The organism is Streptomyces sp. NPDC004435 (assembly GCF_042873895.1).
Taxonomy (GTDB): Bacteria; Actinomycetota; Actinomycetes; order Streptomycetales; family Streptomycetaceae; genus Streptomyces.
In genome coordinates, this window is sequence record NZ_JBIAMB010000007.1 from 1 (window position 1) to 229,697 (window position 229,697).

Sequence of the window (229,697 nt, forward strand, 5' to 3'; positions counted from 1 at the left end):
ACGCTTCCTTCGTTCCTGTTTCCAGGCCCTCCGGGCGCTTCCTGCGCTTTCTTCGTTTCCGACTCTATCAGATCTTTCCGATCCGATTTCCTCGGTGCTTTCCGGTCCCGATTTGTTTTTCTCGGGGCCTTCCGGCGCTTTCCGACTTTATCAGAAGTTCTGAGTCGGATTTCCCGCCTCCCGTTCAGCCGGCCGGGCGCACTGCGGCGCCGGGGCTTCCCGTTCTGGCGGAGCCGTAAACGTACTGGAGCGGGGCGCCCCGATGCAAATCGAGGCGCCCCGCTCCGTAACCCTGCTGGTCAGGCCCTTCGGGCTCAGACCTCTACGACGACCGGGAGGATCATCGGGCGGCGGCGGTAGGTGTCGGAGACCCACTTGCCGACGGTGCGGCGGATCAGCTGCTGGAGCTGGTGGGGCTCGACGACGTCGTCCTGGGCGGACTTGTTCAGCGCCTGCTCGATCTTCGGGAGCACCGCGTCGAAGGCGGAGTCGTCGATGCCGGAGCCGCGCGCGTGGACGTGCGGGCCGCCGGTGATCTTGCCGGTGGAGGAGTCGACCACCAGGAAGACCGAGATGATGCCCTCCTCGCCGAGGATCCGGCGGTCCTTCAGCGAGGACTCGGTGACGTCGCCGACCGAGAGGCCGTCCACGTACACGTATCCCGCCTGGACCTTGCCGGTGATGCGGGCGCGGCCGTCGACCAGGTCGACGACGACGCCGTCCTCGGCGATGACGATGTGGTCCTTCGGGATGCCCGTCATCGCGCCGAGCTCGGCGTTGGCGCGCAGGTGGCGCCACTCGCCGTGGACCGGCATGAGGTTCTTCGGCTTGCAGATGTTGTAGAAGTACAGCAGCTCGCCGGCCGAGGCGTGGCCCGAGACGTGGACCTTGGCGTTGCCCTTGTGGACGACGTTGGCGCCCCAGCGGGTCAGGCCGTTGATCACGCGGTAGACCGCGTTCTCGTTGCCCGGGATCAGGGACGAGGCCAGGATGACCGTGTCGCCGGGGACGATCCGGATCTGGTGGTCGCGGTTGGCCATCCGGGACAGGGCCGCCATCGGCTCGCCCTGGGAACCCGTGCAGACCAGCACGACCTCGTCGTCCGGCAGGTCGTCCAGCGTCTTCACGTCCACGACGAGGCCCGGCGGGACCCGGAGGTAGCCGAGGTCGCGGGCGATGCCCATGTTGCGGACCATCGAGCGGCCGACGAAGGCGACCCGGCGGCCGTACTCGTGGGCGGCGTCGAGGATCTGCTGGATGCGGTGGACGTGGCTGGCGAAGCTCGCCACGATGATCCGCTTCTGGGCGTTGGCGAAGACGTTCCGCAGGACGTTGGAGATGTCCCGCTCGTGCGCCGTGAAGCCGGGGACCTCGGCGTTCGTCGAGTCCGTCAGCAGGAGGTCGATGCCCTCCTCGCTGAGACGCGCGAAGGCGTGCAGGTCCGTGAGGCGGTTGTCCAGCGGCAGCTGGTCCATCTTGAAGTCGCCCGTGTGGACGACCATGCCCGCGGGGGTGCGGATGGCGACCGCCAGGGCGTCCGGGATGGAGTGGTTGACCGCGATGAACTCGCAGTCGAAGGCGCCGAGCCGCTCGCGGTGGCCCTCGGCCACTTCGAGGGTGTACGGACGGATCCGGTGCTCCTGGAGCTTGGCCTCGATCAGGGCGAGGGTCAGCTTGGAGCCGATGAGGGGGATGTCCTGCCGCAGACGCAGCAGGTACGGCACGCCACCGATGTGGTCCTCGTGGCCGTGGGTCAGGACGATGCCGACGACGTCGTCGATGCGGTCCCGGATGGTGGTGAAGTCGGGCAGGATCAGGTCGACGCCCGGCTGCTCCTCCTCGGGGAAGAGGACGCCGCAGTCGACGATCAGCAGCTTGCCGTCGTACTCGAAGACGGTCATGTTGCGGCCGATCTCGCCCAGACCGCCGAGCGGGGTGACGCGCAGGGCGCCCTGGGGGAGCTTCGGCGGGGCGCCGAGTTCGGGATGCGGATGGCTCAAAAGTCTCTCCTCACCACACGCGCCACGTACCGGTCGGCACGTGGCGCGCATGACAATCGTGCACTTGCTGTTGTCGGTTTTCGGTTGTAGCCGTTTTCAGTTGTCGCCGTATTCAGTTGTGAAGTCGGATGTCAGAGGTCTACCCCGCCGGCCGCCAGATCGACCTTGAGCTGGGCGGTCTCCTGGTCGGAGAGCTCGACGAGCGGCAGGCGGAGCGGGCCGGCCGGGAGGCCCTGGAGGGCGAGCGCCGCCTTGGTGGTCATGACGCCCTGGGTGCGGAACATGCCGGTGTAGACCGGGAGCAGCTTCTGGTGGATCTCGGTGGCCTTCTCGAAGTCGCCCGCGAGGTGGGCGTCGAGGAGGGCGCGCAGGTCGGGGGTGACGACGTGGCCCACGACGGAGACGAAGCCGACGGCGCCCACGGAGAGCAGCGGCAGGTTGAGCATGTCGTCGCCGGAGTACCAGGCGAGGCCGGAGCGGGCGATGGCCCAGCTGGCGCGGCCGAGGTCGCCCTTGGCGTCCTTGTTGGCGACGATCCGGGGGTGCTCGGCCAGGCGGACGAGGGTCTCGGTGTCGATCGGGACGCCGGAGCGGCCGGGGATGTCGTAGAGCATCACCGGGAGGCCGGTGGCGTCGGCGATGGCCGTGAAGTGCCGGTGCAGGCCCTCCTGCGGGGGCTTGTTGTAGTACGGCGTGACGGCGAGGAGGCCGTGGGCGCCGTCGCGCTCGGCGGTGCGGGCCAGCTCGATCGAGTGGTGGGTGTCGTTGGTGCCGATGCCGGCGACGACGTGGGCGCGGTCGCCCACCGCCTCCAGTACGGCGCGTACGAGCTCCGATTTCTCCGCGTCGCTGGTGGTGGGGGACTCGCCGGTGGTGCCGTTGACGACGAGGCCGTCGTTGCCTGCGTCCACCAGGTGGGTGGCGAGTCGCCGGGCGCCGTCGAGGTCGAGTGCGCCGTCCGCCGTGAAGGGCGTGACCATGGCGGTGAGGACCCGCCCGAAGGGGGTCTGCGGAGTGGAGATCGGAGCCATGGGTAACACGCTACTCGCTGCTCAGCGCCGGGTGTCCCCTCGGGGGGACGTGAGAAGAGGAGCCCGGCACTGCCTGCTCGGGGGTTCAAGCAGTGCCGGGTCCGTTTGATCAGCCTAGATGAACTTCACGAAACGTCGCAATACGGACACTTCGCGAGAGTGGACGAACATCTGTGCCTCAGGGCGCGACGCGTCCGTTCTTGTTGAAGGCCGCGTGGGTCAGCGGCATCAGCCGGGCCCAGTGCTCCTCCATCTTCTCGCCGACCATCTCGATCTCCCGCTGCGGGAAGGAGGGGACCGCGGCCAGCTCGTGCTGGGTGCGCAGGCCGAGGAAGTGCATCAGCGAGCGGGCGTTGCAGGTGGCGTACATCGAGGAGTACAGACCGACCGGGAGGACGGCGCGGGCCACCTCGCGGGCGACGCCGGCGGCGAGCATCTCCTGGTACGTCTCGTACGCCCGGCGGTACGAGTCCTCCATGGCGCGGCCGACCAGCTCGTGCTGGGCCGGGGTGCCCTCGACGAAGACGTACTTGCCCGGACGGCCCTCCTGGACCAGCTTGCGCGAGGTGTCGGGGACGTAGAAGACCGGCTGGAGCTCCCTGTAGCGGCCCGACTCCTCGTTGTACGACCAGCCCACCCGGTGCCGCATGAACTCGCGGAAGACGAAGATCGGGGCGCTGATGAAGAAGGTCATCGAGTTGTGCTCGAAGGGGCTGCCGTGACGGTCCCGCATCAGGTAGTTGATCAGGCCCTTCGAGCGCTCCGGGTCCTTCTGGAGCTCTTCGAGGGACTGCTCCCCCGCCGTGGAGACCCGGGCCGCCCAGAGGACGTCGGAGTCGGCCGCGGCGCTCTTGACCAGCTCGACGGTGATGTCGCTCCGGAGGTCGATCTTCACGGGCTCGGTGGGGGTGTCGGTCACCAGGGATACCTTCCAGTCGCCAATCGCAGTCGCCCACTCTAACGACGTCCGACTCCTTGGGGACGCACCCGCCCCGGCCCTCCGTCTGAAGGATGAGATTCGGCTGCTTCGGTGAAAAACGGCACCAAACCCTCGGTCGGCTCGTCTCTACCTGTGAGGCACACGACAACCCCCGAGGAGAGTGACACCCATGTTCAGGCGGACAGAGGTCGTACCGTTCGCGTTCGTGGCGGAGGCCGACGAGTTCCGCAGTAACGTCACTCCGCCGCCCCGGGAGCGGCTCCGGCCCGGCCAGATCGTCGGGCGTACGCTGCTCGGGCTGACCGTCGCCGCCGGACTCGTGGGCTCCCTGGTCCTCGGGATGCCGTCGCTCGACAGCACGGACTCGCCCACGCGTCAGCAGCAGTCCGAAGCCTCCGACAACCGCTGAGGTAGCCTCACCGGGCACCGCCCCTTCGAGCGTGCTTGTGAGTGAGGAACCGCCGTGCCCCTGACCTTTCTGACGGCCGACCGTGCCTTCGACACCACCGACGCCGTCGCGCTCCCGTTCGACGACCACGACCAGTGGCGCCGTCCGTACCGTCCGGGGCCCTACCGGGTCGGTGCGGCGGCGCTCGCGCTGCTGCTCGCCTCGTTCGTCCTGCTCGCCGCGGTGATCATCGCCGCCGCGGGCGCCGTCGGCGGAGCAGCCGTCACCTTCGGCTTCGCCCTGCTGATCATCCTGGCCGCGCTGCGTCTGCTCCGCATGGGCACCTGGGTGAGCCGCGCCGGCGTGCGCCGCGTCGGCTTCTTCACCACCGGCACCACGCCCTGGGCGAAGGTGGTCGAGGTCCGCACCGCCCAGCAGCCGGTGCGCTGGCTGAACTTCCCGCGCACCGTCCAGGGTCAGGCGCTGCTCCTCGACCGGACGGCCGGCGAGCGGCTGGTGCTGCTCACCGACCACAACGCCGACTTCCTGTCCCGGATCGAGGCCTTCGACCGGGCCGCCGACACCGTCGAGGCGTGGCACGCGGAGTACGGCGTCAGGCGCTGACCGTCCGGCCCGCGTGGAGGGCGATGGCCCGCTGCATCGCCTTGCGGGCCCGGGGGGTGTCGCGGGCGTCGTGATAGGCGACCGCCAGCCGGAACCAGCAGCGCCAGTCCTCCGGCGAGTCCTCCGTCTCGGCCTTGCGCCGGGCGAAGACCTCGTCCGCGGAGTCGCGGTCGATGCGGCCGCCCTGGGTGCGCTTCAGCTCGTCGACGGGGAGTCCGCCCTCGGCCTCCAGCTCCGCGGCCAGCCGGTTGGCCCGGCGCGCGAAGCGGGTGTTCTGCCACAGGAACCAGGCGCCGACGCAGGGCAGCAGGAACGCCACCGCGCCCATGCCCATGGCCGCCGGCTCGCCGGTCAGGAGGAGCAGGACGCCCTCCATCGCCACCACCCCGAAGACCAGCACGAGGACGGTGGCGAGGAAGACGTACGTGATCTTGCCGCCCATGACCGTCAGCCCAGGTCCAGGAAGTGCTCCAGGCCGAACGTGAGGCCCGGGGTGCTCACCACGCGGCGGGCACCGAGCAGCACGCCCGGCATGAAGCTGGAGTGGTGCAGCGAGTCGTGGCGGACGGTGAGGGTCTCGCCCTCGCCGCCGAGCAGCACCTCCTGGTGGGCCAGCAGGCCCCGGAGGCGTACCGCGTGCACCGGCACCCCGTCCACGTCCGCGCCGCGGGCGCCTTCGAGGGCGGTCGCGGTGGCGTCCGGCTGCGGGCCGAGGCCGGCCTCGGCGCGGGCCTTGGCGATCAGCTGGGCGGTGCGGGTGGCGGTGCCCGAGGGGGCGTCCACCTTGTTCGGGTGGTGCAGCTCGACGACCTCGACCGACTCGAAGTACGGCGCCGCGAGCTGGGCGAACCTCATGGTGAGGACCGCGCCGATGGAGAAGTTCGGCGCGATGAGGACGCCGGTGCCCGGGGAGGCGGCGAGCCAGCCGTCCAGCCGCGCGAGGCGGTCCTCGGTCCAGCCGGTGGTGCCGACGACGGCGTGGATGCCGTGGCCCACGCAGTACTCGAGGTTGGCCATGACCGAGTCGGGGGTGGTCAGCTCGACGACGACCTGGGCGCCCGCCTCGGCGAGGGTCTCCAGCTCGTCGCCGCGGCCCAGGGCCGCGACCAGTTCCATGTCCTCGGCGGCCTCGACGGCCCTGACGGCCTCGGAGCCGATACGGCCCCGGGCACCGAGGACCGCCACGCGCAGCTTGCTCATCGCACTTCTTCCTTAGGGGTGGAGGTCAGGAGACGGCCTGGTGGAGGCGGTCCGCCTGCTTGTCCTTCAGCGGTCCTATCACCGAGAGCGAGGGACGCCGGGTCAGTACGTCCCCGGCGACCTCCCGGACCTCGTCCGGGGTGACGGCCGCGATCCGGGCCAGCATGTCGTCGACCGACATCTGGGTGCCCCAGCACAGCTCGCTCTTGCCGATGCGGTTCATCAGCGCGCCGGTGTCCTCCAGACCGAGGACGGTGGAGCCGGAGAGCTGTCCGACCGCGCGGGCGATCTCCTCGTCGGTGAGGCCGTCGGAGGCGACCTTGTCGAGCTCGTCCCGGCAGATCCGCAGCACGTCGTGGACCTGGCTGGGGCGGCAGCCCGCGTACACGCCGAAGAGGCCGCAGTCGGCGAAGCCCGAGGTGTACGAGTACACGCTGTAGGCCAGGCCGCGCTTCTCCCGGACCTCCTGGAAGAGGCGGGAGGACATGCCGCCGCCGAGGGCGGTGTTCAGCACGCCGAGCGCCCAGCGGCGGTCGTCGGTGCGGGCCAGGCCGGGCATGCCGAGGACGACGTGCGCCTGCTCGGTCTTGCGGCCGAGGAGGTCGACCTTCCCGGCCGTGCGGATGACCTTGCTGCCCTCGCGCGGGGCGATCGGGACGGCGTCCGTACGGGTGAGGGCGCCGGCCCGCTCGAAGGCACGGCGGACCTGGCGCACCACCGTGGCGTGGTCCACGTTGCCCGCGGCGGCGACCACCAGGTGGGTGGGGTCGTAGTGCTTCTTGTAGAAGCGGGCGATCTGGCCGCGGGAGAGCGCGTTGATCGTGTCGACGGTGCCGAGGACCGGGCGGCCCAGCGGGGTGTCGCCGAACATGGTCTGCGCGAACAGGTCGTGGACCACGTCGCCCGGGTCGTCCTCGGTCATCGCGATCTCTTCGAGGATGACGCCGCGCTCGGCGTCCACGTCCTCGTCGAGGATGAGCGAGCCCGTGAGCATGTCGCAGACGACGTCGATCGCCAGCGGCAGGTCGGTGTCGAGGACCCGGGCGTAGTAGCAGGTGTACTCCTTCGCCGTGAAGGCGTTCATCTCGCCGCCGACCGCGTCGATCGCGGACGAGATGTCGAGGGCGGAGCGCTTGGCGGTGCCCTTGAAGAGGAGGTGTTCCAGGTAGTGGGTGGCGCCGTTGAGCGCGGGAGTCTCGTCGCGGGAGCCGACGTGGGCCCAGATGCCGAAGGTCGCCGAGCGGACCGAGGGAAGGGTCTCGGTGACGATGCGGAGGCCGCCGGGGAGCGTCGTGCGGCGGACGGTGCCGATGCCGTCCTTGCCCGGGAGAAGCGTTTGGGTACGGGCGACGGCCCGCCCCTCGGAGGAGGGGCGGGCCGTCGTCGCGGAACTACGGGACGTCACGAGGAGGCGTCGTCCTTCGTCTCGTCCTCGCCCTCGATCACGGGGATGAGGGAGAGCTTGCCGCGCTGGTCGATCTCGGCGATCTCGACCTGGACCTTGGAGCCGATCGCGAGCACGTCCTCGACGTTCTCCACGCGCTTGCCGCCGGCGAGCTTGCGGATCTGCGAGATGTGCAGCAGGCCGTCCTTGCCCGGGAGCAGGGAGACGAAGGCACCGAAGGTGGTGGTCTTGACGACCGTGCCCAGGTAGCGCTCGCCGACCTCCGGCATGGTCGGGTTGGCGATGCCGTTGATCGTGGCGCGGGCGGCCTCGGCGGCCGGGCCGTCGGCGGCACCGATGTAGATGGTGCCGTCGTCCTCGATCGTGATCTCGGCGCCGGTGTCCTCCTGGATCTGGTTGATCATCTTGCCCTTGGGGCCGATGACCTCGCCGATCTTGTCCACGGGGATCTTGACGGTGATGATCCGCGGGGCGTTGGGGGACATCTCGTCCGGCGTGTCGATCGCTTCCATCATCACGTCGAGGATGTGGAGGCGGGCGTCGCGGGCCTGCTTGAGGGCCGCGGCCAGGACGGAGGCCGGGATGCCGTCCAGCTTGGTGTCGAGCTGGAGGGCGGTGACGAACTCCTTCGTACCGGCGACCTTGAAGTCCATGTCGCCGAAGGCGTCCTCCGCACCGAGGATGTCGGTGAGGGCGACGTAGTGCGTCTCGCCGTTGATCTCCTGGGAGATCAGGCCCATGGCGATGCCGGCGACGGGGGCCTTGAGCGGCACACCGGCGTTCAGCAGCGACATGGTGGAGGCGCAGACCGAGCCCATCGACGTCGAGCCGTTGGAGCCGAGGGCCTCGGACACCTGACGGATCGCGTAGGGGAACTCCTCGCGGGTCGGGAGGACCGGCACGATCGCGCGCTCGGCGAGCGCGCCGTGGCCGATCTCGCGGCGCTTCGGGGAGCCGACGCGGCCGGTCTCGCCGACGGAGTACGGCGGGAAGTTGTAGTTGTGCATGTACCGCTTGCGGGTCACCGGGGAGAGGGTGTCCAGCTGCTGCTCCATGCGGAGCATGTTGAGGGTGGTGACGCCCAGGATCTGGGTCTCGCCACGCTCGAACAGGGCGGAGCCGTGCACGCGCGGGATGGCCTCGACCTCGGCGCCGAGCATCCGGATGTCCGTGACGCCGCGGCCGTCGATGCGGACCTTGTCCTTGATGACGCGCTCGCGGACCAGGGCCTTGGTCAGGGAGCGGTACGCGGCGGAGATCTCCTTCTCGCGGCCCTCGAAGGCCGGGAGGAGCTTCTCGGCGGCGATCTCCTTGACGCGGTCCAGCTCGGCCTCGCGCTCCTGCTTGCCGGCGATGGTGAGCGCCTGGGCGAGCTCGCCGCGGACGGCGTCGGAGAGAGCGGCGAAGACATCGTCCTGGTAGTCCAGGAAGATCGGGAACTCGCCCTCGGGCTTGGCGGCCTTGGCGGCGAGGTCCGACTGGGCCTTGCAGAGGACCTTGATGAACGGCTTCGCGGCCTCCAGGCCGGCGGCGACGATCTCCTCGGTCGGCGCCTCGGCGCCGCCCTTGACGAGGGCGATGGTCTTCTCGGTGGCCTCGGCCTCGACCATCATGATCGCGACGTCGCCGTCCTCCAGGACACGGCCGGCGACGACCATGTCGAAGACGGCGTCCTCGAGCTCCGTGTGGGTCGGGAAGGCGACCCACTGGCCCTTGATCAGCGCGACGCGGACGCCGCCGATCGGGCCGGAGAAGGGCAGGCCGGCCAGCTGGGTGGACGCGGACGCGGCGTTGATCGCGACGACGTCGTACAGGTGGTCGGGGTTGAGCGCCATGACCGTGGCGACGACCTGGATCTCGTTGCGCAGGCCCTTCTTGAAGGACGGGCGCAGCGGGCGGTCGATCAGACGGCAGGTGAGGATCGCGTCCTCGGAGGGGCGGCCCTCGCGGCGGAAGAAGGAGCCGGGGATCTTGCCGGCCGCGTACATCCGCTCCTCGACGTCCACCGTGAGGGGGAAGAAGTCGAGCTGGTCCTTGGGGCGCTTGGAGGCGGTGGTCGCCGACAGCACCATGGTGTCGTCGTCGAGGTAGGCGACGGCGGAGCCGGCGGCCTGGCGGGCGAGGCGGCCCGTCTCGAAACGGATCGTGCGGGTGCCGAAGGTGCCGTTGTCGATGACGGCCTCGGCGTAGTGGGTCTCGTTCTCCACTATGGGTTTCTCCTACGTTCGTCTTTGGTCCATGCGCCCGTGTGGCGCCGGACGGGTGCGGGAGAAGCACTGAAGTGGCGGGCCGGTCTTCGATCGAAGCACCCGGGATGAGGTCCGGGGGCCACTACCGAGGACCGGCGGCGTGCCGGCTGCTTCTCGCGCGGGTTGTGGCGTTCTGCGACCAGAGTAATTGCCGGTCGGTACTTCGCGCACGTACAGCAAAGGGAGCGGCCCCCTGAAAGTGGGAACCGCTCCCTTCACGGCGTCCTTACTTGGCGCCGCCGGCCGCACCGCGGCGGATGCCGAGGCGGTCGACCAGCGCACGGAAGCGCTGGATGTCCTTCTTGGCCAGGTACTGCAGCAGGCGGCGGCGCTGACCGACCAGGATCAGCAGACCACGACGGGAGTGGTGGTCGTGCTTGTGGGTCTTGAGGTGCTCGGTCAGGTCCGAGATGCGGCGGGACAGCATGGCGACCTGGACCTCGGGGGAGCCGGTGTCGCCCTCCTTGGTGCCGAACTCGGTCATGATCTGCTTCTTGACGGCGGCGTCGAGAGCCACGCGGTTCTCCTCAGGTTTCGTGCCCACGAGTGCCCCTGGTCTACATCTCAGGGGAGCTTCCGTGACTCGGGAGCGGAGGTCCGATGCGCGCTGCTCCCCGAGGCGGGGCCGATGCGGGGCATCGGCGGGTGCTGCGGGTTGCTACAGGGAGCGCGTACACAAACGGCCGTCACACAGCGTACCAGGCGGCTCAGGAGGTGAGCGCCCGGATGGAGTGGTAGACGTCGAAGACCGCGAGGCAGAGCGGCAGCAGCGTGAGCAGCACGAACGTCTCGGCGATCTCCAGGAAGCGGCCCCAGAAGGGGGTGACGCCCTTGCGCGGCACGATGAGGCCGATGGCGGTGAGGAGCGCGGCGACGGCGGCGATGGCCGCGGAGAGCCACACCGTACGGATGTCGAGGGCGGTGCCGTCGCCCTTCAGGGCCTCCAGGACGAGCTCCGCCGGCGGGTTCAGGGCGAGGCCGAGGCCGAGCAGCACGAGGGAGCCGAGGCCCGCCGCGAGCGCGCAGCCGACCTGCGCGGTGTAGCGGAACAGGTGGGCGCGCATGAGCATGGCGACGCCGGTGGCGAGGGCCAGGAGCTGGCCCCAGACGGTGTCGGAGAAGCCGAGGACGGCGGCGGAGCCGACGGCGACCAGGGCGCAGCCGCCGACGAGGCCGACGAGGAGCTCGTGGCCGCGGCGGGCCTGGGCGGCGATCCGGGCGGCGTCGACCGGTCCCTGGGGCTCGGTCTCGGAGCCGTATCCGCCGATGGCGGTCCTGGGCGGTTCGAAGCCGATGGGGAGGCGGGCGAAGCGGGTGGAGAGGCCGGGCAGGAAGGCGAGGGCGCCGACGGCGACCGGGGCGCAGACCGCGGCGGTCTCGGCCGGGGTGAGCTCGGTGAGGATGGCGGCGAAGCCGACGAGCACGCCGATGGTGGAGGCGAGCACGAAGGCGACGAAGGGGCCGTCCCCGCCGGGCGAGACGATCATGAGGATGACGGCGCAGACGAGGACGGCGGTGCAGGCCAGCAGGAACTGGAGCTTGCCGATGCCCTGGCCGTCGGTGAGGGCGAGCAGTCCGGAGCCGGCGACGGCGGCGTTCGCCATGGCGCCGGTGCCGAGGGCAACGGCGGAGCCGCGGTCGTCGTAGACGCGGGCGCGGACGGCGGCGAGCGCGAGGAGCAGCACGGCGGTGACGCCGGCCAGGATGCCGGGCAGTCCGTGCATGTCGTGGCGGGGCTCGGCCGTCCACAGGACGAAGGCGAGCAGGGTGAGGAGGACCGCTCCGCCGAGGAGGCCGGCGCCGCGCATCAGCGCGTCGGACCACAGGGTGCGGTCCTTGGAGACGGCGGAGGCGACGGCGTCGGAGACGTCGTCGAAGACGGCCGGGGGCAGCGAGTCGGCGAAGGGGCGCAGCGAGAGCAGCTCGCCGTCGAGGATCCGCTGGGCGGCCAGGGAGCGGCTGCCGTCGAGGACGGTGCCGTCGCGGCGCACCAGGTGGTAGCCGACCGGTGCGCCGGGCGCCGGGGTCTGGCCGGAGAGGCGGAGCACCTCCGGGTAGAGGTCGGCGAGGGCGACGTCCTCGGGGAGTGCGACGTCGACGCGGCCGTCGGGCGCGACGACGGTGATCCGGCAGAAGCCGGTGCCGCCGTGGAACACGGTGGTGGGAGCCGACTGGCCGGCTCCGCCGGCCGTGGCTGGGGCCGTCATACTCACCTGCTGCTTCCCCTCGTGGTGATCCTGTGATCCCGGTGCTCCTGCCGGCGGGTCCGGCCGCCGGGTCGCGGACGGTGGCCCGTGCGGGCCGTGGTCCGTGCGGGCTGTGGCCCGGTCGGATTGTGACCCGGTCGGGCTGTGGTCCGTGCGGGCTGTGACCCGGTCGGGCCGTGGTCCGTGCGGGCCGTGACCCTTTCGGGTCGTGGAGCGGCGTGGGGACCGTACCCCTCGCCGGACCGTGGAGCGGCGTGGACGGATGGTCCTCGCCGGACCGTGGAACGGCGTGTGGACCGTACCCCCCGCGGACCGTGGAGCGGCGCGTGGACCGGTGGTCCTCGCGCCCCGGATATTGCGCTCCGAATGACCCGATTTTTGCGATAGTTCATGGCCACGCAAATATTTCGGGCCACCCTACCGCCCACCCGTGACCCCGCACCAAAGTAGGATCCCTCCCCGCGGATGGATCCTGTCGCCACGGGGGCGTCTGGAGGAACTTTCCGTCCGGCAACGGAAATTGGTGAGCTGTGAGCCAGATCGTCGTCAAGCGCCCACCGCGGGCCCTGCCGTCCGAAGTGCCTGACGAGCAGGTGCAGTTGCAACCTCCGCCGGAGTTGCCCCGGGGGCAGCAGGAGGGTGCCCTGATGCAGCTCCTGCCGATGCTCGGCATGGGCGGCTCCGTGGTGTTCTTCTTCATGACGCCGAACCCGATCATGCGGATCATGGGCATGGTGATGATCGCGTCGACGGTGGCCATGGCCATCGCGATGCTGGTCCGCTACCGCCGGGGCACCCAGGGACAGCTCGCCGACATGCGGCGCGACTACCTGAAGTACCTGACGCAGACGCGCCGTGCGGTGCTGCGGACGGCGCACCTCCAGCGGGACGCGCAGTTCTACCTGCACCCCTCGCCCGAGCAGCTGTGGGCGCTGGTCGCCGAGGGCAGCCGGATCTGGGAGCGGCGGATCGGCGACGGCGACTTCGCGCAGGTCCGGGTCGGTCTGGGCAGCCAGCAGCTGGCGACGCCGCTGCTCGCGCCCGAGACGGCGCCGGTGGACGAGCTGGAGCCGCTGACGGCGGGGGCGATGCAGCAGTTCCTCACCGCGCACAGCACCCTCGACGGGCTGCCCATGGCGGTGTCGCTGCGCGCCTTCTACCACCTGACGGTGGGCGGGGACCCGGACGCGGCCCGGTCGACGACCCGCGCCATGGTGGGGTCGCTGGCGGCGCTCCACTCCCCCGAGGACATGGTCATCGTCGTCGCCACCGGTGACGACGCCGCCCCGGCGTGGGAGTGGGCGAAGTGGCTGCCGCACGTGCAGGCGTCGGGCCCCGCCGACGGCGCGGGCAGCCGGCGGCTGATGACGACGGACGCGCGGGAGCTGGAGGACCTGGTGCTCGGCCGGCTGGAGGGCCGGCCCCGCTTCCAGGGCCCGAACCACCCGCTGCTCGACTTCCCGCACCTGGTCGTGGTGCTCGACGGGCAGTCCGTGCCGCAGACCTCGGCGCTCGCCTCGCCCGAGGGCATCCAGGGCGTCACCATCATCGAGGTCGTGCAGGGACGCGGCCCCGGCACCCGGGGCGACCTGTCGGTGATCGTCGAGGGCGGTGAGCTGCGCCTGGAGTCGGGGCACGGGCACGTGTACGACGGCAGTGCGGACGCGCTGAGCCTGGACGCCGCCGAGGCGCTGGCCCGGCAGCTCGCGCCGCTGCGGGTGGCGGGCGGTTCGGACGACGACGAGCCGCTCCTCGCCAACCTGGACTTCACCGACCTGCTGAACCTCGGCGACGCGGCCTCGGTCGACGTGAGCCGCACCTGGCGTCCCCGCTCCCGGTCGGAGCGGCTGCGCGTCCCCATCGGCGTCGGCGAGGACGGCGTCCCCGTGATGCTGGACCTCAAGGAGGCCGCGCAGGAGGGCATGGGCCCGCACGGCCTGTGCGTCGGCGCGACCGGCTCCGGAAAGTCGGAGCTGCTGCGCACCCTGGTCCTCGGCCTGGCGGTGACGCACTCCTCGGAGACGCTGAACTTCGTCCTCGCGGACTTCAAGGGCGGTGCGACCTTCGCGGGCATGTCGCAGATGCCGCACGTGGCCGCGGTGATCACCAACCTGGCGGACGACCTGACGCTGGTGGACCGCATGGGTGACTCCATCCGCGGTGAGCTGAACCGGCGCCAGGAGATGCTCCGCGACGCGGGCAACTACGCCAACATCCACGACTACGAGAAGGCGCGCGCGGCCGGCGCCCCGCTCCAGCCGATCCCGTCGCTCGTCCTCGTCATCGACGAGTTCTCCGAGCTGCTGACGGCGATGCCGGACTTCATCGAGATGTTCGTGCAGATCGGCCGGATCGGCCGGTCGCTCGGCGTCCACCTGCTGCTGGCCTCGCAGCGCCTGGAGGAGGGCCGGCTGCGCGGCCTGGAGACGTACCTCTCGTACCGCATCGGTCTGCGGACCTTCTCGGCGGCCGAGTCCCGGGCGGCGATCGGCGTGCCCGACGCGTACTCGCTGCCGAACGTGCCGGGCTCCGGCTACCTCAAGTACGGCACCGACGAGATGGTGCGGTTCAAGGCCGCGTACGTCTCCGGCACGTACCGGGTCAACCAGCACGCCGTGACGCCGGGCGGGCCGCTGCCCGTGGACCGGCGGCCGGTGCCGTTCACCGCGGCGCCGGTGCCGGTGCGCTATCTGGAGCCGACCGCGCGGCCGCAGGTCCCCGAGGCCCGGGCGGCCGAGGACGAGGCGCTGGCCGACTCGGTGCTCGACGTGATCGTGCGCCGGCTGGAGGGGCGCGGCGTGGAGGCGCACCAGGTGTGGCTGCCGCCGCTGGACAACCCGCCGGCGCTCGACTCGGTCCTCCCGGGGCTCGCGGGTGTGGAGGGCCGGGGGCTGACGCAGCCCGGTTACGAGGGCGCGGGCCGGCTCGTCGTACCGCTCGGTGTGGTGGACAAGCCGTACGAGCAGCGCCGGGACACGCTCTACCGGGACTTCTCCGGCGCCGCCGGCCACATGCAGATCATCGGTGGCCCGCAGTCCGGCAAGTCGACGCTGCTGCGCACCCTGATCTCGGCCTTCGCGCTCACCCACACCCCGCACGAGGTGCAGTTCTACGGGCTGGACTTCGGTGGCGGCGGCATGGCGTCCGTCGCCGGGCTGCCGCACGTCGGCGGGGTCGCGTCCCGGCTCGACCCCGAGCGGGTCCGGCGTACGGTCGCCGAGGTGTACGGCATCCTGTCGCGGCGGGAGGAGTACTTCCGGGGCGCCGGCGTCGACTCCATCGCCACCTTCCGCAGGCTGCGGGCCCGGGGCGACATCTCGGTGGCCGACCAGCCGTGGGGCGACGTCTTCCTGGTGATCGACGGCTGGGGCAACTTCCGCACCGAGTACGAGGGGCTCGAACCGGCCGTCGTGGACATCGCGGCCCGCGGTCTGGGCTACGGCATCCACGTGATCATCACGGCCTCGCGTTCCATGGAGGTCCGCGCCAACCTCAAGGACCACCTGATGAACAGGCTGGAGCTGCGGCTGGGCGACACGATGGACTCCGAGCTGGACCGCAAGATCGCCGTCAACGTGCCGACCGGGGTGCCCGGGCGCGGTCTGACGCCGGAGAAGCTGCACTTCATGGCGGCCGTCCCGCGCATCGACGGGATCAGCTCCGACAGCGACCTCGCCGAGGCGACGGCCGCGATGACGCAGGAGGTCACCCGGCACTGGACGGCGCCGGGCGCGCCGGAGGTCCGGCTGCTCCCGCGCGAGCTGGACGCGCACGCCCTGCCTGCGGGCCACGCGGAGCCGCGGCGCGGTGTCGCCTTCGCCATCGACGAGAACAACCTGGAGCCGGTCTTCGTCGACTTCGACCGCGACCCGTTCTTCCTCGTCTTCGGCGAGAGCGAGTCCGGCAAGTCGAACCTGCTGCGACTGATGATCAAGCAGATCACGGAGCGGTACGACGGGGCCTCGGCCAAGTTCTTCGTGATCGACAACCGGCGCGCGCTGCTCGACGTGACGCCGGCGACCCACCTGGCCGAGTACGTGCCCATGTCGAACAACATGGAGCACCACGTCGACGCGCTCGCCGACCTGATGCGCCGCCGCTCGCCGTCGGCGGACGTCACGGCGCAGCAGCTGCGCGACCGCAGCTGGTGGACGGGGCCGAACCTGTTCGTGGTCGTCGACGACTACGACCTGGTGTCCACGTCGAGCGGCAACCCGCTCGCCAAGCTGACGGAACTCCTGCCGTTCGCGCGGGACGTGGGCGTCCGCTTCATCATCGCCCGCAGCGCGGCGGGCGCCAGCCGCTCGGCGTACGAGTCCTTCATGCAGCGCATGATGGAACTCGGCGCCCAGGGCGTCCTCCTCTCCGGCGACCCGCAGGAGGGCGACGTCCTCGGCGGTGTCCGCATGCGCCCCATGACGGCGGGCCGCGGCGTCTTCGTCTCCCGCCAGCGGGGGAACCCGCTGGTGCAGACGGGGCGGATGCCGGAGCTGTAGGGAAGGCGGGGCGGCGGCGCTCGTGTTCGGGGCGGTGTGGCCGTGGTGATAGCGGCCCTGGCCCGAGGTGGGCCTGGAGCCCCCCCGCACCCCCGGGGCCCGGGCGCCCCTCCGCGAACACCCACCGCGACCCGCGGTGGGTGTTCGCGGTTTTGGCGGTGGCGTGCGCCTGGCCAAGTGAAGCTTCCTGACAGGCAGTTCCTCCTCCGACGACCTCGACCCGCTGGACGCGCCACGCTTCCTGTACGGGGTCGCTCGGGGCTCGAACGGCGGGCGTCGCCAAGGGGCAGTGCGTCTTCGAGGCTGGCCCCTGGAGGCTGGCACCGCCGTTTGGACTTCTACGACGGTGGCCCCGAGGAGGTCGTCGCAATCCGGAGCCCGGCCACTCGGCGAGACCCGCGCCGGGGGCGACGAACTTCGCCCGTCCGGAACGCAGTTCGGGGCGCCCCCTGAGGAAGCGCCCCGAACGCGCGACAGGGTGGGCGCCTCCCGCGCGCGCCCACCCTGTGTTGCCGTCGTACGGCTACGGCTTAGAAGAAGCCCGCGGCCCGCTTGTCGCCCGCCTGGTAGGCCGGGGCGGCCTGGCGGACGGCCTTGGAGATGCCCTGCAGGGCCTGGTGGATCGCGCGCGTCTCCTGGTCCCACTTGGCGTGGGCGCCGTCGGCGGCGGTCTTCGCGTCACCCTCCCAGGTGCTGGAGACCGAGCGGATCTTCGTCTGGATGGCCTCGAGGGCCTCGTCCAGGCGCTTGGCCTGGGCGTCGATCTGGTTCGCCGCGTCGTCGAGCGAGGCGTACGTGACGAGCATGATGCCGTCGTTGGCAGCCATGATCCCTCCGGGTGTCGGTGGTGTCGTTCAGGTGGGGTTGGTGCGTGGCTCCGACCCGGAGGTCAGAGACCGGCGATGCCCGAACGGGCCTGCTTCTCGGCGCCCGCGTCGCCGGAGAAGCCCGCGGTGACGTCGACGCCGCGCAGGGCCGCCTCGACCTCGTCGTCGGTGTTGCTGGACGTGGTCCGGGTGACCTGGATGGCCTCCTGGAAGTTCAGCATCAGCTTGGCGATCCGCACCATGCCCTGGTTGATCTCGGTCTGCTTGGCGTCGAACGCGCCGGCGCCGATGCCCTTCCAGCGGCCTTCGAGGCTGTCGATGACGCCCTGGAGGGCCGACAGCTGGCCCTTCACGTCATCGAACTTGCGGGTGAGCTCGTCCTGGAAATCCTTGAGACTCTGATCGCCAACCTTCAAGACTGACATGTGTCGCTCTCCCTTTCTCGGGTTCTCTGTTGAGCCTGCGCCCGCCCGCAGTTCGCGCGGGCGCAGTGTGGTGTGGGGTGTTGTCAGGCGGTACGTCGGCGGCGTGCGACGACGACGCCCACGCCCGCGAGGACGATCACGGCGGCCACGGCGCCGATGACGATCCCGGTGTTGCTGCCGCCGCCACTCTCGGCGCTCGCCCCGCTCTCGCTGGAGCCTGCCACAGGTGCGCCCGACGTCGACTTGCCGTCGGGGGCTTGTGTCGAAGCTGTTGCGGAGGGCGCGGCGGACGTATCCGAGGACGCATCCGCGGACGGGGACGCCGCCCCGGACGCGGTGGCCGAGGGGGTGGTGGACGGGGTCGCGCTACCGGCTGCGGCTCCGCCCGTGGGCTCCTTGGTCAACGGGTTGATGTTCGGGTCGCCTGGGTTGCCCTCGTTGCGCGAGATGTTGGCGTTGGGGCGGACGATGCCGTAGCCGAGGTAATTGCTGACCGTATCGGGCTCCCAGCCGTCGCCCCGCGCGGCGGACTCAAGCATGACGCGGAGGACCTGGTTTCCGGTCCAATCGGGGTGGGCGGACCAGATGAGAGCGGCGGAGGCGGAGGCGATGGCGGTGGAGAAGCTGGTGCCGTAGTTGAGGCAGTACTTCGTCAGGCTCTTGTCGCAGTAGGCGGGGATGTTCGTTCCCGGGGCTGCGATGTCGATGGTTTCGCCGTGCTGCGAGTAGTCGGCCACCGAGCCGTCCTGATCGCTCGCCGCGACAGCGATGGCCTCGGGGTAACTCGCGGGGTACTGCTTCTTGTTGCCCTTGGCGGCGTTGTTGCCCGCACCCGCGAAGACCAATTTCCCCTTTTGCATGGCGTATTGGACAGCTTCCCTGCCCTCTTCGTTGTAGTAGTCGCTGGCCATGGAGATATTGATGATCTTTGCCGGACTGTTGGCAGCTGCCATGATCGCCTCTGCCATGTCGAAGGCGTTGACGGTCTGCTCATTCTGCAGTTCGGTGTCGCTCACCCGGTAGGGAATCACCTTGGCGTCCGGGGCCAGCCCCCGAAGTCCGCCCTGTGCTCCGGATCCCACGATGAGTTCGGCGACCGTCGTTCCGTGGCCGTCGTAGTCGTCCGTCTCATCGCCCTTGGTCTCGGACGCGTCCCAGCCCTTCAACACCTTGCCCTTGAGGGACGGGGTGCCCGGATCGACTCCCGAGTCGATGACGGCGACGGTGACGCCCTTGCCGGTCGCCTTCTTCCAGATCTCCTCAGCGCCCATCGCGTCCAGGTACCACTGCTGCGACCGCGCGTCGGCAGCGACCGCCGTCGGAGCGACCCCGACGAGCGCCGTCGCCAGCACCACGGTCGTCGTGGTGCCGAGCAGCGCTCGACGGAGCCTGCCGCTCTCGATCATTCCTGCCGTCATCCTGACTTCCGAGCCTTCCGCGTGGTTAGTCGATCACCGGCGGCACGGCGCCGCGCCGACGGTTGTTCCAGGTCTCTTCGTCTTCCGTCAGGTAGTCGGGGCGCGAAGAGCCCTCACGCTCCTGCTCCTCACGGCCAGGGCGCTGGGTGCCACGGCCGCCCATGCCACGGGGTGTCCCGACCACTCCGTTGGAGCTGGGGGTGCCCCGTCCTGCGGGACGCGGCGTCGCCTTGGCGTTGTTCGCGCCGACCACGCCGGACTGGGTGGGGCGTGCCCCCGCCGTACGGCCGGCCGCCGCGCCCTCGCTGCCGACGACGGTGCCCCGCGGGATCCGCGACCCCGTGCTCCCGCCAGTGGCGCGCTGCGGAGTGCCGCCCATGATGGGGTTGGCCCTGCCACCTGCTGCACGACCGGTGGCAGGCTGACCGGGACGACCCGTCTGCGGCGTGGCGCGCCCCGCCTGAGCGGACTGGCCGGTGGCGGGCGGGCCGCCGGCACGCCCCATGGGACCGGCGGTCCGCCCCGTCGCCGGGGAACCCGTCGGGCTGCCGGGACGGCCCACCGCCGGAGAGCTGGTCGGGCCGCCCGGACGGCCCACCATGGGTGAGCTCGTGGGGCCGCCCGTACGGCCCAGCGCCTGCGGGCCCTTCGGGCCGCCGGTGCGGCCGACGGCCGGCTGGGCCGTCGGCCCGACCGGGCGGCCGGTCCCGGTCCGGCCGGGGGCGGTACGCGGCCCGCCAGGATTGCCGGTGATCTTGGGTCCACCGGTGCGCGGCGGAGTGCCCAGCGTCAGCGGCGGAGGCATCCCGGGCCCGGTCGGGGGCGGGGTGTTGGTGGGCGCCGTCGGCGTGGGCGGGGTGTTCGTGAGCGTGGGCGGCGGGGGCGTCTTGACCGTGTCGATCTGCACCCTCGTGTCGTCCGAGGGCTTCTCGCGGATCGGGTCGGAGCCGTTGAGCTGATCACCCGTGCGGGGCATCGTCTGGGTTGTGCGGTCCTCAACCGAGCTGATGGGTCCGGAGGACTCCCTCGACAGGCCGTCCCGAGACGCTGAAGCAGAGCCCGATGCACTTCCTCCCGGGCCTCCGTCAACCAACCCGGACGGCAAAGGCACCCCTGCCTTGTACGCCTCTGGCGGCTTCGGCAGCTGCTGCCCCTGGAGCGTGCTCTGCGACACCGCGTAGAACGACGCCAGGCGGTTCATCTGGTTGATGGCCTCCTGGCGGTTCTTCTCCGCCTGGACGGCCTTCTGGTAGTCGTCGTTCTTCTCGACCTTCTCGACCTCGGTGAAGTCCGTGGGCTTCTTCTGGACGAGGCGGCTGTCGCGCGGCGGCCTGGCGTTGCGGACCGAGGTCAGGCCGGTGCTGGCGACCTTCATCTGGGAGCCGACCGCGTTGGCGACCTTGCCGATGTCCCAGGCGTAGGTCACGACCTCGGAGCCGTAGCGCTGGAACTCGACGGCGGCCTCGCCCTTCCACTCGACGCCGGCGACGAAGCTGTTCAGCTCCTTGGCGGCGGCGTTGAGGGACTTGGTGGCGTTCTCCAGGGCCTCGCCGGCCTGCTCCAGGTCGGAGGGGTTGGAGCTTTCGAGGAGGTCGAGCATGTCGTTGAGCCGAGCGCCCTCGAAGGAGGTCTCGCCATAGACGCTGCCCTTGGGGCGCAGGCGGAAGTCGCCGCCGAACGGGAAGGGGAGCTTGATGTCGTCCAGCTTCTCCAGGAATTCCGTGGCCTGGTGCTTGGCGTTGATCTGCTCCGTGTCCTTGGCCTGAGCCTGCTCCTGCGGCGTCAGGTCGGAGGGAGGGGGCGTACTCGGGTTGGGGGTCTTCTCTTCACTCATCGTTCGTCACCCGATCCCTTCCGTCGCCTTGCCGGTGTCGCCGCGCCGGTCGGCGGGCTGCGCCGGGTCCTTGGTCCGCTTCTGCTCCTCGGCCTGGATGGCCTCGGCGCGCTCCTCGCTGAGGCGCGCGCGGATCTCGTGGAACCGCCGCCGCTGGTCGTCCTCCACGTTGCCGTAGCCGACGTCGGCCGCGTGGACGCCGATCTGGAGGAGTTCGATCTGGCCGCTGAGGGACTTCGACAGGGCGACGAGCGAGGCGTGGACCCGCTCGTACTCCGTGAAGAAGCCGTCCGCCTCTGCGAAGGCCATGCCGGTGCCGAGCGAGGCGCGTGTCACGCGGTTCTGCCCCAGCTTCGAGGCTCCGCCCGCGCTCGCCTCCAGGTCCGAGATGACCCCGTCGACCTTGTCACGGAACTTCTTCAGCTCACCGACGCCGAGCTCAAGGTTACTCGCCACCGTCGCCCCCGCCCCCGTCACCCGTTACCTCGGACACGAGCCAATCCTCCCCGTTTGCTCCTGCTGTCCTGCATTGCGATCGTGGCGACTCGCCATCCACCGATCACGCGCTTACCACTCTAGTGATTGCGACTGACAGGCCCAAGTCTCTTGTTCGTCACGAGACTTCTACAGTTCGTTTGTCATGATCGACGCTATCAGTCGTGTGCGTCTGCAATGATCACCGGCCCGCCACGGCGGCCCGCCGTCTCCGGTGGTCCCGCAGCGCCACCGCCGAGCCGGCGATCGCCGCGACCAGGACGCCTCCGCTGACGACCACGTAGGTGGCCAGGCGGGTGGCTCGCTGTTCGGGGGTCTCTCCGAGGTGGAGGGCCGCCGGGGTGGGAGCCTCGGCCCGGGTGACGCCCTCGTGGGCGACGGGCCTCTCGATGGGCTTGTCGTCCTCGGTGAGGGCCCTGACCGGGTCGGCCACGCCCCAGCCGACGAGGCGGTCGTGGCCGGCGACGGAGCGTTCGGCGGTCTGCTGGATCTGGGCGACGATCTGCTCCTGCGTCCAGTCCATGTGCTTGCTCTTGACCAGGGCGGCGAGGCCGGCGACGTACGGGGCGGAGAAGCTGGTGCCGTTGTCGGCGCAGTGGCCGCCGGCGGGGACCGTGGAGACCATGTCGACGCCGGGCGCGGCCACACCGACGAAGTCGCCGGACTGGGAGAACTGGGCGCGTTCGTTGTTGCGGTCCGAGGCGGCGACGGCGAGGACGCCCTTGTACGAGGCCGGGTAGGTGGCCTTGACGTTGCCGCCCAGGCCGTCGTTGCCGGCCGAGGCGACGACGACGATCTCGCGCTCCAGTGCCTCGTTGACGGCGTCCTCCAGGAGGGGGGTCGGCTTGACCGCGTTCGCCGTGTCCTGGGAGATGTTGATCACGTGCGCCTTCTTGGCGATGGCGTGGCGGATCGCCGTGGCGAGCGTCTCCGCGGTGCCGTTGCCGTCGGCGTCGTTCTGCTGGACGGGGATGATCGTGGCGTCCGGGGCCAGGCCGACGAAGCCGGTGCCCTTGGCCGGGCGGGCGGCGATGATGCCGGCGACCTTGGTGCCGTGACCGACGGTGTCGGTGGTGCCGTTCTCCTTGCCGCGCTTCAGCTTGTAGCCGTTGGCGTCCTTGGCGCTCTTCGGGATCAGGTTGATCCCGGCCTTGGCGTCGACGGCCTTGGCCAGCTGCGGGTTCCTGACGTCGACGCCGGTGTCGATGACGGCGACGCGGACGTTCTTGCCGGTCGACTGTGCCCAGAGTTCGTCGAGTTGGACGCGCTGGAGGGACCAGGGGCGGCCCTCGTACGGCTTGTTGGGGAAGGTGCACTGGCCGCCGTCGTCGGCCTGTGCCGTGGTGAGCGGGAGTCCGAGGGCGCAGAGCGCCGTCGTGGCGAGGACGAGCGGGATGCGCCCGGAGCGGCGCGCGGGCGTGCTCATGAGCCCTGGGGCTGGCGGGCACCGCCGGTGGAGAGGCGGGGGCCGGTGGGCAGGAAGGTGGACCACTCGGCGGGGATGGGCAGGGGCTCGATGTTCTTGTAGCCGAGGCGGTTCTGCGCCTGCTGCGCCTCGGCCTGCCGGGCCTGCTTCTCCTCCTCGGAGCCGGAGGAACCGATGCCGGAGTCGTCGGTGGCGGAGTCGCCGTTCGACTGCATCGCGTACCGCAGGCCGGTGTCGGTGACGAGGAAGAGGAAGCCGCTGGAGGTCGTGGAGCCCTTGAACTGGCGGAAGAGCTGGCCGGAGCCGGGGGTGACGTACGCGCTGCTGGAGCCGGTCGGCAGGGTCGCGGGGAAGTCCTTGCCCGCCCAGGTGCTGAGGGTGGTGGTGCCCTTGTCCTCGTCGACCGCGCGGAGCACGTTGCAGACGGTGTTGCGGCTGCCTTCGTCGGTGCTGGCCTCGTTGACGGGCACGGGCGCGGCCGTCGGCCACTTCTTGTCCCCGTTGAAGGTGTCGCCCGGTGACAGGAAGGCGCCGCCGCTCTGCGGGCTGGGCCGGCCGGCCTGGCCGAGAGGGACGAGCTGACGGCTGTTGAGGAGTAGTTTGGCGGTGAAGTCCGAGACGGGGGCGACCCGGTCCTGGAGCACCACGTACATCTGCTGCCTGGTGCCGTCGGTCGCGGAGATGACCATGCCGACCTTGGCGACCGACGGCAACAGGCCGTCGGCGACGGAGGCGGCGCCCGGCTCGCCGGGGACGCGGGGGAAGGAGATGGTGTCGCCCTTGTGGAGGGTGTTCAGCCACGCCTCCGAGACGCGCTGGGCGACGCGGTTCTGGCCGACGAGCTGACGCAGCAGCAGTTCGTCCTTCTCCACGGGGTACGCGGTCCCCTGGGCGTCGACCACGTAGCGGGTGCGGGCCGGGGCGGGGCCCTCGACGTAGAGGAGCTGGCCGCCGGTCAGGCGCTCGGGGCCGTCGGTCTTCGCCTCCTCGCGGGCGGCGAGGACGAAGGCGGCCTTCTGGATCGCGCGGCCGCCCTCGCCGGGGCGTTCGCAGACGGCCCAGCGCTTGGCGGCGCCGGCCTCCTTCTCGACCGGGAGGCGGTCGGGGGCGTACGGGATGCCGAGGGTGGCGCCGTGGGGGATCTTGCCGCTGTCGAGCACGGACTCCGCGACGGTGATGATCTTGTCCTTGTCGGGGTCGAGCAGGAGCTTCGCCGACGACATGTTGAGGACGGGGTGGAGCTGGACCTTCTCGCCGGTCTTGAGGACCACGTAACGGGTGGTCGACTTGTCGGCGATGATCACGTTCTGGCCGGGCTTGTCCCAGTCCTTGGGGGCGACGGGTTTGAACATGCCCCAGGCTCCGAAGACCGCGAGGACCACCACGCCGACGATGGCGCCCGGCACCACCGCGCGCAGGGGGCGCGGCGCGCCCTCCTCGGAACCCGTCGAGTTCGGCTGCACGAACTGCGCGACCAATCTCCGCTTCGCGAAGGTGTAGGCGTTCAGTTCGTCCCGTCGTGATGCCATCTGTTGTGTCGTCCCTCTCCCCGCCGGCCGACCAGGTTGCCACACTCGGCGAGTCCGTCAGCCGTCCCGCCGCCCCCTACTATGCCTGGCGGCACCCGTGTCTCACCGCTCAGGTAGGGTGATCGCCCGGTCAACGCCCAGGGGAATTCGGCTATTACGGACACGAGGGGGCAACGCGGCGATGGGTACGGCGACGCGTGCGCGCGACGGGCGGCGGACCAACGGCCGAGCGCCTCAATCTTCCCGACGGCAACGCAGCAACGAACGGGCCGGGACACCGGCTCCGGGCGGCTCGCGGGCCGTCCCCGCGACGACGACGCTCCGGCCGCTCTCGCGTACCGGCCGGATCGGTCCGGTGCAGCTCCGGCAGCTGGTGCTGGTGGAGTCGGCGCTGGCCCTGGTGGCCGTCGGCTTCGTGATGGGCGGCCTCTGGCTGGTCCCGACCTGCGTCGTCGCGGGCGTCCTGCTGCTCCTCGCGGTGATACGCCGCCGCGGCCAGGCCGTGCAGGACTGGATGGGCACCGCGCTCGCGCTGCGCTCGCGCCGGCGGGACACCGAGCCCTCCGGGCCCGACGCGGACCCCTCCCTCGCCCCGGTGACCGAGAGCGTGCGGGGCTTCGGCGCGCAGCCGTACGTCGACCGGAACCACCGCACCGTCGGCATGCTCGGGGACGGTTCCTTCCTGACCGCCGTGCTGCGCGTCGAGGCGAGCGGTTCGGCGCTGCGGCCGGTCTTCGGCGCCCGGGCCTTCCCGATGACCCTGCTGGGTGACGCGCTGGAGGTCGACGACATCGTGGTGGAGTCGGTGCAGCTGGTGCAGCAGGTGCGCCCGGCTCCGGCCCCGCACCTCCCCCAGCAGGCGGTGGCCCGGCTCTCGTACACGCCGCTCCAGGAGCGGACCGGGGCACCCGCCCTGCGGCTGACCTGGGTGGCGGTGAAGCTGGATCCCGAGCGCTGCCGGGAGGCGGTCGCGGCGCGCGGCGGCGGTCTGGAGGGCGCGCAGCGCTGCCTGGTGCGGATCGCGGACCATCTGGCGAGCCGGATCACCGGCGCCGGTTTCCAGGCGGTCGTCCTGGACCAGGAAGAAGTCAACTCGGCCATCGCGACGGCGGCCTGCACGAGCCCGCACGCGGCGGCGCGGGCGGGCCGGGCCGGTGCGGCGCCGCAGCGGCGGACGGCCGAGACCTCCCGCGTCTGGCGGTGCGACGACCGCTGGCACACCACGTACGCGATCGGGCGCTGGCCCGAGCTCGGCCGGGGCGCGGCGCCGCTGCCGCGGCTGGTCTCGCTGCTGACGTCGGTGCCCGCGTACGCGACGACGTTCAGCCTCACCGTCCGGCGCGGGACGCGTCAGGGCGCGATGGAGGTCGGCGGCCACCTCCGGGTCACCGGCGGCTCCGACAACGAACTGGTGCGGGTGCGCCGGACGCTGGAGCAGGCGGCGCGCACCGCGAAGGTGGGCCTGCTGCGCCTGGACCGCGAGCAGCTGCCGGGCGTACTGGCGACGATGCCTCTGGGAGGTGCCCGATGAGGGGACGCGGTGGAGCCGCGGTGAAGGGGCTGCGCGGTCTGATCGGCCCCCGGCACGCGGGGCACACCGTCCCGACGGCCGAACTCGGCACGCTCTCCCTGCCGGTGGGCGACGACGGGGTGGTCATCGGGGAGGACTCCGAGGGGCGTTCGCAGCTGGTGGGCTTCCACCGCTCGACGCCGTACGACGTCCTGCTGATCGGCGGTCTGTGGACGGCGCAGGTGCTGGCGCTGCGCGCCGCCGCCACCGGGTCCCGGGTCGTGGTGGAGACCGGCCGTCCGCACGCGTGGGTGGGTCTCGCGCAGGCGGCGGGCGCGGGCCTGGAGTGCATCACCCTCCACGAGGTGGGCCGGGTCCCGCCGCTGGGCGCGACCGTCGGCAGCCCGGCCGTGGTGGTGCGGGACTGCGGCATGCGGCCGCCGCGCGGGCGGGTCGTCTCCTCGCCGTGGCAGTCGGTGCTGACCCTGCTGCCGTACCTCAGTCCGGTCGCCCCGCGCCTGATGCGCGCGGCCACGCTCGTCGGCATCCAGCGGGTCTCGCCGCAGGAGGCCCAGCAGACCGGCCGGATCCTGGGCCTGTCCCAGACCGAGGTGGACGCGCTGCCGACCCTGGCGGACGGCGTGACGCTGTGGTGCGCGGGCGGCGACCGGCACTGGGTCATCACCCACGCCACGGACGCGGAGTCGGGCCTGCTCGGCACGGCCCGCCGGATGGACTGAGGGCTCGGGCGGCGCGGCCCGCCGGATGGACTGACGGCTTGGGCGGAGGAGGCCCGCCGGACCGGGCCGGGGGCTCGGGCGGGGGCGGCCGTCTCGTCCGAAGCGGCCCCCGCGCGGGGCCGGTTTCCCTAGTATTTCTCCTGGTGGTACGGGGCCGGCCAACTGCCCCGCGCCACGGGACACATGGTCCGCCGACAGGCCGTGAGCGAAAGGAACTCCCATGGGGAGCGCGCAGGAGAAGGACGAGTTGTACGCCCTCGACATCTCGGGCGTCGAGTGGATCGGCGCCCCCGGCACGAGCCCGGACGAGGAGCGGGTCGAGATCGCCCATCTGCCGGGCGGTGCCGTCGCCATGCGCTCCTCGCTGGACCACGGCACGGTGCTGCGGTACACGGAGGCGGAGTGGACGGCATTCGTCCTCGGCGCGCGGGACGGCGAGTTCGACCTGAACTGAGCCCGGACCGAGGCGGTGGCCCCGCCCGTCCGCGGCGGGGCCCGCCCCTTGACCGGCGGCCGCGCGCCCTCAGCGGGGCGCGTGGCCGCCGGTCCGTCGCGTCACCCGTTCGGGCCACGGTCGGAGCGGGCAGGACGAAGGGGAACCCATCGGGACGGAGGGGAACCCGGCCGCAGGCTGGGGGATCCGCACCGGCGGAGGCGGGCAAAGCGGCGGGGATTCCTCCGCGTTGCTCCTTCTTGTACGGTTTCGCCCCGCGCGCTTCCTCACGCTCCGCCGCTCCGGCGTCACCCGGGCCGCGCTGCCGGACCGAGGGAGGGACGCGGGGAGAGGACGGGCCTGCCGCGGTGGCGTTGCGGACGTTTAGGGTGGGTGGGGGCGCGGCGGAGGATCCCTCGGAGGGTCCGCCGGGCCCGAGGGGAGAGAGCCGGCCCGATCGGCCGTGAACGGTGGCCCCGACGCACGACGGCACAAGGGTGCTCGACCACACCAGGAGGCAAAGTGAACGGCGATCGCGACGACATCCGCGGGGGCTGGAACGTGCCCGCCGACGAGTCCGACGCGGATCCCGCCGAGATGACGGGTGAGTTCACCATCGACTACACCCCGCCGGCCTGGTACACGCAGAGCGCGCAGGGCGGTTCCGGGGGCACCGGTGCCACTCCCCCGCCGCCGACGGGTGCGCCGGTCCCGGTGCCCGGGGTGCCGCCGAGCGGCTTCCAGCAGCCCGGCTGGTCGCACACCCCGCCGCCCGCGCCGGGCCAGGTGCCCGGACAGGTTCCGGGCCAGGTCCCGGGCCAGCAAGCCCCCGCGCCCGGCCAGGTCCCGGGCCAGCAGGCCCCCGCGCCCGGCCAGGTCCCGGGCCAGCAGGCCCCCGCGCCCGGACCGTACGGCGGGTACGGCCCCGGCGCCGGCGCTCCCGGCACGCCCGTCGCGCCGCCCGCCTACCCGGCCCCCGCGCCCACTCCCGTACCGGCTCCCGCCCCGGCACCCGCCCCGGCACCCGCTCCCGCCCCCGCCGCGCCCTTCGGCGGCGGCGAGGTCGAGAGCGGCGCCACCATGCGCTTCAACCCCGCCCAGCTGCGCCCGGACGCGTCCGCGCATCCGGCCGCCGCGGCGGCGGACGGCCCCCTGCCGGGCTCCCCCGAGGCCGCGGGCCTGGCCCGCGCCGACGTCCCCACGGCCCCCGCCATGGACGAGCCGGGCACGGAGCCGGAGGCCGCCGAGGCGTCCGTCCCCGACCCCCGTACGGACTCCGCCGCGCCGGCCCCCGAGGCGGCCGAGGTGACGGAGCCGGCCGGCGGTACGACGACCGGGACCGACGCCGGCACGGCCGTCCCCAACGCCGGCACGGCCGACCCCGACCAGGCGACCGAGCCGGCCGAGGCGACCGGTGAAGCCGCCGCCGATGTCGACGACAGCGACGAGAACGACAGCCACGAGATCGCCGACGTCGAGCACCCGGACGCCGGGAACGAGGTCGAGGCCGAGGCCGGTACCGAGACCGAGGCCACCGCGGAGGACGAGGTCCCGGCGCCCCCCGCCGACGCCGTCCCCTCCGACGCCGTCCCCGCCGCGCTGCCCGCCGCCGCCCCGCTGCCCGCCGAGGGCGCCCCGGCGGACGCGAGCGCCGCGCCCGGCGCCCCGGCGGCCTTCTCCGGAGCGCCCGCCCCGGGCGGCGCGCTGCCGCCGCTGCCGCCGAACTTCCCGCCCGCCTCCCCCGACGCGCCGCAGACCCCCCAGGCCCCGCAGCCCGCGCCGCAGTGGCCCGGGCAGCCGGTGGCCGGCGCGCCCGGGGCCGTACCCCCGCAGGGCGGATACGGGTACCCGCAGGGCCCGGACACCCCCGGCCTGCCTCCGCAGGCACCCGCCCCCGCGCAGGCGCCCGGCGCGCCCGCCGGATACGGCTACCCGCAGCCGCCCGCGGCCGCCCAGGCCGGGTACGGCTACCCGCATCCGGGCCAACAGCAGCCGCAGGCCCCCCAGTCCCCGCAGCCCGCCGAGCAGGCGCCCGGCGGGCCCTCCGGGTACGGTCTCCCGCCGCAGGCACAGGGCGGGTACGGCTACCCGCAGGGCCCCAGCGCACCCGGCGAGGCGCCGCCGCAGGGTCCGGAGGGGTACGGGTACCCGCAGGGCGCCGTCGACCCGCGGACCGGGGCGGCCTGGCCGCAGTCGGTCACGCACGACCAGCGCGAGCGCTCGGTGCCGGGTGCCCCGCTCGGCTACACGGCGGCCGTCGAGCTCTCCTCCGACCGGCTGCTGCGCAACAACAAGCAGAAGGCGAAGTCCAGCCGGAACCCGGGCGCGGCCTCGCGGTTCAAGCTGGGCGGCAAGAAGGAGGAGCAGGAGCGGCAGCGCAAGCTGGAGCTGATCCGCACCCCCGTCCTCTCCTGCTACCGGATCGCGGTCATCTCCCTCAAGGGCGGTGTCGGCAAGACGACGACCACCACCGCGCTCGGCGCGACGCTGGCCACCGAGCGGCAGGACAAGATCCTGGCGATCGACGCCAACCCGGACGCCGGCACGCTCGGCCGCCGGGTGCGGCGCGAGACCGGGGCGACCATCCGCGACCTGGTGCAGGCGATCCCGTACCTCAACTCGTACATGGACATCCGCCGGTTCACCTCGCAGGCGCCGTCCGGCCTGGAGATCATCGCCAACGACGTGGACCCGGCCGTCTCGACGACCTTCAACGACGAGGACTACCGGCGCGCCATCGACGTGCTCGGCAAGCAGTACCCGGTCATCCTCACCGACTCCGGCACGGGTCTGCTGTACAGCGCCATGCGCGGGGTGCTCGACCTGGCCGACCAGCTGATCATCATCTCCACGCCCTCCGTGGACGGCGCCTCCAGCGCCTCGACGACGCTGGACTGGCTGTCGGCGCACGGCTACGCGGATCTGGTGCAGCGCTCGATCACGGTCATCTCGGGGGTTCGCGAGACCGGCAAGATGATCAAGGTCGAGGACATCGTGCAGCACTTCCGCACGCGGTGCCGCGGGGTGATCGTGGTGCCCTTCGACGAGCACCTGGCGGCCGGCGCCGAGGTCGACCTCGACATGATGCGGCCGAAGACCCGGGAGGCGTACTTCGACCTCTCGGCGATGGTGGCCGAGGACTTCGCGCGGGCGCAGCAGGCACAGGGCCTGTGGACCGGCGACGGCCAGGGCGGTCTGCCGCCGCACATGGCGCCGCCGATGCCCGGGCAGTACGCACCGGGTCAGCCGACGCCGGGTCAGTACGCGCCGGGACAGCCGATGCCGGGTCAGGCCGTCCCCGGGCAGCCGGGGCAGCCGTACCCGGGACAGCCGGCCCCGGGGCCGTACGACGCTCCGCCCGCGCAGGGTCAGCCGTCCCCCGGACAGCCGTACGGCGCCCCGCCCGCGCAGGGTCAGCCGTCCCCCGGGCAGCCCTACGGCGCTCCGCCCGCGCAGGGCGGCCCGTACCCCGGGCAGCCGATGCCCGGCCAGTACGCCCCCGGTCAGCCGGCGCCCGGACAGCCCTACCCGCCGCAGGGGCAGCCGCAGCCGTACCCCCCGTACCCGGGCCAGCCCTACCCCGCTGCGCCCGGGGAGCCGGCGCCCGGCCAGCCGTACCCCACCCAGCCCGGGGAGCCGATGCCGGGTCAAGCCGGGTATCCCGGACAGCCGTACGGGCAGCAGCCCTATCCGCCGGCGGCGCCTTCCGGCCGGCCGGGTGAGCCGGGGCAGCCCGCGCAGCCGTACGGGCAGCCGCCCGCGGCGGGGCAGCCGTTCGGTCAGCCGCTGCCTCCGCAGGCCCCGCCGCAGGCGCCCCCGCAGGCGCCGCCAGCCCCTCAGCAGTAGGGCGTCACAGGAGTAGACCAATGAGGCTCCGTACCGGTTCACCGGTACGGAGCCTCCTTGCATTCCCGCAGCCCACACGGGGTTTGAGTCATCGTTGACGACGGCAGACCACCGCTGATACATCTTCGCTTCACTTGACGTCAGCCCAAGATCCACGACTCCACGACAGATCCCCCGACGCGAGGTCACGTCCCATGGTCATGGTCACGAAGGTTCCCTCCAGCCCGCTCCCCCGCCGGAGCCGCCGGCCCCGGCGGACCGCCCGCCTGCTGCTCGCCGCCGGCCTCGCCACCGCCTCGCTCGCGGCCCTCCCCGCCACCACCGCCACCGCCACCGCCGGGGACGACAAGTCCGGTGGCACGACGCTCACGGTGGCCGTCTCGCAGAGCATCGACTCGCTGAGCCCGTTCCTGGCCCAGAAGCTCACCTCGACCAGCATCCACCGGCTGGCGTACGAGTACCTCACCAACTACGACGCGAAGGACGCCAGGACCGTCCCCGCCTTCGCGACGGAGTGGTCCTCCTCGGCGGACAAGCTGACGTGGACGTACAAGATCCGCGAGGGCTCCACCTGGTCCGACGGGAAGCCGGCCACGGCCGAGGACGCGGCCTGGACCTTCGGCAAGATGATGACCGACCCGAACGCGGCCACCGCCAACGGCAGCTTCACCGCCAACTTCGCCGAGGTCACGGCGCCCGACGCGAAGACGCTGGTCATCAGGCTCAAGAAGCCGCAGGCGACGATGACCGCGCTGGACGTGCCGATCGTGCCGAAGCACGTGTGGGAGAAGGTCGGCGACTTCTCGAAGTTCAACAACGACCAGCAGTTCCCGATCGTCGGAAACGGCCCCTTCGTCATCACCGACTTCAAGGTCGACCAGTACATCAAGCTGAAGCCGAACAAGACGTTCTGGCGGGGCGCCCCCAAGTTCGACGAGCTGGTGTTCAAGTACTACAAGGACGGGGACGCGGCCGTCGCCGCCCTCCAGAAGGGTGAGGTCTCCTTCGTCCCGAACCTGACGCCCGCCCAGGCGGCGGCGCTGAAGACCCAGAAGGACATCAGGGTCAACGACGCCCCCGGCCGCCGCTTCTACGCGCTCGCCACCAACCCGGGCGCCCGCGCGAAGGACGGGAAGACCTTCGGCAACGGCCACCCGGCCCTCCTCGACCCGGCCGTCCGCAAGGCGCTCTTCCTCTCCGTCGACCGGGCGACCCTCGTCGACAAGGTCTTCCAGGGCCACGCCGTCGAGGGCGAGGGGTACATCCCGCCCCGCTTCGGCTCGTACTTCTGGAAGCCGGAGGGCACGCAGAAGCGGTCCTACGACCCGGCCGCCGCCGCGAAGGCCCTCGACGACGCCGGGTACCGGAAGAACGGCGACGGGAAGCGGCTCGGCAAGGACGGCAGGCCGCTCGCCTTCCGGATCCTCTGCCACGCCACCGACCCCAACGACAAGGCGGTCGGCAAGTACCTCCAGGAGTGGTGGGGCGCGCTCGGCATCGGGCTGACCGTCGAATGTCTGGACAGCGTCTCCGACCCGTGGGTCAAGGGCGACTACGACCTCGCCTTCGACGGCTGGTCGGTCAACCCCGACCCGGACTACGTCCTGTCCATCCACACCTGCGGCACGCTCCCGGCCACCCCGAAGGACACCGGCGCCACCGACAACTTCATCTGCGACAAGGAGTTCGACACCCTCTACGCGCGGCAGGCGGTGGAGTACGACACCGCCAAGCGGGCGGACCTGGTCAAGCGGATGCAGTCCCGGCTGTACGACACGGGGTACATGAACATCATGGCCTACCCCAACGCCCTGGAGGCGTACCGCACCGACCAGATCGCCTCGATCACCACCATGCCCGAGGCCGCCGGAAACCTGTGGGGACAGGACGGCTACTGGAGCTGGTGGTCCGCCGTGCCCGCCGCCTCCGCCTCCGGATCCGGGGACGACTCCGGCTCCTCCTCGACCGGGATCGCGATCGGGATCGGGGCGGCCGTGATCGTCGTCGCCGGCGGACTCCTGCTCCTCCGGACGCGCCGGCGCGCCACCGCCGACGACCGCGAGTAGCGATGACGACGGCAAGCACCCCCGCCGGCGTGGCGCGGGCCGAGGAGGCCCGCGCCACGGACGGCGCGTCCCGCACCGGCGTCGCCTCCGGCTATCTCCGCCACGCGGCGGGGAAGCTGGGCGGCGCGCTCGTCTCCCTCTTCGCCGTGCTGGTCACCAGCTTCTTCCTGTTCCGGATCATCCCCGGCGACCCGGTGAAGGCGATGACCCACGGCGTCCCCACCTCCGCCGAACAACTCGCCACCCTGCGACGGCAGTTCGGACTCGACCTGCCGCTGTGGCAGCAGTTCGCCGACTACTGCTCCAAGGCGCTCGGCGGGGACCTCGGCACCTCCTTCCAGTTCCGCGCCCCGGTCGGCGAGCTGATCGCGGCGAAGCTGCCCGCGACGCTGCTGCTCACCGGGGTCGCCGTGGTGCTCTACTCGGCCCTCGGCCTCTGGCTCGGCACCCGCTCGGCGTGGCGGCACGGGCGCCTCGGCGACCGGGTGAACACCGGCGTCGCGCTGACCCTGTGGTCGGTGCCGTCCTTCTGGCTCGGGCTGCTGCTGATCATCGTCTTCTCCGTGGGCGTCGGCCCGATCCCGGGGCTCTTCCCGACCGGCGGCATGGAGTCGGGCACGGGCGAGACCGGCTTCGCGTACGTCCTCGACGTCGCCCACCACCTCGTCCTGCCGGTGGTGACGCTGGTCGCGGTCGGCTACGCCCAGACGCTCCTGGTGATGCGGTCCTCGCTCCTCGACGAGATGGGCGGCGACTACCTGACCACCGCCCGGGCCAAGGGGCTCAAGGACGACGAGGTGCGGCGCCGGCACGCGGTGCCGAACGCGCTGCTGCCGACGGTGACCATGGTCTTCATCAACCTGGGCCATGTGGCGGCCGGTTCGATCCTGGTGGAGACGGTCTTCTCCTGGCCGGGCCTCGGCGGCCTCTTCTACCAGGCGCTCAGCGTGCCCGACCTCCCGCTCGTCCAGGGCCTGTTCGTGGTCTTCGCCGGAGCGATGATCCTGATGAACCTCCTCGCCGACCTGCTCTATCCGCTGCTCGACCCCCGGGTGGGCCGATGACCTCTCTCGCATGGGAGCGCCGCAGGGGCTCCGCGGCGCGCTTCTGGAAGGCGTACCGGACGCACCGGGCGGGCCTGTACGGCCTCGCGGGCCTGGCCCTGATCGCGCTGCTCGCGCTCACCGCGCCGCTGCTCGTCGGCGCCGACGTGCAGTCGGTGACCAACGCGCCCGGTACGGCCCTGGAGTCGCCGAGCGCGGAGTTCCCGCTCGGGACCGACCAGTTCGGGCGCTCGCTGCTCGGGCTGCTGATCTGGGGCGCCCGGATCTCGCTCCTCGTGGGGCTGCTCGCGGCGACGCTGTCGGTCGCGATCGGCACCCTGGTCGGGATCCTCGCCGGACACTACGGCGGCTGGCTCTCCACCGTCGTCATGCGGATCACCGACTGGTTCCTGGTGATGCCGGCGCTGGTCCTGGCGATCGTGCTGGCGACCGTGCTGTCCCGGTCGATGTGGACGGTGGTGCTCGCCATCGGCGTCACCTCATGGCCGACGACCGCGCGGCTCGTACGGGCGCAGACGATCGCCGTCGAGTCCCGTCCGTACATCGAGCGGGCCACCGCGCTGGGCGGCGGCCACCGACACGTCATGGCCCGGCACGTGCTGCCGAACGTGATGCCGCTGGTCCTCGCGCAGACCACGCTCGGCATCTCCACGGCGATCCTCACCGAGGCCACCCTCGCCTTCCTGGGGCTCGGCGACCCGACCGTGGTGTCGTGGGGCGGGATGCTCCAGGACGCCCGCGAGGCCGGCGCGGTCTCCTCCGGGCACTGGTGGTACCTGGCGCCGCCCGGCATCGCGATCGCGCTGGTCGCGCTCGCCTTCACGCTTTGCGGCCGGGCCGTCGAGTCCGTGCTCAACCCGAGGCTGGGGGTGGGGCGTTGAGCCTCCTGGAGATCAAGGACCTGCGGGTCACGTACGGCTCAGGGGCCGGCGCCGTGCCCGCCGTGCGCGGGGTGGACCTCGCCCTGGAGGCCGGGTCCAAGCTGGGCGTGGCCGGCGAGTCCGGCTGCGGGAAGTCGACGCTGGCGCTCGCCCTGCTGCGGCTGCTGCCCGCGAGCGCCCGCATGGAGGGCGAGATCCTGCTGGACGGGGAGGACGTCCTCGCCATGAAGTGGGGGCGGCTGCGGGCGGTCCGCTGGGCGGGCGCCTCGATCGTCTTCCAGGGCGCCATGCACTCGCTGAACGCGGTGCGCCGGATCGGCGATCAGATCGCCGAACCGCTCCTGGTGCACCGGCGGGCCACCCCCGCGGAGGCCCGCAAGCGCGTCGCCGGCCTCCTCGACCAGGTCGGGCTGCCCGCCTCCCGGGCCGCCGGCTATCCGCACGAGCTCTCCGGCGGGCAGCGGCAGCGCGTGATGATCGCCATGGCGCTCGCCTGCGAACCCCGCCTGATCGTCGCCGACGAGCCGACCACCGCGCTCGACGTGATGATCCAGGCGCAGATCCTGCGGCTGATCGAGCGGCTGGTCGCCGAGGAGTCCATCGGACTGATGATGATCAGCCACGACCTGGCGGTGCTCGCCGACACCTGCGACCGGCTCGCCGTCATGTACGCGGGCCGGATCGTCGAGGAGGGCCCGGCCCGCGAGGTGTACGGGTCGGCCGCCCACCCCTACGGGAGGGCGCTGTCCTCGGCGTTCCCCCGGATCGGGGACCCGGCCTCGCGGCGGGCGCCGCGCGGCCTCCCGGGCGACCCGCCGGACCCGGCGGAGCTGCCGGCCGGCTGCGCCTTCCACCCGCGCTGCCCGGTGGCGGTCGCGGAGTGCGCCGAGGACGACCAGCGACTGCGGGCGGCGGGCGACGGGCGGCGGGCCGCCTGCGTCCATGTGGGGAGTGATCGCGGATGACCTTGCTCACGGCCAGCGGGGTGCACGTCACCTTCCCGGGCCGGCGGGGCGCACCGCCGGCCCGGGCGGTCGACGGGGTGGACCTGGAGATCGGCGCGGGCGAGATCGTGGCCCTGGTCGGCGAGTCCGGCTGCGGCAAGACGACCCTGGCCCGGACGCTCCTCGGCCTGGTCAGGCCCGGGGCCGGCACGGTCTCCTTCGCCGGCGAGCCCCTCGCGTACACCTCCCGGGCGCTCAAGGCGTACCGCCGGCGCGCCCAGCTCGTCCTCCAGGACCCCAGCGGCTCCCTCAACCCCCGCCACACGGTGTACGAGGCGGTCGCCGAGGGGCTGCGGATCCACGGCTGTACGGGGGACGAGCGCGCGGCGGTCGCGGAGGCGCTCTCCCGGGCCGGGCTGCGGCCGCCCGAGCGTTTCTTCCTGCGCTACCCGCACGAGCTGTCCGGCGGGCAGCGACAGCGGGTGGTGATCGCGGGAGCGCTCGTCCTGGAGCCCGAACTGATCGTCGCGGACGAGCCGGTGGCCTCCCTGGACGCGTCGGTGCGCGGCGAGATCCTGGCGCTGCTGCTCCGGCTCCGCGACGAACTCGGTCTGTCCGCGCTGGTGGTGACGCACGACCTGGGGCTCGCCTGGAACATCGCGGACCGGGTCGCCGTGATGTATCTGGGACGGGTGGTGGAGACGGGCCCGGTCGAGTCGGTGCTGACGGCGCCCCGCCATCCGTACACCCGCGCGCTGCTGTCGGTGCTGCCGGAGTCGGCGACGCCGCCGGTGGTCCTGACCGGCGAGCCGCCGGACCCGGCCCGGATCCCCGCCGGGTGCCGCTTCCACGCCCGCTGTCATGTGCTGGCCTCCGGCGAGGCGGCTCCCTTCGCCGACCGCTGCCGCACGGAGGCCCTGCCGGTGCTCCGCGCGGGTGGCGGGGAGCGGGGGGTGGCCTGCCACTGGGCGGTGGCGCGGGAGGAGTGAGGAACCCGCCGGGAGGGGTCACGCCCTCCCGGCGTCGTACGCGGCCGTCAGGGCCCGGCACTGCTCGACGTCGCCGGCCATGGCCACCAGCAGGTCGTCGAGGGTGTCGAACTTGAGCATGCCGCGCACGTAGGCGAGGAAGTCGACGGTGACGTGGAGTCCGTACAGGTCGAGGCCCTCGCGGTCGATCGCGTACGCCTCCACCGTCCGCTCGGTGCCGTCGAACTGCGGGTTGGTGCCGACGGAGATCGCCGCCGGCATCCGCTCGCCGTCGGCGGTCAGCCAGCCGGCGTAGACGCCGTCGGCGGGGATCGCGGTGTGCGGCAGGGTCTCCACGTTGGCTGTGGGGAAGCCCAGCTCGCGGCCGCGCTGCGCGCCGCGCACCACGATGCCCTCGACGCGGTGCGGCCGGCCGAGGATCTCGGCGGCGCCCGTCATGTCGCCCTCGGCGACCAGCCGTCGGGTGAGGGTGGAGGAGAAGGGCTGCCCGCCGCCGGCGGTGCCGCTCACGTACAGGTCGATCACCTCGACCTCGTAGTCGTAGGTGGCGCCCAGCTCGGTGAGGAAGTCGACGTTCCCCGCGGCCCGGTGGCCGAAGCGGAAGTTGGGGCCCTCGATGACGGCCCGGGCGTGCAGCTTGTCGACGAGCACCTTGACGATGAAGTCGGCCGGCGACAGCTGCGAGAACTCGGCGGTGAACGGCAGCACGAGCACCGCGTCCACGCCCAGTTCGGCCATCAGCTCGGCGCGCCGGTGGTGCGGGGCGAGCAGCGGCGGGTGGCTGCCGGGGCGCACCACCTCGGAGGGGTGCGGGTCGAAGGTCACCACGACGGTGGGGACCCCGAGCTCGCGGGCGCGCTCGACGGCCCGCCCGATGATGAGCTGGTGTCCGCGGTGCACACCGTCGTAGGAGCCGATGGTGACGACGCTGCGCCCCCAGTCCTGGGGGATGTCCTCCAAGCCACGCCAGCGCTGCACTGTGACCGCTCCTCGTCCGCCTGTTCGCCCTGTGCGCCCATTACGCAGGTCTAAGACTGCCATGCCCGCGCCCGACGGTTGGCATCGGCATGGAGAGTGCCCGATGTTCGCCGCGCGGGCGGGGTCTGTGCGAGCAGCGCGGCGAAGGCGGGATGGTCGGCGGCGAGCGCGGCGAGCAGCCGGTCGCGGTGGGCGGCGCCGGCCGGGTCGCGGGCGTAGAGGGCGGTGGTACGGGCGAGCAGGGCGCGGTTGCGTGGCGGCGGGCGGCGGGCGGCGCCCTCGGCGGCGGCGGTGAGCAGCGCGTCCGGCACGGTCCGCTCCCCCGGCTCGGCCGCGTAGGTCTCGTGGTCGAGGAGGACGTCGAGGAGTTCGGCGCGCAGATGGCGGGAGGCGCCGGTGCCGGGGGCGGCGAGGACGGGGGCGAGGGCGCGCCGGACGGCGGCGGGCCGGCCGTGGATCAGGCCGACGACGAGCGGGAAGAGCACCGCGCGTGCGGTCGGTCCCTCCTCGAACCGGAGGTCCACGTAGGCGGCGGCGTGCCGGGCGCCGCCGGGGTGGCGGGTGACGTACTCGCGGACGAGGACGGCGATCCGGCGGGTGAGGGCGGGCGTGTCGACGGCGGCGAGGGCGCGCAGCACGGGGCCTGCGTCCTGGCCGTCGCCGAGCCGGTCGCGCAGCGCGTCGAGGACGGCGTCGGGGTGGTCGGGCAGCGCGGTGACGAGCGCGTCGGCGGGCACCCGGGGGTCGGCGAGGGCGCGGGCCAGGTACGGGTCCCGGGTGTGCGGATCGCGGACGAGGATGCCCAGCGCGGCAGCGTGCAGCGGCTGGTCCCCCGTCCTGGCGAGCAGCGCGCAGGCCGCGTACCGCAGCGGCTCGCGGTCCTCGCGGTCCTGGCCGCGCGCGGCCAGGAGGCTGCCGTACGCGGCGGCGGCCAGCCGTCTCTCCGGCCTGAGGTCGTCGTGCGCCCACCGGTCGACGGCGCGGCACAGCGCGGACGGCTCGTCGTCGACGAGCGCGCCGAGCAGCCCCTCGGCGAGCGGGTGCGCGGTGCCGGCCAGCGCCTCGCACAGGTCGTCCACGGCGCCCGCCCGGTGGGTGTGGAGCAGCTCCTGGGCGAGCGTGGCGACGGTGGTGTACGGGCGTGCGGAGAGCGCGCGTCCGTCGGTGAACCACCGGCAGAGCAGGGGCTGGACGGCGCGGGGTTCGGCGGTGAGCAGCTCGCCGACGGCGGCCGGGTATCCGGGGTCGCCGGTGACCAGGCGCCGCAGCAGGTCGAGCCGTTCGTCCTCTCCGACGGCCGCGTCCCGCCACCAGTCCGGTCCGAAGGCGGCGGCGAGGCGGCCCGCCGGGTCCTGGCCGGCCCCGATCCGGTCGGCGAGCCGGCGCAGCACGGGGAGGTAGGGGCGGGGGTCGCCGGTCCCGGCCAGTGCGCGGGTGAGCAGGGTGGTCGCCCACCAGACGGCGTCGTCGGGCGTGCCGGGCCCGGCGTCGGCCAGGAAGTCGACGAGCCCGGTCAGCCGGGTGGCGAGGGCGGCGGGGCCGCCCTCTCTCGGGGCGAGCAGCAGCGCCTGCGCCACGGTCCCGACCCGGTGCCGGGGCACGGCGAGCGGCGTACCTCCCGGCTCGGCCGCGCCTTCCCCGCCGCTGCTGTCCCCGGCATCAGTCGCCCCCCGCCGCCGACGCCCCCGGGGCCCGCCGGTCCGAGGCTCCCGCGCGGCGGAGCCGGTCTCGAAGGTCTCCGCCGCGTCAGGGCCCGGAGCGCGGCCGCGCCTGCCCCGGCCGCGCGGGCGGGGAGAGGCGTCCGGCTGCGCCCCGTCCCCGTCCGGCCCCTGGCCGGCGGCCGGATCCGGGGCGTCGACGCGGGCGGGGGCCGGGGCGGGACCGGTGTCCGCCTCGGTCGGGGCGAGGGGCCGGTGGGCGTGGACGAGGGTGTGGAGGGCGGTGTCGAGGTCGAGGTGGGCGGCCTGGAGCCAGTCGGAGAGCTCCTCGTGGGCGAAGCGGTAGCCGGAGCCCGCGGGGGCGAGGAGGCCCTCGGTGAGGACGGCGGGGGCCCAGCCGTCGCGCCACGGGAAGAGCTCCTCGAAGGAGGCGCGGTCGAGGAGGCCGTGGCCGGGGCCGAGGCAGCGCCGGGCGGCCTCGTGGACCTGGCCGGTGACGCGGGCGGCGAGCCGGCGGACGGCGGGTCCGGCGGGCAGCGGGCGGGTGCCCGCGGCGATCCGGACCGCGATCCGCAGGCACATCAGGTCCAGGTGGGCGGTGAAGATCTCGGCCCGCCCGGGGCGCCCGGGCACCTCGCCGGGGAGCGCGGCCCGCACCTCGGCGAGCAGCCGCAGGGCGAGCGGATGCCGGGCGTCGGCCTCGGCGAGGTCCTCCGCGCGGAGCCCGTACCCCTGGCGCACGGCTCCGGCCTCGGTCTCGGTGAGGTCGCCGAGCGGCAGGACGGCGGGCGCGGCGCTCCAGAGGGCGGCCGCCTCGTCGGCGTACTCGGGGCGGCAGGCGAGGACGAGGCGGGCGCCGTGGGCGCGCAGCCACCGCTCGGTGGCCGTGGTCCAGTCGGCGAGCCGCAGACCGAGGCGCGGGGGCATCTCCTCGGGCCCGTCGAGGACGACGAGGAGCGGCCGTCCGGCCTCCCCGGCGAGCGCCGCGGCCCGTTCCGCCGTGACGGTGTCGCCGGTGTCCCCGGAGGCGGCGGCGATCCGCGCCGCCCGGTGCAGGACCCGCCCGACCGCGTCCGCGACCGACGCGTCCTCCTCCCGCAGGTCGGCGCCCCGGAGCCGGACGGTCGGCTTGGCCCCGCGCGCCCGGTCCTCGCAGACCGTGCCGAGCAGGGTCGTCCGCCCGCTGCCGGGCTCGCCGACGACGGCGAGGACGGGGCCTGTGGGCACCGGACCGGCCGCGAAGCCGGTGAGGACCGCGAGGGCGGCGGGGCGGGCGACCGGGGCGGGCCAGGGGGACGGGTCGCGGTCCGGGAGCGCGGTGGGGACGGTGAGTTCGAGGACGGCGGCGAGGTTGAGGTCGGGGCCGTAGGCGGGGACGGTGGCCGCGTTGCGGCGGAGCAGGTCGCCGAGGGGGCCGTCCGGGCGGAGGGGCACCGCGTGTCCGGCGGCGCGCGGGTCGCCCTGGAGGGCGGTGCCGACGACGCCGAGGACGGTGCCGGTGACGCTGTCGAGGACGGGGCCGCCCGCGGCCGGGCCGCCGAGCCGCAGGGCCTCGGCGCCCTCGGTTCCGATGGCGAGTTCGAGGGCGTCGGCGAGGACGTGGAAGCGGTCGGTGGCGGTGTAGGTGACGGCGGCGGGGCCGAGGACGCGGGCCTCGCGCCAGCCGTGCGCGGCGAGCCGGACGTAGGTGCCGGGTTCGACGGCCGGGCGGGTGGCGAGCGGCAGCGGGCGCACGCCGAGGCCCTCGGTGCGGATCAGGGCGAGCCCCTGCTCGGGGAGGGGGGTGACGGCGTCGGCCTCGGCGAGCCAGGTGCGCTCGCCGGGCGCGTGCAGCACGACGCGGCTGAGTCCGTCGACGGCCTCGTGGCTGGTGACGAGGGTGCCCTCGTGGTCGGCGAGGAATCCGGTGCCGCGCGGCCGGCCCGCCAGATCGCAGATCCGCACCAGCCCCACCGGCGGCTCCGCCAGGTCCCCGCGTCCCATGGTGGGGAGGTTAGGCCGAGGTGGGCGCGGGTCGGTGCCGTTCGCCGAACGCGCCCCCTCGCACTCCCCGGGTTCGCTTCGAGCGCTTCCCCGATGGGGTGAAGAAACGCGGAAGGGCGGGCGCGCCGCGCGCACCCGCCCTCCTGTTCCCGCCGATCAGCCGAAGCCGCATCGGCCGAGGCCGTCTCGACCGAAGCCGCATCGACCGGAGCCGTCTCGGCCCGGCGTACTTCTCAGCCGAAGACCGCCAGGCTCTTCGCCTTGCCCCGCTGGTCCTCGACCAGTGCGAGCAGCTGCCCGCCGGGCCCGAAGACCGCGACCGCGCCCTTGGGGTACTCCGGCATCTCCAGCCGGACCCCGTTGAGCAGCAGCCGGGCCCGCTTCTCGTCGACGTCCCAGCGCGGGAACGCCGCCGTCGCCGCGTCCGCGACCGGCATCACGGTCAGCTCCTCCTGGAGCTGGTCGAGCGTGCGGGCGCTGTCCAGCTTGTACGGGCCCACCCGGGTGCGCCGCAGCGCGGTGAGGTGGCCGCCGACGCCGAGCCCGGCGCCGAGGTCCCGGGCCAGCGCCCGGATGTACGTACCGGAGGAGCAGACCACCGAGACGACCAGGTCGACGACGGGCGTGCCGTCCTCGGCCGTCGCCTCGCGCACGTCGTACACCCGGAAGGAGGAGACGGTCACCGGTCGGGCCGGGATCTCGAACTCCTCGCCGCCGCGCACGCGCGCGTAGGACCGCTTTCCGTCGATCTTGATGGCGGAGACCTTCGACGGGACCTGCATGATGGCGCCGGTCAGTTCCGCGACCCCGGCGTCGATCTGCTCGCGGGTGACCTTCGACGCGTCGACCGACGCCGTGATCTCGCCCTCGGCGTCGTCCGTGATCGTGGTCTGGCCCAGGCGGATGGTGCCCAGGTACTCCTTCTCGGTCAGCGCGAGGTGACCGAGGAGCTTGGTGGCCCGCTCCACGCCGAGGACGAGGACGCCCGTGGCCATGGGGTCGAGCGTGCCGGCGTGGCCGACGCGGCGGGTCCTGGCGATCCCGCGCATCTTGGCCACGACGTCGTGCGAGGTGAAGCCCGACGGCTTGTCCACGATGACAAGGCCGTCGGGCGTCTGCGTCTTGTCGCTCATTCGGCGGTGTCGTCCTCGCCCGGCTTCTTGTACGGGTCGGCTTCGCCCGCGAAGTCGGCGCCCGAGGACGCCTCCCGCACCTGGGCGTCGGAGGCACGCGCCTTGTCGAGGAGGTCCTCGATGGTCCGCGCGTTCTCCGGGAGGGCGTCGGCCACGAAGGCCAGGGTGGGGGTGAACTTGGTCCCCGCCGCCCGACCGACGGCCGAGCGGAGAATGCCCTTGGCGCTCTCCAGGCCCGCCGCGGCGCTCGCCCGGTCCTCGTCGTCGCCGTAGACCGTGTAGAAGACCGTGGCCTCCCGCAGGTCACCGGTGACGCGGGTGTCCGTGATGGTCACGTGCGTACCCAGGCGCGGGTCCTTGATGCCGCGCTGCAGCTTCTCGGCGACCACCTCCCGGATGAGGTCCGCCAGCTTCTTCGCCCGCGCGTTGTCGGCCACTGGTCCGTCTCCTTCTTTGCCTTGCTCATTCAGTCTTCATCAGTGTGGAGCCTTCGGCGCACCGAGAGCAGCTCCACCTCCGGCCGCGCGGCGACCAGGCGCTCGCAGCGGTCCAGGACGCCGTTCAGGTGCCCCAGGTCGCCCGAGACCATGGCGACGCCGATCTCGGCCCGCCGGTGGAGGTTCTGGCCGCTCACCTCCGCCACGCTCACCGAGAACTTCCGCTGGAGCTCGGCGACGATCGGCTTCACGAGGGAGCGTTTCTCCTTGAGCGAATGGACGTCGCCGAGGAGCAGGTCGAAGGACAGAGTCCCCACATACATGTATGTCCGGATGTCCCGCCGGTTCGGGTTCAGTGGCCCCGCCCACCACTGGGCGGGGACACCGGAACCGTACACGGAACGGCCGGGGCCGATCGACGGAATAACCTCCGCCGACCGGCCCCGGCACTTCACCGCGTGTTACGCGCGCGGCTTCTCGCGCATCTCGTACGTCGCGATGACGTCGTCGATCTTGATGTCGTTGAAGTTTCCGAGGTTGATACCACCCTCGAAGCCCTCGCGGATCTCGGTGACGTCGTCCTTGAAGCGGCGCAGACCCTCGATGTTGAGGTTCTCGGCGATGACCTTGCCGTCGCGGAGGAGGCGCGCCTTGGTGTTGCGCTTGACCTCGCCGGAGCGGATGAGGACACCGGCGATGTTGCCGAGCTTGGAGGAGCGGAAGACCTCGCGGATCTCCGCGGTGCCCAGCTCGACCTCCTCGAACTCCGGCTTGAGCAGACCCTTGAGGGCCGCCTCGATCTCCTCGATCGCCTGGTAGATGACCGAGTAGTACCGGACGTCCACACCCTCGCGCTCGGCCATCTGCTGCGCACGCCCGGCGGCGCGCACGTTGAAGCCGATCACGATGGCGTCGGAGCCCATCGCCAGGTCGATGTCGGACTCGGTGACGGCACCCACGCCGCGGTGCAGGACGCGGATGTCGACCTCCTCGCCGACGTCCAGCTGGAGCAGGGAGGACTCCAGGGCCTCGACGGAACCAGACGCGTCACCCTTGATGATCAGGTTCAGCTGCTGGATCTCGCCGGCCTTGAGCACCTTGTCCAGGTCCTCGAGCGAGACACGGCGGACGCGCTTGGCGAAGGCCGCGTTCCGCTCGCGGGCGGCGCGCTTCTCGGCGATCTGGCGGGCGGTGCGGTCCTCGTCGACGACGAGGAAGTTGTCACCGGCACCCGGGACGTTGGTGAGGCCCAGGACGAGGACGGGGGTCGACGGGGTCGCCTCCTCCACGTTGTTGCCCTTGTCGTCGAGCATGGCCCGGACTCGGCCGTACGCGTCGCCCGCGACGATGGTGTCGCCGATGCGCAGCGTTCCGCGCTGGACGAGGACGGTCGAGACGGCACCGCGACCGCGGTCGAGGTGGGACTCGATCGCAATACCCTGCGCGTCCTGGTCCGGGTTGGCCCGGAGGTCGAGCGAGGCGTCGGCGGTGAGGACCACGGCCTCCAGCAGGGAGTCGATGTGCAGACCCTGCTTGGCGGAGATGTCGACGAACATCGTGTCGCCGCCGTACTCCTCGGCCACCAGACCGAACTCGGTCAGCTGACCGCGGACCTTGACCGGGTCGGCACCCTCGACGTCGATCTTGTTGACCGCGACGACGATCGGGACGCCGGCGGCCTTGGCGTGGTTGAGCGCCTCGATCGTCTGCGGCATGACGCCGTCGTTGGCCGCGACCACGAGGATCGCGATGTCGGTCGACTTCGCACCACGGGCACGCATGGCGGTGAACGCCTCGTGACCCGGGGTGTCGATGAAGGTGATGCGACGCTCTTCGCCGTTGACCTCGGTACCGACCTGGTAGGCACCGATGTGCTGGGTGATGCCACCGGCCTCGCCCGCGACCACGTTGGTCTTGCGGATCGCGTCGAGAAGGCGGGTCTTACCGTGGTCGACGTGACCCATGACGGTCACGACCGGCGGACGGGAGACCAGGGCCTCTTCGCCGCCCTCGTCCTCGCCGAACTCGATGTCGAAGGACTCGAGCAGCTCGCGGTCCTCCTCCTCCGGGCTGACGACCTGGACGACGTAGTTCATCTCCTCGGCCAGCATGACGAGCGTGTCGTCGGAGACGGACTGCGTGGCCGTGACCATCTCACCGAGGTTCATCATGACCGCGACGAGCGACGCCGGGTTGGCGCCGATCTTCTCCGCGAAGTCGGTGAGGGACGCACCGCGCGACAGGCGAATGGTCTCGCCGTTGCCGCGAGGCAGCATCACGCCGCCCACGGACGGGGCCTGCATGGCCTCGTACTCCTGGCGCCTCTGCCGCTTCGACTTGCGACCGCGACGCGCGGGACCGCCGGGACGACCGAAGGCGCCCTGCGTGCCACCACGGCCACCCGGACCGCCGGGACGGCCACCGAAGCCGCCGGGACGACCGCCGAAGCCGCCGCCACCGCCGCCGGGACCACCCGGACGACCGCCGCCGCCACCACCGGGACCACCGGGACGGCCGGCGAAGCCGCCGCCACCGCCACCGGGACCGGCCGGACGACCGGCGAAGCCGGGACGACCGCCGCCGCCGCCGGGACCGCCCGGACGACCGCCGGGGCCACCGGGACCACGGCCGCCGGGGCCCGGACGCGGGCCGGCAGCGGGACGCTGCGGCATCATGCCCGGGTTCGGACGGTTACCGCCGGGCGCACCGCCCGGACGGGGGGCCTGCGGACGAGGCATGCCACCGGGGGTGGGACGGGCGCCGCCCTGACCCTGCGGGCGCGGGGCGCCACCGGGGCCGCCCTGCGGACGCGGGGCACCCGGAACGGCACCGGGGCCGCCGGGGCGCGGAGCACCGCCACCGGGACGGGGCGTCTGCGGACGCGCCATGCCGGTGGAGCCGCCGGAGGTGAAGGGGTTGTTGCCCGGACGCGGGCCGGCCGGACGCGGGGCGCCCGGACGCGGGGCCTGCTGGCCGGGACGGGGGGCCTGCTGGCCCGGGCGCGGCGCCGACTGGCCCGGACGGGCACCGGTCTGACGCGGGCCGGGGGCGGCACCACCGGGACGCTGGCCACCGGCGGCGGGAGCCGCCGGAGGCGCGGTGAACTCCGGGTTGGTCGGAGCCGGGGCGGCGGGGGCCGGCTTGGGGGCCGGTGCCGGAGCCGCGGGCTTCGGACCCGGGGTCGGACGCGGGCCGGGGGCCGGCGTCGAGGGCTTCTCTGCCGCCGCGGGCTTGGGCGCCGGGGTGGGCGCTCCAGGCTTCGGGGCGGCGGGACGGGCGGCCTGCGCCGGGGACGGCGCCGGGGCACCCGGCTTGGGGGCGGGCGCCGCCTTGCGGGGCGCGCCGGGCTTGGCAGCGGTCTTGCCGGCGGAACCGCCGGGACCCTGCAAAGCGTCAGTCAACTTGCGCACGACCGGCGCCTCGATGGTCGAGGACGCCGAACGGACGAATTCACCGAGTTCCTGGAGCTTGGCCATGACGACCTTGCTCTCCACACCGAACTCCTTGGCGAGTTCGTATACCCGGACCTTAGCCACTTCGCTCCTTTATAGGTCCGGTTACCGCCGGACCGTCGCTACTTCATGGGCGTACTCATCGCGTACTCATCGAGTGCTCATCGCAATCTCGACCTACTTCCGACTCGCGAGGTACCTGACCGCACGGTGTTCCGTGCCGTACTTCTTGTTCACTGCGGTGCCGCCTGCGCGGCCTGCTCGACGTGATCCCGCAGAACCGCCGTGTCGAGCGGACCCGGGACCTTGAAGGCCCTCGGGAACGCCCTGCGGCGGACCGCCAGGTCGAGACAGTGCAAGGCGGGGTGCACGTACGCACCCCGGCCGGGCAGCGTACCGCGATGATCGGGGACGCACTCGTCCTTGTTCACCACGATCCGCAGCAGATCGCTCTTGGCCGCTCGCTCCCGGCATCCCACACAGGTTCGCTCAGGGCACGCGCGGGCATGCGTCCGGCCAGACACGATTAAGTCTACCTCCCCGTACCGACCTCACCCGTTTGGGGCAAAAATCGAACAGCTGTTGGCCAAAAACGATCTCCGACGTGTGGCGGAGTCGCTCAGCCCTCCTCGGCCGGAGCCTCGGTGTCCGGCCGGATGTCGATGCGCCAGCCGGTGAGACGGGCGGCCAGGCGGGCGTTCTGGCCCTCCTTGCCGATGGCCAGCGAGAGCTGGTAGTCGGGGACCGTCACCCGGGCGGACCGGGCGGCGGCGTCGACGACCTCGACCTTGGAGACCCGGGCCGGGGAGAGCGCGTTCGCCACCATCTCCGCCGGGTCGTCCGACCAGTCGACGATGTCGATCTTCTCGCCGAGCAGCTCCGCCATCACGTTCCGGACGCGGCTGCCCATGGGGCCGATGCAGGCGCCCTTGGCGTTCAGGCCCGAACGGGTGGAACGGACCGCGATCTTGGTCCGGTGACCGGCCTCACGGGCGATCGCCGAGATCTCGACCGAACCGTCGGCGATCTCCGGCACCTCCAGGGCGAAGAGCTTCTTCACCAGATTGGGGTGGGTGCGCGAAAGGGTGACGGACGGGCCGCGGACGCCCTTGGCGACGCGGACGACGTACGTGCGCAGCCGCAGGCCGTGCGTGTAGTCCTCGCCCGGCACCTGCTCCTGCACCGGAAGGATGGCCTCCAGCTTGTCGTCCAGCTTGACGAGGACGTTCTTGGGGTCCTTGCCCTGCTGCACCACGCCGGCGACGACATCGCCCTCGCGGCGGGCGTACTCGCCGAAGGTCACGTCGTTCTCGGCGTCGCGCAGCCGCTGCTGGATGACCTGGCGGGCGGTGCTCGCCGCGATGCGGCCGAAGTCCGACGGGGTGTCGTCGAACTCCTTGGGCTCCTGCCCCTCCTCCAGGTCGGCCGCGTCCTCCTCGGCCCAGACCGTCACGTGCCCGGTGTGCCGGTCCAGCTCCACGCGCGCGTGGCGGCGGGCGGACGGGGTGCGGTGGTACGCGATGAGGAGGGCCGACTCGATCGCCTCGACCAGCATCTCGAAGGAGATTTCCTTCTCCTGTGCCAAGCCCTTCAGGAGCTTCACGTCGATGTCCACGGCTACGCCTCCTCTTCCTTCTTGTCCTTGCGGTTGAACTCGATCTCGACACGCGCCTTGGCGATCTCGGCGAACTCCACGCGGCGGGCGGTGGCCTTGCGGCCCTTCACGCCCGGGACCTCGGTGTCGAGCCCGTCCTCGTCCACGGCCAGGATGCGGGTGACCAGCTCCCCGCCCTCGGCGAGCTGGAGCTTCACCAGCCGGCCGGTGGCCCGGACGTAGTGGCGGCGCTCGGAGAGCGGACGGTCGGCACCCGGGGAGCTGACCTCCAGGACGTACTCGCCGTCGCCCATGGCGTCGGTCTCGTCCAGCTTCGCGGAGATCGCGCGGCTCAGCTCGGCACAGGCGTCCAGCTCGACGCCCTCGTCCGAGTCGACGACGATCCTCAGCAGTCCGCGGCGGCCGGCCCGGGACACCTCGATCTCCTCCAGATCCAGGTTCTCCGCGTGGACGAGCGGCTCAATGAGTCCGCGCAGCCTGTCGCTCTGGGTGGTGCTCATCCGGGTGACTCCTCGGCCGCGTGTGCTGTTGTGGGTACGTCGCTCGTCGCTGCTTGTCGCTGCGTGTCGGACCAAGGGTATCCGGTCGCGGAGGGTGTTGCCGTCCACGGCGGGGGCCCCCGCGGGTACGCTCGCCTGCGGTGATCTTCGACGGGCGGCCGGGAGGGGTCCGGAATGCTGAGGGAGAGAGCGTGACGACGACGGGGAGACGCGCCGTGCTCGTTGCGGGGGCCTCGGCCGCCGCGGCGGCCCTGACGGGCTGCACCTCCGACGCCGGGGGCCCGCGCCGCCCGAGCGCGGCCCAGGAGGCGGCGGCCCGCGAGGCCGAACGGGTGGCCCGCGCCGAGGCTGCCCTCCGCCGCCGCGCGGTGAGCGCCTCACGGATCTTGCTGGAACGTTACGACACCACCCTCGCCGCCCATCCCGCGCTCCACGCGCGCGTGGCCCCCCTGCGCGCCTCCGTCGCGGCCCACGCGAAGGCCCTCGGCGAGGGCGGCCCCACCGCCTCGGCCACCCCGACGCCGTCCGCCGCCGCCACCGGCGCGGCCGCCCCCACGGCCACCGGGACACCCGCCCGGGCCGTACCCGCCGACCCGGAGACCGCGCTGCGGGAGCTGGCCGCCGCCGCCAGGACCGCTGCCGACGCGCACACCGCCGAGCTGCTCGCGGCGCCGCCCGAGTACGCCCGGCTGCTCGCCTCCGTGGCCGCCGCCGGCGCCGCCCACGCCTACCTCCTCACCGAAGGAGCCCGCGCATGAGCGCCCTCCCCGCCGCCCAGGCCGCCCTCGCCGCCGAGCACGCGGCGGTGTACGGCTACGGGGTCGTCGGCGGCCGGGTCGCCGACGACCGCCGGGCCGAGGCCACCGCCGCCTACGAGGCGCACCGGGCCCGCCGGGACGCGCTGCGCCGCACCGTCCGCGACCTCGGCGGTACGCCGGCCGCCGCGGCCGCCGCGTACGAGCTGCCGTTCCGGGTGGCCGACCCGGCCGGCGCGGTGCGGCTCGCGGCCGTCCTGGAGGACCGGGTGGCCGGGGTCTACTCCGATCTGGTGCGGGCCTCCGAGGGGCCGCTGCGGAGCGAGGCGGCGGCGGCGCTGCGGGAGGCGGCGGTCCGTGCGGTGCGGTGGCGCGGGAGCGACGTAACCTTTCCTGGGCTCGCCGAGCGGGTGTGAGTCCGGCCCCCACCAGCCTTGATCACCCCGCCCCAGCAGAAGGAACGACGCACGCATGGGTTTCGAAGCACCCCGGCGACTGGTGACGGCGCTCCAGGAGCGGTACGGCGAGGCCGCCGCGGCCGACTGGCTCGGGCGGCTCCCCGGCCTCGCCGAGCGGGTGCCCGAGGAGGCCGGTCTGACCGTCGAGCGGGTGGTGGCCCCCGGCGGACGCGACAGCCTGGTCCTGCTCGTCCGCGACGCCGGCGGCGAACCCGCCGCGCTCAAGATCGCGCCGCCGTTCACCCGTCCGGAGCGGGAGCGGGAGGCGCTCGCGCACTGGAACGGCTGGGGCGCGGTTCGGCTCCTCGCGCAGGCGCCCGAGGACTCCCTCGTCCTCGAACGGCTGCACCCCGAGGTGTCGCTCCGCTCGCTGCCGGAGGCCAAGGCGCTGCTCGAAGCGGCCGGGACCGTACGGAAGCTGTGGGTGGACCCGCCGGCCGGGCACGCCTTCGAGACGGTGGCGGTGCGCACCGCCCGCCAGGCGTCCGCCATGGAGCACCACCGTGCCGACGCCGCCGCCGGGGAGCTGGCCGCCGCCGCGCTCGCCGTCCGCGAGGAACTGCTCGCGGACTCCGCCGAGGAGCTGCTGCTGCACGGCGACTTCCGGCAGGGCAAGGTGCTCGGCGGCGACCGCGCGCCCTGGCTGGCGGTCGGGCCCGACCCGGTGGTCGGCGAGCGCGCCTACGACCTCGCGCGGCTGGTCCGGGAGCGGGTCGAGGACCTGGTCGCCTCCTCCGCCGGCGCCCCCGCGGCCCGGCGGCGGGTCAACAAGCTGGCCGACTCGCTCGACGTCGACCGGGAGCGGCTGCGCGGCTGGACGCTCTTCCGGACCGTCGAGTCCGGTACGCGGGCGCTGGCCGGCGGGCGCCGGCAGGAGGCCGAGTGGCTGCTGGAGTTCGCGAGCTGGCTGTGAGTCCGCGGGCCCTTTGAGGGGAATACCCTTTTTGTATCCCTTCCTCAGGGGGTCCCGATGATCGAAGACATCCTCCTGGCCGTGGCGGGAGCCGGTGTGGCCGCGGTGGCGTACGTCGGAGCCGCGGCCCGCGTCGTGAAGCAGTACGAACGGGGCGTCGTCTTCCGCTTCGGCCGGCTGCGGGGCGAGGTGCGGCCGCCCGGGTTCACCATGGTCGTTCCCGCGGTCGACCGGCTCCACAAGGTGAACATGCAGATCGTCACGATGCCGGTGCCCGCGCAGGAGGGCATCACGCGGGACAACGTGACGGTACGGGTCGACGCCGTCGTCTACTTCAAGGTGGTGGACGCGGCGGAGGCGCTGGTGCGGGTCGAGGACTACAAGTTCGCGGTCTCGCAGATGGCGCAGACCTCGCTGCGGTCGATCATCGGCAAGAGCGACCTCGACGACCTGCTGTCCAACCGCGAGAAGCTCAACCAGGGACTGGAGCTGATGCTCGACTCCCCCGCGATCGGGTGGGGCGTGCAGATCGACCGGGTCGAGATCAAGGACGTCTCCCTGCCGGAGACCATGAAGCGGTCGATGGCGCGGCAGGCGGAGGCGGACCGGGAGCGGCGGGCCCGTCTGATCAACGCGGACGCGGAGCTCCAGGCGTCGAAGAAGCTGGCGGAGGCGGCGCATCAGCTGGAGGACGCGCCGTCGGCGCTTCAGCTGCGGCTGTTGCAGACGGTGATGGCCGTGGCGGCCGAGAAGAACTCGACGCTGGTGCTGCCGATCCCGGTCGAGCTGCTGCGGTTCCTGGAGCGCGCGACCCCGGAGGCACCGCCGTCCGCGCCGCCCGCGTCCGCGCCGCCCGCGCCTGGGCAGGCCCCGGCCCCACAGGCCCCGGCGCCGCTGCCCCCGGTCGAGGACCTGACGGGCCCGTCGGTGGACCCGGCGCCCTGACGCCCCCGCCGCCGTTTCCTCGGGGGAACGGCGGCGGGGGCGTTCGGGGTCAGGAGGTCAGGGCGGCCAGGGCCTCTTCGACGGTGAGTTCCTGGCGGTCGCCGGTGCGGCGGTCCTTCAGCTCCAGGACGCCCTCCGCCGCGCGGCGGCCGGCGACGAGGATCTTGGGGACGCCCATCAGCTCGGAGTCGGTGAACTTGACGCCCGGCGAGACGCCCGCGCGGTCGTCGACCAGGACGCGCAGGCCCGCGGCCGAGAGCTTGTCGGAGACCTCCAGGGCCAGCTCGGTCTGGAGCGCCTTGCCGGCCGCGACGACGTGGACGTCGGCGGGGGCGACCTCGGCCGGCCAGCACAGGCCCTTGTCGTCGGCGGTCTGCTCGGCGAGCGCGGCGACGGCGCGCGAGACGCCGATGCCGTAGGAGCCCATGGTCACGCGGACCGGCTTGCCGTTCTGGCCGAGGACGTCGAGCTTCAGCGCGTCCGCGTACTTGCGGCCGAGCTGGAAGATGTGACCGATCTCGATCGCGCGGTCGAGCCTGAGGCCGGTGCCGCACGCGGGGCACGGGTCGCCCTCCTGGACGACGACGACGTCGACGTACTCCTCGACCTCGAAGTCACGCCCCGCGACGACGTTCTTCGCGTGCGTGCCCTCCTCGTTGGCGCCGGTGATCCAGGCGGTGCCGGGGGCGACGCGGGGGTCGGCGATGTAGCGGACCTTCTCCAGGCCCTGGGGGCCGACGTAGCCGCGGACGAGGTCGGGGCGGCCGGCGAAGTCGGTCTCGGTGACCAGCTCGACGGCGGCCGGGGCGAAGTGCGCCTCGACCTTGTCCAGGTCGACCTCGCGGTCGCCGGGGACGCCGACGGCGACGATCTCGCCGTCGACCTTCACCAGGAGGTTCTTGAGCGTGGCGGAGGCCGGGACGCCGAGGTGGGCGGCGAGGGTCTCGATGGTGGGGGTGTCGGGCGTGGGGATGGCCTCCAGGGCCGGGACCGCGGAGCCGTCGACGGCCTTGACCGCCTGGTACACGGCCTCGGTGTTGGCGGCGAAGTCGCAGTTCGGACAGTCGGCGAAGGTGTCCTCGCCGGCCTCGGCCGGGGCGAGGAACTCCTCGGACTTCGAGCCGCCCATGGCGCCGGCGGTGGCGGCGCAGATGCGGTAGTCGAGGCCGAGGCGCTCGAAGATCCGCTGGTACGCCTCGCGGTGCACGCCGTAGGACCGGGCCAGGCCCTCGTCCTCGGTGTCGAAGGAGTAGGAGTCCTTCATGAGGAACTCGCGGCCGCGCAGGATGCCGGCGCGGGGGCGGGCCTCGTCGCGGAACTTGGTCTGGATCTGGTACAGGATGACGGGCAGGTCCTTGTAGGACGAGCACTGGTCCTTCACCAGGAGGGTGAAGATCTCCTCGTGGGTGGGGCCGAGGAGGTAGTCGCCGCCCTTGCGGTCCTGGAGGCGGAAGAGCTCGGCGCCGTACTCGCTCCAGCGGCCGGTGGCCTCGTAGGGCTCGCGGGGCAGCAGGGCCGGGAGGGAGACCTCCTGGGCACCGACGGCGTCCATCTCCTCGCGGACGATCCGCTCGACGTTGGCGAGGACCTTCTTGCCCAGCGGCAGCCAGCTCCAGATGCCGGCGGCGGTGCGGCGGACGTATCCGGCGCGGACGAGGAGCTTGTGGGAGAGGACCTCGGCGTCGGCCGGGTCGTCGCGCAGCGTCTTCGCCATCAACTGGGACATGCGCTGGACCGGTGCGTTGGCCATGGTTCTCGTACTCCTGCGGGGCTGGGGATCCCCCCTGCTCGACGAGCGGAGCCGAGAGCTCGGGGGGAGCTGATGGCCCCGAGATTATCCGGGCGGCCCCGTCCGCGAGAAATCAGTTCCGGCGCGGGAGCGGGAGCGGCGCGCCCATGACGGCGTAGGGGCGGGCCGCGCTCGGGAAGTGGACCTGGCGGGCGAGGTCGGTGTAGCCGAGCGAGTGGTAGAGGCCGCGGGCCGGCGAGTCGGTGTCGATCGCGGAGAGGATGGAGCGCTTCTCGTCCGCGGTGTCGGTGATGGTGGTGATCAGTCCCCGGCCGAGGCCCCGGCCCTGGAAGGCGGGGTGGACGTGGAGCTCGGTGATGACGAAGGAGGCGTCGAGCCAGTCGGCGGTGCCGGTGGCGCGCAGGTACGGCTCCACCACGGTGGACCACCAGTGGCTGCGGTCGTTGGGCATCCCGTACACGAAGCCGGCCAGCCGTCCGTCGGGGGTGGTGGCCCCGTAGGCGCGGGCTCCGGGGTTCATCAGGTGGCGCAGCACGATGTGACGGCGTACGGCGACCTCCTCGGCGTCGAGGCCGAAGGCGACCGCCTGTACGGCGAGGGCCTCGTCCACCCGGGCGGCGAGGTTGACGGGTCCGATCACGGCGGGTGCGTCGTCCATGCGGCGCACCCTACAAGTGCCCGCCCCTTCAGAACAGGACGCTCATGAACGCACCGGTCTCGCGGAAGCCGACGCGGTGGTAGGCGGCCCGGGCGGGGGTGTTGTAGTCGTTGACGTACAGGCTGACGACGGGGGCGATGTCGGCGAGGGCGTACTGGAGGACGGCGGCCATGCCGGTCTCGGAGAGGCCCTTGCCGCGGTGCTCGGGGGCGACCCAGACCCCCTGGATCTGGCACGCCTGTCGGGTGGCGGCGCCGATCTCCGCCTTGAAGACGACCTTGCCGTCGTCGATGCGGGCGAAGGAGCGGCCCGCGGCGACCAGCTCGGCGACCCGGGCCTGGTAGAGGAGGCCGCCGTCGCCGGCCATCGGGGAGACGCCGACCTCCTCGGTGAACATGGCGACGCAGGCGGGCATGATCACGTCCATCTCGTCCTTGCGGACGCGGCGGACGAGGGGGTCGGGGGTGACGGTCGCGGAGGGTTCCTCGGTGACCATGAGGGGCTGGTGGGCGCGGACGTCGCGGGCGGGGCCCCAGGCGGGTTCGAGGAGGCGCCAGAGTTCGCCGGTGGGTCCGGCCGGGCCGACGATCGAGGAGCAGCGGCGGCCGATCCGGCGGGCCCGGTCGGCGAAGGCGCGGACGGCCTCGGGGGTGGCGCAGATCGGGACCAGGTTGGCGCCCGCGTAGCAGAGCGAGGTGAGCCGTCCCTCGCTGTACCAGCCCCACATCTCGCCGCCCAGGCGCCAGGGGTCGAGCCCGGCGATCCGGACCCGGGCGGTGACGAAGGCGTTCTCGACCGGGGCGCTCTCCAGGACGGCGAGTGCGGCGCCGAGGTCGGCGGGTTCGAGGACCCGGGTGGTGGTCTGTGTCAACACGAGGGGGCCTCACCGTGCGGGTTCTGCTGGTCCTGGCACTGTACCCCTCCCCTTTCCGGCTCGGCTCGCCTCCGGGGCGCTTCCCGCCGGGCGCACGGACCGTGCGGGCCCGCCCGGCTCGTCCCGCACGGGGCTCCGCGCGCTCGGGGCCGTTCCCCCGGCGCGGCCCTTCGGCTCGCTCGCGGGGCGGACGCGCGGAACCCCTCCGGCCCGGGGCCGGAGGGGTTCCGCGGTGGTTCCGGTGGGTCAGCCGGCGACGGCGACGGTCGGCTCGCCGCTGGCGATGCCGTCCTTCTCCATCTGCTCGGCGATCTTGAGGGCCTCTTCGATGAGGGTCTCGACGATCTTCGACTCGGGGACGGTCTTGATGACCTCGCCCTTCACGAAGATCTGGCCCTTGCCGTTGCCGGAGGCGACGCCGAGGTCGGCCTCGCGGGCCTCGCCGGGGCCGTTGACGACGCAGCCCATGACGGCGACGCGGAGCGGGACGGTCATGCCGTCGAGGCCGGCGGTGACCTCCTCGGCGAGCTTGTAGACGTCGACCTGGGCGCGGCCGCAGGACGGGCAGGAGACGATCTCCAGGCGGCGCTGGCGCAGGTTGAGCGACTCCAGGATCTGGATGCCGACCTTGATCTCCTCGGCCGGCGGGGCGGAGAGGGAGACGCGGATGGTGTCGCCGATGCCCTGGGAGAGGAGCGCGCCGAAGGCGACGGCGGACTTGATGGTGCCCTGGAAGGCGGGGCCGGCCTCGGTGACGCCGAGGTGCAGCGGGTAGTCGCACTGGGCGGCGAGCTGGCGGTACGCCTCGACCATGACGACGGGGTCGTTGTGCTTGACCGAGATCTTGATGTCGCGGAAGCCGTGCTCCTCGAAGAGGGACGCCTCCCAGAGGGCGGACTCGACGAGCGCCTCGGGGGTGGCCTTGCCGTACTTCTTGAGCAGGCGGGCGTCGAGGGAGCCGGCGTTGACGCCGATGCGGATCGGGACGCGGGCGTCGCCGGCCGCCTTGGCGATCTCCTTGACCTTGTCGTCGAACTGCTTGATGTTGCCGGGGTTGACGCGGACCGCGGCGCAGCCGGCGTCGATCGCGGCGAAGACGTACTTCGGCTGGAAGTGGATGTCGGCGATCACCGGGATCTGCGACTTGCGGGCGATCACGGAGAGCGCGTCGGCGTCGTCCTGGGTCGGGCAGGCCACCCGGACGATCTGGCAGCCGGAGGCGGTCAGCTCGGCGATCTGCTGGAGGGTGGCGCCGATGTCGGAGGTGCGGGTCGTCGTCATGGACTGCACCGAGACGGGTGCGTCACCGCCGACGGCCACGCTGCCGACCTGGATCTGCCGGCTCTTGCGGCGTTCGGCGAGCCGGGTCGGGACGGTGGGCATACCGAGAGAAATCGCGGTCATCAGTAGTGCAACCTCAAAGGTCGTGCGTCGGCGGGCTCAGGCTTCCGAGGTTACCGCCCCGGGGGTGGGGGGCCGGACACGGCGGTGTACGGCCCCCCTGGGAGCTACGTCAGCTTCACCGGGTTGACGATGTCGGCGGCGAGGACGAGCAGCGTGAAACAGACGAAGACACCGGCGACCACGTAGGCGGCGGGCATCAGTTTGGCCACGTCGAACGGGCCGGGGTCGGGGCGCCGGAAGATCCGGGCCGTGTGGCGGCGGACGGACTCCCACAGGGCGCCCGCGATGTGGCCGCCGTCGAGCGGCAGCAGCGGGAGCATGTTGAAGAGGAACAGGGAGACGTTGAAGTACACCAGCAGGTTCATGAACATGACCAGGATGCGCTCCGGCGGGAGGTCCAGGTTCATGAGCTCGCCGGTGATGCGGGCGGCTCCGACGACGCCGACGGGCGAGTCCTCGGCGCGCTCTCCGTCACCGAAGGTGGCGTCCCAGAGGCCGGGGATCTTGCCGGGGAGGGCGACGACCGAGTGGAGGCCGTTCTCCATGAGCTCGCCCATGCGGTCGGTGGTCTCGCCGAAGCTGAGCGGCGCGACCTCCGTCTTGGAGGCGAAGCCGAGGTAGCCGGCCTTCTCGTAGGCGAGGGGGCGGGCGACCTGGCCGTTCTCGTCCTTCTTCAGGACCTGGTTGGCGACGAGCGTCGCGTGCAGGTCGAGGCGCTGCCCGTTCCGCTCGACGGTGACGGTGGCGGGGCCGATGGTCTTGCGGATGTGGTCGGAGAGGGTGTCCCAGTCGGAGACCGGGGTGCCGTTGAAGGCGACGATCGTGTCGCCGTCCCGCAGCCCCGCCTTGTGCGCCGGGGAGACCGGGTCGCCCGCGGCGCAGGTGTCCCGCTCGGCGCTCTGCTCGATGACGCACTTCTGGACGCCGGCGACCTTGGTGGTCTGGCCCTCGATGCCGAGGGTCATCAGGGAGCCGTAGAAGAGGCCGAGGGCGAGGACCAGGTTCATGAAGGGTCCGGCGAACATGACGATGACGCGCTTCCACGGCTTGCGCGTGTAGAAGAGCCGGGTCTCGTCGCCGGGCTTCAGCTCCTCGTAGGACGCCTCGCGGGCGTCCTCGATCATGGAGCGCCAGGGCGAGGTGGAGCGGGCCTCGATCTTGCCGTCGGCGCCGGGCGGGAACATGCCGATCATGCGGATGTAGCCGCCGGCCGGGATGGCCTTGATGCCGTACTCGGTCTCGCCGCGCTTCTTCGACCAGATCGTGGGGCCGAAGCCGACCATGTACTGCGGCACGCGGATGCCGAAGAGCTTGGCCGTGGAGAGGTGGCCCAGCTCGTGCCAGGCGATGGAGACGAGCAGCCCGAGGGCGAACAGGACGACGCCGAGGATCGTCAGGAGCACTTCCGTCATGCGCGCGCCTCCGCGGTTGCCTTCGCTGCGAGCTCTCGGGCCCGGGCCCGCGCCCAGGTCTCCGCTTCCAGGACGTCCGGCACCGTCAGGGAGGTTCCCCCGCTGGGCCGACCGTGTTCGGTGACGACCGCCGTGACGGTGTCCATGATGCCGTTGAAGGGCAGCCGGCCGGCGAGGAACGCCTCGACGCACTCCTCGTTGGCTGCGTTGAAGACGGCGGGGGCGGTGCCGCCGAGCTCGCCGACGTGCCGGGCGAGGTTCACCGACGGGAACGCCTCGTCGTCCAGCGGGAAGAACTCCCAGGTGGAGGCGGTGGACCAGTCGAAGGCGGGTGCGGCGTCGGGGATCCGCTCGGGCCAGCCGATGCCGATCGCGATGGGGCCGCGCATGTCCGGCGGGGTGGCCTGGGCGAGCGTGGAGCCGTCGGTGAACTCGACCATGGAGTGCACGTACGACTGGGGGTGGACGACGACCTCGATGCGGTCGAAGGGGATGTCGTAGAGGAGGTGTGCCTCGATGACCTCCAGGCCCTTGTTGACCAGGGTGGCGCTGTTGACCGTGATGACCGGGCCCATGGCCCAGGTCGGGTGGGCGAGCGCGTCCTCGCGGGTCACCCGCTCCAGGTCGGCGCGGGTGCGGCCGCGGAAGGGGCCGCCGGAGGCGGTGACGACCAGCTTGCGGACGTCGGCGCGGGTGCCGGCGGCGAGCGCCTGGAAGAGGGCGGCGTGCTCGGAGTCGACCGGGATGATCTGGCCGGGCTTCGCGAGCGCCTTGACCAGCGGGCCGCCGACGATCAGCGACTCCTTGTTGGCGAGGGCGAGCGTCCGGCCGGCCTCCAGGGCGGCGAGGGTCGGCGCGAGGCCGATGGAGCCGGTGATGCCGTTGAGCACGGTGTGGCACGGGGAGGCGGCGAGCTGGGTGGCGGCGTCGGGCCCGGCCAGGATCTCCGGCAGCGGCGCGGCCCCTCCCCCGCTCGCGCCGGCGGACCCCCAGCGCGCCTTCAGGGCCGTACGCAGCTCCTCGACGGCCTCCTCGCGGGCCACGGCGACCTGGGCGACCCCGAGGCGGTGCGCCTGCTCGGCCAGCAGGTCGATCCGGCTGCCGGAGGCGGCCAGGGCGGTGACCCGGAAGCGGTCGGGGTGGCGCAGCACCAGGTCGATGGCCTGGGTGCCGATGGAGCCCGTCGAGCCGAGGACGACGATGTCCCGGCGTCCTTCGGTGGTGTCGAAGGCGATGTGCGGGTCGGCGAGAGGTGAGGGGCGGTCGCTCATGCCCCCCATTCTGGCCTCAAACGCTGTGCGCTCTTCACGCGGTCCGGGCGATCGGGCCGAATCCGCCGAACACTCGGTGGAAGTCGGGGAAGGTCTTCTTCACGCAGCCGGGGTCGTCGAAGGTGATGCCGGGGGTCCTGAGGGCGGTGACCGCGAAGGACATGACGATCCGGTGGTCGCCGTGGGTGGCGATCTCGGCGGGGCCCGCGGGGGTGCCGGGGTGGATCTCGATCCAGTCGGGTCCGGTCTCGACGGTGATGCCGAGGCGGCGGAGGTTCTCGGCGCAGGCGTCGAGCCGGTCGCACTCCTTGACCCGGGTGTTGGCGACGTCCTCGATGCGGACCGGCCCGTCGGCGAAGGGGGCGATCGCGGCGAGCGTCGGCATGGTGTCCGAGATGTCCCGCATGTTGACGGTGAGTCCGCGCAGGGTGCCGGTGGAGCGGACGCTGGTGGCGTCGGGCGTCACCTCGACCTCGGCGCCCATCCGGCGCAGCACGTCGACGAAGGCGAGGTCGCCCTGGAGGGCGCCGGTGCCGAGGCCGGGGACGGTGACCGCGCGGCCGGGTTCGAGGGCGGCCGCGGCGAAGAAGTAGCTGGCGGTGGAGGCGTCGGGCTCGATCGGGTAGCGCGCCGCCCGGTAGCCGGTGGGGGCGACCCGGTAGGTGCGGCCCTCGCGGGTGACCTCGGCTCCGAAGGACCGCATCATCGCCAGGGTGATCTCGACGTACGGCTCCGAGACGAGGTCGGTGACGGTGATGTCGAGGCCCTCGGCGGTGAGCGGGCCGAGCATCAGCAGGGCCGTCAGGTACTGGGAGGACTGTCCGGCGTCGAGGGTGAGCGCGCCGCCCTTCACCCCGGCGGCGTGCACGGCGAGCGGGTGGTGGCCGTCGCGCTCCCCGTGGCGCAGGTCGACGCCCAGCTCGCGCAGGGCGGCGGAGAGCGGGCCGAGCGGGCGGCGGCGCATCTGGGCGGAGGCGTCGAAGCGGAAGGTGCCGTGGCCGGCGGCGGCGAGGGTGGGCAGGAAGCGGGCGGTGGTGGCGCCGTCGCGGCAGTACACGTCGGCGTCGGTGGTACCGGGTCCGGCGGGGCGGCCCTCGATGTGCCAGGCGCCGGGCTCCCGCCGGACGGAGTAGCCGAGGGCGCCGAGCCCTTCGGCGAAGCCCTCGGTGTCGTCGGAGACGAGCGGGCGCAGGAGGGTCGTGGTGCCCTCCGCGGCGGCGGCGAGGAAGAGCGCGCGGGCGGTGACGGACTTGGAGCCGGGGATGTCGATGACGGTCACGCCGCCCATCCTGCCGCGCCGGGCGGGGCACCCGTCGCCGCGTTCCGCTCCGTGGACGGGCGGGGAGGGGCGGGGCCTCAGGGGGGGTACGGGCGGGGTGGGGCGGGGTGGGGCGGGGTGGGGCCGGGCACGTACGGGCGGGGTGAGGCGGGGCCGGGCACGTACCGGCCGGGGGCGTACGAAAGGCGGCCCGAGCCCCCGCACAGTGGGCTCGGACCGCCTGGTCTCGTGGTGCGCGTGTCCTAGAGGGCGAGGCCCGTCAGGACGAGCACGCGCTCGTAGGTGTAGTCGTCCATGGCGTACGCCACGCCCTCGCGGCCGACGCCGGAGCGCTTGGCGCCGCCGTACGGCATCTGGTCGGCGCGGTACGAGGGGACGTCGCCGACGATCACGCCGCCGACCTCCAGGGCGCGGTGGGCGCGGAAGGCGGTCTGCAGGTCGTGGGTGAAGACGCCGGCCTGGAGGCCGAAGTCGGAGTCGTTGACCGCGGCGAACGCCTCGGCCTCGCCGTCGACCTTGGCGACCGTGAGGACCGGGCCGAAGACCTCGGCGCGGGCCAGGGTGACGCCGGCCGGGAGGTCGGTGAGGACGGTCGGGGCGTAGGTGGCACCCTCGCGCTTGCCGCCCGCGAGGAGCGTGGCGCCGGCCGCGACGGCCTCGTCCACCCAGGACTCGACGCGCAGCGCGGCGGCCTCGTCGACGAGCGGGCCGACGTCGGTGGCGTCGTCCGCCGGGTCGCCGGTGACCTGGGCCTCGACGGCCGCGACGATCTTCGGGAGCAGGCGGTCGTAGACGGTGGCGTCGGCGATCACGCGCTGCACCGAGATGCAGGACTGGCCGCCCTGGTAGTTGGAGAAGGTCGCGATGCGGCTCGCGGCCCAGTCCAGGTCGGCCTCGGAGGACCAGTCCGGGAGGACGACGGCGGCGGCGTTGCCGCCCAGCTCCAGGGTGCAGTGCTTGTGCGGCACGGACTCGGCGATGGCGTAGCCGACCTTGTCCGAGCCGGTGAAGGAGATGACCGGGAGGCGCTCGTCCTGGACGAGGGCCGGCATGCGGTCGTTCGGCACGGTGAGGATCGACCAGGAGCCAGCCGGCAGGTCGGTCTCGGCCAGGATCTCGCCCAGGATGAGGGAGGAGATCGGGGTGGACGGGGCCGGCTTGAGGATGATCGGGGCGCCGACGGCGATGGCCGGGGCGACCTTGTGGGCGCTGAGGTTCAGCGGGAAGTTGAAGGGCGCGATGCCGAGGACGACGCCCTTGGGCACGCGGCGGGTGAGGGCGAGGCGACCCGCGCCGCCGGCCTCGGTGTCCAGGCGCTGGGCCTCGCCGGCGTTCCAGCGGCGGGCCTCCTCGGCGGCGAAACGGAAGACGGAGACGGCACGGCCGACCTCGCCGCGGGCCCACTTGATGGGCTTGCCGTTCTCGGCGGAGATGACCTGGGCGATCTCCTCGGTGCGCTCGGCGAGCCGCTTCGACACGTGGTCGAGGGCGGCGGCGCGGACGTGCGCCGGGGTGGCGGCGAACTCGTCGACGACCGCGTGGGCAGCGGCGACGGCCTCCTCGACCTGGGCCTCGGTGGGCACGGCGACCTTGCCGACCAGACGTCCGTCGTACGAGTTCGTGACGTCGAAGGTGGTGTCGCCGGTGGCCTCGCGGCCGGCGACCCAGAAGGCGTGGGTGGTCGTCATTGTGCGTCCCGGCCCTTTCCGTTTCGGGGTGCGAGCGGTTGCTCTCCAGACACGTTAGGGCCGGGACGCGTGCATGGCGTTTGTCCGTGGTGGAGTGATGGGCGTGGCGGCCTGTCCGCTTCGGCTGAAGAGTCGGGGGCGGTGCGGTGCCGGCCGGCGCGCCCGCCGTTCCGTGTGCGGCGCGGTGCGGAGCCGGTCAGCGCTCCTCGTACGCGGTGAAGGGCCGGTGGCCGCCGTCCCGGGCGGGGATCAGCCGCCCCTCGTACGCGAAGAGGTCCCGGATCTCGCCGGAGGAGGAGGCGACGGAGTCGGGGAAGGTGCGCATGTCCCGCTCCTCCCCGGTGTCGGCGTCGAGGACGAGCAGCCCGTCCTCGCCCCTGCTCGCGTACAGGTCGACCACGGCGGTGACCCTGCCGTCGGCGACGCGCAGGCCGACGACGTCCTCCAGGTCGCCCAGGTCGGCGTGCCACAGGCGCCGTCCGCTGCGCAGGTCGAAGGCCGTGACCGTCTCGTGGTCGTTCGCCTCGACCGCGTACAGCCGCCCGTAGGCGACCCGCGCCTGGGCCGGCACGGCGGTGGAGACGCGGCCGATGCCGTCGGTGCCGGGGACGATACGGCCCTGGGGGCTCCCGTCGTCGGCGAAGGAGAGGACCGTCGGGTAGCCGCTCAGGTCGAGGTCGGTGACGCTCACCACGGCGGGCTCGGCGGAGAGGAAGGAGGGGGTGTGGGTGAACCGCTCGACCGCCCGGCGCTCGTCGAGCATGGTCGTCCAGCGGTGTCTGCCGTCGGCCGGGTCGAAGGCGGCGAGCCGGACGTCGTCGCCCCCGCAGACGACGAGCGCGAGGACCTGGCGCTTCCCGGCGGCGACGCCGTGCGGGAAGCAGTCCTTCGGCACCGCGGCCGTCCAGCGCGGCTTGCCGGTGCGCAGGTCGAGGGCGCGCACGGCACGGTCGGGGCGGACGAAGCCGGGCGTGTTCCTGGCCCAGTCCTGGCCCCAGTAGGCGTACTCGTCGCGGACGACGGCGAGCCCGCCGCCGACGGCGACGACGTCCTTCTCGTCCTGGAGCACACCGCTCTCCGAGGTCCGGGCGGTGCGCCACAGCGCGCGCCCGTCCGCGAGGTCGAGGGCGACGACGGTGGCGCACCCCCCGCCCGCCCCGGCCTCGGCGGTCTTCCCGGCTCCGGACCCGCCCAGGGCGATCAGGGCGACGCCGTCCTCGGCGGTGCGGCTGACCGAGCAGATCGCGCCGCCCGCGGGCGGCGTGTACCGCCAGCGCTGGGCGCCGGAGCGGGCGTCGAAGCCGGTGACGCCGTCGGAGCGGCTGCTGACGAGGGTGTCGCCGGCGGCCCAGGCGCCGTTTCCGGAGTCGGAGCCGGTGGTCTCGCGCGGGGTGGTCCACACCTCGCGCAGGGAGTCGCCGGGGAGGTAGCCCTCGCCGGCGAGGGCGGCGACCGTGATCCCGCCGCAGCCGGCGAGGAAGGCGAGGGCGACGCCGACGGCGACGCCGTACCGGGCGAGGCGTGAGGCGGGTTTCCCCGCACGCCCTCCCGCGGCGCTCCCGCGCCTCGCGGCCCCCGCCGCTCTGCCGTTCCTCGTCCCCGTCGTCGCCATCCGGTCCCCCGCCCCTGTCGTCATGCTCACGACCCGTCGTTACGAGGGATCAGGGTAGGGCCAGGACGATCTTCGCCGGTCACCCCCTCCGCTCGGTCGTGACGATCAGACAGACGGCCGCGACGACGATCCCGCCGCCGAGGAGGATCGGCCAGGTCAGGGCCTCGTCGAGGATCAGCGCGCCGAGCAGGACGGCGACGACCGGGTTGACGTACGCGTAGGTGGCCGCGAGCGAGACCGGGGCGGACTGGAGGAGCCAGGCGTACGCGGTGAAGGCGATCAGCGAACCGAAGACGACCAGATAGGCGAGGGCGATCCAGGAGCTGCCGGAGACGGCGCCGGGGTCGAAGCCGCGGTGCTCGCCGCGTATCAGGCCGACGACGATGCCGCCGACCCCGCCGGCGAGCATCTCGTACACGCTCGCGGTGAAGGGGTTGGCGGGCAGGGGGAGGCGGGCCGAGGAGACCGTGCCGAGAGACCAGAGCAGGGCGGCGAGGACGACGGCGAGGACGCCCCCGATGCCGACCTCGCCGCTGAGCCCGGGGAGGGTGAGGACGGCGAGACCGGCCATGCCGAGCAGGACGCCGCCGTAGGCACCGCGCCCGGGGCGCTCGCCCGCGGCGCGGCGCAGCAGCACGACCCAGACGGGGACGGCGGCGACGAGGAGGGCGGCGAGGCCGGAGGGGATGCTCGTCTCGGCGAGGTTGACGAGGCCGTTGCCGCCGAGGATCAGGAGCAGGCCGACGAGCGCGGCGGAGCCGAGCCGGCGCCGGTCCACCTTGAGCGCGGCGGGGCCGTGGCGCCAGGCCACGATCACGGCGAGGAGGAGTCCGGCGACGATGAAGCGGGAACCCGAGGCGAGGAAGGGCGGGACGGTCTCGACGACGAACCGGATGCCGAGGTAGGTGGAGCCCCAGACGACGTACACGATGGCGAGGGCGGCCCAGACGGCTCCGCTGATGCGCCGGCCGGACGGACCGGGCTTCCCCGGGAGGGTGATCGCGGACGGGGGCGCCGGGGGTGCCGGGCGTGCGGAGGGGGCGGCGGGATCGGGACCGGGATCGACGGCAGGGCTTGTCATGACCAGGAGATTAGGGATCCTGATCGCGTCCGGCCAGGAATTCTGCCCGCCTTCGGGCAGGAAGGGCCGCTATTTCTCGCTATTTCTCGCCCTCGCCGGTGGTTTTGAGGGCGAGCCAGAGCTCCATGCGGACGTCCGGGTCGTCGAGGGAGCGGCCGAGGATCTCCTCGACGCGCCGCATCCGGTACCGCAGCGTGTGCCGGTGGACGCCCAGGTCGGCGGCGGCGGCGTCCCACTGGCCGTGCCGGGAGAGCCAGGCGCGCAGCGAGGCGACCAGATCGCCGCGGCCGGTCGCGTCGTGCTCGCGCAGCGCCCGGAGCATGCCGTCGGCGAAGGCCCGTACGGCGTCGTCGGCGAGGAGCGGCAGGACGGAGCCGGCCGCCAGGTCCTCGTGCTCGACGAGGGCGCGGCCGCGGCGGCGGGCCACCGAGAGGGCCTGCTCCGCCTGCTTGTACGCGACGGCGGCGGTGACCGGGCCGGCGGCGGCGGAGAGCCCGACGACGACCCCGGTCTCCTCGGCCTCGCGCTCGGCGTACCCGGCGCAGGCGGCGACGACCGCGCCGGAGTCTCCGGCGAGGACGACGAGCCGGTCGTCGCCCTCCGGGACCGTGAGCACGGCCTCTCCGGCGCGTGCGGCGGCGGTCTCCAGGGACTCGGCGAGGGTCGGCAGCGGGGGCTCGGCGGGCGCCTGCTCGCCACCGGCGGACTCGGCGACGAGGAGCCGGAAGGGGGCGTCGAGGAGGCCGCCGTACACGTCTCCGGCGACGGTGCGGGCGTGCTCGGGCTGCCCGGCGAGCATCATGCGCAGCACGGCGGCGCCCAGCCGGTGCTCGGCGGCCTGGAGGGAGCGGGAGCGCTCGGTGGTGAGGGTGAGGAGGGCGATCGCCGAGTGGACGGCGTACCGCTCGGCGGTGCCGAGGGGCGCGCCGGTGCCGACGGCGAGGGCGCCGCGGACCCGGCGGCCGGTGCCGAGGGACTGGAGCTCGACCCGGTCGTCGGTGCCGCCGACGACGGCGCTGGCGGGGGCGGGCCGTTCGCGCAGCCGCTCGACGTCCGGGGTGAGGCGGGCGGCGCGGCGGGCGGCCCAGTCGGGCGAGACGGCGACGACGGTGCCCGCGGCGTCGTAGAGCGCGGCCCAGCCGTCGACGTGGGCGGCGAGCCGGGCGACGACGGCGTCGGGCCCCTCGGCGAGCGCGGCCCGCGTCAGCTCGCGCTGCGCCTCGAATCCGGCGGTCACGGCCCGGTACTGGTCGGCGGCGATGGCGGCGGAGACAGCCTTGCTGATGGCGAGGAACGGGGTGCGGCGCGGCACTTCGAGCAGCGGCAGGTGCTCGGCCCGGGCGGCTTCGAGGAGGGCGCCGGGGATCTCGTCGTAGTTCACCCCGACGGCGAACCCGAGCCCGACGACCCCCGCTCCGAGCAGCCGCCGCACATACCGTCGCATCGCCTCGCCGTCCTCGGCGTCGAGCGTCAGGGCGGTGGTCAGCAGCAGCTCCCCGCCCTCCATGTACGGCACGGGATCGGCCAGCTCACTGACGTGCGCCCACCGTACGGGCGTGTCGAGCCGGTCCTCCCCGGCCCGGACCACGAGCCGGAGGGAGGAGTGCTGTACGAGCGAGGCGAGGGTGGGCGGCATCGGAAACCGGCGGACCTTTGAGCGGACCGAACACGGACGAACCGCACCCGGCGACGGGGACGCCGCTGGGGAGGGCGGCGCACCCGATTGTGCCAGGGTGGCCGACCGCTCGCGCGGGCCCGCGCGGGCGGTCGGGCCGCTCGGGCGGCTTCGGCCGGTGCCGGTCAGCCGCGCAGGTCGACCAGGACGGGAGGCATGTGCGCGCCGCGGACCGTGGTCAGGGAGACGACGGCGTGGCCGGGGGGCAGGGAGTGGGCGAGTTCGGACGCCGACCAGCGTTCCCGTTCGACCTTCCGCAGCGTGACGGCGTCGGTGGTGACGGCCTTGCCGGTGAGCCTCTTGCGCACGGCGTGCAGGGCCCGGGTCATCGGCTGGTTGGCGAAGACGGTGTGGTGCGCGACCTCCTCGGTCTCCACCCACTCCGTGCCCCACGCCTCCGCGAAGCCGCGGCCGTCCCAGGTGGTGACGCCGGAGAGGGCGGCCCGGCAGCCGACGGCGGCGAGCAGGGGACCGTGCAGCGGCTCGGGGACGTCGCCGAGGGTCCGCAGACCGAGGACGACACCCGCGTCGTGGGAGCGGAGCCGCTGGAGGGAGCGGACGGTCCCGCCGGTCAGCGCGCCGGTGGCGTCGTCCAGGACCAGCCCGGCGAAGTGGGGTCGGCGGCCGCCGGACCGGGCGGTGGCCAGGAACTGGGCGAGGACGAGGCGCGCGAGCAGCCGGGACGCCTCCTCGTGCCCGTGCTCGGGCAGCTCCAGGCGGACCCTGAGCGGATGGTGGGCGACGGTGTTCAGGGAGAAGGGCCGCGCCGCTCCCGTACCGGCGCCGAAGAAGTCCGCGAAGGCGGGGCGGTCGAGGAGGGCGAGCCGGTCCGCGAGGAGCGGGCCGGGGTCGGCGGGTCCGCCCGCCTGGCGGATCCGTCCCTCCAGCTCGCGCCGCATGGCCGCGGCGTCGGCCGGCAGCCGGCCGAGCAGGGCGGTGAGCGGCTCGGCTCCCACCTCCAGGAGCTCCCGCAGCACCGGCACCGGAGGGAAGGTCCCGTGGACGGCCCGGTACGGGCCGAGGAGCTGGGCGAGCACGGTCCCGGCGCGGCGCGGGTCGAGCGACTCGACGTCGCCGGCGAGGCCCTCGGCGAGCAGCGCGGCGGCCTCGTCCGGTTCGGTGAGCCCGCCGTAGAGGTCGAGGTCGTAGGGGGAGGCGGGGTCGCCGAGCCGGACCACCACGTCGTACGCCGCGTCCGGGCCGTACGGGGCGGAGGGGCCGCCGACGGCGACGACCGCGCAGCCGCCGGTGAGGGCTTGGAGGGTGAGGGCCTCGGCGGCGGCGGCGGTCACTCCGCCGGCGGGTCCGCCGCCGGGCGGTCCGACGACGAGCATCGAGGTGCCGAGCACGGCCGGGTCGAGCGCGACCCCGGCGCCGCGGTAGGCGGCCGGGTTCCGCTCGCCGTCCGCGGCCCGCCCGATCCGGACCTGCCCGAGCAGCAGGTCGTGGGCGGCCGTCCGGCGCGGCAGGTCGCGGTCGCCGGAGGGGTGGGCCCAGGCGGCGGCGCCCTGCCGGAACACGGTGTCGACGAAGCCCGCGAGCCGGCGGGCGTCGTCACGGCTGCGTTCCCAGCGGTGGGTGACGCGGGCGACGTCCACCTCGTTCATGCGCCCGCCGAGCACCTCGTCCTGGAGCAGATCGGCTGCCTGTCCCTGCCCGGCGTCCCGCAGTCCGGGCCAGGTGGAGCGGGGGGCGGGGGCGCCGGGGGCCGCGGCGGCCGGTCGCCGGGAGCCCCGCCAGGTCCTGAGGACTCCGCGCCAGTCGCCGACCCGGGCGAAGGGCCACAGCACGCCGACGGTGATCAGCAGGGAGAGGAGATAGACGGGGACGGTCGTGATGATGTCGTAGCCGCCGCCGACGAGGGCGAGCAAGGAGAAGAACGGGGAGGCGATGGGCAGCGGGTCCCAGTCGACGAAGGGGAACCACTCGGGCCAGACGAAGGTCAGGGTGACCAGACCGGCGGCGGCGGTGAGGGCCGCCCGGGCGGGCGGCCCGTACGGCTCCAGCAGATGGCGTACGACGGTGCCCCAGGCGCCGAGCCGGGCGACGGCGAGGACGATCGCGCCGAAGACGACGCCGCTGTAGACGATGTGCGCCTCGACGCCGTGCCAGTCGCGGGCGGTGGTCGTCCCGGCGTACCACCACTCCTCCGGGGTGAGGACCTGCAGCGGGATCCACAGGTAGGGCACCCCTCCGCGGCGCCACACGGACCACAGGATCAGGGCGATGACGATCGGGATGACGAGTCCGGCCACGGTGACCGGCGCGAGCCGGGTCCGTTCCCGGGGAGGCGTCGGCGGGACGTGGCGGAAACGCCAGATGCCGGGGGCGGCCTCGGGTCGGGGGGCGTCCAACCAGTCGGCGACGGCGCTGCGCGCGCCGGGGGCACCGGTGGGCTGGGAGGGGACGGTGGCAGGCGGCGCGGAGAAGGGCACCCGCGGTGCGTGGGCGGGCGGCGCCGGCGGCATCGGCGGGGGCGTGGGCGGCGGGACCGCCGCCCCCCTCGTGTCGTGTGACTCGTACGTGCCGTCGGTCTCCATGAACCCCTGCCCCCTGACCAGCCAGGTCGCCGCCTCTGTGCCAGCGTCAATCTAGTGGGCCCCGGGCTTCCCGGGAGGGTTTCGTGGACGCGTCCGGACGGGGGACGGCGAAAGGCGGCCCTCGCCGCCCTCTGTCCATCCCGTCCAACGACACGCCGTCAACACTCCCGATCGGCGCATGCCCGGAGCGCTCCCCCGCGCCTAGCCTGCGGAGGAAACCCGCAAGAGCGTCCAGAACACCCCAGGAGCCCCGCATGAACGCTGTCCCGCAGGAGCGGCGCGTCGTCACCGCCATTCCCGGTCCGAAGTCGCAGGAGCTTCAGGCTCGCCGGCTGGAGACGGTCGCCGGGGGCGTGGGCTCCACGCTGCCGGTGTTCACGAAGCGCGCGGGCGGCGGCATCATCGAGGACGTCGACGGCAACCGGCTGATCGACTTCGGTTCCGGCATCGCCGTGACCTCCGTGGGCGCCTCCGCCGAGGCCGTGGTGCGCCGCGCCTCCGCGCAGCTCCAGGACTTCACCCACACCTGTTTCATGGTGACGCCGTACGAGGGTTACGTGGAGGTCTGCGAGGCGCTGGCCGAGCTGACCCCGGGCGACCACGCCAAGAAGTCCGCGCTGTTCAACTCGGGCGCCGAGGCCGTCGAGAACGCGGTGAAGATCGCGCGTTCGTACACCAAGCGCCAGGCCGTCGTCGTCTTCGACCACGGCTACCACGGCCGGACGAACCTCACCATGGGCATGACGGCGAAGAACATGCCGTACAAGCAGGGCTTCGGTCCGTTCGCGCCCGAGGTCTACCGCGTGCCGGTCGCCTACGGCTACCGCTGGCCCACCGGTGCCGAGAACGCCGGCCCCGAGGCCGCCGCCCAGGCGATCGACAACATCGTCAAGCAGATCGGCGCCGACAACGTCGCCGCGATCGTGATCGAGCCGGTCCTCGGCGAGGGCGGCTTCATCGAGCCGGCCAAGGGCTTCCTGCCGGCGATCGTGAAGTTCGCCAACGACAACGGCATCGTCTTCGTCGCGGACGAGATCCAGGCCGGCTTCTGCCGCACCGGCCAGTGGTTCGCCTGCGAGGACGAGGGCATCGTCCCGGACCTCATCACGACCGCCAAGGGCATCGCGGGCGGTCTGCCGCTCGCCGCCGTCACCGGCCGCGCCGAGATCATGGACTCCGTCCACGGCGGCGGTCTGGGCGGCACCTACGGCGGCAACCCGGTGGCCTGCGCCGGTGCGCTCGGCGCCATCGAGACGATGAAGGAGCTGGACCTCAACGGGAAGGCCAAGCGCATCGAGGAGGTCATGAAGGGCCGCCTCACCGCGATGCAGGAGAAGTTCCCGGTCATCGGCGACATCCGCGGCCGCGGCGCCATGATCGCCATCGAGCTGGTCAAGGACCCGGTGACGAAGGAGCCGGCCGCCGACGCCGCCGCCTCGCTCGCCAAGTTCTGCCACAACGAGGGCGTCCTCGTCCTCACCTGCGGCACCTACGGCAACGTGCTGCGCTTCCTCCCGCCGCTGGTCATCGGCGAGGACCTGCTGAACGAGGGCCTGGACGTCATCGAGGCGGCGCTGGCCGCCCTCTGACGGACGGTTCGGCGCAAAGAGTGAAGACTCTGTGGGGGGCCGATGGCGGGACGCGTTTCCCGCTGTCGGCCCCCCTCCTCGTGCCGTACGGTCTTCCCCAGATGAGAGAAACACCCAGGGCGGAGCCTCCCCAGCCCCGCCCGCACCGTGCCGATGCGCACACCACCGGAGCCTCGCGCTCCGGGACTCCTCACCGATCGGATGGCCGCCCGCCCCACACCCCCCGGGGCGCGCGGCAGCCCGATCCCCTCGGCCGCCCCGGAACCACCCCCCCTGTTCCAGGGCGGCCGGCTCTCTTCTCGGCGTTCGTCGCCCTCGCCGTCGTGACCTGGCAGGTGCTCGTCCACGGCCCCTTGACCAGGCTCGACGAGCGGGTGTCCGCGGCCGTGGTGGACTCCGTCCCGCGGCGCCTGAGCGAACTCGCCTCCGACCTCGGCAATCTGACCGTGGCGCTTCCCGTGCTCGCCGCCGCGATGGCGTACGCGGTGTGGCGCGGCCGCCGCGCCGACGCCCTGTACGCGGGCCTCGCGATGGCCGCCGTACCGCTGCTCGTCATCCCGCTGAAGGAGTGGACGGCCCGCTCCGGCCCCCTCGAACCCTGGGCCGAGGGCTACTACCCCTCCGGCCACACGGCCACCGCGATGGTGGCCTACTTCGGTGCCGCGTATCTGGTGTCGCGACGGCTCGTCCCCGTCGCCGCCGTGCTGACGGCGGTGACGGGGACGGGTCTGGTCCTGCGGGGCTACCACTGGCCGCTCGACGTGCTGGCCAGTGGCTTCCTCGGTTTCCTGGTCCTGGGGGTCGGCGGGATCGCCGCCGTCAGCTCCAGTTGTAGGCGTCGAAGTTCCGGCTGAACTCCCACTGGTTGAAGCGGTCCCAGTTGATCGACCAGGTCATCAGGCCGCGCAGGGACGACCAGGTGCCGTGGGTCTGGTAGGTGCCGCAGTTGGTCTTCTTGGTGAGGCAGTCCAGGGCCTTGTTCACCTCGGCCGGGCTGGTGTGGCCGTTGCCCGCCTGGGTGGAGGCGGGGAGGCCGATGGCGACCTGGTCGGGGCGCAGGCCCGGGAAGAAGCGCTCGGTGTTGCCGGCGACCGGGAAGCCGGCGAGCAGCATGTCGGTCATGGCGATGTGGAAGTCGGCGCCGCCCATGGAGTGGTACTGGTTGTCCAGGCCCATGATCGGGCCGGAGTTGTAGTCCTGGACGTGCAGCAGGGTGAGGTCGTCGCGCAGGGCGTGGATGACCGGCAGGTAGGCGCCGGCGCGCGGGTCCTGGCCGCCCCAGGGGCCGGAGCCGTAGAACTGGTAGCCGAGCTGGACGAAGAAGGTCTCCGGGGCCATCGTGAGGACGAACTTGGCGCCGTACTTGGCCTTGAGGGTCTTGATCGCCTGGATCAGGTTGACGATGACCGGGCTGGTCGGGTTCCGGAAGTCGGTGTCGCCGGTCTGGAGCGAGAGCGAGTGGCCCTCGAAGTCGATGTCGAGGCCGTCGAGGCCGTACTCGTCGATGATCTTCGAGACGGAGGTGACGAAGGCGTCGCGGGCCGCGGTGGTGGCGAGCTGGACCTGGCCGTTCTGGCCGCCGATGGAGATGAGGACCTTCTTGCCCGCGGCCTGCTTGGCCTTGATGGCGGTCTTGAAGTCCGCGACGGACTCGACGTTCGGGCACTCGGTCGCCGGGCACAGGCTGAAGCGGATGTCGCCGGAGGTCACCGAGGTCGGCTCGCCGAAGGCGAGGTTGATGACGTCCCAGGAGTCCGGCACGTCGGCCATGCGGGTGTAGCCGGAGCCGTTGGCGAAGCTGGAGTGGAGGTAGCCGACGAGGGCGCGGGCGGGCAGTTCGCCGCCTCCGCCGCCGCCTCCGGAGGTCGTGGTGGCGCTGACGGCCGTGGACTTCGCGGACTCGCCGGCGCTGTTGGCGGCGGAGACCTGGAAGGCGTACGGGGTGTTCGGGGTGAGGCCCGTGGCGGTGTACGAGGTGCCGGTGACCGTGGCGACGAGGGCGCCGCCGCGGTAGACCTTGTACGAGCTGGCGCCCGCGACCGCGGGCCAAATAAGCGGCACCGTGCTGGAGGTCGGGCTGCCGGCCGCGAGGCCGGTGGGCGTGGCGGGGATCTGGACCGGGTCGCCGCCGGGGCCGTACAGGGAGAGGTCGTCGGCCTGGTAGGCGGGGGTGCCGTACCAGCCGTGGGTGTAGACCGTGACCGAGGTGGTGGTGGCGCCGGTGGTGAAGGTCTTGCTGAGCTTCTGCCAGTCCGGGGCCGACTGGGTCCAGGCGTAGCCGTCGGCGGTGCCGCTGCCGGTGACGCCGAGGTAGACGTAGCTGCCGCGGACCCAGCCGCTGAGCGTGTACGTCGAGTTGGGCTTCACCGTGATGGTCTGCGCGCACTTGGCGTTGTCGCTGCCGGCGGGGGTCGCCTGGAGCGCCTTCGTCCCGCCGTGCACGGGTGAGGAGATGACGGCGCCGCTGCCCGCGGTGCAGCTCCAGCCGTCCAGGCCGGCCTCGAAGCCGCCGTTGCGGGCGAGTTCGGAGTCGGCGGCCTGGGCGGCCGGGGCGAGCGCGGCGAGCCCGCCGAGGGCGAGCGCGCCCGCGAGGAGCAGGCTGAGAGGTCTGGTGCGGTCCACGACTGCCTCCGGGGGTGGGGGATCGGAGTGGAGCGCGCCACAGCATGGTCCAGACCAATCGAGTGGTCAAGACCTCTGTACGGGAAGGGGGTTGGGAAAGGGATGCGGGAGGGGGTGCGGAAGGGGTGCGCGCACGGGGGTGGTTTCAGGAGGCGCTCCCCCCGCGCGGCCGCCCCCCGGCCGGCCCGCCGGCCGCCTCGTGCATGGCGAGTTCGAGCAGCGAGGCGTCCGTGAGGGTGCCCCGGCCGTCCGGCACCACCAGCCAGCGCACTCCCCCGGTCGCCCGCCCCGGGTGGGGCACGACGATCCAGGTGCCGGGTCCGGCGCCGCGGACCCCGGTACCGAGCCAGCGGGCGGTCGTGCCGGGCGGGACGAAGAAGCCGACACGGGAGTCGCCGAAGTCGGCGAGGACGGGTCCCGGCCGGTCGACCAGGCGCGTCAGGACGTCGAGGGTGGGGTGGCCGAGCTCCCCCGGCAGGATCAGCACGTCCCAGCGCCGGCCGGCGGGCAGCAGGGCGACCCCGTGCGGGTTGCGCTCCCACTCCCAGCGGCAGGCGTCGGGATCCGGCGCGACCGCGGCCAGCCATTCCACCGCGGCCCTGACACCGGAGGCCCCCGTAGTCGTCATCGTGCGTACTCCTCTCCGTGGGGACGCGCGGAGGTGCGCGTCCACACGGAGAGAGCGCGATGGTTCCCCGCTCTTACGCGGGTTTCCCTACCCATCGGTTGTGATCTGAATCACACCATGGGTCGCGGCGGAGACGGCTCGGTCCCGGCCGTCCGGCTTCTCAGCTGTCGAAGCCGAGGCCCAGCTTGTCCATCGCCTTGAGCCAGAGGTTGCGCCGCCCGCCGTTGGCGTCGGCGCGGGCCAGCGACCACTTGGTGATCCCGATGCCGGCCCAGGCGATCGGCTCCGGCGGGAAGGGCAGCGGCTTGGAACGGACCATGGCCAGCTCGGTCCGCTCGGTGCGCTCCCCGTCGAGGAGGTCGAGCATCACGTCGGCGCCGAAGCGGGTGGCGCCGACGCCGAGGCCGGTGTAGCCCTGCGCGTACGCCACCCGGCCCTGGTGGGCGGTGCCGAAGAAGGCCGAGAAGCGCGAGCAGGTGTCGATCGCGCCGCCCCAGGCGTGGCTGAAGCGGAGCCCCTCCAGCTGCGGGAAGCAGGTGAAGAAGTGCTCGGCCAGCTTGAGGTACGTCTCCGGGCGGTGGTCCATCTCCGCCTGCACCTTGCCGCCGAAGCGGTAGATGGCGTCGTAGCCGCCCCACAGGATGCGGTGGTCGGCCGTGATCCGGAAGTAGTGGAACTGGTTGGCCGAGTCGCCGAGGCCCTGCCGGTTCTTCCAGCCGATCGAGGCCAGCTGCTCGCCGGTGAGCGGCTCGGTGACCAGCGCGTAGTCGTAGACCGGGACGGTGTACGGGCGCAGCCGCTTGACCAGCGACGGGAAGACGTTGGTGCCGAGCGCGACCCGGCGGGCGGCGACCCGGCCGTACGGGGTGCGGACGGCCATGCCGGCGCCGGCCGCCATCAGGTCGAGGCCCGGGGTGTTCTCGAAGATCCGCACGCCGAGGTCGAGGCAGGCCCGCTTGAGGCCCCAGGCCAGCTTCGCCGGGTGGACCATCGCGACGCCGTCGCGGTCCCACAGGCCGCCGCGGAAGGTCGGCGAGTTCACCTCGGCCCGGACGGCGTCCTGGTCCAGGAGGGTGAGGCCGTCGGCGAGACCGAGCCGGGCGGCCTCCTCGTACCACTCGTGGAGCTCCTCCACCTGGTACGCCTCGGTGGCGACGTCGATCTCGCCGGTGCGCTCGAACTCGCAGTCCAGCGCGTAGCGGGTGACGGCGTCCTCGATGGCGTCGAGGTTGGCCGCGCCGAGCTGTTCGAGCTTCGGCAGCTCGCCCGGCCAGCGGGCGAGGCCGTTGCCGAAGCCGTGGGTGAGGGAGGCGGCGCAGAAGCCGCCGTTGCGGCCCGAGGCGGCCCAGCCCACCTCGCGGCCTTCGATGAGCACGACGTCCTGGGAGGGGTCGCGCTCCTTGGCGAGGAGCGCGGTCCACAGTCCGCTGTAGCCGCCGCCGACGACGAGGAGATCGCACTTCTCGGTGCCGGTGAGGGCGGGCAGGGCGCCGGGCTTGCCGGGGTCTTCCAGCCAGAAGGGGACGGGCTGGGCGTCGGAGAGAGATTGTGCAGCGAGACGCATGGCGACTGGGGCCATGGTTTCCAACTCCTTCGGTGCCTGAGAGCTTCCTACGCTCAGGCTGTTGCTGTTTTCTTGCGCCGGTTCGTGATGATTTGACCGGCCACCACAATCAGTACCGCGAGAACGAACATCCCGGTGCCGATCACGTTGATCTGAACGGGGGTACCGCGCTGAGCCGAGCCCCAGACGAACATGGGGAAGGTCACCGTGGAGCCCGCGTTGAAGTTGGTGATGATGAAGTCGTCGAACGAGAGTGCGAAGGCGAGCAGGCCGCCGGCGGCGATGCCCGGCGCGGCGATCGGCAGGGTGACGCGCAGGAAGGTCTGCGCGGGCCCGGCGTAGAGGTCGCGCGCGGCCTCCTCCAGGCGCGGGTCCATGGACATGACCCGGGCCTTGACCGCCGTCACGACGAACGACAGGCAGAACATGATGTGGGCGATGAGGACCGTCCAGAAGCCCAGCTCGATCCCCATGTTCAGGAAGAGGGTGAGCAGCGAGGCGGCCATGACGACCTCGGGCATCGCCATCGGCAGGAAGATCAGCGAGTTGATCGCGCCGCGCGCCCGGAAGCGGTAGCGGACCAGGGCGAAGGCGATCATCGTGCCGAGGACGACGGCGCCGACCGTGGCCCAGGCGGCGAGCTGGAGCGAGAGCGTCAGCGACTCGCACATGTCGGCGACGCCGCAGGGGTCCTTCCAGGCGTCGAGGGAGAACTGCTGCCAGGAGTAGTTGAAGCGCCCGTTCGGCTTGTTGAACGAGAACACCATGACCACGACGTTGGGCAGGATCATGTACGCCAGCGTCAGCAGGCCGGCGATGACGACCAGGTTCTTGCGGATCCAGCGCATCAGACGAGGTCCTCCGTTCCCGCCTTGCGGATGTAGACGGTGACCATGAGGAGCACGATCGCCATGAGGATGAAGGACAGGGCGGCGGCCGTCGGGTAGTCGAGGACGCGGAGGAACTGCGACTGGATGACGTTGCCGATCATCTTGGTGTCGGTGGAGCCGAGGAGTTCGGCGTTGACGTAGTCGCCGCTCGCCGGGATGAAGGTGAGCAGGGTGCCGGAGACGACGCCGGGCATCGACAGCGGGAAGGTCACCTTGCGGAAGGTGGTCGCCGGGGAGGCGTACAGGTCCTGGGCGGCCTCGTGCAGCCGGCCGTCGATCCGCTCCAGCGAGGTGTAGAGCGGAAGGATCATGAACGGCAGGAAGTTGTACGTGAGGCCGCAGACGACCGCCAGCGGGGTGGCGAGCACCCGCTCGCCCTCGGTCCAGCCGAGCCAGCTGGTCACGTCGAGGACGTGCAGCGCGTTGAGGACGTCGACCACCAGGCTGTCGTCGGCGAGGATCGTCTTCCAGGCCAGCGTCCGGATGAGGAAGCTGGTGAAGAAGGGGGCGATCACGAGGACGAGCAGCAGGTTGCGCCAGCGGCCGGCCTTGAAGGCGATGAGATACGCGAGCGGGTAGCCGAGCAGCAGGCAGAGCGCGGTCGCGGTGCCGGCGTACAGCAGCGAGCGCAGCAGCTGCGGCCAGTACTCGGCGAAGGCGTCGACGTACGTCCGGAAGTGCCAGGTGACCTGGAAGCCCTCTTCCAGGGAGCCGGTCTGCACCGAGGTCGACGCCTGGTAGACGAGCGGCAGGGCGAAGAAGACGAGCAGCCAGAGGATGCCGGGCAGCAGCAGCCAGTACGGGACGAGCCGCTTGCGGGTGGGAGGCTTGCGCAGAATCGGTTCTTCGACCGGTCCGGGCGCCTCCTTGGTCAGGGTGGTGGTCACGAGGCGTCCTCCACCGTCTCCACGCCGGCGTCGATGTCCTGAGTCGCGTCGAGCCCGAAGGTATGCGCCGGGTTCCAGTGCAGGACGACCTCGGCGCCGGGGCGGAGGCGGGCGTCGCGCTCGATGTTCTGCTCGTAGACCTGGAGTTCCGCGCCGGCCGGCGAGTTCACCACGTACTGGGTGGAGACGCCGATGAAGGACGAGTCGGCGATCCGGCCGGTGACCTTGTTGCGGCCGTCCGCGATCGCGCCGGCGTCGTCGGCGTGGGTGAGGGAGATCTTCTCGGGGCGGACGCCGACGAGGAGCTTGCCGCCCTGGCGGACGGCGTCGGTACAGCGGTCTCCGGGGACCCTGAGCTTGCCGCCGCCGGCCGTGACGACGACCTCGGAACCGGTCTCGACGACCTCGGCCTCGATGAGGTTGGAGGTGCCGAGGAAGTTGGCGACGAAGGTGGTGCGCGGGTTCTCGTACAGGTCGGCGGGGGCGCCGAGCTGCTCGACCCGGCCGCCGTTCATGACCGCGACCTGGTCGGCCATGGTCATGGCCTCCTCCTGGTCGTGGGTGACGTGCACGAAGGTGATGCCGACCTCGGTCTGTATCCGCTTCAGCTCCAGCTGCATCTGGCGGCGCAGCTTGAGGTCGAGCGCGCCGAGCGGCTCGTCGAGGAGGAGCACCTGCGGGTGGTTGATGAGGGCGCGGGCGACGGCGACGCGCTGCTGCTGGCCGCCGGAGAGCTGGTGCGGCTTGTGCTTCGCCTTGTCGCCGAGCTGGACGAGCTCCAGCATGTCGTCGACCTGCTTCTTCACCGACTTGATGCCGCGCCGGCGCAGACCGAAGGCGATGTTCTCGGAGATGTCCATGTGCGGGAAGAGCGCGTAGGACTGGAAGACGGTGTTGACCGGCCGCTTGTAGGGCGGCAGGTCGGTGACGTCCCGGTCGCCGAGGAAGATCGTGCCGGTGGAGGGGTCCTCCAGGCCGGCGATCATGCGCAGGGTGGTGGTCTTGCCGCAGCCGGAGGCGCCGAGCAGGGCGAAGAAGGAGCCCTGGGGCACGGTCAGGTCGAGGGGGTGGACGGCGGTGAAGGAGCCGTAGGTCTTGCTGATCCCGGTGAGTCGGACGTCGCCGCCGGTGGTCTTGTCAGTCATGGGTTGCGGTCCCGGATCTTCGTGGCTTCGTGGCCTGGTGACGGTGGACGACGGCTCAGGCGCCGATGAGCTTGGCGAACTTCTCCTCGTACGCCGTCTCTTCCTCGCTGGTCAGCGAGCGGAAGGCGCGGGACTTCCTGGCCATGGCCTTGTCCGGGAGGATCAGCGTGTTGGCCGCGAGCTCGGGGTCGATCTCGGCCAGTTCGTCCTTCACCCCGTCGACGGGGCAGACGTAGTTGATGTAGGCGGCGAGCTGGGCGGCCACCGGGAGCTCGTAGTAGTAGTCGATGAGCTTCTCGGCGTTGGCCTTGTGCCGGGCCTGGGTGGGGACGAGCAGGTTGTCCGTGGACGTGATGTAGCCGGCGTTCGGGATCGTGTACTGGATGTCCGGGTTGTCGGCCTGGAGCTGGATGATGTCGCCGGCCCACGCCAGACAGGCCGCGAGGTCGCCCTTGTCCAGGTCGGAGGTGTAGTCGTTGCCGGTGAAGCGGCGTATCTGCTTCCTGTCGACGGCCTTCTGGAGGCGGCCGATCGCCGCGTCGAAGTCGGCGTCGGTGAACTTCCCCGGGTCCTTGCCCTGGTCGAGCAGGGTCATGCCGACGGTGTCGCGCATCTCGGTGAGGAAGCCGACCCGGCCCTTGAGCGCGGGGTCGTCGAGGAGCTGGCTGACCGAGTCGACCTTCTTCCCGCCGGTCGCCTTGGTGTTGTACGCGATGACGGTGGAGATGCCGGTCCAGGGGTACGAGTAGGACCGGCCCGGGTCCCAGTCGGGGCGGCGGAACTGCGCGGACAGGTTGGCGTACGCGTTGGGCAGGTTCGCCGGGTCGAGCTTCTGCGCCCAGCCGAGCCGGATGATGCGGGCGGCGAGCCAGTCGGTGACGCAGATCAGGTCGCGGCCGGTGTCCTGGCCGGCCGCGAGCTGCGGCTTGATCTTGCCGAAGAACTCGACGTTGTCGTTGATGTCCTCGGTGTACTTGACCTTGATCCCGGTGCGTTTCGCGAACGCCTCCAGGGTCGGGCGGGACTTCTCGTCCTCGCTGACGTCCATGTACTCGGTCCAGTTGGAGAAGTTGAGGGTCTTCTCCTTGTCCGAGAAGTCGCTGGACGCCGGGCCCTGGCCCTCCCGCTTGGCCGGCGGGATGCCACAGGCGGTCAGACCGGCCAGGCCGCCGACCGTGAGCGCGCCCACGCCGCCCGCCCGCAGCAGCGAGCGGCGGCTGAGGGCACCACGGCCGCTCGTCATGCTGCGCCGGATCGCCGCCAGCTGGGCGGCGGACAGGCGGTCGGGCTCGTACTGCTCCATGCGCTGTGCCCTTTCGGGATGGTTGCGCCGCTGGTCGGGCGGCAGACGACTATCGGTCCCCGAAGATCGTGCGGTGCCAGTCCTTGGCCGCCACCGCGGTGTTGTCGAACATCACGTGCTTGACCTGCGTGTACTCCTCGAAGGAGTAGGCCGACATGTCCTTTCCGTAGCCGGATGCCTTGTATCCGCCGTGCGGCATCTCGCTGATGATCGGGATGTGGTCGTTGACCCAGACGCAGCCGGCCTTGATCTCGCGGGTGGCCCTGTTCGCCCGGAAGACGTCGCGGCTCCAGGCGGAGGCGGCGAGGCCGTACGGGGTGTCGTTGGCGAGCCGGATGCCCTCGTCGTCGCTGTCGAAGGGCAGGGCCACCAGGACCGGTCCGAAGATCTCCGACTGCACGACCTCGCTGTCCTGCGCGGCGCCGGTGATCAGGGTGGGCCGATAGTATGCGCCGTTCTTGAGCTCCCCACCAGGGGCTTCTCCTCCGGTGACCACGGTCGCGTACCCCCGGGCCCGCTCGACGAAGCCGGCCACCCGGTCGCGCTGGACGTGCGAGACCAGCGGGCCGAGATCGGTGGCGGGGTCGGCGGGGTCGCCGAGCCGGACGGTCTCCATGAGCTCCGCGACCCGGGCCACGAAGGCGTCGAAGAGGGGGCGCTGGACGTAGGCGCGGGTGGCGGCGGTGCAGTCCTGGCCGGTGTTGATGAGGGAGGCGGCGACGGCGCCGTGGGCGGCGGCCTCCAGGTCGGCGTCGTCGAAGACGACGAAGGGCGCCTTGCCGCCGAGCTCCAGGTGGAGCCGCTTCACGGTGGCGGTGGCGACCTCGGCGACCCGCTTGCCGACCGGGGTGGAGCCGGTGAAGGAGGTCATGGCCACGTCGGGGTGGCCGACCAGGTGCTCGCCGGCCTCGCGGCCGGATCCGTTGACGACGTTGACGACGCCGTCCGGGATGCCGGCCTCGGTGGCCGCCTGGGCGAACATCAGCGAGGTGAGCGGCGTCAGCTCGGCCGGCTTCAGGACGATGGTGTTGCCGGCGGCGATCGCCGGGAGGATCTTCCAGGCGGCCATCTGGAGGGGGTAGTTCCAGGGGGCGATGGAGCCGACCACGCCGATCGGCTCGCGCCGGACGTACGAGGTGTGGTCTCCGGAGTACTCGCCGGCCGACTGGCCCTGGAGGTGACGGGCCGCGCCCGCGAAGAAGGCGGTGTTGTCGACGGTGCCGGGCACGTCGAACTCGGTGGTGAGCCGGATCGGCTTGCCGCACTGGAGCGACTCGACCCGGGCGAACTCCTCGGCCCGCTCGGCCAGGACCGCGGCGAAGCGGTGCAGGGCGTCGGAGCGCTCACCGGGGGTGGCGCCCGCCCAGCCGGGGAAGGCGGCCTTGGCCGCGGCGACGGCCTCGTCGACGTCCGCGGTGGAGGCGAGTTCGTAGGTGTACACGCTCTCGCCGGTGGCCGGGTCGACGACGCTGTGGGTCCGTCCCGAGGTTCCGGGGCGGAGCCGTCCGCCGATGTACTGCGCGCCGTCCGCGAAGCGGTCCGTCACCTGGAAGCGGTTGCCCATGACGCTCTCCGTTGTCCCAGCTCGAATTGAGTGCCGATCCTGACAGAGGGATACAGCCCGAACAAGTGATTCCGTTGTTGCCTTTTGGTTACCCGACGGAATCGGTCGACCATGTGTCGAGGTCCCGGGAAAATCTTCGTACGGAATGTCTGTCGCGGATGTCAGACTCGCGTGCATGATGACGGTCGAATCACTGACACAGCAGGTCAGCAGGGGTGACACGGTGAAGTGGCTGCACTTCTGGGGCCACCGCGCGGCCCCGGACGGGCGGCTCACGCAGAGCTGTCTGAGCCAGTGGTGGCCGTCACCCTTCGAGGTCGCCGGCGTGCGGTACGCGACGGCGGAACACTGGATGATGGCGGAGAAGGCGCGGCTCTTCGGCGACGCCGAGGCGGAGCGTGCCGCGCTCCGTGCGGCGACCCCGGCCGAGGCCAAGAACGCGGGGCGCCTCGTCCGCGGCTTCGACGAGACGGTGTGGGCGCGGGAGCGCTTCGGGATCGTGGTGGCCGGCAGCTTCCACAAGTTCGCCTCGGACGAGGGGCTGCGGAGCTATCTGCTCGGGACGAACACCCGCGTCCTGGTGGAGGCGAGCCCGCTCGACCGCGTGTGGGGCATCGGCCTCGCCGCCGGCGACCCCGGCGCCCACGACCCGGCCCGCTGGCGCGGCCTCAACCTGCTGGGCTTCGCGCTGATGGAGGCCCGGGAGCGGCTGCGTACGGAGTCCTAGGCCGTTTCTTCCAGGGCCTGGGGGAGGGCCTGGCGGGGGGTGTCGACGACGAGGATCGCGGAGGTCCGCTCCCCGGTCCCCTCCTCCTCGTACTCCTCGTACCGGTAGGCCAGGACGATGAGGACCAGGACCGCGGCTCCGAGGACGAGCGAGACGCTGCCGAGGACGATGCCCGCGGTGGCGGACCCGCCGTTGTTCGCCTCGCCCCGGTTGGCCCGCTTGCGGCCGAGGATGCCGAAGATCAGGGCGAGGACGCCGAGCACGATCGACGGGACGCCCCAGAGCCAGAACAGGCAGGTGCCGATGATGCCGAGCACCAGGGCGGCCGTGCCCATGCCGTTGCGCTGTCCGGACATCGGCCCGTAGGGCATCGGGTGCACCGGCGGGTAGCCGTACGAGCCGGTGGCGGGCCCTGCGGGCGGGTAGCCGTACGAGCCGGTGGCGGGGCCCGCGGGCGGGTAGCCGTACCCGGGGACGGGCGCCGGGTGGCCGTATCCCGGCGCGGCCGGGCGGGGCGGGTGGCCGTACCCGGGCGGGGGCGTCGGCGCGCCGTACGCGGCCGGGCCGCCGGGGGCGACGGGGGGCGGCGGCAGCTCTCCGCCGGCCACGTCCCCGGTGGGTATCGAGGTGATCGTCGGCTGGTCGTGCACCGGGACCCGCTTGCCCGGCTCCACCGGGGCCTGCGCGCGCTCCGGAGGAGCCCACGGGTCGACGGAGTCCCCGCCCTGCGGGCGCGGCACGGCTCGGTCGGACATGTCGGGGCTCCCTCCCTGGTCCCGTCATGCTACGGCGTCCGCCGCGGCTCCCCCCGCCCGGCCTACGATGACCCGATGACCGATCTCCACCCCTTCATCGCGGGACTGCCCAAGGCCGAGCTGCACGTCCACCACGTGGGCTCCGCCTCCCCCCGGATCGTCTCCGAGCTGGCCGCACGGCATCCGGACTCCAAGGTCCCCACGGACCCGGAGGCGCTGGCCGACTACTTCACCTTCACCGACTTCGCGCACTTCATCGACGTGTACCTCTCCGTCGTGGACCTCGTGCGCACCCCCGAGGACGTCCGGCTGCTGACCTTCGAGGTCGCCCGGGACATGGCCCGGCAGAACATCCGCTACGCCGAGCTGACCGTCACCCCGTACTCCTCGACCCGCCGCGGCATCGACGAGCGGGCGTTCATGGCCGCGATCGAGGACGCCCGCAAGGCGGCGGAGGCCGAGTTCGGCACCGTGCTGCGCTGGTGCTTCGACATCCCCGGCGAGGCCGGTCTGGACGCCGCCGAGGAGACCGCGCGGCTCGCCGTCACCGACGGCATCCGCCCCGACGGCCTGGTCTCCTTCGGTCTCGGCGGCCCGGAGATCGGAGTCCCGCGCCCGCAGTTCAAGCCGTACTTCGACCGGGCCCGCGCGGCCGGGCTCCGCTCGGTGCCGCACGCCGGCGAGACCACGGGACCCCAGACGGTCTGGGACGCCATCCGCGACCTGGGGGCCGAGCGCATCGGCCACGGCACCAGCTCCGTGCGGGACCCGGAGCTGCTCGCGTACCTGGCGGAGCACCGGATCGCCCTGGAGGTCTGCCCGACCTCCAACATCGCGACCCGGGCGGTGGCGACGCTCGACGAGCACCCGATCCGGGCCATGGTGGACGCCGGTGTCCTGGTGACGGTCAACAGCGACGACCCGCCGATGTTCGGCACCGACCTGAACACCGAGTACGCGGTCGCCGCCCGGCTCCTGGGGCTGGACGAGCGCGGGCTGGCCGGCCTCGCGAAGAACGCGGTGGAGGCGTCCTTCCTCGACCCGGCCGGCAAGGAGCGGCTGGCCGCCGAGATCGACACGTACACGGAGGACTGGCTGGCGCGCTGAGTCCCGGCGAAGAATGGGGCCATGCGATCCGTCACTGTCGTAGGCCACCGCGGCGACCCGTACCGCGCCCGTGAGAACACCCTCGCCTCGATCGGCTCCGCCTTCGAGGCGGGCGCGGACGCGGTCGAGGTCGACGTCCGGCTCACCGGGGACGAGGTGCCCGTCCTCCTGCACGACGACACCCTGAAGCGGCTGTGGCGCCACGACCGGCCGCTCTCCTCGCTCACCCACGAGCAGCTGCGCGAGCTGACCCGCGGCGGGGTGCCGACGCTCCGGGACGCGCTCCTGGCGGCCGGACCGCGCCGGCTGATGCTGGACCTGCCCGGCGGGAACGAGGCGTCGGTCCGGCGGATCGTCGGCGCCGTCCGCGAGGCCGGCGCCGGCGAGCGCGTCTACTACTGCGCGGGCTCGGTCGCGATGCTCCAGGTCCGGGCGGCCGACCCGCACGCGGAGATCGCCCTCACCTGGACGTCGCTGGCGCCGCCGCGCCGGGTGCTCCTCGACGCGGTCCGGCCGAAGTGGCTCAACTACCGCTTCGGCCTTGTCAGTAGCGCGCTCGCCGAGCGGGTGCACCGGGACGGGCTGCTCGTCTCGGCCTGGACGCCGGACACCCGCAGGAGCATGCGTAGGCTGATCGCCAACGGGGTCGACTCGATCACCACCAACCGGGTCGACGTCCTCGCCGCCGTCCTGCGAAAGGCTCCCTGATGAACGACCGGATCCGCACCGACATCGCCCACAACGCCCGGGTGTGGAACTACTGGCTGGGCGGCAAGGACAACTACCCGGTGGACCGCGCCGTCGGCGACCAGGTCACCGCCTTCCACCCGGGCATCGGCGAAGTCGCCCGCGCCGACCGGGCGTTCCTCGGCCGGGTGGTGACCGGACTGGCCGGGGACGGCGTCCGCCAGTTCCTCGACATCGGCACGGGCCTCCCGACCGCCGACAACACCCACGAGGTGGCGCAGCGGATGGCGCCGGACGCCCGGATCGTCTACGTCGACAACGACCCGATCGTCCTCACCCACGCCCGGGCGCTGCTGACCAGCGCCCCCGAGGGCGTCACCTCCTACGTGGACGCCGACGCCCACGACCCGGAGAAGATCGTGGCGGCGGCCGGCGAGGTCCTGGACCTGACGCGCCCGGTGGCGGTGCTGATGCTGGGCATCCTCAACTTCGTCCTGGACACCGACGAGGCGCGGTCGATCGTGCGGACGCTGATGGCCGCGGTGCCCTCGGGCAGCCACCTCGTCCTCACCCATCCGACGTACGACCCGGAGCTGGGCGGCGAGGCCAACAGGGCGGCGATGGCGTTCTGGAACGAGAACGCCACCCCGCCCATCACCGCCCGCACCCGCGAGGAGTTCACGTCCTTCTTCGACGGCCTCGAAATCCTCGGCCCGGGCGTCGTCTCGTGCGCGCGGTGGGGCGCGCCGGAGGCCCCCTCGGTGGCGCAGTTCGGCGCGGTGGGCCGCAAGCCGTAATGCGGATACGGGGGACGGGGCAGGCCCGCGAGTGGGGTGCGGCGCATCCGCGGGCCGTGGACGCGGGGCTCGCGCTGCTGGTGCAGGCGGCGGTGACGATGCCCTTCGTGGTGCCGCGACCGCCGGAGCTGGAGCCGGCGACCTGGGAGGCGTACGGGCTGACGACGCTGACCGTGCTGCCGCTGGTGTGGCGGCGGCGGGCGCCGATGGCGGTGCTGCTCGCGGTGATCGCCGCCAGCGCGCTGTACAAGCTGGCGGTGGAGGGTCCGGGGCAGCCGCTGCCGTACCAGGGGCTGGTGTGCGTGCACACGGTCGCGGCGCTCGGGACGGCCCGGCAGCGGGTGGTGGCGGCCGCGCTGCTGGTGGTCGCGGTGCCGGTGTCGGTGTGGCTCAACACCCGGTCGGCCCGCGAACTCACCTTCTCGCTCTTCGTGTTCGGCGCGGCCTATGTCTTCGGCCGGCTGACGGACGCCCGGCAGCGGGCGCAGGCCGTGGAGGCGGAGCGGGCGGCCGCCCGGGAACGGGCCCGGATCGCGCGGGAGATGCACGACATCCTGTCGCACGCGGTGAGCCTGATGATCGTGCAGGCGGAGGCCGGTCCGGTGGCGGTGCGCAGGGCGCCGGAGCGGGCGGAGGCGGCCTTCGAGGCGATCTCGGCGACCGGGCGGGACGCGATGGACCAACTGCGGCGGATGCTGGGCGTGCTGCGGGACGAGGACCCGGGCGGCGGGCGCTCGCCCCAGCCGGACCTCGGCGAACTGCCCGCGCTCCTCGACCGGGTGCGGGCCGGCGGCCTGGACGTGCGGTACGAGACCTCCGGAGAGGTGGCGGGGCTGCCCGCGCCGCTCGCGGCGACGGCGTACCGGATCGCGCAGGAGGCCCTGACCAACACGGTCCGGCACGCCCGGGCCCGTACCGCCACGGTCCGGATCGACCGCCGCGGCCCGCTCCTCACCGTCGTGGTCACCGACGACGGGCGCGGCCCGCGGTCGGCCGCGCTCCGGCCGCCGGGCCGGTCCGCGGGCCACGGTCTGACGGGGATACGGGAGCGGGCGGCGGCGCACGGCGGCACGGCGACGGCGGGCGCGGGGCCCGGCGGCACCGGATTCGAGGTGCGGGCGGAACTGCCCGTAGCCTCCCCCGCGGAGGTGGGACCGTGACGATCCGTGTGGTGGTGGCCGACGACCAGGAGCTGGTGCGCAGCGGTTTCGCGCTGATCCTCGACGTCCAGGACGACATCGAGGTGGTCGCGGAGGTCGCCGACGGGGCGGCGGCGGTGGAGGCGGTGCGCCGCCACCGGCCGGACGTGGCGCTGCTCGACATCCGGATGCCCCGGATGGACGGGATCGAGGCGTGCCGGACGATCAGCGCGCAGAGCGCCTGCCGGACGGTGATCCTGACGACCTTCGACTCGGACGCGTACGTGTACGAGGCGCTGCACGCGGGGGCGAGCGGCTTCCTCCTGAAGGACGTGCGCCGGGACGATCTGGTGCACGCGGTCCGGGTGGTGGCGGCGGGCGACTCGCTGCTGGCGCCGTCGGTGGCGAGGCGGCTGGTGGAGCAGTACACGGCGGGCGGTCCGCGCCGGGCCGCGGCGCCGGATCCGCGGCTCGGCGTGCTGACGGGCCGTGAGCGGGAGACGCTGCTGCTGCTCGCGCGGGGCCTGTCGAACGCGGAGATCGCGGCGGAGCTGGTGGTCAGCGAGCACACGGTGAAGACCCATGTGGGCAACGTGCTGGCGAAGCTGGGGCTGCGGGACCGGATCCAGGCGGTGATCTGCGCCTACGAGACGGGCCTGGTGGCGCCCGGTCCTCCCCCGCCGGGGGGATCCTCCGGCGCCGGCCCCTCCCCCGCGCGGGCGAGGGAGTGACGGGCGGGGACCGCCGGTGCGGGTGATCCGCGGATCGTCGCCGGTCAGCAGGATGGAGCCATCGAGAACGACGGCTCACATCACGGGAGTTGACCATGAGGAAGTCCACCCGCACGCTGCTCGCCGCCGCCCTGGTCCTGGGCGTCGCGGCGGGCCCCACCGCTCTCTCCCCCGCCTTCGCGGCGCCCGCCCCCGTCGCGGCCGGGGCGACGCCGGCCGCGACCGCCCCGTCCTCCCCCGACCTGTCGGCGGTGCTCGCGGGGCTGCCGCGCGCCGACACGACGGCGGCCCTGGTCCGGGTGGGCGGCACGGAGGGCGTCTGGCGGGGCAGCGCGGGCGTCCACGACCTGGAGTCGGGGGCGCCGGCCGATCCGGCGGGCCGCTTCCGGGCGGGTTCGGTGACGAAGGTGTTCACGGCGGCGACGGTGCTCCAGCTGGCCGCCGAGGGGCGGGTCGACCTGGACCGGACGGCCCGCTCGTACCTGCCGGAGCTGATCCCGGGCCGGTACGCGACGGTGACCGTCCGCCAGTTGCTGAACCACACGCACGGCATCCCGGCGCCGGACTTCCCCGGGACGACGGTGGAGGAGTGGTACGAGGACCGCTTCGCCGTCCACGAGCCGGAGGAACTGGTCCGCTCGGCGACCGCGAAGCCCCGCGAGTTCCGTCCCGGCACCCGTCAGCACTACCTGAACATCGGCTACACGATCGCGGGCCTGGTCGTGGAGCGGGTGACCGGGGACTCGTACGAGGAGCAGGTGGGCCGGCGGATCCTGCGCCCGCTCGGCCTGCGGGACACCTACCTCCCGGGGCGGGAGGCCGGGATCCGGGGCCCGTACAACCACGGCTACCAGCTGATGCGGCTGGAGGACGGGACGACCGGGCTGCGGGACGTCTCGGTGTGGCGGGCGACGGACGGGTGGGCGGCCGGTGACCTGATCTCGACCACGGCGGACCTGGAGCGGTTCACCCGCGCCCTGTTCGCGGGCCGGGTGGTCCGCGGCCCGCTCCTGGAGGAGATGTTCACCCTGCCGGAGGTGAGCGACTTCCGCAGCGGCGACCCGGCCGCCTTCTCCGTCGGCCTGTCGATGAAGCGGCTGGGCGGGCGCGAGGTGTGGGGCAAGACGGGTGGCCGCTGGGGGTACAACGCGGCGATCGCCTCGACCCGCCACGGGGAGCGGACGCTGGTCTACTCCGTCAACTCCACCGACGCCAAGGGGCAGGACACCAACCGGACGGTCCTCGGCCTGATGGTCGGGGCCTACGGCCTGCCGGACTGATCACCGGCGTCCGCCGGGCCGGGCGCGACCGTCCGGCCGGTGCGCCCCGGGACCGGGTGGCGGCGGTCCGCGGCTACGCGGGTACGGCCTCCGGTGCCGGCGCCGTCGCGGTGACGGCTTCGAGGCGCTTGATCATGCGGCGCACGTGGATCAGGGGCAGGATGCCGAAGACCCCGAAGGACATGTCGATGACCGACCACCAGAAGGGGATGTCCCGGATCGGCCCGCAGATCAGGGCCAGGGGGATGATGCCGGCGCAGGCGATCATCCCGAACTCGACGACCCATATGTTGCGGACGGGGTCGCGGTACACGCCGTAGAAGGCGACGGCGATGACGAGGTGGGCGAAGGCCAGCCAGTCGGTGCCGTACAGCAGGTACGGCGCCTCGGCCGAAGCGGTCTCCAGCCCGCCGGCCACCTTGTGGATCCATTCCGCGAGCCCGGGCAGGGCCTGTGCGACCGGCGCCGCCCAGCCGGTCAGCGAGGAGTCGAGCCACCGGAGTTCGGTGACGAGCGGGAAGGCGGTGAGCCCGCTCAGGACGAGACACACGACGAAGAGGATCAGCCAGGCGCGGATGCGCGCGAGAAGGGCTCCGGGCCCGTTCGTGTCGCTCATGGGCCCAGCGTACGCCCCTCTTGAACGTGTTCAGAAATGGGGGGCGGCCTCAGAGCCCGACGATCCCGTTCCACCGCTTGGCCATCGCGCGGCGCTCGGTGGAGGTGATGTCGCGGGCGATGGAGAGGCGGCCGCGCATCTCCTTGTCGGGGAAGATCAGCGGGTCCTCGGCGAGGGCGGCCAGCTCCTCGTCGCCGGAGTCCGCGAGGACGGCCTGGGCGGCCGGGACGGGGCAGACGTAGTTGACCCAGGCGGCGAGTTCGGCGGCGACCTCGGGCTCGTAGTAGTAGTCGACGAGCTTCTCGGCGTTGGCCTTGTGGCGGGCGAGGTTGGGGACCATCAGCGACTCGGCCCACAGTTCGCCGCCCTCCTCGGGGACGACGAACTCGATGTCGGGGTTGTCGGCCTGGAGCTGGATGACGTCGCCGGAGTACGCCTGGCAGGCGAGCACGTCGCCGCCGGCGAGGTCCTTGATGTAGTCGTTCCCGGTGAAGCGGCGGATGTGCTTGGTCCTGACCAGCTCCTCGATCCGGTCGCAGACCCGGTGGAAGTCGGACTCGGTCCAGCGGGTGACGTCCACGCCGTCGCCCTGCATGAGCAGGGAGATGGACTCGTCGAGGCCGGAGAGGAGGGTGACCTTGCCGCGCAGGTCGGCGTCCCACAGCTGGCCGGTGGAGCGCAGCTCCCGGCCGAGCCTGCGCCGGTTGTAGGCGATGCCGGTGATGCCGGACTGCCAGGGCACGGAGTGCAGCCGGCCGGGGTCGAAGGCGGGGCGCAGCAGTTGCGGGTCGAGGTGGTCGGCGACGTGCGTCTGCGCGGCGCGGTCCATCTTCTGGACCCAGCCGAGGCGGACGAAGCGGGCGGCCATCCAGTCGCTGACGACGATGAGGTCGCGGTCGGTGGTCTGGCCGTTCATCAGGGCCGGGCCGACCTTGCCGAAGAACTCGTCGTTGTCGTTGATCTCCTCGGTGTAGTGGACGGAGATCCCGGTCCGCTCCCGGAAGGCGTCGAGCGTGGGCCGCTTGCGCGGATCGTCGTCGGCGGTGTCGATGTAGAGCGGCCAGTTGGCGAAGGTGACGGTCCGCTCGCGGCCGGACAGGTCGCGGCCGGCCCGCCGGTCCTCGGCGACGTAGGCGGGCTTGACGCCGCAGGCGGCGAGGAGGCCGGCGGCGCCGGCGGCGCCGAGACCCCGCAGGAGGGACCGGCGCGGCATGGGGTTCCTGGCTGTCGCTCTCACCCGTGCAGCATCCCGTCCGGCTCCTCGGCCCCGCAATGGACGCTCCGTCGAGCGGCACGCCACGGCCCCGACACCTTGTCGATCATCGGATCGACGGGTGCCGGGGCCGTGGCGGGCGGTGCTACCGGGCGGTTCGGCCCCGCGAGGTCGGCCCGTCCGGACTACCGGGCGGTTCAGCCCAGGGAGGTCATGACGTGCTTGATGCGCGTGTAGTCCTCGAAGCCGTACGCGGAGAGGTCCTTGCCGTAGCCGGACTTCTTGAAGCCGCCGTGGGGCATCTCGGCGACGAGCGGGATGTGGGTGTTGATCCACACGCAGCCGAAGTCGAGGGACCGGGACATGCGCATGGCGCGCTGGTGGTCCTTGGTCCAGACGGAGGAGGCGAGGGCGTACTCGACGCCGTTCGCGTACTCCAGGGCCTGGGCCTCGTCCGTGAAGGACTGGACGGTGATGACCGGGCCGAAGACCTCGTTCTGGACGATCTCGTCGTCCTGCTCGAGGCCGGAGACGACGGTCGGGGCGTAGAAGTAGCCCTTGTCGCCGACGCGGTGGCCGCCGGCCTCGACCTTGGCGTGGGCCGGGAGGCGGTCGATGAAGCCGGTGACCTGCTTCAGCTGGTTGGCGTTGTTCAGCGGGCCGTAGAGCACGTCCTCGTCGTCCGGCTGACCCGTCTTCGTCTCGGCGGCGGCCTTGGCGAGGGCGGCGACGAACTCGTCGTGGATCGACTCGTGGACGAGCACGCGGGTCGCGGCCGTACAGTCCTGGCCCGCGTTGAAGAAGCCGGCGACGGAGATGTCCTCGACGGCCTTGTCGATGTCGGTGTCCTCGAAGACCACGACGGGGGCCTTGCCGCCCAGCTCCAGGTGGACGCGCTTGACGTCCTTGGCCGCCGATTCGGCGACCTGCATGCCGGCCCGGACCGAGCCGGTGATGGAGGCCATCGCCGGGGTCGGGTGCTCGACCATGGCGCGGCCCGTCTCGCGGTCGCCGCAGAGGACGTTGAAGACGCCCTTGGGGACGATCGAGCCGATGATCTCGGCCATCAGGACCGTGGAGGCGGGGGTGGTGTCCGAGGGCTTGAGGACGACCGTGTTGCCCGCGGCGAGGGCCGGGGCGAACTTCCAGACGGCCATCATCATCGGGTAGTTCCACGGCGCGACCTGGGCGCAGACGCCCACCGGCTCGCGGCGGATGATGGAGGTCATGCCCTCCATGTACTCGCCGGCGGAGCGGCCTTCGAGGAGACGGGCGGCGCCCGCGAAGAAGCGGATCTGGTCCACCATCGGGGGCACCTCCTCGCTCGCGACGAGGGCGGTCGGCTTGCCGGTGTTGAGGACCTCGGCGGCGATGAGCTCGTCGGCGCGCTCCTCGAAGGCGTCGGCGATCTTGAGGAGCACCTTCTGGCGCTCGGACGGCGTGGTGTCGCGCCAGGCGGGGAAGGCGGCCGCGGCGGCCTCCATGGCGGCGTCGACGTCGGCCTGGCCGGAGAGCGGGGAGGTCGCGTACACCTCGCCGGTGGCCGGGTTGATCACCTCGATGGTGCGGCCGTCGGTCGCGTCGCGGAACTCTCCGTCGATGTAGTTGCGCAGCCGGCGCAGCTCGGTGGTCACTTGCCACCCCTCCTGTCACGTTCTGTCTTCGCACGACGTTGTGCGCTGTCCCGATGGGTGAGACACCCCAGCCTACTTCTTCGGCTGACGCTTTCAACAGCCCCGGAGCCCTTCGACTTCGGATTCGGTGCCCGGAAGGCCTTCGAACAACGAATTACATCGCTCTGGGGTTGCGCGACGGTGCATCTCGGTGCACAGTGAGGACGTGGCCAGTCGAAGCACAGACTCCAGAACCGGAACCGGTTCGTCCCCGACGATCGATGCCGTCTCCCTGGCGATCATCGAGCAGCTCCAGGAGGACGGCCGCCGCCCCTACGCCGCCATCGGCAAGGCCGTCGGCCTCTCCGAGGCGGCCGTGCGGCAGCGCGTCCAGAAGCTCCTCGACCAGGGCGTCATGCAGATCGTCGCCGTCACCGACCCGCTCACCGTGGGCCTCCGGCGGCAGGCGATGGTCGGCATCCACGTCGAGGGTGACCTGGATCCGGTCGCGGAAGCGCTGACGGACATGCCCGAGTGCGAGTACGTGGTGATGACCGCGGGCTCGTTCGACCTGATGGTGGAGATCGTCTGCGAGGACGACGACCACCTTCTCGAAGTCATCAACAAGCGGATCCGCACGCTCCCCGGCGTGCGCTCCACCGAGAGCTTCGTTTACCTGAAGCTCAAGAAGCAGACCTACATGTGGGGAACCCGATAACCGTGACCCAGGACCTCTCCAAGACTGCCTACGACCACCTGTGGATGCACTTCACCCGCATGTCGTCGTACGAGAACAGCCCCGTCCCCACCATCGTCCGCGGTGAGGGCACCTACATCTTCGACGACAAGGGCAAGCGCTACCTCGACGGTCTCGCGGGCCTCTTCGTGGTCAACGCCGGTCACGGCCGCCAGGAGCTGGCCGAGGTCGCGTACAAGCAGGCCCAGGAGCTCGCCTTCTTCCCGGTGTGGTCCTACGCCCACCCGAAGGCCGTGGAGCTGGCCGAGCGCCTCGCGCACTACGCCCCGGGCGACCTCAACAAGGTCTTCTTCACCACCGGTGGCGGCGAGGCCGTCGAGACCGCGTGGAAGCTCGCCAAGCAGTACTTCAAGCTGCAGGGCAAGCACACCAAGTACAAGGTCATCTCGCGTGCGGTCGCCTACCACGGCACCCCGCAGGGCGCCCTGTCCATCACCGGCCTGCCGGCCCTGAAGGCCCCCTTCGAGCCGCTGGTCCCCGGCGCGCACAAGGTGCCGAACACCAACATCTACCGCGCCCCGATCCACGGCGACGACCCCGAGGCCTTCGGCCGCTGGGCCGCCGACCAGATCGAGCAGCAGATCCTCTTCGAGGGCCCCGAGACCGTCGCGGCCGTCTTCCTGGAGCCGGTGCAGAACGCCGGCGGCTGCTTCCCGCCGCCGCCCGGCTACTTCCAGCGCGTCCGCGAGATCTGCGACCAGTACGACGTGCTCCTCGTCTCCGACGAGACGATCTGCGCCTTCGGCCGCCTCGGCACCATGTTCGCCTGTGACAAGTTCGGCTACGTGCCCGACATGATCACCTGCGCCAAGGGCATGACCTCGGGCTACTCCCCGATCGGCGCCTGCATCGTCTCGGACCGCATCGCGGAGCCGTTCTACAAGGGCGACAACACCTTCCTGCACGGCTACACCTTCGGTGGCCACCCGGTGTCCTCGGCGGTCGCCATCGCCAACCTGGACATCTTCGACAAGGAGGGCCTCAACCAGCACGTCCTGGACAACGAGGGCGCCTTCTTCTCGACGCTGCAGAAGCTGCACGACCTGCCGATCGTCGGCGACGTCCGCGGCAACGGCTACTTCTACGGCATCGAGCTCGTCAAGGACAAGGTCACCAAGGAGTCCTTCACGGACGAGGAGACCGAGCGCGTCCTGTACGGCTTCCTGTCCAAGGCGCTCTTCGAGAACGGCCTGTACTGCCGGGCCGACGACCGCGGCGACCCGGTCATCCAGCTGGCCCCGCCGCTCATCGCCGACCAGGGCACCTTCGACGAGATCGAGGGCATCCTGCGCACGGTGCTGACCGAGGCGTGGACCAAGCTCTGAGTCCACCGGGAACCCTCCCCCGAGGTTCCCGCCCCCACGCCGCCCTCACGGCGTGACCCCGGCCCGGGCATGCCGCCATCCGAGTGGATGGCGGCGGCCCGGGCCGCGTGCTGTCCGTACAAACGGATCCGAATACTTACGGTGCCCAGTGACCGACAGGCCCGACCCTCGTTCCCCCGGACGGGGGAACGCAAGAATCGGATCCGACATCGAGGTGTACGCGATGGCCCCACCGGACAACGACGTGCTCTGGGCGCGTTCCCTGCACTGCACTCTGAGCGGCACGGAGGCCCTCAGCGGCGTCTCCGTCGGCGTCCGCGAGGGCGAGATCCTCGCCGTCACCGGACCCCGCGGCAGCGGCAAGACCACCCTGCTGCGCTGCCTCTCCGGCGAACTCCTCGCCCAGCGGGGCGAGGTCTGGTTCAACAGCTCCCCGGTCCACACCCTCCCCCCGGCCCGCCGCGAACAGCTCCGCCGCGAACGCTTCGGCTGGATCGGCCCCGACGACGGCCTCGTCCCCGAACTCACCGCCTGGGAGAACACCGCCCTCCCCCTGCTGCTCCGCGGCGTCCCCCACAAGGCCGCGAAGACCGCCGCCGGCGAATGGCTCGAGCGCCTCGACATCGGCGGCTGCCCCCGCACCCGCCCGCACGGCCTGACCCGCTCCCAGCGCCAGCGCGTCTCCATCGCCCGCGCGCTCGCCGCCGGACCGACCGTCCTCTTCGCCGACGAACCCACCGCCGCCCTGCACCGGGCCGACGGCGCACAGGTGCTCCGCACCCTCACCGCGGCCGCCCGCTCGCACGGCATCACCGTGCTCCTCGCCACCCACGACGGCGAGGTCGCGGCGCTCGCCGACCGCACGGTCACCCTCCTCGACGGACGCCGGGCCGGCAGCGTGCCGCCCGCCACGGGGGCGGAGGGCGTCGCGGCGTGCTCGCTCTCCGTCTAGTCCGCGGCTCCCACCCGCTGGTCCAGCTGCGGCGGCTCCTCGTCGCCGCGGCCGCCGCCGGCGTGGGCTTCCTGCTGCTGTGCACCCTCGGCTACGCCGTCGGCCATCCCGAGCACTCCTCCGCCTCCGTGCTGCGGCTGCTCTGGTGCGCGCTGCCGATCGCCGCCACCGTCCAGTTCGCCGTCGCCGTCGCCCGCACCGACCCGGCCACCCGCCCCCGACCCGGCCTCTCCTCCATCGGCCTCGGCCCGGCCCGGCTCACCGCCATCGCCGCCACCTCGACCGCGGTCGCCTGCACCCTCGGCTCCATGGTCGCCCTCCTCGTCTACCTGCACCTGCGCGGCGACATCACCGGCCTCCCCTTCGACGGCGCCGCCGCCGGCCTCCTCGCCGCCGGACAACCGCTCCCGCTCGCCGCCGCCCTCACCCTCCTCGCGATCGTGCCCGTCGCCGGCGCCACCACCGCCGGCCTCGCCCTGCGCCCCCGCACCCGCACCCCCGCACCCGAAGGCGCCGCCCGGCCCGTCCCCACCGGCCTCCCCTGGGGCGTGGCACTCATCGCCGCCGGCCTCGCCGTGGAGACGTACGCGGGCCGCGGCGGCGGGGACGGCGTCGCCCTGCCCGGCCGCTTCGACGGCTCCCCCGCCGGCGTCCTCGCCGGCTGGATCCTCACCGCCGCGGGCCTCGCCCTCGCCGGACCCGGCCTCACCCACCTGAGCGGCCGGCTCCTCCAGGCCGCCCGGCCCGGAGCCGTACGCCTCCTCGCCGGCCGCGTCCTCATGGACGAGGCCCACCGCATCGGCCGCCCCCTCGGCGTGGTCAGCGCGGTGCTCTCGGGCGCCCTCGCCGCCGCCACGGTCCACGCGGCCTCCGACGGCGGCACCGCCTTCGGACCGCTCACCGGCCTCGGCGCCGGCGTCGTCGTGGCCTGCACCACGGCGACCCTCCTCACCGCCTCCCTGGAGTCCCGCCAGGGCCGGGCCCGCACCACGGAGGCGCTGGCCCGGATCGGCGCCCCGCCGACCGTGCTCCGCACCGCCGCCCTGCTGCGCGCCGCCGCGCTGCTCGCCGTCTTCCTCCCCCTCACCTGGCTCATCGGAGAACTCGCCGCCCTGCCGCTGACCGCCTGATCCCCGACCGCGTCGGGACGGGAGGCCACGTCGCCACGGGCCGCCTATCGTGGGCCCATGGCGACGCCCCCACCACCGCGTCCGCGGGGACACGGCCGCGAGATCCACACCCTGGACGAGTTCGACGCGTCGCTCGCCCGGCCCGGCGGCCTCTCCGGCCTGCGGGTCCAGTCCGTCGACCTCACCGACCGCACCTTCGCCCTCCTCGCCTCCCCCACCGCCGCCACCGTCTTCCTCGGCTGCGCCATGGAGCCGGAGGCGGCGGTCAAGGTCCGGGCCGACGGCGCGCTGGTCTTCCCGCCCGTCCCCGACCTCCCCTTCGACCCGTACCGCAGCCGGCTCTACACCCCGGACGAGCTGTACGAGGGCGTCACCGCCGCCGGCGGCTACCCGGCCACCCCCGACGCCCTCTCCTACGCCTGGTTCGGCGCCACCCGCGCCGACGGCGACGTCTTCTCCTCGATGCTCCGCTCGATCCACGACGACGCCGTCGGCGACGCCCTCGACGAGCACCTCACCGGCCGGCCGGTCGTCGGCGTCATGGGCGGCCACGCCATGGGCCGGGGCACCGAGGCGTACGCGGGCGCCGCCCGCCTCGGGCGCTCCCTGGCCCGCGCCGGCCACACCGTGGCGACCGGCGGCGGCCCCGGCGCGATGGAGGCCGCCAACCTCGGCGCGTACACCGCCCCCCTCGCCGACCGGGCCCTCACCGACGCCCTCGCCCTCCTCGCGGAGACCCCCTCCTTCACCCCCTCGGTGACCGAGTGGGCCCGCGCCGCCTTCCGCGTACGGGCGCTGCTGCCCGGAGGCGGCGACTCGATCGGCATCCCCACCTGGTTCTACGGCCACGAACCGCCCAACGCCTTCGCCGGCCACATCGCCAAGTACTTCGCCAACGCCCTGCGCGAGGACGGCCTCCTGGCCCGCTCCACCGCCGGCGTCGTCTTCCTCCCCGGCGCCGCCGGCACCGTCCAGGAGATCTTCGACAACGCCACCCCCAACTACTACGGCTCCCTGGGCGACCCCACGCCCATGGTCCTCGTCGACCGCGCCCACTGGACCACCCGGCTCCCCGCCTGGCCCCTCCTGGAGACCCTGGCCGCCGACCGCCCGATGGCCGCCCGGATCGCCCTGGTCGACTCCGTCGACGAGGCCCCGGCCGCGCTCGAACGCCTCGGGGCCGGATAGCCGTGCCCCGCCCGCCGGAACCGATCCCCACCCGCTACGCCGGGCCGAGACCCTCCCCGTCCAGCACGACGACCTCCTCCGCCCGGAACGCCACCGCCACCTCGGCGCCCACCTCCGGCACCTCCCGCAGCGGGAGCTCCGCCTCCAGCGGCGGCCCGTCCGCCGGACGCAGCACCACCGACACGTGATGGCCCCGGAAGGTCCGCGACTCGACCCGGCAGACCAGCCCCTCGCCCGCCGGCCGGACCCCCGCCGGGCGCACCAGCAGCGTCCGCTCCCCCTGCGGCGAACCCTCCGGGACCGGCACCCGGCCCCACACCGTCTCCGCCACCGCACCGGACACCGTCGCCGGCACCACGTTCTCGAAGCCCAGGAAGCGCGCCACGAACTCCGACGCGGGCCGCTGCCACACCTCCACCGGCGGCCCCGACTGGGCGATCCGCCCGTCCCGCATCACGACCACCCGGTCCGCGAGCGCGAACGCCTCCCCCTGGTCGTGCGTCACCGCGAGCACCGTCGTCCCCAGCCGCCCGAACAGCGACCGCAGCTCCACCACCAGCCGCTCCCGCAGCCCCCGGTCCAACTGCCCCAGCGGCTCGTCCAGCATCAGCAGCCGGGGCCGCGGCGCCAGCGCCCGCGCCAGCGCCACCCGCTGCTGCTCGCCGCCCGACAGCGCGGCCACCGACCGGCCTCCGGCACCCGGCAGACCCACCAGCTCCAGCAGCTCCGCGACCCGCGCGGCCCGCTCGTCCTTCGCCACGCCGTGCATCCGCGGCCCGAAGGCCACGTTCCCGGCGACGTCCCGCTGCGGGAACAGCTGGTGGTCCTGGAACATCAGTCCCACCCCCCGCCGGTGCACCGGCACCCCCGCCTGGTCGGCACCGGCGAGCAGCACCCGCCCCTCGTCCAGCGCCTGGAGCCCCGCGACCGCCCGCAGCAGCGTCGACTTCCCGGACCCGCTCGGCCCCAGCACACACACGATCTCGTGCTCGGCGACCTCCAGGTCCACCGCGTCTAGCACCGCCCGCGCCCCGAACCGCACCGTCGCACCCTCAAGGACCAGCATCAGAACTCCCCGGTGGTCCGCTCGGTCCGCAGCCGCTCCAGGAGCAGCAGCGACACCGCGCACACCACCATCAGAATCGTCGACAGGGCCATCGCCTGCCCGTAGTTGAGCTCCCCCGGCCGGCCGAGCAGCCGCGCCACCGCCACCGGCAGCGTCGGATTGTCGGGCCGGGCGATGAAGACGGTCGCGCCGAACTCGCCGAGCGACACCGCGAACGCGAACCCCGCCGCGATCAGCAGCGCCCGCCGCACCAGCGGCAGGTCCACCTCACGCCACGCCCGCCACGGCGACGCCCCCAGCACCGCCGCCGCCTCCCGCAGCCTCTGGTCCACCGCCCGCAGCACCGGCAGCATCGTCCGCACCACGAACGGCACACCGACCAGCGCCTGCGCCAGCGGCACCAGGATCCAGCTGGCCCGCAGATCGAACGGCGGCTCGTCGAGCGTGATCAGGAACCCGAAGCCCACCGTCACCGCCGACACCCCCAGCGGCAGCATCAGCAGCGCGTCGAAGCCCCGCACCAACCGCCCCGCGCGCCTCGTCAGCGCCGCCGCCGCGAGCCCCCCGATCACCACCGCGATCGCGGTCGCCGCGACCGCGTACCGCAGCGAGTTCCCGACCGCCTCCAGCGGCGGCACCAGGAACGTCCCCGCCTCGTCCAGCGAGCCCAGCGCCCGGTAGTAGCGCAGCCCGTACCCCTCCGGCGTGGCGAAGGACCGCTCCACCAGCGTCCCGAGCGGCAGCAGGATCAGCACCGCCACCGACACCAGCACCCCGGCGAGCAGCGCCCACTGGCCGAAGCCGCGCGGCCGCCGCGCGGTCAGCTCCGGGGAGACCAGCCGCAGCGCCGTCTCCCGCCGCCGCACCGTCCGCGCGTGCACCGCGAGGATCGCGCCGACCGCCACGAACTGCACCAGCGTCAGCACGGCCGCCGTCCGCAGGTCGAGCAGCCGGGCCGTCTGCCGGTAGATCTCCGCCTCCAGCGTCGTGTACGCGTCCCCGCCGAGGATCTGCACGACGCCGAACGACGTGAAGGTGAAAAGGAAGACCATCAGCGCCGCCGCCGACACCGCCGGCACCAGCGCCGGCAGCGTCACCGACCGCCACGCCGTCCACCGCGACGCGCCGAGCACCCGCGCCGCCTCCTCCTGCCGGGGATCGAGCTGCGCCCACAGCCCGCCGACCGTCCGGACGACGACCGCGTAGTTGAAGAAGACGTGCGCGAGGAGGATCGCCCACACCGTCGTGTCGAGCCGCAGTCCCCACAGCGCGTCGGTGAACCCGCCCCGCCCCACGAGCGCCAGGAACGCGGTGCCGACCAGCACGGTCGGCAGCACGAACGGCACCGTGACGACCGCCCGCAGCACGCTCTTCCCCGGGAAGTCGAAACGGGCGAAGACATACGCCCCCGGCAGCGCCACCAGCAGCGTCAGACCGGTGGAGGCGGCCGCCTGCCACACCGTGAAGCCGAACACGCCGAGGATGTCCGACCGGCCCAGCGTCGCCCCGATCACGCCCAGGTCCCAGGCACCGGACGGCCGCAGCCCGCGTTCGACGATCGACACGACGGGCCAGGCGAAGAAGACCGCGAAGAACGCGACCGGCAGGACCATCAGGCCCAGCCGCGCCGCGCTCCCCTTGCGGTCACGCCTCACTTGAGGAGCGACGACCACTGCTGGATCCACGCCTCACGCTTCTCGGCGATCTTCTCCGGCGCCATCGTCTGCGGCTTCTCCACGACCACGCCGTGCTTCGTGAACAGCTCCGGCAGGGTCGCGTCCTTCGCCACCGGGTTCACGAACATCTGGAGCGGCATGTCGTCCTGGAACTTCTTCGAGATCAGGAAGTCGATGAGCGCCTTCCCGCCCTCGGGGTTCTTCGCCCCGTGCAGCAGCCCCGCGAACTCGATCTGCCGGAAGCAGGTACCGGCGGACACCCCGGTCGGGGCCTCCTTCGGCTGCGGCTCCGCGTACAGCACCTCCACCGGCGGGCTGGAGGCGTAGGAGACGACCAGCGGACGGTCGCCCTTGGCCTCCTTGCCGCCGGCCGAGCCGGAGAACTCCTGGTTGTAGGCGAGCTCCCAGCTGTCGACGGTCTTCACGCCGTTCGCCTTCAGCTTCTTCCAGTAGTCCTGCCAGCCGTCGTCGCCGTACTGCGCGACCGTGCCGAGGAGGAAGCCGAGGCCCGGGGAGGACCGCTCGGGGTTCTCCACCACCAGCAGGTCCTTGTACTCCGGCTTCGCGAGGTCGTCGAAGGTCTGCGGCGGCGCCAGCTTCTTGTCCGCGAAGTACTTCTTGTCGTAGTTGACGCAGATGTCGCCGGTGTCGATCGGCGTGACCCGCTGCTCCTTGTCGAGCCGGAAGGCCGCCGGGACCCGGTCCAGGCCCTTCGCCTCGTACGTCTCGAAGATGCCGTTGTCGAGGGCGCGGGAGAGCAGCGTGTTGTCGACGCCGAAGAAGACGTCGCCCTGCGGGGAGCCCTTGGTCAGGATCTCCTTGTTGACGGCCTCGCCCGCGTCGCCGGCCTTCAGCACCTTCACGGTGAAGCCGGTCTGCTTCGTGAACTCCGCCAGCACCTCCTTGGAGGCGTTGAAGGAGTCGTGGCTCACGAGGGTCACGGTCTTCGGCGCCGGCTTCCCCGTCTTGCCCGCGGCTTCGCGGACGTCCTCGGTGGAGCAGGCGGCGAGGCTCGTGACGCCGAGCGCCGCGACCAGCGCGGCGGCGGCTGCCTTCTTGATGTGCATCGGTTGTCCTCCTGGGTGGGACCAGGAAGAGACGCGGCCCTGCCCGCGGCCGGGAGACCGGACGCGGGCAGGGCGCAACAGCTCGAGTTACGACCGAACTTCCTACCCAGAATGACCTGGGCAAGGTTCAGAGGGTCTGCGGTCTACGGTTACCGCACTCTCAGCGCTGTGGCGCTCCCCTGTCGGAATATGCAGGTGTGTTCGAGCACAGAGTACAAGGTCAGCGCTCGGAGGCCGCCAGCTGCCCACAGGCACCGTCGATCTCCTGGCCCCGGGTGTCACGGACGGTGACGGGAACGCCGTGGCGGGCGATGGCGTCGACGAACGCCTTCTCGTCCTCGGGGCGCGACGCGGTCCACTTCGAACCCGGCGTCGGGTTCAGCGGGATCAGGTTGACGTGCACCCGCTTGCCCTTGAGCAGCTTGCCCAGCAGGTCGCCCCGCCAGGCCTGGTCGTTGATGTCCCGGATGAGGGCGTACTCGATGGAGATCCGGCGCCCGGACTTCTCGGCGTACTCCCAGGCCGCGTCCAGCACCTCCCGCACCTTCCAGCGCGTGTTCACCGGCACCAGCGTGTCCCGCAGCTCGTCGTCCGGCGCGTGCAGCGACACCGCGAGCCGGCACTTGAAGCCCTCGTCGGCGAAGCGCAGCATCGCCGGCACCAGGCCCACCGTGGACACGGTGATCCCCCGCTGGGAGATCCCGAGACCGTCCGGCTCCGGGTCGGTCAGGCGGCGGATGGCGCCGACGACCCGCTTGTAGTTGGCGAGCGGCTCGCCCATCCCCATGAACACGATGTTCGACAGGCGCGCCGGACCGCCCGGCACCTCCCCGTCGCGCAGCGCCCGCATGCCGTCCACGATCTGGTGCACGATCTCGGCGGTCGACAGGTTCCGGTCGAGGCCCGCCTGCCCGGTCGCGCAGAACGGACAGTTCATGCCGCAGCCGGCCTGCGACGAGATGCACATCGTCACCCGGTCCGGGTAGCGCATCAGCACCGACTCGACGAGGGTGCCGTCGTGCAGCCGCCACAGCGTCTTACGGGTGGTGTCGTCGTCGCACGAGATGTGCCGCACCACCGACATCAGGTCCGGCAGCAGCTCCCCGGCCAGCTTCTCCCGCGAGGCGGCGGGGATGTCGGTCCACGCCGCCGGGTCGTGCGCGTACCGGGAGAAGTAGTGGGTCGACAGCTGCTTGGCGCGGAAGGGCTTCTCGCCGATCGCGGCGACGGCCTCCTTCCGCTCCGCGGGCGAGAGGTCGGCGAGGTGCCGCGGCGGCTTCTTGACTCCGCGCGGGGCGACGAAAGTGAGTTCTCCGGGGGCCGGACGAGCCACGGCGGCGTCTCTCCTCAAACAGGCACGAGGTCGGACGTCCCGCGACGGCGGGGAGCACGGCACGGCGGTGCCGGAGCGACCTCACTGGACCGTCCCCGCGGCGGCGAGGACGACGAAAGGGCCCGGGACACACGCCCCGAGCCCTTCCAGAGTACCCGCTGTCCGTCAACCCTCTCCGACGGAGATCCCGACCGGCCGGCCGGTCGGCGGCCGCCGTCGGACGGCGCGGGCGGAACGCCCGCTCAGCCCGTGCCCACGAACAGCGCGAGCAGCAGCCACACCACCGGCGCCGTCGGCAGCAGCGAGTCGAGGCGGTCCATGATGCCGCCGTGACCGGGGAGCAGCGTCCCCATGTCCTTGATGCCCAGGTCCCGCTTGATCATCGACTCGCCGAGGTCGCCGAGCGTCGCGCTCGCCGCCACCGCGAGGCCGAGGACGAGCCCCTGCCACCAGGTGCCGCCGTCGATCAGGAACTGCATGCACAGCGCGCCGGCCGCCATCGCGAAGGCCACCGCGCCGAACAGGCCCTCGCGGGTCTTGCCGGGGCTGATCCGCGGCGCCAGCTTGTGCTTGCCGAACCGCCAGCCGACCGCGTACGCGCCGGTGTCGCTGACCACCGTGAGCAGCAGGAAGGTCAGCACCCTCCACGGCCCGTCGTCGGCGGTCAGCAGCAGCGCCACGAAGGTCGCCAGGAACGGCACGTAGAACGCGGCGAAGACACCCGCCGTGACGTCCTTCAGATACCCCTCGGGGGGTTCCGTCATCCGCCAGACGAGCACCGCGAGCGCCGTCAGGGCCATCGCGACCCAGGCGCCCTCGGGGCCCCGCACGTACCCGGCGACGACCATCGCCGCGCCGCCGACCGCGAGCGGCACCAGCGGCGCCTTGATCGCCTTGCGCTCCTGGAGCCGGGAGGTCAGCTCCCACAGACCGACGACCACCGCCACCGCTATGACGCCGATGAAGGCCGGCGGCCAGATGAACAGCGACACGATGATCACTGCCCCGAGACCGACGCCGACCCCTATGGCCGCGCCCAGGTCCCGGCCCGCGCTCTTCTTCTGCCGCGGCGCGGGGGCCGGGGCCGGCGGAGGAGGCGGGACGGGGCTGGGCATGGGCTCCTGCGGGTGCTCGTGCGGCGTCTCGTCACGGAACAGGGGGCCGCCCGGGTGAGCGGCCCCCCGACCGTGTCCGTCCTGGAATCCGCCGGCGGGTACGTCGGGCACGATGGGCATGGGGCGAGTCTGCGCTGCCCGGTGCCGATCGTGGGCGGGACCCGCCGGGGCAGGCCCCTGGTCGGGTCCGCCGAGACCTGAACCGGCCGTCGGCGCCCCCCAGGAAGAGTCGTTCATCAGACCTCGAGCAGCTCGGCTTCCTTGTGCTTCAGCAGCTCGTCCACCTGCGTGACGTACTTCGCGGTGGTGTCGTCGAGCTCCTTCTCCGCGCGGCGGCCCTCGTCCTCACCGACCTCGCCGTCCTTGACGAGCTTGTCGATGGTCTCCTTGGCCTTGCGGCGCACGGAGCGGATCGAGATCTTGGAGTCCTCGGCCTTGCCCTTGGCGACCTTGATGTACTCCCTGCGGCGCTGCTCGGTCAGCTCGGGGAACACCACACGGATGATGCTGCCGTCGTTGCTCGGGTTGACGCCGAGGTCCGAGTCGCGGATGGCCTGCTCGATGTTGCGCAGCGCGCTCTTGTCGAACGGGGTCACCACGGCCATGCGCGGCTCCGGCACCGAGAACGAGGCCAGCTGGTTGATGGGGGTGAGGGCGCCGTAGTAGTCGGCCACGATCTTGTTGAACATCGCCGGGTGCGCACGGCCGGTGCGGATCGCGGCGAAGTCCTCCTTGGCGACCACGACGGCCTTCTCCATCTTCTCCTCGGCCTCGAGGAGGGTCTCTTCGATCACCACTTGCTCCTGCGTGTCGTCGCGTTGTGTCCTGCACGGTGTACGACCGGCAGGGCTGTCGTCCAGCCCCGTGAGGGGCTGTTCCCGGTGGGAGACGTGCTCAGGCCCGGGTGCCCTGGTCGCTCACGAGCGTGCCGATCTTCTCACCTGTCACGGCGCGCGCGATATTGCCCTCGGTGAGGAGTTCGAAGACGAGGATCGGGAGCTTGTTGTCGCGGCACAGCGTGATGGCCGTGGCGTCCGCGACCTTGAGGTCGCGGGTGATGACCTCGCTGTACTCCAGCGCGTCGAACCTGACCGCGGCGGGGTTGGTCCTCGGGTCGGAGTCGTAGACGCCGTCCACGCCGTTCTTGCCCATGAGGAGCGCCTCGGCGTCGATCTCCAGGGCGCGCTGGGCGGCGGTGGTGTCCGTGGAGAAGTACGGCATGCCCATGCCGGCGCCGAAGATGACCACGCGGCCCTTCTCCAGGTGGCGGACGGCGCGCAGCGGGATGTACGGCTCGGCCACCTGGCCCATGGTGATGGCCGTCTGCACTCGCGAGTCGATGCCCTCCTTCTCCAGGAAGTCCTGGAGGGCGAGGCAGTTCATCACGGTGCCGAGCATGCCCATGTAGTCGGAGCGGGCCCGGTCCATGCCGCGCTGCTGGAGCTCGGCTCCGCGGAAGAAGTTGCCGCCGCCGATCACGATCGCGATCTGAGCGCCGTCTCGGACGACGGCCGCGATCTCACGCGCGATGGCGTGCACGACGTCGGGGTCGACACCGAGACCTGTACCGCCGGAGAACGCCTCCCCGGACAGCTTCAGCATGTAGCGGCCGAGCTTCTTGCCGCTGTTGTCGTCGCCCTGTACGGCGCCCTGATTCATGGAGATCTCCTCGTGCACATACGAAGGAGGCCATTGCCTTGGGTCCTCGTGGGTTTCCCGTACGGCAATGGCCTCCTCGTCACATCTGCGGTCGTCCCGCACGGGGCGGGACGACTGTCTCAGACCCTACCCGGGTCCGGTGTCCGTCGCGTCGGCGAAGGACTCAGATGCCGACCTTGATGCGGCTGAAGCGCTTCAGGGTGACACCGGCCTCGTCCAGGATCTGCTGGACGGACTTCTTGTTGTCCAGCGCGTACGGCTGGCCGAGCAGCGTGGCGTCCTTGAAGAAGCCGTTCACGCGACCCTCGACGATCTTGGCGATCGCGGCCTCGGGCTTGCCCTCGGCGCGGGTGGTCTCCTCGGCGATGCGACGCTCGGACTCGACGACCTCGGCCGGGACGTCCTCACGGGTGAGGTACTTCGGCGCGAAGGCGGCGATGTGCTGCGCGACACCCTTGGCGACCTCGGCGTTCTCCTTGTCGAGCTCGACGAGGACACCGATCTGCGGCGGGAGGTCCGGCATGGTGCGGTGCATGTACGCGGCGACGTAGCCGTCGGCGTAGGCAGCGAAGCGGTCCAGGACGATCTTCTCGCCGAGGTTGGCGTTGGCCTCGTCCACGAAGGCCTGCACGGTCTTGCCGGCCTCGATCTCGGAGGCGAGCAGGGCCGCGATGTCGGCCGGCTTGGTCTCGGCGACGTGGGCGGCGAGCGCGTTGGCGACGGCGAGGAACTTGTCACCCTTGGCGACGAAGTCCGTCTCGCACTTCAGCTCGACGATGACACCGGAGGTGTTGTCGTCGGCGATGAGGGAGACCACGGCGCCGTTCTCGGCCGAGCGGCCCTCGCGCTTGGCGACACCCTTCTGGCCCTTGATGCGCAGGGCCTCGACGGCCTTGTCGACGTCGCCGCCGGCCTCTTCGAGGGCCTTCTTGCAGTCCATCATGCCGGCGCCGGTGAGCTCACGGAGCTTCTTGACGTCAGCGGCGGTGTAGTTCGCCATGAGTCTGTTTCTCTCTCGAAGTCAGAAAGATCTACGAAGATCTACGGCGGGACGGCGGGGGCTTCATGGGCCCCCGCCGTCACCTCCGTGGTGTTCCGGAGTGCGGAAGGGTCAGGCCTGCTCGGCCGGAGCGTCAGCCTCGGCCGCGGCCGGAGCCTCAACCTCGGCCTCGACGGCCTTCTCGGTCTCGGCGGAGGCCTGGACCTCGGCACCGGCCTCGTCGGCCTTCTTCTCGCCCTCGAGCAGGTCGCGCTCCCACTCGGCGAGCGGCTCGCCGGCGGCCTTCTCGCCCGGCTTCGAGTCACCGGTCGCGGCACCGGAACGGGCGATGAGGCCCTCGGCGACGGCGTCGGCGATCACGCGGGTGAGCAGGGTGACGGAGCGGATCGCGTCGTCGTTGCCCGGGATCTTGTAGTCGACCTCGTCGGGGTCGCAGTTGGTGTCGAGGATCGCGACGACCGGGATGTTGAGCTTGCGAGCCTCGCCGACGGCGATGTGCTCCTTCTTGGTGTCGACGATCCAGACGGCGCTCGGCACCTTCTGCATCTCGCGGATACCACCGAGGGTCTTCTCCAGCTTGGCCTTCTCGCGCGAGAGGACCAGGAGCTCCTTCTTGGTGAGACCCGAGGCCGCGACGTCCTCGAAGTCGATCTGCTCAAGCTCCTTGAGGCGCTGCAGACGCTTGTAGACGGTCGAGAAGTTGGTGAGCATGCCACCGAGCCAACGCTGGTTGACGTACGGCATGCCGACACGCGTCGCCTGCTCGGCGATGGCCTCCTGGGCCTGCTTCTTCGTACCGACGAACATGACGGAGCCACCGTGGGCCACCGTCTCCTTGACGAACTCGTAGGCGCGGTCGATGTACGACAGCGACTGGAGCAGGTCGATGATGTAGATGCCGTTGCGCTCGGTGAAGATGAAGCGCTTCATCTTCGGGTTCCAGCGACGGGTCTGGTGACCGAAGTGGACGCCGCTCTCCAGCAGCTCCCGCATCGTGACGACGGCCATGGCCATCTCCTTGGGTTTCTCGGTTGTGTTCCTGACGCCCCGGCGCGCCGTGCCACGAAGGACCGAAAGGCGCTGCCACCGTGCTCTGCGAGACGAGTGGCGGGGCGTGCGAAGTCGACCCGGTGACCCGGGTCGCCATAGGAAGTGTACGGGACCCCGGGAGCGCCGGGTGACGGCACCGTCCACAGGCCGCCCGTTGTCCACAGAAACCCGCCACCCCCGTCACCGACCGTACGCACCGGGCACGCTCACCCCATGCACACGACGACACTCCTCCTCGCCCTCACCCTCTGGTGGCCCCTCGGCCCACCCGCCCCCGACATCCTCCGCCCCTGGAAACCCCCCGCCGGCCCCTACGCCGCAGGCCACCGCGGCATCGACCTGGCAGCCCCCGAAGGCACCACCGTCCACGCCCCCGCCACCGGCACCGTCACCTTCGCCGGCCCGGTGGGCGGCCGAGGCACCCTCACCCTCACCCTCCCCGGCACCGGCACACCCCCGCTCCGCACCACCTTCACCCCCGTCACCCCCCTGGCCCGCACCGGCGACCACATCCGCGCCGGAGACCCCCTCGCCACCGTCGCCCCCGGCACCCACTGCCCCCGCTCCTGCCTCCACTGGGGCCTCCTCCGAGGCGACCAGTACCTCGACCCGCTGACACTGCTGAGGAGGTCACCGTCACGACTGCTCCCGTTGACGGAATGAACGGAACCGGGCCGAGCCGGACCGAGTCGAGCCCGGTCGAGTCGAGCTGAGCCGGGACAGGCCTAGTCGTGCCCGGCCTGGTCGTGGCCGGCTGAGGCGTGCCTGGCCTAGTCGAGCTGAGTCGAACGCACGGAGGGGGGTGGGGAGGGTGGGGGCGGGGGGGAGGGGGGAGGGGGCCCCATGGTTCGGGCGGAGAGGACGGGAGGGGGCAGGTGTGTCAGGTGTTGGGGCCCGTGACGCCGTGGAGGGCCATGGTGACGGCGGCTTCGGCGATGCTGTCGGGGTCTTCGGCGGCGCCGAGTTCGATGCGGCGGACGGCGGCGTCGACGACGCCCTGGAGGAGCATGGCACCGAGGCGGGGTTCGGTCATGCCGAGGTCGGCGAGGGCGGTGACGACCATGGCGACGAGACCGCCGTGGGCGGCGCGGATCTTCTCGCGGGCTCCGTCGTCGAGTTCTCCGGCGGAGATGGCGACGACGGCGCGGTGGCGCCGGTCGCCGACGAGCTCCAGCTGCTTGCGGACGTAGGCGGCGACCTTGGCCTCGGGGGTGTCCGCGTCGGCCATGGCGAGTTCGACCTCGGCGGCCCAGACGGGGAAGTCGACCGCGCACAGTTCCTCGACGACGGCGGCGCGGGAGCGGAAGTACTCGTAGACCGACGAACGCGCGAGGCCGGTGCGCTCGGCGAGTGCGGGGAAGGTCAGCGCCTCCGTCCCGCCCTCGGACAGCAGCGATCGCGCGGCGTCCAGCAGGGCGCCGCGTTGCATGGTCCGGTGCTCGGCCACGGAGGCCGCTCGAATCCTGGGCACGGCTCCACTGTACGACCGGTCGGGTGGGGTCAGCGCCCCACGTCGGCAAGCTTGGCGCGAAGCTGGAGGACGGACTTGGTGTGGATCTGGCTGACGCGGCTCTCGGTGACGCCGAGGACGTGGCCGATCTCGGCCAGGGTCAGGCCCTCGTAGTAGTAGAGCGTGACCACGGTCTTCTCCCGCTCGGGGAGGGTGTTGATGGCGCGGGCGAGGAGCCGGCGCAGTTCGCGGTCCTCGGCGACCTCGACGGGGTTGTCGGCGGCCGTGTCCTCCAGGGTGTCCATGAGGGAGAGGCGGTCGCCCTCGCCTCCGACGTGGAGGAGCTCTTCGAGGGCGACGACGTTGGCGAGGGACAGCTGGCTGAAGACGGCGTGGAGTTCTTCCAGTTGGATGCCGAGTTCGGCGGCGACCTCGCTCTCGCTGGGGGTGCGGCGGAGCTGGGCTTCCAGGGTGGCGTAGGCGCGCTCGACGTTGCGGGCCTTCTGGCGCACGGAGCGGGGGATCCAGTCGAGGGCGCGGAGTTCGTCGATCATCGCGCCGCGGATGCGGGTGATGGCGTAGGTCTCGAACTTGATGGCGCGCTCGACGTCGAACTTCTCGATGGCGTCGATGAGGCCGAACACCCCGGAGGAGACGAAGTCCGCCTGTTCGACGTTGGACGGCAGGCCGACGCTGACGCGTCCGGCGACGTACTTGACGAGGGGCGAGTAGTGCAGGATCAGCTGCTCCCGCAGCCTCTCGTCACCGGTGGCCTTGTAGGAGCGCCACAGCTCGTCGAGGGAGGTCGGCGCGGGTGGCCGCACGGTGCCCCGGGCTGCTGGGGGCACCGCAGCGCGGTCAGACCCGGAGGTGTGCTGGGGCATGCGTTGCCTTGAGCCGTTCTGCTGTCGGGTGCGTCGGTCCGGTGGTCCTGTGGGGAATGCTCGTGAGCGTAGCGTGAGTGCGGTGTCGCGGTGAGCGAACGGGAGCGGATCGCGCCGGTCCGGGTGGACGTGGTCGGCCACATCTTCGATACGGGGGCGTGGCGCGTGTCGGCCCCGCGGATGCGGCCGGGGGAACTCGGTTGCTCATCGGCTCACTTTTTCACCCGTATGCACCGGGTCAAGGACCGCCTCGCCGCGCGTTCGACGCCGGCTTGCCGGTGTTCGTCAACCTCCATCCGTCACCGTCCCGCTCGGCGTGACCGAGGGCGTGGAGTTCGTACAGCCGGGCGAGCGCGTCGTCGGGGGTGGTGCCGGCGCGGCGGGCGATCTCGGTGGTGGGGGCGGGCGGGTGGGCGGGGAGGGCTTCGAGGACCTGGGCGGTGGCGGGGTGGAGGAGGTCGCGGGGGAGGACGGGGCCGCGGCGTGCGGGGGCGAGGTCGCCGATGGCTCCGACGAGTTCGACGATCTCGTCGGCGTCGGTGACGAGGGTGGCCCCGTCGCGGAGGAGTTCGTGGACGCCGGCGGAGAGTGCGCTGGTGACGGGGCCGGGGACGCCCATGGTGTGGCGGCCGAGGCGGGTGGCGGCGCGGGCGGTGACGAGGGAGCCGCTGCGGTGCTGTGCTTCGACGACGACGGTGCCGCGGGTGAGGGCGGCGATGACGCGGTTGCGGAGGATGAAGCGGCTGGGGGTGGGGTGGCTGCCGGGTGGGAGTTCGCCGATGAGGATGCCTTGGTGGGCGATGCGGTCGAGGAGTCCGCTGTGGCCTCGGGGGTAGGGGGTGTCGACGCCGCTGGCGAGGACTGCGGCGGTGGCGCCGCCGGCGGCGAGGGCGCCTCGGTGGGCGGCGCCGTCGATGCCGTAGGTTCTTCCGCCAGTGGGCATCGGGCGCCATTAGGCGTCTGGCGGCCAAGTGCCCTGTTCAGGATGGAGTCGCTAGGAGCAAGCTGTGCAACAGTCATGTTGCATTGCGAACAGTGACTGAACGTGACCGCTTCAGCGTTCCAGAGTCAGGCTCCACCAGCCGAGGGGCTTGGTAGTGGTGCCTGTCGTGTTCTGCTGGAATCCCGCCCTTGTCAGCATCTTCTGGCTCGGAACGTTGTGCATGTGGACCTTGGCCAAGACGTTGATCTTCGCGCTATCCGGTTCTGAGTCCAAGATGTCGTAGAGAGCATCCAGGAGGACTTCGTCGGCGAACTTGCCGCCTTGGCCGCGGTGGCGGACTGCGATGCCGAGCATGACAAGGAGCCTGGTCTGTTCTCCGGCCGGCGGCGTGAAGTCAGGCTGATCGGCCATCCGCGCATGGGTGTAGGCGGCGGCGATGCCTTCACCGTCGTCGGCGATGCGGAAGCGTTGACCGAGGTGACTGGAGGCGTTCGTGTCGGCCCAGGCTTCCTTGTGGAAGTACTTCTCGACCTCACGCTCCCAGGAGAAGGCCCGATCTCTCGGAGGGCGCTTGATCGCGCATTTGAACGCCGCCAGACCCGAGGCGTCCTGCTTCTTGTTCGCGATCTTCCAGATGACAAAGAGGGTCACGGGCGAGGCGGCAGCTTCCTGGTCGGACGGTCTGCAGCGTGAAGTGCCTTGGTCAGGGTGCGGGCCTCTGCCGCCGTCATCGGCGCCTTGATCTGCTCGATCAGCGTCCGCTTGACCTTCCTGACCTGCTTCTGCAGCCTGTTCTTCGCCTTCAGCCTGGGGTCGGCCCCGCCCTTGGTGATGTTTCTGTTGGCTGGCTCAGAGCCCTTGACCACGTTCTTCTGGTTCCGCCGACCCGCATAGGTCAACAGCGCCGTGTTGGTCTTTCCGGGCTTGCTGATGCCCCAGACGATCGTCTTGGAGGCGCGACTGACAGACCGGGCGACACTCTCCGCCCGGCTCAGGTCGTCGTTCGACTTCGCCCTCACCAGTCCAGAGTATCGGGCTCCCTGGCGCCGGGGCAGTGCTCGCGGGCCGCTTCGAGACGATCTCCCCCCTGGCCAGCCAGTCCGCATGCGGTGAATGTGTCCCTGTTCAGGGCAGGGGCTGGCGGCGCCGCGGCAGCGTCCTGACCTTGGCAGCATCGGCATCGCGCCCGGAGAGGGCGGCGTTTTCCAGTGCGAGCTGGTTAAGGGCTGTCGCGTAGATCTTCAGGCGGCTTTCCAGGTGCCGGACCTCTTGCCGCAGGTCGGCGTTCTCCTGTTTGAGGCCCTCGTAGGCGTCGGCGACCCTGACAGAGGCAGCACGCTTCGCCTCGGCTCGGGCAACCTCATCTTGGAATCGATCTTTGAGGTCGGTGTGCTGATGGGTGAGGTGCCAGCGTTTGACATCGGCCTCGATCGCCAGCTGGCTGACGTTGAGGCGGCCGTTCGATCGGTGTGGGGTGCCGGCGAGAAGGCGGTTGATGGCGGCAATGATGTCGCGGCGGACTGGATCTTGCTCACTGTCGAGGGGGAGGACGGTCATGTGCGGGCTCCGAGCTCGTGGTGTTCGATGATCGTGAGGAGACGGTCGAGTTCGTGCTGCTCACGCGCGTGACGGATCACTGGGGCGAGGGGGTCAGCGACGATCTCGGCGAGTTCGGCTGCGCGTTCCTTGTTGATCTCGATGTCGCGGTCGGTGCGGGCGAGGCACTGGCAGTTGGGCCGGCAGTCGTCGACGTCGGGAGTGACCATGGGGTCGTCCGCGGATCCTCTGAGCTGACAGGCCGCGACGGCGGGGTTGAGGACGCAGGTCATGCCCTCGCCATGGTGGATCTGCAGCAGCGGGTTGCCGAGCATGTCTCGGGCTTGCCGTTCGCTCGTGAGGACGCGGCCGGCGAACTCGCGGCTGGCGGCCTGGACGCGGTAGCGGTAGGCGTCGGCGGCGGGCCCGCTGACGTGCTCTCCCTCGAGGAGGCGTCGTTCGTCCTCAGCGATGCCCTCCATCCGGAAGAGCCAGTCCTCATAAGCGTAGTCATCCAGGAATCCGGCCTCGTAAGAGCCCGCATAGCCTTGGAGCATCCTGGTGTAGGTATGTCCGTACTGAACCGACGCGGCGATCAGACCGCGGGGCTTGCGCCGGATGAACCAGGCCAGCGTCCGCCGGAAACGGCTGGGGGCGATCGCTCCGCCGGGGTCCGCCGGGATGCTGTCCTTGCGGCCCATCTGCTGGCAGCGTTCATTGACCCAGGTGGTGAACTTGGCCAGATCTTCGGCGATGGTCCGGTCCGAGCGGGCTTCACCACGGCGTTTGGGTTCCTTGCCGGGCGTCTGCTTGATCGGTTTGAGCCGGTTCGGGAAGAGCAGGTGGCTCTCGTGCAGCCTCTCCAGGATCCCGACCGCCTGGGCGACGACCTCGATGACCACCCAGGGCTCCTCGCGGACGGTTCCCTCCGGGATCTTGTTGCCGTCCTCGTCCTCGGCGCCCTTGAAGTAGAGCCCCTCCATCAACCACAGGCTGGTGGACTCGTCGAGGCGGATGCAACCCCGCCGCAGGTTGAGGACCTCGCCGACACGGGCGCCCGAAAGGTAGGCGACGACGATGAAGCAGGCCGTGCTCAGCAGCCGGGCCAGCCGCGGAACCTCGTCGAACGAGATCCGCGGATGCCAGGGCTCCCCGTCGAGCTCGGCGGTGACGGGGGTGTCGAGATAGACGCCCTCGCCGATGGGCAGCCCTGATTCCATGATCATGCGTCCGGATGCCGTGATCTCGAACGAGTGCGCGCAGTTCAGCTGGGATGCGATGTGTCGCCAGGCGACTTCCAGGGTTCCGTCGTCCCGTCGGGTGCCGGGCAGGCTCTCGCCGCGGCTCCGGAGCCGGTCGATGTAGGCGGCGACGTCGGCCTGTAGCTCGCCGGCCTGTCGTCGGCGCCGTTTGCCTCGCATGTGCTCGGGGCGCCGGGCCATCAGCGTCCGGTGCTCGTCCCAGGCGGCCAGGATGTCCTCGCTGAAGTCTTCCAGGAAGCGGACGGCCCATCGCAGCAGGGTCTGCATGGTGTGCTCGCCGATCCGCTTCGTGCGGTTCTCGCGGTCGCTGCGGGTCTTTTCCAGCAGGACCTGGGTGTCCTCGCCGTCCCAGGGCGGGGCCTCGGGAAGTCGCAGGAAGAACGGCAGCAGGTCGCGCTGGATCCAGAGCCGTCTCACCTCGTTGATGCGCCGGTAGCGCTTGCTGGTGGCGACGTTGTCCGCGTCGAGGGCGTCCAGGTAGTCCCAGAGCATGTCGTCGGTGACCTGGCAGAACTCGGTGATCCCTTGGTCCGCGAGCCACTTCAGAACATGCTGCAGGGCGCCGTAGAAGCAGATCTCGATCGAGTGGAGGGCCACCCGGCCCTTCTTCGAACGCCGCAGCGTGCGGGCCTTTGGATGGTTGATCAGCTGCCAGACGTAGTGCTTCGCCGCCAGCCGCAGCGGCTCGGGGACGATCTCGAAGTTCAGGGACTGGGAACGTGCATGGTCCTCGAAGATCCCTTCATTGAGCTCCCAGCGGTTGTCGGCGAACCGGGACAGCCGGGCCGGGTCGGTGTCCTGCCTGATCTGGCGGTTCATCAGCACGAGCGTGTCCGGGCCCGGCCAGATGGTGCCCTCCGGGAGCCCTTCGGGCTCGCTGAGCGTGATCGGGGCGGGGGATGTCATCGGATGTCGAGCTCTCTGTTCAGCAGGCGATCGGCGAGTTTGTGTTCGGCCGGCCCGGCCGCCTGGCGGGCGTCCTCGACGGCAGTTTCATCGGCCTGGTCCAGCAGGTCGGCCAGCTGCGCGTGTGGGCCTGCGAACCGGCCGGCCCACTGCAGGGGGTCCATCTGCTCGCGTCGCTCGGCGAGCCGGTCGTGGACGAGGACCTGCAGGGGAAGGTGGCGGGGCAGGGCCCTGGCGCATTCGCAGTCCAGGCAGAGCAGGAACGAGGCCCGGCAGGGCTCCCCCGGGTTGTAGGCGCCGCCGGTGTTGTCGGTGCAGGCTCCCAGCACGGTGTCCAGCTCTCCCGCAAGCATCCGCTTGAGCACGGCCGGCTCCAGGCCCATCTCGGCGGCAGTCTCTTCGAGGTTCGCCTGGGCGTCGGCCACCTGCTCGGCAGTCATCGCGATGATCTTGGAACGGGCCCTTGCCTTGGCAACCTCGGAGGTCAAAGTCGCGGCGACGACCTTGCGGTATTCGTTGATGTTGCCTCGGTTGCGGACCAGGTAGCGGGTCGCGGCCGTCCGCTCAGTGTGGGCGACGGGCTTTTGGTGGAGCTCGATGTAGGTGATCCGCAGCGTCTCCAGCCTCAGCGGCTGCATCGGCAGCGGAGTGTCCTCGTCGTCCGTCTCGTCCGAGGGCAGGTTCCAGGTCCTGCCGAGCTTGCTGATCAGGGCTCCGTCCGTCGGGATCGGGCGCCAGCCCCGGCCCTTGCCGCTGCGGCCTCCGCCGCTGGACATGTAGGCGACCAGGAGCCGGTTGCCGCCGGCGAAGCGCCTGGCCTGGGCCGTCAGGTCGTGGACCATCACGTAGAGGCCGAAGGGGGTGTGCAGGATGTCCCGGGTGGCCAGCTCATTCGGCTTCTGCGGGATGCTGATCCAGTCCGGGACCTCCGACAACGCCACATCCATGTAGGCCCGGCTCTGCCGACGTGGCTTGCGCAGGCCGACGATCGCGGTGCCCGGTCCGACACCGCCGTCGGCCCGGTGGTGGGCGGCCGTCATCTTCAAGATCGGCTCCGGGTTCTGGCCGGTCATGACACCGAACAGCACCGCCGCGGCTGCGATCTCCTCCGGCTTGAGATAGAGCCATCCGACGACGTCCGGGATCGTGCCCTTCGACATCACCCAGGTCTCAGGGGCGAACTGAACCCTGCCGGCGGTCTTGCGCATCCGGCGGGGGACGTCACCGACACGGTCGAGATGGTCGAGGATCTGCAGGCGTCGCCGCAGATGGATGTCATCACTGACGTCGAGGTCTCCCGCGCGGAACTGGGCCAGCAGTTCACGGTTGCCGCGGATGCGTGCCTCCGCCGCCCGCAACGCGGTCCGTGCCGCCTGCGCGATCCTCTTCAGCTCGTCCCGGCTGTAGCTGTGAGCCGGCTCGCTGTCGGGTCTTGACGGCATCACGCCGGCAAGCCGGCCCGCCAGAGCGTCGCTGATGCCCGCGGTTCGCAGCAGTAGCTGCCGCACCTCCACCAGTTCATGGCGGGCGGTCTTGATGCCTTCCGCCTTGCGGTGGTCGTAGAACCCGTCGAACTGCTTGGGGGCGATCTCGGCTGCACTCTGCGGCGCCGTCTCCAGCGCCGTGAGGTAGCGGTCGAACTCCACCAAGGCCCGGTAGGACTTGTTGAAGGAGTGGTGAGAGGTCAGTCCCTCGCCGGGAGTGGTGCGGGCGACCAGAGCGGCGATCATCGCCTCGCGCAGGGGCCCGGGCATGGCCAACTTCGACACGTCGTAATCAACGCGCTCCTCCCCGTCCTGGCTGTAGCAGCGGACGATCCGGCGGCCGTCCTCGGCTGTCATCAGGCCGTGGCGGGTCCTGATCCCCTTCGGCAGGGATGCCTTCCGTCCCCGCCGGCTCATTTGGCAACCGCCAGCGGATCGGTGCGGACCCAGGGGTGCTCGGCGAACACGTTGGCCATGAACGAGGCGACCGGGAAGTCGTCAGCGTGGGCCAGCAGGACCTCCACCTCCAGTGTCTTGAAGGGCCCGAGGTAGACGTTCTTGGTCGTCTCGACGTTGCGGTGTCCGAGCATCGTCTGGACCAGATGCCATGTGTTGCCGACCTCCTCACGGAAGTCGCGCTGTTCGTCCTCGGTCAGGTGCCCCAGCCGCGAGTACTTGATCAGCTTGCCAACCGAGTACCACCTCAGCGCGAAGGAGTGCCGCAGCATGTGGGCCGTGCAGCTGAAGTTCTCCAGGCCGAGCGACTCGATCCGCTTGTTCGCGACGTCAAAGGTGTGCTCCCAGCCGCCGCCGTCGCGGGGCAGGCCGTCCTCGTTCAACCACAGAGCCACCGGCTCCAGCCCCTGGTCGGTCTGCTGGAACAGCAGCTTCCGGGTCTGCGGCCCGACATCGTTCCACTCCTCCTTCCGGGAACCGCCGTCAGCCGAGGACATGGTCACCGAGTGCATGCCGTGAAGAGCCAACACCGTGCGCCGGCCGATAATCCGCTCGTAGCGGCCGGCAGCCTGCGCCCGGCGGACCGCTGCCGCCCGGGCGCCCTCGACGTAACTCAGAACCCCGCGCAGGGCTGACCTGGGCATCCAGTACTTGTGCCCGTAGCCGCCCTTCGCGCAGGCCTCGGCGAGTTCACAAGTGAAGAAGCCCCGCCTCCGGTCATAGGCGGGCAGCTCGGGTAGCACCACGCTGGCCCACTCCGAGACGCGCAGGCCGTTGCCGTAGAGGCCGTCGCAGAACGCTCGGTCCCGCTGATCGTTGCGGCCCTTCCACCACGGGTCCGGCCGGCCCTGGAGGTCGAGGCCCCGGATGCCCAGATCAACCCAACGGGCATAACCGCCCGGGTCGAGCCACTTGACGTCCGCGTGCCGGACGATGCTGGGCGCGTCCATGTCCGCGAAAGGGTCAAGGACCCCGAACCGCGCGGCCAGCTTGTAGAACTTCTTCAGCCCGGCCAGGTCGCGGGCGAAGGTCCCGGTCTCCACCGGGTCCTCGTTCGCGGGGTCCGTCACGCGCCAGAACAGGAACTCGGACGCCACCTCGTGGTCGGCGTCCCACCAGTTCACGCCGACGGTAATCAGGTAGTTCAGCCACACCGACAGCGAGTACGCGTAGTCCCGCTGCGTACGCCAGGCCAGCCGCCGCCACTTCGCCGAGCCCAGGCACCAGTTCACCCGCAGATCAGGCCGGCCGTCAGGGCCGATCACGAACCGCTGACCGTCCTGTACGTCCGGGTTCCCCGTGCGACCAGCACGGCCGGGCAGGACCTCGCCGAGCAACTCGGCCACGGCATCCGCCGTACGACTCGGGACGTGCCTATGAAGCTGCCAACACTGGGCACTCGATTCCAACTCCGCCACGTGAGTGACAACGAGCCTTGGCAACAACGGTTACTGGATACAGAACGCTACCGGCTCCGGAGACGACGATCCAGCCGTGGCGGCTGAGGCCGGTGGCGAGGTCGGCGGCGGTGTGGGCGCCGTACGGGGTGCAGGCGCGGGCTCCGACGAGGGCGACGGAGCGGAGGGCCCAGGTGCGGAGGGTGGCGGGGCCTCGGGTCCAGAGGCCGATGGGTCGGGTGTCGCCGAGGTCGTCGAGTTGGGTGGGCCAGTCGGGTTCTGGGGACAGTCTCAGCGTGTTGCCTCAGCCTGAAGTCTGGAGCGTATCAGCGCCGAAGCGAGTCGGTGTCAGTTGCGGTTCGGCATGACGCGGACGACTCCATCGGCTCCGGCGGATTCCCTGAGTTGGTGGTTCTCGACCTCGAGGACATGGATGATCCGGGCCATCTGCTGGATCTTGGTGCGGAGGCTGTCCCGTTCTGCTCGGACCCGGGCCAGGTCCTTCTTCTGCTTGTCGCGCACCTCTCGCTCTTTGTCGGTGAACGGCCGTGGCGGGCTCTGCTGGGCCTTGACCAGGGCATAGAAGAGGTCCTTGAGGCCGGTGTGCTTGTGGGTGAGTTTGTTCCGCCGCAGGCCGGCTTCCTCGGCCAACGTCTTGATCGTGAGCTTTCCGTCGGAACGAAGCGGTGCGCCGACCAGGAGTCGGACCATGGCATCGGTGATCATCTGGATCTCTGCGGCATCAGCGTCGGTCCCCTGCTGGAGGGCGTCGGCAGCGTGGGCGAGGACCGCTCCGACTGTTTCAGCGATGATGGCAGCCTGACCTCCTCGTTCTCCCTCGGTGGCGGGTTCCGTCGTTGCATCGGGGTTCTGGACCGGGTTCATCGGGTCTTCTCACTGCTCGGGCTGCCTGGGATCGCGCTGCTCTGGTGCCGCTCGATGATCTCGACGAAGACTGCTCGCCGTTGTTGCTCCCGGCGTGCGATCGGATAGGGGTCGAGTCCGGCTGCGGCGTCTGCGTCGATCTTGTCGATCTCTGCCTGGATGCTCGCGATGTGGGAGTCGGTGCGGCTGATGTTCGGGCAGGCCAGTTGGCAGCGGGTCCGATCGGGGGTCCGTCGTCTGCCGGTGTTGCTCTGGCCGAGTTCGAGGTCGGGGTCGCAGAGGGCTTTGAAGGCATCGAAGTTGCAGGTCAGGAGGGCTTTCGGGTCTTCATAGACTTGCAGTTTCGGGTTCTTCACCAGGGCCCGGAGTTCTCGTTTGCCCAGGTAGGTGCCGGCGTATCGGTTCTCGAACTCTGTCGCGGCGGAGATGTAGCGGCCGGCTGCGGGCCCGCTGACGCTCTCGCCATCAGCGATGCGTTCGCGCGCTTCGGCGAGGGCGTCAGCCAGGGCCAGGCCCTTCTCGAAGTCGAGGAGCTCGAGCATGTCCGCTTTCGAGCGTCCCGCATACGACTCTCCGATCAACGTCGCGGCGTGGCCGAACTGGACTCCCAGAGCAATGCGTCCGCCTGGCTGGCGGTGGATGAACCAGGCGATGGTTCGCCGGAACCGCCGCAGGACGACCGGGCCCTCAGGGTCTTCCGGGATCAGCTCGTGCGGGCGGTCGTGGCGGATGGCCTGCTGGTTCGCCCAAGTGATGAAGCTCGCGATGCGCTTGGTGGCCATGTCACTGGGCACTGCGTCACCGCCCTCTGCTGAAGGCCGGTGCCCCCTGGAGAAGCTGCGGGAGAAGAGCAGGTCGCCGCTCTCCAACTCCTCGACCACGGCGATGGACCGCGCCACGAACTCGAGGACCACCCAGGGATCGGGGCGGATCTCACCCTCGGGAATCGCGTTGCCCTCGTCGTCGGTGACGCCTTTGAAGTGCCGTCCCGTGATCTTGTAGCGGGAGGTGCCGTCCTCGCGTTCCTCGCGCGTGCAGCAGCCTCTGGTCAGGTGCAGCACTTCCTCGGGACGCATTCCGGACAAGTACGCGGTTGTGATCAGTGACGCCGTGGACAGGTGCAGGACCAGGAAGGTGATCTCGTCGAAGTCCAGCGAATCGGTCCAGGGCCGGTCCGCGATCCGGCTCGTGATCGGGACGTCGAGGGGGGCGTCCAGGCCGAAATGGTGGGGCTCCAGCTCGTGCCGAAGGCGCCGCTGGGCAACGGTGACCTGGTCGGCGTGGACCCCGAGGGTGCCGGCGATGAACTGACGGTTGAGGGAGGGCAGGATTCCTTTGCCGCCCCGGGACCTGACGCTGGCCTTGATCGCGTCTTCCTGGAAGCCTGAGAATCCCGGCAACGGCTTGCCCTGGGCGATCAGCCCTTTCAGGTAGTCGACGACCACCTGGCTGTCCCCGCGGGGCGATGCCTCCTGGGTGCGGTCGAGCAAGCGGCGGCGTTCGCGCCAGGCGGCCAGAATGTCCGGCCCCAGGTCGAGGACCATCCGCAGCGACCAAACCAGCAGAGGCGACATCACCGCCGGGTGGACAATCGGAATGTTGTTCTCGCCGTCGCTCGGGGTGTCCTTCGTGCCGAGGAAGTCGCTCATGACAGCTGCCGGATCCTCCCAGGGAGGCATCACGAGGCGGTCCTGTGACAGCAGGAACGGCGCGTATCCCCAGATCCGGGTGAGGGTCTTCGCCGCCCTCTGGTCGTGGTCCCACGATCTTCCATAGGTTCGGATGTGCTCCGCGTACTCGCCCAGATCCTCTCCGGTCACCGCGGCGAGTTCGGTGATGCCCCGCTTCACGAGCCAGTCGGCGAAGTCGATCCAGAAGCTGAACGTCAGCCGCAGGGCCCTGGGCGACATCACCTTCCGGGAAGCGGTCTCGCGCAGCAGCACCTCGGGGGCGGGGATGTTCATGACAGCCCAGCCCACCCGCATCAGCGAGGCCCGCAGCGGCTCTGGGCAGCGGGCCCAGTTGACGATCTCGGGCTTGACCGTGTCCTTGTGAGTCATGCAGGAAAGACGCCAGGTCAGGTCCCGGAAACGGGGCAACTGGTCCTCGGGGATGTTGGAACGGACCCGGTGAGCGGGCAGGACCAGGTCGTGGGGTGCCGGATCGGCCAGGCGAATGCCGTCGGCCAAGGCGGTCGAGGTCACGGATCGAGCCTCCGGTCGAGCATGCGGTCGATGAGGTCGCGGTCCGCCTGGGCCAGGGTGGACAGAAGTTCCGCTCTGCCGTCCTCGCCGCTGGTGTAGTTGCTCAGGAAGTCGGAGACGCGGTCGTGATGGCCTTGCCAGTCGGCCGCCCAGGCGGCCGCCGTCAACGTCGAGCGGAGCCCCTCGATGACGCGGTGCAGATAGACGATCCGCGGCAGGTCACGCGCGGTCGCCACCGCGTTACGGCAGGCGAAACACAGCAGGAAGGAGACCCCGCAGGGTTTCCCGGCCGGGCCGAAGTCGGAATTCTCGTAGTCGGCGCATGAGGCGACCGGCGTCTTCAGCCGCCCCTTCACGATGCTCATCGCGGTCTCGCGGTCGACGCCCGCGGCTTTGGCGACCTGCTCGGCGTCGTACTCCGTGTCGCCGGTGGCCTGAGCGACCAGCCGCATCTCCACCCGTTCCCGGGCATGCTCGACAGCCTTGACCAGACCAGCTTCCACGACGTCACGTGAGTCCTCGCGGACCGCCTCGTCCTTGAGCAGGTAGTCCTTGTCCTGAGTGGCCGGGGTGTTGTTCCGGGCCCGGCCGTGATGGACCTGAGCGCTGTGCCTCAGCGGTTGAGCACTGATCCTGGGCGGAAGGCGGACTCCCGACGCCCGCTGGCCACGTGCCCAGTCGACGATCGCCTGCTCAAGAGCACTGCCGTCTCGCAGCGAGCCCAGATTCTCCGGTCCACCGCGCCCTCGCCGGGCGAGCAGAAGCATCGGGCTGGGCCGTCCCAGCTTCTCCAGGGTCAGCCTGGCCTGCCGGGTCAGGTCCAGGATCTGTTTCATCGCCCAGCCGCTGCTGCCCTCCCCCGCATCGACGAGATTGTTGCTGTTATGGCGGCGCCTCTTGCCTCGACGGGCCTTGTCCGTGGCCAGCCGGTGAACCGCCGGCGAGGCGGAATCTCCGTCCGCGTTCGGAAACGACGGCACCTTCATCTTCCGCAGCACGGACAGATTCCAGCCCTCATGAACGATCAGCAGCACAGAAGCCGCACCGATCTCCTGGACCGTAGGAAACAGCCTGGCAAGGATGCTCGCGACGCCTTCATCGCCCATCAGACGCCGCGTCTCCCTGGCCAGGACGCGGTTCTTGCCCTCGTAGCGCGGAACGTCCCCGGTGCGACTGATGTGGTCCAGCATCTGCCCCCAGGCCCAGTCCGGGCTCCCCTCGGCCAGTGCCCCGTCGCGCCACCGTTCCATGAGCGCAACGTTCTTCTCGATGCGCAAGCGAGCCGACCGCACCGTCGCGGCGGCTGCGTCACGGACCGTCTTCAGATCCGCCTTCGAGTGAGCGCGCTTCGGCGCCTCCTTCTTCTTCTCAGCAACAGGTCTGCGGCGCGGAACGGCCATGAAGGAGCGTGTCTCGGCCGGCAGCCGCGAACTCGCCTGAAGTACCGATCCGAAGAACCGGCGGCTGGTGACGTCCTGGCTCCAGGACTTCCACCAGAACACATTGATCTGGTCAACCGCAGTGATCGGCGGCTCAGCCGCCGCAGCGTCTCGCAAAAGCTTGCGCAGAACCTTCGACGCAGTCCCGTAAGTGGCTTCGCTGGTCCAACGCGCCCGGCCGTGCCGGGCCAGCAGTTCCACCAGCTCAAGACGCAGACCTTCAGGCCCGGGTGCATCGCTGAAGTCCCAGGTGCCCAGGTCCTCGCCCTTCTCACCGACCGCCCGGACGACCAGGCCCGTCGGATCGAGAACCGCCTCTCGTTCCCACCCTTCCGGAGGCAGGGCCGCCCGCCGCCCCCGCCCCGGCCCCTTCACGCCGCATCCAGGATCAGGCCAGTGCGGGCCGCCAGCTCGGCGATCTTCTCCGCGTCGACCGGGTTGTCCTCGTCGTTGAGGAGAGAATCCAGCTGCAGCCCGCTCACGGGCTCAAGGTAGATGTCCCTGGTGACCTGCTCGTTCTTGTGTCCGAGCATGTCCTTGACCATCGACCAGACCGGCCCGTAGACGTCCTCGTAGTGCCTGCGTTCAGCCGGCGTCAGGCCCAGCCTGCGGTCGAGCGCGTTGTGCAGCGACACCAGAACCCGCAGAGCCATCGAATGCCGCAGCATGTGCGGGGTGGCGAACACGTCGAGCCCCAGAACCTCGCAGCGGTCACTCGCCCGCTCGAAGACCTTGGTCCAGTTCTTGTAGGAGAACGGCATGCCGCTCTCCGTCAACCACAGCATCGCGGGCTCAAGACCGTCTTCGGTACGGATGTAGAGCCTGAGCCGGTCCGCTGCCGTGAGCGTGTCCAGGGATCCCTCGCCCCGGCGGCCGTCCCGCTCGGTCCACAAGACGCTTCTCCGCCTCGTGACCTTGTAGATGATCCTCTGGCCCGGCAGGTCGTCGTACGCACCCCGAGCCTGCGCGACCCGCACCGCCTCTGCCCGCGTGCTCAGCCGGTAGCCCTCCACCCTCTGCAGAGCCGCGTGACTGGCGTAGAACGTGTGCCCAGCCCGCTTGGCGACCTTGTGTCCCACCTTCCCCGAGTAGTAGTTCTGACGGCCGAGCTTGGGAATCTCGCAGGCCAGGATCGTCCCCGCCTCGCGACGGCGCATGCCGCTCGAATACGTCAAGTCAGCGAAGGCGCAATCACGCCCGCCAAGCCGGCCCCGCCATGTGCCGTCCTCCAGACCGTTCGGCATCATGCCGCCCAGGCCCACGTTGCGCCACAAACGAAAGGCCCGCGGCGTCAGCCACTTCACATCGGAATAGACCACGTCGTTCGGCGCCAGTTCCGCAACCTCAGCCTCACCTCCGTCCGGCGTGCGAACCGAACGCATCAGCACCGGGTTGACCTCCACGAACCCCTGTCCGCAAGCGATCTTGTAGAAGAGCGTCAGGGCCGCCAGTTCCTTGGCCCAGGTGGCGCCGCCGATCTTCTCCGGGTTCGCCGCAGCCCGACGGCGCCATTCCTCCCAGTCCTCCACGTCCTCAGGCACTGCCTCGTCCCAGTTCAGGCCGCGCTGCCAAAGAAACGTGAAGAACACCCGGTAGATCGGCGCGTAGGTCTCCTGAGTCCCCTCCGCCTTGGCGGAGAACGCCGACCGTCGAAAGATCTTGCTCAGTCGAGGATCAACCCTCCCCTCTGGCGAGACCAGAATCGGCTGCCGGTCGCGGAACCTCAGCGCCTTCTCCCGCTGCGGCAGATCACCCCACCCAGGTACCTCGCCCTCCCCCGGCGTACCCCCGTCACCCGTCCAGAAGAGCCACCACTCGCCCACAACACAGAACCTCTCCGTCGCAACCCGGCCTGGGGCAACACAGAGTATGTCTACAGAAGTTGAAGTCGCCGGGGATGAGGAAGCGGCCGCCCAGGCGGGTGATGTGGTCGAGGTCGGCTTCGGGTGTGGTGGTGCGGGCGCGGTGGCGCCAGCCGGCGAGGCGGCGGGTGCCGATGTCGGGGAGTGGGGGTTCGCGTGGGTCGCGGAGGAGGGTGAGGAGGGTGGTGGCGCCGTGGGCGCGCAGGGCGTGGCCGGCTTGTTCGTCGCCGGGTTCGATGATGCGGGTGAGGGCGGCGCGGGCGAGTCGTTCGGTGTCGTGGGGGCCGGCGGCCGGCGGTGGGGCGGGGGTGGGGCTGGGGAGCAGTGGGTCGGTGGGGTGGCTGGTCATGGGCGGTCTCCGGTGGTGAGGGGGACGCCTCGGGTGATGCCGGTGCGGAGTTCGAGGGCGTGGGCGATGTCGTCGTGGCCTGGGCGGTCGTGTCCGGCGAGGTCGGCGATGGTCCAGGCGACGCGCAGGACGCGGTCGAGGCCGCGGGCGGTGAGAAGTCCTCGTTCGATGTCGCGTTCGGCGTGGGCGAGGGCGCCGGGGGCGGCGAGGTAGCGGGTGCGGAGTTCGTGGCCGGGGATCTCGCTGTTGAGGGTCCAGGGGGTGCCGGTGAGGCGGGCGGTGGTGCGGGCGCGGGCTTCGCGGACGCGGTCGGCGACGGTGGTGGTGGATTCGCCTCGGCGGCCTTGGCCGAGGAGGTCGGCGCGGGTGACGGGTTCGGCTTCGACGCGGAGGTCGACGCGGTCGAGGAGGGGGCCGGAGAGACGGGCCTGGTAGCGGCGGATGACGGAGGGCGGGCATTCGCAGCCGGCGCCGTGGAGGGTGTGGCGGCCGCAGGGGCAGGGGTTGGCGGCGAGGGCGAGGAGGAAGCGGGCGGGGAGTCGGACGACTCCGGCGGTGCGGGCGATGACGACGTGTCCGGATTCGAGGGGCTGGCGGAGGGCGTCGAGGGATTTCGTGGAGAATTCGGGCGCTTCGTCCAGGAAGAGGACGCCTCGGTGGGCGAGGGAGACGGCTCCGGGTCGGGGGATGCCGTTTCCGCCTCCGACGAGGGATTGCATGGTGGCGGAGTGGTGGGGTGCGCAGTAGGGGGCGCGGCGTACGAGGGGTTCGCCGGGCGGGAGGATGCCGGCGACGGAGTGGACGGCGGTGACTTCGAGGGATTCCTGGCGGTTGAGGGGCGGGAGAATGCCGGGGAGTCGTTCGGCGAGCATGGTTTTTCCGGCGCCGGGTGGTCCGCTGAGGAGGAGGTGGTGGCCGCCGGCGGCGGCGACTTCGAGGGCTCGGCGGGCGGTGTGCTGGCCGGCGACGTCGGCGAGGTCGGGGCCTTCGCCGGGGTCGGGGGCGAGTCCGGTGCCGATGCCGGCGCCGGGGACGAGGAGGCCGGCGAGCATGGCGTCGGGGCGGCCTTGTTCGGTGGGGTCCTCGTCGGGGACGGGTTCGCCGGTGAGGACGGCGATGAGCTGGCGGAGGGTGCGGATGCCGAGGACGGAGACGCCGGGGACGAGGGATGCTTCGCCGGCGGTCTGTTCGGGGACGACGACCTGGTGGTAGCCGGCGTCGGCGGCGGCGAGGACGGCGGGGAGGATGCCGCGGACGGGTCGGACGCGTCCGTCGAGGCCGAGTTCGCCGATGAGGACGAGGTCGGCGATGGAGCGGGGGTCGATGCGTTCGGCCGCGGCGAGGACGGCCGCGGCTACGGCGAGGTCGAAACCGGAGCCGCTTTTCGGGACGGACGCGGGGCTGAGTCCGACGGTGAGTTTCTTCTGGGGCCATTCGGCGCCGGAGTTGACGACGGAGGCGCGGACGCGGTCCCGGCTTTCGCTGAGGCTCTTGTCGGGGAGGCCGACGAGGGTGAAGGCGGCGACGCCGGGTTCGAGGTCGGCCTGGACTTCGACGACGACGCCTTCGACGCCGACGAGGGCGACGGAGCAGGTGCGGGCGAATCCCATCAGGCCACCCCCTGGGCGTGGGTGAGGACGGGGGCGCCGCGGCGGGGCAGGACGATGCCGATGAGGTCGATGCGGACGCCGCCGGCGGGTGGTGGGGTGCCGGTGCGGTCGAGCCAGCAGTGGGCGAGGTGCCGGAGGCGGGCGGCCTTCCGGGTGCTGACGGCGGCCATGGGGTGTTCGAAGTGGCCGATGCGTCGGGTTTTGACCTCGCAGATGACGAGGGTGTCGCCGTGCAGGGCGACGATGTCGATCTCTCCTGTGCGGCCGCAGCGCCAGTTGCGGGCGAGGATGTGCAGGCCGGTGAGGGTGAGCCGGCGGGCTGCCAGCTCTTCTCCGTACCGTCCGAGTGCTCGGGTCGCGTTCATGGGGACCACCTCCGTCACCGACTGTGACGGAAGGGGCCCTGGGCGTGTGCGGGGCTGTGGACGAGGGGGTGGTCGCGGAGGACCGCGTCACTCACACGGGTGAGCCGGGGGCGGTGGTCAGCTGCCGGGCAGTTCGAGGTCGCTCTTGTTGAGCTCCTCGATGTTGACGTCCTTGAAGGTGAGGACGCGGACCTGCTTGACGAACCTGGCCGGTCGGTACATGTCCCAGACCCAGGCGTCGGCCATGCTGACCTCGAAGAAGACCTCGCCCTGGACCGAGTGCACCTGCATCTCGTAGTCGTTGGTGAGGTAGAAGCGCCGCTCGGTCTCGATCACGTATTTGAACAGCCCGACGACGTCGCGGTACTCCCGGTAGAGCTTCAGCTCCATCTCGGTCTCGTACTTCTCGAGGTCCTCGGCGCTCATGGCATGTTCCCCTTCAGCCGTGCGTCCCCCTATTGTGCGCCAGCCGCGGGCGCCCCTTGGACGATTTCCGGGGCGAGTACGACGGGCGCGCTCGGGGGTCCCTCGTCGAGCAGCGTGCGGAGCAGCTCGGCGAGCCTGATGGGGTACACGGTCTCATGGGCCACCGACAGTTCGGCGGAGGTCCACCATCTGAGGCCGGAGAGGCTGCGGGTCTCCAGTTCGGTGAGGGCCTGGGGTCCTGGTACGGGGCCGGTGTGGCGGGTGCGGGCGAGGTAGTACCACTCGTCCTGGTGCCATTGGCGGCCGGCGAAGGGGAAGGAGCAGCGGCGCTGCCAGAGGACGGGTCCGAGTTCGACGTCGGTGAGGCCGGTCTCCTCGGCGAGTTCGCGGAGGGCGGCCTGTTCGTGGGTCTCGTCGCCTTCGAGTCCGCCGCCGGGGGTGAACCACCAGGTGTCGGTGGGGTCGTCGGGTTCGTGGCCGTGCATGAGGAGGATGCGGTCGGTGGGGTCGAGCAGGATGACCCGGGCGACCTGCCGCATCTCCGCGCCCGCCTCGCCGCCGCCGGGAGCGGAGCCCGTACGGCCTCCGTCGGGAGCGGAGCCCGTACCGCCGCCGGAAGCCGAGCGCGTACGACTCCCGTCGACGGCGGAGCCCGTATCGCCGCCTCCAGGAGCTGAGCCCGTACGACTCCCGTCGGCGGCGGAGCCCGGATCGCCGCTCGTGGCGCTGTCGGGGCCGTTCCTCGTGCCGTCCGTCATGCCTTCACCTTCTCCCCGCCCGGCTTGCTCCGCTTCTCCCCGGCCGGCTTGTTCCGCGCTGTCAGTCGCTGGGCCAGGGGGCCGTAGGCGGCTCCGCCGAGGATGAGGGCGGCTCCGGCTGCGATGGCGGTGAGGAGGGGCGTGAGGGGGCCGGGGGTGGAGACTCCGCCGGGGAGGGCGGCGAAGGCGGCGGGGCGTTCGACGAGTCCGCCGCTCAGGGGCCAGGCGACGGCGTCGACGCGGGCGACGACGGTGGCCCGGGGCACCGAGCCGCGGGCGGCGTCCTCCAGGTGGGTGCGGGAGTCGAGGGAGGTGGCGCGGTCGTCGCCGAGGAGGAAGAGGCTGCCCTCGGGGACGGTGGCGGTGAAGTCCTCGGTGGAGGCGCGGACGGTGCCGTCGGGTCCGGGCCGCAGATACGGTTCTTCGACGGGGGTGCCGTTGACGGTGAGGCGGCCGTCGGTGCCGCAGCAGGCGACGGTGTCGCCGCCGACGCCGACGACCCGCTTGACCATGGTCGAGTCGCCCCACAGCGGGTCCTCGAAGACGACGACGTCGCCGCGCCGGACCTCGTCGCCGTCGATGCGCTGGGCGAGGAGTTTGGAGCCCGGTTCGAAGGTGGGGGCCATGGAGCCGGTGGGTACGGTGTACGGCCGGTAGAGCAGGGCCCCGGCGGCGAAGCCGCCGAGGAAGAGCAGACAGCCGACGGCCACGGCCAGCCCCGACAGCACGCTGCCGAGCCGGCCGTGGCCGTCACGCTTCTTGGTGGTCCCGCTCATGTGCACCCCAGAGGTCCGTGGTCCGTGGACGATCTGGGACGGCACCCTACCCGCGGGAAGCTACTGGGCGGTATGCCGTGCGGCCCGCTTCCTCCGCCGGCGGATCACCAGCGGGAGGGCTCCGGCGAGGCCGAGGGCCGCCGCGCCCGGGGTCGTCGCCGCGGCGGGCACGACGGCCGTGGCCGCCGCCGCGGCCGGGTTGAGGCCGGGCTGGTCGAAGACGGCCGGTACGGGCAGCGTCGCCCAGCGGGTGAGGGGCCAGGCGACGACGACGGCGCGGCCGACGACCTGGTCGTTGGCGATGGTGCCGCCGCCGGGGAGCTCCTGGTGGAAGCGGGAGTCGAGCGAGTTCTGGCGGTTGTCGCCCATGACCCAGATGCGGTCCTGGGGGACCTTGATCGGGCCGAAGGAGTCCTGGCAGGGCATGGAGCCGGGGTAGAGGTAGGCGGACTCGTCGAGTTCCTTGCCGTTGAGGACGACCTTGCCGCCCTCCTTGCAGGAGATGGTGTCGCCGCCGACGGCGATGACCCGCTTGATGAGGTCCTTCTCCTCGGCGGACGGCATGAGGCCGATGAAGCTGAGGAACTTCTGGATCGCGTTGGGCTTGGGCGTCTCCGCGGTCTCCAGCCAGCCGCCCGGGTCGTGGAAGACGACGACCTCGCCGCGCTCGGGCTCGGAGCCGAACCAGGGGGTCAGCTTGTCGACGAGGACCCGGTCGCCCTTCTTCAGGGTGTTCATCATCGATTCCGACGGAATCGAGAACGCCTGTACCAGGAAGGTCTTGATCAGCAGCGCGAGGATCAGCGCGATGCCGATGAGGAGCGGCAGTTCCTTCCAGAAGGAGCGCTGCTTCTTCGGCCTGGCGCCGTTTCCGTCGGTCCCGCCCGGCTCGTCGCCGGGGGGCGGCGTTCCCTCGCCGCTGGTGTTCTCTTCCGTCACGTTCTCACCTCTGGCCCCGTCGGCCCTGTCCTCGGGCCCGTCGTGTCCGGAACGTGCGCCGACGGCCACTTCCCCCACATCCACTCCTCACTCGGTGCGGCGGCCCGTCCCGGAACAGGGACAGGCCCGCCACTCCCATAACGAGCAGGAGTTCCCCAGGGGTCGGCGGCCACGGCATTCCGTTCACGTTCCGCGAGGACACACTATGCGACATACCGAGCGCGGTCCCGGCTGCCGTACGCGCGTCCGGCACGGCGGTGAAGGTCTCGCGTTCCTCCAGGCCGCGCCAGTGACCGAACGGCCAGGCGATCACCACCGCGCGGCCCACGACCTGCTCCTCGGCGATGGTGCCCCGGCTCGGCTCGTCGAGGTGGTAGCGGGAGTCCGCGGAGTCGGAGCGGTGGTCGCCGAGGACGAAGACGCGGCCTTCGGGGACCTTCACGTCGAAGGGGATCGTGGACGGCTTGTCGCCGGGGTTGAGGTACGGCTCGTCCAGCGGTACGCCGTTGACGGTGATCCGCCCGTCCTTGCCGCAGCAGCGGACGGTGTCGCCGCCGACCGCGATCACGCGCTTGATGAGGTCCCGGTCGTCGGCGGAGGGCATCAGGCCGATGAAGGTCAGCGCCTGCTTGACCTGCTTGATCCCGATGGGGTCCTCGGCTGCGGGGGCGGTGTCCTGGTGGAGCCAGTTGCCGGGGTCCTTGAAGACGACGACGTCACCGCGCTGCGGCTTCGAGCCGAACCACGGAGTGAGCTTGTCGACGAGCACGCGGTCGTCGATCCGGATCGTCTGCTCCATGGAGCCGGACGGGATGACGAAGGCCTGGACGAGGAAGGTCTTGAGGACGAGCGCGATGAGCACCGCGACGCCGACGAGGATGGGGATCTCGCGGAGCGCGGAGCGCTGCCGGCGCCGTTTGACCTTGCGGGCGAGCCGGCGGCGCTCGGCGCGGCCGGGCGGTGGTGCCGGGGTCGCGCCCGGTTCGGCGCCCGCACGGATACCGCGGCTACCCATGTCCGCTCCCCCGCGGTCCGAAGGGGTGCCCGCCGGAGGGAGGGGCCGGCACGGAGTCGTACGCGTCGGTGTCGGGCACGGTGGTCCAGCGGCCGAAGGGCCAGACGATCCAGTCGGCGCGGCCGACGACCTCGTCGACGGGGACCATGCCGCCGCCGGGGCTGCCGAGGTGGTCGCGGGAGTCGCTGGACTGGCTGCGGTGGTCGCCCATCACCCAGAGGGTGCCCGGGGGGACGACGATGTCGAAGGGCACGTCGGAGGGCCGGTCGCCGGGGGTGAGGTACGGCTCCGCGACACGGGTGCCGTTCACGGTGATCCCGCCGTCCTCGTCGCAGCAGACGACCCGGTCGCCGCCGACGCCGACGACCCGCTTCACGAAGTCGGTCTCGTCGGGGGCGGCCAGCCCGAGGGCGGCCGCGGCGTCGTGCAGCAGGCCCGTGACGGGATTGCCGGCCGGCTCGTCCTGGACGAAGGATCCGGTGCCGTCGAAGACGACGACGTCTCCCCGGCGCGGCTCGCTGCCGAAACGGTACGCCAGTTTGTTGACCAGGATCCGGTCCCCGACCTGGAGGGTGGGTTCCATGGAGCCGCTGGGGATCAGGAAGGGCTGGGCGACGAAGTGGCTGAGGAGCAGCAGGAAGACCACGCAGGCGGCGCCGGCGAGACCCGTCCTGCGCCAGGAGGGACCGCGCCCCGCGGTGTCGTCAGGAGCGTCCTCGGCGGTGCCGTCCGGACCGTCGGCGGTGGTGGGCGACGTGGCGCCCGGGACGGCCTCCGGGACGGTGGGGGTGGGGTCCGGGGTCTCGGGCGCGCCGGCCGGTGCCCCGGAAACGCGCACGGAGCGCGACCCGTCCTCCGTGGCGGGATCCGGTTGGGGATCCGCCGGGGAGGAGGGGGCGCGCTCCGTGTGCTGTGCTTCGGTGTCCATCGGGGGGTGAGCCTATCCGGCCCGCCTGTACGAGGAGCGTGAAGCGTCGCGTGAGCGGTGAGCCGGGGCTCAGCGGTCGCGCTTCTCCTTGATCTTGGCAGCCTTGCCGCGCAGCTCACGCAGGTAGTAGAGCTTGGCGCGACGGACGTCACCGCGGGTCACGACCTCGATCTTCTCGAAGATCGGGCTGTTCACCGGGAAGGTGCGCTCGACGCCGACGGAGAACGAGACCTTGCGGACGGTGAAGGTCTCGGAGACGCCGGAGCCCTGGCGGCGGATGACGACGCCCTTGAACTGCTGGATACGGGAGCGGTTGCCCTCGATGACACGCACGTGGACGTTCACGGTGTCGCCGGGACGGAAGGCGGGCAGGTCGGAGCGGAGGGAAGCCGCGTTCACCTGGTCGAGCAGGGAGGCCATGGAGGTCTCTTTCCTCGCCGATGCCACAGGTCATCAGCGGTGATGTACGAATCGATGAGATCGCCGTCCGGTCGATGGCGGGCGGCTCCCCCTGTGGCAGGGGCGCGCGCCGGACGGACGGCAGTCGCCTATTCTTCCACGCCCTCGACCCTGCGCCAAAATCGGCCGCCGGGCTCGGGGGCCCAGCCGAGGATCGAGAGGGTCTCGCGGTCCTTCTTGTCGAAGGCGGCGGGGTCGCAGCGTTCGATGAGGTCGGGCCGGTTGGCCGCGGTACGGCGGAACGCCTCGTCGCGGCGCCAGCGGGCGATCTTGCCGTGGTGGCCGCTGAGCAGCACCTCGGGGATCTCGCGGCCGCGCCACTCGGGGGGCTTGGTGTAGACGGGGCCTTCGAGGAGGTTGGCCATGGCGCCGGGGGCGAAGGAGTCGTCGCGGTGCGACTCGGCGTTGCCGAGGACGCCGGGGAGGAGGCGGGCGACGGCCTCGGTGATCACCAGGACGGCGGCCTCGCCGCCGGCGAGTACGTAGTCGCCGATGGAGACCTCGTAGACCGGCATGCGGGTGGCGTACTCGTCCATGACCCGGCGGTCGATGCCCTCGTAGCGGGCGGGGGTGAAGATCAGCCAGGGCCGCTCGGAGAGCTCGACGGCGAGTTCCTGGGTGAAGGGGCGGCCGCTGGGGGTGGGGACGACGAGGACGGGGCCGTGCGCGCCGCTCTCGTAGCCGTCGGCGAGGGTCTGGTCGAGGGCGTCGCCCCAGGGCTCGGTCTTCATGACCATGCCGGGTCCGCCGCCGTAGGGGGTGTCGTCGACGGTGTTGTGCCGGTCGTACGTCCACTGCCGCAGGTGGTGGACGTGGACGTCGAGCTGTCCACGCGCGCGTGCCTTGCCGACGAGGGAGACGTTCAGCGGTTCGAGGTACTCGGGGAAGATCGTGACGACGTCGAGCCTCATGCCTGGTCGTCCTCTTCGGCGTCGCGGGCGGAGGCGATCTCGGCGCGGTCGTCGATGAGGCCGGGCGGCGGGTCGATGACGGCCCTCTGGTTCTCCAGGTCGATCTCGGTGACGATCTGCTCCACGAAGGGGATCATCAGCTCCGTGCCGTCCGGGCGCTCGACGATGAAGAGGTCCTGGGAGGGCAGGTGGGAGATCTCGGTGATGACGCCGATCTCGGTGCCGTCGGCGAGGACCACGTCGAGGTCGACGAGCTGGTGGTCGTAGTACTCGTCCTCCTCCTCGGGCAGTTCCTCGGGGTCGATCTCGGCGATGAGGAGGGTGTTGCGGAGGGCCTCGGCGGCGTTGCGGTCGCGGACGCCCTCGAAGCGCAGCAGCAGCCGGCCGCTGTGCACCTTGCCGGACTCGACGGTCAGCGGGCCGGCGGAGGCGGGGTCGGTGAGCAGGACGGCGCCGGGGCCGAGCCGCAGTTCGGGCTCGTCGGTGCGCACCTCGACGGTGACGTCGCCCTTGATCCCGTGGGCGCGGCCGATCCGCGCGACTACCAACTGCACTGGTGAACTCTTCCTGTCGTACGGCAACGGGCCGGGGTGGGCGGTCTGCCCTCCCCGGCCCGTGCCGGTGTCAAACTTTCAGCGGACCTGGTCCACGTCGACGAGGTCGACGCGGATGCCACGGCCGCCGATGGCGCCCACGACGGTACGCAGCGCACGCGCGGTGCGGCCGTTGCGGCCGATCACCTTGCCGAGGTCCTCGGGGTGGACCCGGACCTCCAGCACGCGGCCGCGGCGCAGGTTGCGCGAGGCGACCTGCACGTCGTCGGGGTTGTCGACGATGCCCTTCACGAGGTGCTCGAGAGCCTCCTCGAGCATGATCAGGCCTCGGTGGTGGACTCGGCCTCGGCCTCGTCCGCCTTCGCCTTCTTGGCCTTCGGGGTGATGGCCTCGCCCTTGTCGTCAGAGCCCTCGAGGGCCTTGGCGAACTCGTCGAAGGAAGCGCGCTTCTCTTCCTTCGTCACCGGGGAGAGCAGGGCCTTCTCCGGGGCGGGGAGACCCTTGTGCTTCTGCCAGTCGCCGGTGAGCTTCAGGATGGCGAGGACGGGCTCGGTCGGCTGGGCGCCGACGGAGAGCCAGTACTGCGCGCGCTCGGAGTCGACCTCGATACGCGACGGGTTGTACGTCGGGTGGTAGAGGCCGATCTCCTCGATCGCGCGGCCGTCACGGCGGGTGCGCGAGTCGGCGACGACGATGCGGTAGTGCGGCTGGCGAATCTTGCCGAGGCGCTTGAGCTTGATCTTGACTGCCACTGGAGTGGTGTCTCCTGGTCTTGACGTGGTTGGGCACTTGAGATGCCACGTGGGGTTGCGGTACTCGGATGCCCGATGGACGCGTCAGCCGGAGGAGAGAGGGGTCCTGTGCGACTGTCGAGTACAGCTGACCATTGTGCCACACGCCGCCAGGTCAGCCGGCGGCGCCCACCGTCTCCGGGATCCGGAAGGGCTTGCCGCAGCCACCGCAGACGATCGGGGCCTGGGCGAGCACCGAGGGCACCACGCGCACGTTGCGCCCGCAGTCGCAGACGGCCTTGACGCGGACGCCGCCGCCCGAGGAGCCGTGCCGGGCGGCCGGTCCGCGGAAGGAGCGCTTGGTGTCGGCGGCCGTGGCGACGGTGTGGGCCTTGAGGGCGCGCTGGAGCCGCTCCATGGTGGGCCGGTACCGCCGCTTCGCCTCGGGGTTGAGCGTGACCAGCGAGAAGCCGCTGCTGGCGTGCGGCTCCTCCGGATGGTCGAGGCCCATCTCCTCGGCGATCGCGAGGAATCTGCGGTTGTGGTAGCGGCCGGCGCGGGAGGTGTCGCGGACACCCCGGGCGGCGGCGATGCCGTGGACTGCCTCGTGGAGCAGTCGCTCGAAGGAGAGCTCGGCGCCGCAGGCGGACGAGGACTCTCCGATCAGGGACTCGGGCGCGGCGAGGTCCGGCAGCTCGGGGTGGTGCCGCTGAATGTCGGCCCACGCCTGCGCCAGCTCTGCGGCGAGGACAGGTGGTGTCGTGCTCACGTCGGGTACAACGAGCCGGATCCCGTCCGGGTTCCATTCCGGGGCAACTCAAATATTTTGCACGTACCCGTCAGTCGGTACCCATGCGTCCACAGCTGGTGCACAGGGCGCATACGCCCCGGCGCGCGGTCGTGTCACGCGCGCCGGAGCGGTGTGGGACGGGACACTACCGGGCCTCTGCCCGAGTTCGGGCACCGACCCCCCTCCCCCGGCGCGGGCCTCCCCCGGGCCTGGCGCGAACTCGTCCGGAGTCGTCCGGCCCGAGCACTGGACGCCGGACGCGAAGCGCAGTTCCCTGACTACGGGGGGCTGTCGTCCGGCACGGAATGGGGCCTGATCCATGACACCTACGCTCGTCCCGCACCACCCCGCGCGCGATTGGGCCGAGATCCAGGAGCGGATGCTCGTCCCGCTCTACGAGGCGGCCTACGAACGTCTCGGCGTGGGCCCGGGAACCCGGCTGCTCGGCCTGGACTGCGGCACCGGCCTCGCCCTCCTGATGGCGGCCGCGCGGGGTGCGTCGGCCGCCGGGGCGGAACGGGACCACGCACGCGCGGAGCTGGCCAGGGCCCGCCTTCCGGAGGGCGTGGCGGTCACCGCCGAGGTGCCGGGGGACGGCCCGTACGACGTGATCACCCACTTCCACGCGGCGGACCGCACCGCCTTCGGGCCGGCCGATCTCACCCGGACGGCCCAACCGGGCACGGCGGTCGTGCTGGCGGGCTGGGGGCCGCCGGAGCGCTGCGCGACGGAGCCGCTGCTGCGGCTGGCGGACCGGCTCGCCGACCGGCGCCCCTCCCCCTGCACGGATCTGGGCGCCCTCGCTCTCCGGGCCGGGCTGCGGCCCGTCGGCTCGGGGCGGGTCGCCTGCCCCTTCGGGTACGCCGACGAGTCCAGCGCGGTGCGCGGCCTGCTGTCCACCGGCGCCTTCGACACGGCCGTGCGGTCCGGCGATCCCGCACAGGTGGAGAAGGAGATCGAGGAGGCGCTGACCCCGTACCGGCGCGCGGACGGCACGGTGTGGATGCCGAACGTCTTCCGGTACGTGGTCGCGCGGGTGCCGTAGGCCGTACGGAACGGACGTGGGATCCAAGGTCCGGGATCCAATATCTGTGATCCGGAATCCGTGATCCGGGATCCAACAGCCAGGATCTCGGACATTGGATCCGGGATCCGGGATCCGGGAAGTTGGATCCGGGACCGTGGATGTTGGATCCAGGACCCGCCACCCCGGAATCCAGCCTCAGCCCCGCGTCTCCGGATTGGGGCCGACGCCCGGCTCCGGGGCGTTCGGGTCCGGGCGTTCGATGCCGGCGGCCCGGTAGGCGGCGTCCTCCTCCAGGGTCTCGGCGGCGAGGAGGGCGGCGCTCAGGGCGTCGAGCTTGTCGCGGTTCTCGTTCAGGAGGCGTACGGCGTCCTCGTAGCACTCGTCGACGATCCGGCGCATCTCGGCGTCGACGGTGTCGAGGGTCGCGGGGGCGGCGGAGAGCCCGTACGCCTGCTGGGCGTCGCTGGGGATGGCGGTGAGCCGGCCGACGGTCTCGCTCATGCCCCAGCGGCCGACCATGCCGCGGGCGATGTTGGTGACCTGTTCGAGGTCGCTCTCGGCGCCGGTGGTGATGACACCGAAGACGACCTGTTCGGCCGCCATGCCGCCGAGGGCGCCGATGATCCGGCCACGCAGGTACTCCTCCGTGTAGGCGTACTTGTCGGCGTCGGGGGTGGAGAGGGTGACGCCGAGGGCGCGGCCGCGCGGCACGATGGTGATCTTGCGGACGGGGTCGGCTCCCGGCTGGAGCATGCCGAGGAGGGCGTGGCCGCTCTCGTGGTAGGCGGTGCGGCGGCGTTCCTCCTCGGGCATGACGAGGGGGCGTTCGGCACCGAGCTGGACCTTCTCCAGGGCGTCGGAGAGGTCGGACTGCGTGACGGCCTTCTGTTCCCGCTTGACGGCGAGGAGGGCGGCCTCGTTGGCGAGGTTGGCGAGTTCGGCGCCGGTCATGCCGGGGGTGGTGCGGGCGACCTGCTCCAGGTCGACGTCCTTGGCGAGCGGGATCTGGCGGGTGTGGATCTTGAGGATGGCCTCGCGGCCGCCGCGGTCGGGCGGGTTGACGTGGACGATCCGGTCGAAGCGGCCGGGGCGGGTGAGGGCGGGGTCGAGGACGTCGGCGCGGTTGGTGGCGGCGAGGACGATGACGCCCTCGGAGCCGGTGAAGCCGTCCATCTCGGTGAGGATCTGGTTGAGGGTCTGCTCGCGCTCGTCGTGGCCGCCCATGCCGGAGCCGCCGCCGCGGGCGCGCCCGATGGTGTCGATCTCGTCGATGAAGATGATGGCGGGGGCGACCTTGCGGGCCTCGGCGAAGAGTTCGCGGACGCGGGAGGCGCCGACGCCGACGATCATCTCGATGAACTCGGAGGCGGAGGCGGAGAAGAACGGCACCCCGGCCTCGCCGGCGACGGCGCGCGCGAGGAGGGTCTTGCCGGTGCCGGGCGGCCCGGCGAGGAGGACGCCGCGGGGCATCTTGGCACCCATGTCCCGGTACGCCTGCGGGTTCTTGAGGAAGTCGACGACGTCGTTGAGTTCGCCCTCCACCTCGTCGATGCCGGCGACGTCGGCGAAGGTGGTGCGCTTGCCGCCCTCCACCTCGACCGGTTTGGGCGGCTGCTTGCGGCCGAGCATGCCGCCGGCGCCGCCCATGCCGGCGCTCATCCGGCGCGCGATGAAGACCCAGAGGAGGACGAGGAGGAGCATCGGGGCGAGGGAGAGGAGGAGATTGGCGAGGAAGGAACGTTCCTGCACCACGGGCTCCGCGGTGACGGTGACCTTCTGCTGGGTGAGCTGCGCCCACAGGTCGTCGTCGGCGAAGGCCGGCCGCTGGGTCTGGAACTTGGTGTAGTCGCCCTTGCCGTCGGGGACCGGCTGCTTCTCCTTGAGCTGGCCCTGGATGGCGTCGCCCTTGGAGTAGATCTTGGTGACGTTCCCCGCGGTGACCTGCTTGCTGAACTCCGTGTACGAGATCGTCGGGCCGTCGCCCTCGTTGAAGAAGGAGAGCACGAGGTTGGCGATGAGGTAGACGGCGAGCGCGGTGAGGATCAGGCTGCCCCAGCCTCCGGGCATCTTCTTCTTCGGGGGCGGGGGCGGCGGCGCCCCTTCCGAGCGCCAGGGCTGGTCGGTCCGGTCGCGCGGGGGTACGGGGTTGGCCACGTCGCTCTCCTCGGGGCGGCAATGGGCCCAGTATCGAAGATCGTGACGAAGGCGGCATTCCGGGTGGTCCGGGCGGACGAGAAGGGGCCCGGGGCGGTCTCGTACCGCCCCGGGCCCCTTCTCCCGGGCACTTGCCGGGCGTCAGCCCATGAACTTCTTGAACTCGTCCGGCAGCTCGAAGTCCTGCGGGCCCTGCCCTGCGCCCGGCAGCCCGAAGGCGCCGCCCTGCTGGGCCTGCTCCCGCTTCTCCTGGGCGGCCTGCTCCTCGGCCTTGCGCTTCATCGGGTTGCCGCTCTTGCGCTTGCCCTTGGCCTGCTTGACCTGCTTCTTCTGCCGGCCGGGGCCGCCGCCCATGCCCGGGATGCCGGGCATGCCGGGCAGGCCGCCACCCTGGGCCATGCGGGACATCATCTTGCGGGCCTCGAAGAACCGCTCGACCAGGCCCTTCACGGCGCTGACCTCGACGCCGGAGCCCTTGGCGATACGGGCGCGGCGGGAGCCGTTGATGATCGTGGGGTCCTGGCGCTCGGCCGGGGTCATCGACTTGATGATGGCGGCGGTACGGTCCACGTCCCGCTCGTCGATGTTGGCGATCTGCTCCTTCATCTGCCCCATGCCGGGCAGCATGCCGAGCAGCTTCGAGATGGAGCCCATCTTGCGGACCTGCTCCATCTGGGCGAGGAAGTCGTCCAGGGTGAAGTCCTGGCCCTTCTTCGACGCGAGCTTCGAGGCCATCTTGGCGGCCTCTTCCTCGTCGAAGGTCTGCTGGGCCTTCTCGATGAGCGACAGCATGTCGCCCATGCCGAGGATGCGGGACGCCATGCGGTCCGGGTGGAACGCGTCGAAGTCGTCCAGCTTCTCGCCGTTGGAGGCGAACATGATCTGCTTGCCGGTGACGTGCGCGATGGAGAGCGCGGCACCACCGCGGGCGTCGCCGTCGAGCTTGGAGAGCACGACGCCGTCGAAGCCGACGCCGTCGCGGAAGGCCTCGGCGGTGTTGACCGCGTCCTGACCGATCATGGCGTCGACGACGAAGAGGATCTCGTCGGGGCTGACGGCGTCGCGGATGTCCGCGGCCTGCTGCATCAGCTCCTGGTCGATGCCGAGGCGGCCGGCGGTGTCGACGATGACGACGTCGAAGACCTTGGAGCGCGCGTACTCGATCGAGTCCTTGGCGACCTGGACCGGGTCGCCGACGCCGTTGCCGGGCTGCGGGCCGTAGAAGGCGACGCCGGCGCGGTCGGCGACGACCGAGAGCTGGTTGACGGCGTTGGGGCGCTGGAGGTCGCAGGCGACGAGCAGGGGCGAGTGACCCTGCCCCTTCAGCCAGAGGCCGAGCTTTCCGGCGAGGGTGGTCTTTCCGGCGCCCTGGAGACCGGCGAGCATGATCACGGTGGGCGCGGTCTTGGCGAACCGCAGCCGGCGGGTCTCGCCGCCGAGGATGCCGATGAGCTCCTCGTTGACGATCTTGATGACCTGCTGGGCCGGGTTGAGGGCCTGGGAGACCTCGACGCCGGTGGCACGCTCCTTGACCTGCTTGATGAAGGAGCGGACGACCGGAAGGGCCACGTCCGCTTCGAGCAGGGCGATCCGGATCTCGCGTGCGGTGGCGTCGATGTCCGCCTCGGACAGACGGCCCTTGCCGCGGAGGTTCTTGAAGGTCGCTGCAAGGCGGTCGGAGAGGGTATCGAACACGGCGGTCGCGGATCCTCGGTGTCGTGGGCGGTCGGATTGCCCTCCAGGGTATCGGGCCGTCCGGAGAGTGTGGCCCCGCCCGCCCGATCCGGGGTCCGGAGACGGGTCCGGAGACGGGTACGGGGGCGGTCACGGGGACGGCCGGCGCGCCTCACCCCAGCGCCTCCTCCAGTGCCCTGGCCAGGTCGATCGCCTCCTCGTCGGGGAGGAGGGAGCCGTCGGGGCGGGTCACGTACAGGGTGTCCACGGCGTTGGCGCCCAGGGTGGAGACGTGGGCGCTGCGGACGCGCACCGCCGCTCCCTCCAGGGCGCGGCCGATCCGGTGCAGCAGGCCCGGGGCGTCCTGGGCGCGGACCTCCAGGACGGTGGCGAGGCGGGAGTCGGCGGGGGCGACGGTGACGCGGGGCGGCGGGGCCTGGACGCCGCGGCGGCGCGGGTAGGCGGCCTCCCGCTCGGCGAGCCGGGCGGGGATGTCGAGGGTGCCGTCGAGGGCGCGCAGCAGGTCGGCGCGGAGCCGGTGGCTCTGCGGCAGGGAGCCGTACTCGGCGGCGACGCGCCAGGCGAGTACGAGGACGGAGCCGGTGCCGAGTTCGGTGGGGAGCTCCACGGCGCGCAGTTCGGCGGCGCGGACGGTGAGCCGGTGGAGGGCGAGGACGCCGGCCACGGCGGGCAGGACGCCGGGCTGGTCGGGGAGGGCGATGAGGAGTTCGACGCCGACGGGTGCGGGCTCGTCGGGGTCGAGGGGCTGTTCGTCGCGGGTGTGGAGGGCGAGGACGGGTTCGCCGGTGCGCAGCGCCTCGACGGCGAGACGTTCCTGTTCGGCGCTGGGGGCGGCGGCCTCGGGGTCGGGCAGCGGCTCGCCTGCGAGGACGCCGGTGACGCGTTTGACCAGGTCGGCGACGAGAGAGGCGCGCCAGGCGGACCAGGCGGCCGGTCCGGTGGCGAGGGCGTCGGCCTCGGTGAGGGCGTGGAGGAGTTCGAGGGTGCCGACGGTGCCCACGGCGGCGGCGACGGCTTCGACGGTGGCCGGGTCGTCGAGGTCGCGGCGGGTGGCGGTGTCGACGAGGAGGAGGTGGTGGCGGACGACGGTGGCGATGGTGGCGGTGTCGGTCCGGTCGAAGCCGATGCGGGCGGCGAGGTCGCGGGCGATGGTCTCGCCGGCGACGGAGTGGTCGCCGGGCCAGCCCTTGCCGATGTCGTGGAGGAGGGCGGCGACGAGGAGGAGGTCGGGGCGGCCGACGCGGCGGGTGAGGGAGGCGGCGCGGACGGCGGTCTCGACGAGGTGCCGGTCGACGGTCCAGGTGTGGACGGGGTTGCGCTGGGGGCGGTGGCGGACGCGTTCCCAGTCGGGCAGGAGGCGGGTGACGAGCCCCTCGGCCTCCAGGGCCTCCCAGACGGGGACGGTGGGGGCGCCGGCGCCGAGGAGGGTGACGAGGGCCTCGCGTGCCTCGGCCGGCCAGGGGACGGGCAGCGCCTTCGCGGTGGCGGCGAGGTGGCGTACGGCGTGCGGGGAGAGCGACAGGCCGTGCTGGGCGGCCGCGGCGGCGGCGCGCAGCGGGAGGACGGGGTCGCGTTCGGGGCGGGCGAGGGAGGTTCCGGCCGCTCGGGCGAAGCCGGGCGGCTGCGGGAGGGCGAGGACGACCTCCCCGTCCATCTCGACGACGCCCTCGGCGAGCGGGGTGCGTTCGGCGGGCTGCTTCCGGTCGCCGGCGCGGCCGAGGAGGGCGCGGAGCCGGGGACGGGCCGAGCGGGCCTTGAGGACGCGGCCGACCTCGCGCCAGGTGACGTCGGCGGCGTACGTGACGATGCCGGCGGCCTCGTACACCTCGCGGAGGAGGGTGTCGGCGTCGAGGAGGCCGAGCTGTTCGGCGACGGCGTCCTGTTCCTGGAGGGCGAGGCGGTCGGTGGCGCGGCCGGTGGCGAGGTGGAGGGCGTCGCGGGCGTCGAGGAGGCGGCGGCGGGCGGTGTCGAGGCCGTCGCGGGGGGCGTCGGCGAGCCAGGAGGCGGCGACGGCGCGCAGGGCCTGGGCGTCGCGGAGGCCGCCGCGGGCCTCCTTGAGGTCGGGTTCGAGGAGGAAGCGGAGCTCTCCGGCCCGGTCGGCGCGGTCGCGGCAGAGTTCGGCGAGTTCGGGGAGGCGGCGGGCGGCCTGGTTGCGCCAGTCGGCGAGGACGGCGGAGCGGAGGGCGGCGGCGAGGGCGGCGTCACCGGCGAGCGTCCGGGCGTCGAGGAGGCCGAGCTGGACCTTGAGGTCCTCGGCGGCGGTGGCGCGGGCCTGGGCGGGGGTGCGGACGGAGTGGTCCAGCGCGATCCCGAGGTCCCAGACGGGGTACCAGAGGCGGTCGGCGAGGGCGGCGACCGTCTCCGGCGGAAGGCTGCCGTCGTGGAGCAGGAGGAGGTCGAGGTCGCTGCGCGGGGAGAGTTCGGCGCGGCCGTAGCCGCCGACGGCGACGAGGGCGACCCCCTTGGGCGGTGCCGCGGCGGCGAGGAGTCCGGCCAGCCAGTCGTCGGTGAGGCGGGCGAGGGCGCCGCGGCGCTCGGGCCCGGACGGCGTCTTGTCCTGGAGGAGTCGCAGCCGGGCCGCCGCGTAGCCTCCGGCTCCCTGCTCTTCGGTCGCGTCCTGCGGTTCGAGGGTGGTCACCGGCGGCTCCTTCGCTCTGCGGGGCGGCGGGGTGGGGCGGGGCGGGAGGTACGACTGCGGGGCTCCGCCCGGGGAACGGGGCCCAGGGACACCGCCCCCGGGACAACGCCCCAGGGACTACGCCCCAGGAACAGCGCCGGGGGTACGCCTCCGGGACGGCGCCCGGGAGACACAGCTCCGGGACAGCGCCGGCCCCGGGAATGCGACTGCGGGGGTACAGCTCCGGGGATACGACTGCGGGGTACGGCTCCGGGGTACGGCTTCCGAGCCGGAGGCCGTACCCCTGGCAGCCGTGTTCCCCTGAGCCGTACCCCCTGGGTCCCGCTCCTACAGCGCGTCCGGGCCGCGCTCGCCCGTGCGGACGCGTACCGCGGTCTCGACCGGGACGCTCCAGACCTTGCCGTCCCCGATCTTGCCGGTGCGGGCGGCCTTCACGACCACGTCGATGAGCTGCTCGGCGTCCTCGTCCTCGACCAGGACCTCGATGCGGATCTTGGGGACCAGGTCGACGGTGTACTCGGCTCCGCGGTAGACCTCGGTGTGGCCGCGCTGGCGTCCGTATCCGCTGGCCTCGGTGACGGTGAGGCCGTGGACCCCGAAGGCCTGGAGGGCCTCCTTGATCTCGTCGAGCCGGTGCGGCTTCACGACCGCGGTGATGAGCTTCATGCGTCCACCTTCTTGTTCTCCGTGACAACCGGGGCGGGGGCGGCGGTGGTGGTGCGCCCGCCGGCGCCGCCGCCCGCTCCGCTGAAGTCGTAGGCGGTCTCGGCGTGCTCGACCTGGTCGATGCCGGAGACCTCGTCGTCCTCGCTGACCCTCATGCCCATGGTCTTGTCGATGATCAGGGCGAGGACAGCGGAGGCGATCAGAGAGTAGGCGAGGACGGCGAAGACGCCGACGGCCTGCTTGCCGAGCTGCTCCAGGCCGCCGCCGTAGAAGAGGCCCTTGGCGTCGGACTGGACGCCGCCGGTGGCGAAGAAGCCGACGAGGAGGGAGCCGATGACACCGCCGACGAGGTGGACGCCGATGACGTCGAGGGAGTCGTCGTAGCCGAACTTGTACTTGAGGCCGACGGCCATGGCGCAGACGAGGCCGGCGACGGCGCCGATGGCGATGGCGCCGAGCGGGGAGCAGGAGCCGCCCGCGGGGGTGATGGCGACGAGGCCGGCGACGGCGCCGGAGGCGGCGCCGAGGGTGGTGAAGGCGCCGTGCCGGACCTTCTCGTAGAAGAGCCAGGCGAGCATGGCGGCGGCGGTGGCGACCTGGGTGTTGACGAACATCACGGCGCCGACGCCGTCGTCGTTGCCGAGCCAGGAGCCGGCGTTGAAGCCGAACCAGCCAAACCAGAGGAGACCGGCGCCGAGCATCACCAGCGGGAGGCTGTGCGGACGCATCGGGTCCTTCTTGAAGCCGACGCGCTTGCCGATGACGAGGATGACGCCGAGGGCGGCGGCGCCGGCGTTGATGTGGACCGCCGTACCGCCGGCGAAGTCGATGACGCCCATCTCGAAGAGCCAGCCGCCGGTGCCCCAGACCCAGTGGGCGACGGGGAAGTAGACGACGGTGACCCAGAGGGCGATGAAGAGGGCCCAGGCGGTGAACTTGACGCGGTCGGCGAGGGCGCCGCTGATGAGGGCCGGGGTGAGGATGGCGAACATCAGCTGGAAGGCGGCGAAGACGAAGACGGGGATGGTGTAGCCGTCCCAGAGTTCGGTGACGCCGATGCCGCTGAGGCCGAGGTAGTCGGAGGACCAGCCGACGATGCCGCCGGTGTCGGTGCCGAAGGCGACGCTGAAGCCGTAGAGCACCCAGAGGATCGTGACGATCCCGAGGCTGATGAAGCTCATCATCAGCATGTTGAGGGTGGACTTGACGCGGACCATGCCTCCGTAGAAGAAGGCGAGGGCCGGGGTCATCAGCATGACCAGGGCGGTGCAGATGAGCATGAACCCGGTGTTGGCGGCGGACAGCTCGGGGGCGTCTGCTGCCAGGGTCGTGATGGCTGGTGCCATCGGCGTCTCCTCGTCGTCGGATGCGGCCTGTGCGGGGCGGGGCCGGCGGTGAGCGGCGGCCTGAGGGGTGGCCGGTTATGGGCCAGAGATTCGCGCAGCGCGGTTTCCGACGATGCCGCTCGATGTTTCGGGGCAGTGACGAAGGGCGGGGGTGTGTTACGTGACCGTGAACGCCCGGGTCACAGGGAGGTAACGGGCGTACGCTCCCGGCCGGGCGGGCGGGGGGTGGCGGGTCCGGGACGTGGACCGGCCGCGCCGGCGTCCGTGTGACCTGTGCGGCGGGGGAGCCGAGTCGGGCAGTACGGGACGTCCGGCGCGGCCGGGGTGCGGGGGCTCGCGGGAGTCGGCGGGGCGGTCAGACGGCCTCGGCGGACTCGGGCAGGAGCAGGGTGAGCCGGTCGGTGAGGTCGAGGACCTGGGCGACGTCGCCGAAGTCCCGGGCGGCGGTGTCGACGGTCTTGCGGAGCCGGTTGTTGACCCGCTCGGAGCGGATGGAGCGGGCGACCCCGAGGGCCTTCTCGGCGAGGACGACGGACTGCTCGGGCTCGCGTTTGAGCAGGTGGACGGTGGCCATGCCGATGAGGTTGAGGGCGTACGACCGCTGGTGGTCGGAGTCCTTCCCGAAGAGTTCCACGGCCCGCTCCATGACGGGCTCGGCGAGGGAGGCGTAGGTCGGGGAGCGGCCGGCGACATAGGCGAGGTCGCGGTAGGAGTGGGAGTTCTCGCCGTTGAGCTCGGCCTCGGTGAAGAAGCGGATCCAGTCGGGCTCGGGGCCGCCTTCGAGGTCGGCGTCGGAGAAGGTGTCCTCGGCCATCCGGACGGCCCGCTTGCACTTGGAGGGCTGGCCCATGTTGGCGTAGGCGCGGGCCTCCATCGCATACAGCATGGCCTGGGTGCGGGGGGTGGCGCAGTCCCGACTGCCGTACTGGGCGAGGTGGATGAGTTCGAGGGCGTCGTCGGGGCGGCCGAGGTGGATCATCTGCCGGCTCATGGAGGAGAGGATGTACGAGCCGAGCGGCTTGTCGCCGGCCTCCTTGGCGGCGTGCAGGGCGAGGACGAAGTACTTCTGCGCGGTGGGCTGGAGGCCGACGTCGTAGCTCATCCACCCGGCGAGTTCGGCGAGTTCGGCGGCGACGGTGAACAGGCGCTTGGCGGTGGCGGCCGGCTGGGGTTCCTGGAGGAGGTCGGTGACCTCGTGGAGCTGGCCGACGACGGCCTTGCGGCGCAGTCCGCCGCCGCACTGGGCGTCCCACTTGCGGAACATGGCGGTGGTGGATTCGAGGAGGTCGAGCTCGATCTCGGAGAGCCGGTGCGGGCGGCGGCCGTCGGGTGCGGGCTCGCCGGGGGCGGGCTCGCCGGCGGGGGTGGGCACCAGCCAGCGCTGCATGGGCTCGATGAGGGCGGGTCCGGCGGCGAGTTGGAGGGAGGAGCCGAGGAAGCCGCGCCGGGCGAGCATGAGGTCGCTGCGGGAGAACTCGCTGAGCAGGGAGACGGTCTGGGGTCCGGCCCAGGGGAGGTCGACGCCGGAGACGGAGGGTGTCTGGTGGGCGGTGCGCAGTCCGAGGTCCTCGATGGCGACGACGGAGCCGAAGCGCTCGGAGAACAGCTCGGAGAGGATTCTCGGGATGGGTTCGCGGGGCTGTTCGCCGTCGAGCCAGCGGCGGACCCGGGAGGTGTCGGTGGAGATGTGGTGGGCGCCCATCTGGCGGGCCCTGCGGTTGACCTGACGGGCCAGCTCGCCCTTGGACCAGCCGCTGCGCACGAACCACGAGCCGAGCCGCTCGTTGGGGCGCTTGCCGGCATTCGTACCGTCTGTGCCGCTGCCGCCCACTGGAACGCCCCCATCCACCTGATTGCCTGTCGTGCGAACCCCTATCAGAATGCCGCGTCCGGCGGCGCTCCGCTCGGTGTTCCGACTCCTTCGAACGGGAAACCGGCTTGCCTCCGGCATACCCACCCGTGCATGCCCTCCGGGGTTCGGGTACCGAAAGTAATCCTACGATCACCCCTGCCGTGAGGGCGTTTCAAGAAACGCCACCATTCGCCACCCCTTCGAATGAACTCGCCGGGCGCTCCACACGATTCACTTGACATGCGACGACCCGGGGTCGGCGGACGGGAGCGCGTAGAGGCGCGCGCCACCGGTCGCACCACCCCGTTCGCACCCGAGCGCCACCCTGGGCGACCGCGTCCGGGCGTGGCGTCACCGAGCGTGACACACGTGTTCCGGGTCGTAACCACCGACGCGTCCGACCCGTTGGAGGGGGCATGGGCTTCACGATCGGCGGCATCCGTGAGATGCGGTCCGGCTCACGGCGCCGCGCACGCATCACCGAGTGCACAGCGGTGGCCGAGTACACCGGACTCTGGGGCTGGGACGTCCAGCCCGGCGCGCGGGCCGTCTCCGGCCAGTGCTCCTGCGGCGACCGGGCCTGTACGGCTCCGGGCGCGCACCCCCTCGACTTCGCGCCGCCCGTCCCGGCGGGCGCGGGGCTCGACGTCGCGACGAAGGCGTGGGCGGAATCCCCCGGGGCGGCGCTGCTGCTGCCGGTGGGCCGCGCCTTCGACGTGATCGAGGTGGCGGAGGCGGCGGGCCGGCGGGCGCTGGTCAGGATGGAGCGGATGGGGCTGCCGCTGGGGCCGGTCTGCGCGACGCCGACCGGCCGGGCGCAGTTCTTCGTCGCGCCGGGCGCGGCGGCCGAGCTGCCGCGGCTGCTGTACCGGATGGGCTGGGACGACGCGGACCTGGACCTGCACTGTCTGGGGCCGGGCGGCCACATCACCGCTCCCCCGTCGGACCTGGGCGGTCTGGGTCCGGTGCGGTGGCTGCGGCCGCCGACTCTGGACACGGCGGGGGCGCCGCCGCAGGCCCGGCTGCTGCTCGGCACCCTGGCGTACATGTGCCATCGGACGCACGCCTGACCGGTGGCGTACGCGAAGGGCCCCCGCCGTGGTCGGCGGGGGCCCTTTCCTGTGCCGTCGCGGAGGTCAGTCGCCGATGAGGGCGTCGACGAAGGCGGCGGGCTCGAAGGGGGCCAGGTCGTCCGGGCCCTCGCCGAGGCCGACGAGCTTGACGGGGACGCCGAGCTCGCGCTGGACGGCGACGACGATGCCGCCCTTGGCGGTGCCGTCGAGCTTGGTCAGGACGATGCCGGTGATGTCCACGACCTCGGCGAAGACGCGGGCCTGGATGAGGCCGTTCTGGCCGGTGGTGGCGTCGAGGACGAGGAGGATCTCGTCGAGGGGGCCGTGCTTCTCGACGACGCGCTTGACCTTGCCGAGCTCGTCCATGAGGCCGGTCTTGGTGTGGAGGCGGCCGGCGGTGTCGACGAGGACGACGTCGGCCTTCTCGGCGATGCCCTCCTTGACCGCGTCGTAGGCGATCGAGGCGGGGTCGCCGCCCTCGGGGCCGCGGACGGTGCGGGCGCCGACGCGGTCGCCCCAGGTCTGGAGCTGGTCGGCGGCGGCGGCGCGGAAGGTGTCGGCCGCGCCGAGGACGACGGACTTGCCGTCGGCGACCAGGACGCGGGCGAGCTTGCCGGTGGTGGTGGTCTTGCCGGTGCCGTTGACGCCGACGACCATGACGACGCCGGGGACGTCCTGGGGGCTCTCGGTGTGGACCGTGCGGTCGTAGTCGCCGAGGAGGGTGATCAGCTCCTCGCGGAGCAGGCCGCGGAGCTCCTCGGGGGTGCGGGTGCCGAGGACTTTGACGCGCTCGCGCAGCCGGTCGACCAGTTCCTGGGTGGGGGTGACGCCGACGTCGGCGGTGAGGAGGGTCTCCTCGATCTCCTCCCAGGTGTCCTCGTCGAGGTGCTCGCGGGAGAGCAGGGCCAGCAGGCCCTTGCCCAGCGAGTTCTGGGAGCGGGCGAGGCGGGACCGGAGGCGGACGAGGCGTCCGGCGGTGGGCTCGGGGACCTCGATCTCGGGCGCCGGGGGTGCCTCGGCGACGACCGGGTCCTCGACGGCGGCGGGGGTCTCGACCGCCTCCTCGGCGGTCGGGAGGCCGACCTCCTCGACGGTGCGGCGTGGTTCTTCCCGCGGTGTCTCCGCCTCGTCGCCGACGTGCGGCTCGGCGGGCGGAGCGGTGATGGTCGGCGTGGTGGACGGCGGTTCGGCCGGCGGCAGCTGCTTCTTCTTGCGACCGCTGATCACGAGCCCGCTGGTCACGGCGACCGCGACGACCAGAGCGATGACTACAGCAAGGATGAGTTCCATAACGTCACCCAGTATCGGCCACGACCCGGCCGGTGACGCCGTACGCACGCAGCGTGGGTCGCGGGTTCCGGGGTGCCGGGACCGTTCCCATCTGATACTGCGTCAGCTATGGTCGCCCCTCGCCGGCAGCCCACCCGCGGAGGGGACCCCCATGGCCTTCAGCGTCGTACGGTTCAACCTGGTCGAGCCGCGGGCCACCGCCGAGTCGCTGGCGGAGCGGTACCGTGCCGCGCTGGAGATGGCCGCGTACGCGGACGGGCACGGGGTGGACACGGTCCAGACCGAGGAGCACCACGGGGTGGAGAACAACTGGCTCCCCTCCCCCTTCGCCTTCGCGGGCGCGGTCTTCGGCGCCACCCGCCGGATCGCGGTCACGGTCTCCGCGATCATCGGCCCGCTGCACGACCCGCTGCGGCTGGCGGAGGACATCGCGGTCCTGGACCTGCTGAGCCGGGGCCGGCTGGTGACGGTGGCGGGGATCGGCTACCGGCCGGAGGAGTACGAGGAGCGCGGGGTGGACTGGGGGCGGCGCGGGAAGCTCCAGGACGAGCTCCTGGAGACGCTGCTCGCGGCGTGGACGGGCGAGCCCTTCGCGTACCGGGGCCGTACGGTACGGGTCACCCCGCGGCCCTTCACCCGGCCGCATCCGCTGCTGCTGGTCGGGGGCTCGTCGAGGGCGGCGGCGCGGCGCGCGGCGCGGCTGGGGCTGCCGTTCTTCCCGTCGGCGCACCTGCCGGAGCTGGAGGCGTACTACACGGAGCGGTGCGCGGAGTACGGGACGGAGGGCTGGACGATGATGCCGGGCCCGGTGACGCCGCTGCTGCACGTGTCGGAGGATCCTGACCGGACCTGGGCGGAGTACGGGGAGCACTTCCTGCACGAGGCGCGGGCCTACGCCTCCTGGCAGTCGAAGGACATCCGGTCGGCGGTGCGCTCGGGGGCGTCGAGCGTGGCGGAGCTGCGGGCGGAGGGGGTGTACCGGGTGGTGACGCCCGGGGAGTGCGCGGCACTGGGGCTGGAGAGCCTGGTGCTGCATCCGCTGTGCGGGGGGATGCCGGTGGAGGAGGGGTGGCGGAGCGTGCGTCTGTTCTGCGACGAGGTGCTGCCCCGGCTCGGGGCTCAGGGCCTCGGGCCGGGGCAGCCGTCGTGAGGAGAGGGGCAGCGGGGGTTTAGCCCATCTCCTCCAACGCCTTGCCCTTGGTCTCCTTGACGTACTTGAGCACGAAGGGGATCGAGAGCACGGCGAAGACCGTGTAGATGACGTAGGTGCCGGAGAGGTTCCAGTCCGAGAGGGACGGGAAGCTGGCGGTGATGGCCCAGTTGGCGATCCACTGGGCGGAGGCGGCGACGCCGAGGGCGGCGGCGCGGATCCGGTTGGGGAACATCTCGCCGAGGAAGACCCAGACGACGACGCCCCAGGAGAGGGCGAAGAAGAGCACGAAGACGTGGGCGGCGACGAGCGCCACGACGCCCTGGGTCTCGGGGAGCTTGCCGTCGACGAGGTCGGCGGAGAAGGCCCATGCCTCGAAGGCGAGGGCGATCGCCATGCCGACGGAGCCGACGAGGGCGAGGGGCCGGCGGCCGACGCGGTCGACGAGGACCATGGCGATCACGGTGCCGATGATGTTGATGATCGACGTGGTGAAGGAGTAGAAGAACGAGCTCGACGGGTCGATGCCGACGGACTGCCAGAGCGTCGCGGAGTAGTAGAAGGCGACGTTGATGCCGACGAGCTGCTGGAAGACGGATAGTCCGATGCCGACCCAGACGATGGGCAGGAGGCGGAAGCGGGTGCCGGTGACGAGCAGGTCCTTGAAGGTGGACTTGTGCTCGCTGCGCATGGCCCGGTCGATCTCGGCGACGCGGCGGTCGAGGTCGACGCCCTTGCCCTCGACCTCGGCGAGGACCTCCTTGGCCCGTGCGGTCTTGCCCACGGAGATGAGGAAGCGGGGGGACTCGGGGATGGCGAAGGAGAGCAGCCCGTAGAGGAGGGCGGGGACGACCATCACGCCGAGCATCCACTGCCAGGCCTCCAGGCCGCCGATCTTGCCGCGCTGGTCGCCGTCGGCGAGCTGGAGGATGCCGTAGTTGACGAGCTGGGAGATGGCGATGCCGATGACGATGGCGGCCTGCTGGAAGGAGCCGAGCCGGCCGCGGTAGGCGGCGGGGGCGACCTCGGCGATGTAGGCGGGGCCGATGACGGAGGCCATGCCGATGGCGAAGCCGCCGACGATCCGCCAGAAGGCGAGGTCCCAGAGGGCGAAGGGCAGCGCGGAGCCGACGGCGCTGATGGTGAAGAGGACGGCGGCGATCTGCATGCAGCGGATGCGGCCGATGCGGTCGGCGATCCGGCCGGCGGTCGCGGCTCCGATGGCGCAGCCGATCAGGGCGATGGCGATGACCTGGGCGAGGGTCGCGGAGCCGATGTCGTAGCGGTCGCGGATGGCTTCGACGGCGCCGTTGATGACGGAGCTGTCGTAGCCGAAGAGGAAGCCGCCCATGGCGGCGGAGGCGGTGATGAAGATGACGTGCCCGAGGTGGTCCGGATGGGCCGCCCTGGCTTCGGACAGCGGCGGCGTGGGCGCCTGCGCGGGGTCGGTCACATGGACTCCTCGGTGGGGGGACTGCCCTTCCAGTGGCTTCCAGTGGCGCACAGGTTCGCGCCGCCCACCACATGAAGGTAAAAGCAACGTTGCAGAGACTATGCGTTCAAGTTTTGAAGTCAAGAGGCAGGGTCATCCGTCGCCTACCCAGCAAAGAGCCCATTTATGTTCACTGCTTGAAGGAGTAAACCCGGGAGTTGCGGGCAGACGGATCAGCGGAGTCTCTGGCTGATGACCTTCGAGACGCCGTCGCCCTGCATCGACACCCCGTACAGCGCGTCCGCGACCTCCATCGTCCGCTTCTGGTGGGTGATCACGATGAGCTGCGAGGACTCCTGGAGCTCGCGCATGATCCGGATCAGCCGCTGGAGGTTGGTGTCGTCGAGCGCCGCCTCGACCTCGTCCATGACGTAGAAGGGGCTCGGCCTGGCCTTGAAGATCGAGACCAGCAGGGCCACGGCGGTCAGCGAGCGCTCACCGCCGGACAGCAGCGAGAGCCGCTTGACCTTCTTGCCCGGCGGTCGGGCCTCGACGTCGACGCCGGTGGTGAGCATGTTGTCCGGGTCGGTGAGCACGAGCCGGCCCTCGCCGCCGGGGAAGAGGCGGGAGAAGACGCCCTCGAACTCGCGGGCGGTGTCCCGGTACGCCTCCGTGAAGACCTGCTCGACCCGCTGGTCGACCTCCTTCACGACCTGAAGCAGGTCGGTGCGGGTCTAATTCAGGTCCTCCAGCTGCTCGGAGAGGAAGCGGTGCCGGTCCTCCAGGGCCGCGAACTCCTCCAGGGCCAGCGGGTTGACCTTGCCGAGCTGCTGGAAGGCGCGCTCGGCCGCCTTCAGTCGCTTCTCCTGCTCCGAACGGATGAAGGGACGGGGCCGGTCGCGCGGGTCGGAGGGGGCGTCGGGGCCGCCGTCGGACGCGGTGTCGGGGGGTGTCTCGCCGTCGGCGGGCGGCGACGGCGGCACCGGCTGGTCGGGGCCGTACTCGGCCGTGAGCGCGCCGGTCTCGACCCCGAACTCCTCCAGGGCCTTCGCCTCCAGCTGCTCGATCCGCAGCCGCTTCTCGGCTCCCAGGACCTCGCCGCGGTGGACGGAGTCGGTGAGTTTGTCGAGCTCGGCCTTGAGCTCCCGGCCGCGGGCACGGGCGGTGTGGAGCCCCTGCTCGCGGTCGGCGCGGGCGGCGGCCGCCGCGGTCCGCTCGCGCTCGGCCCGTCCCAGCGAGACCTCGACGTGGGCGAGGAGGGTACGGGCTCCGGCGGCGACCGCGCCCGCCACGCGGGCCTCGTGGCGGAGCCGGGCCCGGCGCTGCTCGGCACGCGCGCGTGCGTCCCGTTCGGCGCGGGCGGCCCGGTCGAGGGAGTCGGCCCGGCCGGCCAGGCCCTTGACCCGCTCCTCGTGGGTGCGGACCTGGAGCCGGGCCTCCATCTCGGTCTGGCGCGCGTTGGAGCCGTCGATGGCGAGCCGGTCGCGGACGGAGGTGTCGGGCTCCTCCTCTGCGGGTGCCTCCTCGGCGACGAGCAGCCGCTCGGCGAGCTCCTCGGCCTCGGCACGCGCGCGTTCCAGGGCGTCCTGGGCACGGGCGACGGCGGCGGCGGTCCGCTCGGCCTCCCCGGCCGCTCCCCTGGCCTGGCCGGCGAGCCGTCCGAGGGCCTGGGCGACGGAGGCCTTCTCCTTGTCGGCGGTACGCCGCAGGGCGTCGAGCTCCTCGACGCGCGCCGCGCCGGCCCTGCGGCGCTCGGCGGCCTCCTCCCCGGCGCGGGCCGACTCCTCGCAGCGGACGGCGAGTTCGGCGAGTTCGGCGGCGGCCTCGTCGACCTGGGCCCGCACTTCGAGGAGGCTGGGTGCGCCGGCGGAGCCGCCCTGGGCCCAGTGGGCGCCGAGGAGGTCGCCCTCGGCGGTGACGGCGGTGAGGGCGGGGTGGGCGCGGACGAGGTCGCGTGCCTCGTTGAGGCCGTCGACGATGACGATGCCGTTGAGCAGGCGGTGGACGGAGCCGATCAGGTCGGCGGGACCGGAGACCAGCGCGGCGGCGGAACGCGCGCCGGCGGGCAGCGGGCGGGGCGAGGTGCCGGGCGTGGGGTCCGCGGTGAGCAGGAGGGTGGCGCGGCCGGCGTCCTGCTTGCGGAGCAGGCGGAGGGCCTCGGCGGCGGCGGTGGGGCCGTCGGCGGCGAGGGCGTCGGCGGCGGCGCCGAGGGCGGCGGCGAGGGGGACCTCGTACCCGGGGGCGACGGTGAGGAGTTCGGCGGCGGGGCCGAGGATCCCGGCGAGGCCGGCGGTGAGCAGGGCGCCGGTGCCGTCCTTGCGGCGCAGGCCGAGCGCGAGGGTGTCGTGCCGGGCGCGGGTGGCGGCCCGTCGGCTCTCGGCGCCGGAGGCCGCCTCGCGTGCGGCGCTCAGCGCGGTCTCCGCCTCGGCGAGGGCGCGCCGGGCCTCCTCGTAGCGCTCGCCGTGGGCGGTGTCGGCGGCGTCGAGGTCGTCGACCTCCGCCTTGAGCTGCTCGTACTCCTCCTGGGCGGCGACGGCGCGGTCGGCGGCCTCGTCGCGGGAGGCGGTGAGCCGGTCGATCTCGGCCTGGGCGGAGGCGGCGCGGGAGCGGGCGGCGTTGACCTGGCCGTTCAGTCGGGCGAGGCCCTCGCGGCGGTCGGCGAGGGCGCGGGCGGCGTCCTTGAGGCGACGCTCCTCGGCGGTGAGGGCCCGTTCCAGTTCGGCCCGGTGCTCGACCGTGTCCTCCAGGGCCCGTTCGGCGGCCTCCAGGGCGGCCTCCAGCTCGGCCTCCTGTTCGCGGACGCGGGCGGCCTCGCGCTCCAGGTCCTCGGGGTCGCGGCCCCGGCGCTCCTCGGCGGGGGCGTCGGTGGCGCTCTTCACGCGCGCGTCGGCGAGGGAGATCGTGCCGCGGACGCGTTCGGCGAGCTGGGAGAGGGCGTACCAGCTCTGCTGGGCGCGCTCCAGGCGGGGGGCGAGGGCGCCGACCTCGGCCTCCAGGGCGGCCTCGTGGGCGAGGGCGGTGCGCAGCTCCCCCTCGGTGGTCTCCTTGCGGGCCAGCAGGGCGGCCTCGTCGGCGAGTTCGGCGTTCAGGGCGCGCTGGAGGCGGACGAGGTCGTCGGCGAGGAGGCGGAGGCGGGCGTCGCGGAGGTCGGCCTGGATGACGACGGCGCGGCGGGCGACGGCGGCCTGCCGGCCGAGCGGCTTGAGCTGGCGGCGCAGTTCGTCGGTGAGGTCCTGTACGCGCGCGAGGTTGGCCTGCATCGCGTCGAGCTTCCGCAGCGCCTTCTCCTTGCGCTTGCGGTGCTTGAGGACGCCGGCGGCCTCCTCGATGAAGGCGCGGCGGCCCATGGGGTCGGCGTGCAGCACCGAGTCGAGCTGTCCCTGGCCGACGATGACGTGCATCTCGCGGCCGATGCCGGAGTCGGAGAGCAGGTCCTGGATGTCGAGCAGCCGGCAGGTGTCGCCGTTGATCTGGTACTCGCTGCTGCCGCCCCGGAACATGATCCGGGTGATCGTCACCTCGGCGTAGTCGATCGGCAGGGCGCCGTCGGAGTTGTCGATGGTGAGCGAGACCTCGGCACGGCCCAGCGGGGGCCGCCCCGTGGTGCCGGCGAAGATGACGTCCTCCATCTTGCCGCCGCGCAGCGACTTGGCACCCTGCTCGCCCATGACCCAGGAGAGCGCGTCCACGACATTGGACTTGCCGGAGCCGTTGGGGCCGACGACGCAGGTGATTCCGGGTTCGAACCTCAGCGTGGTGGCGGAGGCGAACGACTTGAATCCGCGGAGCGTCAGGGCCTTGAGGTGCACCCCCGGGACTCTACCTGGGGTGTCGCGTTTCGCCCGTGATCGCGCAGGGCAGACCCTCGGGTGAGGAGCGGGTGACCCGGGGGTGACGAGGGGGCCAAGAAAAGAAGGGACGCCGAAGCGCCCCTTGCCTATTCAGCTGTTCTCACCTGAGCCCGTCGAGGCTGTGGGTGTCAGGTGAGCGCAGGCTCCGCCTGGGGTACGTCGAGGTCGATGCGGTCGAGCAGCGACTCGCCCTGCTGAGCGGCGGCAGCGTTGAGCGCGTCGTTCTCGGTCTGGATCCTGTTGAGCTCGGATTCCAGATCCTGGACGCGCTGCTGAAGCCGTCGCATCTCGGCGAGGAGTCGCGGGTCGGAGCCGCCGACGTAACCGAGAAGCGCCTTTGCCATGATGAGTGGTCCTCCACACTGAGTGACCGACCGATTGCGGTGTGGGTCGTGAGGGATGGATTCGCACCCGCGGTGCTCGGCAGTACCTGTGTTGTGCCGGTGTTCTACTGCCACACAGCTAAGGTGCGCGGGGCTTCCAGAGTCTCACCAAAAAGTTTGACGGTCAACACGATCACGCCCCGATCGGTGGGGCGGACGGGGAGTTCGCGGCCGCGTCGCAGGCGGCGGCGCCTCTCGACCCGTTGCCCCGGGGCGTGGCGATCATCCTTACCCGGGAAGCCTTGCACGAGTGTCGAATCTTGGCAACCACCAGGCGGTTCCCCTGTTCACGCCCGTTCATGCGCGCGAAACCGGCCCCCTGTCCGACCCCCGGAAAAGGGGTCGGACAGGGGGCCGGCGGGGGTCCGGGCGGGGTGGGGTCAGCGGATGGCGAAGCCGTCGTAGCCGCCGCGGGAGGTGTCCCATATCTCGGTGACACCGTCCACGCGGCCGGGCGTGTCATCGGACCGCAGCCAGTCGAGGAGGCGGTGGCAATTGTCACTCGGGCCCTCGGCCACCACCTGGACCCGGCCGTCGTCGAGGTTCAGGGCGAAGCCCTTGAGGCCCCCGATCTCCAAGGCGTTTGCCCTGGTGAACCAGCGGAAGCCCACTCCCTGTACTCGCCCACGCACCCAGGCGGTCATCCGTACATCGTCGCTCATGGCTGCACGCTAGCGGGCGGATTGCCCGAACAGCACGTCGCAGCGGCTTCTCATGGCGTACAGTCCGACGGAATGCGCCTCACCCGCACGGGTGCACACCTTTCGGCCGTCCGTACGCAGCGTCACGCTCCGTGCCATCACATGCCGAAAGCAAAGGCAGCAAAGATCCAGCGAACCGATCCAGCAAAGAGCCAGCTCAGGGAGGCAGGGCAGATGGGACGCCACCGTCGCTCCGGCGCCGCGCCCGCCGAGGCAGACTACGCGACCGGCACCGCCCGCGGTCAGGGGGGTACGCGCCGCAAGCGCCGCCACCCCGTCCGCAACGGACTGATCGGGGCCTCGGCGGCGGTCGCCGTCGGCGCCGTCGCGGTCGCCTCCGGCCTGCTTCCCGGCGGGGAGACCCTCACCACCGGCAGTGTGGGCAGCACCCGCCCGACCACCGCGGAGACCCGGGGGACCCCCGAGCTCACCACGCAGGGCGGGGGGAGCCGCACCCCGGCGGAGCCCACCGCGGGTACGGGCAGGGCCGCGCCGGAGAAGAAGAAGGCACCGGTCTCCGCCTCGGCCTCCCCCAAGGCGAAGCCGACCCCCACGAAGACCGCGACGAAGACCCCCACGAAGACCGCGGCCCCCTCCCCCACGCCGTCGAAGACGCGCACCGCCGCCCCGGCTCCCGCGACCACCCCGGCGAAGCCGAAGACGAAGCCGAAGCCCGAGCCCGAGCCGTCCAAGGCCCCGGCCACCACGGCGGCCGCGAAGCCGAAGCCCGTAGCACCGAAGCCCGCCCCCACCACGGAGCCCGCGGCCGAGGAGACGACGGCGGCCGCCGCCGGTTCCACCGCCGACCGCGAGGACGCGGCCGAGGCCGAGGTGCTGCGCCTGGTGAACGTCGAGCGCGCCAAGGTCGGCTGCATCCCCGTGCAGCCCTCGGACTCCCTCGCCCGTCTCGCCGGGAACCTCAGCGCCGACATGGCGAACCGCGGCTTCTTCGACCACACCGACCCCGACGGCGCCACCCCCTGGGACCGCGCCGCGGCCGCCGGCATCACGAACCTCGGCGCCGAGAACATAGCCCGGGGGCAGGTCGACGCGACCGCCGCGATGGTCTCCTGGATGAACAGCGACGGACACCGCGCCAACATCCTGAACTGCGACCTCACCACCCTCGGCGTCGGCGTCCACTTCGCCGACGGCGGCCCCTGGTGGACGCAGGACTTCGGCCGCTGAGGCACTGTCTTTCCGAAAGCGCGCTCTGGTGGTGCGTGTCCGCCGCGCGTACGGTGAAGGCATGACCGACGATCTCGCCTTCGACGTGTTCGCGCGGGGGTGTGCCTCGCGGGTGACCCTGGAGCACATCACGGGCCGCTGGGGCAGCCTCACCCTCGGCGCCCTGCACGAGGGGTCCTTCCGCTTCAACGAGCTGCGGCGGCGGGTCGACGGCGTCAGCGAGAAGATGCTGGCGCAGACCCTGCACGCGCTGGAGCGCGACGGCCTGGTGCACCGGGAGGCGCAGCCGGTCAATCCGCCCCGGGTCGACTACCGGCTCACCCCGCTCGGGCGGGACATCGCCGAGCGGCTCGTCGGGCTGATCGCGCTGGTCGAGGGCCGGATGCCGGAGGTCGTCGCGGCCCGCGAGGCGTACGACTCCGGGCGCGCCGCCGTCACGGGCTGACGCGCGGCGGGCGCTGGCAGCGCGGGCAGAAGTAGCTGGAGCGGTTCATCCAGGCGCGGCGGCGCATCGGCGTCCCGCAGCGGCGGCAGGGCTCGTCCTCCCGCCCGTACGCGTCGAGCGAGCGGTCGAAGTAGCCGGACTCGCCGTTCACGTTCACGTACAGGCTGTCGAAGCTGGTGCCGCCGGCGGCGAGCGCCGCGTTCATCACGTCACGGACGTGGCCGAGGAGCTCCGCCGTGCGGGGGCGGGTGAGGGTGGCGGTCGGCCGGTCGTAGTGCAGCTTGGCGCGCCACAGTGCCTCGTCGGCGTAGATGTTGCCGACGCCGCTGATCAGCGACTGGTCGAGGAGCGCGCGCTTGATCGTCGTACGGCGCAGCCTGAGGGCGGCCTGGAAGGCGGCGTCGTCGAAGGCGGGGTCGAGCGGGTCGCGGGCGATGTGTCCGATGACGTCCGGCAGCCCGTCCGGAGTCTGGTCGTGCAGGGAGAGCCCGCCGAAGGTGCGCTGGTCGACGAAGCGCAGTTCGGTGCCGGTGGTGCCCGCGGCGGAGTCGCCGTCGGACGGCGTGAAGCGGATCCGGATGCGCAGGTGCTTCTCGGCCGGGGCGGCCTCCGGCTGCATCAGGAGCTGTCCGCTCATCCCGAGGTGGGCGAGGACCGAGGTGCCGGTGCCGGCGAGCGGCAGCCACAGGTACTTGCCGCGGCGCAGGGCCGGCTCGAAGCGCTGCCCGGTCAGCCGGGCCGCGAAGTCGGCGCCGCCCGCGGGGTGGCGGCGGACGGCCCTGGGGTGGAAGACCTCGACGGCTGCCACGGTCCGGCCGGTGACCCAGCGCTCCAGTCCGCGCCGGACGACCTCGACCTCGGGCAGCTCGGGCACGGGACTCCTCCGGAGGTACGGGGTGGTGTGGTGGTCCTCGCAGCCTACCGCCAGGCGCGGACTGGCCCGGGCTCCCCTCGTACGGCCCCGCTCCTGAAGCCCGCTTCCGGGGAACGGCTCCGCCCGCCCCTGGAATCCGCCCCCGGAAACGGCTCCACCTGCACCCGGAATCCGCCCCCGGAAACGGCTCCGCCCGCCCCTGGCTGGGGCGGGCGGGGAGTCTCCGCTGAAGGAGGCGAAGGACGCGTGCGGTCGCGCGGGGAGCGGTCAGGCGGTGGCCGGTGCGGCCCCGTCCTTCCGGTCCTCGTCACCGGAACCGCCGGCGGCGCCGGCGTCACCGGTGGCGACGGTCTCGCCGGCGTCGGCCGCGGCCTTGGCCGCCGCCGCGCGCTCGTCCGCGGCCGCGCGGATCGCGCGCCACGCGGACTCGGCGGCCTGCTGCTCCGCTTCCTTCTTGCTGCGGCCGGTGCCGGTGCCGTACGAGACACCACCGACGCGGGCGGCAGCAGTGAAGGTCTTCTCGTGGTCGGGGCCCTCCTCGGAGACGAGGTACTCCGGCACGCCGAGACCCTCGGCCGCGGTGAGTTCCTGGAGACTGGTCTTCCAGTCCAGGCCCGCACCGAGGTTGGAGGACTTCTCGATCAGCGGGTCGAAGAGCCGGTGCACCAGCTCGGACGCCGCTTCGAGACCCTGGTCGAGATAGACCGCGCCGATCACCGCTTCGAGGGTGTCGGCGAGGATGGATGCCTTGTCCCGGCCGCCCGTGCCCTCTTCGCCCCGGCCGAGCCGGATGAAGGAGCCCAGGTCGAGACCGCGCCCGACGTCCGCCAGCGCACGCGAGTTGACCACCGCGGCCCGGAGCTTGGCCAGCTGGCCCTCGGGCAGATCGGGGTGGGTGCGGTAGAGGGTGTCGGTGACCACCAGGCCGAGCACGGAGTCCCCGAGGAACTCCAGCCGCTCGTTGGTGGGCAGACCGCCGTTCTCGTACGCGTACGAGCGGTGGGTCAGCGCACGCACCAGAAGGGCGGACTCGAGGTGATACCCGAGCCGCCCTTCCAGAAGCGTGTGGGACGAGGCGCTGCTGATGTTGTCAGACATCGTGCCTCTCACCAGCCCGCTCAGACCGCGAGGACCTGGCGCTTGTTGTAGGTGCCGCAGCTCGGGCACGCGATGTGCTGCAGCTTCGGCTCCTGGCAACGCTCACACGAAACCAGGGTGGGGACCGCAGCCTTCCACTGCGACCGGCGGTGGCGCGTGTTGCTGCGCGACATCTTCCGCTTCGGAACAGCCACGGCTACTTCTCCTGCTTCTCGTCGACACCGGTAGCGGCGTCGCTCATGTTGTCCTTCTCGTCGGCTCCCAGCGAACCGGCGAGTTCCTGCAGTGCCGCCCAACGGATGTCGGTGGCGTCGTGGTGGTGGTCCGGGTTGTCGTTCAGGTTGATTCCGCAATCGGAACACAGACCCGCACAGTCCTCCCGGCACACCGGCTGCATGGGCAGCGCGAGTACCACTGCGTCACGCAGCACGGGTTCGAGGTCGAACATGCCGTCCTCGAGGGGGGTCATGCTCTCGTCTTCATCGTCCTCGTCGTCCGTGGCCGCCTTGGCGCGGCCCCGGTCGTCGGAGTCGGGGTACGAGAACATCTCCTGGAAGTCCGCGTCGAGATCGAACTCGACGGGCTCCAGACACCTTACGCACTCCCCCTCGGCCGATGCACGGGCGGTGCCTGTGACAAGCACCCCTTCCATGACCGACTCGAGTCGGAGCTCGATCTCGACCGGAGCGCCCTCGGGCACTCCGACGACCCCCGCGACGCCGAGATCGGCGGGCGCGTCGATCGTGCGGGAGATCCGCTGGAGGGCACCGGGACGCCGCCCCAGCTCGTGTGTGTCGAACACGAGGGGGTTGCGGTGGTCGAGGCGCGTGCTCAGGGTTCTTCCTGCTTTCGGATCGTTCGCGTCGCAAGTCTCAGGGGGCTGCCGCTTGCGGGCAGCATGGATCGCGGACATACACGCGACCGAAGGGCCAGGATACTGGACGCTTCGCCCAGGGCCCAATCCGGCCCTTTCGCCGGCGACCGGCCCCGGCTACTGCCCCTGCTCGTACCGGCGCAGCTGCTCCAGGTCGATCATGCTCGTGTCGAAGAAGCTGGTCTCGTCGAGCGCGGCCGACTGCGGCTGGGCCTGGGGCTGCTGCTGGTAGGCGTAGGGGTCCTGCTGCTGGTAGCCGTACGGGTCCACCTGCGGGGGCTGCTGGTAGGCGTAGGGGTCCTGCTGCTGGTAGGCGTAAGGGTCCATCTGCGGGGGCTGCTGCTGGTAGCCGTACGGGTCCTGCTGGGCCGGGATCTGCGCGGCGACCGGGGCGGGTGCGGGCGGCGCGGGGGCGACCGGCGCCGGGTCGGCGAGCTCCGCGAGGCCGGCGAGGTAGTCGGCGTCGCTGGTGTGCACGGAGGAGCCGAGGCCCTCGTGGGCGGCCATGTGCTCGCCGAGGGCGTCGGTGGCGATCCGGCCGTGCAGCTTCTGGCGGCCGCGGCCGACGGCCTCCAGGGTCTTGGAGAGGACCGCCTCGAAGGCGCCCAGCTTGGCGTCCACGTACTCGTCGGCGCGGGAGATCAGGGTCTGCGGGTCGGAGCTGTACTCGGGGGCGTCCTCGTCCGCGTAGCCGTGCTCGTCCAGGCCCGGGCCGCGGCCGAGGAGCTTCTCGCGGCCCCGGTCGACCGAGCCGATGGTCTTGTTGAGGACGACCTCGAAGTTGGCGAGCTTGGAGTCGACGTACTCGTCGGCCTCGGCGCGGATCTCCTCGGCCTCGCGGCGGGCCTCGGAGAGGATCCGGTCGGCCTCCTCCTGGGACTGCCGGGCGATCTGGGTGTCGGAGACGATCGTGCCGCGCTCGGCGTGGGCGGCCTCGATGATCCGGTCGGCCTCCTGGCGGGCCTGCTCGACCATCTGCTCGCGCCCGCCGATCAGCTCCTGGGCCTGGGCGAGGGAGTTCGGCAGGGCGTCCCGCACCTCGTCGAGGAGGGCGAGGAGATCGGCGCGGTTGACCACGCAGGAGGCCGACATGGGCATCGAACGGGCGCCTTGCACGGTCGCGACGATCTCGTCGATCTTCTTCTGCACGTCCACCGGGTGCTCGCCACTCTCTACAGCTGGATGGAGACGGACGGGACGACTGTATGCGCAGTCGTGGCCCGTCCGACACCAGATGACGGAGCGTCAGCGGCGGTGGCCGCGCGTCACTTCTGCCGGAGCCGCTCGGTGAGCCGGCCGAGGACCTGCGGGGGTACCAGGTGGGAGACGTCGCCACCCCAGGCCGCGACCTCCTTGACCAGCGAGGACGACAGGAAGCTGTACGTGGGGTTGGTGGGCACGAAGAGCGTCTCGACGCCCGACAGGCCGTTGTTCATCTGGGCCATCTGGAGCTCGTAGTCGAAGTCGCTGACCGCGCGCAGTCCCTTGACGATCGCGGGGATGTCGCGCTGCTTGCAGAAGTCGACGAGCAGGCCGTGGAAGGACTCCACCTCGACGTTGCCGAAGTCGGCGGTGACCTCGCGGATCAGCTCTATCCGCTCCTCGACCGCGAACAGGCCCTTCTTGGACTGGTTGATCATCACCGCGACGTGCACGACGTCGTACAGCTTGGAGGCGCGGGCGATGATGTCGAGATGTCCGTTGGTGATGGGGTCGAACGACCCCGGGCAGACGGCGCGGCGCAACCTGGTTCCCTCGCTCTCCGGTCCGGTCATCGTGCGTCTTCGCACGTAGAGGCGGCGCGACCGTACCAAAACGTTCCCTCGCCGTAGCGACGGGACCGCAGTGGTGCGAAGCCGTCCGGCCAGCCGAAGGAGCCGCCTCGGGTGCTGCGCTCCACGGTGACGACGGCATCCTCGCTCAGCCAGCCCCCCGAGCGCAGTGTGAGGAGGATCTCGCGCAGCTCCTCGTCCGCGACGGCGTAGGGCGGGTCGAGGAAGACGAGGTCGTACGGTTCGGCCGGGGCCGGTCCGGTGACGATCTGCTCGGCCTTCCCGGTGCGGGCCTCGGCGCCGGGCAGGCCGAGGGCGCGCACGTTCTCGCGGACGGTGCGGGCGGCGCGGGCGTCGGCCTCGACGAGCAGGGCGTGGGCCGCGCCGCGGGAGAGAGCCTCCAGGCCGACGGCGCCGGAGCCGGCGTACAGGTCGGCGACCCGGGTGCCCTCGATTCCGTGGAGCGCCTCCCAGGTGGAGAAGAGGCCCTCGCGCGCCCGGTCGGAGGTGGGGCGGGTGCCGTTGCCCGGGGGCACGGCCAGGCGCCGTCCGCCGGCGGTGCCGGCGATCACGCGGGTCATCGGTGTCCTCGTCCTGCGTCGTCCAGTGCGTAGCTCCCAGGATATGGCCGTACGGGCCGGGGGCGCGGTCAGCCCTTCTCCAGGTACTCCTCCCGCTCCTCGCTCAGCAGGGCGTCCAGGGCGGTGCGCAGGCCCGGGTGGGCGTCGAGCTCCGGGTCGGCGAGGACGAGGGCGGTGGCCTCCTCGCGGGCGGCGCCGATGACCTCCTCGTCCTCGATGACGGCGAGGACCCGGAGGGAGGAGCGGACGCCGGACTGGGCCTGGCCGAGGACGTCGCCCTCGCGGCGCTGTTCGAGGTCGATGCGGGAGAGCTCGAAGCCGTCGAGGGTGGCGGCGACGGCGCCGAGGCGCTGCCGGGCGGGACTCGCCTCGGGCATCTCGGTGACGAGGAGGCAGAGTCCGGGGGCGGAGCCGCGGCCGACCCGGCCGCGGAGCTGGTGGAGCTGGGAGACGCCGAAGCGGTCGGCGTCCATGATGACCATGGCGGTGGCGTTGGGGACGTTGACGCCGACCTCGATGACGGTGGTGGCGACGAGGACGTCCAGCTCGCCGGCGGCGAAGCGGCGCATGACCTCGTCCTTGTCGTCGGGGTGCATGCGCCCGTGCAGGACGGCGATCCGCAGCCCGGCCAGGGGGCCGGCGCCGAGCTTCTCGGCGACGTCGAGGACGGCGAGCGGGGGCCGCTTCTCTGCCTCGTCCTCGGCGGTGGGCTTGCGCTTGGCGTCCTTCTTCCGGTCCTCCTCGTCGCCGATGCGGGGGCAGACCACGTACGCCTGGTGGCCTCCCTCCACCTCCTCCCGGACCCGCTCCCAGGCGCGGGCGAGGAAGTGGGGCTTGTCGGCGGCGGGGACGACGTGGCTGGCGATCGGGGAGCGTCCGGCGGGCAGCTGGTCGAGGACGGAGGTCTCCAGGTCGCCGAAGACGGTCATGGCGACGGTCCGCGGGATCGGGGTGGCGGTCATCACGAGCAGGTGCGGGGGCTGCTTCCCCTTGCCCCGGAGCGCGTCGCGCTGTTCGACCCCGAAGCGGTGCTGCTCGTCGACGACGACGAGACCGAGGTCGTGGAACTTGACCTTGTCCTCGATGAGCGCGTGCGTCCCGATGACGATCCCCGCCTCCCCGGTCACCAGGTCGAGCAGGGCCTGACGGCGCGCCGCGGCCCCCATGGAACCGGTGAGCAGCACCACCTTGGTCGCCCGCTCGGCACCGCCGAGCATGCCTCCCTCGGCGAGCTCGCCCATCATCTCGACGACCGACCGGTGGTGCTGCTGGGCGAGGACCTCGGTGGGGGCGAGCATCGCCGCCTGCCCCCCGGCGTCCACGACGGCGAGCATGGCCCGCAGGGCGACCATCGTCTTGCCGCTGCCGACCTCGCCCTGGAGGAGGCGGTGCATGGGGTGGTCGGTGGCGAGGTCGTCGAAGATCTCCTTGGAGACCTTGAGCTGGCCGTCGGTGAGGGTGAAGGGGAGTCTGGCGTCGAAGGCGGTGAGGAGGCCGTCGGCGGCGGGGCGGCGGGGGACGGCGGGGAGCTGGGTGTCGGCGTGCCGGCGGCGGGCCAGGGCGACCTGGAGGACGAATGCCTCGTCCCACTTGAGCCGTTCGCGGGCGGCGGCGACGTCGGCCTTGGTGCGGGGGCGGTGGATGAGGCGGAGGGCGTCGGGGAGTTCGGCGAGGCCGCGGCCCTCGCGGAGGGCGTCGGGGAGCGGGTCGACGGCGTCGGCGGCACTTGGCAGGACGGCGTCGACGGCCTTGGCGATCTTCCAGGACTCCAGCTTGGTGGTGGCCGGGTAGATCGGGATGAGGGCGCCGGCCCAGGTGTCGACGGCCACGTCGCCGTCGCCGCGGAGGAGTTCGTAGGCGGGGTGGGCGAGCTGGAGGCGGCGGTTGAAGAGCGAGACCTTGCCGGAGAACATCGCCCGGGTGCCGGGGACCAGGTCGTGGTGCGGTTTGTGGACGCCCTTGCCGAAGAAGACCAGCTGGAGCCGGCCGTACCCGTCGGTGATGGTCACCTCCAGGCGCTGGCTCCGGCCCTTGGCGCCGTTGAAGGTGTGCACCCGGGCGTCGGCGACCTGGGCGACGACCGTCACGTGCTCGTCGAGCGGCAGGTCGGAGAGGGTGGTCAGCTCGCCCCGCTCCGCGTACCGCCGTGGGTAGTGGTGGAGGAGGTCGCCGACCGTGTGCAGGTCGAGGGCCTCGGCCATGACCTTGGCGGTGGCGGGGCCGAGTGACTTCTTGAGGGGTTCGTCGAGCGCGGGCACGTGTTCCATTGCACACCACCGCGCCGACAGTCGGTGCGAGCCTGTGGACAACGCGCCCGGCTACTCGACCCCGATGAGGAGCGGAGGGGCGCCCTCGCCCGCGTGGTACGTGACGGTGTCGACGGCCAGGTAGCCCCGGCGGACGTGGGCTTCGAGGGTGTCGGCGAGGCCGGGCGGGGTGCCGTCGGCGACGACGAGGGTGACGAGTTCGCCGCCGGCCTGGAGCATCCGGTCGAGGACGGTACGGGCGGTGTCGGTGAGGTCCTGGCCGATGACGGCGACGTCGCCCTCGATCAGGCCGAGGACGTCGCCGGCCTGGCAGACGCCGGCGGAGGTGAAGGACTGACGTTCGGCGACGGCGAGTTCGGCGTAGCGGGTGGCGCCGGCGGCGGCGGTCATGGCGACGACGTCCTCGTCGAAGCTGCGCCCGGGTTCGTGGACGGCGAGGGCGGCGATGCCCTGGACGGCGGCCCGGGTGGGGATGAGGGCGACCCTGATGCCCTCGGCGCGGGCGCGTTCGGCCGCGGCCGCGGCGGCGGCGCGCAGCTCGGTGTCGTTGGGCAGGAGGACCACCTCGCGCGCGTGGGCGCGGCGGACGGCGTCGAGGAGTTCGTCGCCGGCGGGCGGTTCGCCGGGCCGGGCCTGGACGGTGGTGGCGCCCGCCTCGGCGCAGAGCCCGGCGAGCCCCTCGCCGGGAAGGACGGCGACGACGGCGCGGGGGGACCGCTCCACGCGCGCGTGGGCGGGGGCTTCGGCCTCGGCGAGGGGGGCGGGTGCGGGGGTGGCGCTCGCGAAGTGGGTGATGCGGATCCGGTGGGGGCGGCCGGCCTCGATCCCGGCCTCGACGGCGGCACCGGGGTCGTCGGTGTGGACGTGGACGTTCCAGAGGCCGTCGCCGCCGACGACGACGAGGGAGTCGCCGAGGGCGTCGAGCCGGGCCCTGAGGAGTTCGACGGCGTCGTCGCCGGCCTCCAGGAGGTAGAGCACCTCGCACCCGGAACCCTCGTACCCGGATTCCTCGTGGCCGGATTCCTCGGCGGATTCGTGGCCGGGGCCGTGGCCTGCGGGCCCGCAGCTCTCCCCCGTACCGGCCGGGAGGTCGCGTACCCCCGGGGACGCGGGCGGCGGTTCCGGTGCCCGTCCGGTCACCGTCTCCACCAGCGCGCCGAGCACGGTCACCAGGCCCCGCCCTCCGGCGTCCACGACGCCCGCGCGGCCGAGCACGGCCAGCTGGCCGGGGGTGGCCTCCAGGGCCGTCCTGGCACCGTCGTAGGCCCTCCTGGCCACGTCCGGGAGGGCGCCGCCGTCCGCGCAGCCCGCCGCGGCGGCGGCCGCGACGGTGAGGATGGTGCCCTCCACGGGGTGGGCGACGGCGGCGCGGGCGGAGGAGGCGGCGGCGGCGAGGGCGCGGGCGAGGTGGTCGCCGTCGGCGCCCTCGGCGAGCACGCCGGCCATGCCGCGGAGCAGCTGGGACAGGATGGTGCCGGAGTTGCCGCGGGCGCCGAGGAGCGCTCCGTGGGCCAGGGCCCGTACGGCGTCGGTGGTGTCGGGGGCGGAGGCGCCGGAGGCCCCGGGGGCGGTGAAGACGGCCTCGACGGCGCGGTGGGCGGCGTCGGCGGTCAGGTAGAGGTTGGTGCCGGTGTCCCCGTCGGCGACCGGGTAGACGTTGATGGCGTCGATGGCGGCCCGCTCCCGTTCGAGCGCCTCGGCCGTCCGCGCGCTCCAGGCCCGTACCGTCCCGGCGTCGAGGACGAGACGCTCGTCACTCCGGACGGTGTGGTCGAAGGGCTGCGGGGCTCGCGACAACGGGGGTCCTCCTTCGGCGGTGAAGCTCACCGCAGGGTAGACCGGGGGTTCCCGGACCGGGGGGCCGGGACGGGGTCGGCCCTGACCGTGGTAGTTTCGTTCCACAGGAGCAGTCGTTGTATGCTGCTTCGGTTGCCCGGCACTCGCCGGGCCATCCCCGGCAAGCCACTTCAGACTCCTGATTCCGGTGCGCCGGATCTCACTGTAAATCTGAAGTCTTTGGAGTGACCCGTGGCTGCCAACTGCGACGTCTGCGGCAAGGGGCCGGGCTTCGGCAACAACATTTCGCACTCGCACCGCCGTACGTCTCGTCGCTGGAACCCGAACATCCAGCGTGTGCGTGCCGTGGTCGGTCGGACGCCGAAGCGGCTCAACGTCTGCACCTCGTGCATCAAGGCCGGCAAGGTCTCGCGCTAGTCGCGACGTTCTGTCGTAGCGCAGCCCCTGCGGTTGCCTTGAAAGGCCGGTTCACCTAGGTGAACCGGCCTTTCGCCGTACCCGGACACCGGTCGGGCCCGGTTGCCGAGCGTCTGGTCGCGTTCGGCGGCGCGCCGGCAGGCCGGGGCCCGGGAACCGTCCGCCCCGGGCCACGACCGACCCCTAGCCCCTGAACCGCCACCCGTGGTCCACCGGCCCGATGCCCTCGCCCAGGGCGAACCCGGTGCCGATGGCCCCGGTCACGTACTCCTTGGCCGCGCGTACCGCCTCCGGCACCGGCAGCCCCTTGGCGAGCCCCGAGGCGATCGCCGAGGCGAGCGTGCAGCCCGTGCCGTGGGTGTGCCGGTTGTCGTGGCGCGGGGCGCGGAGCCAGTGCTCCTCCTCGCCGTCGGTGAGCAGGTCCACCGCCTCCCGGCCCGTGGGCAGGTGTCCGCCCTTGATCAGGACCCAGGACGGCCCGTACGAGAGGATCCCCTCGGCGGCGCGCCTCATGTCGCTCTCGTACACCACGTGCAGGTCCAGGAGCTGCGTCACCTCGTCCAGGTTGGGCGTGGCGACGGTCGCGAGGGGCAGCAGCTTCGTCCGGACGGCGTCGAGCGCGGAGGCGGCGAGCAGCGGGTCGCCGTGCTTGGAGACGCCGACGGGGTCGACGACCACGGGCACTCCGGGAGTCCCCGCGAGGAGTTCGGCGACGGTCTCGACGAGCGGGGCGGTGGCGAGCATGCCGGTCTTGACGGCGTGGACGCCGATGTCGTCGACGACCGCCCGGTACTGGGCGCGGACGGCCTCCTCGGGGAGCTCCCAGACGCCGTGGACGCCCCGCGAGTTCTGGGCGGTGACGGCGGTGAGGACGCTCATGCCGTGGACACCGAGGGCGAGCATGGTCTTGAGGTCCGCCTGGATGCCCGCACCGCCGCCGGAGTCGGATCCGGCGACGGTCAGGACGAGCGGCGGGGCGGGGCTCACTCGGTCTCCCCGAAGTGGTCCCAGCCGCCGGCGCTGTGCCAGGGGGCGCCGTCGACGGTCACCTGGGGCAGGGCGGAGGGGGCGATGACCTCGCCGATGACCTTCCAGCGGGCGGGCAGCTTCACGTCGGGCGGGAAGGTGGCCACGATGGCGTGGTCCTCGCCGCCGGTGAGCACCCACTGGAGCGGGTCGACACCGACGGCCTGGCCGATGTCGTGCATCTGGGTGGGGATGTCGATGAGTCCGGAGCGGAGGTCGATCCGGACGTTGCTGGCCTCCGCGATGTGGCCGAGGTCGGCGATGAGGCCGTCGCTGACGTCGCACATGGCGGTGGCGCCGAGCCCGGCGGCGGCCGGACCGGCGTGGTACGGCGGTTCGGGGCGGCGGTGGGCCTCGACGAAGGCGCGCGGGGAGCGGAAGCCGCGGGAGAGGACCGCGTAGCCGGCGGCGGACCAGCCGAGCCAGCCGGTGTAGGCGACGACGTCGCCGGGCTCCGCGCCGCCCCGGGTGACCGGGTCGTGGTTGCGGAGGTCGCCGAGGGCGGTGATGGAGACCATGATCGTGTCGCCGCGCACGACGTCGCCGCCGACCACCGCCGCGCCCGCGACCTGACATTCGTCGCGCAGCCCGTCCATCAGTTCGGTGGGCCAGGTGACGGGGAGTTCGGCGGGGACGACGAGGCCGAGGAGGAGCGCGGTGGGGACCGCGCCCATGGCGGCGATGTCGGCGAGGTTCTGCGCGGCGGCCTTGCGGCCGACGTCGTACGCCGTCGACCAGTCGCGGCGGAAGTGCCGTCCTTCGAGCAGGATGTCCGTGCTGGCCACCACGCGCCGGTCCGGGGCGGAGACCACTGCGGCGTCGTCGCCTGGCCCGATCCGTACCGCCGGGGTGGAGGTGAGCCGGGACGTGAGCTCTCTGATGAGCCCGAACTCGCCCAGTTCTCCGACTGTGCCCTTCACCGCGTCTCACCTCGTGTCGTCGTACCGGCCGGCGGTCGGCGGAGCGTCCGCTCGCGCCGCGGGTCGCGGGCCGTCACCGTGCTGGGTACCGTCAAGTTGACCGTCAACTTCCGTCCTGTGTACGCCACACTCCGGGCGCCCCGGAAGGCGCGGGTCTCCCCGCGGCTTCCGGGGACGCGGTACCGTGGCGTCTCTTTCTCCCACAAGATCCTCGTGGCCGCCCTGGAGGTTCCGTGGTACAGGCGTACATCCTGATTCAGACCGAGGTGGGTAAGGCGTCGATCGTCGCCGACACCATCTCCAAGATCCCGGGGGTGATCCAGGCAGAGGACGTGACCGGTCCGTACGACGTGATCGTGCGGGCGCAGGCCGACACGGTCGACGAGCTCGGCCGCATGGTGGTCGCGAAGGTCCAGCAAGTGGACGGCATCACGCGCACCCTCACCTGCCCGGTCGTCCATCTCTAGCCCCCGTCTACCCTTGGCCGGTGATGTCTTCCCACCGGCCTCTCGGCCTGCCCGCCGCGGCCGCCGTCCTGCTGCTGGCCGTCACCGGCTGCTCCGCCGACGCCCAGGCGTCGGTGCCGGTGCCCACGCCGCCCCCGGCGGAGGCGGCGCTCTGCCGAGCGCTGGCGCAGGAGCTCCCGGACACCGTGGCGGGGCGGGAGCGGAGCGATCCGTCCCCCGACTCCGAGCTGACCGCGGGGTGGGGTGACGGAGCGATCGTACTGCGCTGCGGGGTCCCCCGGCCCGAAAAGATGAGCGATCCGCAGGCGCAGGGCGTCTCCGCCGAGGGCGTGCGCTGGATGCTGGAGCAGCCCGGAGCGGGCGGACCCCGGTTCACCTCGGTGTACCGGGAGACGTACGTCGAGGTGACGCTGGACGAACGGTACGCGCACGACATCGGGCCGCTGGTGGATCTGGCCGCCCCCGTGGAGCGTACGGTGCCGTGCGCCCTGGAGCCGGAGTGCCGTTAGGGCCCGCCCCCGGGGGACGGGCCCGAGGGGCTAGCGCAGGCCCGTCGAGCGGGTCAGCGCGGCCTGGATCAGCCGGTCGACGAGCTCGGGGTAGCCGACGCCGCTCTCCTGCCACATGCGCGGGTACATGGAGATCGGCGTGAAGCCGGGCATCGTGTTGATCTCGTTGATGACGAAGTCGCCGTCCTCGGTGAGGAAGAAGTCGGCGCGGACCAGACCCTCGCAGGAGACCGCGTCGTAGGCGGCGACGGCCAGCCGCTGGACCTCGGCGGTGGCCTCGTCGCCGATCGGCGCGGGGACCAGACCGGAGGCGGAGTCGATGTACTTCGCCTCGAAGTCGTAGAAGTCGTGGTCGGTGACGGGCGGGATCTCGGCGGGCACGCTGGCGCGCGGGCCGTCCTCGAACTCCAGGACGCCGCACTCGATCTCGCGGCCGCGGAGCAGCGCCTCCACGATGATCTTCGGGTCGTAGCGGCGGGCCTCCTCCACGGCCTCGTCGAGGCCGGAGAGGTCGTCGACCTTGGTGATGCCGACGGAGGAGCCGCCGCGGGCGGGCTTCACGAAGAGGGGCCAGCCGTGGTCGGCGGCGAACTCGACGATCTTCTTGCGGGCCTCGGCCGGGTTGCGGTCCCACTCGCGGGGCCGGATCACCTCGTACGGGCCGACGGGCAGGCCGTAGGAGACGAAAACCCGCTTCATGTACTCCTTGTCCTGGCCGACGGCGGAGGCGAGGACGCCCGCGCCGACGTAGGGGATGCCGGAGAGCTCCAGGAGGCCCTGGAGGGTGCCGTCCTCGCCGTACGGGCCGTGCAGCATCGGGAAGACGACGTCGACCTCGCCGAGGGCCTGCGGCAGGGAGCCGGGCTCGTGCAGGACGACCTCGCGGCTGGCCGGGTCGACCGGGAGGACCACACCGCCGGTCTGCGACTCGGCGAGCTGGTCGACGTCCGGCAGGGCGCGCTCGGCGATCGCCATCCGCTCGGGGGCGTCGGCGGTCAGGGCCCAGCGCCCGTCCCTGGTGATGCCGATGGGAAGCACGTCGTACTTGGTCCGGTCGATCGCCTTGAGGACGGCGCCGGCGGTGACGACGGAGATGCCGTGCTCGGAGCTGCGTCCGCCGAAGACGACGGCCACGCGCGGCTTGCGGGGGCTCTGGGTGTTCTCGCTCATATCGCGTTGAGCGTACCTTGCGGTGTCCGAACTCCTGAGCGCCCCGCTGGCGGCCTCCCGCGTCCGGCTCAGCGGTCTCCCGGGCTCAGCGGCGCTCGGGCTTGGCGCTGCGCGACATCAGCTCCTTGAGCGCGACCGTCGGCGGCTTGCCGTCGTGGACGATGGAGACGACGGTCTCGGTGATCGGCATGTCGACGCCGTGCCGGCGGGCCAGATCGAGCACGGACTCGCAGGACTTGACGCCCTCGGCGGTCTGCTTGGTGGCCGCGACGGCCTCCTGGAGGGTCATCCCTCGGCCCAGGTTGGTGCCGAAGGTGTTGTTCCGGGAGAGCGGCGAGGAGCAGGTGGCGACGAGGTCGCCGAGGCCCGCGAGGCCGGAGAAGGTGAGCGGGTCGGCGCCCATGGCGAGGCCGAGGCGGGTGGTCTCGGCGAGGCCGCGGGTGATGAGCGTGGCCTTGGAGTTGTCGCCGAGGCCCATGCCGTTGGCGATGCCGACGGCGAGGCCGATGACGTTCTTCACGGCGCCGCCGAGTTCGCAGCCGACGACGTCGGTGTTGGTGTACGGGCGGAAGTACGGGGTCATGCAGGCGGCCTGGAGCCGCTGGGCGACCGACTCGTCGACGCAGGCGGCGACGGCGGCTGCGGGCTGCCGGGCGGCGATCTCGCGGGCCAGGTTGGGGCCGGTGAGGACGGCCACGCGCTCGGCGGGGACCCCGGCGACCTCGGTGATGACCTCGCTCATCCGCTTGGCGGTGCCGAGTTCGATGCCCTTCATGAGGGAGACGAGCACCGTGTCGGGGCCGAGCTTCGGCGCCCAGGCGGCGAGGTTCTCGCGCAGCGTCTGGGAGGGGATGACGAGGACGGCGAAGTCGGCCCCCTCGGCGGCCTCGGCCGCGTCCGCGGTGGCCGTGATGCCCTTGGGGAGTTCGACACCGGGCAGGTAGTCCGGGTTGGTACGGGTGGTGTTGACGGTCTCGGCGAGCGCCGGGCGGCGGCCCCAGAGGCTCACCTCGCAGCCCGCGTCGGCCATCACCATGGCGAAGGCGGTGCCCCAGGACCCGTTGCCGAAGACGGCGGCCTTGGTCATTTGGCGCCTCCCTCGGCGGCCTTGCGGCGCTGCTCCAGGCGGGCGCGGCGGGGGTCGTACGGCTCGGCGGGGGCCTGCTCGCCGCGGACCTCCTCCAGGAGGGCGGTGATGGCGGCCATGATCGTCTCGGTGGCCTCGCGCAGCACCTCGGGGGTGGGCTCCAGTCCGTGGAACCGGGAGAGGTCGACGGGCGGGCCGGCCTGCACGATCAGCGTCTTGCGCGGGAAGAGGCTGAACTTGTCCTTCTTGGCGTACGGCGGCATCGCGAGGTTGGCTCCCCACTGGGCCACCGGGATGACGGGCGCCTTGGTGAGCAGCGCGACGCGCGCGGCGCCGGTCTTGCCGGACATGGGCCACATGTCGGGGTCCCGGGTGAGGGTGCCCTCGGGGTAGAAGGCGACGCACTCGCCGCGCTCGATGGCGTCCACGGCGGCGCGGAAGGCGTCGAGGGCGTTCGTGGTCTCGCGGTAGACGGGGATCTGGCCGGTGTTGCGGAGCATGGTGCCGACGAATCCGGCCTTGAAGAGGCCGGCCTTGGCGAGGAAGCGGGGCACGCGGCCGGTGTTGTACTGGTAGTGCGCGTAGGACAGCGGGTCCAGGTACGAGTTGTGGTTGACCGCCGTGATGAAGCCGCCCTCGGCCGGGATGTGCTCCGTGCCGCGCCAGTCCCGCTTGAACAGAACCACCAGGGGGGGTTTGGCGATGACCGCCGCGAGGCGGTACCAGAAGCCGATTCTGCGGCGGGGCACTCGGGGCACCTTTCTCCGGGACGTACGGGGACTTGCTGGTCTTGGCGGCAGGGGGGTCAAGTGTGGCCCCGTGGTCCTGCTCTGTCGAGGACACGGTACGCCCCGGGGGCAGGGCCGTACCGCCGGGGCGGGACAGAATGGGCCGCGATGAACACGGATGCGGACGACGGCTGGTCCCTGGTCGTACCCCTGAAACCCCTGGCCCTGGCGAAGAGCCGGCTCGCCGCGGCGGCCGGGGAACGGCTGCGGCCCCGGCTGGCCCTGGCCTTCGCCGAGGACACCGTGGCGGCGGCGCTGGAGTGTCCGGAGGTACGGGACGTGGTGGTGGTCACGGACGATCCGGCGGCGGGCCGGGCCCTGGCGGCGCTGGGGGCCAGGATCGTGCCGGACTCCCCGGCGGCGGGGCTCAACGCGGCGCTGGCGCACGGGGCCCGGGCGGTACGGGAGCGGCGGCCGCACGCGCGCGTGGCGGCGCTGAACGCGGACCTGCCGGCGCTGCGCCCGGTGGAGCTGGGGCGGGTGCTCGCGGCGGCCCGGCAATTCCCGAGGGCATTTCTCGCGGATGCCGCCGAAATAGGTACGACATTCCTCTCGGCGGCGCCGGGGGTGGAATTGGAACCGGCTTTCGGAGGTCCGTCGAGGCTGCGGCATTTGTCGTCGGGGGCGGTGGAAATCCGGCTGGCGGGGGTGGATTCCGTGCGCCGGGACGTGGACACCGGGGAGGACCTGGCGGAGGCGGGTGCGCTGGGGCTCGGCCCGCGGACGGCGGCCCGTCGGCCGGCGCCGGCCGGATAGGGTGCGGTGCATGCAGGCGACCGCGTTCACGTACGACCCCGACACCCGCAGCGGGAGTGTGCTGCTCGACGACGGCACCCCGGTGGAGTTCGGTCCCGATGCCTTCGACGCGGGCGGGCTGCGGTTGCTGCGGCCGGGCCAGCGGGTGCGGATCGAGGTGGATCCGGGCACGGCGGGCGCGGGCCGGCGGATCACCCTGGTGACGCTGCAGACCTTCTGAGACCACTCCCCCGGCCCTGCTCCGCGCACGGACCCGAGGTGTGTCCTGCCCCGTGCGGTACGGCTCCGGGGCGCACCGGCGCGCCGCGGGCCGGGCTCCCGTGCGGGGAGCCCGGCCCGGCGGACGTGCGGGGACCGTCCTACTTCTTGGCGGCGGCCTTCTTGGCCGTGGCGGTCTTGCGCGCCGTGGTCTTCTTGGCGGGAGCCTTCTTCGCCGTGACCTTCTTGGCCGGGGCCGTCTTCTTGGCGGCGGCCTTCTTGGCGGTGGTGGCCGTGGTGGCCTTCTTCGCGGCGGCGGTGGCGGTCTTCTTGGCGGCCGCCGTCGTCTTCTTGGTGGCCGCGGAGGTCTTCTTCGCGGCCGCGGTGGTGGTCTTCTTGGCCGGAGTGGCCTTCTTCGCGGCGGCTGCCGTGGTCTTCTTGGCCGGAGTGGCCTTCTTGGCGGCGGCCTTCTTGGCCGTGGTGGCCTTCTTCGCCGCGGCCTTCTTCACGGTGGCGGAGGCCCCGCCGGTCAGGCTGCCCTTGGGGGCCTTCTTGACGGAGACCTCGCCGCCCTTGGGGAGCTTCTTCGAACCGCTGACCAGGTCCTTGAAGCCCTGGCCTGCGCGGAAACGCGGAACCGAGGTCTTCTTGACCCGCACGCGCTCGCCCGTCTGCGGGTTGCGGGCGTAGCGGGCCGGGCGGTCGACCTTCTCGAACGAGCCGAATCCGGTGACCGAGACCCGGTCGCCGGACACCACGGCGCGCACGATGGCGTCGAGCACGTGGTCGACGGCTTCGGCGGCCTGCTGGCGACCGCCCAACTTGTCGGCAATCGCTTCTACGAGCTGCGCCTTGTTCACGTCTTCCCCTTCGGAGACTTTGCCGGAACGAAACTGTTCTAGCGTTTTCGCACGTTAGGCATGTATATACCGCAAATCAAACACGAAACGGCCTAATCACCCTTGTGCCGCAACGCGGAAGTGCCGTTGCGGAGTTCCTGGTGTCAGTCGTCTTCAGGGAATCGGCCCTCGTCGAGGTCCTTCATCAACCGGTCCAGACGCGTTGCCGCGTCCGCGAGATCGTGCTTCGCCGCGGCCGTGACGACCAGCAGCTTCCGGGACAGCGCCATCCTTACGCCCTCCGGGACTTGCAGTGCGCGCACCCGGGAGTGCGCTTCCTTCAATCGGGCGGCGACTGCCTCGTAGAGCTCGAGTTGGCTGTCGCGTTCCATGCACCGATTGTGCCATCTAGGGCGAGTTGTCGCCCGACAGGGTCTCAACAAGCGACTGCGCCCCCCACCGGAGGGTGGGGGGCGCAGTCTTGGAAAAGCGCTGCTCAGGCCGTAATTGTACGGGGCTTGAAGGACGGCCTCGCCGCCTCGTAGGCCGCGATGTCGGCTTCGTTCTGAAGGGTGAGGCTGATGTCGTCCAGGCCGTTCAGGAGCCGCCAGCGGGCGTTCTCGTCGAGCTCGAAGTCGGCGTCGATCCCGTCCGCCAGGACCTTGCGGGTCTCCAGGTCGACGGTGATCTCGGCGGTGGGGTCGGCCTCGGTCAGCTGCCAGAGGGCGTCGACCGTCTCCTGCGGCAGGACGACCGTCAGCAGACCGTTCTTCAGCGAGTTGCCGCGGAAGATGTCGGCGAAGCGGGCGGAGATCACGGTCTTGAAGCCGTAGTTCTGGAGCGCCCAGACGGCGTGCTCGCGGGAGGAGCCGGTGCCGAAGTCGGGGCCGGCCACCAGGACCGAGGCGCCCTGCCGCTCGGGGCGGTTGAGGATGAACTCGGAGTCCTTGCGCCATGCCTCGAAGAGGCCGTCCTCGAAGCCGTCGCGGGTGACCTTCTTCAGCCAGTGCGCCGGGATGATCTGGTCGGTGTCGACGTTGCTGCGGCGCAGCGGGACGGCCCGGCCGGTGTGCGTGGTGAAAGCTTCCATGGTTCTCAGACCCCCGCGGTGGTGACGGCGTCGGACAGGTCGGCCGGGGAGGCCAGATGGCCCAGGACGGCGGTGGCGGCGGCGACCTGGGGGGAGACCAGGTGGGTGCGTCCGCCCTTGCCCTGCCGGCCCTCGAAGTTGCGGTTGGAGGTGGAGGCGGAGCGCTCGCCGGGAGCCAGCTGGTCGGGGTTCATGCCCAGGCACATGGAGCAGCCGGCGTGCCGCCATTCGGCACCGGCGGCCTTGAAGACCTTGTCCAGGCCCTCCTCGACGGCCTGCAGGGCGACCCGGACGGAACCGGGGACGACCAGCATGCGGACGCCGTCGGCGACCTTGCGGCCGTCCAGGAGGGAGGCGGCGTTGCGCAGGTCCTCGATGCGGCCGTTGGTGCAGGAGCCTACGAAGACGGTGTCGACCTTGATGTCGCGCAGCGGCTGGCCGGCGGTCAACCCCATGTACTCCAGGGCCTTTTCGGCGGCGAGGCGCTCCGAGGGGTCCTCGTACGAGGCCGGGTCGGGGACGTTCGCCGAAAGCGGCGCGCCCTGGCCGGGGTTGGTGCCCCAGGTGACGAACGGCGCCAGCTCGGCGGCCTCGATGACGACCTCGGCGTCGAAGACGGCGTCCTCGTCGGTCCGCAGCGTCTTCCAGTAGGCGACGGCGGCGTCCCAGTCCTCGCCCTCGGGGGCGTGGGCGCGGCCCTTGAGGTAGGCGAAGGTGGTCTCGTCGGGGGCGATCATGCCCGCGCGGGCACCGGCCTCGATGGACATGTTGCAGATGGTCATGCGGCCCTCCATCGAGAGTTTCTCGATGGCGGAGCCCCGGTACTCCAGGACGTAGCCCTGGCCGCCGCCGGTGCCGATCCGCGCGATGACGGCGAGGATCAGGTCCTTGGCGGTGACGTCGGCGGGCAGCTCGCCGTTGACCGTGATGGCCATGGTCTTCGGGCGGGCCATGGGCAGCGTCTGGGTGGCCAGGACGTGCTCGACCTGGCTGGTGCCGATGCCGAACGCCAGGCCGCCGAAGGCGCCGTGCGTGGAGGTGTGGGAGTCGCCGCAGACGACGGTCATGCCGGGCTGGGTCAGGCCCAGCTGCGGTCCCACGACGTGGACGACGCCCTGCTCGACGTCGCCGAGCGGGTGGAGGCGGACACCGAACTCGGCGCAGTTCTTGCGCAGGGTCTCCAGCTGGGCGCGGGAGACCGGGTCGGCGATGGGCTTGTCGATGTCGAGGGTGGGGGTGTTGTGGTCCTCGGTGGCGATGGTGAGGTCGAGGCGCCGCACCTGCCGGCCGTTCTGCCGGAGGCCGTCGAAGGCCTGGGGGCTGGTCACCTCGTGCAGCAGGTGAAGATCGATGAAGAGGAGGTCGGGCTCGCCCTCGGCGCGCCGGACGACGTGGTCGTCCCAGACCTTCTCCGCGAGTGTCCTACCCATCGCTTTCCCTCCGGCCGACGGCTGCGTCGGCACCACTAGAGACCGTTGTGCGGGCCGTTGTGCGGCCACACCACCAGAGTGACAAGTTCCTCGCGAAATTGAACTTGCGTTTCACAGAGTGAGACGCGAGTATCGTTGCATGGACAACTCTAGCGGCGTAGGCGTTCTCGACAAGGCAGCCCTTGTCCTGAGCGCCCTGGAGTCCGGTCCGGCCACCCTCGCAGGACTGGTCGCGGCGACGGGACTCGCACGACCCACGGCCCACCGACTGGCCGTGGCATTGGAACACCACCGGATGGTGGCCCGCGACATGCAGGGCCGTTTCATTCTGGGCCCGCGCCTCGCGGAGCTCGCGGCGGCGGCCGGTGAGGACCGTCTCCTCGCGACGGCCGGGCCGGTGCTGACGCATCTGCGTGACGTCACCGGGGAGAGCGCGCAGCTCTACCGGCGCCAGGGCGACATGCGGATCTGCGTGGCGGCGGCCGAGCGGCTGTCCGGTCTGCGGGACACGGTCCCGGTGGGCTCGACGCTGACCATGAAGGCCGGCTCGTCGGCGCAGATCCTGATGGCCTGGGAGGAGCCGGAGCGGCTCCACCGGGGTCTCCAGGGCGCCCGTTTCACGGCGACGGCCCTTTCGGGCGTACGGCGCCGTGGCTGGGCCCAGTCGATCGGCGAGCGTGAGCCGGGCGTCGCGTCCGTCTCCGCGCCCGTGAGGGGCCCGTCGAACCGTGTGGTGGCCGCCGTGTCGGTCTCGGGTCCGATCGAGCGCCTGACGCGCCACCCGGGCCGTATGCACGCCCAGGCGGTCATCGACGCCGCGGCCCGGCTCTCCGAGGCGCTCCGCCGCAACGGCTGATCCTTCTCCTCTGTTCACCTGTTCGTTCCCGGCCCACCGCTCCAACGCCGCAGCGGTGGGCCGGAGTTGTGTCCGGACGCGGGCCGGGCCGGGTCGGGTCGGGGCAACAGCGAAGAAGCCCTCCCCCGAAGGGAAGGGCTTCTTCGTTTCGCGTACCCCCGACCGGATTCGAACCGGCGCTACCGCCTTGAGAGGGCGGCGTGCTAGGCCGCTACACAACGGGGGCTTTGGATCTTGCGGGCGTTTCCGCCGCAGATCCGAGCTGGTCTACCTGGACTCGAACCAAGACTAACTGAACCAGAATCAGTCGTGCTGCCAATTACACCATAGACCAATACGTGGTTAGACCAGCGTCGTACCCCCGACCGGATTCGAACCGGCGCTACCGCCTTGAGAGGGCGGCGTGCTAGGCCGCTACACAACGGGGGCCCTAGCGATCCTGCATCGGGTCCACCTGGGAGCTACCCAAGTGATCCCGCGGGAAGGATCTGTACCCCCGACCGGATTCGAACCGGCGCTACCGCCTTGAGAGGGCGGCGTGCTAGGCCGCTACACAACGGGGGCTTTGTGGATGCCATCCACGGTTGCAGATGAGCTCTGCGAGCTGGCCTACCTGGACTCGAACCAAGACTAACTGAACCAGAATCAGTCGTGCTGCCAATTACACCATAGGCCACCGGGGCAACTTCCCCGTGAGGGGGATCTTGCTCGGCTTGCGCTTTCCGGGTTCTTGCCTTTCGGCTTGCTCCCCTCGGCGCAGGAAGAACATTACCCGAAGGTGGACGGTGCTCCAAAACGGGTATCCCCGCGGAGCAGCGGAGGGAGCTGGTGCAGGTCGGTGATGCGGTGCACGCCCGCCTGCTCCCCGGAGTCGGCGCGGTCCAGCCAGATGCCGTGGAGCCCCGCCTCCTGGGCGCCGAGGGCGTCGATGTCGGGCCGGTCCCCCACGTACGCCACCTCCCGGGGGGCGAGGCCGAGGGCGGCGCAGGCCGCGTGGAACGCCTCGGGGGCCGGCTTGGCGCTGCCCAGCTCGGCGGCGCACAGGACGGCCTCGAAGTGGTCGCGGACGCCGAGGGCGCGCAGCTTGGGCTCCTGGGCGTGGATGCTGGAGTTCGACAGGACGGCCTGCCGGTACTCGGGGGCGAGCAGGTCGAGGACGGGCAGGGCGTCGGGGAAGAGCTCCCAGGCCGCCTCGTAGTGGGCCACGTACCGGCCGAACCAGGCGTCGGTCTCGGGGTCGGTCATGGCGGGGCGCTCCAGGAAGTCGCGGACGCGCCGGCGCCGCTGGTCCTGCCAGTTCCCCGTGGGCCTCTCCTCGTAGCGCCGCCAGTGCAGCTCGGTGAGCTCCTTCCAGTGGCGCAGGGCGTCCTCGACGGAGCCGTGCAGGCCGGACAGGCCCTCGGCGGCGAGGTGGGCGCGCATCCCGGCACGATCGGCGCTCGCGTAGTCGAAGATCGTGTCGTCCACGTCCCAGAGGACGGCGCGGATGCTCATGGGGTCGACGGTACGCCGCCGGGGGGCCGGGGGGACGGGGTTTTCGGCGGATCCCCGGTGAGCCGGACGGGGCGGAGGCCGGCGCGCTCTCCGTCGGCGGCGCGGCCGGGCCGGGCGGGGTGGGGCCGGCTCCCCGGCCCGAGGCGACCACGGCGACGGTGTGGCCGTTCTCACCCTCGGCGACGGCCCGGATCCGAGGGAGACCTCGGCGCCGCCTCGCCGGGGGGGGCGAGGGACGGCTCCCGGCGGGCGAAGTCAGGCGGTGTCGTGGGCCCGCGGCGTCCCCGGGCGCCGGGTGCGACAGCGCGCGGGTACGACGACGGGGGCGGCGGCCGGAGATCCCTCCGGCCGCCGCCCCCGTCCCGTACGGCGGGTACCGCTTACGCGGCGAGCTTCGCCAGGGCCGCGTCGACGCGGGCCAGGGTCTTCTCCTTGCCCAGGATCTCCAGGGACTCGAAGAGGGGGAGGCCGACGGTGCGGCCGGTGACGGCGACGCGGACCGGGGCCTGCGCCTTGCCGAGCTTGAGGCCGTGGGCCTCGCCGGCGGCCAGGACCGCGTTCTTGAGGGACTCCGGGTCGCTCCAGTCGGCGGCGTCGAGCTTCTCGCGGGCGGTGGTGAGGAGGGCCGCGGGCTCGCCCTTCATCGCCTTGTCCCAGGAGGGCTGGTCGAGGACCGGCTCGGGCAGGAAGAGGAAGTCGACGTTGGCCGTGATCTCGGAGAGCACGGTCAGGCGGGTCTGGGCGTGCGGGGCGATCCGCTCCCAGGCCGCGCGGTCGAAGTCCTCGGGGGCCCAGGGGGCGTGCGGGGCCTGGAGCCAGGGCTCGCACGCCTCGGTGAACGCCTTCACGTCCAGCATGCGGATGTGGTCCGCGTTGATGGACTCGGCCTTCTTCAGGTCGAAGCGGGCCGGGTTGGCGTTGACGTCGGCGATGTCGAACTTCGCCACCATCTCGGGGATGGTGAAGATGTCCTGGTCGGCCGAGAAGGACCAGCCGAGCAGCGACAGGTAGTTCAGCAGGCCCTCGGGGAGGAAGCCGCGCTCCCGGTAGAGGTTGAGGGACGCCTGCGGGTCGCGCTTGGAGAGCTTCTTGTTGCCCTCGCCCATCACGTACGGCAGGTGGCCGAAGGCGGGGATCTCCTTGGCGACGCCCAGCTCGATCAGCGCCTTGTAGAGGGCGATCTGGCGGGGGGTGGAGGAGAGCAGGTCCTCGCCGCGCAGGACGTGGGTGATCTCCATCAGCGCGTCGTCGACCGGGTTGACCAGGGTGTAGAGCGGGGCGCCGTTGGCCCGGAGGATGCCGTAGTCCGGCACGTTCTCCGGGGTGAAGGTGAGCTCGCCGCGCACCAGGTCGGTGAAGGTGATGGCCTCGTCGGGCATCCGGAAGCGGACGATCGGCTCGCGGCCCTCGGCCTCGTACTGCGCGACCTGCCCCTCCGACAGCTCGCGGCAGTGGCCGTCGTAGCCGGAGGGCTTCCCGGCGGCGCGGGCGGCCTCACGGCGCTCGTCCAGCTCGGCGGTGGTGCAGTAGCAGCGGTACGCGTACCCGCCGGCGAGCAGCTTGTCGGCGACGTCCTTGTAGATGTCCATCCGCTGCGACTGGCGGTACGGGGCGTGCGGGCCGCCGACCTCGGGGCCCTCGTCCCAGTCGAGGCCGAGCCACTTGAGGGAGTCGAGCAGCTGCTCGTACGACTCCTCGGAGTCGCGGGCCGCGTCGGTGTCCTCGATGCGGAAGACCATGGTGCCCTGGTTGTGCCGGGCGAACGCCCAGTTGAAGAGGGCGGTGCGGACCAGGCCCACGTGGGGGTTGCCGGTCGGGGACGGACAGAAACGGACGCGGAGGTTCGCGTTAGCCACGCTTGATCACCCTGTTGGTGAGAGTGCCGATGCCTTCGATGGTGACGGCGACCTCGTCGCCGACGGTGAGGGGGCCGACCCCGGCGGGGGTGCCGGTGAGGATGACGTCGCCCGGGAGCAGCGTCATGGCCTCGGTGATGTGGACGACCAGGTCCTCGATGGAGCGGATCATGTCGCTCGTCCGACCGAGCTGGCGTTGCTCGCCGTTGACCGTGGCCTGGATGGTGAGGTCGCTCGGGTCGAGGTCGGTCTCCACCCAGGGGCCCAGCGGGCAGCTCGTGTCGAAGCCCTTGGCGCGGGCCCACTGGGCCTCGCGCTTCTGGACGTCGCGGGCGGTCACGTCGTTGGCGCAGGTGTAGCCGAAGATCACGTCCTTGACGCGCTCCCGGGGCACCTCGCGGCACATGCGGCCGATCACCACGGCCAGTTCGGCCTCGTGGTGCAGCTCGCTGGAGAAGGAGGGGTACTCGATGGCGTCGCCGGGGCCGATGACGGAGGTCGTCGGCTTGAAGAAGGCGACCGGGACCTCGGGGACCTCGTTGCCGAGTTCCTTGGCGTGCTCCGCGTAGTTGCGGCCGATGGCCACGACCTTGTTGGGGAGCACCGGCGGCAGGAGCCGTACCTTGCTCAGCGGGACCTTGGTGCCGCTGAGCTCGAAGTCGGTGTACGGGATGCCCTTGATGATGTCGAGGACGAGGCCGCCGGACTCGACGGGCCCCTCGCCCTCGACCGCGCCGAAGGCGACATTGCCGTCGATGGAGAATCTGGCGATGCGCACGAGTGCTGTCGCCCCTCACTTGGTACTGGCTGGAGTCTGACGCTCCAGGCTAACGCGGCGCGGGGCGGCCGACCGGCGGTCGTCGCCGGTGGCGGGCGTGCGGCGGGGCGGATCAGGCCTCGGCGAGGTAGGCCGGCACGTAGGGCGCGGGGGCCTGCATGAGGACGGTGCGGCGCGGGTTGGCCGTGGAGCCGGGCAGCTCGGTCGCGTACTCGGGGGTGGCGCCGCGGCCGAGGGCGTCGGCGTCCGCGAGGTGGGCGAGGGTGGAGCGGCGCGGGTTGGCCGTGATGGCGGGGGTGGGTGCAGTCATCGCGCTGGCAGTCCTTGTTCCGGGACGGGCGCCCGTGCGGGCGCGAAGAATGGTGTAAAGCGTCAGGCTAAATCAAGGCGTTCCCTTGGATTGCATGGCGGAGACATCCATTCCCGTGTGAGTTTGCTCACCAACGGGTGGATATTCCGCTCATTACGGACAGGCATGTCAAGTCACGGAAAGGGACATTCCGCCACTGAACCTTCCATTCCGCTCCTGATCATCGCGACTGGGACACTCGGGGGCGCCGAGACATTGGACCGGAAAAGTCCGAAACCTCCGCGATCATCTTCTACGCGGGGTGACGTGATGCGCACGGTTGGTCATCCCCCTCGCGGTACAGACCTCAGCCCTTGTTGGAGGTCCGGCACTGTGCTGGAATTCCGGCACCGCCGCGGGTTCGACGCCGGCACGCAGGGGGCGCAACTCAGCGCCGGCCGAGTGGCGGGAAAGGGGGATCTGCGCCGGTCACCGACGACCACCCGGGGCGCACCGACGCGTCCCATCGACGCCGACACCGTCCGCTCCGGTTCCGACCGGAAGGGCGCCTGGTCCAGAGGTTGCGACGCTAGTGCAGGGACGTTTCAAGAGGGATGGCGCGGGCTCTGCCCAGGCCCGCAAGGGTCGCGCGGAGGCTCCGACGGAGCAGGAAGCGCGTGCCGGGGCCGATCGCGGTCCCGCGACCCCGCACTCCACCCAGCAGGCGCCCGGCGCGGGCGGCCGGGGCAGGAAGCAGGGCAAGGCCGCGCGCCCGAACGGCGAGTCCGGCGACGGTCCCGCACGCGGTGCGGGCGCGTCCGCCCCGTCCGGCGAACAGGGTGCGGCCGCCTCTCGCGGGGAGAAGGGCACCACGCCCGCCGCCCCCGAGAACTCCACCGGCCCCCGAATAGCCCTCCGCAACTGGCGCATCTCCACACGCCTCGTGGCCCTGCTGACCCTCCCCGTGGTCGCGGCCACCAGCCTCGGCGGCATCCGCATCAACGAGTCGCTCCAGGACATGCAGCAGCTCGACCACATGCAGCTGCTGACCAAGCTGACCCGTGAGGCGACCGCGCTCGCGCAGACGCTCCAGGCCGAGCGCGACCTCTCCGCGGGTCCGCTCGCCAACGGCCGTCCGGTCAGCGACTACCAGATCGCCAACCCGCGCCGCCGCACCGACCGCCAGTACGACGCGTTCCTCGACGCCACCCGGGCCATCCCGAACACCGAGGACGACGACGCGCTGCACAGCATCCGCTCGAACGTCGGCATCATCGCCGGGCAGGTCCTCGACCTCCACAACATCCGGACCACCGCCTACAAGGACGGCGTCCAGCAGTCCGTGACGGTCGAGGCGTACAGCCGTCTCATCCGCTCGCTGCTCAGCCTCTCGCAGGACATGGCGCAGGCGACCAGCAACCCCGAGATGATCAAGCGGACCCGCGCGCTCGCCGCGTTCTCGTCCGCCAAGGAGTACGCCTCCATCCAGCAGGCGATCATCGCGGGCGCCCTGCCGGCCAGCGACAAGCAGCGCGGCAAGATCCAGTCCGGCGACCGCCTCTACGGCGAGGCCGCGCTCAACGGCGAGAACAACGCCTTCAAGTCGTTCACCTCGATCTACGAGGAGACCGGCGGCGACGCCACCGACCTCACCGAGTCGCTCCACTCCGGCAACCCCACGATCGTGGACGCCGAGAAGTACGCCGAGCGCGTGCTGAAGGCGGACGACACGATGGCGGGCGCCCAGCCCCGCGGTTACCTCAACTTCACCGACGAGTACGAGACCAAGATCGCGGCCATGGGCCGCATCGAGAACGAGCTCCTCGGCGACATGGAGACGATGGCCCGTGAGCTGCGGCAGGAGTCGCAGCGCGAGGCGATCATCAACGGTGCGCTGATCCTGCTCGTCCTCGGCGTCTCGCTCGTCGGCGCCTTCGTCGTGGCCCGCTCCATGATCCGCTCGCTGCGCCGGCTCCAGGACACCGCCACCAAGGTCGCCCAGGAACGCCTGCCCGAGCTGGTCAAGCAGCTCTCCGAGTCCGACCCGCAGGACGTCGACACCTCCGTCGAGTCCGTCGGTGTGCACTCCCGGGACGAGATCGGCCAGGTGGCCGCGGCCTTCGACGACGTGCACCGCGAGGCGGTCCGCCTCGCCGCCGAGCAGGCCCTCCTCCGGGGCAACGTCAACGCGATGTTCACCAACCTCTCGCGCCGCTCCCAGGGCCTCATCCAGCGTCAGCTCTCGCTCATCTCCGAGCTGGAGTCCCGCGAGGCCGACCCGGACCAGCTCTCCTCGCTGTTCAAGCTCGACCACCTCGCGACCCGTATGCGCCGGAACGGCGAGAACCTCCTCGTCCTCGCCGGCGAGGAGCCGGGCCGCCGCTGGACCCGTCCGGTCCCGCTGGTCGACGTGCTTCGCGCCGCCGCCTCCGAGGTGGAGCAGTACGAGCGCATCGAGCTGGCCGCGGTCCCGGCGACCGACGTCGCCGGCCGGGTCGTCAACGACCTCGTGCACCTCCTCGCCGAGCTGCTGGAGAACGCCACCTCGTTCTCCTCCCCGCAGACCAAGGTCCGGGTCACCGGCCACGCGCTGCCCGACGGGCGGGTGCTGGTCGAGATCCACGACACCGGCATCGGCCTCTCCCCCGAGGACCTCGCGGCGATCAACGAGCGGCTCGCCTCGCCGCCCACCGTGGACGTCTCCGTCTCCCGCCGCATGGGCCTCTTCGTGGTCGGCCGCCTGTCCCTGCGACACGGCATCCGCATCCAGCTGCGCCCGTCCGACTCGGGCGGCACCACCGCGCTCGTCATGCTCCCCGTCGACGTCGCCCAGGGCGGCCGCAAGCCGGCCCCCAAGACCGGTCCCGGCACCCAGGGCGCGGCCCCGCAGGGCGGCAACGCCCCCGGCGGACGTCTCCCCGGCGGTCCCGGCGCGCCCGGTGGCCCCGGTGCCGGCGGCCCCGGTGGCGGACGTCCGGGTCTCGGCGGTCCCCCGGCTCCGGCCGGCCGCCTCGGCACGGGTCCCGGCGCCTCGCGTCCCCAGGTCGGTCCCGCGGGCGGTCCGCGCACCGCGCTGCCCGCCCGGGACGGCGCGCCGCAGGCCCCGGCCCCGGCCCCCCAGCAGCCCCGTCAGCCGCAGCCGGCCGACGCCCAGCTGGAGCAGACCGGTCAGCTGCCGCAGCTCCCGCAGCCTCCGCAGCCCGGCCCGGGTGCCGGTCTCATCGGCGGCGCGGCCAGCGCCATCCCGTCCCGCACGGACGTGTGGGGCGGCCGTCCGCAGAACCAGCAGGCCCCGCAGCAGCAGGCGCCCCAGGCTCCGCAGCAGCCGCAGGTCCCGCAGCAGCAGGACCCGCTGGGGGCGCCGAACGGCTTCCCGCGCGCCGAGCTGCCCGGCGGGAACCCCCAGCAGCAGCGCCCGCAGGGTGCGAGCTGGGGCAGCGACCCGGCCCAGCAGCCGGTGCGCCGCCCGCAGCAGGACATGACGCCGCTGGACGCCCCGCGCGGCCACGACGACGCGGAGACCACCGGTTCCTTCGCCGCGCCCGGCGCACCGCAGGGTCCGGGTTCGACGGGCCAGTTCCCGCGCCCCGACTTCGGCGCGCCGCAGGCGCCCCAGCAGCCGCAGGCCCCGCAGTACCAGGAGCCTCAGTACCAGGACCCGGCGTCCACCGCGCAGTTCGCGCGGCCGGACTACGAGGCCCCCCTGGCCCCGCAGGGTCCCGGCTCCACCGGTCAGTTCCCGCGCCCGGACTTCGGCGCGCCCCAGGCCCCGCAGGCGCACCAGGCCCCGCAGATGCCGCAGGCGCCCCAGGCCCCGCAGTACCAGGACCGTCCGCCGTACGGCAGCCAGCCCTACGTGCCGCAGGCGCAGCAGCAGGCTCCGCAGCCTCCGGCCCCGCGCCAGCGCACCGGCAACGAGTTCGCGCCCCAGGGCCCCCAGGCGCCCCAGGCCCCGCAGATGCCCCAGGCGCCTCAGCGGCCCGTGCCGCCGCAGGGACCGCAGCCCGTCGCGCCGCAGGGCCAGGCTCCCGAGCCGCGGCAGCCGCAGCTCGGCCGGCCGCGCCGCCCGGAGGCCCTGCCGCCGGCGCCGGCTCCCGGTGACGGACGCACCCCGCTGTTCGACACGCTGGAGACCAACTGGTTCCACCAGGACCAGGGTCAGCAGCAGGCTCCGGCCCAGCCGGCCCAGCCGCAGCAGCGGACGCCCGCGGTCGACCAGACCATGCAGACCCCGGTCGTGCAGCAGCCCGCTCCGGCGGGTCAGCCGCCGGCCGGTGCTCCGGCCGCCGGTGACGGTGGTCGGCAGGGCCCGGCCTCGTGGCGGCCGTCGCCCAACGACGATCTGGTGCGCCAGGCCGAGCGGGCGCGCAAGCCCTCCGCCGGCGGGGTCACCACCTCCGGTCTTCCGCGCCGTGTGCCGAAGGCCAACCTCGTACCCGGGACCGCACAGGAGCAGGCCCACACGGCCGGCCCCCAGGTCTCGCGTGCACCCGACGACGTCCGCGGCCGGCTCACCAATCTGCGCCGCGGCATCCAGCAGGGCCGACAGGCGGGCAACTCGACCACGGGTAGCTTCCACCTCGGTCCGAACCACCAGCAGGAGCGATAGTTGAGCGCGATGAGCCAGGCGGCGCAGAATCTGAACTGGTTGATCACCAACTTCGTGGACAACACCCCCGGGGTGTCCCACACGGTGGTGGTCTCCGCCGACGGCCTTCTGCTGGCCATGTCCGAAGGATTCCCCCGTGATCGTGCCGACCAGCTGGCGGCGGTCGCGTCCGGGCTCACCTCGCTGACCGCGGGCGCCTCCCGGATCTTCGAGGGCGGTCCCGTGGCACAGACCGTGGTGGAGATGGAGCGCGGCTTCCTCTTCCTCATGTCGGTCTCGGACGGCTCCTCGCTGGCCGTGCTCGCGCACCCGGAGTGCGACATCGGCCTCGTCGGCTACGAGATGGCGCTGCTGGTCGACCGGGCCGGCAGCGTGCTCACCCCGGATCTCCGCGCGGAGCTCCAGGGCAGCCTGCTGCACTAGCGGCCCCCACCCGCCCGCAGCACCTGCCCCCTCGACGGGGCGGTACGCACCCCAACTCGTACCGCCCCCGGCACCGTTCATCGTCCGGCCGCCCCATCCGGCCCCCCACCGGCCCCATCAGACGGCAGAGGTCTTGCCGTCACGCCCGGAGGATTCATGACCCCGCCCCCCGCCACTCACGATCCGTACGGCGGCTCGTCCCTGGACGATCCGTACGGTCATGAGGGCGACCAGCCGCTGGTCCGTCCGTACGCGATGACCGGCGGCCGGACCCGGCCGCGCTACCAGCTCGCCATCGAGGCACTGGTCAGCACCACGGCCGACCCGGCGCACCTCGCCACGCTCCTCCCCGAGCACCAGCGCATCTGCCACCTGTGCCGTGAGGTCAAGTCGGTGGCCGAGGTGTCCGCCCTGCTGTCGATGCCGCTCGGTGTCGCCCGGATCCTCGTGGCCGACCTGGCCGAGGCGGGCATGGTGGCGATCCACCAGCCGGGCAACGGAGAAGCCGGCGGCACGCCGGACGTGACACTGCTCGAAAGGGTGCTCAGTGGACTTCGCAAGCTCTAACGGCGGTGCGGCCAGATCGACCACCAGCGCGAAGATCGTGGTGGCCGGTGGCTTCGGCGTCGGCAAGACCACGTTCGTCGGCGCCGTCTCGGAGATCAATCCGCTGCGCACCGAGGCCGTGATGACGGCGGCCTCCGCCGGGATCGACGATCTGACCCACACCGGCGGCAAGACCACCACCACGGTGGCCATGGACTTCGGCCGCATCACCCTGGACCAGGACCTGATCCTGTACCTGTTCGGCACCCCCGGCCAGGACCGCTTCTGGTTCATGTGGGACGACCTGGTCCGCGGCGCCATCGGCGCCGTCGTCCTCGTCGACACCCGCCGCCTCGCCGACTGCTTCCCCGCGGTCGACTACTTCGAGAACAGCGGCCTGCCGTTCGTCATCGCCCTCAACGGCTTCGACGGCGCCCAGCCGTACACCCCGGACGAGGTCCGCGAGGCGCTCCAGATCGGGCCCGACACCCCGATCATCACCACCGACGCCCGCCACCGCGCGGACGCCAAGAGCGCGCTCATCACCCTCGTCGAGCACGCCCTCATGGCCCGCCTCAAGTAACGTCCTCACCAGGGCAGTTGTCATATGCCGCCGGACCGGGGCGGTCGGAGTCGATCTGTGGCCTTCGACACGGCCGACCCGGGCTTCATAACATTTCGACAGAGAATTCGGGCGCCCCGGACACCCGACGCATCCGATCGGTGTCGCTGCGCTCACATGAGCCCCGCCATTTGGCGGGGCTCGCTCTTTATGCCCGTTTTATGTGAGGCGTGGACCACTGAAAGCTCCCGCGTCCCACTGTTTGGAACGGACCCCCTTCACGTGCTGCAATTCATGAACTCCCGAGTAGTACGGCCCTGAACGAAACACCGGCACGACGTAGGTGCCGACGCCGAGAGGTTGTTGGTCGAGTGAGGCGAAGCATGGATGGCTCCGCGGAGCAGGAGGCGCGGGGCAACTTCACCCCGCCGTCGCGCGGCGCGGTGTCGCCCGCGGACGTACCGGTGACGCCCGTGCCCGGACCCGCCCCCCGGGGCAGCTCCAGCAAGCTGTCCCCGCGCAACTGGCGCGTGCCCACCCGCCTGAACGCGATCCTCCTCATACCCGTGCTCGTCGGCCTCGTCATGGGCGGCTTCCAGGTCAAGGGGTCCATCGACACCTGGCAGGAGGCCCAGGACGCCGAGAAGACGGCGCTCATCGTGCGCGCCGCCTCGGAGTACTCCACCGCCCTGCTCAACGAGCGCGACCTGACGGCGGCCCCGCTGCTCGCCGGCCGGGACCGCGCGGGCGAGGAGATCACCCGGGCGTACGCCGCCACCGACGCGGCCCGCGCCAAGTTCGACGCGACCGTCGGGAACATGCCCTCGGGCCAGGGTCTGGAGCGCCGTCTGCAGGCGTTCAAGAACGAGGAGCCCAAGCTCGCCGCTCTCCGGAAGAACGCCTACACGGCCTCCCAGGACCCGGTGAACACCCAGCTCGCCTACACCGGCGTGCAGCACTACCTGATGGAGTTCTCCAACGAGCTCGGCCTGGGCACCGGCAACATCACCAGCTACGGCCGTACGGTCTACGCCATCCAGCTCGCGCAGGCCGCCGGTTCGCTCCAGCGCTCCATCGGCACCCACCTGCTCGTCCGGCCCAGCGCCAAGGACGCCGTCTTCGCCCAGCAGTCGGTCGCCTTCAACTCGTACAACTACCTGGAGCAGATCGCCCTCGGCGAGTACAGCTCCGGTGGCACCGCCGAGGACGTCGAGCGCCTGAAGAAGGTCATGGCCGGCAAGGCCGCCGCGGGCGAGAAGCAGATGCGGGCCGCCGACGTCACCCTGCCCAAGGGCAAGGACGGCTCGGTCTACACCGGCGTCGCCGGGCTGATCGGCACCGCCGAGGACGCCGACGCGATCAAGGCGCTCGCCTCCAAGGGCATCACCCCGGAGACCTGGCTGGCGATCTCCACCGCCAAGTTCGACGGCTACAGCGAGGTCGAGAAGGTCCTCGTCGACAAGGCCGTGGCCGAGGCCACCGACATCTCCTCCGACGCCGCGACGGACGCCTGGGTCACCGGCGCGAGCGTCGTCATCGCCCTGCTCGCCGCCTTCATCCTCGCCGGGATGATGGCCCGCCAGATGAGCCGCTCGATGCGCGAGCTGCGCACGGCCGCCTTCGGCATCGCCGAGCAGCGCCTGCCGATGCTGGTCGACCAGCTCTCCCGTACCGAGCCGGGCCGGGTCGACACCCGCGTCCAGCCCATCCCGATCGACTCGCAGGACGAGATCGGCGAGGTCGCCCGCGCCTTCGACCAGGTCCACCGCGAGGCGGTCCGGCTCGCCGCCGAGCAGGCCATGCTCCGGGGCAACGTCAACGCGATCTTCACCAACCTCTCGCGCCGCAACCAGTCGCTGATCGAGGGCCAGCTGACCCTCATCACCGACCTGGAGAACAACGAGGCCGACCCGGACCAGCTGGAGAACCTCTTCAAGCTGGACCACCTGGCGACCCGTATGCGCCGCAACGGCGAGAACCTCCTGGTCCTCGCCGGCGAGGAGCCGGGCCGCCGCTGGGACCAGCCGGTCCCGCTGGTCGACGTGCTGCGCGCCGCCTCCTCCGAGGTGGAGCAGTACGAGCGCATCGAGATCGCCGGCGTCCCGGAGGCCGAGATCCACGGCCAGGCCGTGACCGACCTCGTGCACCTGCTCGCCGAGCTCCTGGAGAACGCCACCACGTTCTCCTCCCCGCAGACCAAGGTCCGGGTCACCGCGACCCGTCTCCCCGACGGCCGCGTGATGGTCGAGATCCACGACAAGGGCATCGGCCTCACCGCCGAGGACTTCGCGGACATCAACCACAAGCTGGCGAACCCGCCCACCGTGGACGCCGCCGTCTCGCAGCGCATGGGCCTCTTCGTGGTCGGCCGGCTGTCCGACCGGCACGGCATCCGCGTCCAGCTCCGCCCCTCGGGCGAGCAGGCCGGCACCACCTCGCTGGTCATGCTGCCGGACGCCATCACCCACGGTGGCGGTGGCGAGCAGCCGGTCCAGGACGACTTCACGGTCTCCCAGATCATCCCGCACCAGCAGCAGGGCGGCTTCGAGCCGGCGGTGGCGCCGATGCGGACCGCGGCCGAGCTCGGCTTCGACGACTCGCGCTACGAGCAGCAGGGCGAGGGCCAGCAGCTGGACCCGGTCAACCGCTCGCTGATGCGCGAGGAGCGCCGCGCCGCCCTGGAGGCCCAGGTGCAGAGCGACGGCACGCCGCTCTACGGCGAGGAGCCGGGGCACGGCCAGGAGCTCGGCCAGGAGTACGGCGGCGAGTACGGCCAGGAGTACGCCCAGGGCTACGACCAGCAGGGCCAGGCCCCCGCGCAGGAGTACGCCCAGGAGCAGGGCTACGGCCAGGAGTACGCGCAGGGCTACGACCAGCAGCAGCCGCAGGACGGCTACGGCTACCCCCAGCAGCAGGGTTACGAGGGCTACGACCAGCAGCCCGGCGGGTACCCGCAGCAGGCGTATGCGGAAGCGTCGTACAACGGTCAGGAAGCACAGCACGCCGGATACGACCAGGCGTTCGAAGGTGCCTCCCACCAGGGCGAGTGGCCCGCGCAGAGCTCCTACCAGGGTGCTTTCGACCAGGGTTACCGGCCGGAATCGGAATCTTCCCAGGCCGCTCCCGAACAGGGCCGCGAGCGCGTAGGCTTCGACCGTCCGGCTCCGGCTCCGAGTCCCGCTCCGGACACCGGCCACGGTCTGACCGACGCCGGTCTGCCGCGCCGCGGCGGTGCCGCTCCGCAGGCGCCCCAGGCGCAGCGGCCCGCGCCGCCGGCCCAGCCCGCCCAGCCGGTGGGGCAGGACCAGCAGCACCAGAACGACGGCTCCGAGGAGTGGCGCTCGGCCAATGACGAGCGCTGGGAGCAGGCCAAGAAGCTCCGCGAGCCGAAGGCGGGCGGGGTCACTCCGTCCGGCCTCCCCCGGCGGGTCCCGAAGGCCAACCTGGTCGAGGGCACCGCGGAGCAGACCCCGCAGGGCGGCCCCCAGGTCTCCCGCGCACCCGAGGACGTCCGGGGCAGGTTGAGCAACCTGCGCCGCGGGGTCCAGCAGGGACGTACCGCGGGGTCGGACACGAACGGATCGGGCCTCGGCCCGGGTAGTACCTACAACCAGGAGCGTTAGTGTGAGCCCGATGAGCCAGGCGGCGCAGAATCTGAACTGGTTGATCACCAACTTCGTGGACAACACCCCCGGGGTGTCCCACACGGTGGTGGTCTCCGCCGACGGACTCCTGCTGGCCATGTCCGAGGGATTCCCCCGGGACCGTGCCGACCAGCTGGCGGCGGTCGCCTCCGGGCTGACCTCGCTGACCGCGGGCGCGTCCCGGATCTTCGAGGGCGGCGCGGTCAACCAGACCGTGGTGGAGATGGAGCGCGGCTTCCTCTTCATCATGTCGGTCTCGGACGGTTCCTCGCTGGCCGTCCTCGCCCACCCCGAGTCCGACATCGGTCTCGTGGGCTACGAGATGGCCCTGCTGGTGGACCGCGCGGGCTCCGTCCTCACCCCGGACCTGCGGGCGGAGCTCCAGGGAAGTCTTCTCAACTAACAAACACACAGTGCGTTTCACGTCACCGCACCGTTAGGGTGCGGTGACGCGGTTCCAAGGGACATGGGCCGCGAAGCAGTCGGAGGAGGAGACGTGGGAACACCCCCGGGGGCGAACCCCTACAACGGTTTTGACGCGCATCAGGTGCCGCAGGGCGACGCCGCGCAGAACCGGTACAACTTCCCTTCCGCACCCAGCAGACAGGGTGTCCCCCAGCACTACGGGCAGCAGCCGCAGGCGCAGCCCGCGCCCCAGCGGGCCGCGGGCAGTGCGAGCGCCGGCGGCGGACACAACCCGCTCGTGCGTCCGTACGCCATGACCGGCGGCCGGACCCGGCCGCGCTACCAGCTCGCCATCGAGGCCCTGGTCAGCACCACGGCCGATCCGTCCCGGCTGCAGGGGCAGTTGCCCGAGCACCAGCGGATCTGCCGGCTGTGCTTCGAGATCAAGTCGGTCGCGGAGATCTCGGCCCTTCTCTCCATCCCCCTCGGCGTCGCCCGAATCCTCGTCGCCGACCTGGCAGAGGCCGGACTCGTCGCCATCCACCAGCCCGGCGGCGACGAAGCCGCCGGCGGTCAGCCAGACGTGACACTGCTCGAAAGGGTGCTCAGTGGACTTCGCAAGCTCTAGCGGCGGCGCGGCCCGTTCAACCACCAGCGCGAAGATCGTGGTGGCGGGCGGCTTCGGCGTGGGCAAGACCACGTTCGTGGGTGCCGTCTCGGAGATCAATCCGCTGCGCACCGAGGCCGTCATGACGTCCGCGTCCGCGGGCATCGACGACCTCACGCACACCGGCGACAAGACGACGACGACTGTCGCCATGGACTTCGGCCGTATCACGCTGGACCAGGACCTGATCCTGTACCTGTTCGGCACCCCCGGCCAGGACCGCTTCTGGTTCATGTGGGACGACCTGGTCCGCGGCGCCATCGGCGCCGTCGTCCTCGTCGACACCCGCCGCCTCGCCGACTGCTTCCCCGCGGTCGACTACTTCGAGAACAGCGGCCTGCCGTTCGTCATCGCCCTCAACGGCTTCGACGGCAACCAGCCCTACAACCCGGAGGAGGTCCGCGAGGCCCTCCAGATCGGGCCCGACACCCCGATCATCACCACCGACGCCCGCCACCGCGCGGACGCCAAGAGCGCGCTCATCACCCTCGTCGAGCACGCCCTCATGGCCCGCCTGCGGTAACCGTCCCGCCGGGTTCGTCGGTGGCACCGCCACACGAAAGGGCCCCCGCTCCTCGAAGGAGCGGGGGCCCTTTGCGTACGTCCGGGGCGTCAGCGCCAGCTGTGCGGGGCGCGGAAGCCGCTCTCGCGCTCCAGTCGGCGCCAGCCGGCGGCGCTGCGGCCGTGGCCGGCGACGGCGGGCTCGGGCTGGGAGGCGGCGCGGGCGAGCAGGACCGCGGTGATGGCGGCCAGCTCCTCGGGGTCGGCGTGGCCCTTCTCGACGCGGAGAAGGTTGGCTGTGGCAGGCGTGGTCACTTCGGTGGACTCCTCTGGCTGAAGTCTTACTGCGGCGGGTTGCCGTGCTTGCGGGACGGCAGGTCGGCGTGCTTGGTGCGGAGCATGGCGAGGGACCGGATGAGCACCTGGCGGGTGTCGGCGGGGTCGATGACGTCATCGACGAGTCCGCGCTCGGCCGCGTAGTACGGGTGCATCAGCTCGGCCTTGTACTCCTTGACCATGCGGGTGCGCATGGCTTCGGGGTCCTCGGCCTCCGCGATCTGCTTGCGGAAGATCACGTTGGCGGCGCCCTCGGCGCCCATGACCGCGATTTCGTTGGTGGGCCAGGCGTACGTCAGGTCGGCGCCGATGGACTGGGAGTCCATGACGATGTATGCGCCGCCGTACGCCTTGCGCAGGATCAGTGAGATCCGGGGCACGGTCGCGTTGCAGTACGCGTACAGCAGCTTCGCGCCGTGGCGGATGATTCCACCGTGCTCCTGGTCGACGCCGGGCAGGAAGCCGGGGACGTCCAGAAGGGTGATGATCGGGATGTTGAAGGCGTCGCACATCTGCACGAAGCGGGCGGCCTTCTCGGACGCCTCGATGTCGAGGACGCCGGCGAGGGACTGCGGCTGGTTGGCGACGATGCCGACGACCTGGCCGTCGAGGCGGGCCAGGGCGCAGATGATGTTGCGCGCCCAGCGCTCGTGGATCTCCAGGTAGTCGCCCTCGTCGACGAGCTCCTCGATGACCTTGTGCATGTCGTACGGGCGGTTGCCGTCGGCGGGCACCAGGTCGAGCAGGACGTCGGAGCGGCGGTCGGCCGGGTCCTCGGAGGGGACGGTCGGCGGGTTCTCGCGGTTGTTCTGCGGGAGCATCGACAGGAGGTAGCGCACCTCGGCGATGCAGGTCTCCTCGTCGTCGTACGCGAAGTGCGCGACGCCGGAGGTCCCGGCGTGCACGTCGGCGCCGCCGAGGCCGTTCTGGGTGATCTCCTCGCCGGTGACCGCCTTGACGACGTCCGGGCCGGTGATGAACATCTGCGAGGTCTCGCGGACCATGAAGACGAAGTCGGTGAGGGCGGGGCTGTAGGCCGCACCGCCGGCGCACGGGCCGAGCATCACGCTGATCTGCGGGATGACGCCGGACGCCCTGGTGTTGCGCTGGAAGATGCCGCCGTAGCCGGCGAGGGCGGAGACGCCCTCCTGGATGCGCGCGCCGGCGCCGTCGTTCAGGGAGACCAGCGGGGCACCGGCCGCGATGGCCATGTCCATGATCTTGTGGATCTTGGTGGCGTGGGCCTCGCCCAGCGCGCCGCCGAAGATCCGGAAGTCGTGGGCGTAGACGAAGACCGTACGGCCCTCGACGGTCCCCCAGCCGGTGATGACGCCGTCGGTGTAGGGCTTCTTGGCCTCCAGGCCGAAGCCCTGGGCGCGGTGCCGGCGGAGCTGCTCGACCTCGCTGAAGGAACCCGGGTCGAGGAGCAGCTCGATGCGCTCGCGCGCGGTCAGCTTGCCCTTGGCGTGCTGCGCCTCGGTCGCGCGCTCACTGGGGCCGGCCAGCGCCTGCTCGCGCAGGACGTGCAGTTCGGCGACACGGCCGCGTGCGTCGGTGGGCTCGCTCGGGATCTCGTCGACAAGGGTCATGTACCGACCCTACGAACTCGACCATGAAAACCCCGCCGTCGACTCCGTACAGTCTCGCGTGTCGATTCCTGGCGGGGACGGACAGAAGCGTGGGACCGACGGGGTGAGTCGACAGCCAGGAGGCCGGTTAACTTGTGGGGGTTCCACAAAAGTGGAGCGCGGGCCCCGGGGTGACGAGGGCCCGCGCCGGGTGGAGCCGTGCGGTTCAGCAGCCGCCGCAGTTGTAGAAGGTCACGTCCCAGTGGTTGCCCTCGTCGGCGTAGACGTTACCGGCGCCGGAGCGCCACTGCGGGGCGCCGTCCCCGCGCACGCCGATGTAGGTGAACGCGTTCTTGATGTAGTTCCCGAGGCACGTGTACTTGCTGAAGTCGAGCTTGTAGCCGTTCCAGTGCGAGTAGGTGCCGCCGGCGTGGCCGGTCTCGGTGCCGCCGGTGATGTTGAGGGCGCAGCCGCTGGCGCTCCTGAGGGTCTGGGCGCCCTGGGCGGTGGCGAGGTTGAGCTGCTCGAAGGAGGTGCAGGTGGGGTTGGAGCGGTTCGAGCAGCCGCCGGACGAGGACCAGGTGATGCCGGAGGCGCTGAACTTCGAGGTCGCGGTGGCGTGGCTGATCTTGGTGACGGCGTGGGCCTCGCCGCCGGAGGTGAGGGCGCCGAAGCCGGGGGCGAAGAGGGCGCCGAGGACGAGGGCGACCGCGGTGAGGACGGACCGGAGCTTCACGGGGGTTCCTCCTGCTGATGACCGTGACGGGTGGGGACGGCGGTGCAGGTGGTGCTCGTCGCGCAGGGAGATGGTGCCGTAGTTCTACGCGCGTCCGCCAGAGGGCGTCGGGGCTTTCCTGACGCCATCCGGATGAACTTCCTCCACAGATGTTGAAAGTTGAACTGAATGGGGTTACAGTCGTTCTCGTTGAAGCTTCAACAACCCCTCCCCGGCTTCGACGACATCCCCGAGAAGGAGCACGTCATGGGTATCTTCGGCCGCAAGAACACCGAGTCCGCCACCACCACCGCCACCCTCCCCGTGGACCCGGCCCTGGCCGCGCTGACCGGCGACTACACCATCGACGCCGCGCACAGCAGCATCGGCTTCACCGTCCGGCACGCGATGGTCACCAACGTCCGCGGCTCCTTCGGCGAGCACGAGGGCACGCTGAAGCTGAACGGCTCCGACCCGGCCGCGTCCAGCGCCTCCATCGACGTCAGGATCGCCTCCGTCGACACCGGCATCGGCGACCGCGACAACCACCTGCGCAGCGGCGACTTCTTCGACGCCGAGCAGTTCCCCCTGATGAGCTTCCGCTCCACCGAGGCGGCGCAGCTGGGCGGCGACAAGTACCGCATCACCGGCGACCTGACCATCAAGGACGTCACCAAGCCGCTCTCCATCGACCTGGAGTTCAACGGCACGGCCACCGACCCGTACGGCAACGAGCGCGTCGGCTTCGAGGGCTCCGCCGAGATCCTCCGCTCCGAGTGGGGCCTCACCTGGAACGCGGCCCTGGAGACCGGCGGTGTCATGGTCAGCGACAAGGTGAAGCTGAACTTCGACATCTCCGCGATCAAGAACGCCGCCTGACCCTCCCCCGCAGGGCCCGGACACGAGCGCGCCCGCCCTCCGCTGTGCAGCGGACGGCGGGCGCTCGGCGTTCTCCGGCAGCCGTCGCGGGGAACTCAGAAGCCTCCGCCGCCGCCGAAGTCGCCACCGCCGCCGAAACCGCCGCCCCCGCCGAAGTCGCCACCCCCGCCGAAGTCACCGCCCCCGAAGTCCGTGCCGCCGAAGTCGCCGCCCTGGCCGTCCTGGAAGTCCTGGCCGCCGTACTCGGAGGCGTAGGCCGGGGTGGCGAGGGCCGAGCCGAGGAGGGTGCCCGCGAGGAGGCCGGGGAGGAGACCGCCGCCGAAGTAGCCGCCGGCCCAGGGGCCGTACGCCGGGCCCGCCTCCCAGTAGGGGCGACGGCCGGAATCGGTCTCGACGGTCCGCGCCCGCGGGTCCTGTCCGTCGTCCAGGCGGGCCGCGTCGGCGGCGCAGACCGGGACCTCTCGGGAGCTCCCGCCGACCGGGGTCCAGGTGCGGTCCTCGACGGAGGGGCCGTGGCGCGGGTCGAAGAAGCACGGGGGCCGGCGCTCCGGCAGCGGGCGGGAGCCGCGGCGGGCGTCCAGCACGGCGAGCGCGAAGCGGCCGTCGTCCAGGGCCTCGGTCACCCCCCGGACGTCGTGCGGTCGGGTCGCCGAGCCCATCAGCGACTTCGCCCGGTCGTAGGAGTCCAGGGCGCGCTCGTAGTCGGCGCGCATCTCCTCGTCGGCGCCGGGCTCCGCCGGGTGGAAGTCGAGGCGTTCCAGCTCCTCGCCGAAGGCGGTGATGTCCTCGTCGACGACGACCTGGAGCTTCTCCAGCGCGGCGCGCTCCTCCGCCTCCTTGCGCTTGCGCCGGCCGCGGACCACGGCATAGGCGCCCGCGCCGCCGGCGGCGGCGACCGCGCCCAGGGTGACGAGGCCGGCGACCGGCACGCCGGAGTCGGAGCCGCCGGCCCAGGCGTCCGGCGCGCTGCCGCGCATCGCGGGGAGGGCCTGGTCGGCGAAGGCGTTCAGCTCGGTGGCGGCGTCCGCGCCGGGACGGTCGACGGTGGCGACCATGTTCTCCACCGCGCCCGCCGACAGCACCCGGCTGTCGGCCTTCGCGGCGAAGTCGTCGCCGAGCCGCACGGCGTACACGCCCGGGAGCCCGGTCTGCTCGCGCAGGTTGTCGATGAGCCCCTGCGACGGGTACTCCGCACCCTCCGGCAGCACCGCCACGAAGAGCGGCTTGTCGGCGTCCTCGATCTTCTGCGCGAGGGCGGCCGCGTCGGCCGTCGAGAGCTGGTCGGCGGCGCCCGGGTCGACGTAGACCGGGCCCTGTCTCAGGGCCGCGCCCGCCTCGGGGACGCCCGTGGCCCTGGCACCCGCCGACGCGGGGGCCAGGGCCAGGAGCAGCAGGAGGATCAGCCCGGCGAGGGCCGACCACACCGAAATCACCCTGGTCCTCATGCTTCGAAATTACCCGAATGGACCAGAACTAGACATACCGGGCGAAGGTCGTCTACTCCGCGGGGTCCACCCCGGCCCGCAGCAGACCGTAGGTGAAGGCGTCCTCCAGGGCCTGCCAGGAGGCGGCGATCACGTTCTCGCCGACGCCGACGGTGGACCACTCGTCGGTGCCGTCGCCCGTGGTGACGAGGACGCGGGTGGTGGACTCGGTGCCGTGCCGGCCTTCGAGGATGCGGACCTTGTAGTCGACGAGCTCGAACTTGGCGAGCTGGGGGTAGACCGGCTCCAGGGCGACCCGCAGGGCGCGGTCGAGGGCGTTGACCGGGCCGTTGCCCTCGGCGGTCGCGAGCATCCGCTCGCCCTTGGCCCACAGCTTGACGGTGGCCTCGTTGGCGTGGGTGCCGTCGGGGCGGTTCTCGGTGATCGCCCGCCAGGACTCGATGCGGAAGTAGCGGCGGGCCCGGCCCTCGGCCTCGGCGCGGAGCAGCAGTTCGAAGGAGGCGTCGGCGGCCTCGTACGTGTAGCCCTGGAGCTCGCGCTCCTTGACCCGCTCGACCACCCGGGCGACCAGGGCGCGGTCGCCGCCGAGGTCGACGCCGAGCTCCTTGCCCTTGAGCTCGATGGAGGCGCGGCCGGCCATGTCGGAGACGAGCATCCGCATGGTGTTGCCGACCAGCTCGGGGTCGATGTGCTGGTAGAGGTCGGGGTCGACCTTGATCGCGGAGGCGTGCAGGCCGGCCTTGTGGGCGAAGGCGGAGACGCCCACGTACGGCTGGTGGGTGGAGGGGGTGAGGTTGACGACCTCGGCGATGGCGTGCGAGATCCGGGTCATCTCGGCGAGGGCGCCGTCGGGCAGCACCTGCTTGCCGTACTTGAGCTCCAGGGCGGCGACGACCGGGAAGAGGTTGGCGTTGCCGACCCGCTCGCCGTAGCCGTTGGCGGTGCACTGGACGTGGGTGGCGCCCGCGTCGACGGCGGCGAGGGTGTTGGCGACGGCGCAGCCGGTGTCGTCCTGGGCGTGGATGCCGAGCCGGGCGCCGGTGTCGGCGAGGACGGTGGCGACGACGGCCTGGATCTGGGCGGGGAGCATGCCGCCGTTGGTGTCGCAGAGGATGACGACGTCGGCGCCGGCCTCGTGCGCGGCCCGGACGACGGCCTTGGCGTAGGCGGGGTTGGCCTTGTAGCCGTCGAAGAAGTGCTCGCAGTCGACGAAGACGCGGCGGCCCTCGGCGCGCAGGTGGGAGACGGTGTCGCGGACCATCGCCAGGTTCTCGTCGAGGGTGGTGCGCAGGGCCAGTTCGACGTGCCGGTCGTGGGACTTCGCCACCAGGGTGATCACCGGGGCGCCGGAGTCGAGCAGAGCCTTGACCTGCGGGTCGTCGGCGGCACTGCCGCCGGCCCTGCGGGTGGCGCCGAAGGCCACGAGCCGGGCGTTCTTGAAGTGGATCTCCTGGCGGGCGCGGGCGAAGAACTCGGTGTCCCGCGGGTTGGCACCGGGCCAGCCGCCTTCGATGAAGCCGACGCCGAACTCGTCGAGGTGCCGGGCGATGGTCAGCTTGTCCGCGACGGTGAGGTTGATGCCCTCACGCTGGGCTCCGTCGCGGAGCGTCGTGTCGAAGACGTGGAAGCTGTCGTCGGCCGGGCCGGCGCCCGGACGGGGGCTCTCGCCGTTCTCGGTGGTCATGAGTGTGTTGGCTCCTGTCGGATGTGGCTCCGGAAGGTATGGATCCACTTGCCCCCATTCTCACGCGCTGTCCGTCTCCGGCGTGGGTGGGGCCGGAAAACGAAAAAACCCCTCGCGGGTGCGAGAGGTCTGCGCGCGGGTCTGGGGCACGGTGGCCGCCGCCGCGGGGGTGGAGTCCCGGGGTTCAGCGGTCACTGCGGACCGGCGCGCCGCTGCCGATAATCATCGTGGTAGCAAGCACGCCCGCAGTTTGCCACAGGCCCGCGCGGTTCAGGACGCGGATCTCACGATGCGGAATCCACGGCGGCGCCGGTCCTCCTGGCCGGCGGTACGGGATCGGTCCCGGCGGCCGTCCTCGCGTCGGTGCCCACCCGGGCCAGGTCGATGTCGCGGGTCTCCCGCATCACCAGGTAGACGATCAGCGAGACGGCCGCGCACCCGGCCACGTACCAGGCGAAGCCGGACTCGATCCCGGCGTTCTTGAACCAGAGGGCGACGTACTCGGCGGTGCCGCCGAAGAGCGCGTTGGCGATCGCGTACGGCAGGGCGACGCCGAGGGCGCGAATGCCGGTGGGGAACAGTTCGGCCTTCACGCAGGCGTTGATCGAGGTGTAGCCGGTGACGACGAGCAGGGCGAGGAGCGAGAGCCCGAGGGCCGGCCAGAACGAGTCGGCCCGCTTGAGCATCGTCAGGATCGGCACCGTGAGGAGGGTGGAGCCGACGGCGAAGGTGATGAGGAGGGGGCGGCGGCCGATCCGGTCGGAGAGCGCGCCGGCGAGCGGCTGGAGGCAGGCGAAGACGATGAGGGCGCAGAAGGAGACGAGGGTGGCGGTCTGCTTGGGCAGCCCGGCGCTGTTGGACAGGTACTTGGTGAGGTACGTGGTGTACGTGTAGTAGGCCACCGTGCCGCCCATGGTGAGGGCGACGACGAGGAACGCCTCGCGGCGGTGCGCCCACAGGGCCTTGAGGGTGCCCTGCTCCCCGTGGGCGACGCCCGCGTCGGCGGTCTCCTCGTACACCTCGGTCTCCAGCATGTTCCGGCGCAGGTAGAACACGACGGCGGCGCCGAGGGCGCCGATGACGAAGGGGACGCGCCAGCCCCAGCTGTGCAGGGCCTCGCTGGACATCGTGTGCTGGAGGACCAGCAGCAGGCCGAGGCCGAAGACCTGTCCCGCGGTCATGGAGACGTACTGGAAGCTGGAGGCGAGGCCGCGCCGGCCGGGGGCGGACGCCTCCGTGAGGTACGTGGCGCTGGCCGCGTACTCGCCGCCGACGGAGAGGCCCTGGAGGAGGCGGGCGACGAGGAGGACGGCGGCGCCGCCGTAGCCGGCGACGGCGTAGGTGGGGGCGACGGCGATGAGGAGCGCCGAGGCGGACATCAGGGTGACGGTGAGGGTGAGCGCGGCCTTGCGGCCCTTCCGGTCGCCGACCCGGCCGAGGAGCCAGCCGCCGACGGGGCGCATGAAGAAGCCGACGGCGAAGATGCCGGCGGTGTTCATGAGTTTGGCGGTGTCGTTGCCCTCGGGGAAGAAGGCGCCCGCGAAGTAGACGGCGAAGCTCGCGTACACGAACCAGTCGAACCACTCGACCATGTTCCCGGCCGAGCCGATCCAGATCTTCTTCCAGTGATCTCGTCCCATGGCCCGGAACCGTGCCGGAGCGAACCCCCGCACAACAAGGGTGCAGGGGGCAACGATCGGGAGTACTTACGTTCCTTGAGTTCGCGGGATCAGGGTTTCGTCGATGAACTCCCGGACCTGCGCGAGGACTTCGTCCCGCCCGGTGCCGGGCAGACCGACCGCCACGTGCACGCTGTAGCCGTCCAGGAGTGCGCGCATTCGGGTGGCGAAGCGATCCGGGTCGACGGACCGGAACTCGCCCCGCGAGACGCCCTCGGCGAGGATCGCGACGAGGTCCCGGTGCCAGGCGCGCTCGATGGCGGCCTGGCGGGCGCGGGCGTCCGCGTCGGCGTTCTGCGACCGGTTCCAGACCTCCAGCCAGAGCGTCCAGTGCGGGTCGCGCGGCCCGGCGGGCACGTACACGTCGACGTATCCGTCGAGCCGTTCGCGGGAGGTCCCGGGCCCGGAGAGCAGCGCCCCGCGCTCGGCCCCGAGCCGTCCCTCGCTCCACTCCAGCGTCTGGAGGAGCAGCTCGTCCTTGGTGCGGAAGTAGTACAGCAGGTGGCCGCTGCTCATCCCGACCTGCCGCCCGAGCCCGGCCATCGTGAGCCCGTCGAGTCCGCGCTCGGCGACGGTGTCCATCGCCGCCGCGAAGACGTCCTCGCGGGGCGGGGCGGGCTGGTTGCGCCGGCGGGGGGCGCGGGCCGGGACGGGGCTGCTGCTCTGACTCACTCGTACGTTCTACACCGCGGGCTGCTGCTGGGTGATGCAGTGGATGCCGCCGCCGGCCGCGAAGATCGTGCGGGCGTCGACCAGGACGACCTCGCGGTCCGGGAAGAGGCGGCGGAAGATCTCGGCGGCGAGCTCGTCGTGCGGGTCGTCGAAGGCGCACAGGACGACGGCGCCGTTGCAGAGGTAGTGGTTGATGTAGGAGTAGTCGACCCAGTCGCCCTCCTCGTCCTTGAGGACGGTGGGGGCGGGGACCTCGATGACCTCCAGGGGGCGGCCCTGGGCGTCGGTCTGGGCGCGCAGGATGTCGGCGTACAGCCGCGAGCGGCCGTAGTCGGGGTGGTTCGGGTCCTGCTGGCTGTGGACGAGGACGGTGCCGGGGCGCGCGAACGCGGCGACGATGTCGATGTGGCCCTGGGTGCCGTACATGCCGTAGTCGCCGGCGAGGCCGTGCGGGAGCCAGATCGCCTTGCTGGTGCCGAGCTTGGCGTGGATCTCCCGCTCGACCTCCTCGCGGCTCCACTCGGGGTTGCGGCCGGCGCCGAGCTGGACGGTGTCGGTGAGCAGGACGGTGCCCTCGCCGTCGACGTGGATGCCGCCGCCCTCGTTGACCAGTGCGCTGCTCAGTACGGGCACCTCGGCGACGTCCGCGACATGGCGGGCGATCTTGGAGTCGTGCTCCCAGCGTGCCCAGTCCTGGGCGCCCCAGCCGTTGAAGACCCAGTCCACGGCGGCCAGGGAGGTGCCGTCGGTGACGAAGGTCGGGCCGATGTCGCGCATCCAGGCGTCGTCGAGCTCCCGGTGGACCAGCTCGACGTCGTCACCGAGGAGCGCCCGGGCGCCTTCCGCGTCCCCCGGGGCGACGACCATCGTCACCGGCTCGAAGCGGCGTACGGTCCGGGCGACGGAGGCCCATGCCTCGCGGGCGGCGGCCAGCTCGGCGTCGTCGGTGAAGGTGGGGTTGGGGCTCGGCCAGGCCATCCAGGTCCGCTCGTGCGGGGTCCACTCGGCGGGCATGCGGTACGCGGTCATGGTGTGGTCCTCGGGGAAGTGGAACGTGACGGGAGACTCTTTGAGCACCACTCTAAATGCTGAGAGGTTTCCCTCCAAGCATTGACGGCCGGTGCAGGGTCAGGTCACATTGAGCGGCACTCTAAAGTTCCCGATCCGCTCCCCCGGAGGTCCCATGGCGGTCGAACAATGCGGAATCGAGCGGCGCGGCATCGAACAGCGGGGCGTCGACACCGTCCCCGAGGCCGAGCGCACCAGCGGCCCCCGCGATCTCGTCGCGATCCTGCTCGGTTCCAACCTCTGTCTGGGGGTGATCGTCTTCGGCTGGCTGCCCGTCTCCTTCGGCCTCGGCCTGTGGGGCTCGGTGACCTCCGTGGTGGCCGGCACGGTCGCCGGCGTCGCGGTCACCGCCCCGCTGGCGCTGGTCTCCCTGCGTACCGCCACCAACCTCTCCACCTCGTCCGGCGCCTTCTTCGGCGTCCGCGGACGGCTCGTCGGCTCGGTGGTGGGGCTGCTGCTCTCGCTGGGCTACACCGCCCTGACCCTGTGGATCGGCGGCGACGTCGTGGTGGGCACCCTCGCCCGGCTGACCGGCCTCTCCACCGGCGACGGGGCGCACGCCGCCGTCTACACGCTGCTCGCGGCCTGCACGGTGGTGGGCGCCGTGTACGGCTACCGGCTGCTGCTCCGGCTCAGCAAGGCCCTCGCCGTCGGCATGACCCTCCTCCTGGCCGTGGGGCTCGTCGCGTACGCCGGCGACTTCACCTCCGCGCCGGTGCCGGACACCCCGTACCTGCTCGGCTCCTTCTGGCCGACCTGGCTGCTCTCGGCGGTCGCCGCCGGCCTCAGCGGCCCGGTCGCCTTCATCACCCTGCTGGGCGACTACACCCGGTACGTCTCCCCCACCCGGCACAGCGCGCGGAGCGTCTGGCGGGCCACCTCGCTCGGGCTGCTCGTCGGCCTGCTGGTGCCGCAGCTCTTCGGCACGGTCACCGCGCTCGCCGCCCGGGCCGGCCAGGACTACGCGGGGCCGCTGGTCGCCGCCTCCCCCGCCTGGTACCTGGTCCCGCTGCTGCTGGCCGCCACCGCGGGCTCGGTCGGCAACGCCGGTCTGATGCTCTACTCGATGGGCCTCGACCTCGACGCGATCCTGCCCCGGGCCACCCGGGCGCGCGCCACCCTCGTCGTCGCGGCGGTCGCCACCGGCTTCGTCCTCCTCGGGCACTTCGCCTCGGACGCCCGGTCGGCGATGACCTCGTTCGTCCTGCTCCTGACCGCGCTGGGCACCCCGTGGGCGGTCATCACCCTGATCGGGCACGTCCGCTGCCGGGGCGTGTACGACCCCGAGGCGCTCCAGGTCTACAACCGGCGTTCACGCGGCGGGATCTACTGGTTCTCGGCCGGCTGGCACCCGCGCGCCACCGTCTCCTGGGCGCTCGGCGCGGCCGTCGGCCTCGCCGCCGTCTCCACCCCGCTCTACGAGGGTCCGCTGCTGGCCCTGACCGGCGGGATCGACTGCAGCTTCGTGCTGTCGGGGCTCACCGGCGGCCTGCTGTACGCGGTCCTCACCCCCGCCCCGGAACGGCGGACGCCCGGGACGGAGTCCGTCCCGGGCGCCCTGGCCGACCGGCCCTGAGGTCACTTGCCCAGCTGGTGCACCCAGCCGTGCGCGTCCTCGGCCGTGCCGGTCTGGATCGCCAGCAGGGCCTCGCGCAGCTTCATGGTGACCTCGCCGGGCTCGCCGTCCGCGTGCTGCCAGTCGCCGCGGGCCGACCTGACCGTGCCGACCGGGGTGATGACGGCGGCGGTGCCGCAGGCGAAGACCTCGGTGAGGGTGCCGTTCGCGGCGTCCTCCTGCCACTGGTCGATGGAGATGCGGGCCTCCTCCGACTCGTGGCCGAGGTCCTTGGCGACCTGGAGCAGCGAGTCGCGGGTGATGCCGGCGAGCAGCGAGCCGGTGAGGGCCGGAGTGACGATCTTGTCCCCGTAGACGAAGTACAGGTTCATGCCGCCCAGTTCCTCGACCCACTTGTGCTCGACGGCGTCGAGGTAGGCGACCTGGATGCAGCCCTTCTCGGCGGCCTCGGCCTGGGCGAGCAGGGAGGCGGCGTAGTTGCCGCCGGTCTTCGCGTCGCCGACGCCGCCGGGGACGGCGCGGACGCGGTCCTCGGAGGCCCAGATGGCGACCGGCTTGACGCCGGCCGGGAAGTAGGCGCCGGCCGGGGAGGCGATGACCACGAAGAGGTACTCGTTGGCCGGGCGGACGCCCAGGCCGACCTCGGTGGCGATCATGAACGGGCGCAGGTAGAGGGACTCCTCGCCGCCGTGCGCCGGGACCCACGCCTGGTCCTGGCCGACCAGGGCGTCGCACGCCTCGATGAAGGTCTCGACCGGGAGCTCCGGCATGCCGAGCCGGCGGGCGGAGTACTGGAAGCGGCGGGCGTTGGCGTCCGGGCGGAAGGTGGCGACCGAGCCGTCGGGGCGGCGGTACGCCTTCAGACCCTCGAAGATCTCCTGCGCGTAGTGGAGGACGCTGGTCGCCGGGTCGAGCGAGAGCGGCCCGTACGGCACGAGCTGGCCGTCGTGCCAGCCGCGGCCCTCGGTCCAGCGGATGGTGACCATGTGGTCGGTGAAGTGCCGGCCGAATCCCGGGTTGGCCAGGATCGCCTCACGGTCCGCGGTGGACAGCGGGCTGGAGGAGGGCTTGAGCTCGATCGTGGGCTTCGTCATGAGTGCGTGTCCTTCACCGGTTGTGTGGGTCGGACCGCGCCCACGGCGTGCCCGCATGCCGCGGCCCCACGTTCGATTATCGCCCGGGGGGACCGGACGACGAAACGGGTGGACGCGGCGCGGGTGAGCGCGATCCGGTGAGAGGGAGGGTAGGGGTTCTCGCGCCCGGTGGCCGCATACGACGAAGCAGCCGCCGGGTGTCTGGGAGACCCGGCGGCTGCTCTGTGGTGTCAGTGTGGCGCGCGGGTCAGCTCGCTACTCGCGCGGCGAGCGCGTCGCCGATCTCGTCCGTGGTGCGGACGGCCGCACCGCGCTCCGTCAGGTCGGCCTCGACGGCCGCCTCGACCCGGGCGGCCTCGGCCTCGTAGCCGAGGTGGCGCAGCAGGAGGGCGACGGAGAGGACGGTGGCGGTGGGGTCGGCCTTGCCCTGGCCCGCGATGTCCGGCGCGGAGCCGTGCACCGGCTCGAACATGGACGGGAAGTCGCGGCCCGGGTTGATGTTGCCCGAGGCGGCGACGCCGATGCCGCCGGAGACGGCCGCGGCGAGGTCGGTGATGATGTCGCCGAAGAGGTTGTCGGTGACGATGACGTCGAAGCGGGCCGGGTCGGTGACGAGGAAGATCGTCGCGGCGTCGACGTGCAGGTAGTCGGTGGTGACCTCGGGGAACTCCTGGGCGACCCGGTTGAAGATGTCGGTCCAGAGGTGGCCGGCGAAGGTCAGCACGTTGTTCTTGTGGACCAGCGTGAGCTTCTTGCGCGGGCGGGCCTGGGCGCGGGCGAAGGCGTCCCGGACCACGCGCTCGACACCGAAGGCGGTGTTGACGGAGACCTCGGTGGCGACCTCGTGCTCGGTGCCCTTGCGGATGGTGCCGCCGTTGCCCGTGTACGGGCCCTCGGTGCCCTCGCGGACCACGACGAAGTCGATCGCGGGCTGGCCGGCGAGCGGGGTCGCGACGCCGGGGAGCAGCTTCGAGGGGCGCAGGTTCACGTGGTGGTCGAAGGCGAAGCGCAGCTTCAGCAGGAAGCCCCGCTCCAGGACGCCGGACGGCACCGAGGGGTCGCCGATCGCGCCGAGCAGGATGGCGTCGTGCTTCTTGAGGGAGTCCAGGTCGGCGTCGGTGAGGGTCTCACCGGTGGCGTGGTAGCGCCGGGCGCCGAAGTCGTACTCCTCGGTCTCCAGCTTCACGTCCTGGGGAAGCACCGCCGAGAGGACCTTGAGGCCCTGGGCCACGACCTCCTGGCCGATGCCGTCGCCGGGGATGACTGCGAGATTGATGCTGTGAGACATGGCGGCACCCTACTCTTCGTCCCATCGTCTGACACGCAACGTCCACCATGTGGACGAACGGACAGGCGCCGGACGGCTCAGTGGCCGGTGGAGCCGCCGTTGTCACGGCGGTCGAGGGCGCGCTGGAGGGCGGCGGCGGCGTTCTGCCGGGCCTCGTCGCTGGGGCGGGTGGCGGAGTGGCGGACGCGCGGGGCGGTCTGAGTGGCCATGAGGGATCGACTCCTTGAGATCAGTGGTGATCCGGATGTGCGGAGATCAGCTGCGATCGGGAGATCAGTGATCGAAGGCGCCGGAAAGGGGCGGGGAGCGCCGCCGCAGGGGTTGCCTGCACAGGGCATCGCGCTCTCGACCGCCATTCGCTGATGGAGCGAGACGTTCGGCTTCTACAAAGCTAGGGCAGGGCCCCTCATCTGTCTCCACAATTACTCGGACTTCCTACTATCTGAGACGGCGCCTCTCCCCCGGCCGACCGCTCCGTCACACGACGTCGCCGTCCCGCCAGTCGAAGACCAGCGGAGCGCCGGGGTCCGGGAGGGCCAGGGCGCCCGCGGGGCGGACGAGGACGCCGCCCTCCTCCTCCGGGAGCCGTACGACCCCGTCCGGGCCCAGCACCGCGATCCGGCCGCCCCAGACCTGCCACCCGCGCCCCCGGTAGAGGGCGGCGCCCTCGTCGGAGGCGGAGAGCGCGCCGAGGGCGTGGGTCGCGTCGATCACCCGCTCCAGGGCGTCCATGACGGCGCTTCCGAGGCCGCGCCGGCGCGCGTCGGCCCGGACGGCCACCCCTTCGACGTAGCCGGTCCGGTACGAGCGTCCGCGGTGCAGCACCCGGCGCTGGACGACGGCACCGTGCGCGACGAGCCCCGTCCCGTCCTCGATCCAGGCGTGGACGCCGCCGAGGGTGTGGTCCCAGTCCTCCTCGGAGAAGTCTCCGTCGAACGCGGAGTCGAGCAGGGCGCGGACGGCCGTCAGCCGCCCGGCGCCGAGGGAATGGGTCGGCGCGGTCCTCACGGTCATCCGCCCACCCTGCCACCGGCTCCCGGGGGCCCGCACATGAATACCGCCCCCGACCCCGGCCTGGGGGGACCGGGGAGGGGGGCGGTGATCAGGGGCCGCTCACGCGGCGGGCGGGCGTCAGCCCATGTGCGGGTAGCCGTACTCGGTCGGCGGGACCAGCGTCTCCTTGATGGCGCGGGTCAGCGTCCAGCGCATCAGGTTCTGCGGGGCGCCGGCCTTGTCGTTGGTGCCGGAGGCGCGGCCGCCGCCGAAGGGCTGCTGGCCGACGACGGCGCCGGTCGACTTGTCGTTGATGTAGAAGTTGCCCGCGGCGAAGCGGAGCTTCTCCATCGTGTGCGCGGCGGCGGCGCGGTCGTTGGAGATGACGGCGCCGGTCAGGGCGTAGTCGGAGACCGACTCCATCTGCTCCAGCATGGCGTCGTACCGCTCGTCCTCGTACACGTGGATCGCGAGGATCGGACCGAAGTACTCGGCCTTGAAGACCTCGTTCTCCGGGTCGGTGCACTCGATGACGGTCGGGCGGACGAAGTAGCCCTCGGCGTCGTCGTAGGTGCCGCCGGCGACGATCGTGCAGCTCGGGTCGGAGGACGCACGGTCGATCGCCGCCTTGTTCTTCGCGAACGAGCGGTCGTCGATGACGGCACCGATGAAGTTCGACAGGTCGGTGACGTCACCCATCTTGATGCCGTCGACCTCGGCCGCGAACTCCTCCTTGAAGCCGTCGTTCCAGATGGAGGCCGGGATGTACGCACGCGAGGACGCGGAGCACTTCTGGCCCTGGAACTCGAAGGAGCCACGGGTCAGCGCGGTCTTCAGGATCGCGCGGTCGGCGCTGGGGTGGGCGACGACGAAGTCCTTGCCGCCGGTCTCGCCGACGATCCGCGGGTACGCGCGGTACTTCTCGATGTTGTTGCCGACCGTCTTCCACAGGTGCTGGAAGGTCTTGGTCGAGCCGGTGAAGTGGATGCCGGCCAGGTCGCGGTGGTTCAGGGCCACCTCGGAGACGGCGATGCCGTCGCCGGTCACCAGGTTGATGACGCCCTTCGGCAGGCCGGCCTCCTCCAGGAGCTCCATGAGGAGCACGGCGGAGTGGGTCTGCGTCGGGGACGGCTTCCAGACCACCACGTTGCCCATGAGGGCGGGGGCGGTGGGCAGGTTGCCCGCGATGGCCGTGAAGTTGAACGGCGTGATCGCGTAGACGAAGCCCTCCAGCGGGCGGTGGTCCAGCCGGTTCCACACGCCCGGGGAGTTGGCCGGCGGCTGCTCGGCCAGGATCTGGCGGGCGTACGCCACGTTGAAGCGCCAGAAGTCGACGAGCTCGCACGGGGTGTCGATCTCGGCCTGCTGGGCGGTCTTCGACTGGCCGAGCATGGTGGAGGCGGCCAGCGTCTCGCGCCAGGGGCCGGCGAGCAGCTCGGCGGCGCGCAGGATGATCGCGGCACGGTCGTCGAAGGACATCGCGCGCCAGGCCGGGGCGGCGGCCAGGGCCGCGTCGATCGCGTCCTGGGCGTCGGCCTCGGTGGCGCCGCGGAAGGTGCCGATGACGGCCTTGTGGTTGTGCGGCTGGACGACCTTGAACTCCTCGCCGCCGCCCATGCGCTTCACGCCGCCGATGGTCATCGGCAGCTCGCGCGGGTTGTCGGCCAGCTCCTTGAGCTTGGCCTCCAGACGGGCGCGCTCGGGCGAACCGGGGGCGTAGCCGTGCACCGGCTCGTTGACGGGAGCGGGGACCTGGGTCACAGCGTCCATAAGTCTCTGAACTCCTTCAATGAGGGGTAGTGGGCTCAGCCCTTGGTGAGGATGGAGCGGACGAAGAAGAGCAGGTTGGCCGGCTTCTCCGCGAGGCGGCGCATGAAGTAGCCGTACCAGTCGGTGCCGTAGGCCGTGTAGACGCGCATGCGGTGGCCCTCGGCGGCGAGCCGGGTCTGCTCCTCGGAGCGGATGCCGTACAGCATCTGGAACTCGTACTCGTCCAGCTTGCGCCCGGCGCGGCGGGCCAGCTCCTGGGCGATCGAGATCAGGCGCGGGTCGTGCGAGCCGATCATCGGGTAGCCCTCGCCGTCCATCAGGATCTTCATGATCCGGACGTACGCCTTGTCGATCTCGGGCTTGTCCTGGATCGCGACCTCGGCGGGCTCCTTGTAGGCGCCCTTCACGATGCGCACCCGGGAGCCGTTCGCGGCGAGGCGGCGGGCGTCCTCCTCGGTGCGGAAGAGGTACGCCTGGATGACGCAGCCGGTCTGCGGGAAGTCCTTCCGCAGCTCCTCGTGGATGGCGAACATCGAGTCGAGGGTGGTGTGGTCCTCGGCGTCCAGGGTGACCGTGGTGCCGATCTCGGCGGCGGCCGTGACGACCGGGCGCACGTTGGCGAGGGCCAGCTCGTGGCCGTTCTCCAGGGACTGGCCGAACATCGAGAGCTTGACGGACATCTCGGCGCGCTCGCCGAGGCCCAGCTCCTTGAGGCGGCCGATCAGCTCCAGGTAGGCGTCCCGGGCGGCGTACGACTGCTCGACGGTGGTGATGTCCTCGCCGACGACGTCGAGGGTGACCTCCAGGCCGCGGTCGGTGAGCTCCTGGACGATCGGCACGACGTCGCCGACGGTCTCGCCGGCGATGAAGCGCGCCACGACCTGCTTGGTCCCGGGCGCGGCCGACACGAGACGGCGCATCTTGTCGCTGCGCGACGCGGCGAGGATCACGGGACCCAGCACGGGGCACCTCCAAAGGGCGAGGGTAGAACGGGGCTGATACCGGTCACAGGGGTACGAACCGGGAACAGCACGGAGAACCACCGTGAAACCTAAGGATCGCTCCGATCCTGCGCCATCTACAGCTGTCACGCATCCGTGAACACGCCCTCAGACATCTGTCTGAAAGGCCGGTCGGCGGGTGCGAGAATGGGGCCCGTGAAGGGCGATTACCAGGAGCTGGTGGACGAGATCTCGGCGCTGCTCGGCGCCCCGGCGACCCTGGAGAACCGTGACTTCGGGCTGATCGCCTTCGGCGCCCACGACAGCGACGACGACAGCGCCATGGACCCGGTCCGCACCCGCTCGATCCTCACCCGGAGGTCGACCCCGGCGGTCCGCGCCTGGTTCGAGGGCTTCGGCATCACCCGCGCGACCGGCCCCGTCCGCATCCCGGCGGCGCCCGACGCGGGCGTCTTCCGCGACCGGATCTGCCTCCCGGTACGCCATCGGGGTGTCGTCCTCGGCTACGTCTGGCTCCTGGACGCCGAGCCCGGCCCCTCGCACGAGCAGCTCACGGCCGCGATGGAGGTCGCCGCCCGGATCGGCGAGCTCCTCGCCGACGAGGAGCGGGCCGGCGCCGACCTCTCCCGCGAGCTGCGGGCCGCCCTGACGGCGGAGCGCGGCTGGCAGTACGACATGGCCGTCGCCGCCCTCCGTACGGCCCTGGGCCCGGACGCGGAGGGACTGCACGCCCTGGTCTGCGTCGCCCCCTGGACCGGCGAGGACTCTCCCTCCCCGCGTACGGTCCCCGGCGCCGCCGCCCTCTGCGCCCTCCCGTGGCGCGGCCCGGCCGCCCCGTACGCGACCGCAGCCGGCCCCGCCTCCGGCGGCCCGGCCGGGGACGCCCGCCCCGGCCCGCCGCGGGCGCTCGCCGTGCTGGTGCGGCTCCGCTCCGCCGACAACCTCTCCCCCGCCACCACCGCCGCCGAACGGCTGCGCGGACCGGCCGGTCCGGCGGCCGTCGCCGGGATCGCCGACCCCCGCCGGGGGCTCGGGGACCTCGACCACTGCTGGCACGAGGCGACCGCCGCCGCCCGCGCCGCACACGCCCAGCCCCGGCTCGGCCCGCTCGCCCACTGGTCCGGTCTCGGCGCGTACCGGCTGCTCACCGCCCTCCCCCAGGCCGAGCCGGATCCGGCGGTACGCGCCCTGCTCGGCCCCGCGCACACGGAACTGGCCCGCACCGCCGAGGTGTTCCTCGACCACGCGGGCCAGGCGGGCCGCACCGCGGCGGCCCTGGGCATCCACCGGCAGACGCTCTACTACCGCCTCTCCCGCGTCGAACAGCTCACCGGCCTCGACCTGGACACCGGCGAGGACCGCCTGCTCCTCCACATGGCCCTCAAGACGGCCCGGCTGTGAGCCGCCCGCCGTCGCGGCGGGGAAAGCACCGTACCCGGGTGAGGGACGCCCGTGCGGAACGGTCGTCTCTCACCCGGGTACGGAGGGAGTGCCCGGGGATCCGCGTCAGATCAGGTTGACCGAGCGGGCCGAGGTGGCGCCGATCTCCGTGGAGATCTCCGCGATGACGGGCGCCGGGACGGTGTCGTCGACGGTGAGCACGACGAGCGCCTCGCCGCCCTCCTCCGTACGGGAGACCTGCATGCCCGCGATGTTCAGACCGGCCTCGCCGAGGATCCGGCCGACGGTGCCGACGACGCCGGGACGGTCCTCGTACCGCAGCACGACCATGTGGTCGGCGAGGGCGAGGTCCACGTCGTAGTCGCCGACGGCGACGATCTTCTGGAGGTGCTTGGGGCCGGCCAGGGTGCCGGAGACCGACACCTCCTCGCCGCCGGAGAGCGTGCCGCGCACGGTGACCACGTTGCGGTGGTCGGGCGACTCGGAGCTGGTGGTGAGGCGGACCTCGACACCGCGCTCCTGCGCGAAGAGCGGCGCGTTGACGTACGAGACGGTCTCGTCGACGACGTCCTCGAACACGCCCTTGAGCGCGGAGAGTTCGAGCACCTTGACGTCGTGCTGGGTGATCTCGCCGTACACCTCGACGTCGAGGCGGGCCGCGACCTCGCCCGCGAGGGCGGTGAAGATGCGGCCGAGCTTCTCGGCGAGCGGCAGACCCGGCTTCACGTCCTCGGCGATGACGCCGCCCTGGACGTTCACCGCGTCCGGGACCAGCTCGCCGGCCAGCGCGAGGCGCACCGACTTGGCGACGGCGATGCCGGCCTTCTCCTGGGCCTCGTCGGTGGAGGCGCCGAGGTGCGGGGTGCAGACGACCTGGTCGAGCTCGAAGAGCGGGGAGTCCGTGCAGGGCTCCTTCGCGTACACGTCGAGGCCGGCGCCGGCGACGCGGCCCTCCTTGAGGGCCGAGTAGAGCGCGGCCTCGTCGACGATCCCGCCGCGGGCGGCGTTGACGATGCGGACGCTCGGCTTGACCTTGTGCAGCGCCTCGTCACCGATGAGACCGACGGTCTCGGGGGTCTTCGGCAGGTGGACGGTGATGAAGTCGGCGACCTCCAGGAGCTCGTCCAGGGCCAGCAGCTTCACCCCCATCTGGGCGGCGCGGGCCGGCTGCACGTAGGGGTCGTACGCGACGATCTTCATGCCGAAGGCGGACATCCGCTGGGCGACCAGGACGCCGATGCGGCCGAGGCCGACGACGCCGAGGGTCTTCTCGCTGAGCTCGACGCCGGTGTACTTGGAGCGCTTCCACTCGCCGTTCTTCAGCGCGGTGTTGGCCTGCGGGATGTTGCGCGCGGTGGCGACGAGCAGGCCGCACGCGAGCTCGGCCGCGGTGACGATGTTGGAGGTCGGGGCGTTCACGACCATCACGCCGGCCTTGGTGGCGGCGGAGACGTCCACGTTGTCCAGGCCGACGCCGGCGCGGGCGACGACCCGCAGCTTCTTGGCGGCGGCGATGGCCTCCGCGTCGACCTTGGTGGCCGAGCGGACGAGGATGGCGTCGACGTCGGCGATCGCGGGGAGCAGCTGGGCGCGGTCGGCGCCGTCACAGTGCCGGATCTCGAAGTCAGGGCCCAGGGCGTCGACGGTGGCGGGCGACAGCTCTTCAGCGATGAGTACGACAGGTTTCGAGCTCACGTGAGTCCTCACAGTGGCAGTGCGGACGGCCGTCCCGACGGCCGCAGGCGGTGGAGGGGGCTTGCCGCGTGGAAGCGCACGACGCTGTGGGCCAGACGCGATGTTGTTGAGCAGTGTAGTGCCGCATCGGCGCACGTCGTACGCCTCGTTGGAAGGATCACCCGTCCGTGGTTGGACGGGGTGTCCAAGGAAGTGGCACGGGGCCGGACAGCGTGTCCGGCCCCGTGCCGAGGGGCTTACGCCTCCTCGTCGTTCACCCAGCTCATGAGCTTGCGCAGCTCCTTGCCGGTGGTCTCCAGGAGGTGCTTCTCGTCCTGGGTCTTGTACTCGTTGTACTTCTTCAGACCGCCGTGGTACTCGTCCATCCAGTTCTTGGCGAAGGTGCCGTCCTGGATCTCGGTGAGGACCTTCTTCATCTCGGCCTTGGTGTCGGCGGTGATGACGCGCGGGCCGGTGATGTAGTCGCCCCACTCGGCGGTCTCGGAGACGGACCAGCGCATCTTCTCCAGGCCGCCCTCGTACATGAGGTCGACGATGAGCTTCAGCTCGTGGAGGCACTCGAAGTAGGCGATCTCCGGCTGGTAGCCGGCCTCGACCAGGGTCTCGAAACCGGCCTTGACCAGGGCGGAGGCGCCACCGCAGAGGACGGCCTGCTCGCCGAAGAGGTCGGTCTCGGTCTCCTCGGTGAAGGTGGTCTTGATGACGCCGGCGCGGGTGCCGCCGATGGCCTTGGCGTAGGAGAGGGCGAGCGCGAAGGCGTTGCCGGTGGCGTCCTGCTCGACGGCGGCGATCGCGGGGACGCCGCGGCCCTCCTCGTACTGGCGGCGGACCAGGTGGCCCGGGCCCTTCGGGGCGACCAGGGCGACGTCGACGCCGGCCGGGGGCTTGATGAAGCCGAAGCGGACGTTGAAGCCGTGGGCGAAGAACAGCGCGTCGCCGTCCTTCAGGTTCGGGGCGATGGACTCCTCGTAGACCTTGGCCTGGATCGGGTCCGGGATCAGGATCATGATGAGGTCGGCCTCGGCCGCCGCCTCGGCGGGGGTGACCACGCGCAGGCCCTGCTCCTCGGCCTTGGCCTTGGACTTGGAGCCCTCGTGCAGACCGACGCGGACGTCGACACCCGAGTCGCGGAGCGACAGCGCGTGGGCGTGGCCCTGGCTGCCGTAACCGATCACCGCGACCTTGCGGCCCTGGATGATCGAGAGGTCGGCGTCGGCGTCGTAGAACAGCTCGGCCACTGGAATTCTCCTTGAGGTGCTGGTGTTGCGTCCCACCGTACGGCGGGGAGCGGAAGGAAGGTTGAGGGGTCTCGTCAGGCGGACCGCGGGTCGGACCGGCGGTCAGCCCCCGTGGACGGTACGGAGCGTCACGCGCTGCGGTCGAGTGCCCGCAGGGACCGGTCGGTGATGGACCGGGCGCCACGCCCTATGGCGATGGTGCCCGACTGGACGAGCTCCTTGATGCCGAACTGCTCCAGCATCTTGAGCATGGCGTCCAGCTTGTCGCTCGAACCGGTGGCCTCGATGGTGACGGCCTCGGGCGAGACGTCGACGGTCTTGGCGCGGAACAGCTTGACGATCTCGACGATCTGGGAGCGGGTCTCGTTGTCGGCGCGGACCTTCACCAGGACGAGCTCGCGCTGGATCGCGGCGCTGGGCTCGAGTTCGACGATCTTCAGGACGTTGACCAGCTTGTTGAGCTGCTTGGTCACCTGCTCCAGGGGCAGGGACTCGACGTTGACCACGATGGTGATGCGGCTGATGTCGGGGTGCTCGGTGATGCCGACGGCGAGCGAGTCGATGTTGAAACCGCGACGGGAGAACAGGGCGGCGATCCGGGCGAGGATGCCGGGCGTGTTCTCGACGAGGACGGAGAGCGTGTGCTTGGTCATGGTGTGTGGGCCTCTTCCCTGTGGCTCGTCGCTGCTCAGTCGTCTTCGCCGTCGCCGAAGTCGGGGCGGACGCCCCGCGCGGCCATGACCTCGTCGTTGGAGGTGCCGGCGGCGACCATCGGCCAGACCTGGGCGTCCTCGTGGACGATGAAGTCGATGACGACGGGCCGGTCGTTGATGGCGTTGGCCTCGGCGATGACCTTGTCGAGGTCGTCCGGGGACTCGCAGCGCAGGGCGACGCAGCCCATGGCCTCGGACAGCTTCACGAAGTCCGGGACGCGGGTGCCCTTGGCCTCCGGGTTGACGTCGTCCGGGCCGGAGTGCAGGACGGTGTTGGAGTAGCGCTGGTTGTAGAAGAGGGTCTGCCACTGGCGGACCATCCCGAGGGCGCCGTTGTTGATGATGGCGACCTTGATCGGGATGTTGTTCAGGGCGCAGGTGGTGAGCTCCTGGTTGGTCATCTGGAAGCAGCCGTCGCCGTCGATGGCCCAGACCGCGCGGTCGGGCCGGCCGGCCTTGGCGCCCATGGCGGCCGGGACGGCGTAGCCCATGGTTCCCAGGCCGCCGGAGTTCAGCCAGGTGGCCGGCTTCTCGTAGTCGATGAAGTGGGCGGCCCACATCTGGTGCTGGCCGACGCCCGCGGTGAAGATCGTGCCCTCGGGGGCGAGCTTGCCGATGCGCTGGATGACCTGCTGCGGGGAGAGGCTGCCGTCCTCCGGCAGGTCGTACCCGAGCGGGTAGGTCTCGCGCCAGCGGTTCAGGTCGGCCCACCAGGCGGAGTAGTCGCCCTGGTTGCCCTCGCTGTGCTCGGCCTGGACGGCCTGGACCAGGTCGGCGATGACCTCGCGGGCGTCACCGACGATCGGGACGTCGACGGCGCGGTTCTTGCCGATCTCGGCCGGGTCGATGTCCGCGTGGACGATCTTGGCGTACGGGGCGAAGCTGTCCAGCTTGCCGGTGACGCGGTCGTCGAAGCGGGCGCCGAGGGCGACGATCAGGTCGGCCTTCTGGAGCGCGGTGACGGCGGTGACGGCGCCGTGCATGCCGGGCATGCCGACGTGCAGCGGGTGGCTGTCGGGGAAGGCGCCGAGGGCCATCAGCGTGGTGGTGACCGGGGCGCCGGTCAGCTCGGCCAGGACCTTCAGCTCGGCCGTGGCGCCCGACTTGATGACACCGCCGCCGACGTAGAGGACCGGGCGCTTGGCCGCGGCGATGAGCTTCGCGGCCTCGCGGATCTGCTTGGCGTGCGGCTTGGTCACCGGGCGGTAGCCGGGCAGGTCGGTCTGCGGCGGCCAGGAGAAGGTGGTCTTCGCCTGGAGGGCGTCCTTGGCGATGTCGACCAGGACCGGGCCGGGACGGCCGGTGGAGGCGATGTGGAAGGCCTCGGCGATGGTCTTCGCGATGTCCTCGGCCTTGGTGACCAGGAAGTTGTGCTTGGTGACCGGCATGGTGATGCCGACGATGTCCGCCTCCTGGAAGGCGTCGGTGCCGATCGCCTTGGAGGCGACCTGCCCGGTGATCGCGACCAGCGGGACGGAGTCCATGTGGGCGTCGGCGATCGGGGTGACCAGGTTGGTCGCGCCGGGACCGGAGGTCGCCATGCAGACGCCGACCTTGCCGGTGGCCTGGGCGTAGCCGGTGGCCGCGTGGCCGGCGCCCTGCTCGTGGCGGACCAGGATGTGGCGGACCTTGGTGCTGTCCATCATCGGGTCGTACGCGGGGAGGATGCAGCCGCCCGGAATGCCGAAGACGGTGTCCGCTCCCACCTCTTCGAGAGAACGGATGAGGGACTGCGCACCCGTGACGTGCTCGACGGTGGTGGCGGGCGTCGCGCCGCTGCGGGGCCGCGGCTGCGGATGGTGCCCGGTGGCCTGGTCGGTCATCAGCATCTCTTCTCGAAGCAGAGGGTTTTTTGCGAGGTGTTTTACGAGGTTTTGCGTGGACTTCGGAGAGAACCGGTGCAACAAAAAACCCCTCGTGCCGGAAGGCAAGCGAGGGGAGCGCGTCGGGTGGTTCTCAGCGGGCCTGTGGGGGCCCTGCCTCAGCCGACGCGCTGTCCAAGTACGAGAATTCGGGTGCGCATGGCACTGACCCTCCCTCTCGGGCCTCGCCACTGTCAAGTGGGTGGGACGCGCGTCTCATCATGTGAGCGGATCGGGGGACGGTTTCCGCCGCGTCTCCCGGCCCGTCCCCGCGGGTACGGAGACGGTCCCGGGCAGCGGATAGTCGCCCCGGACGAGCGCCCGGCGGAGCCGGTACTCGTCGAGCGGGCCCGAGAACGCCATGCCCTGCGCGTGCCGGCAGCCCATCGCCCGCAGGGCCAGTACCTGCTCGGGGACGTCGACGCCCTCGGCGACGGTCTGCATGCCCAGCTCCCCGGCGATCCGGAGCACTCCACTGGTGATCTTGCGGAGCCGGGCGGATTCGACCACGCCTTCGACGAGACCTCTGTCCAGCTTCAGTATGTCGACCGGGAGTCGTCTGAGGGCGTGAACGGCCACGTGTCCGCTGCCGAATCCGTCCAGGGCGATCCGCACGCCGAGCCGGCGCAGTGCGACCAGGCGCTGCTCCAGCTCGTCGAGGGGGATCCGGTGGTCGGTGTCGGCCAGCTCGATGACGAGCGAGCCGGACGGCAGCCCGTGGCGGGCCAGGAGCGCCTCGACGGTGCCGAGCGGGACCGAGCGGTCGAGGAGGCGGCGGGCGGCCAGCCGGATGGTCACCGGGGTGCGGTGGCCGCTGCCGGCCCGCTCGGCGGCCTGCTCGACGGCCTCCTCCAGGAGCCAGCGGCCCAGCTCGGCGGTGCGCTCGCCGTCGTCGGCGACCCGCAGGTACTCCGCCGGGGTGAAGAGGATGCCCTGGGCGGAGCGCCAGCGGGCCTGGGCGCTGACTCCGGAGATCCGGCCGGTGGAGAGGTCCACGACGGGCTGGTGGAGGAGCGCGAACTCGCCGTCGTGGAGCGCGCTGCGCAGCCGGGCGGCGAGTTCGGTGCGCCGGACGACCTCGGCCTGCATCTGGGGCACGTACAGCTCGACGCGGTCCTTGCCGCCGGCCTTGGCCCGGTACATGGCGAGATCGGCGTTGCGCAGCAGGTCCCCGGCGCCGATGCCGGGCTCGGCGAAGGCGACGCCGATGGAGGCGGCGACCCTGACCTCGGTGCCCCCGTCGACGCGGTAGGGGCGGGAGAGGGTCTGCCGGAGCCGGTCGGCGATCTCCTGGACCTGGGTCTCACGGGCGGGGCGGTCGTGCAGCCCGTCGCCGAGGATGAGGGCGGCGAACTCGTCGCCGCCGAGCCGGGCGGCCGTGTCCCCGGACCGTACGGCCTCCTGGAGGCGGCGGGCGGCCTGCACGAGGAGGTCGTCCCCGGCCTGGTGGCCGAGCCGGTCGTTGACCGCCTTGAAGCCGTCGAGGTCGATGAAGAGCACGGCGGTGCCGGCGTCGGAGGCGCGGCGGCCGCCGAGGGCCTGTCCGACCCTGCGGGTGAAGAGCGCGCGGTTGGGCAGGTCGGTGAGCGGGTCGTGCTCGGCGTTGTGCTGCAACTGGGCCTGGAGTCTGACCCGTTCGGTCACGTCACGGCTGTTGAAGATCAGGCCGCCCTGGTGCCGGTTGACCGTGGACTCGACGTTGAGCCACTCTCCCCCGGCACCCCCGTGGCCGGAGCGGAAGCGGCACTCGATGCGGGTGGTGGGCTCCTCGGCGGGCGAGGCGGCGAGGAAGCGGCGCACTTCGTGGACGACGGCGCCGAGGTCCTCGGGGTGGATCAGCGAGGCCAGCTCGGAGCCGATCAGCTCCTCTGCGTCCCGCCCGTACACCCCGCTGGCGGCGGGGCTGACGTACCGCAGGACGCCGCTGGGCGCGGCGATCATGATGACGTCGCTGGAGCCCTGCACGAGTGACCTGAAGTGGTTCTCCTTCTGGGCCAGTTCGTGGGTGAGGGCGATGTTGTCGATGAGCATGATGCCCTGGCGGACGACGAGCGCGAGGACCACGCCGCAGCCGGTGAGGACGACCACGCGGTCGATCCGGCGGCCCTCGACCACGTTGTAGAGGATGCCGAGGGTGCAGACGGCGGCGGCGAGGTACGGCGTGAGGGCGGCGAGCGAGCCGGCGATGGGCCGGCTGGGCAGCCCCGGGCCCCTGACGGGGGCGGCCTCCGGCGGGCGGCGGACGCCCCAGGGGGCGTAGGCGAGCAGCAGGGAGCCGGCGAACCATCCGGCGTCGAGCAGCTGGCCCGAGACGTAGTTGGCGCGCAGCAGCGGCGAGGTGAAGAGGGCGTCGCAGAGCACGGTGAGGGCGAGCGCGGCGATGGCGGTGTTGACCGCCGAGCGGTTCGCCTGGGAGCGCCGGAAGTGGAGCGCGAGGACCATGCTGACGAGCACGATGTCGAGCAGCGGGTACGCGAGCGACAGCGCGGCCTGGGCCACGGACTCGCCCTGGAAGTGGGCGGTGTGGGCGAGGGCGAGGCTCCAGGAGAGGGTCAGCAGGGACCCGGCGATGAGCCAGGCGTCGAGCCCCAGGCAGACCCAGCCGGCCCGGGTGACGGGCTTCTTGGCGAGGACGAGGAGGCCGACGATGGCGGGCGGGGCGAAGAGTAAGAAGAACAGGTCGGCGACGGAGGACTCGGGGACCTCCTGGCCGCGCACGACCTCGTACCAGCCCCAGACGGCGTTGCCGGTGCCGGCCATGAAGGACGAGAAGGCGAAGAGGAGCCAGGCGGGGCGGGTGCCGCCGCGCTCGGTCCTGGCGTAGAGGAAGCAGGAGACGGCGGCGGTGAAGGCCGCGACGCTGAGACCGAAGTCGCCCATGACGAGGGCGAGTCGGGGTGAGCCCCAGCCGAGGGCGGCGCCGGTGGTGTAACCGGCGCAGACGAGACCGAGGGCGATCTGGGCGAGGAGCGAGCCGGCCCAGGAGGCCGGTCGCGGCGGCCCGGGCGCGGTCTCTCCGGCGCCGGGCAGGGCGGGGCCGGCCGGGGCGGCTTCGCGCCGGACGACCGCGGTCGCGCCGGTACCGGTCACCCGGTCCTCCCGCCCCTCGCCGTGACCGAAGCCCCCGCCCTCACCGTCCGCCCCGCCGAAGGCGTGCGGGGCCGTGAGGTCGCGCGGGGCGCCACCGCGCGGCGCGCGCTCACGTCGGGCGCCGGACCGGTCGGCACCGCCGGCCGCGCCGTCGCGCGGGGTGGGGAGGCCGGGGCTCGCGGGTGTCGTGGCACGCGCGCCGGGGGCGCGGGTGTACGGCTCCGTGACGGCCCGGCGGGGCCGGGCCGGGTCGGGCGAGGCCGGGCCGGGCACGGCCGGCTCGCACGCCGGGAGGGCATCGGCCTGACCCGGCGCCTCGGTGCCGCGGTCGGACAGGTCGGCGGGATCGGTGTGCGGGGGTGCGCCCTCCAGGCGCTCCGCGCGGTGGGGCGCGGCCTGGTCCGGCACCGGACGCACGAGACCGGCCGCGAGGCGGGGGAGGTCGGCCGACGGCGTCGCCGCACGGAACCGCCGGTCCTCCGGCCGTGCTTCACCGGTAGCCCCCCTCGGATTCTGATGGCCCGTCACTTCGCTCCCCGGCGTCAGCCCGTACACGACGCAGTCCCCCGATCCGGGACGATACACCAGAACCGTCACTCAGGGACAGGGTCGCAGTACTCTCCGTGACGGCCAGGGGGCTTGCGGGCGGCGCGCGAGGGGGCGCGCACCGCCGGGCGGCCTCAGGTGGTGCGGAGCACGTTCACGAGCTCCTCCCCCGCCGCGAACCGTCCGACCTGCCCCGCGATCAGCCGCTTCGCCCGGGGCATGAACGCCGAGGTGGATCCGCCGACGTGGGGGGTGACGAGAACACCGGGAGCGTGCCACAGCGGGTGCCCGGCCGGCAGCGGTTCCGGGTCGGTGACGTCCAGGGCCGCCGTGATCCGCCCGGTCTCCACCTCCTTGAGCAGGGCGTTCGTGTCGACCACCGGCCCGCGGGCGACGTTGACGAGCAGCGCCCCGTCCTTCATCCGGGCGAGGAAGCCCGCGTCGGCGAGGTGCGTGGTCTCCGGGGTGAGCGGGGTGGAGAGCACCACCACGTCGGCCTCCGGCAGCAGGGCGGGCAGGTCGGTCAGGGCGTGCACGGGGCCGCGAGCCGTGGTGCGCGCGGAGCGCGCGACGCGCGCCACCCGCGCGCACTCGAAGGGCGCGAGCCGGTCCTCGATCGCCGAGCCGATCGATCCGTACCCGACGATCAGGACGGACTTGTCGGCGAGCGCCGGGTAGAAACCGTCCCGCCACTCCTCGGCGTCCTGGCCGCGCACGAAGCCGGGGATACCGCGCAGGGAGGCGAGGATCAGGGCCAGGGTGAGTTCGGCGGTGCTGGCCTCGTGGACGCCCTTGGCGTTGCAGACCGAGACGCCGGGGACGAGCGATCCGAGCCCGGGGACGACGTGGTCGATGCCGGCGGAGAGGGTCTGGACGACGCGCAGCGAGGTCATCGCGGCGAGCGGCCGTACGGCGATCGCGGAGCCCTTCATGTACGGGACGACGTAGAAGGAGCAGTCGGCCGGGTCGGCCGGGAAGTCGGCTCCGCCGTCCCAGAAACGGTAGTTCAGCCCCGACTCGCCCGGATCGGGCAGCCCGTCGATCTCGTCGGCGGGGATCGGAAGCCACACGTCAGCGGTGGTGGGTGCGAGTGTCATGACCGGGAGGCTATGCGAAGAACCCCGCGCGCCATTGGTTACTTTGGGGGGCGGCACAAGGAGGGGTAGCGGCACGTGGAGCGCAGGACTATCGGGGCGACGGCGCTCGACGTGGGGGCCATCGGCCTCGGCTGCATGCCGATGAACTGGGCCTACGACCGGTCGCAGCAGCGGGGCGACCGCTCGCTGCGGGCCGTGCACGCGGCGCTGGACGCCGGGGTGAGCCTGCTGGACACCGCCGACATGTACGGCCCTTTCACCAATGAGCTGTTGCTGGGGCGGGTGCTGAAGGAGCGCCGGGCGGACGTCTTCGTGTCGACCAAGTGCGGGCTGCTGGTCGGCGACGGGCACATGGTCGCCGACGGACGGCCGGAGTACGTGCGCCGGGCCTGCGACGCCTCCCTGCGGCGGCTCCAGACGGACGTCCTCGACCTGTATCTGCTGCACCGCGCCGATCCCGAGGTGCCGGTGGAGGAGACCTGGGGCGCGATGGCGGGGCTGGTGGCCGCGGGCAAGGTGCGGGCGCTCGGGCTGAGCGCGGTCGGCGTGCGGCGGACCCGGCGTTCGCGGACCGGCGATCTGTACGAGGGAACGATCCGTCAGCTGTCCCGGGTGCAGCAGGTGTTCCCGGTGGCGGCGGTCCAGGCCGAGCTGTCGGTGTGGGCGCCGGAGGCCCTGGCGCGGCTGCTGCCCTGGTGCGTGGATCGCGGGGTCGGGATGCTCGCTGCGATGCCGCTGGGCAGCGGTTACCTGACCGGCACGCTGACACCGGGCGGCGGCTTCGAGCCGGACGACCCGCGGGCCCGGCACCCGCGCTTCACGGCGGAGATGATGGCGGCGAACCAGCCGCTGGTGGCCGGGCTGCGGCGGGTGGCGGCGCGGCACGGCGAGGGGGTCACCGCGGCGCAGGTGGCGCTGGCGTGGGTGCTCGCGCAGGGGCGGCACGTGGTGCCGGTGCCGGGGACGAAGCGGGAGCGGTGGGCGGTGGAGAACGCCGGGGCGGCGGGGCTGCGGCTCGGCGACGGCGACCTGGCCGAGCTCGCGGCGCTGCCCGCGGCCCGGGAGTCCTGGGACCAGCGGGACTGACACCGCTGCGACCCGCGGTTCCGGGGAAGATCCGAGAAAGTCGGCCGGAGGCGGGAACGCGATCGGGGCGAGCGGTGTATCAAGGGTGGAAGGGATGCCGCTCGACCTCTCGAACCGTCGAAGGGACCGGATCATGAGCCGTCCTGCAGTACTGAAGGCCGTGGGGGCCGTCGCCGCGCTGGTGTTCGCGGCGGGCTGTTCCTCGGGCGGTGACGCCGGCTCCCGGGGCACGTCGCCGCCGCCGGGCTCGCCCCCGTCCTCCTCCGCCGGCTCCCCCGCCTCCTCCTCGCCCGCGAGCCCCGCGGGTGAGGGGCGGGTGACGGTGGCGGGGACGCTCACCGAGGGGCTGCGTTCGCCGTGGGGGCTCGCCGCGCTGCCGGGCGGTGACCTGCTGGTCTCCTCGCGGGACGACCGGACCGTCACACGGGTGGACGTGCGGAGCGGGGCGAAGACCTCGCTGGGCGAGGTGCCCGGGGTGGTCCCCGGCGGCGAGGGCGGGCTGATGGGCCTCGCGGTGCGGGACGGGTGGGTGTACGCGTACCTGACCGCCGAGTCGGACAACCGGATCGTGCGGATGCGGTACGGCGGCGGGGCGGGCGACCGGCTGGGGGCGGCGGAGCCGGTGCTGACCGGCATCCCCAAGGGCACGATCCACAACGGCGGGCGGATCGCCTTCGGACCGGACGGGATGCTGTACGCGGGGACGGGCGAGACGGGGGAGACGGGGCTCGCGCAGGACAAGGAGTCGCTGGGCGGGAAGATCCTGCGGATGACCCCGGAGGGGAAGCCGGCGCCGGGCAATCCCTTCGCGGACTCGGTGGTCTACTCGTACGGCCATCGGAACGTGCAGGGGATCACCTGGGACGCCCAGGGGCGCCTGTGGGCGGCCGAGTTCGGGCAGAACACCTGGGACGAGCTGAATCTGGTCGAGCCGGGGAAGAACTACGGCTGGCCGGAGGCGGAGGGGCGGGCCGGCGAGGCGCGGTTCGTGGACCCGGTGGCGCAGTGGCCGACCTCGGAGGCCTCGCCGAGCGGGATCGCCTTCGCCCGCGGCGCGGTGTGGATGGCGGGGCTGCGGGGCGAGCGGTTGTGGCGGATCCCGCTGTCGGGTGCGGAGCGGTCCGGGGAGCCGGAGGCGTTCCTGGCCGGGGAGCACGGCCGGCTGCGCACCGTCCTCGCGGACGGTGCCGGGCGGCTGTGGCTGGTGACGAGCGAGACCGACGGCCGGGGCACACCGGAGGCGGGGGACGACCGGATCCTGCGGCTCGACGTGAGATGACGGCCCGGCCCCGGTCCGGCTCGCGGCCGGGCGTGGGGCGGGGCGGGTCAGCGGGGGGTGTCGAGGAGGTGGAGGCGGTGGGCCATCGCGGCGGCCTCACCGCGGCCGGAGACGCCGAGCTTGGCGAGGATGTTGGAGACGTGGACGCTGGCGGTCTTCGGTGAGATGAACAGTTCCTCGGCGATCTGCCGGTTGGTGCGGCCGGCGGCGACCAGGCGCAGGACGTCCTGTTCGCGAGGGGTCAGGCCGAAGGCGTCGGCCTGCGGCTCCGGCTCGGGGGCGGCGGCCGGGTCCGCGGTGAGGGGGATGCGGGCGCGGGCTGCGAGGAGTTCGACGTCCTCGCGGAGCGGACGGGCGCCGAGGGCGAGGGCCGTGGTGTGGGCCTGCCGGAGCAGGGTCGTGGCCTCCTCGCGCCGGCCGCCCTCGGTGAGGAGGGCGTCGGCGAGCCGGTGGCGGGCACGGGCCAGCGGGTAGGGCTGGTCGAGCGGGGTCCACGCGTCGACGGTCTCGGCCCAGCGGTCGGAGGTCTCGCGGCCCTCGGCGCGGGCCAGTTCCTGGGAGACCTGGGTGGCGTGGGCGGCCCAGACGGGGGCGGGGGCGGCGAGGGCGCGGACGCAGCGGCGGACGGTGGCCAGCGCCTCGGCGCGGCCCTCCTCGGCGGCGGGCAGGCCGCGGCTGTCGGCCTCGGCGGTCACGGCGACGAGGACGAGGGGCCAGCCGTAGCGGTGGGTGCCGGGTGGGAAGCCGCCCTCGGCGGCGGCGGCGAGCCGGGCGCGGACGTCGGCGAGGCGGCCCTCGGCGGCGGCCGCGGCGGCGTCGATGCCGGCCAGCGGAAGGGTGTACTGCGGGATCGGGTCCCGGGTGCCGTAGACGGCGCGGGCCTGGTCGAGGTGGCGGGCGGCGGTGGCGGTCTCGCCGCGGGCGACGGCGATCTGGGCGAGCCGGAGGTGGGCGGAGCCGCGGGGCTTGGTGCTGGTGGCGGAGGCGAGGAGGCGTTCGGCCTCGGCGCGGGACTCGTCCCAGCGGCCGAGGGAGTAGAGGGACTCGGCCTTGTTGCCGCGGATCCAGCCGTCGGACTCGGCCAGGCCGCGGGCGCGGGTGAGTGCGAGTCCCGCGTCGGAGAGTTCGACCGCCTCGGCGGAGCGGCCGAGGGACTCCAGCGCGGAGACAAGGTTGATGTGAGCGCGGGCGGCCTCGTGGAACTGGCCGAGGGCGGTGGTGCGTTCGCGGACAGCGTGCATCTCCGCGAGGCCGGACTCGCGTTCGCCCGCGGCGACCATGATGGTGCCGAGGGTGAGGCGGGCGCTGAGTTCGGTCGCCTCGGCCTTGACCAGGCGGGCGTACTCGACGGCGCGTTCGGCGGCGGCGAGCGAGTCGGGGCCGGGGTCGCGGAGCATGCCCCAGCCGGCGGCGCCGGCGAGGACGGTGGCGTGGACCGCGGACGGCGGGAGGCCCTTGACGAGCTCCTGCGCGCGGGCGATCTCGGCCCAGCCGTCGCCCCGGCCGAGATTGGACTGGAGCTTGGCCTTCTCGGTCCAGAACCAGGCGGCGCGCAGCGGGTCGTGCTCGTCGTCCTCGAGGAGGCGGAGCGCCATCTTGCCGATCTTGAGGGCGCGTTCGCGCTCACCGCAGAGGCGGGCGGCGACGGCGGCCTCGGCGAGCAGGTCGAGCTGGCGCAGCGGGGTGGTCTCGGGGTCGCAGCCGCAGGGCGGGTAGGACTCGGCGTAGTCCATGGGGCGCAGGCCGGCGCGGACCTCGGCGGGGGCCTCGTCCCAGAGCTCCATGGCCCGTTCGAGGAGGCGGAGCTGCTCGGCGTAGGCATGGCGCTTGCGGGTGGCGACGGAGGCGTCGAGGACGGCGGGGAGGGCCTTGGCGGGGTCGTGGGCGTGGTACCAGTACGTGGCCAGCCGGGTGGCCCGCTCGTCGGGGCGGACGAGGCCCGGGTCGGCCTCCAGTGCCTCGGCGTAGCGCCGGTTGAGGCGGGAGCGTTCACCGGGCAGCAGGTCGTCGCTGACGGCCTCGCGGACGAGCGAGTGACGGAAGCGGTAGCCGTCGCCGTCCGGGACGGCGAGGAGGAGGTTGGCGCCGACGGCGGCGCGCAGGGCCTCGATGAGGTCGTCCTCGGCGAGGCGGGAAACGGCGGCGAGGAGCCCGTGCTCGACGGTGGAGCCGCCTTCGGCGACGATCCGGGCGACCCGCTGGGCGTCCTCGGGGAGGGCCTCGACGCGGACCAGGAGGAGGTCGCGGAGGGAGTCGCTGAGCGGGGTGGCGCCGTCGCCGCAGGTCCGGGAGGCGACGAGTTCCTCGACGAAGAAGGCATTGCCGTCGGAGCGGTCGAAGATCTCCTCGACGAGGCCGGGCGCGGGTTCGGCGGCCAGGATGCCGGTGAGCTGGCGGTGCACCTCGGTGCGGGTGAAGCGGGGGAGCTCGATGCGGCGGATGGTGCGCATCCGGTCGAGCTCGGCGAGGAGGGGGCGGAGCGGGTGGCGGCGGTGGATGTCGTCGGCGCGGTAGGTGGCGACGACCACGATCCGGCCGCGGCGCAGGGTGCGCAGCAGATAGGTGAGCAGGTGGCGGGTGGAGGTGTCGGCCCAGTGGAGGTCTTCGAGGACGAGGACGAGGGTGCGGTCGGCGGCGAGCCGTTCCAGCAGGCGGACGGTGAGTTCGAAGAGGCGGGCGGTGGCGTCCTCGTCGCCCGCGTCGGTGGAGCCGGGGTCGCCGAGCTCGGGGAGGAGCCGCGCGAGCTCGCCCTCGTGGCCGTCGGCGGCGGCGGAGAGCTCCTCGGGGAGGCGGCGGCGCAGGGTGCGCAGGGCGGCGGAGAAGGGGGCGAAGGGGAGTCCGTCGGCGCCGAGCTCCACGCAGCCGCCGAGGGCGACGACGGCGCCGGTGGCGCAGGCGGCGTCGCGGAACTCCTCGACGAGGCGGGTCTTGCCGACACCGGCCTCGCCGGCGACGAGCAGGGCCTGGGGCTCTCCCGCGGTCGCGCGGGAGAGCGCCTCGGTGAGGGCGGTGAGTTCGCCGGCGCGGCCGACGAAGACGGGGCTGACGGACCTGTTCTCCACGGCGCCGAGCATCGCACAGGCGCCCCGCGGGTCACCCATACGGGGTCACGCGACCTGGGCGAATCGGTCCTTGCCGGCGGTCACCCGCCCCTCGGGTTCGTGGCGGCCGGCCCGGCGGGCGGCCTTGGCGGCGCGGGCGGCCTCGCGGCCGAGGCGCTGGGCGCCGGCCTCGCGGACCAGCTCGGCGTGGGCGGCGCGGTGGAGTTCGTACTCGAACATGGGGTGCTCCCTGGGCTTCGGTCTCGGTATCGCTCCTTGCGATGCCTCCACCTTCCTCGCCCAGCCGGTTCCGGGGCATCGGGCGAGTGCCGCATGTTCGCCGCACGGGGGGCCTTAGGGAGGTCCCGGGGGTGCCTTAGGGCGCCCCCGGGCCTCACTCGTACGGCGGCGAGGGCCCTAGGCGGATCGGGCGGCGCGCCATTCGGGGGCGAGGACGGACCAGACCTCGATGTCGACGCGGGTGCCGCGGTGGGTGTGGCTCTCGCGCAGGACGCCGTCCCTGGTCATGCCGAGCCGGCGGGCGACGGCGACGCTGGGCTCGTTCTTCGTGGAGACGAGCCATTCGAGGCGGTGGATGCCGCGCCGGTCGACGGCCCAGTCGATGAGGGTCCGGCAGGCTCGGGTGACCAGCCCGCGGCCGGCGGCGGCGGGCTCCAGCCAGCAGCCGACCTCGGCGTTGCCGGCGGCCACGTCCATGGTGCGGAACATGACGCCGCCGACCAGGGTCCCGTCGGCCCAGATGCCGTAGATGCGTCCGGCGTCGTTCGCGGTCTTCTCGGCGTACGAGCGGAGGAAGGCCCGGGCGGAGTCGAGGTCGTGGACGGCGTCGGCCAGGCCGATGTGGGTGCCGATGAACTCCCTGCCGCGGTCCATGTGGGCGAGGAAC

At 72.1% G+C, this 229,697-nt stretch carries 194 protein-coding genes, 5 tRNA genes, 4 pseudogenes and 1 riboswitch (1 of these 204 running past the window's edge); of the genes and pseudogenes, 55 read left to right on the plus strand and 148 right to left on the minus strand.

Annotation, left to right across the window (positions count from 1 at the left end):
• Positions 1-314: 314 nt before the first annotated feature.
• From ACFYT9_RS14030 to thyX, 3 genes are all read right to left on the minus strand, one after another.
• Entirely contained in the window at positions 315-2,000 is a 1,686-nt protein-coding gene (locus ACFYT9_RS14030) for a ribonuclease J (RefSeq protein WP_389163379.1), read from the minus strand.
• 131 nt (positions 2,001-2,131) lie between these two features.
• The gene (dapA, locus tag ACFYT9_RS14035; RefSeq protein ID WP_389163382.1) at positions 2,132-3,031 is read right to left on the minus strand and encodes a 4-hydroxy-tetrahydrodipicolinate synthase; all 900 of its coding nucleotides are present in this window, start codon (positions 3,029-3,031) and stop codon (positions 2,132-2,134) included.
• 178 nt (positions 3,032-3,209) lie between these two features.
• Complete coding sequence (gene thyX, locus ACFYT9_RS14040; protein ID WP_376603149.1) at positions 3,210-3,950, minus strand: FAD-dependent thymidylate synthase; 741 nt, start codon at positions 3,948-3,950, stop codon at positions 3,210-3,212.
• A gap of 190 nt (positions 3,951-4,140) precedes the next feature.
• On the opposite strand from thyX, the gene ACFYT9_RS14045 reads away from it, so the two are divergent.
• Both ACFYT9_RS14045 and ACFYT9_RS14050 read left to right on the plus strand, forming a co-directional pair.
• A complete protein-coding gene (locus tag ACFYT9_RS14045; RefSeq protein WP_376603150.1) occupies positions 4,141-4,380 on the plus strand; it encodes a hypothetical protein in 240 nt (79 codons plus the stop codon).
• Positions 4,381-4,434: 54 nt separating this feature from the next.
• Positions 4,435-4,983 carry a hypothetical protein gene (locus ACFYT9_RS14050; RefSeq protein ID WP_387279632.1) on the plus strand — a complete coding sequence of 183 codons (549 nt, stop codon included), beginning with the start codon at positions 4,435-4,437 and terminating at the stop codon, positions 4,981-4,983.
• On the opposite strand, the gene ACFYT9_RS14055 is transcribed toward ACFYT9_RS14050, so the two are convergent.
• The 6 genes from ACFYT9_RS14055 to eccD all read right to left on the minus strand — a co-directional run bounded on the left by ACFYT9_RS14055 (position 4,973) and on the right by eccD (position 12,044).
• Complete coding sequence (locus ACFYT9_RS14055; RefSeq protein WP_376603152.1) at positions 4,973-5,425, minus strand: hypothetical protein; 453 nt, start codon at positions 5,423-5,425, stop codon at positions 4,973-4,975. The two genes, ACFYT9_RS14050 and ACFYT9_RS14055, sit on opposite strands and share 11 nt — an antisense overlap.
• A 5-nt stretch (positions 5,426-5,430) precedes the next feature.
• Positions 5,431-6,183, minus strand: coding sequence for a 4-hydroxy-tetrahydrodipicolinate reductase (gene dapB, locus ACFYT9_RS14060; protein WP_387279634.1), 753 nt, complete (start codon positions 6,181-6,183; stop codon positions 5,431-5,433).
• Between the two features lie 25 nt (positions 6,184-6,208).
• The gene (locus ACFYT9_RS14065) at positions 6,209-7,588 is read right to left on the minus strand and encodes a M16 family metallopeptidase (protein ID WP_389163387.1); all 1,380 of its coding nucleotides are present in this window, start codon (positions 7,586-7,588) and stop codon (positions 6,209-6,211) included.
• Complete coding sequence (locus tag ACFYT9_RS14070) at positions 7,585-9,795, minus strand: polyribonucleotide nucleotidyltransferase (protein WP_387279638.1); 2,211 nt, start codon at positions 9,793-9,795, stop codon at positions 7,585-7,587. The genes ACFYT9_RS14065 and ACFYT9_RS14070 overlap by 4 nt, the downstream gene beginning before the upstream one ends.
• Before the next feature lie 268 nt (positions 9,796-10,063).
• Positions 10,064-10,354 carry a 30S ribosomal protein S15 gene (gene rpsO / locus ACFYT9_RS14075; protein WP_329424763.1) on the minus strand — a complete coding sequence of 97 codons (291 nt, stop codon included), beginning with the start codon at positions 10,352-10,354 and terminating at the stop codon, positions 10,064-10,066.
• 190 nt (positions 10,355-10,544) lie between these two features.
• A complete protein-coding gene (gene eccD, locus ACFYT9_RS14080) occupies positions 10,545-12,044 on the minus strand; it encodes a type VII secretion integral membrane protein EccD (protein ID WP_387279640.1) in 1,500 nt (499 codons plus the stop codon).
• Positions 12,045-12,574: 530 nt separating this feature from the next.
• On the opposite strand from eccD, the gene eccCa reads away from it, so the two are divergent.
• Positions 12,575-16,540: a type VII secretion protein EccCa gene (eccCa, locus tag ACFYT9_RS14085; protein WP_389163392.1), complete on the plus strand. Its 3,966-nt coding sequence runs from the start codon at positions 12,575-12,577 to the stop codon at positions 16,538-16,540.
• A gap of 530 nt (positions 16,541-17,070) precedes the next feature.
• Here the strand turns inward: eccCa and ACFYT9_RS14090 are convergent.
• The 7 genes from ACFYT9_RS14090 to eccB all read right to left on the minus strand — a co-directional run bounded on the left by ACFYT9_RS14090 (position 17,071) and on the right by eccB (position 24,494).
• Positions 17,071-17,367, minus strand: a complete 297-nt coding sequence (locus ACFYT9_RS14090) for a WXG100 family type VII secretion target (protein ID WP_387279423.1) — start codon at positions 17,365-17,367, stop codon at positions 17,071-17,073.
• 62 nt (positions 17,368-17,429) lie between these two features.
• Entirely contained in the window at positions 17,430-17,792 is a 363-nt protein-coding gene (locus tag ACFYT9_RS14095) for a WXG100 family type VII secretion target (RefSeq protein ID WP_376602114.1), read from the minus strand.
• Positions 17,793-17,875: 83 nt separating this feature from the next.
• Positions 17,876-19,198, minus strand: a complete 1,323-nt coding sequence (locus ACFYT9_RS14100; protein ID WP_389163396.1) for a S8 family serine peptidase — start codon at positions 19,196-19,198, stop codon at positions 17,876-17,878.
• 37 nt (positions 19,199-19,235) lie between these two features.
• Positions 19,236-21,044 (minus strand): hypothetical protein, encoded by a 1,809-nt coding sequence (locus ACFYT9_RS14105; protein WP_389163399.1) that lies wholly within the window; start codon positions 21,042-21,044, stop codon positions 19,236-19,238.
• A gap of 6 nt (positions 21,045-21,050) precedes the next feature.
• Positions 21,051-21,500: a hypothetical protein gene (locus tag ACFYT9_RS14110; protein ID WP_389163402.1), complete on the minus strand. Its 450-nt coding sequence runs from the start codon at positions 21,498-21,500 to the stop codon at positions 21,051-21,053.
• Positions 21,501-21,720: 220 nt separating this feature from the next.
• Positions 21,721-22,965, minus strand: a complete 1,245-nt coding sequence (mycP, locus tag ACFYT9_RS14115; protein ID WP_387279431.1) for a type VII secretion-associated serine protease mycosin — start codon at positions 22,963-22,965, stop codon at positions 21,721-21,723.
• Positions 22,962-24,494: a type VII secretion protein EccB gene (gene eccB, locus ACFYT9_RS14120; RefSeq protein ID WP_387279433.1), complete on the minus strand. Its 1,533-nt coding sequence runs from the start codon at positions 24,492-24,494 to the stop codon at positions 22,962-22,964. The genes mycP and eccB overlap by 4 nt, the downstream gene beginning before the upstream one ends.
• Positions 24,495-24,675: 181 nt before the next feature.
• Here eccB and eccE point away from each other — a divergent pair, with 181 nt between their 5' ends.
• The 9 genes from eccE to ACFYT9_RS14165 all read left to right on the plus strand — a co-directional run bounded on the left by eccE (position 24,676) and on the right by ACFYT9_RS14165 (position 36,967).
• Positions 24,676-26,025, plus strand: a complete 1,350-nt coding sequence (eccE, locus tag ACFYT9_RS14125; RefSeq protein ID WP_389163405.1) for a type VII secretion protein EccE — start codon at positions 24,676-24,678, stop codon at positions 26,023-26,025.
• Positions 26,022-26,744 (plus strand): hypothetical protein, encoded by a 723-nt coding sequence (locus ACFYT9_RS14130; RefSeq protein ID WP_376602107.1) that lies wholly within the window; start codon positions 26,022-26,024, stop codon positions 26,742-26,744. Before eccE ends, ACFYT9_RS14130 begins: the two co-directional genes overlap by 4 nt.
• A 220-nt stretch (positions 26,745-26,964) precedes the next feature.
• Positions 26,965-27,198 (plus strand): DUF397 domain-containing protein, encoded by a 234-nt coding sequence (locus ACFYT9_RS14135; RefSeq protein WP_376602106.1) that lies wholly within the window; start codon positions 26,965-26,967, stop codon positions 27,196-27,198.
• A 501-nt stretch (positions 27,199-27,699) separates the two neighbouring features.
• The gene (locus ACFYT9_RS14140) at positions 27,700-31,023 is read left to right on the plus strand and encodes an SCO5717 family growth-regulating ATPase (protein WP_389163408.1); all 3,324 of its coding nucleotides are present in this window, start codon (positions 27,700-27,702) and stop codon (positions 31,021-31,023) included.
• A 200-nt stretch (positions 31,024-31,223) separates the two neighbouring features.
• Positions 31,224-33,089, plus strand: a complete 1,866-nt coding sequence (locus tag ACFYT9_RS14145; protein ID WP_389163855.1) for an ABC transporter substrate-binding protein — start codon at positions 31,224-31,226, stop codon at positions 33,087-33,089.
• 2 nt (positions 33,090-33,091) lie between these two features.
• Positions 33,092-34,153, plus strand: a complete 1,062-nt coding sequence (locus tag ACFYT9_RS14150; RefSeq protein ID WP_389163411.1) for an ABC transporter permease — start codon at positions 33,092-33,094, stop codon at positions 34,151-34,153.
• Positions 34,150-35,034: an ABC transporter permease gene (locus ACFYT9_RS14155; protein ID WP_376603560.1), complete on the plus strand. Its 885-nt coding sequence runs from the start codon at positions 34,150-34,152 to the stop codon at positions 35,032-35,034. The genes ACFYT9_RS14150 and ACFYT9_RS14155 overlap by 4 nt, the downstream gene beginning before the upstream one ends.
• On the plus strand, positions 35,031-35,999 hold the full coding sequence (locus ACFYT9_RS14160; RefSeq protein WP_387278806.1) for an ABC transporter ATP-binding protein: 969 nt from the start codon (positions 35,031-35,033) through the stop codon (positions 35,997-35,999). Before ACFYT9_RS14155 ends, ACFYT9_RS14160 begins: the two co-directional genes overlap by 4 nt.
• Positions 35,996-36,967, plus strand: a complete 972-nt coding sequence (locus ACFYT9_RS14165; protein WP_387278809.1) for an ABC transporter ATP-binding protein — start codon at positions 35,996-35,998, stop codon at positions 36,965-36,967. The genes ACFYT9_RS14160 and ACFYT9_RS14165 overlap by 4 nt, the downstream gene beginning before the upstream one ends.
• A gap of 18 nt (positions 36,968-36,985) precedes the next feature.
• Here the strand turns inward: ACFYT9_RS14165 and ACFYT9_RS14170 are convergent, their stop codons facing one another.
• The 9 genes from ACFYT9_RS14170 to rimP all read right to left on the minus strand — a co-directional run bounded on the left by ACFYT9_RS14170 (position 36,986) and on the right by rimP (position 48,723).
• Entirely contained in the window at positions 36,986-37,945 is a 960-nt protein-coding gene (locus ACFYT9_RS14170) for a bifunctional riboflavin kinase/FAD synthetase (RefSeq protein WP_376603566.1), read from the minus strand.
• 50 nt (positions 37,946-37,995) lie between these two features.
• Positions 37,996-41,586 carry a trypsin-like peptidase domain-containing protein gene (locus tag ACFYT9_RS14175; protein ID WP_389163415.1) on the minus strand — a complete coding sequence of 1,197 codons (3,591 nt, stop codon included), beginning with the start codon at positions 41,584-41,586 and terminating at the stop codon, positions 37,996-37,998.
• Between the two features lie 233 nt (positions 41,587-41,819).
• On the minus strand, positions 41,820-42,719 hold the full coding sequence (gene truB / locus ACFYT9_RS14180; RefSeq protein WP_387278813.1) for a tRNA pseudouridine(55) synthase TruB: 900 nt from the start codon (positions 42,717-42,719) through the stop codon (positions 41,820-41,822).
• Positions 42,716-43,156 carry a 30S ribosome-binding factor RbfA gene (gene rbfA / locus ACFYT9_RS14185; RefSeq protein ID WP_376603740.1) on the minus strand — a complete coding sequence of 147 codons (441 nt, stop codon included), beginning with the start codon at positions 43,154-43,156 and terminating at the stop codon, positions 42,716-42,718. The genes truB and rbfA overlap by 4 nt, the downstream gene beginning before the upstream one ends.
• A 29-nt stretch (positions 43,157-43,185) precedes the next feature.
• A complete protein-coding gene (locus tag ACFYT9_RS14190) occupies positions 43,186-43,479 on the minus strand; it encodes a DUF503 domain-containing protein (protein ID WP_031008504.1) in 294 nt (97 codons plus the stop codon).
• Positions 43,480-43,617: 138 nt separating this feature from the next.
• Positions 43,618-46,692, minus strand: a complete 3,075-nt coding sequence (gene infB, locus ACFYT9_RS14195; protein ID WP_387278817.1) for a translation initiation factor IF-2 — start codon at positions 46,690-46,692, stop codon at positions 43,618-43,620.
• A 149-nt stretch (positions 46,693-46,841) separates the two neighbouring features.
• The gene (locus ACFYT9_RS14200) at positions 46,842-47,132 is read right to left on the minus strand and encodes a YlxR family protein (RefSeq protein WP_376604052.1); all 291 of its coding nucleotides are present in this window, start codon (positions 47,130-47,132) and stop codon (positions 46,842-46,844) included.
• A gap of 95 nt (positions 47,133-47,227) precedes the next feature.
• Positions 47,228-48,223, minus strand: coding sequence for a transcription termination factor NusA (gene nusA / locus ACFYT9_RS14205; protein WP_387278819.1), 996 nt, complete (start codon positions 48,221-48,223; stop codon positions 47,228-47,230).
• 2 nt (positions 48,224-48,225) lie between these two features.
• Positions 48,226-48,723 (minus strand): ribosome maturation factor RimP, encoded by a 498-nt coding sequence (gene rimP, locus ACFYT9_RS14210; protein WP_389163420.1) that lies wholly within the window; start codon positions 48,721-48,723, stop codon positions 48,226-48,228.
• 191 nt (positions 48,724-48,914) lie between these two features.
• Between rimP and ACFYT9_RS14215 the strand changes: the two genes are divergently transcribed.
• From ACFYT9_RS14215 to ACFYT9_RS14230, 4 genes are read left to right on the plus strand one after another with little or no spacing between them, the layout of a single operon-like run.
• On the plus strand, positions 48,915-49,481 hold the full coding sequence (locus ACFYT9_RS14215; protein ID WP_389163423.1) for a hypothetical protein: 567 nt from the start codon (positions 48,915-48,917) through the stop codon (positions 49,479-49,481).
• Positions 49,478-49,894, plus strand: coding sequence for a ferritin-like domain-containing protein (locus tag ACFYT9_RS14220; protein WP_376604060.1), 417 nt, complete (start codon positions 49,478-49,480; stop codon positions 49,892-49,894). Before ACFYT9_RS14215 ends, ACFYT9_RS14220 begins: the two co-directional genes overlap by 4 nt.
• Positions 49,895-49,949: 55 nt before the next feature.
• Positions 49,950-50,849 (plus strand): aminoglycoside phosphotransferase family protein, encoded by a 900-nt coding sequence (locus tag ACFYT9_RS14225; RefSeq protein WP_389163426.1) that lies wholly within the window; start codon positions 49,950-49,952, stop codon positions 50,847-50,849.
• 57 nt (positions 50,850-50,906) lie between these two features.
• On the plus strand, positions 50,907-51,794 hold the full coding sequence (locus ACFYT9_RS14230; RefSeq protein WP_387278829.1) for a slipin family protein: 888 nt from the start codon (positions 50,907-50,909) through the stop codon (positions 51,792-51,794).
• A 49-nt stretch (positions 51,795-51,843) separates the two neighbouring features.
• On the opposite strand, the gene ACFYT9_RS14235 is transcribed toward ACFYT9_RS14230, so the two are convergent.
• The 12 genes from ACFYT9_RS14235 to ACFYT9_RS14290 all read right to left on the minus strand — a co-directional run bounded on the left by ACFYT9_RS14235 (position 51,844) and on the right by ACFYT9_RS14290 (position 69,038).
• Positions 51,844-53,544 (minus strand): proline--tRNA ligase, encoded by a 1,701-nt coding sequence (locus ACFYT9_RS14235; protein WP_387278831.1) that lies wholly within the window; start codon positions 53,542-53,544, stop codon positions 51,844-51,846.
• Between the two features lie 112 nt (positions 53,545-53,656).
• Positions 53,657-54,202 (minus strand): GNAT family N-acetyltransferase, encoded by a 546-nt coding sequence (locus ACFYT9_RS14240; protein ID WP_389163430.1) that lies wholly within the window; start codon positions 54,200-54,202, stop codon positions 53,657-53,659.
• A gap of 28 nt (positions 54,203-54,230) precedes the next feature.
• Positions 54,231-55,076: a GNAT family N-acetyltransferase gene (locus ACFYT9_RS14245; protein ID WP_389163433.1), complete on the minus strand. Its 846-nt coding sequence runs from the start codon at positions 55,074-55,076 to the stop codon at positions 54,231-54,233.
• Positions 55,077-55,322: 246 nt separating this feature from the next.
• Complete coding sequence (ispG, locus tag ACFYT9_RS14250; RefSeq protein ID WP_376602189.1) at positions 55,323-56,480, minus strand: flavodoxin-dependent (E)-4-hydroxy-3-methylbut-2-enyl-diphosphate synthase; 1,158 nt, start codon at positions 56,478-56,480, stop codon at positions 55,323-55,325.
• A 104-nt stretch (positions 56,481-56,584) separates the two neighbouring features.
• A complete protein-coding gene (locus ACFYT9_RS14255; RefSeq protein WP_376602190.1) occupies positions 56,585-57,892 on the minus strand; it encodes an RIP metalloprotease in 1,308 nt (435 codons plus the stop codon).
• Positions 57,889-59,163 (minus strand): 1-deoxy-D-xylulose-5-phosphate reductoisomerase, encoded by a 1,275-nt coding sequence (gene dxr, locus ACFYT9_RS14260; RefSeq protein WP_387276375.1) that lies wholly within the window; start codon positions 59,161-59,163, stop codon positions 57,889-57,891. Before dxr ends, ACFYT9_RS14255 begins: the two co-directional genes overlap by 4 nt.
• A gap of 34 nt (positions 59,164-59,197) precedes the next feature.
• Positions 59,198-60,442 carry a 3-phosphoshikimate 1-carboxyvinyltransferase gene (gene aroA / locus ACFYT9_RS14265; RefSeq protein ID WP_376602192.1) on the minus strand — a complete coding sequence of 415 codons (1,245 nt, stop codon included), beginning with the start codon at positions 60,440-60,442 and terminating at the stop codon, positions 59,198-59,200.
• 242 nt (positions 60,443-60,684) lie between these two features.
• Positions 60,685-62,130, minus strand: a complete 1,446-nt coding sequence (locus tag ACFYT9_RS14270; RefSeq protein ID WP_387276372.1) for an aldehyde dehydrogenase family protein — start codon at positions 62,128-62,130, stop codon at positions 60,685-60,687.
• Between the two features lie 196 nt (positions 62,131-62,326).
• Positions 62,327-63,766 (minus strand): PQQ-binding-like beta-propeller repeat protein, encoded by a 1,440-nt coding sequence (locus tag ACFYT9_RS14275; RefSeq protein ID WP_389163858.1) that lies wholly within the window; start codon positions 63,764-63,766, stop codon positions 62,327-62,329.
• 55 nt (positions 63,767-63,821) lie between these two features.
• On the minus strand, positions 63,822-64,823 hold the full coding sequence (locus ACFYT9_RS14280) for an EamA family transporter (protein WP_389163438.1): 1,002 nt from the start codon (positions 64,821-64,823) through the stop codon (positions 63,822-63,824).
• A 79-nt stretch (positions 64,824-64,902) separates the two neighbouring features.
• Positions 64,903-66,459, minus strand: coding sequence for a PucR family transcriptional regulator (locus tag ACFYT9_RS14285; RefSeq protein WP_389163441.1), 1,557 nt, complete (start codon positions 66,457-66,459; stop codon positions 64,903-64,905).
• A gap of 164 nt (positions 66,460-66,623) precedes the next feature.
• On the minus strand, positions 66,624-69,038 hold the full coding sequence (locus tag ACFYT9_RS14290) for an ATP/GTP-binding protein (RefSeq protein WP_389163444.1): 2,415 nt from the start codon (positions 69,036-69,038) through the stop codon (positions 66,624-66,626).
• Between the two features lie 254 nt (positions 69,039-69,292).
• Here ACFYT9_RS14290 and gabT point away from each other — a divergent pair, with 254 nt between their 5' ends.
• Positions 69,293-70,627, plus strand: a complete 1,335-nt coding sequence (gene gabT / locus ACFYT9_RS14295) for a 4-aminobutyrate--2-oxoglutarate transaminase (RefSeq protein WP_376596887.1) — start codon at positions 69,293-69,295, stop codon at positions 70,625-70,627.
• A gap of 101 nt (positions 70,628-70,728) precedes the next feature.
• Positions 70,729-71,481 carry a phosphatase PAP2 family protein gene (locus ACFYT9_RS14300; protein ID WP_389163447.1) on the plus strand — a complete coding sequence of 251 codons (753 nt, stop codon included), beginning with the start codon at positions 70,729-70,731 and terminating at the stop codon, positions 71,479-71,481.
• Here ACFYT9_RS14300 and ACFYT9_RS14305 read toward each other — a convergent pair.
• From ACFYT9_RS14305 to ACFYT9_RS14340, 8 genes are all read right to left on the minus strand, one after another.
• A complete protein-coding gene (locus tag ACFYT9_RS14305; protein WP_389163450.1) occupies positions 71,447-73,249 on the minus strand; it encodes a chitinase in 1,803 nt (600 codons plus the stop codon). The genes ACFYT9_RS14300 and ACFYT9_RS14305 overlap by 35 nt on opposite strands.
• Positions 73,250-73,394: 145 nt before the next feature.
• Complete coding sequence (locus ACFYT9_RS14310) at positions 73,395-73,877, minus strand: hypothetical protein (protein WP_387276362.1); 483 nt, start codon at positions 73,875-73,877, stop codon at positions 73,395-73,397.
• Positions 73,878-74,037: 160 nt separating this feature from the next.
• A complete protein-coding gene (locus tag ACFYT9_RS14315; RefSeq protein WP_389163453.1) occupies positions 74,038-75,456 on the minus strand; it encodes an NAD(P)/FAD-dependent oxidoreductase in 1,419 nt (472 codons plus the stop codon).
• Positions 75,457-75,494: 38 nt separating this feature from the next.
• Entirely contained in the window at positions 75,495-76,289 is a 795-nt protein-coding gene (locus ACFYT9_RS14320; protein ID WP_376596896.1) for an ABC transporter permease, read from the minus strand.
• On the minus strand, positions 76,289-77,218 hold the full coding sequence (locus ACFYT9_RS14325; RefSeq protein WP_376596898.1) for an ABC transporter permease: 930 nt from the start codon (positions 77,216-77,218) through the stop codon (positions 76,289-76,291). The genes ACFYT9_RS14320 and ACFYT9_RS14325 overlap by 1 nt, the downstream gene beginning before the upstream one ends.
• Entirely contained in the window at positions 77,215-78,363 is a 1,149-nt protein-coding gene (locus ACFYT9_RS14330) for an ABC transporter ATP-binding protein (RefSeq protein WP_387276357.1), read from the minus strand. The genes ACFYT9_RS14325 and ACFYT9_RS14330 overlap by 4 nt, the downstream gene beginning before the upstream one ends.
• 55 nt (positions 78,364-78,418) lie before the next feature.
• A complete protein-coding gene (locus ACFYT9_RS14335) occupies positions 78,419-79,666 on the minus strand; it encodes a PotD/PotF family extracellular solute-binding protein (RefSeq protein WP_376596902.1) in 1,248 nt (415 codons plus the stop codon).
• 49 nt (positions 79,667-79,715) lie between these two features.
• Positions 79,716-81,230 carry a gamma-aminobutyraldehyde dehydrogenase gene (locus tag ACFYT9_RS14340; protein WP_387276355.1) on the minus strand — a complete coding sequence of 505 codons (1,515 nt, stop codon included), beginning with the start codon at positions 81,228-81,230 and terminating at the stop codon, positions 79,716-79,718.
• Between the two features lie 175 nt (positions 81,231-81,405).
• On the opposite strand from ACFYT9_RS14340, the gene ACFYT9_RS14345 reads away from it, so the two are divergent.
• A complete protein-coding gene (locus ACFYT9_RS14345) occupies positions 81,406-81,957 on the plus strand; it encodes an NADAR family protein (RefSeq protein WP_376596906.1) in 552 nt (183 codons plus the stop codon).
• Here the strand turns inward: ACFYT9_RS14345 and ACFYT9_RS14350 are convergent.
• Positions 81,954-82,712, minus strand: a complete 759-nt coding sequence (locus ACFYT9_RS14350) for a DUF4190 domain-containing protein (RefSeq protein ID WP_389163459.1) — start codon at positions 82,710-82,712, stop codon at positions 81,954-81,956. The two genes, ACFYT9_RS14345 and ACFYT9_RS14350, sit on opposite strands and share 4 nt — an antisense overlap.
• Positions 82,713-82,787: 75 nt before the next feature.
• Here ACFYT9_RS14350 and ACFYT9_RS14355 point away from each other — a divergent pair, with 75 nt between their 5' ends.
• The 6 genes from ACFYT9_RS14355 to ACFYT9_RS14380 all read left to right on the plus strand — a co-directional run bounded on the left by ACFYT9_RS14355 (position 82,788) and on the right by ACFYT9_RS14380 (position 88,453).
• Positions 82,788-83,819, plus strand: coding sequence for an adenosine deaminase (locus tag ACFYT9_RS14355; RefSeq protein WP_389163462.1), 1,032 nt, complete (start codon positions 82,788-82,790; stop codon positions 83,817-83,819).
• Between the two features lie 21 nt (positions 83,820-83,840).
• Entirely contained in the window at positions 83,841-84,527 is a 687-nt protein-coding gene (locus tag ACFYT9_RS14360) for a glycerophosphodiester phosphodiesterase (RefSeq protein ID WP_387276349.1), read from the plus strand.
• Positions 84,527-85,303 carry an SAM-dependent methyltransferase gene (locus tag ACFYT9_RS14365; RefSeq protein ID WP_389163465.1) on the plus strand — a complete coding sequence of 259 codons (777 nt, stop codon included), beginning with the start codon at positions 84,527-84,529 and terminating at the stop codon, positions 85,301-85,303. The genes ACFYT9_RS14360 and ACFYT9_RS14365 overlap by 1 nt, the downstream gene beginning before the upstream one ends.
• Positions 85,303-86,463 (plus strand): sensor histidine kinase, encoded by a 1,161-nt coding sequence (locus ACFYT9_RS14370; RefSeq protein WP_389163468.1) that lies wholly within the window; start codon positions 85,303-85,305, stop codon positions 86,461-86,463. The genes ACFYT9_RS14365 and ACFYT9_RS14370 overlap by 1 nt, the downstream gene beginning before the upstream one ends.
• Entirely contained in the window at positions 86,460-87,173 is a 714-nt protein-coding gene (locus ACFYT9_RS14375; protein WP_389163471.1) for a response regulator, read from the plus strand. Before ACFYT9_RS14370 ends, ACFYT9_RS14375 begins: the two co-directional genes overlap by 4 nt.
• Before the next feature lie 95 nt (positions 87,174-87,268).
• Positions 87,269-88,453, plus strand: coding sequence for a serine hydrolase domain-containing protein (locus ACFYT9_RS14380; RefSeq protein ID WP_389163474.1), 1,185 nt, complete (start codon positions 87,269-87,271; stop codon positions 88,451-88,453).
• 73 nt (positions 88,454-88,526) lie between these two features.
• Here the strand turns inward: ACFYT9_RS14380 and ACFYT9_RS14385 are convergent, their stop codons facing one another.
• From ACFYT9_RS14385 to ACFYT9_RS14395, 3 genes are all read right to left on the minus strand, one after another.
• The gene (locus tag ACFYT9_RS14385; RefSeq protein WP_387276341.1) at positions 88,527-89,069 is read right to left on the minus strand and encodes a hypothetical protein; all 543 of its coding nucleotides are present in this window, start codon (positions 89,067-89,069) and stop codon (positions 88,527-88,529) included.
• A gap of 49 nt (positions 89,070-89,118) precedes the next feature.
• Complete coding sequence (locus ACFYT9_RS14390) at positions 89,119-90,282, minus strand: spermidine/putrescine ABC transporter substrate-binding protein (protein ID WP_387276339.1); 1,164 nt, start codon at positions 90,280-90,282, stop codon at positions 89,119-89,121.
• 197 nt (positions 90,283-90,479) lie between these two features.
• A complete protein-coding gene (locus ACFYT9_RS14395) occupies positions 90,480-91,916 on the minus strand; it encodes a gamma-aminobutyraldehyde dehydrogenase (RefSeq protein ID WP_389163477.1) in 1,437 nt (478 codons plus the stop codon).
• 205 nt (positions 91,917-92,121) lie between these two features.
• On the opposite strand from ACFYT9_RS14395, the gene ACFYT9_RS14400 reads away from it, so the two are divergent.
• The 5 genes from ACFYT9_RS14400 (at position 92,122) to ACFYT9_RS14420 (ending at position 97,247) form a co-directional block, all read left to right on the plus strand.
• Positions 92,122-92,613: an Lrp/AsnC family transcriptional regulator gene (locus tag ACFYT9_RS14400; RefSeq protein WP_234338256.1), complete on the plus strand. Its 492-nt coding sequence runs from the start codon at positions 92,122-92,124 to the stop codon at positions 92,611-92,613.
• Positions 92,598-93,977 (plus strand): aspartate aminotransferase family protein, encoded by a 1,380-nt coding sequence (locus tag ACFYT9_RS14405; protein WP_376605240.1) that lies wholly within the window; start codon positions 92,598-92,600, stop codon positions 93,975-93,977. Before ACFYT9_RS14400 ends, ACFYT9_RS14405 begins: the two co-directional genes overlap by 16 nt.
• Before the next feature lie 223 nt (positions 93,978-94,200).
• Entirely contained in the window at positions 94,201-94,929 is a 729-nt protein-coding gene (locus ACFYT9_RS14410) for an ABC transporter ATP-binding protein (RefSeq protein ID WP_389163480.1), read from the plus strand.
• Entirely contained in the window at positions 94,911-96,059 is a 1,149-nt protein-coding gene (locus ACFYT9_RS14415; protein WP_389163482.1) for a hypothetical protein, read from the plus strand. Before ACFYT9_RS14410 ends, ACFYT9_RS14415 begins: the two co-directional genes overlap by 19 nt.
• 57 nt (positions 96,060-96,116) lie before the next feature.
• Positions 96,117-97,247 carry an LOG family protein gene (locus ACFYT9_RS14420; RefSeq protein WP_389163484.1) on the plus strand — a complete coding sequence of 377 codons (1,131 nt, stop codon included), beginning with the start codon at positions 96,117-96,119 and terminating at the stop codon, positions 97,245-97,247.
• A 34-nt stretch (positions 97,248-97,281) separates the two neighbouring features.
• On the opposite strand, the gene ACFYT9_RS14425 is transcribed toward ACFYT9_RS14420, so the two are convergent.
• The 9 genes from ACFYT9_RS14425 to rpsB form a co-directional block, all read right to left on the minus strand.
• Entirely contained in the window at positions 97,282-98,313 is a 1,032-nt protein-coding gene (locus ACFYT9_RS14425) for an ABC transporter ATP-binding protein (protein WP_389163487.1), read from the minus strand.
• Entirely contained in the window at positions 98,313-99,926 is a 1,614-nt protein-coding gene (locus ACFYT9_RS14430) for an ABC transporter permease (protein WP_387276377.1), read from the minus strand. The genes ACFYT9_RS14425 and ACFYT9_RS14430 overlap by 1 nt, the downstream gene beginning before the upstream one ends.
• A gap of 38 nt (positions 99,927-99,964) precedes the next feature.
• Entirely contained in the window at positions 99,965-101,056 is a 1,092-nt protein-coding gene (locus ACFYT9_RS14435; RefSeq protein WP_389163490.1) for a thiamine ABC transporter substrate binding subunit, read from the minus strand.
• A gap of 81 nt (positions 101,057-101,137) precedes the next feature.
• Positions 101,138-101,247: riboswitch (TPP riboswitch) on the minus strand.
• A gap of 29 nt (positions 101,248-101,276) precedes the next feature.
• A complete protein-coding gene (gene rlmN, locus ACFYT9_RS14440; protein WP_376600587.1) occupies positions 101,277-102,389 on the minus strand; it encodes a 23S rRNA (adenine(2503)-C(2))-methyltransferase RlmN in 1,113 nt (370 codons plus the stop codon).
• Between the two features lie 242 nt (positions 102,390-102,631).
• On the minus strand, positions 102,632-103,741 hold the full coding sequence (locus ACFYT9_RS14445) for a phosphatidate cytidylyltransferase (RefSeq protein ID WP_376600589.1): 1,110 nt from the start codon (positions 103,739-103,741) through the stop codon (positions 102,632-102,634).
• Complete coding sequence (gene frr, locus ACFYT9_RS14450) at positions 103,741-104,298, minus strand: ribosome recycling factor (RefSeq protein ID WP_376600591.1); 558 nt, start codon at positions 104,296-104,298, stop codon at positions 103,741-103,743. The genes ACFYT9_RS14445 and frr overlap by 1 nt, the downstream gene beginning before the upstream one ends.
• A gap of 100 nt (positions 104,299-104,398) precedes the next feature.
• Complete coding sequence (gene pyrH / locus ACFYT9_RS14455; protein WP_360314445.1) at positions 104,399-105,163, minus strand: UMP kinase; 765 nt, start codon at positions 105,161-105,163, stop codon at positions 104,399-104,401.
• Positions 105,164-105,326: 163 nt separating this feature from the next.
• The gene (gene tsf, locus ACFYT9_RS14460; RefSeq protein ID WP_376600594.1) at positions 105,327-106,163 is read right to left on the minus strand and encodes a translation elongation factor Ts; all 837 of its coding nucleotides are present in this window, start codon (positions 106,161-106,163) and stop codon (positions 105,327-105,329) included.
• A gap of 111 nt (positions 106,164-106,274) precedes the next feature.
• A complete protein-coding gene (rpsB, locus tag ACFYT9_RS14465) occupies positions 106,275-107,171 on the minus strand; it encodes a 30S ribosomal protein S2 (RefSeq protein WP_389163494.1) in 897 nt (298 codons plus the stop codon).
• 255 nt (positions 107,172-107,426) lie between these two features.
• On the opposite strand from rpsB, the gene ACFYT9_RS14470 reads away from it, so the two are divergent.
• Complete coding sequence (locus ACFYT9_RS14470) at positions 107,427-107,876, plus strand: murein hydrolase activator EnvC family protein (protein ID WP_376600597.1); 450 nt, start codon at positions 107,427-107,429, stop codon at positions 107,874-107,876.
• Positions 107,877-108,093: 217 nt separating this feature from the next.
• Here the strand turns inward: ACFYT9_RS14470 and ACFYT9_RS14475 are convergent, their stop codons facing one another.
• The 29 genes and pseudogenes from ACFYT9_RS14475 to ACFYT9_RS14615 all read right to left on the minus strand — a co-directional run bounded on the left by ACFYT9_RS14475 (position 108,094) and on the right by ACFYT9_RS14615 (position 134,511).
• Complete coding sequence (locus tag ACFYT9_RS14475; protein ID WP_387274858.1) at positions 108,094-108,660, minus strand: TetR/AcrR family transcriptional regulator; 567 nt, start codon at positions 108,658-108,660, stop codon at positions 108,094-108,096.
• Positions 108,661-108,713: 53 nt separating this feature from the next.
• Complete coding sequence (gene whiG, locus ACFYT9_RS14480; protein ID WP_376603338.1) at positions 108,714-109,547, minus strand: RNA polymerase sigma factor WhiG; 834 nt, start codon at positions 109,545-109,547, stop codon at positions 108,714-108,716.
• A 238-nt stretch (positions 109,548-109,785) separates the two neighbouring features.
• Positions 109,786-110,478 (minus strand): annotated as a pseudogene (locus ACFYT9_RS14485) (DNA-processing protein DprA); the annotation flags it as partial.
• Positions 110,479-110,601: 123 nt separating this feature from the next.
• A complete protein-coding gene (locus ACFYT9_RS14490; RefSeq protein WP_389163497.1) occupies positions 110,602-111,141 on the minus strand; it encodes a hypothetical protein in 540 nt (179 codons plus the stop codon).
• Positions 111,138-111,509, minus strand: a complete 372-nt coding sequence (locus ACFYT9_RS14495; RefSeq protein WP_389163499.1) for a hypothetical protein — start codon at positions 111,507-111,509, stop codon at positions 111,138-111,140. Before ACFYT9_RS14495 ends, ACFYT9_RS14490 begins: the two co-directional genes overlap by 4 nt.
• 106 nt (positions 111,510-111,615) lie before the next feature.
• Positions 111,616-112,047, minus strand: a complete 432-nt coding sequence (locus tag ACFYT9_RS14500; protein ID WP_389163502.1) for a hypothetical protein — start codon at positions 112,045-112,047, stop codon at positions 111,616-111,618.
• Complete coding sequence (locus tag ACFYT9_RS14505) at positions 112,044-114,194, minus strand: hypothetical protein (RefSeq protein ID WP_389163505.1); 2,151 nt, start codon at positions 114,192-114,194, stop codon at positions 112,044-112,046. The genes ACFYT9_RS14500 and ACFYT9_RS14505 overlap by 4 nt, the downstream gene beginning before the upstream one ends.
• Positions 114,191-116,035: a hypothetical protein gene (locus tag ACFYT9_RS14510; protein ID WP_389163507.1), complete on the minus strand. Its 1,845-nt coding sequence runs from the start codon at positions 116,033-116,035 to the stop codon at positions 114,191-114,193. The genes ACFYT9_RS14505 and ACFYT9_RS14510 overlap by 4 nt, the downstream gene beginning before the upstream one ends.
• A 56-nt stretch (positions 116,036-116,091) precedes the next feature.
• Positions 116,092-117,480 (minus strand): site-specific integrase, encoded by a 1,389-nt coding sequence (locus ACFYT9_RS14515; RefSeq protein ID WP_389163510.1) that lies wholly within the window; start codon positions 117,478-117,480, stop codon positions 116,092-116,094.
• Between the two features lie 124 nt (positions 117,481-117,604).
• Positions 117,605-117,811 (minus strand): annotated as a pseudogene (locus ACFYT9_RS14520) (DNA-processing protein DprA); the annotation flags it as partial.
• 68 nt (positions 117,812-117,879) lie between these two features.
• Positions 117,880-118,416, minus strand: a complete 537-nt coding sequence (locus ACFYT9_RS14525) for a hypothetical protein (protein WP_389163513.1) — start codon at positions 118,414-118,416, stop codon at positions 117,880-117,882.
• On the minus strand, positions 118,413-120,620 hold the full coding sequence (locus tag ACFYT9_RS14530) for a hypothetical protein (RefSeq protein ID WP_389163516.1): 2,208 nt from the start codon (positions 120,618-120,620) through the stop codon (positions 118,413-118,415). Before ACFYT9_RS14530 ends, ACFYT9_RS14525 begins: the two co-directional genes overlap by 4 nt.
• Positions 120,617-122,434, minus strand: a complete 1,818-nt coding sequence (locus ACFYT9_RS14535; protein ID WP_389163519.1) for a hypothetical protein — start codon at positions 122,432-122,434, stop codon at positions 120,617-120,619. Before ACFYT9_RS14535 ends, ACFYT9_RS14530 begins: the two co-directional genes overlap by 4 nt.
• Positions 122,431-123,882 carry an integrase gene (locus ACFYT9_RS14540; protein ID WP_389163522.1) on the minus strand — a complete coding sequence of 484 codons (1,452 nt, stop codon included), beginning with the start codon at positions 123,880-123,882 and terminating at the stop codon, positions 122,431-122,433. The genes ACFYT9_RS14535 and ACFYT9_RS14540 overlap by 4 nt, the downstream gene beginning before the upstream one ends.
• A complete protein-coding gene (locus ACFYT9_RS14545) occupies positions 123,851-124,270 on the minus strand; it encodes a hypothetical protein (protein ID WP_389163525.1) in 420 nt (139 codons plus the stop codon). The genes ACFYT9_RS14540 and ACFYT9_RS14545 overlap by 32 nt, the downstream gene beginning before the upstream one ends.
• Positions 124,267-125,880 (minus strand): YifB family Mg chelatase-like AAA ATPase, encoded by a 1,614-nt coding sequence (locus ACFYT9_RS14550; protein WP_389163527.1) that lies wholly within the window; start codon positions 125,878-125,880, stop codon positions 124,267-124,269. Before ACFYT9_RS14550 ends, ACFYT9_RS14545 begins: the two co-directional genes overlap by 4 nt.
• Positions 125,880-126,245 carry a YraN family protein gene (locus ACFYT9_RS14555; RefSeq protein ID WP_387274812.1) on the minus strand — a complete coding sequence of 122 codons (366 nt, stop codon included), beginning with the start codon at positions 126,243-126,245 and terminating at the stop codon, positions 125,880-125,882. Before ACFYT9_RS14555 ends, ACFYT9_RS14550 begins: the two co-directional genes overlap by 1 nt.
• 117 nt (positions 126,246-126,362) lie before the next feature.
• Entirely contained in the window at positions 126,363-126,671 is a 309-nt protein-coding gene (locus ACFYT9_RS14560; RefSeq protein ID WP_005311352.1) for a DUF2469 domain-containing protein, read from the minus strand.
• A 29-nt stretch (positions 126,672-126,700) separates the two neighbouring features.
• The gene (locus ACFYT9_RS14565) at positions 126,701-127,210 is read right to left on the minus strand and encodes an NUDIX hydrolase (RefSeq protein ID WP_387274860.1); all 510 of its coding nucleotides are present in this window, start codon (positions 127,208-127,210) and stop codon (positions 126,701-126,703) included.
• 215 nt (positions 127,211-127,425) lie between these two features.
• On the minus strand, positions 127,426-128,205 hold the full coding sequence (gene lepB / locus ACFYT9_RS14570) for a signal peptidase I (protein WP_389163529.1): 780 nt from the start codon (positions 128,203-128,205) through the stop codon (positions 127,426-127,428).
• A gap of 60 nt (positions 128,206-128,265) precedes the next feature.
• On the minus strand, positions 128,266-129,213 hold the full coding sequence (lepB, locus tag ACFYT9_RS14575; RefSeq protein WP_387274816.1) for a signal peptidase I: 948 nt from the start codon (positions 129,211-129,213) through the stop codon (positions 128,266-128,268).
• On the minus strand, positions 129,149-130,159 hold the full coding sequence (gene lepB, locus ACFYT9_RS14580; RefSeq protein ID WP_389163532.1) for a signal peptidase I: 1,011 nt from the start codon (positions 130,157-130,159) through the stop codon (positions 129,149-129,151). Before lepB (ACFYT9_RS14580) ends, lepB (ACFYT9_RS14575) begins: the two co-directional genes overlap by 65 nt.
• Positions 130,152-131,087 (minus strand): signal peptidase I, encoded by a 936-nt coding sequence (lepB, locus tag ACFYT9_RS14585; protein ID WP_389163535.1) that lies wholly within the window; start codon positions 131,085-131,087, stop codon positions 130,152-130,154. The genes lepB (ACFYT9_RS14580) and lepB (ACFYT9_RS14585) overlap by 8 nt, the downstream gene beginning before the upstream one ends.
• A gap of 69 nt (positions 131,088-131,156) precedes the next feature.
• The gene (gene rplS / locus ACFYT9_RS14590; RefSeq protein WP_043229374.1) at positions 131,157-131,507 is read right to left on the minus strand and encodes a 50S ribosomal protein L19; all 351 of its coding nucleotides are present in this window, start codon (positions 131,505-131,507) and stop codon (positions 131,157-131,159) included.
• A 128-nt stretch (positions 131,508-131,635) separates the two neighbouring features.
• Positions 131,636-132,457, minus strand: a complete 822-nt coding sequence (trmD, locus tag ACFYT9_RS14595; protein ID WP_376605936.1) for a tRNA (guanosine(37)-N1)-methyltransferase TrmD — start codon at positions 132,455-132,457, stop codon at positions 131,636-131,638.
• Positions 132,454-133,011 (minus strand): ribosome maturation factor RimM, encoded by a 558-nt coding sequence (gene rimM / locus ACFYT9_RS14600; RefSeq protein WP_389163538.1) that lies wholly within the window; start codon positions 133,009-133,011, stop codon positions 132,454-132,456. The genes trmD and rimM overlap by 4 nt, the downstream gene beginning before the upstream one ends.
• A gap of 78 nt (positions 133,012-133,089) precedes the next feature.
• Positions 133,090-133,329 carry an RNA-binding protein gene (locus tag ACFYT9_RS14605; RefSeq protein WP_030206382.1) on the minus strand — a complete coding sequence of 80 codons (240 nt, stop codon included), beginning with the start codon at positions 133,327-133,329 and terminating at the stop codon, positions 133,090-133,092.
• A gap of 2 nt (positions 133,330-133,331) precedes the next feature.
• Complete coding sequence (gene rpsP / locus ACFYT9_RS14610) at positions 133,332-133,763, minus strand: 30S ribosomal protein S16 (protein ID WP_376604508.1); 432 nt, start codon at positions 133,761-133,763, stop codon at positions 133,332-133,334.
• Between the two features lie 154 nt (positions 133,764-133,917).
• Positions 133,918-134,511: a hypothetical protein gene (locus ACFYT9_RS14615; RefSeq protein ID WP_361958981.1), complete on the minus strand. Its 594-nt coding sequence runs from the start codon at positions 134,509-134,511 to the stop codon at positions 133,918-133,920.
• A gap of 340 nt (positions 134,512-134,851) precedes the next feature.
• Here ACFYT9_RS14615 and ACFYT9_RS14620 point away from each other — a divergent pair, with 340 nt between their 5' ends.
• Complete coding sequence (locus ACFYT9_RS14620; protein WP_389163542.1) at positions 134,852-135,577, plus strand: methyltransferase type 11; 726 nt, start codon at positions 134,852-134,854, stop codon at positions 135,575-135,577.
• Between the two features lie 177 nt (positions 135,578-135,754).
• Here ACFYT9_RS14620 and ftsH read toward each other — a convergent pair whose 3' ends face one another.
• From ftsH to ACFYT9_RS14650, 6 genes are all read right to left on the minus strand, one after another.
• Complete coding sequence (ftsH, locus tag ACFYT9_RS14625) at positions 135,755-137,713, minus strand: ATP-dependent zinc metalloprotease FtsH (RefSeq protein WP_387274825.1); 1,959 nt, start codon at positions 137,711-137,713, stop codon at positions 135,755-135,757.
• 141 nt (positions 137,714-137,854) lie between these two features.
• The gene (gene ffh / locus ACFYT9_RS14630) at positions 137,855-139,408 is read right to left on the minus strand and encodes a signal recognition particle protein (RefSeq protein ID WP_376604300.1); all 1,554 of its coding nucleotides are present in this window, start codon (positions 139,406-139,408) and stop codon (positions 137,855-137,857) included.
• Between the two features lie 151 nt (positions 139,409-139,559).
• Positions 139,560-142,046 carry a [protein-PII] uridylyltransferase gene (locus tag ACFYT9_RS14635; RefSeq protein ID WP_389163546.1) on the minus strand — a complete coding sequence of 829 codons (2,487 nt, stop codon included), beginning with the start codon at positions 142,044-142,046 and terminating at the stop codon, positions 139,560-139,562.
• Positions 142,047-142,373: 327 nt separating this feature from the next.
• Complete coding sequence (locus ACFYT9_RS14640) at positions 142,374-142,712, minus strand: P-II family nitrogen regulator (protein ID WP_015036464.1); 339 nt, start codon at positions 142,710-142,712, stop codon at positions 142,374-142,376.
• Positions 142,709-144,058 carry an ammonium transporter gene (locus tag ACFYT9_RS14645; protein WP_389163549.1) on the minus strand — a complete coding sequence of 450 codons (1,350 nt, stop codon included), beginning with the start codon at positions 144,056-144,058 and terminating at the stop codon, positions 142,709-142,711. Before ACFYT9_RS14645 ends, ACFYT9_RS14640 begins: the two co-directional genes overlap by 4 nt.
• A 355-nt stretch (positions 144,059-144,413) precedes the next feature.
• Entirely contained in the window at positions 144,414-145,889 is a 1,476-nt protein-coding gene (locus ACFYT9_RS14650; RefSeq protein ID WP_389163552.1) for a hypothetical protein, read from the minus strand.
• A 437-nt stretch (positions 145,890-146,326) separates the two neighbouring features.
• Here ACFYT9_RS14650 and ACFYT9_RS14655 point away from each other — a divergent pair, with 437 nt between their 5' ends.
• Positions 146,327-146,980 (plus strand): bifunctional DNA primase/polymerase, encoded by a 654-nt coding sequence (locus ACFYT9_RS14655; protein ID WP_376601329.1) that lies wholly within the window; start codon positions 146,327-146,329, stop codon positions 146,978-146,980.
• A gap of 66 nt (positions 146,981-147,046) precedes the next feature.
• Here the strand turns inward: ACFYT9_RS14655 and ftsY are convergent, their stop codons facing one another.
• The gene (gene ftsY, locus ACFYT9_RS14660) at positions 147,047-148,273 is read right to left on the minus strand and encodes a signal recognition particle-docking protein FtsY (RefSeq protein WP_376601328.1); all 1,227 of its coding nucleotides are present in this window, start codon (positions 148,271-148,273) and stop codon (positions 147,047-147,049) included.
• Positions 148,274-148,424: 151 nt separating this feature from the next.
• Here ftsY and ACFYT9_RS14665 point away from each other — a divergent pair, with 151 nt between their 5' ends.
• On the plus strand, positions 148,425-149,423 hold the full coding sequence (locus ACFYT9_RS14665) for an LLM class flavin-dependent oxidoreductase (RefSeq protein WP_387274834.1): 999 nt from the start codon (positions 148,425-148,427) through the stop codon (positions 149,421-149,423).
• Positions 149,424-149,442: 19 nt separating this feature from the next.
• Here ACFYT9_RS14665 and ACFYT9_RS14670 read toward each other — a convergent pair whose 3' ends face one another.
• From ACFYT9_RS14670 to ACFYT9_RS14685, 4 genes and pseudogenes are all read right to left on the minus strand, one after another.
• Positions 149,443-150,876: a sugar porter family MFS transporter gene (locus tag ACFYT9_RS14670; RefSeq protein WP_387274836.1), complete on the minus strand. Its 1,434-nt coding sequence runs from the start codon at positions 150,874-150,876 to the stop codon at positions 149,443-149,445.
• A 212-nt stretch (positions 150,877-151,088) separates the two neighbouring features.
• A pseudogene (gene smc, locus ACFYT9_RS14675) lies at positions 151,089-154,664 on the minus strand (chromosome segregation protein SMC).
• Between the two features lie 170 nt (positions 154,665-154,834).
• A complete protein-coding gene (locus ACFYT9_RS14680; RefSeq protein WP_376601322.1) occupies positions 154,835-155,050 on the minus strand; it encodes a hypothetical protein in 216 nt (71 codons plus the stop codon).
• 419 nt (positions 155,051-155,469) lie between these two features.
• On the minus strand, positions 155,470-155,751 hold the full coding sequence (locus ACFYT9_RS14685) for an acylphosphatase (protein ID WP_389163557.1): 282 nt from the start codon (positions 155,749-155,751) through the stop codon (positions 155,470-155,472).
• 213 nt (positions 155,752-155,964) lie between these two features.
• Here ACFYT9_RS14685 and ACFYT9_RS14690 point away from each other — a divergent pair, with 213 nt between their 5' ends.
• Both ACFYT9_RS14690 and ACFYT9_RS14695 read left to right on the plus strand, forming a co-directional pair.
• A complete protein-coding gene (locus ACFYT9_RS14690) occupies positions 155,965-156,978 on the plus strand; it encodes a CAP domain-containing protein (protein ID WP_387274841.1) in 1,014 nt (337 codons plus the stop codon).
• A 61-nt stretch (positions 156,979-157,039) separates the two neighbouring features.
• On the plus strand, positions 157,040-157,423 hold the full coding sequence (locus tag ACFYT9_RS14695) for a winged helix-turn-helix transcriptional regulator (RefSeq protein WP_376598242.1): 384 nt from the start codon (positions 157,040-157,042) through the stop codon (positions 157,421-157,423).
• Here the strand turns inward: ACFYT9_RS14695 and mutM are convergent.
• From mutM to ACFYT9_RS14740, 9 genes are all read right to left on the minus strand, one after another.
• Positions 157,413-158,297 (minus strand): bifunctional DNA-formamidopyrimidine glycosylase/DNA-(apurinic or apyrimidinic site) lyase, encoded by an 885-nt coding sequence (gene mutM, locus ACFYT9_RS14700; protein WP_376598243.1) that lies wholly within the window; start codon positions 158,295-158,297, stop codon positions 157,413-157,415. The genes ACFYT9_RS14695 and mutM overlap by 11 nt on opposite strands.
• 267 nt (positions 158,298-158,564) lie before the next feature.
• Positions 158,565-159,395 (minus strand): ribonuclease III, encoded by an 831-nt coding sequence (gene rnc / locus ACFYT9_RS14705; protein WP_389163561.1) that lies wholly within the window; start codon positions 159,393-159,395, stop codon positions 158,565-158,567.
• Positions 159,396-159,415: 20 nt separating this feature from the next.
• A complete protein-coding gene (gene rpmF / locus ACFYT9_RS14710; RefSeq protein WP_043229344.1) occupies positions 159,416-159,589 on the minus strand; it encodes a 50S ribosomal protein L32 in 174 nt (57 codons plus the stop codon).
• A 2-nt stretch (positions 159,590-159,591) separates the two neighbouring features.
• Positions 159,592-160,308, minus strand: a complete 717-nt coding sequence (locus tag ACFYT9_RS14715; RefSeq protein WP_389163565.1) for a YceD family protein — start codon at positions 160,306-160,308, stop codon at positions 159,592-159,594.
• Positions 160,309-160,386: 78 nt separating this feature from the next.
• Positions 160,387-161,424, minus strand: coding sequence for a cell division initiation protein (locus ACFYT9_RS14720; protein ID WP_387274846.1), 1,038 nt, complete (start codon positions 161,422-161,424; stop codon positions 160,387-160,389).
• A 110-nt stretch (positions 161,425-161,534) separates the two neighbouring features.
• Entirely contained in the window at positions 161,535-162,014 is a 480-nt protein-coding gene (gene coaD / locus ACFYT9_RS14725) for a pantetheine-phosphate adenylyltransferase (RefSeq protein ID WP_376598269.1), read from the minus strand.
• A 26-nt stretch (positions 162,015-162,040) separates the two neighbouring features.
• Positions 162,041-162,622 carry a 16S rRNA (guanine(966)-N(2))-methyltransferase RsmD gene (gene rsmD / locus ACFYT9_RS14730; protein ID WP_376598250.1) on the minus strand — a complete coding sequence of 194 codons (582 nt, stop codon included), beginning with the start codon at positions 162,620-162,622 and terminating at the stop codon, positions 162,041-162,043.
• A gap of 68 nt (positions 162,623-162,690) precedes the next feature.
• Positions 162,691-164,889: an ATP-dependent DNA helicase RecG gene (recG, locus tag ACFYT9_RS14735; RefSeq protein ID WP_389163569.1), complete on the minus strand. Its 2,199-nt coding sequence runs from the start codon at positions 164,887-164,889 to the stop codon at positions 162,691-162,693.
• 51 nt (positions 164,890-164,940) lie between these two features.
• Positions 164,941-166,686 carry a DAK2 domain-containing protein gene (locus ACFYT9_RS14740; RefSeq protein WP_389163572.1) on the minus strand — a complete coding sequence of 582 codons (1,746 nt, stop codon included), beginning with the start codon at positions 166,684-166,686 and terminating at the stop codon, positions 164,941-164,943.
• Positions 166,687-166,917: 231 nt separating this feature from the next.
• On the opposite strand from ACFYT9_RS14740, the gene rpmB reads away from it, so the two are divergent.
• On the plus strand, positions 166,918-167,103 hold the full coding sequence (gene rpmB, locus ACFYT9_RS14745; RefSeq protein ID WP_003957616.1) for a 50S ribosomal protein L28: 186 nt from the start codon (positions 166,918-166,920) through the stop codon (positions 167,101-167,103).
• A 183-nt stretch (positions 167,104-167,286) separates the two neighbouring features.
• On the opposite strand, the gene thiD is transcribed toward rpmB, so the two are convergent.
• Both thiD and ACFYT9_RS14755 read right to left on the minus strand, forming a co-directional pair.
• On the minus strand, positions 167,287-168,090 hold the full coding sequence (gene thiD, locus ACFYT9_RS14750) for a bifunctional hydroxymethylpyrimidine kinase/phosphomethylpyrimidine kinase (RefSeq protein ID WP_376598256.1): 804 nt from the start codon (positions 168,088-168,090) through the stop codon (positions 167,287-167,289).
• Positions 168,087-169,049: a thiamine-phosphate kinase gene (locus ACFYT9_RS14755; RefSeq protein ID WP_376598258.1), complete on the minus strand. Its 963-nt coding sequence runs from the start codon at positions 169,047-169,049 to the stop codon at positions 168,087-168,089. The genes thiD and ACFYT9_RS14755 overlap by 4 nt, the downstream gene beginning before the upstream one ends.
• Before the next feature lie 233 nt (positions 169,050-169,282).
• On the opposite strand from ACFYT9_RS14755, the gene ACFYT9_RS14760 reads away from it, so the two are divergent.
• Together ACFYT9_RS14760 and ACFYT9_RS14765 are read left to right on the plus strand one after the other, a co-directional pair.
• Positions 169,283-169,516, plus strand: a complete 234-nt coding sequence (locus tag ACFYT9_RS14760; protein WP_003965992.1) for an Lrp/AsnC ligand binding domain-containing protein — start codon at positions 169,283-169,285, stop codon at positions 169,514-169,516.
• A gap of 23 nt (positions 169,517-169,539) precedes the next feature.
• Entirely contained in the window at positions 169,540-170,025 is a 486-nt protein-coding gene (locus ACFYT9_RS14765; RefSeq protein ID WP_376598271.1) for a DUF3515 domain-containing protein, read from the plus strand.
• 30 nt (positions 170,026-170,055) lie between these two features.
• Here the strand turns inward: ACFYT9_RS14765 and ACFYT9_RS14770 are convergent, their stop codons facing one another.
• From ACFYT9_RS14770 to ACFYT9_RS14780, 3 genes are all read right to left on the minus strand, one after another.
• Positions 170,056-171,195: a D-alanine--D-alanine ligase family protein gene (locus ACFYT9_RS14770; RefSeq protein ID WP_376598260.1), complete on the minus strand. Its 1,140-nt coding sequence runs from the start codon at positions 171,193-171,195 to the stop codon at positions 170,056-170,058.
• Positions 171,196-171,280: 85 nt separating this feature from the next.
• Positions 171,281-172,282, minus strand: a complete 1,002-nt coding sequence (locus ACFYT9_RS14775) for an NAD(P)H-dependent glycerol-3-phosphate dehydrogenase (RefSeq protein ID WP_387274852.1) — start codon at positions 172,280-172,282, stop codon at positions 171,281-171,283.
• Positions 172,279-173,031: a lysophospholipid acyltransferase family protein gene (locus tag ACFYT9_RS14780; protein ID WP_376598264.1), complete on the minus strand. Its 753-nt coding sequence runs from the start codon at positions 173,029-173,031 to the stop codon at positions 172,279-172,281. The genes ACFYT9_RS14775 and ACFYT9_RS14780 overlap by 4 nt, the downstream gene beginning before the upstream one ends.
• A 147-nt stretch (positions 173,032-173,178) precedes the next feature.
• On the opposite strand from ACFYT9_RS14780, the gene cofC reads away from it, so the two are divergent.
• Positions 173,179-173,826, plus strand: a complete 648-nt coding sequence (cofC, locus tag ACFYT9_RS14785; protein ID WP_387274855.1) for a 2-phospho-L-lactate guanylyltransferase — start codon at positions 173,179-173,181, stop codon at positions 173,824-173,826.
• A gap of 10 nt (positions 173,827-173,836) precedes the next feature.
• On the plus strand, positions 173,837-174,046 hold the full coding sequence (locus tag ACFYT9_RS14790; RefSeq protein ID WP_387274856.1) for a hypothetical protein: 210 nt from the start codon (positions 173,837-173,839) through the stop codon (positions 174,044-174,046).
• A 139-nt stretch (positions 174,047-174,185) separates the two neighbouring features.
• Here ACFYT9_RS14790 and ACFYT9_RS14795 read toward each other — a convergent pair whose 3' ends face one another.
• From ACFYT9_RS14795 to leuC, 4 genes are all read right to left on the minus strand, one after another.
• The gene (locus tag ACFYT9_RS14795) at positions 174,186-174,884 is read right to left on the minus strand and encodes an HU family DNA-binding protein (protein WP_389163578.1); all 699 of its coding nucleotides are present in this window, start codon (positions 174,882-174,884) and stop codon (positions 174,186-174,188) included.
• A gap of 143 nt (positions 174,885-175,027) precedes the next feature.
• A complete protein-coding gene (locus ACFYT9_RS14800; RefSeq protein WP_030496950.1) occupies positions 175,028-175,255 on the minus strand; it encodes a hypothetical protein in 228 nt (75 codons plus the stop codon).
• 104 nt (positions 175,256-175,359) lie between these two features.
• Positions 175,360-175,953 (minus strand): 3-isopropylmalate dehydratase small subunit, encoded by a 594-nt coding sequence (gene leuD / locus ACFYT9_RS14805; RefSeq protein WP_387280293.1) that lies wholly within the window; start codon positions 175,951-175,953, stop codon positions 175,360-175,362.
• 5 nt (positions 175,954-175,958) lie between these two features.
• Entirely contained in the window at positions 175,959-177,383 is a 1,425-nt protein-coding gene (leuC, locus tag ACFYT9_RS14810; RefSeq protein WP_387280295.1) for a 3-isopropylmalate dehydratase large subunit, read from the minus strand.
• Between the two features lie 139 nt (positions 177,384-177,522).
• Here leuC and ndgR point away from each other — a divergent pair, with 139 nt between their 5' ends.
• The gene (gene ndgR / locus ACFYT9_RS14815; protein WP_005311436.1) at positions 177,523-178,239 is read left to right on the plus strand and encodes an IclR family transcriptional regulator NdgR; all 717 of its coding nucleotides are present in this window, start codon (positions 177,523-177,525) and stop codon (positions 178,237-178,239) included.
• Between the two features lie 153 nt (positions 178,240-178,392).
• Here the strand turns inward: ndgR and ACFYT9_RS14820 are convergent.
• From ACFYT9_RS14820 to ACFYT9_RS14860, 9 genes are all read right to left on the minus strand, one after another.
• Positions 178,393-178,465, minus strand: a tRNA-Glu gene (locus tag ACFYT9_RS14820).
• Positions 178,466-178,501: 36 nt separating this feature from the next.
• Positions 178,502-178,573: transfer RNA gene (locus ACFYT9_RS14825), tRNA-Gln, on the minus strand.
• Between the two features lie 22 nt (positions 178,574-178,595).
• Positions 178,596-178,668, minus strand: a tRNA-Glu gene (locus tag ACFYT9_RS14830).
• Between the two features lie 62 nt (positions 178,669-178,730).
• Positions 178,731-178,803: transfer RNA gene (locus ACFYT9_RS14835), tRNA-Glu, on the minus strand.
• Between the two features lie 40 nt (positions 178,804-178,843).
• A tRNA-Gln gene (locus tag ACFYT9_RS14840) sits at positions 178,844-178,915 on the minus strand.
• Positions 178,916-179,007: 92 nt separating this feature from the next.
• On the minus strand, positions 179,008-179,733 hold the full coding sequence (locus tag ACFYT9_RS14845; protein WP_389163582.1) for an HAD family hydrolase: 726 nt from the start codon (positions 179,731-179,733) through the stop codon (positions 179,008-179,010).
• 380 nt (positions 179,734-180,113) lie between these two features.
• A complete protein-coding gene (gltX, locus tag ACFYT9_RS14850; RefSeq protein ID WP_389163584.1) occupies positions 180,114-181,589 on the minus strand; it encodes a glutamate--tRNA ligase in 1,476 nt (491 codons plus the stop codon).
• Entirely contained in the window at positions 181,582-182,367 is a 786-nt protein-coding gene (locus ACFYT9_RS14855) for a fumarylacetoacetate hydrolase family protein (RefSeq protein WP_376600800.1), read from the minus strand. The genes gltX and ACFYT9_RS14855 overlap by 8 nt, the downstream gene beginning before the upstream one ends.
• A gap of 112 nt (positions 182,368-182,479) precedes the next feature.
• Complete coding sequence (locus ACFYT9_RS14860) at positions 182,480-182,677, minus strand: hypothetical protein (RefSeq protein ID WP_376600798.1); 198 nt, start codon at positions 182,675-182,677, stop codon at positions 182,480-182,482.
• 571 nt (positions 182,678-183,248) lie between these two features.
• Between ACFYT9_RS14860 and ACFYT9_RS14865 the strand changes: the two genes are divergently transcribed.
• The 8 genes from ACFYT9_RS14865 (at position 183,249) to ACFYT9_RS14900 (ending at position 194,035) form a co-directional block, all read left to right on the plus strand.
• Entirely contained in the window at positions 183,249-187,265 is a 4,017-nt protein-coding gene (locus ACFYT9_RS14865; protein ID WP_389163587.1) for a nitrate- and nitrite sensing domain-containing protein, read from the plus strand.
• Between the two features lie 9 nt (positions 187,266-187,274).
• A complete protein-coding gene (locus ACFYT9_RS14870) occupies positions 187,275-187,688 on the plus strand; it encodes a roadblock/LC7 domain-containing protein (protein WP_030496942.1) in 414 nt (137 codons plus the stop codon).
• 156 nt (positions 187,689-187,844) lie between these two features.
• Positions 187,845-188,255: a DUF742 domain-containing protein gene (locus ACFYT9_RS14875; RefSeq protein ID WP_030496941.1), complete on the plus strand. Its 411-nt coding sequence runs from the start codon at positions 187,845-187,847 to the stop codon at positions 188,253-188,255.
• Complete coding sequence (locus tag ACFYT9_RS14880; protein WP_346170988.1) at positions 188,236-188,817, plus strand: ATP/GTP-binding protein; 582 nt, start codon at positions 188,236-188,238, stop codon at positions 188,815-188,817. Before ACFYT9_RS14875 ends, ACFYT9_RS14880 begins: the two co-directional genes overlap by 20 nt.
• A gap of 350 nt (positions 188,818-189,167) precedes the next feature.
• Positions 189,168-192,419 carry a nitrate- and nitrite sensing domain-containing protein gene (locus ACFYT9_RS14885; protein WP_387276063.1) on the plus strand — a complete coding sequence of 1,084 codons (3,252 nt, stop codon included), beginning with the start codon at positions 189,168-189,170 and terminating at the stop codon, positions 192,417-192,419.
• A gap of 10 nt (positions 192,420-192,429) precedes the next feature.
• The gene (locus tag ACFYT9_RS14890) at positions 192,430-192,843 is read left to right on the plus strand and encodes a roadblock/LC7 domain-containing protein (protein ID WP_030496939.1); all 414 of its coding nucleotides are present in this window, start codon (positions 192,430-192,432) and stop codon (positions 192,841-192,843) included.
• Between the two features lie 93 nt (positions 192,844-192,936).
• Positions 192,937-193,473 (plus strand): DUF742 domain-containing protein, encoded by a 537-nt coding sequence (locus ACFYT9_RS14895; RefSeq protein WP_376600789.1) that lies wholly within the window; start codon positions 192,937-192,939, stop codon positions 193,471-193,473.
• Positions 193,454-194,035, plus strand: coding sequence for an ATP/GTP-binding protein (locus ACFYT9_RS14900; protein WP_226651380.1), 582 nt, complete (start codon positions 193,454-193,456; stop codon positions 194,033-194,035). The genes ACFYT9_RS14895 and ACFYT9_RS14900 overlap by 20 nt, the downstream gene beginning before the upstream one ends.
• Before the next feature lie 89 nt (positions 194,036-194,124).
• Here the strand turns inward: ACFYT9_RS14900 and ACFYT9_RS14905 are convergent, their stop codons facing one another.
• The 3 genes from ACFYT9_RS14905 to ACFYT9_RS14915 all read right to left on the minus strand — a co-directional run bounded on the left by ACFYT9_RS14905 (position 194,125) and on the right by ACFYT9_RS14915 (position 196,653).
• Entirely contained in the window at positions 194,125-194,328 is a 204-nt protein-coding gene (locus tag ACFYT9_RS14905; RefSeq protein WP_376605303.1) for an acyl-CoA carboxylase subunit epsilon, read from the minus strand.
• A 26-nt stretch (positions 194,329-194,354) separates the two neighbouring features.
• On the minus strand, positions 194,355-195,938 hold the full coding sequence (locus ACFYT9_RS14910; RefSeq protein ID WP_389163593.1) for an acyl-CoA carboxylase subunit beta: 1,584 nt from the start codon (positions 195,936-195,938) through the stop codon (positions 194,355-194,357).
• Positions 195,939-196,143: 205 nt separating this feature from the next.
• Positions 196,144-196,653, minus strand: coding sequence for a hypothetical protein (locus ACFYT9_RS14915; protein ID WP_389163596.1), 510 nt, complete (start codon positions 196,651-196,653; stop codon positions 196,144-196,146).
• A gap of 246 nt (positions 196,654-196,899) precedes the next feature.
• On the opposite strand from ACFYT9_RS14915, the gene ACFYT9_RS14920 reads away from it, so the two are divergent.
• Positions 196,900-197,511, plus strand: coding sequence for a YceI family protein (locus ACFYT9_RS14920; protein WP_376605309.1), 612 nt, complete (start codon positions 196,900-196,902; stop codon positions 197,509-197,511).
• A 95-nt stretch (positions 197,512-197,606) separates the two neighbouring features.
• On the opposite strand, the gene ACFYT9_RS14925 is transcribed toward ACFYT9_RS14920, so the two are convergent.
• The 5 genes from ACFYT9_RS14925 to ACFYT9_RS14945 all read right to left on the minus strand — a co-directional run bounded on the left by ACFYT9_RS14925 (position 197,607) and on the right by ACFYT9_RS14945 (position 204,020).
• Positions 197,607-198,956, minus strand: coding sequence for a hypothetical protein (locus ACFYT9_RS14925; protein WP_389163599.1), 1,350 nt, complete (start codon positions 198,954-198,956; stop codon positions 197,607-197,609).
• A gap of 52 nt (positions 198,957-199,008) precedes the next feature.
• Positions 199,009-200,640, minus strand: coding sequence for a citramalate synthase (cimA, locus tag ACFYT9_RS14930; protein WP_389163601.1), 1,632 nt, complete (start codon positions 200,638-200,640; stop codon positions 199,009-199,011).
• 284 nt (positions 200,641-200,924) lie between these two features.
• Positions 200,925-202,280 (minus strand): MFS transporter, encoded by a 1,356-nt coding sequence (locus ACFYT9_RS14935; RefSeq protein WP_376599496.1) that lies wholly within the window; start codon positions 202,278-202,280, stop codon positions 200,925-200,927.
• A gap of 66 nt (positions 202,281-202,346) precedes the next feature.
• The gene (locus tag ACFYT9_RS14940) at positions 202,347-202,901 is read right to left on the minus strand and encodes a TetR/AcrR family transcriptional regulator (RefSeq protein ID WP_389163864.1); all 555 of its coding nucleotides are present in this window, start codon (positions 202,899-202,901) and stop codon (positions 202,347-202,349) included.
• A 99-nt stretch (positions 202,902-203,000) separates the two neighbouring features.
• Positions 203,001-204,020: an agmatine/peptidylarginine deiminase gene (locus ACFYT9_RS14945; protein ID WP_389163604.1), complete on the minus strand. Its 1,020-nt coding sequence runs from the start codon at positions 204,018-204,020 to the stop codon at positions 203,001-203,003.
• A 154-nt stretch (positions 204,021-204,174) separates the two neighbouring features.
• Here ACFYT9_RS14945 and ACFYT9_RS14950 point away from each other — a divergent pair, with 154 nt between their 5' ends.
• Positions 204,175-205,635, plus strand: a complete 1,461-nt coding sequence (locus tag ACFYT9_RS14950) for a cytosine permease (RefSeq protein ID WP_389163607.1) — start codon at positions 204,175-204,177, stop codon at positions 205,633-205,635.
• 2 nt (positions 205,636-205,637) lie between these two features.
• On the opposite strand, the gene ACFYT9_RS14955 is transcribed toward ACFYT9_RS14950, so the two are convergent.
• The 6 genes from ACFYT9_RS14955 to ACFYT9_RS14980 form a co-directional block, all read right to left on the minus strand.
• Entirely contained in the window at positions 205,638-206,729 is a 1,092-nt protein-coding gene (locus tag ACFYT9_RS14955) for a branched-chain amino acid aminotransferase (RefSeq protein WP_387276052.1), read from the minus strand.
• A gap of 247 nt (positions 206,730-206,976) precedes the next feature.
• Positions 206,977-208,017, minus strand: coding sequence for a 3-isopropylmalate dehydrogenase (locus ACFYT9_RS14960; RefSeq protein ID WP_376599502.1), 1,041 nt, complete (start codon positions 208,015-208,017; stop codon positions 206,977-206,979).
• 77 nt (positions 208,018-208,094) lie between these two features.
• Positions 208,095-208,226, minus strand: a complete 132-nt coding sequence (locus ACFYT9_RS14965) for a hypothetical protein (protein ID WP_376599504.1) — start codon at positions 208,224-208,226, stop codon at positions 208,095-208,097.
• Positions 208,227-208,494: 268 nt separating this feature from the next.
• A complete protein-coding gene (locus tag ACFYT9_RS14970; protein ID WP_389163611.1) occupies positions 208,495-209,031 on the minus strand; it encodes a GNAT family N-acetyltransferase in 537 nt (178 codons plus the stop codon).
• A 117-nt stretch (positions 209,032-209,148) separates the two neighbouring features.
• Positions 209,149-210,780: an L-glutamate gamma-semialdehyde dehydrogenase gene (gene pruA / locus ACFYT9_RS14975; RefSeq protein WP_376599507.1), complete on the minus strand. Its 1,632-nt coding sequence runs from the start codon at positions 210,778-210,780 to the stop codon at positions 209,149-209,151.
• Between the two features lie 35 nt (positions 210,781-210,815).
• On the minus strand, positions 210,816-211,742 hold the full coding sequence (locus ACFYT9_RS14980; protein WP_376599509.1) for a proline dehydrogenase family protein: 927 nt from the start codon (positions 211,740-211,742) through the stop codon (positions 210,816-210,818).
• Between the two features lie 195 nt (positions 211,743-211,937).
• Between ACFYT9_RS14980 and ACFYT9_RS14985 the strand changes: the two genes are divergently transcribed.
• Complete coding sequence (locus ACFYT9_RS14985) at positions 211,938-213,143, plus strand: PucR family transcriptional regulator (RefSeq protein WP_389163615.1); 1,206 nt, start codon at positions 211,938-211,940, stop codon at positions 213,141-213,143.
• 105 nt (positions 213,144-213,248) lie between these two features.
• On the opposite strand, the gene serA is transcribed toward ACFYT9_RS14985, so the two are convergent.
• From serA to ACFYT9_RS15015, 6 genes and pseudogenes are all read right to left on the minus strand, one after another.
• Positions 213,249-214,838, minus strand: coding sequence for a phosphoglycerate dehydrogenase (gene serA / locus ACFYT9_RS14990; protein WP_376599512.1), 1,590 nt, complete (start codon positions 214,836-214,838; stop codon positions 213,249-213,251).
• A gap of 236 nt (positions 214,839-215,074) precedes the next feature.
• On the minus strand, positions 215,075-216,076 hold the full coding sequence (gene ilvC / locus ACFYT9_RS14995; RefSeq protein WP_043219930.1) for a ketol-acid reductoisomerase: 1,002 nt from the start codon (positions 216,074-216,076) through the stop codon (positions 215,075-215,077).
• Between the two features lie 128 nt (positions 216,077-216,204).
• A complete protein-coding gene (gene ilvN / locus ACFYT9_RS15000) occupies positions 216,205-216,729 on the minus strand; it encodes an acetolactate synthase small subunit (RefSeq protein ID WP_376600419.1) in 525 nt (174 codons plus the stop codon).
• 35 nt (positions 216,730-216,764) lie between these two features.
• Entirely contained in the window at positions 216,765-218,618 is a 1,854-nt protein-coding gene (locus ACFYT9_RS15005) for an acetolactate synthase large subunit (protein WP_389163620.1), read from the minus strand.
• A gap of 227 nt (positions 218,619-218,845) precedes the next feature.
• Positions 218,846-221,681, minus strand: a pseudogene (locus ACFYT9_RS15010) (putative bifunctional diguanylate cyclase/phosphodiesterase).
• Between the two features lie 740 nt (positions 221,682-222,421).
• The gene (locus ACFYT9_RS15015) at positions 222,422-223,384 is read right to left on the minus strand and encodes a 2-hydroxyacid dehydrogenase (RefSeq protein ID WP_376600415.1); all 963 of its coding nucleotides are present in this window, start codon (positions 223,382-223,384) and stop codon (positions 222,422-222,424) included.
• A 75-nt stretch (positions 223,385-223,459) separates the two neighbouring features.
• On the opposite strand from ACFYT9_RS15015, the gene ACFYT9_RS15020 reads away from it, so the two are divergent.
• Positions 223,460-224,470, plus strand: a complete 1,011-nt coding sequence (locus ACFYT9_RS15020) for an aldo/keto reductase (protein ID WP_389163624.1) — start codon at positions 223,460-223,462, stop codon at positions 224,468-224,470.
• Between the two features lie 133 nt (positions 224,471-224,603).
• The gene (locus ACFYT9_RS15025; protein ID WP_389163627.1) at positions 224,604-225,749 is read left to right on the plus strand and encodes a PQQ-dependent sugar dehydrogenase; all 1,146 of its coding nucleotides are present in this window, start codon (positions 224,604-224,606) and stop codon (positions 225,747-225,749) included.
• A 47-nt stretch (positions 225,750-225,796) separates the two neighbouring features.
• Here ACFYT9_RS15025 and ACFYT9_RS15030 read toward each other — a convergent pair whose 3' ends face one another.
• The 3 genes from ACFYT9_RS15030 to ACFYT9_RS15040 form a co-directional block, all read right to left on the minus strand.
• Complete coding sequence (locus tag ACFYT9_RS15030; protein WP_389163867.1) at positions 225,797-228,823, minus strand: AAA family ATPase; 3,027 nt, start codon at positions 228,821-228,823, stop codon at positions 225,797-225,799.
• Between the two features lie 33 nt (positions 228,824-228,856).
• Positions 228,857-229,030: a hypothetical protein gene (locus ACFYT9_RS15035; protein ID WP_387279112.1), complete on the minus strand. Its 174-nt coding sequence runs from the start codon at positions 229,028-229,030 to the stop codon at positions 228,857-228,859.
• A gap of 177 nt (positions 229,031-229,207) precedes the next feature.
• Positions 229,208-229,697: the 3' portion of a GNAT family N-acetyltransferase gene (locus ACFYT9_RS15040; RefSeq protein ID WP_389163630.1), read on the minus strand. Its footprint extends 68 nt past the window's final position; the window shows 490 of its 558 coding nt (coding positions 69-558); its start codon lies beyond the right edge, outside the window; it ends in the stop codon at positions 229,208-229,210.

Bases quoted from the DNA above. Each gene is read 5' to 3' on its own strand.
- ACFYT9_RS14225 (WP_389163426.1), top strand. From the start codon at position 49,950: ATGGGTTTCGAAGCACCCCGGCGACTGGTGACGGCGCTCCAGGAGCGG.
- dxr (WP_387276375.1), bottom strand. From the start codon at position 59,163: ATGAGCGACCGCCCCTCACCTCTCGCCGACCCGCACATCGCCTTCGAC.
- leuD (WP_387280293.1), bottom strand. From the start codon at position 175,953: ATGGAAGCTTTCACCACGCACACCGGCCGGGCCGTCCCGCTGCGCCGC.
- ACFYT9_RS14500 (WP_389163502.1), bottom strand. From the start codon at position 112,047: ATGACCGTCCTCCCCCTCGACAGTGAGCAAGATCCAGTCCGCCGCGAC.
- ACFYT9_RS14890 (WP_030496939.1), top strand. From the start codon at position 192,430: ATGAGCCAGGCGGCGCAGAATCTGAACTGGTTGATCACCAACTTCGTG.
- ACFYT9_RS14165 (WP_387278809.1), top strand. From the start codon at position 35,996: ATGACCTTGCTCACGGCCAGCGGGGTGCACGTCACCTTCCCGGGCCGG.
- ACFYT9_RS14545 (WP_389163525.1), bottom strand. From the start codon at position 124,270: ATGACCAGCCACCCCACCGACCCACTGCTCCCCAGCCCCACCCCCGCC.
- ACFYT9_RS14910 (WP_389163593.1), bottom strand. From the start codon at position 195,938: ATGACCCTTGTCGACGAGATCCCGAGCGAGCCCACCGACGCACGCGGC.
- ACFYT9_RS14410 (WP_389163480.1), top strand. From the start codon at position 94,201: ATGGCCCCACCGGACAACGACGTGCTCTGGGCGCGTTCCCTGCACTGC.
- ACFYT9_RS14800 (WP_030496950.1), bottom strand. From the start codon at position 175,255: ATGGAACGCGACAGCCAACTCGAGCTCTACGAGGCAGTCGCCGCCCGA.
- rsmD (WP_376598250.1), bottom strand. From the start codon at position 162,622: ATGACCCGCGTGATCGCCGGCACCGCCGGCGGACGGCGCCTGGCCGTG.
- ACFYT9_RS14360 (WP_387276349.1), top strand. From the start codon at position 83,841: ATGCGATCCGTCACTGTCGTAGGCCACCGCGGCGACCCGTACCGCGCC.
- ACFYT9_RS14665 (WP_387274834.1), top strand. From the start codon at position 148,425: ATGGCCTTCAGCGTCGTACGGTTCAACCTGGTCGAGCCGCGGGCCACC.
- ACFYT9_RS14135 (WP_376602106.1), top strand. From the start codon at position 26,965: ATGGGGAGCGCGCAGGAGAAGGACGAGTTGTACGCCCTCGACATCTCG.
- ACFYT9_RS14105 (WP_389163399.1), bottom strand. From the start codon at position 21,044: ATGAGTGAAGAGAAGACCCCCAACCCGAGTACGCCCCCTCCCTCCGAC.
- ACFYT9_RS14390 (WP_387276339.1), bottom strand. From the start codon at position 90,282: ATGCCGCGCCGGTCCCTCCTGCGGGGTCTCGGCGCCGCCGGCGCCGCC.
- ACFYT9_RS14680 (WP_376601322.1), bottom strand. From the start codon at position 155,050: ATGGCAAAGGCGCTTCTCGGTTACGTCGGCGGCTCCGACCCGCGACTC.
- ndgR (WP_005311436.1), top strand. From the start codon at position 177,523: ATGGACAACTCTAGCGGCGTAGGCGTTCTCGACAAGGCAGCCCTTGTC.
- ilvN (WP_376600419.1), bottom strand. From the start codon at position 216,729: ATGACCAAGCACACGCTCTCCGTCCTCGTCGAGAACACGCCCGGCATC.
- ACFYT9_RS14655 (WP_376601329.1), top strand. From the start codon at position 146,327: ATGGGCTTCACGATCGGCGGCATCCGTGAGATGCGGTCCGGCTCACGG.
- ACFYT9_RS14090 (WP_387279423.1), bottom strand. From the start codon at position 17,367: ATGGCTGCCAACGACGGCATCATGCTCGTCACGTACGCCTCGCTCGAC.
- ACFYT9_RS14565 (WP_387274860.1), bottom strand. From the start codon at position 127,210: ATGCGGCAGGTCGCCCGGGTCATCCTGCTCGACCCCACCGACCGCATC.
- ACFYT9_RS15025 (WP_389163627.1), top strand. From the start codon at position 224,604: ATGAGCCGTCCTGCAGTACTGAAGGCCGTGGGGGCCGTCGCCGCGCTG.
- ACFYT9_RS14555 (WP_387274812.1), bottom strand. From the start codon at position 126,245: ATGAACGCGACCCGAGCACTCGGACGGTACGGAGAAGAGCTGGCAGCC.
- ACFYT9_RS14285 (WP_389163441.1), bottom strand. From the start codon at position 66,459: ATGCCGCCCACCCTCGCCTCGCTCGTACAGCACTCCTCCCTCCGGCTC.
- ACFYT9_RS14130 (WP_376602107.1), top strand. From the start codon at position 26,022: ATGAGGGGACGCGGTGGAGCCGCGGTGAAGGGGCTGCGCGGTCTGATC.
- cofC (WP_387274855.1), top strand. From the start codon at position 173,179: ATGAACACGGATGCGGACGACGGCTGGTCCCTGGTCGTACCCCTGAAA.
- tsf (WP_376600594.1), bottom strand. From the start codon at position 106,163: ATGGCGAACTACACCGCCGCTGACGTCAAGAAGCTCCGTGAGCTCACC.
- pruA (WP_376599507.1), bottom strand. From the start codon at position 210,780: ATGGACGCTGTGACCCAGGTCCCCGCTCCCGTCAACGAGCCGGTGCAC.
- ACFYT9_RS14640 (WP_015036464.1), bottom strand. From the start codon at position 142,712: ATGAAGCTCATCACCGCGGTCGTGAAGCCGCACCGGCTCGACGAGATC.
- ACFYT9_RS14870 (WP_030496942.1), top strand. From the start codon at position 187,275: ATGAGCCAGGCGGCGCAGAATCTGAACTGGTTGATCACCAACTTCGTG.
- ACFYT9_RS14430 (WP_387276377.1), bottom strand. From the start codon at position 99,926: ATGGTCCTGCCGGTCGCGTTCTTCGCGGTCTTCTTCGCCTGGCCCGTC.
- lepB (WP_389163532.1), bottom strand. From the start codon at position 130,159: ATGGGTAGCCGCGGTATCCGTGCGGGCGCCGAACCGGGCGCGACCCCG.
- ACFYT9_RS14945 (WP_389163604.1), bottom strand. From the start codon at position 204,020: ATGACCGCGTACCGCATGCCCGCCGAGTGGACCCCGCACGAGCGGACC.
- ACFYT9_RS14190 (WP_031008504.1), bottom strand. From the start codon at position 43,479: ATGTATGTGGGGACTCTGTCCTTCGACCTGCTCCTCGGCGACGTCCAT.
- ftsY (WP_376601328.1), bottom strand. From the start codon at position 148,273: ATGGAACTCATCCTTGCTGTAGTCATCGCTCTGGTCGTCGCGGTCGCC.
- ACFYT9_RS14525 (WP_389163513.1), bottom strand. From the start codon at position 118,416: ATGAACCCGGTCCAGAACCCCGATGCAACGACGGAACCCGCCACCGAG.
- ACFYT9_RS14960 (WP_376599502.1), bottom strand. From the start codon at position 208,017: ATGTCTCACAGCATCAATCTCGCAGTCATCCCCGGCGACGGCATCGGC.
- ACFYT9_RS14935 (WP_376599496.1), bottom strand. From the start codon at position 202,280: ATGGGACGAGATCACTGGAAGAAGATCTGGATCGGCTCGGCCGGGAAC.
- ACFYT9_RS14275 (WP_389163858.1), bottom strand. From the start codon at position 63,766: ATGACGACAGGGGCGGGGGACCGGATGGCGACGACGGGGACGAGGAAC.
- ACFYT9_RS14335 (WP_376596902.1), bottom strand. From the start codon at position 79,666: ATGGAGCAGTACGAGCCCGACCGCCTGTCCGCCGCCCAGCTGGCGGCG.
- ACFYT9_RS15030 (WP_389163867.1), bottom strand. From the start codon at position 228,823: ATGCTCGGCGCCGTGGAGAACAGGTCCGTCAGCCCCGTCTTCGTCGGC.
- ACFYT9_RS15005 (WP_389163620.1), bottom strand. From the start codon at position 218,618: ATGCTGATGACCGACCAGGCCACCGGGCACCATCCGCAGCCGCGGCCC.
- ACFYT9_RS14365 (WP_389163465.1), top strand. From the start codon at position 84,527: ATGAACGACCGGATCCGCACCGACATCGCCCACAACGCCCGGGTGTGG.
- ACFYT9_RS14255 (WP_376602190.1), bottom strand. From the start codon at position 57,892: ATGACGGAAGTGCTCCTGACGATCCTCGGCGTCGTCCTGTTCGCCCTC.
- ACFYT9_RS14380 (WP_389163474.1), top strand. From the start codon at position 87,269: ATGAGGAAGTCCACCCGCACGCTGCTCGCCGCCGCCCTGGTCCTGGGC.
- rpsB (WP_389163494.1), bottom strand. From the start codon at position 107,171: ATGGCCGTCGTCACGATGCGGGAGCTGCTGGAGAGCGGCGTCCACTTC.
- ACFYT9_RS14370 (WP_389163468.1), top strand. From the start codon at position 85,303: ATGCGGATACGGGGGACGGGGCAGGCCCGCGAGTGGGGTGCGGCGCAT.
- ACFYT9_RS14505 (WP_389163505.1), bottom strand. From the start codon at position 114,194: ATGACATCCCCCGCCCCGATCACGCTCAGCGAGCCCGAAGGGCTCCCG.
- ACFYT9_RS14775 (WP_387274852.1), bottom strand. From the start codon at position 172,282: ATGACCAAGGCCGCCGTCTTCGGCAACGGGTCCTGGGGCACCGCCTTC.
- ACFYT9_RS14940 (WP_389163864.1), bottom strand. From the start codon at position 202,901: ATGGACACCGTCGCCGAGCGCGGACTCGACGGGCTCACGATGGCCGGG.
- leuC (WP_387280295.1), bottom strand. From the start codon at position 177,383: ATGGGTAGGACACTCGCGGAGAAGGTCTGGGACGACCACGTCGTCCGG.
- ACFYT9_RS14345 (WP_376596906.1), top strand. From the start codon at position 81,406: ATGATGACGGTCGAATCACTGACACAGCAGGTCAGCAGGGGTGACACG.
- ACFYT9_RS14145 (WP_389163855.1), top strand. From the start codon at position 31,224: ATGGTCACGAAGGTTCCCTCCAGCCCGCTCCCCCGCCGGAGCCGCCGG.
- ACFYT9_RS14235 (WP_387278831.1), bottom strand. From the start codon at position 53,544: ATGGCCAACGCACCGGTCCAGCGCATGTCCCAGTTGATGGCGAAGACG.
- ACFYT9_RS14320 (WP_376596896.1), bottom strand. From the start codon at position 76,289: ATGCGCTGGATCCGCAAGAACCTGGTCGTCATCGCCGGCCTGCTGACG.
- ACFYT9_RS14330 (WP_387276357.1), bottom strand. From the start codon at position 78,363: ATGACTGACAAGACCACCGGCGGCGACGTCCGACTCACCGGGATCAGC.
- ACFYT9_RS14290 (WP_389163444.1), bottom strand. From the start codon at position 69,038: ATGGAGACCGACGGCACGTACGAGTCACACGACACGAGGGGGGCGGCG.
- ACFYT9_RS14715 (WP_389163565.1), bottom strand. From the start codon at position 160,308: ATGTCCGCGATCCATGCTGCCCGCAAGCGGCAGCCCCCTGAGACTTGC.
- ACFYT9_RS15035 (WP_387279112.1), bottom strand. From the start codon at position 229,030: ATGTTCGAGTACGAACTCCACCGCGCCGCCCACGCCGAGCTGGTCCGC.
- lepB (WP_389163529.1), bottom strand. From the start codon at position 128,205: ATGAGCGGGACCACCAAGAAGCGTGACGGCCACGGCCGGCTCGGCAGC.
- cimA (WP_389163601.1), bottom strand. From the start codon at position 200,640: ATGACCACCGAGAACGGCGAGAGCCCCCGTCCGGGCGCCGGCCCGGCC.
- truB (WP_387278813.1), bottom strand. From the start codon at position 42,719: ATGAGCGACAAGACGCAGACGCCCGACGGCCTTGTCATCGTGGACAAG.
- ispG (WP_376602189.1), bottom strand. From the start codon at position 56,480: ATGACCGCGATTTCTCTCGGTATGCCCACCGTCCCGACCCGGCTCGCC.
- ACFYT9_RS14420 (WP_389163484.1), top strand. From the start codon at position 96,117: ATGGCGACGCCCCCACCACCGCGTCCGCGGGGACACGGCCGCGAGATC.
- ACFYT9_RS14445 (WP_376600589.1), bottom strand. From the start codon at position 103,741: ATGAACGACTCTTCCTGGGGGGCGCCGACGGCCGGTTCAGGTCTCGGC.
- ACFYT9_RS14770 (WP_376598260.1), bottom strand. From the start codon at position 171,195: ATGAGCGAGAACACCCAGAGCCCCCGCAAGCCGCGCGTGGCCGTCGTC.
- ACFYT9_RS14280 (WP_389163438.1), bottom strand. From the start codon at position 64,823: ATGACAAGCCCTGCCGTCGATCCCGGTCCCGATCCCGCCGCCCCCTCC.
- pyrH (WP_360314445.1), bottom strand. From the start codon at position 105,163: ATGAATCAGGGCGCCGTACAGGGCGACGACAACAGCGGCAAGAAGCTC.
- ACFYT9_RS14355 (WP_389163462.1), top strand. From the start codon at position 82,788: ATGACCGATCTCCACCCCTTCATCGCGGGACTGCCCAAGGCCGAGCTG.
- ACFYT9_RS14175 (WP_389163415.1), bottom strand. From the start codon at position 41,586: ATGGGACGCGGGGACCTGGCGGAGCCGCCGGTGGGGCTGGTGCGGATC.
- eccD (WP_387279640.1), bottom strand. From the start codon at position 12,044: ATGACGGCCCCAGCCACGGCCGGCGGAGCCGGCCAGTCGGCTCCCACC.
- whiG (WP_376603338.1), bottom strand. From the start codon at position 109,547: ATGCCCCAGCACACCTCCGGGTCTGACCGCGCTGCGGTGCCCCCAGCA.
- ACFYT9_RS14970 (WP_389163611.1), bottom strand. From the start codon at position 209,031: ATGACCGTGAGGACCGCGCCGACCCATTCCCTCGGCGCCGGGCGGCTG.
- ACFYT9_RS14645 (WP_389163549.1), bottom strand. From the start codon at position 144,058: ATGGCACCAGCCATCACGACCCTGGCAGCAGACGCCCCCGAGCTGTCC.
- ACFYT9_RS14150 (WP_389163411.1), top strand. From the start codon at position 33,092: ATGACGACGGCAAGCACCCCCGCCGGCGTGGCGCGGGCCGAGGAGGCC.
- ACFYT9_RS14560 (WP_005311352.1), bottom strand. From the start codon at position 126,671: ATGAGCGCCGAGGACCTCGAGAAGTACGAGACCGAGATGGAGCTGAAG.
- ACFYT9_RS14690 (WP_387274841.1), top strand. From the start codon at position 155,965: ATGGGACGCCACCGTCGCTCCGGCGCCGCGCCCGCCGAGGCAGACTAC.
- ACFYT9_RS14790 (WP_387274856.1), top strand. From the start codon at position 173,837: ATGCAGGCGACCGCGTTCACGTACGACCCCGACACCCGCAGCGGGAGT.
- eccE (WP_389163405.1), top strand. From the start codon at position 24,676: ATGGGTACGGCGACGCGTGCGCGCGACGGGCGGCGGACCAACGGCCGA.
- ACFYT9_RS14875 (WP_030496941.1), top strand. From the start codon at position 187,845: ATGACCCCGCCCCCCGCCACTCACGATCCGTACGGCGGCTCGTCCCTG.
- ACFYT9_RS14510 (WP_389163507.1), bottom strand. From the start codon at position 116,035: ATGACAGCCGAGGACGGCCGCCGGATCGTCCGCTGCTACAGCCAGGAC.
- ACFYT9_RS14955 (WP_387276052.1), bottom strand. From the start codon at position 206,729: ATGACGAAGCCCACGATCGAGCTCAAGCCCTCCTCCAGCCCGCTGTCC.
- ACFYT9_RS14860 (WP_376600798.1), bottom strand. From the start codon at position 182,677: ATGACTGCACCCACCCCCGCCATCACGGCCAACCCGCGCCGCTCCACC.
- eccB (WP_387279433.1), bottom strand. From the start codon at position 24,494: ATGGCATCACGACGGGACGAACTGAACGCCTACACCTTCGCGAAGCGG.
- ACFYT9_RS14045 (WP_376603150.1), top strand. From the start codon at position 4,141: ATGTTCAGGCGGACAGAGGTCGTACCGTTCGCGTTCGTGGCGGAGGCC.
- ACFYT9_RS14155 (WP_376603560.1), top strand. From the start codon at position 34,150: ATGACCTCTCTCGCATGGGAGCGCCGCAGGGGCTCCGCGGCGCGCTTC.
- ACFYT9_RS14620 (WP_389163542.1), top strand. From the start codon at position 134,852: ATGACACCTACGCTCGTCCCGCACCACCCCGCGCGCGATTGGGCCGAG.
- ACFYT9_RS14435 (WP_389163490.1), bottom strand. From the start codon at position 101,056: ATGCACATCAAGAAGGCAGCCGCCGCCGCGCTGGTCGCGGCGCTCGGC.
- dapA (WP_389163382.1), bottom strand. From the start codon at position 3,031: ATGGCTCCGATCTCCACTCCGCAGACCCCCTTCGGGCGGGTCCTCACC.
- ACFYT9_RS14470 (WP_376600597.1), top strand. From the start codon at position 107,427: ATGCACACGACGACACTCCTCCTCGCCCTCACCCTCTGGTGGCCCCTC.
- lepB (WP_389163535.1), bottom strand. From the start codon at position 131,087: ATGGACACCGAAGCACAGCACACGGAGCGCGCCCCCTCCTCCCCGGCG.
- ACFYT9_RS14230 (WP_387278829.1), top strand. From the start codon at position 50,907: ATGATCGAAGACATCCTCCTGGCCGTGGCGGGAGCCGGTGTGGCCGCG.
- recG (WP_389163569.1), bottom strand. From the start codon at position 164,889: ATGGAACACGTGCCCGCGCTCGACGAACCCCTCAAGAAGTCACTCGGC.
- ACFYT9_RS14765 (WP_376598271.1), top strand. From the start codon at position 169,540: ATGTCTTCCCACCGGCCTCTCGGCCTGCCCGCCGCGGCCGCCGTCCTG.
- ACFYT9_RS14055 (WP_376603152.1), bottom strand. From the start codon at position 5,425: ATGGGCGGCAAGATCACGTACGTCTTCCTCGCCACCGTCCTCGTGCTG.
- ACFYT9_RS14605 (WP_030206382.1), bottom strand. From the start codon at position 133,329: ATGCTCGAGGAGGCTCTCGAGCACCTCGTGAAGGGCATCGTCGACAAC.
- gabT (WP_376596887.1), top strand. From the start codon at position 69,293: ATGAACGCTGTCCCGCAGGAGCGGCGCGTCGTCACCGCCATTCCCGGT.
- ACFYT9_RS14685 (WP_389163557.1), bottom strand. From the start codon at position 155,751: ATGAGCGACGATGTACGGATGACCGCCTGGGTGCGTGGGCGAGTACAG.
- ACFYT9_RS14845 (WP_389163582.1), bottom strand. From the start codon at position 179,733: ATGAGCATCCGCGCCGTCCTCTGGGACGTGGACGACACGATCTTCGAC.
- ACFYT9_RS14300 (WP_389163447.1), top strand. From the start codon at position 70,729: ATGAGAGAAACACCCAGGGCGGAGCCTCCCCAGCCCCGCCCGCACCGT.
- ACFYT9_RS14550 (WP_389163527.1), bottom strand. From the start codon at position 125,880: ATGGGATTCGCCCGCACCTGCTCCGTCGCCCTCGTCGGCGTCGAAGGC.
- ACFYT9_RS14095 (WP_376602114.1), bottom strand. From the start codon at position 17,792: ATGTCAGTCTTGAAGGTTGGCGATCAGAGTCTCAAGGATTTCCAGGAC.
- rimP (WP_389163420.1), bottom strand. From the start codon at position 48,723: ATGAGCACCACCCAGAGCGACAGGCTGCGCGGACTCATTGAGCCGCTC.
- ACFYT9_RS15015 (WP_376600415.1), bottom strand. From the start codon at position 223,384: ATGACACTCGCACCCACCACCGCTGACGTGTGGCTTCCGATCCCCGCC.
- ACFYT9_RS14925 (WP_389163599.1), bottom strand. From the start codon at position 198,956: ATGAGGACCAGGGTGATTTCGGTGTGGTCGGCCCTCGCCGGGCTGATC.
- ACFYT9_RS14100 (WP_389163396.1), bottom strand. From the start codon at position 19,198: ATGATCGAGAGCGGCAGGCTCCGTCGAGCGCTGCTCGGCACCACGACG.
- mycP (WP_387279431.1), bottom strand. From the start codon at position 22,965: ATGAGCACGCCCGCGCGCCGCTCCGGGCGCATCCCGCTCGTCCTCGCC.
- ACFYT9_RS14965 (WP_376599504.1), bottom strand. From the start codon at position 208,226: ATGGCCACTCAGACCGCCCCGCGCGTCCGCCACTCCGCCACCCGCCCC.
- trmD (WP_376605936.1), bottom strand. From the start codon at position 132,457: ATGAGGCTCGACGTCGTCACGATCTTCCCCGAGTACCTCGAACCGCTG.
- ACFYT9_RS14425 (WP_389163487.1), bottom strand. From the start codon at position 98,313: ATGCTGGTCCTTGAGGGTGCGACGGTGCGGTTCGGGGCGCGGGCGGTG.
- ACFYT9_RS14240 (WP_389163430.1), bottom strand. From the start codon at position 54,202: ATGGACGACGCACCCGCCGTGATCGGACCCGTCAACCTCGCCGCCCGG.
- ACFYT9_RS14310 (WP_387276362.1), bottom strand. From the start codon at position 73,877: ATGACGACTACGGGGGCCTCCGGTGTCAGGGCCGCGGTGGAATGGCTG.
- ACFYT9_RS14270 (WP_387276372.1), bottom strand. From the start codon at position 62,130: ATGACGACCACCCACGCCTTCTGGGTCGCCGGCCGCGAGGCCACCGGC.
- dapB (WP_387279634.1), bottom strand. From the start codon at position 6,183: ATGAGCAAGCTGCGCGTGGCGGTCCTCGGTGCCCGGGGCCGTATCGGC.
- ACFYT9_RS14950 (WP_389163607.1), top strand. From the start codon at position 204,175: ATGGCGGTCGAACAATGCGGAATCGAGCGGCGCGGCATCGAACAGCGG.
- ACFYT9_RS14920 (WP_376605309.1), top strand. From the start codon at position 196,900: ATGGGTATCTTCGGCCGCAAGAACACCGAGTCCGCCACCACCACCGCC.
- ACFYT9_RS14340 (WP_387276355.1), bottom strand. From the start codon at position 81,230: ATGGGCAACCGCTTCCAGGTGACGGACCGCTTCGCGGACGGCGCGCAG.
- ACFYT9_RS14220 (WP_376604060.1), top strand. From the start codon at position 49,478: ATGAGCGCCCTCCCCGCCGCCCAGGCCGCCCTCGCCGCCGAGCACGCG.
- ACFYT9_RS14385 (WP_387276341.1), bottom strand. From the start codon at position 89,069: ATGAGCGACACGAACGGGCCCGGAGCCCTTCTCGCGCGCATCCGCGCC.
- ACFYT9_RS14350 (WP_389163459.1), bottom strand. From the start codon at position 82,712: ATGTCCGACCGAGCCGTGCCGCGCCCGCAGGGCGGGGACTCCGTCGAC.
- rnc (WP_389163561.1), bottom strand. From the start codon at position 159,395: ATGTCTGACAACATCAGCAGCGCCTCGTCCCACACGCTTCTGGAAGGG.
- rplS (WP_043229374.1), bottom strand. From the start codon at position 131,507: ATGGCCTCCCTGCTCGACCAGGTGAACGCGGCTTCCCTCCGCTCCGAC.
- ACFYT9_RS14315 (WP_389163453.1), bottom strand. From the start codon at position 75,456: ATGGCCCCAGTCGCCATGCGTCTCGCTGCACAATCTCTCTCCGACGCC.
- ACFYT9_RS14695 (WP_376598242.1), top strand. From the start codon at position 157,040: ATGACCGACGATCTCGCCTTCGACGTGTTCGCGCGGGGGTGTGCCTCG.